Genomic DNA, 230,686 nt, shown 5'->3' with positions numbered 1-230,686 from the left:
GGAGGTCGCCGCCGGGTCCGCCTCCGGCGCGGCGGCCAGGCCACCGGTCACCGCGCCCTGGTCGACCCGCCGCAGCACGAAGTCGCTGATGGCGACGAGCTCCCGGCCGTCGGCGTCGCGCAGCGACAGGTCCGCGGCCACCACCTCGGCGGTGGCGCTGTCCCGGTGCCGCAGGTGGCTGTGGAACCGCGCCGGCAGCGACCCGCGCACCACGATCCGCCCGTACGACAGCGGCAGGTAGGTGCCGGAGCCCTGGCCGCGGCCGAACGCGGTCGCCACGTCCAGCAGCGCCGGGTGCAGGCCCCACGACGGCAGGTCCCCGACCGCCTCGGCGGGGGCCTCGATGCGGGCCAGTTCCTCGCCGTCGCCGAGGTGGTGCTCGCGCAGCGCGGCCCAGCGCGGCCCGAAGGTCAGCATGCTGGTGCGTCCACGGCCGAACGACGAGTCGTCGTCGACCCGGCGGCCCGTCACGGCCGGCTGCTCCGCCGGCGGAGCGGGCTCGACCGTCCAGCCCGCCGACCCGCGCACGTGCGTGCGGGACTGGCCGGCGGCGAGGCTGCACACGGCGAAGTCGACGCCGTCCTCGGCGGGGGTCAGCTCCACCCGGTACTGGGCGACGGTGCCGTCGGGCACCGAGAACGGCTCCAGGAACACCACGTCGCGCAGCTCCACGGCGGCGTCCCCGGCCGGGGCCGGCAGCGCGGCCGTCACCGCCGCGCGGACGGACTCCAGGTGGGCGGTGCCCGGCACCACGGGCACCCCGCCGATGCGGTGCTCGTCGAGGAGCCAGTGGCTGGTGGCGGAGACCAGGCCGTGCAGCACGGTGCCGTCGGGGCCGGTGACCTTCGTGGTGAGCACCGGGTGGTCCACCGGGGTGGCGACCGTGTCCCGCGCGGCGGCCCGGAAGCCGGCGGGGACGTCGGTCTCCACGGCCATGCCCACCTCGGCCCAGCCGCCCCAGTTCTGCGACACCACGGGCGCGGCGAAGCCGGCACCGGCCCGGGCGTACGCGTCGAGGAAGTTGTTCGCCGCGCAGTAGTCGACCTGACCGAAGCCGCCGATCACCGCGGTGACCGAGGAGCAGAGCACCACGAAGTCCAGCGGCAGGTCGCCGAAGACCCGCGCCAGGGCGAGGGTGCCGGCGAGCTTCGGGGCGAGCACCCGCTCCGCCTCGGCCCGCTCCTTGATCTCGGCCATGCCGCCGCCGGGCAGGCCGGCCGCGTGCACGATGCCGTCGATTCCCCCGTACGCGCGCTCGGCCTCGGCCCGCACGCGGGCCAGGTCGGCGGGGTCGGTGACGTCGGCGGCGAGCACCAGCACCTCGGCGCCGGCGGCCTCCATCCGGCGGATCGCGGCGATGGCCCGGCCGGCCCGGTCGCCGCCGTGCACGGCCAGGTGGTCGTCCCACTCCTCGCGGGCCGGCAGCCCGGAGCGGGCCAGCAGCACCAGTTTCGCCCGGGCCCGGGTGGCGAAGTCCTCGGCGAGGGTGATGCCGATACCGCCGAGCCCGCCGGTGATCACGTACCGGCCGCCCTCGCGCAGCGCCCCCGGCTCGCCCTCGGCGTCGACGGTGACCTGCTCGTAGCCGGTCACCCAGCGGCGTCCGCCGCGCAACGTCACCTCGGGCCGCTCCGGGTCGACCGGGCGGCGCAGCTCGGCCACGAGGGCCCGCTCCCCCGCGTCGGCCGGGCCGGCGTCGAGCAGCCGGACGGTCAGGCCGGGGACCTCGGCCGGGAGCACCCGGGCCAGGCCGGCCAGGGTGGCGTGCTCCGGCCGGGTCAGGTCGGCGCCGGTCACGTCGCCGATGCCGGCGGTGACGACGTCCAGGGTGAACGCGCCCTCCTCGGCGGTCAGGCCGGCGCCCGCCAGGGCCTGCACCAGGTGCAGCGCGCTGAAGAAGCCCCGGTCCTGGGCGGCCCAGGTGGCGGCGATGTCGGCGCCGGTCGGCTCGCCGTCGAGGGCGAACGCGTGCACCAGCCGGGCCGGCACGCCGTCCGCGGCGAGGGCGGCGACCAGCGCGTCGTAGTCGTCCCGCACGCCGGGGCGCAGCCGCCAGCCGTCGGCCTCGGCGGCGAAGCCGTCGCCGGGGCGTACCGTCAGCGGCTGCTCACCGGCGGCCCGCAGCGCCGCGACCAGCGCGTCGCCGCGCGGGCCGTCGGCGAGGACCAGGCAGCGGCCCAGCGGCGCGGTCCGCGGCTCGGGGGCCGCCTGCCGCCACACCGGCACCGCGAACCACTCGGGCAGCGGCCGGGGCCCGGTCTCGACCGGCGCGGCGGCGCCCGGCTGCACCGGGTCCGGGTCGACCCAGTAGCGGCGCCGCTCGAACGGGTACGTCGGCAGCGGCACCCGCCGCGCGTCCGGGTCGGAGCCCAGCCGCACCGGCGTGCCGGCGCACCAGAGCGCCGCCGCCGTGCCGAGCAGGGTGGCCAGGTCGCCGGTGGGCTCGCCCGGGCCGGGCAGGCTGCCCAGCGGGACGAGCTTGCGCTGCGCCTCGGACGCCTTGGCCACCTGCATCCGGGCCAGGTTCGCCAGCTGGCGGCCCGGGCCGCACTCCACCAGCGACCACGTGCCCTCGGCGAGCAGGGTGGCCACGCAGGCGCCGAAGCGCACCGGCTGGCGCAGGTGCGCCGCCCAGTACGCCGGGTCGGTGGCCTGCTGCTCGGTGATCCAGGTACCGGTCACGTTGGACAGGAACGGGACGGCCGGCGGCCGCAGCGTCACCGTCGCCATCAGGGCGGTGAACTCGGCGAGGATGGGGTCCATCATCGGCGAGTGGAAGGCGTGCGAGGTCCGCAGAGCCTTGGTCTTGGCGCCGACCGTGTCGGCGAAGGCGGCGACCGCGTCGCTCGGGCCCGCCACCACGCAGGTGCCCGGGCCGTTGACGGTGGCGATGGCCAGTCCCTCCGGCAGCCGTTCGGCGACCACCGACTCGTCGAGCGGCACGGCGAGCATCGACCCCGGCGCGACGGACTGCATCAGCCGGCCCCGGGCGGCGACCACCCGCAGCGCGTCGGGCAGGCTCAGCACCCCCGCCACCGTCGCGGCGACGTACTCGCCGATCGAGTGCCCGATCATCGCGGCCGGCCGCACGCCGGCGGACTGCCAGAGCACGGCCAGGGCGTACTCGACGACGAACAGGGCGGGCTGGGTGTAGCGGGTCTCGGTGAGCTTCTCCCCCGCCTCGGGGTCGCGGCCGAGGATCAGGTCGCGGATGTCCAGGCCCAGCTCCGGGCGGAGCAGCTCGGCGCACTCGTCCACGACGGCCGCGAAGCCCGGTTCCTCGGCGTAGAGCTGCGCGCCCATCCCGGCGTACTGGGAGCCCTGGCCGGAGAAGAGGAACGCCGTCCGGGGCGCCGGGCCCTCGGCCACGCCGGCCTGCCGGCGGCGCTTGGTGCGCAGCGCGGCGACCGCGTCGGCCAGGTCGGTGGCGACCACGGCGACGCGGTGCGGGTACTGCTGGCGGCCGACGCGCAGGGTGTGCGCGACGTCGGCGAGGTGCTCCGGCCCCCGGTCGGCGGCGGACTCCAGGTGCTCGGCGAGCCGCTGCACCGCCGTCTCCAGCGCGCCGGCGGTCTTCGCCGAGACGTGCAGCAGCTGCGCCGGGCGGACCCGCCGCTCCCGGTACGCCGCCGGCGCCTGCTCCAGCACCACGTGCGCGTTGGTGCCGCCGATGCCGAACGAGCTGACCCCGGCGCGGCGGGGCGTGCCGTCGGTGTCCCACTTGGTCAGCGTGTTCGCCACGTAGAACGGGGTGTCGGCGAACTCGATCGCCGGGTTCGGCGTCTCGTAGTTGATGGTCGGCGGGATCAGCCCGTGCTCCATGGCGAGCACCGTCTTGATCACGCTGACGATGCCGGAGGGCTGGCTGAGGTGGCCGATGTTGGACTTCACCGAGCCGATGCCGCACCAGCCCCGCTCGTCGGTGTCCTTGGTGTAGACGGCGGAGAGCGCGGCGATCTCGATCGGGTCGCCCATCGCGGTGCCGGTGCCGTGCGCCTCGACGTAGCTGATGGTGCGCGGGTCGACGTCGGCCATCGCGACGGCCTGGGCGATCGCCTCCATCTGCCCGTCGACGCTCGGGGCGGTGAAGCCGACCTTGCCGGCGCCGTCGTTGTTGATCGCGTTGCCGAGCACCACGGCGCGGATCGCGTCGCCGTCGGCGATCGCGTCGGAGAGCCGCTTGAGCAGGGTCACCCCCGCGCCGCTGCCCCAGACCGTGCCGTTGGCGTCCGCGTCGAACGGGCGGCACCGGCCGTCGGGCGAGGTGAAGCCGTCCATGCCCAGGTAGCCGACGTGCGGCAGCTCGATGTTGACGCCGCCCGCGAGGGCCATGTCGCACTCGCCGTTGCGCAGCGCCTCGCAGGCCAGGTGGAACGCGACCAGCGAGGTGGAGCAGGCGGTGTGCACGGTCAGGCTCGGGCCGCGCAGGTCCAGCCGGTACGACACGTTGGTGGCCACGTAGTTCGGGGAGTTGCCGGTGGCCAGCGAGACGGTGCCGTGGAGGTTGCCGCCGACCCGCTTGTTGCGCAGCACGAAGCGGTGCAGGTAGGTGTTGCCGCCCGTGCCGGCGTACACGCCGATCGAGCCGTCGTAGCGGGTCGGGTCGTAGCCGGCGTCCTGCAACGCGGTGTAGCAGGACTCCAGGAACAGCCGGTGCTGCGGGTCGGTGATCTCCGCCTCGCGGGCGGTCATGCCGAACAGCCCGGCGTCGAACTCGTCGTACCCGTCGACGAGCGGGGCGCGGTTGACCCAGCCCGGGTCGTCGACCTCGTCGGCGGTGGCGCCGCGGGCGAGCTGCTCCTCCCGGGTCAGCTCGGTGGCCGACTCGACCCCGTCGACCAGGTTGCGCCAGAACTCGTTCACGTCGGCCGCGCCGGGCAGGCGGGCGGCCAGCCCGACGATGGCGATCGGCTCGATGCCGTCGCCCTCGGGGAGGTCGGTTGCGGTCGGGTTGCTCATCAGGCTGTCCTTCGTCACGCGGTGCCGCCGGGGCGGCGGGGTGGGTTGCGGCGGGTACGACTGCGTCGGGCGGCGGCGCGCAGCGCGGCGCGGGCCAGCTCCGGCCGGTCGGCGGCGCCGTCGAGGCTGGCGGCGAGCGCCCGGATGGTGGGGTGGCGGAAGAGGTCGAGCATCTTGATCGAGCGGCCGGTGGCGGCGGTGAGCCGGGCGTGCACGGCGGCCAGCGCCAGCGAGTGCCCGCCGATGTCGAAGAAGTTGTCGGTGACCCCGACCTGGTCGCGTTCGAGGACCTCGCGCCAGATCCCGGCGATCAGCTCCTCGGTGTCGGTCAGCCCGTCCGGGCCGGCCGGCAGCACGCCGCGCGGTGCCTCGCCGGCGGCGACGGTCATCGCGCCGAGCTGGGGCGTGGCCACCGTCGGGCGGGGCAGCTCGGTGGCCACCCGGTCGGTCGGTGTGTCCGGCGCGGCGACCAGCGCGCCGACGAGTGCGGCGAGGTCCGCCAGCAGGTCGTCGATCCGGCCGGCGTCGAAGAGGTCGGGGTTGTAGACCACCTCGACGCCGCACCGGCCGGCCCGCTCCACCACGTAGACGGTGATGTCGAACGGCGAGCCGGGCTTGGGCACCGCGACCGGCTCGGTGTCCAGGCCGGTCAACGCCAGCCGGGGCGGGGCGAAGTTGAGCACGTTGAACAGCACCTGCACCAGCGGCGCGCGGGAGGTGTCCCGGCCCACGGCGAGCGCCTCGACGATCCGCTCCAGCGGGGCGCCGGGGTGGGCGGTCGCCTCGTGCAGCTCGCCGGCGCACCGGTCGACCAGCTCGGCGAAGCTGGCCGCGCCGCCGCGCACCCGCACGGGCACGGTGTCGATGAAGAAGCCCACCACGTCGTCGAACGCGGCCAGCCGGCGGTCGGCGACGATGGCGCCGACCACGTGGTCGTCGCGGCCGGTGAGCCGGCGCAGCAGCTCGCCGAAGCCGGCCAGCAGCACCGCCGCCACGGTGGTGCCGCGCCGCTCGGCCAGCTCCCGCACCCCGCGGTCACACGCCTCGGGCAGCCACACCGCCGCCTCGGCGCCGGTGTAGGTGGCCACCGCCGGCCGGGGCCGGTCGCGGGGCAGGTCCAGCACGGTGGGCACGTCGCGCAGGTGCGCCACCCACCAGTCCAGGTCGGCGGCGCCGCGACGCCGGTCCCGCTCCGCCCGCCACACGGCGTAGTCGGCGTACGTGGCGGGCAGCGCGGGCAGCGTCGGGCTGCCGCCCGCCAGCGCCCGGTCGTACGCCGCCGCGAGGTCGTCGTAGAGCGGCTTCTCCGACCAGCCGTCGAAGACCGCGTGGTGCAGGGTGATCGCCAGGACGTGCTCGTCCGGCCCGAGCCGGTAGACGGTCACCTGCCAGGGTGGCCCGGTGGCCAGGTCGAAGGAGTGCGCCGCCCCGGCGGCGAGCATCCCGGCCAGCTCCGCCTCGGCGTCGGCGCTGCCGGTCAGGTCGACCACCGGGACGGCCACGTCGGTCGGTTCCTCGCGGACCGCGTACGGCACGCCGGCAGTTTGCGGGATGCGCCAGCGCAGCACGTCGTGCCGTTCGGCGACCGCCCGCAGCGCCGACCCGAGGGCAGCGGTGTCCAGCGGGCCGCGCAGCCGGTGCGCCACCGCGATGTTGTAGGGAGCGCTGGAGGGAGCGATCTGGTCGACGAACCAGAGCCGGCGCTGCGGCGCCGAGAGGGTGGGCGGGTTGCCGGTGGTCAGCCCGTCGCCGTCGGCCGGGGCGGCGGCGGTGACCCGCTCCACCAGGCCGGCCAGGGTACGGCCGGTGAAGACGTCCCGGGTGTCGACGTGCCGGCCCAGCTCGGCCCTGAGCGCGGCGACCAGGCGCATCGCGGCGATGGAGTTGCCGCCGGCGGCGAGGAAGTCGGTCTCCGGGGTGGGCGTCCCGCCGAGCAGCCGGCCCCAGATCCGGGCCACGGCCGCCGCGAGCGGCTCGTCCGCGTCCACGGGGCCGGCGGGGACCGCGACGTCGGCGGCGGCGGCCAGCGCGCGCAGCGCCGGCCGGTCCAACTTGCCGGTGGTCGGGCTGACCGGCAGGGCGTCGCGGCGCAGCACCCGGGTCGGCAGCATCGCGGCGGTCAGCCGGGGCAGCGCGTACGCCCGGAGCCGCTCGTCGTCGGGGGCGTCGGCCGGGGTGAGGAAGGCGACCAGCTCGGTGCCGGCCGGGCCGGGGACGGCCTCCACGGCGACCTGCCGTACGCCGGGCAGGTCGGCCAGCACGGCCTCCACCTCGCCCAGCTCGATGCGCTGGCCCCGGATCTTGACCTGCCGGTCGATGCGGCCGAGGTAGACCAGCCGGCCGTCGGGCTCCTGCCGAGCCAGGTCGCCGGTGCGGTAGAGCCGCTGCCCCGGGTGCTCGCCGAACGGGTCGGGGACGAACCGCTCGGCGGTCAGGCCGGGCCGGCCGAGATAGCCGTCGGCCAGCCCGGGACCGCCGACCAGCAGCTCGCCGGCCTCCCCTGGCGGCACCGGGCGCAGCCCGGCGTCGACCACGTACACGCGGTGGTTGGGGACCGGGCGGCCGATCGGCACCGGGTCGGTCTCGGCACCGGTCAGCTCGCCGCTGACCGCCATCACCGTGGCCTCGGTCGGGCCGTACGCGTTGACGAAGAGCCGGCCGGGGGCCCAGCGGGCGGCCAGCTCGGCCGGCACCGCCTCGGCGCCGCAGAGCACCACCCGCCAGGCGGGCAGCTCCGCCGGGTCCAGCATGGACAGCACGGTCGGGGTGAGGAGCCCCCAGTTCACCTCGTGCGCGGCGATGAACCGGGCCAGCCGCACCGGGTCGGCCCGGTCGTCGGCGCCGACGAGCTGGACGGCGCCGCCGAGCAGCAGCGGTACGAAGAGGTCGATGATCGCCGCGTCGAAGCTGAGCGAGGCGTAGCCGAGGCTGCGGACACCCGCGTCGGCGCCGGTCACGGCGGCGCAGCCGGTGACGAACTCGACCACGCTCCGGTGGGTGACGACCACCCCCTTGGGCCGGCCGGTGGAGCCCGAGGTGAACAGCACGTACGCGGGGTCGCCGGGGCGGGCCGGGCAGGCGGCCAGCGGCGCCGGCCCGGGCAGCCCGAGCGCCTCGACGCCCGGCACGTCGCCGAACTCGGCCACGGCGGCGTCACCGACCACCACGGTCACCCCCGCGTCGGCGACGATCTCCCGCAGCCGCCGGCGGGGGCCGCCCGGCTCCAGCGGCACGTAGCAGCCGCCGGCGAACAGCACCCCGAGCACGGTGGCCACGAGGTCGGGGTTGCGGGCTCCGCAGACGCCGACCCGCGTCTGCGGGCCGACACCGCGCCCGCGCAGCGCGGCGGCCACCCCGGCCGCCCGGCCGACCAGCTCGGCGTAGGTGAGTCGGGTGTCCCACTGACGCACCGCGACCGCGTCCGGGGTCCGAGCGGCCTGGGCGGCGATCAGCTCGGCCAGCGTCGCGTCCGGCCACGGCAGGGTCTCCCCGTGGACGGCGCTGGTGGACAGGATGTCGGTCACCCGTTCTCTCCCCGGTAGCTCACTGGATCGGTGATCTGCAACCGCAGCTCGCTGACGTAGCCGCGTCCCCGCGCGTCGGTCACCCAGGCGTCCGCCGGGTCCGGCAGCAGCTCGCCGACCGTCACGGTGACGTCGGGGCCGCTCTTCGCGGCGGCGTCGACCATGGCGCAGAGGGACTGGGCGTGCAGCGGGGCGGTGAGGTCGACGTAGCAGGGCTTGATCTCGGTGCCCACCTTGACGAACACCCGCTCGGGCAGCCCCAGACCCGCCCTCCACCGGCGTACGGCGAGGAACCGCTCGGCCTCGCCGGTGACGCCGGCCAGGCCGGTCTCCGCCACCGTCGTCCGCCAGGTCCGCCGCGCCACGACCAGCCGGTCGATGGTGATCCGGGGCGTGTGCGGGGCCGGCGCGAGGAGCTTGAAGGTGTCCAGCAGCAACGCGCCGAGCAGGTTGGCGAAGATCTCCATCAGCGGCCAGCGGGTGCCGTCCGGCAGCACCGCGAGCCACTCGTCGCCGTCGTTCTCCACCCGTGCCTCGGTGGCGCGGACCAGCCGGTCGACGTCGGCGCCCCGGGCCGTGTCGATGCCGAACTGCCGGTCCCGGGGACCGTTGAGCGCGTACGTGATGCGGGTCGTCATCCGCGGGAAGCTCTCCGGGTAGAGCACCCGCGCCCGGGCCGGCCCGAGTTCGGCGTCCAACGCGGCCCGCAGCGACGGCTGGTCGGGGTGGAACGGGGTCAGCACCGCGCTGTCGAACGGGACGTAGGCCGGGTGCAGCTCGCCGAGGACGAGCAGGAAGTCGCCCTGGTTGAGGGCGTCCAGCCCGGCGGCGGCGATCTGCACGTCCGGACTGTGGATCCGGGCGGACGGCCAGCCGGGACGGTCGGCGGCGAACAGGGCACGGGCCCGCTCGGCCAGGTCGGCGCTGCGCAGCCGCAGCTCGGTCTGCCCAGGGGCCACCGTGTCCAGGCCGATGAGCTCCGCCCAGCGGGCGGTCAGCCCGGCGCCGGCCTGGGCGATCGGGCCGTCCGGGGCGAGCAGCAGCCCCTGGGCCAGGGCCCAGATGTCGGCCAGCCGCACCGGCCCGTCGCCGCGCAGCTCGGCGTGCAGCTCCGCGAAGAGCCGTTCGCAGGCGGCACCGACCTCGGCGGTCAGCCAGCGTGCGGCCGCCAGCACGATCGCCAGCGGCTCGGCCAGCGCGTCCAGCACCCGGGAGCCGACCGTGAAGTCCAGGTCGCGGGCGGTCTCCTCGTAGAGCACCGTGCGACCGGCGTACATCTGCCCGGCCTGGCGGGTGGCGGGCCGGCCGGTGACGGCGGTGAACTCGGCGTTCAGCGCGGCCAGCGCGGCGCCGAGCCGGTCCGGGTCCCCGGCCGCCGCGGCCACCGCGTCGCGCGCCCCGCGCAACCGGTCGAACGCGGCCGCCACCTCGGCGCGGACGGACGCGTCGCCGATGGCCTCGATCCGCTGTCCCAGCACGCGCTCGGCGTCCGGGCTGACCGGCAGGCCGGCGTCCCAGGTCAGCAGGCTCCGGTCGACCAGCCGGTCGAGCAGCAGGTAGCCGTCGTCGGCGCTGCGCAGCCCGGCCTCCCCGCCGGCGACAAGCCGCTCCACGAGGGTGACCGCCGGGGTGCGCCCGTCGCAGACGGCGAGCAGCCGGGCCTCCGTGCCGGTCAGCTCGGTCGGCGGGAGCAGCGGGCGGGTGACCTGCCGGTCGGAGAGGCTCAGGTGCGGCGGCAGCGTCGGCGCCCACCAGCGCCGCACGGCCAGGTCGTCGGCGAGCCGGTCGGCGTACGCGATCAGCGCCCACGCCTCGAAGTGGACCTCGCGCCGGGACACCAACGCGGGCCCGGGCCGCAGCCGGGTGGCCGGCTCGTCGGGATCGATCCGGCCCCAGCAGACCGGGCCGAAGAACCCGATCGTCTCGGCCTTGCCGCAGTAGCGCTGCCAGTAGCGCAGCAGGCTCAGCTCACGCTTGCGGCGGCGTACGTTGCGCACCGTCGGGTCGGTGCGCAGCAGGCCGTCCAGCGCGATGAGCATCTCCGGGTTCTGCCAGGTGACCGCCTCGCGCAGCAGCGGGTCGGCGGCGATCTGGTTGGCCACCTCGGAGCCGTCCGCCAGCGCCGTCGCGAACGCCTTCTCGAACGTGTCCGCCTCGCCCTCGCCGGAGAGCAGGGCGTCGGCGGCGGCCGCCGCCTCGGGCGCGGCGAAGGCGGCCAGCCCGGCCGCCGGGAAGCCGGCGGTACGCAGGACGACGTCGCGGAACACCGACCAGCCGGTGTCGCCGAGGGGGATCCGGTGGCTCATGACCGCACTCCGCTTCGCTCCGTGCCGCCATGAGGCACCAACGCGCTGCACCGATGATTCACTCGCTGACGCTCGCTCATCGGGCGTCCTCCCGCTCGTCGGCGTCCACGATGTGCAGCCGCAGCTCGCTGAAGTAGCGCCGGCCGGCCGCGTCGGGCACCCAGGCGTCCCCGACCGTGGGCAGCATCTCGCTGACCATCAGCGAGGCGTCGTCGCCGCCGTCGGTGCGGGCGGCCCGCACCATCGCGCAGAACATGGCGCTGAACGCCGGGCTGCTGAGGTCCACGAAGCAGGGCTTGGTCTCGGTGCCGAGCTTCACGTAGACCTGCTCCGGCAGCCCGAGGCGGCGGCGCCAGTCCCGGACCGCGAGGAACCGTTCCCGTTCGCCGGTGACGGCGGCGAGCCCGCTCGCGCCGACCGTGGTGCGCCAGGTCTGCCGCGCCACCACCAGCTCGCCGACCGTGATCCGGGGCGTGTACGGTGCCGGGCTGACCAGCTTGAACCCGTCGACGGCGTGCGCGCTGAGCAGCGGGGAGAAGATCTCGGGCAGCGTCCAGCGCTGCCCGTCCGGGGCGGTGGCGACCAGCCGGCCGCCCTCCTCCGCGACGGTCAGGTCGACCGTGGGCAGCACCCGGTCGGGGTCGGCGCCGGGCGCGGGCGCGAAGGCCAACTGCCGGTCGGTCGGCCCGGTGAGCGCCTCGGCGACCCGGCTGGTGCGCCGGGGCCAGTCGGTCGGGACGAGCAGCCGGATCCGCCGCTCGCCGAGGTCCTCGGTCAGCGCGTCGCGCAGCCGCTCCACGTCCGGGTGCGACGGCGTGAAGACCTGGCAGTCGAAGGACGCCCAGGCGGCGTGCAGCTCGCCGAGGACCACGGTGTAGTCGCCGCGTGCCAGCGCCTCCGCGTCGGCGGCGCAGATCTGCAGGTCGGGGCTGTGCAGCCGGGCGTTGGGCCAGGCCGGCCGCGCGGCGGGGAAGGCCTCGGCGACCCGGGTGGCCAGGTCGGCCACCGGCAGCCGGACCTCGGTCGTCCCGGGCGGCAGCGCGGCCAGGCCGAACAGTCCGGCCCAGCGGTCGGCGAACTCGGCGGCGACCGCGTCGACCGGCCGGGCGCCGTCGCCCCAGAACAGGCCCTGCGCCAGGAACCACAGGTCGGCCAGGGACACCGGGCCGTCGCCCGCCTCGGCGCGCAGCTCGTCGTACAGCTCGCGGAACGCCGCGTCGTACGCCCGCTCCAGCGCGTCGACCATCCAGCGGGCCGCCTGGAGCAGCACCGCGAGCGGGGCGGCGATCCGGTCGAGCAGCGGCTTGCCGAAGACCACGTCGAGGTCCCGGCTGGTGTCCTCGTAGCAGAGGGTGCGGCCGGCGTACATCTGGCCGGCGCGGCGGCGCGGGGGCTCCCCGGTCAGCTCGGTGAACGTCGCGTCGAGCGCGTCCAGGGCGGTACGCAGCCGCTCCGGGTCGCCGGCCGCGGCGGCCACCGCGTCCCGGGCGCCGCACAGCCGGTCGAAGCCGGCGCGGGCGCCCAGCCGGGCGGGCTCGTCGCCGATCTCCTCGATCCGCCGCCGCAGCACGTCCTCGGCGTCGGGGCTCACCGGCAGCGCCGCGTCCCAGGTGATCAGCTCGCGCTCGACGAGCCGGTCCAGCAGCGCGTAGCCGTCCTCCGGCCGGCGCAACCCGATCGCCGGGTCGGCGACCAGCTCGCGGGCCGGGCGCCGGCCGTCGGCGGCGGCCAGCAGCGCCGCCTCCACCGGTGTGAGCGCCACCGGCGGCCGGCCCGGCCGGCGGACCGTGCGGTCGGCGAGGCTGAGCTGCGGGCAGAGCATCGGCGCCCACCAGCTGCGCACCGCCACGTCCCGGCCGATCCGGTCGGCGTACGCGCTGAGCGCCCAGGACTCGAACCACACCCAGCGTCGCCGGGTCAGGCCCGGGCCGGGGCGCACGTCGGCGGTCTCCGGGCGCGCCGGGTCGAGAGTGACCCAGCAGCTCGGGCCGAAGAAGCCGACCGTCTCGTTCTTGCCGCAGTACCGCTGCCAGTACTTCAGCAGGGCGCGCTCCCGGTCCCGCCGCCGCACGTTGCGGGCCGGGTCGGGGCCGCCGCGCGCCAGGCCGTCCAGCGCGACCAGGGCACCCCGGTTCTGCCAGCCGACCGCCTCGCGCAGCAGCGGATCGGCGGCCAGCGCGGTGAGCCGGCGCCCGGTCGCCGCCACCGCCTCGGCGAACTCCTTGTCGAACCGCTCCGCGCCGTCGCCGGTGGCCAGCAGCTCGTCGGCGGCCGCCGCGGCCTGCGGAGCGGACAGCATGGTCAGGCCGTCGGCGGGGAAGCCGGTGGTACGCAGGATGGCGTCCCGCCACACCGACCACCCGGTGTCGCCGAGCGGCACCCGGTGCCCGCCCGCCCTGGCGGCCGGGGCCGCACCGGCGCCCCGAGCAGCACGATCGTCGACGGGGACCCGCTCCGTCGCCGCCGCCAGGACGCCGTCGAGGTCGGCGCGGATCGCGGCGAGCAGGTCGGGGAGCCGGTCGTTGAGGAAGAAGTGCCCACCCTCGATCTCGTACAGGGTGAAGCCGGCGGCGGTGTGCTCCCGCCACGCGTCGCTGTGCTCCCGGCGGACGGCGCGGTCGTCCCGGCCGCTGAACGCCACGATCGGCACCGGCAGCGGCTCGCCCGGGGTATAGCGGTAGCTGTCGACCCGGCCGAAGTCGGCGCGCAGCAGCGGCAGCAGCAACTCGACCAGCTCGGGGTGCGCCAGCAGCTCGGCCGGCAGGCCGCCGCCGGCGCCGAGGCGGCGCAGCAGCTCGTCGTCGTCCACGTCGGACAGCCCGTCGAAGAGACTGGCCGCGGTCACGTGCGGGGCGCGGGCACCGCCGACGTAGAGCCGCAGCGGCAGCGGACGACCGGCGCGGCGCAGCTCGCGGACCACCTCGAAGCCGACCCGGCCGCCCATGGAGTGGCCGTAGATCGCGTACGGGCCGCGGACCCGGTCGGCGATGGCGGACGCGACGTCGGCCACCCGGAACTCCGGGTCCTCGCTGATCCGGTTCTCCCGGCCCGGCAGCTGCACCGGCAGCACCTCGACGTCCGGGCCGAGCCCGTCCTGCCAGCGCCGGAAGACGCTCGCGCCGCCGCCGGCGTAGGGCAGGCAGAACAGTTGCACCGGTGCCGGGTCACGGCGGCCGGCGGAGACGAACCAGTTCACCGCGCACCTTTCTGAGGGGGGTCGATCCAGTACCGCTGGCGTTGGAACGGATAGGTCGGCAGCCCGGTCCGCCGGACCGAGCCCTCGGGGTGCAGCGCCGCCCAGTCCACGTCCCGCCCGGCGACCCAGGCCGCCGCCAGCTCGCGCAGCTCGCCGGGCTCGCCGGCCAGCCGGGCGTCGGTGGCGAGCAGCTCGTCCAGCGCGGCGACGGCGCCGGCGGGGTCGCCCGCCACCACGGCCGCCCGGCAGCCGAAGGCGCGCCGACCCAGGGCGAGGGTGGCGGCCACGTCGGCGAGCGCCGGGGCGGCCCCGGCGAGGTGCTGCCGCAGCCGGGTCAGCGCCGCCCGCAGCGCCGTCGGGGTCCGCGCCGACACCGGCAGCAGGTACGCGGGCGCGTCCGCGCCGTCGACCGGCTCGGCCGGGGGCGGCTGCTCGACCACCACGTGCGCGTTCGTGCCGCCCAGCCCGAACGAGCTGACCCCGGCGACGCGACGGGTCGCCTCGGGCCAGTCCCGCGCCTTGGTCGGCACGTAGAACGGACCGCCGGCCAGGTCGATCTCCGGGTGTGGACGGGTGAAGTGCAGGTTCGGCGGGATGACGCCGTGCTGCACGGCGAGCACGGCCTTGATCAGCCCGGCGATGCCGGCGCCCGCGTCGAGGTGGCCGATGTTGGTCTTCACCGAGCCGAGCGCACACGTCTCGGCGGGCCCGGCGCCGGCGTACACCTCGTGCAGCGCGGCGACCTCGATGGCGTCGCCGAGCGGCGTGCCGCTGCCGTGGGCCTCGACGAAGCGGACCTCACCGGGGGCGACCTCCGCCGCGGCGAGCGCGCCGGCGACGGCGGCGGCCTGCCCGGCGGGCCCGGGGACGGCGAACCCGGCGCGGTCGGCGCCGTCGTTGGTGACGGCCCAGCCGGGCAGGATCGCGTAGATCCGGTCGCCGTCGGCCTGGGCGTCGGCGAGCCGGCGCAGCGCGACCACACCGGCGCCGGAGCCGAAGCCGGCGCCGGCGGCGGCCTCGTCGAAGGCGCGGCAGCGGCCGTCCGGGGAGGCCAGACCGCCGGGGGTGTGCCGGTAGCGGGGCCAGGTGACGTTCACCCCGCCGGCCAGGGCGATGTCGCACTGGTAGTCGGCGAGGCTCTGCGCGGCGAGGCAGACCGCGACCAGCGAGCTGGAGCAGGCGCTCTGCACGGCGACCGCCGGCCCGGTCAGGCCCAGCCGGTAGGCCACCTGCCCGGGCAGGTGGTCGGTGAACTGCCGGCCGACGAGCCGGGCCTCCCAGTCGTCGGGGTCGACGTCGCCGATCACGGCCGGGTTGTCCATGAGGTGGAACAGGAAGTACCGGTTGGCGGAGGTGGCGGCGTAGACGCCGACCAGCCCGGGGAACCGGGCCGGGTCGTGCCCGGCGTCCTCCAGGGCCTCCCAGGCCGTCTCGAGGAAGAGCCGGTGCTGCGGGTCGGTGCGGGCCGCCTCGTCGGCGCCGAAGGAGAAGAACTCGGCGTCGAAGTCGGCCACCCCGTCCAGCCGGCCGGCCGCCTTGACGTGCCGGGGGTCGGCGCGCAGGCCGGGGCCGATGCCGAGGGCGGCCAGTTCCTCGTCGCTGTGGTCGTGGATGGAGTCCACGCCGGCGCAGAGGTTCCACCAGAAGGTGCCGACGTCGGGCGCGCCCGGGAACCGGCCGGCGAGGCCGACCACGGCGATCTCGTCGCCCGTGTACTCCCGGGCGGCGGTCGCCGGGGCGACCGGGGCGGGCACGGCCGGCGCGCGGACCGGCTCCGGCGGGGTGTCGACCAGCCGGGCCTGGGCGGCCACGGTCGGGTGCTCGAAGAGCCGCAGCATCGGCAGTCGCACCCCGAACCGCTCGGCGAGCCGCTGCTGCACCCGACCGAGCAGCAGCGACTGGCCGCCGACGTCGAAGAAGCTGTCGGAGCGGCCGACGGCCGGGCGACCGAGCACCTCGCACCAGATGTCGTGCACGATCCGCTCGGTGGGGGTGGCCGGCGCCTCCCCGGCGGGCACCTCCCGCGCCGGGTCGGGCAGCGCCCGCTCGTCGATCTTGCCGGTGACGGTGAGCGGGAACTCGTCGACCACCACCACCGCGCGCGGCAGCGCGTACTCCGGCAGCCGTCGGGCGAGGGCGTCGCGCAGGGCCACCGGGTCCAGCCCGGCACCGCCCGGCCGGGCGTACGCGAGCAGCTCGCCGTCGCGCGCGATGGCGCGGACCGCGGCGACGCCCGGCTGGTCGGCGAGCACGGCCTCGATCTCGGTCAGCTCGACGCGGAACCCGCGCACCTTCACCTGCCGGTCGAGCCGGCCGAGGCAGACGAGGTCGCCGCCGGACAGCCGCGCGCCGAGGTCCCCCGTCCGGTACGTCGGCACGCCGTCGGGGTCGACGGCGAACCGGTCGCTGTCCTGGCCGAGGTAGCCGGGGGCGAGGTGCCGGCTACGCACCACGATCTCGTCGCCCTCGCCGAGGCGCAGCTCGTACCCGGGCAGCGCCGTGCCGATCGGCAGCGGCCCGGTGGCGGCGGGGTCGGCGTCGGCGAGCGGCAGCGCGTACCGGGCGGCAAAGGTCATCTCCGTGGCGCCGTAGCCGTTGACCAGCACGCAGTCGGGGCCGAAGCGGTCCCGCCCGCGGGCCGCGTCGGCGTGGGTGGCCTGCTCGCCGCCGAGCAGCACGACCCGTACCCGGTCGAGGCGGGGGCCGGGGGTGTCGAGCAGGAAGCGGTAGACGGTAGGGGTGGAGTGGTAGACGGTGACTCCGTGCCGGGCAAGCTGCTCGACGGCGTGGGCGAGGCCGTGCCGGCGCAGCTCCACCGGGACGACGGCGGCCCCGGCGAGCAGCGCCGGGTAGAGGTCGGGGATCGCCGCGTCGAAGCTGAACGAGGCGAGCAGGCTGAGCCGGTCCTCCGGGCCGATGTGGAGGGCCGCGATCTGGTTGTCCACCACGTGCAGCAGGTTGCGGTGGGTCTGGCCGACCGCCTTCGGCACGCCGGTGGATCCGGAGGTGAACAGCACGTACGCCAGCACGTCCGGGTCGACGGGCACGGGCCGCAGCGGCGCGGCCGGGAGGTCGTCGACCGTCAGCACCCGGACGGCCGGCCGGTCGGCGGTGAGCCGGCGGGCCAGCCCGGCGTGCTCGACTCCACACAGGACGGTGCCGACCTCCGCGGCGGCGAGCATGTACCGCAGCCGCTGCTCCGGAAAGCCCGGATCCAGCGGCACGTACGCGCACCCGGCGGCGAGCGTGCCGAGGATGGCGGCGATGGTCGCGGGCCCGTGCCCGGTGAGCAGGGCCACCCGGTCGCCCGGTCGGCACCCGGCTCCGGCGAGGGCGGCGGCGTGCCCGCCGGCGGCGCCGGCGAGCGCGGCATAGCTGAGCGGGGCGGCCTCGCCGAGGACGGCCGGCTGATCGGGCTGGCGGGCGGCGACAGCACCGAAACGATTGACTACGGTCGGTTCTGCCATGTCAGCGCGCGGTGGCGGACCCGCTCATGGACAGCGCGCAGCGTTCGACAAACGCAACCATCGATCCCCCCCAGGACTTCACAATGGAAGCAGCATAAGGCTCGATGCATGGCGGGAAAGATCATCGTTTAGAGTCCATCCGAACAGTCGACGGACCCCTCACGCAACGGATGGGTAAAACCGTCCGATCATCCCTCTAGCGCATAGAGGAGCTTCCGTCTACTTGCGAGCCGGCCGACGATTCTCCGGCCAAACGGCTCGTGGACCTTCAGTCTTCCTGCGACCGGGGTCGATGTCCACAGACGACTTTGTGAACGACGGATGACCGGCTGGGTCGTCAGCTGTCATATGGCGGGCGGGGGATCGGCTGGCTCGTGCCGTCGAAGTCCCCGGGCAGCCGGGCGACCATGTCGCGGAACTCGTCGACGGTGACCGCCTCCCGCAGGGTGGCGAAGACGGCGCCGGTGCCGACGCGGGCGGTGGCCTCGTCCACTCCGGCCCGCTCCCCCACGCGGCGCAGGAACTCCGCCGGCCCGAGGGGGGCCGGCCGGCCGTCGGCGGGGTCGGGCCCGGTCAGGTAGCCGTCCAGCTCGTCGGGGAGGTGCCCGGCCAGGTCGCCCGACCGGTCGCCGGTCATCCGCTCCACCATCGTCTGCAGCACGGCGCGGGCGATCGTGGCAGACTGCGCGGTCGACAGCCCCGCCCGGCGGGACACCGCGTCGACGAATAGGGGAAACCGCACGGCGCCCTCCTGTCGTCACCGGCCCCGCGCATACCCGCGCCCGCCGCCGGCAAACGACGCAACCGGGCCGCGTACGCGCCCGGCGGCGACGAGCGGGACGAGTTCACCCCGACCAGGTCGAGCGGGTCATACTGGCGGGCGCCGAGCGGCAGGCTCAGCCGGTCCGGTCGTCGGCGAGGACGTCGAGCAGCAGCGCGGCGGTCCAGCCGAAGGCGGGTGAGCCGAGCCCGGCGCCGGTGTCCGGGTGGAAGTACTCGTGGCAGCCGGAGCGGGCCACCAGCTCGATCATCGAGTCGCGCAGGCCGGCCGCCAGGTCGGGGCGGCCGTGGGTGAGCAGCCCCCGGCGCACCAGCCAGTTGATGTTCATCCAGCTCGGCCCGCGCCAGTAGCGCAGCGGCTCGAAGTCCGGCGCCGTGCGGTCGTGGCTGGGCAGCGGCCGGTCCATCCGGGCGGCCAGCCCGAACCGCGGCGAGCACGCCTCGGCGACCAGCGCCGTGGCCTGCCGGGCGGGCAGGTCGGGCAGGATCAGCGGGACGAGGCCGAGCACCGTCCGGGCCGGCACGAGGCGGTCGGCGCGCAGGTCCCGGGGCTGGAAGGTGCCGGTCGTGGGGTCGTACAGCCGGCGCACCAGGGCCTCGGTGATCCGGGCGGCGCGCTCCCGGTGCGGGCCGGGGTCGGCCCCGACCACCGGCGCGATCCGGGCGAGCGCGTGCTCGGCGGCGCCCATCGCCGCGTTGAGCAGCGGACACTCCACGAGGAACGGATGGTGGGCGGCCAGTTCCGCGTCGCGGTAGCGGTGCTGCCGGTAGGACGCCACGATCGCGACGTAGCGGGCGTAGTCGAGGTCGGTGGGGCGGTGCGCGGCGTCGGCGTGCGTGGTGTCGTGCCGGCGGTACGCGCGCATGACGGCGGCGTCGGCGGGAACCGCCACCATCGGCGCGTCCCAGGCGGGGCTGTTGTCCAGCCCGGACTCCCACGGGTGGACGATGCAGGCCAGCCCGCCGCCGCCGACGTCCCGGTGGGTGGCCAGGTAGCGCTGCTGCGCCACCAGCCCGGGATAGAGCCGACGCAGCGCGGCCCGCCCCTCCGCCGAGGGGCACCGGCGGTACGCCAGCCACGCGGCGGGCGCGTGCACCGGCGGCTGGACCAGCCCGGACGTGGCGGCGGCCGGGGCGCCCTCGGCGAGGGTCGAGTCCCAGAACTCCGGCCCCGGGAAGTACGAGCCGACCCGCAGCGCCGGGTTGAACACGATGTGCGGCACCCGCCCGTCGGCCCACTGGGCCCGGAACAGGCTCGCCAGCTCCCGCCAGGCGCGGTCGGGGCGGACGTGGGCCCAGCCGAGCGCGATGAACGCCGAGTCCCAGCTCCACTGGTGCGGGTAGAGGGTGCGCGAGGGCACGGTGTGGTCGTGCTCCCAGTTGCCGTCGAGGGTGGCGACGGCGAGCTGGCGCAGCGCCGCGCCGTCCCGGGCGCCGCCGTTTCGGGCCTCGGCCTCCCGGGGGCCGGCGTCACGGGGGCCGGCGTCGGCGGCCGTCCCGGTGTCCGGGCCGCCGTCCGCGGTGTCTGTGCTCATGCCGCCGCCTGCCGGGGCTGCGCGTGTCGGAGCACGGCGGCGGCCTGGTGCAGGGCGCGGACCGGGTCGCCCCGCAGCCGGCACTCCAGCGCCAGCCAGCCCCGGTAGTCGATCTCCAGCAGGGTGCGCACCAGGGCCGGCCAGTCGAGGTGGCCGGCGCCCGGCTGGTAGCGGTTGGAGTCGCTGACCTGCACGTGCCCGAGATAGGGCGCGGCGGCGCGCAGCGCCCGGTGCACGTCGTCCTCCTCGATGTTCATGTGGAAGGTGTCCGCCGCCACCCGCACCGAGGGCAGCCCGACGGCCGCGCAGAGGGCCACCGCGTCGTCGAGCCGGTTGACCATGTGGTCCTCGTACCGGTTCAGCGGTTCCAGGAAGAGGGTGACCCCCTCGGCGCGGGCGTGCTCGCCCAGCTCGCCGAGGGCGTCGAGGAGCACCTGCCGGTCGCCGGCGGGCGAACGGGGCGGCTCGAACGGCGGCAGCCGCCGGGAGAACATCCCCCACGCCGCCGGGGTCATCGCGCCGACGCCGCCGAGCTCGGCGATCACCGAGAGCTGCGAGCGCAGGTTGCGCACCGCGTCGCGGGACCGCCCGGGGTCGAAGTCGCCGATGAAGTGGTCCATCTCGACACAGACGGTGGGCATGACCACCCCGGCCGCCCGGGCGCGGCGCAGCTCGGGCAGCCGGCGGGCGAGGCCGAGGTCGCCCCGGCCGCGCAGCTCGATCGCGTCGTAGCCGAGCGCGGTGGCGAGCGCGTACTTCTGGATCAGGTCGGTGCCCGGCAGGAGCTGCTCCTGACAGGCCAGGGGAATCGTCATCGGAACCTCAGCACCACTTGGAGGGTGTCACCGTCACCGCGGTCGAGCAGCGCCAGCGCGTCGGCCACCGCGCTGGCGTCCACGACGTGGCTCACCAGCGGCAGCGGGTCGACGCTGCCCTCGGCCACCAGGTCCATGAAGGTGTGTGCGACGCGGGCTCCGGTCCACCGGCCGGCCATGCCGGGAGCCGGGGTCGGCCCGGAGACCTGGGCCGCCACCAGCTGGATCCGGTTGTGGTGGAACTCCTCACCCAGGCCGAGCCCGTCGGCCTGCCCCTGGTAGAAGCCGGCGGCCACGACGCGGCCGGCGTGGGTGGTGGAGCGGATCGCCTCGTGCAGCGCCGGGTAGGCCCCGGACAGCTCCAGGCAGACGTCCGCACCCCGGCCGCCGGTGGCCCGGCGCAGCACGGCCGCGGCCGACTCGGCGCCCGCGTCGACCGCGATGCGCGCGCCGAGGCGGGTGGCGTGCGCCAGCCGGGCGGGCACCCGGTCGACGGCGACCACCCGGGCGCCGGAGAGGGCGGCGAGGCGAGTGGCGAGCAGCCCGATGACGCCCTGCCCGAAGATGCCGACCCAGTCACCGAGGTGCAGGTCGCCGGCGAGCACGGCGGTGAGGGCGATCGCCCCGGGGCGGGCGAAGACGGCCGCGAGCGGATCCAGCCCGGCGGGCAGCGGGTGCACCGCCTCGGCGGCCACGACCGCCTCGGCGCGATGCCCCCAGATGCCCCAGACCGCCTCGCCCGTCCGCCGGTCGGCCACGTCGGGCGCGACCTCGACGACCTCGCCGACCTCCTCGTAGCCGAAGCCCACCAGCGGGTACGGCACGGAGGTCTGCCGGGGCACGAACATCCGGCTGACGTCGTCCCAGTCCTTGCTCAGCCGGGGGTTGCTGCCCCGGTAGAGGGTGAGCTCGGTGCCGGCCGAGATGCCGGAGTAGCAGGTGCGGACGCGGACCTGACCGGGCCCGAGCGGATCCGGGGGGCAGGGCTCGAGGCTGATCCGTCGGGGCCCGGCCAGAGAGACAACCCAGTTGACCATGAGTCACATCCCGGTAGCACTGGGTTCCATCGTAGGCAGAAAATCGGTATATGTCTTGTAATTGATCAATCGAAGGCGTTGAATCCCTTGTATACCCTTCGAGAGGAGTGCCACCGATGTCAGCACCTCCGATGCGGATACTCGCCGCCACCCTGATCATGGCAGTCACCGGGGCCAGCCTGCTCGCCTGCGGCGACGAGGAAACCGACAGCGACAGCAAGAAGATCACCGTGTGGAGCCTGGAGGACGTGGCCGACCGGGTCACCGCCACCAAGGCGATCATCGCGGACTTCACCGCCCGGACCGGGATCACGGTCGACCTGGTCACCGTGAACGAGGACCAGTTCCCCTCGCTGATCGCCTCCAGCGCCGCCGCCGGCGAGTTGCCCGACGTGGTCGGCTCGGTGTCGCTGGCCGGGGTACGCACCCTCGCCGGCAACGAACTGCTGCACCCCTCGGCGAACGCGGAGGTCGTCGAGGCGCTCGGCCGGCAGACGTTCTCGCCGCGCGCGCTCGAGCTGACCGCCGACGACGGCAGACAGCTCTCCGTGCCCAGCGACGGCTGGGGGCAGCTGCTCGTCTACCGCAAGGACCTGTTCGACGCCGCCGGGCTGCCCGCCCCCGACACGTACGAGAAGATCGCCGCCGCCGCCACGAAGCTGAACACCGGCGGCGTCGCCGGCATCACCGCCGCCACCGCCCCCGGCGACGTGTTCACCCAGCAGACCTTCGAGCACCTGGCGCTGGCCAACAACTGCCAGCTCACCGACGACGCCGGGGCCGTGAAACTGGACTCCCCCGAGTGCGTCGAGGCGTTCCGGTTCTACGGCGACCTCATGCGCACCAGCTCCGTGAAGGGCGCGCAGGACGTGGACACCACGCGGGCCACCTACTTCGCCGGCAAGGCAGCCATGCTGATCTGGTCGCCGTTCATCCTCGACGAGCTGGCCGGGCTGCGCAACGACGCCAAGCCGACCTGCCCACAGTGCCAGGCCGACCCGGCGTACCTGGCGAAGAACAGCGGCTTCGTCACCGCGATCAAGGGCCCCAACGGCGCCGCTCCGGCCCAGTACGGCGAGATCAGCTCGTGGGCCGTGCTCGACGGCGCCGCCGCCGACTCGGCGAAGTCCTTCGTGGAGCACATGCTCGGCGACGCCTACCCGCGCTGGTTCGGCATGTCCCCCGAGGGACGCTTCCCCGTCCGCAAGGGCACCGCGGCCGAGCCGGAGAAGTTCCTCACCGCCTGGAACGCCAGCCAGGCCGGGGTGGACGCCAAGAAGCCGCTCGCCGACGTGTACGGCGAGGAGGTGCTCGCCGGCCTGCGGCGCAGCCCGGACACCTTCCAGCGCTGGGGCCTCACCCAGGGCCAGGGCAAGCTGGTCGGCGCGATCCTCGGCGAGCTGCCCGTTCCCAAGGCGCTGAACGACGTGGTCGCCGGCAAGACCGACGCCGCCGCAGCCGCCGGCCGGGCGAAGAAGGACGTGGAGGCGATCAAGGCGGGCATCAATTGACCACCGCCGCGCCGGGCACCGGCCGCTCCCCCACCCGGGAGCGGCCGGCCCCGGCCCCCCGCCGCCGGCCGCTGACCCTGCGCCGCCGCGAGGCCCGCGCCGGGCTCGCGCTGGTCGCCCCGACCCTGCTCGTCGTGGTCGCGGTCATCGGCATCCCCATCGTCTGGACCGTCGTGCTGGCCTTCCAGCGGGTACGCCTCGCCACGCTGCGCCGCACCGGGCTCTTCGGCGAGTTCACGATGGACAACGTCGAGCGGGTCCTGAACACCCCGGGCTTCGCCGACACCCTCTGGACCACGCTGGTCTACAGCGTGGCCAGCACCGCCGGCTCGGTCGTGCTCGGCCTGGTGGCGGCGCTCGTCGTACGCCGGCCGTTCCGGGGCCGTACCCTCGTGCGCGCGTCGATGCTGCTGCCGTACGTGGCGCCGGTGGTCGCGGTCACCTTCGTCTGGCAGGTGATGCTCGATCCCCAGCTCGGCGTCGTCAACGACTGGGGCCGACGGTTCCTCGGCTGGGACACCCCGGTGCCGTTCCTGTCCCAGGAGTCGACGGCCCTGGCCACGGTCATCGCGTTCGAGGCGTGGCGCTACTTCCCGTTCGCGTTCCTGTTCCTGCTCGCCCGGCTCCAGGCCGTGCCCGGCGAGCTGGAGGAGGCCGCCCGGGTGGACGGGGCCACCCCCACCCAGCGGTTCCGGCACATCCTGCTGCCGCAACTGCTGCCGGTGATCGGCCTGCTGGGCGTGCTGCGGTTCATCATGACGTTCAACAAGTTCGACGACGTCTACCTGCTCACCGGCGGGGCGGCCGGCACCGAGGTGGTCAGCGTCCGGGTCTACGAGTTCCTGACCGCGCGGACGGACATCGGCGCGGCGGCGGCGCAGGCGGTCGTGCTCGCGGTGGTGCTGATCGTGTTCGTGCTGGTGTACCTGCGCTTCTTCGGTGGACGGAGGGTCGACTGATGGACCGGGACCGGATCGAGACGGTGGGCCTGCGCTGGCTGCGCCGGCTGGTGATCGCCACGTTCCTGCTGGTCACCGTCTTCCCCTTCTACTACATGCTGGTGCTCTCGGTGCGCCCCATCGAGCGGCTGCTGCTCGACCCCGGCTCGCTGGTGGTGGGCCTCGGCGAGCTGACCTTCGACACGTACGCCGAGGTGGTCAGGGCGGCCGACGACGGCGGCCAGGGCTTCCTCACCTTCATGCGCAACAGCGGCCTGGTCGCCGTGGCGGCGACCCTGCTGACGCTGGCCGTGGCGATCCCCGGCGCGTACGCCGTCGCCCGGCTGCGGTTCTTCGGCCGGCGGCAGGTCGACTTCCTCTTCCTGGCGGTCTACCTCTTCCCGTCGATCGTCATCGCGATCCCGCTCTTCGTGGTCTTCACCCGGGCCGGGCTGCGCGGCTCGCTGCTGGGCCTGGTGCTGGTCTACATCTCGCAGACGCTGCCGGTCTCGGTCTACATGCTGCGCAACTACTTCGAGACCATCCCCGTCAGCCTGGAGGAGTCCGCGGCGATCGACGGCGCGGGGCGGCTCGGCATCATCCGTCGGGTCAGCCTCCCCCTGGCGGCGCCGTCCATCATGGCGGTCGCTCTGTACGACTTCATGATCGCCTGGAACGAGTTCCTCTTCGCCCTGCTCTTCCTGGTCGACAAGCCGAACCGGTGGACGGTGTCGCTGGGGCTGGCGCAGCTGGCGGATGGGGTCGAGGTGCCGAAGACGGTGCTGATGGCCGGTTCGGTGATCCTCACCCTGCCCATCGTGATCCTCTTCTTCGCCAGCGAGCGCCTGCTCACGGAGGGGCTCACCAGCGGCGCCGAGAAGGGCTGAGGCGGGGCGGGGTTGCCGCGCGGCGTCCGCCGGCCAAGGATGTCCCGGGTGGAAGTCTCCCCCGACACCGACACCGACACCGACGTCCCGCCCGCGGCGGCCCCGCCCGGCGCCGGCCTGACCGGCGCGGAGCCGCCCGCCGCGGAACCGGTCGACGCGACGCCGTTCGGCGTCGACCTGGTTGACCGGAGCCCCGGCCGCCGCGCGGCCCGGCTGGTCACGGAGGTCCTCGCGCCCAGCGTGCTGGTCACCGTCATGCCGCTGGTGGTGGCGGCCCGCGCCACCGGCAGCCTCGGCGGCGTGCTGCGCTGGGGCAGCGCCGCCCTGGTCTTCTGCGCGGTGATCCCGATCGGCGTGGTGCTGTACGGCGTACGCCGGGGCTGGCTGACCGACCGGCACATCGGCGACCACACGCAGCGGCTGCGCCCCCTGGCCCTCGGGCTGGCCTCCGTCGCGGTCGGCATCGCGCTGCTGGCCGCCCTCGACGCGCCCCGGCTGCTGGTCGCGCTGATGGTCGCCACCCTCGTCAACGGGGCGGTCGTCACGGCGGTCAACCACTGGTGGAAGCTCAGCGTGCACGCCGCCACCGCCGCCGGTTCGGTGGCCGTCCTCGTCCTGCTCCTCGGTCCCGCGCTGCACGCGCTCTGGTCGCTGGTCGTCGCGGTGGCCTGGTCACGGGTGCGCCTGCGCGACCACACGGTGGCCCAGGTGGTCGCCGGGGCGGTCGCCGGCGCCCCGCTCACCGCCGCGACGTTCCTCGCGCTGACCTGACCCGCGCCGACCGGTGCCACGGGCCGGGCGTGGCGGCGCGCCGTGGAGCGTCGCCCGGCCGTCCGCTCGGCGGGGTGCTGGACCCGCCGGCCCCGGACGCCCGCGCGGTGCACCCGCCGCGCGGTGGGCCCGCCCTTCGGCACCCGTGGGCGTGATCCCCGTCGGCGCAGGTGTGCCCGCCGCCGGAGGGCCGGCCGGATCCGGCTACCGTGGCGGCATGGGAAAGCCGACCCGTTGGGTGACCGAGACCGGTCCGGAGCACTCGCAGTGGTACATCGACCGGTTCCGCCGGCTGGCCGCCGAGGGGGCGGACCTGGCCGGCGAGGCCCGGCTGGTGGACGCCCTGGTCGCGCCGGGATCCCGGATCCTCGACGCCGGCTCCGGCACCGGCCGGGTGGGCGCGGCGCTGGCCGCCCGGGGGCACGCGGTCGTCGGCGTGGACGCCGACCCGGCGCTGGTGGAGGCCGCCAGCGCCGACCACCCGGGCCCGCGCTGGCTGGTGGCCGACCTGGCCGAGCTGGACCTGGCGGCGGCCGGGGAGCCGGAGCCGTTCGACGCGGTGGTCGTCGCCGGCAACGTGCTGGCCTTCGTGGCCCCCGGCACCGAGCGGGACGTGCTCCGCCGGATCGCCGCCCACCTGCGACCCGACGGCGTGGTGGCGGTGGGCTTCGGCACCGACCGGGGCTATCCGCTCACCGACTTCGACGCCGACGCCGTCGCCGCCGGGCTGCGGCTGGAGCACCGCTTCGCCACCTGGGACCTGCGCCCCTGGCGCGACGACGCCGACTTCGCCGTCACCGTGCTGCGTCGCCCCGCCGCCTGAGCCCGCCCCACCGCCTGGGCCGCGGCGTTGCATGAGCCGCGACGTCGCATGAGCCGGGGCTTCGCATGGGCCGGGGCTTCGCCGGCCGGGTCAGGCGGGGGTGGCGACGACCCGCGCGGCGGCGGGGTCGAGCGTGGCGCCGGCGGGCACCAGGCTGACCAGGCCCGCCGGCAGCCGCAGCGGCCGGACGTCGCGGTAGCCGAGCATCCCGCGCACCTCGCCGCCGGCGAGCACGTACCGCCGTCCCAGGTCGGTCACCACGGAGACCGCGCCGCCTGGCGCGCCCGGCGCCGCGACCGATTCGACCACCGCGCCCCGGCCCGGCTCCACCACGACGTGGTCCGCGTGCACCCCGCCGCCGGACGCCGGAGGCGGGGTGCGCGGCGCGGCGGCGAGGTCGGGCAGCCCCACGCCGAGCCTGACCTCGATCGCGCCCCCGTCGTCACCGACCCGGACGCAGAGCGCGGACCCGTCGGGCGCGGCCAGGCGGGGCGGCGCGGTCGGCGGGGCGGTCGGGCCGGTCGGCGCGAGGTCGGGCAGCTTCGGCAGCGCGGCGAAGCGCCCGAGGGTGATCGGCTCCGGTTCGCCCTGCCCGGTGCGGGCGAGCAGCAGGCCGGCCTGCAACTCGGTGATGCCCGCCAGGCCGTCCCGCAAGGCGACGGCGTACTGCCGGCCCCCACCGGAGTTGCGTACCAGGTAGACGTCGCCGATCCGCGCCCCGGACACCCGCGCCGAGCGTTCCCCCTCGGCGGGCAGGGCCAGCGGGGCCAGGTCGGCGCCCGCCGGCAGGCTGTTGAGCAGCGCCGGCGCCGCCGGGACCGCCCGGGCCCGGGTGGCCGCCAGGGCGGCCAACACCCGGTTGGGGTCGCGCAGCAGGTAGCGACGCTGGTGCCAGACCAGGTGCAGCGCGCCGTCGGGGTGGCGCAGCAGCAGCGCGTCCTCGCCGAGCGCCCGGCCGCCGTCGCCGGCCACGCCGATCAGCAGCGCCGACCGTGGCGTCGACCGGTTGTCCTCGGGGGCCGCCACGGAGCAGACCGTCCACGGCGCGGTCGACAATCGTCCGGGCGCGGGCAGCGAGTCGGGGGCGTCGGCGATACCCAGCGGCAACCCGCGCGGCACCCCGTCGATGGCGCGGCGGGAGACGAGCACGGTCTTCGGCCGGTCCGCGCCGATGATCAGCAGGGCCGACGCGTAGTTGAGCACCGGGTGCAGCTTCTGCTCCCGATAGACGAAGCGGGCCCCGGACTCCTTCTCGACGATCACGGCGCCCGGGTCGCGCCAGCTGCTGCCCCCGCCAGCGAAGAGGCCGTAGAGGGCGAAACCGCCCAGGCCGATGGCCGCGACCAGGACGCTGGCCAGGGCCGCGCCGGCCAGCCGCCGGAACGGCGACTGCGCCGGGTCGGTCTCCCGCATCACCAGGGCGGCGACCGCCCGCTGGACGGTGAACTGGTACGAGTGCAGCTGGTCCTGCCGCGACGGCATGGGATCCCTTCCGGTGGTGCGGTCGGGGCACAGGATAAGCGTTCCGTCGATGTCCCGAGGACCCTGCGTCGCGGCGGCACGGCCCCCGCCTTCGCCGGCGTCACCCCGGGGTAGGCGCTCGGGCTGATCAGGCCAGGCCAGGGAGCACCCCGGGGCCTGGCACCTGTCGTACCCCCCGGGGACAGCATGGTGTCGTCGGGTACCCCCGGGGGTATAGTGGGTGACGAGGAGGTGCGGGGTGAAGCTTCGACCCGAGATGACGAGCGACGCGCTGACGCGCCTGAAGCGGGCCCGGGGGCAGCTCAACGCGGTCATCGAGATGATGGAGAGCGGCCAGGACTGCCGCGACGTGCTGACCCAGCTCGCCGCGGTGTCGAAGGCGATCGACCGGGCCGGTTTCAAGATCATCGCGTCCGGCATGCGGCACTGCAACGCCGCCCGCGAGCGCGGCGAGGCGCCGGAGATGACCGAGGAGGAGCTGGAGAAGCTCTTCCTCTCGCTGGCCTGAGCACACCGGCACGGAGCACGGCCACCCACGTCGCGTGACAGCGACGTGGGTGGGTAAGCAGTGCGCACACGTCGACAACCGCGGACGTGTGCCCGTCGGATACCCCCCGGGGTATGGATCCCACAAGGAGCACGACAATGGCAGTTGAGGTGTCCGTCATCGCGACGTCCTCGCTCGGCGACCGCAGTTACCTGGCCTCCGACGGCGGGGTGGCGATCGTCGTCGATCCCCAGCGCGACATCGACCGGGTCATGTACCTCGCGGGCGCCAAGGGCGTGCGCATCACCCACGTGGTGGAGACCCACATCCACAACGACTACGTCTCCGGCGGCCTGGAACTGGCCCGGCTGACCGGCGCCGACTACCTGGTCGCCGCGGACGACGAGGTGGGGTTCGACCGGACCCCGGTCGCCGACGGCGACACCGTGCCCGTCTCCGGCGCGATGCGGCTCCGGGTGGTGGCCACGCCGGGGCACACCTTCCACCACCTGTCGTACGCGCTCGACGAGGCCGACGACGGCGACTGGCGGCCGGTCGGGGTGTTCACCGGCGGCTCGCTGCTCTTCGGCACCACCGGCCGCACCGACCTGCTCGGCGCGCAGCACGCCCACGAACTCGCCCACCACCAGCACGCGTCGGCGAAACGGCTGGCCGACCTGCTGCCCGACGGGGCCGAGGTGTGGCCGACCCACGGATTCGGCAGCTTCTGCTCGGCCAGCCAGGCCGACGCGCCGGAGTCGACCATCGGCCGGGAGAAGCGGGCCAACCCCGTGCTGCGGCTGGCCGCCGACGAGTTCGTCACCGAGACCCTGGCCGGGCTCGACGCCTACCCGGCGTACTACGCCCACATGGGCGTGGCGAACCTCGCCGGTCCGGCGCCCGTGGACCTCACCCCGGTCGCCCGGGCCGACGCCGCCGCGCTGCGCGAGCGGATCGCCGACGGCCAGTGGGTCGTCGACCTGCGGCACCGCAAGGCGTACGCCGCCTCACACCTGGCCGGCACCGTCAGCCTCGGGCTCGACGGCCCGATGTCGACCTGGCTCGGCTGGCTCGTCGACTGGGGCGCACCGATCACCCTGCTCGCGGAGACCGCGGCGCAGGTCGCCGACGCCCAGCGCGAACTGGTCCGCATCGGCATCGACCGGCCCGCCGCCCAGGCCACCGGGACGGCCGAGCAGTGGGCCGCCGACCCGGGGCAGCTGCGGAACCTGCGGACCGCCGACTTCCCCGCGCTGGCCGCCGCCCGCGCCGGCGACACCCCGGCGGGGCTGCCCGCCCCGGACGTCGTGCTCGACGTCCGGATGACCAACGAGTGGCGCGCCGGCCATGTCGAGGGCGCCGTGCACATCCCCCTGCCCGACCTGCGGACGCGGCTCGCCGAGGTGCCCCCGGGCGTGGTCTGGGTGCACTGCGGCTCCGGATACCGGGCCACCGCCGCCGCGTCGCTGCTGGCGAACGCGGGCCGCGAGGTCGTGGTGCTCGACGACGCGTTCGCCCGGGCCGAGGCCGCCGGCGTCGCCATGGTCGGCGGCGCCTGACCTGAACCTGGCCGCCGGCCGCCGCGACGGCGGCGGCCGGCCAGCCCCCTGCGCCGGTCGGCCCCCGCGAAGCGGCTTCGGCCGGCCACCCCCTGCCCGGGTCGGCCGCCGCGAAACCGCCGCGGCCGGCCGCTCCCTGCCCAGAATCCGCGCGACACACCCCGAATGAGGAAGAATGAGCACTTCGGAGAACGCCCGCCCCGCCGTCCTCGACGCCGCCGCCCTGCGCGAGCTGATCGACTCCGGCCGCGCGCCCCGCCTGCTGGACGTGCGCACCCCGGCGGAGTTCGAGACCGCGCACATCCCCGGTGCCTACAACGTCCCGCTCGACCTGCTCAAGGAGCACCGCGAGGAACTGCGCCGCCACCTCGACGAGGACGTGGTGCTGATCTGCCGCTCCGGCGCCCGCGCCACCCAGGCCGAGCAGGCCCTCTCCGGGGCCGGGCTGCCCCGCCTCAAGGTCCTGAACGGCGGCATGACGGCCTGGCAGGCCGCCCACGCGCCGATCAGCCAGGGCGCCCCGCGCTGGGACCTGGAGCGACAGGTGCGGCTCGTCGCCGGGTCGATCGTCCTCGTCAGCATCCTGGGCTCGGTGTTCGTGCCCGGCCTGAAGTGGGTAGCCGGCTTCATCGGCGCCGGGCTCACCGTCGCCGCCGTCACCAACACCTGCGCCATGGGCATGCTGCTCGGCAAGCTGCCCTACAACCGGGGCGCCAGCTGCGACCTCGACACCGTCGTCGGCCAACTGCGTGCGGGGTCGACAACCGGGCGGCGGTCGTGACCGGCGGCCTCGCGCTGACCGTCGGGCTGGCCGTCCTCATCGGGATCACCCTCGGCCTGCTCGGCGGGGGCGGCTCCATCCTCGCCGTACCGCTGCTGGTCTACGTCGCCGACCTGCCACCGAAGGAGGCGATCGCCACCTCGCTGCTGGTCGTCGGGGTGACCAGCGCCGTGGGCGTGCTGCCCCACGCCCGCGCGGGTCGCATCCGGTGGCGGACCGGCCTGGTCTTCGGTGCCGCGGGCATGGCCGGCGCGTACGCCGGCGGCCGCCTCGCCGCGTTCGTCCCGGCCGCGGTCCTGCTCGCCGGCTTCGCCCTGATGATGCTCGCCACCGCGACGGCCATGATCCGCGGCCGGCGCGACCGCGGCGGCGGCCGGCCCGTGCCGCACGAGCTGCCGGTGCTGCGGGTGGTGCTCGACGGCGCCGTGGTCGGCCTGGTCACCGGCCTGGTCGGCGCCGGCGGCGGCTTCCTGGTCGTCCCCGCCCTCGCCCTGCTCGGCGGCCTGCCGATGCCGGTCGCGGTCGGCACCTCGCTCGTGGTCATCGCGATGAAGTCCCTCGCCGGCCTGGCCGGCTACCTGTCCACCGTCGGCGTCGACTGGGGCCTGGCCGCCGCGGTCACCGCCGCCGCCGTGGCCGGCAGCCTCGCCGGCGGCCGGCTCGCCGGGCACGTCCCCGAGGACGTGCTGCGCAGGGCGTTCGGGTGGTTCGTGGCGGCGATGGGCGTCTTCGTCCTCGGCCAGCAGCTCCCCGGGCAGGTGCGGACCAGCCCGCTGCTCTGGATCGTGGCGGGAGCGGTGGCCGCCGCCGCGGTCGGCGCGCTGCTGCGCGACCGCCGGCACCGCGCCCGACCCGACCGGACGATGGGTGCCGGTGTGCCGCGCCGGCGCCGGCGACGCGACCGGCCCGACCGGCCCGACCGGCCCGACCGGCCCGACCGACCCGGCCGGCGCGGCCGGGCAGACCGACCCGGCCGGGCGGCGGTGCGGCCGTGACGCCAGCTCTACCGGCGGGCGGAGTCGCGGGCAACCCGGCGGGCCGGCGCCGCTCAGGGACGCAGGATCAGCCGGATGGGATTGCCCTCCTTGGTGTGCACCCGCCGCACCGCCTCCTCCGCCTCGGCCAGCGGCAGCACGTCACTGATCGACGCGCTCAGGTCGAGCCGCTTCTGCCGGGCCAGGGACACCAGTTGCTCGACGTGCTCGGACTCCGAGCCGTAGTGGCCGAGCAGCGCCTGCTGGAAGTAGTTGAACGGGCTGTCCGACGCGATCGTGACCGGCTTGTTGGCGATCCCGGCGAGCACCAGCCGGCCCCGGCGGGCGAGCACGGTCAGCGCCTGCTCCCGGACCGGAGTCACCCCGGCGAAGTCGAACGCGACGTCGAGCCCCCGCCCGCCGGTCAACTCGAGCACGGCGTCGCGGAACCCGGGGTCGGCCGGGTCGAGCGCCGCGTCGGCGCCCAGCACCATCGCCCGGTCCCGCGCCGCCGCCAGCGGCTCCACCGCGATCACCGGGGCCGCGCCCACCAGGCGCAGCAGTTGGACGGCGTGCGCGCCCAGGCCGCCCACGCCCCACACCGCGACCGCCTCCCCGGGCCGGGTACGCCCGGTGTCCGTCACCGCCGCCCAGGGGGTGGAGACCGCGTCCGGGATGATGCAGGCCTGCTCGAACGGCAGGTCGTCCGGGATCGGCACCACCGTGTCCTCGCGGGCCACGGCGTACTCGGCCCAGCCGCCGTCGTAGTCCACGCCCCGGGTGAACACCGTGCCGCGCCGGTCCCGCTCCCCCGCCTGGAGCAGCACCCGCTGGCCCGGCTCCCACCCCTCGACGTCGTCGCCGAACGCGTCGACCACCCCGGCTACCTCGTGGCCCAGCGTCACCACGTCGCCGGGCAGGTAGAGCGGCGTGAGGGTGCCGTCGATCAGGTGCACGTCCGACAGGCAGACACCCGCCGCCTCGACCCTGATCCGCACCTGCCCGCGCTCCGGCTCCGGCACCGGCACCGACTCCATCCGCAGCACCCGGTCCGCCACGTGCAGCCGTCCGGCCAGCATCTCCGCCACAGTGCGCGCTCCCTGTCCGGCCCCCGGTCGGCGGCCCTCGACGAGCGCGCATACCCGGCCGGACGGAAGGAATGCGCGCCGGTGGCCGGTCCTCGGGGCGCCGCCCGGTAGCATCCGGGCCCGTGGGCGTGCGATTCGAGGAACTGGCCTGGCGGGACACCCCGATCGGCCTCATCAGCCTGCGTCGGCGCCGCGACCCGTCGCTCGACGTCGAGGTGTACGAGGTCAAGCTCGACGACGAGTTCCTGATGTCCAGCCTCTTCCCCGTCGCGGAGATCGAGCTGGCCCGGCTGGGGCTGGCCCCGCTGGCCGGGCGCGACCTCGACGTGGTCGTCGGCGGCCTCGGCCTCGGCTACACCGCCCGCACGGCGCTCACCGACGAGCGGGTCGGCTCGCTGCTGGTGGTGGAGGCGATCGAGGACGTCATCGACTGGCACCGCCGCGAGTTGCTGCCGTTCGCCGCCGGGCTGGCCGCCGACCCGCGGACCCGTTTCGTGCGGGCCGACTTCTTCGCCGCCGTCGCCGACGGCACCGGTTTCGACCCGCAGGCGCCGGGACGACGGTTCCACGCCGTGCTCCTCGACGTCGACCACTCGCCGCGCAACGTGCTGCACCCCACCCACGCCGCCTTCTACACCCCGGACGGCCTGCGCCGGCTCGCCGCCCACCTGCACCCGGACGGGGTGTTCGCCCTCTGGTCGGACGACCCGCCCGACGCCGCGTTCGAGGAGGCACTCGCGGCGGTGTTCCGTACCGCGCGGGCCCACGTCGTCCCGTTCGCCAACCCGCTGACCGGCGGGGAGTCGACCAACACCGTGTACGTCGCCCAGCGCTGACAGGCCACCTGACCAGGCGTCTCGGCGGTCCGCGCCGCATGGTGCGGGCCGGACCGGGAAGGAGGGCGGGGGCCGCGCGACGCGGCCGGGGTCACGGGAGGTGGAGACATGCGGGCCATGCTCTGGGTCGTCGCCGTCATCGCCGGCGCGCTCGTCCTGCTCGGGCTGCTCCTCGAGGCGGTGCGCTGGCTGGTGGTCATCGGCGCGGTGGCGCTGCTCGCGGTCGTCGTGCTGGCGGCGGTCAAGGGGCGGCAGGCGATGCACCACTCCGCCGGGCGCCGGTGACGTCGAGCGCGGCGGCCAACTCCTCGTCGTAGGTCGCGATCGGTCGCCCGTCGGCGGCGTAGGCGACGAGCCGGCCGTGGGCCATGGTCGCCGACCGGAACGAGAACGTCCGGGGCCCCGGATGGGCCGCCAGCAGCGGGATGACCCGGGGCGCACCACCGGGGGCGGAGTGGTATTCCAGCCGGGCCACCACCGGCGACACCACCCCGTTGACCCGGACCTTGGTCTTTTCGCGCCGGGTGCCGAAGGTCACCGGGGCGTCGGTGCCGTACGCGGCGCACTGCACCGGGCCCCGGCAGACGAAGAAGTAGCGCGGATTGTCCACGTCGGACAGCGTGTAGGCCTTGAACGTCGGGTCGGCACCGGCCGGCAGCGGCTGCACGGCGAAGAACGCCACGGCCAGCGCGGCGGTGGTGCCCACCCGCAGCCAGCCGCGGGCCGCCCGGGGTCGCCGGCCCGCGCCCGCCACGGCCAGTGCCGCCCCGCCGAACCCGGCCAGGCAGAGCACCCCGACGCCGAGCGCCCGGGCGTTCTCGAAGAGGAACTGGATCCCGGGGGTCGTCGAGACCGGGGCCAGCACCACTCCCAGCGAGACCACCATCGCCACCAGCAGTGCGCCGCCGGCCACCCGCCGGGCGATCCCCTCGGCGCCGATCAGCAGCATCGCCGCCAGCACCGGCCAGATCTGGTGGTGGGTCCAGGACACCGGGGACGCGGCGACGGTGGCGCACCCGACGAGCACGGCGGCGTGCCCGGGCCGCCCGTGCGCGGCGAGGTGCCGCGCCCGCAGCAGGGCCACCCCGCAGAGAACGGCCACCAGGGCCGCCCAGAGCAGCGGCAGGGACGCCTCGTCGAGCCCGATCCGCAGCAGCATGCCGTGCACCGACTGGTTGCCGAGCGAGGCGAGGTTGCCGATCCGCGCCGTGTCGCGCATCGCCTCGGTCCAGTACGTCCAGCTCGCCGCCGGCAGGACCGCCGCCCCCAACGCTGCGCAGCCCAGGAAGGTGACCACGGCCCGCCCGGCGTCCCGGTAGCGTCCGGTGGCGAGGAAGTAGACGACGAACAGCAGCGGGGTCAGTTTGATCGCGGCGGCCACCCCGACGAGCACGCCCCGGAGTCGGGCCGGGACGACGCCCATGCCGTCCAGCAGCGCGAGCAGCACGATGAAGATGCTGACCTGGCCGAAGCGGAGGTTGCTCTGCACCGGCGCGGAGAGCATCAGGGCGCAGGCGACGGCCGGCACGACGAGGGCCCGCCGGGGCCCGGGGCGGGCGAGCAGGCGGCCCACCGGGATCGCGATGGCGACCACCGCGAGGCAGGTCAGCGCCAGCCAGATGCCCTGCGCGACCCCCTCGGGGACGGCGGCGACCGGCCAGAGCACCAGCGCCGCGAACGGCGGGTAGGTGAACGGCCCGCCGTTCTCGGCGACGAAGTCGTACAGCGGTCGGCCGGCGTGCAGGTGCAGCAGCGCGCCCCGGTAGATGTGCAGGTCGGAGAGGCGGTCCGGGCGGAGCGTCACGAGCGCGGACGACCCCGCGGCGACGATGACGAAAACCGACCAGAGCACCGCCACCCGCCGATCCCGCATCGTCGGAGTCTACGGCCGGCGCCCGTCCGGCGGGGACCCCGACCAATACCTACGTGACCGTAGGTTACCGTGAAGTAGGCCCGGCGGCGCGTGAGGTGCGGAGGAGAGACATGGAGCTGAGTGCGGAGCGGCCCTGGCTGCGCAGCTACGCCCCGGGCGTGCCGGCGACCATCCCGCCGTGCGACGAGTCGCTGGTCGACCTGCTCCGCGACGCCACCCACCGGTTCGGTCCCCGGGTCGCCCTCGACTTCTTCGGCGCCACCACCACGTACGCCGACCTGTTCGACCAGGTCGGCCGCGCGGCGGAGGCGCTGCGGCGGCTCGGCGTCGACCGGGGCGACCGGGTGGCGCTGGTGCTGCCGAACTGTCCGCAGCACGTGGTGGCCTTCTACGCCGTGCTGCGCCTCGGCGCGGTGGTGGTGGAGCACAACCCGCTCTACACCGAACAGGAGCTCACACACCAGCTCGCCGACCACGGCGCCCGCGTCGCGGTCGTCTGGGACAAGGTGGCGCCCCTCGTCCGCCGTACCGCCGGCGCCACGGCGGTCGAGACCGTGGTCGCGGTGGACCTGACCCGGGCGCTGCCCCGGCGCAAGCGCTGGGCACTGCGGCTCCCGCTGCCCCGGGCGCGCGCCGCCCGCGCGGCGATGACCGCGCCCGCGCCGGGGACGCTGCCCTGGGAGCGCCTGGTCGCCGCCGGCCCGCCGCTCGCCGCCGGGCACCCCGCCCCCGGCCCGGACGACACGGCGCTGCTGCAGTACACCGGCGGCACCACCGGCACGCCGAAGGGCGCCGTCCTGACCCACCGCAACCTGCGGGCCAACGCGGCGCAGGGCCGCGCCTGGGTGCCGGGCCTGCGCGACGGCGCGGAGACGGTCTACGCGGTACTGCCGCTGTTCCACGCGTACGGGCTGACGCTGTGCCTCACCTTCGCGGTGGGCATCGGCGCCACGCTGGTGCTGTTTCCCCGCTTCGACCTCGACCAGACCCTGGAGGCGGCACGCCGTCGCCCGCCGACGTTCCTGCCCGCCGTCCCGCCGATCTACGAGAAGCTCGCCACCGCGGCCCGGGAACGCGGCGTCGACCTCACCTCGGCCCGGTACGCCATCTCCGGCGCCATGGCACTGCCCCCGGCGACGGTCGAGGTGTGGGAGTCGGTCACCGGCGGGCTGCTCGTCGAGGGCTACGGCCTGACCGAGACCTCCCCCGTGGCGCTGGGCAACCCGGTCTCCCCCGCCCGGCGTCCCGGCACCGTCGGGGTGCCGTTCCCGTCCACCGAGATCCGCGTCGTGGACCCGGAGGACCCCGCGCACGACCGCGAGCCGGGCCAGGCGGGCGAGCTGCTGGTCCGGGGACCGCAGGTGTTCGCCGGCTACTGGCGCCGCCCGGAGGAGACGGCGGCGGTGCTGCTGCCCGGCGGCTGGCTGCGGACCGGGGACATCGTGGTGACGGACGCCGACGGCTTCGTCACGGTGGTCGACCGGATCAAGGAGCTGATCATCACCGGCGGGTTCAACGTCTACCCGTCCGAGGTGGAGGACGCGCTGCGCCGCGTCCCCGGCGTGCGCGACGCCGCGGCGGTCGGCCTGCCCGGCGCCCACGGCGGCGAGGAGGTGGTGGCGGCGGTCGTGCCGCACGAGGAGGCCGACCTGGACGAGGCCGCCGTCCGGGCCGCGTGCCGGCAGCACCTCACCGCGTACAAGGTGCCCCGCCGGGTCGTCATGGTCGAGGACCTGCCCCGCTCGCAGATCGGCAAGATCCTGCGCCGCGAGGTGCGCGACCGGCTGCTCGCCGACGGCTGAGGCGGCGGGGCCGGTCGGTCCGCCGACGGGCGGGCCGACCGGGCCCGCACCGTCACGCGCAGGCCGGTGCGGCGGCGGACGGTGGCGCGGGGCGGTCAGAACCAGTCGTCGCGCATCTCCAGCGTGGTCCGGTCGAGGCTCTCCAGCAGGTCGAACTGAGGCCCGGTGCGGGGCAGCTCGTAGCGGAAGAAGTACCGGGCGGCCTGCCGCTTACCGGCGTGCAGGTCGGCGTCCGGCCCGTCGCCCGGGCCGCCGGCCGCCTCGACGACGAGCAACTGCTCCAGCCACATCCAGGCGATCACCACGTGGCCGACCGCCTCCAGGTAGACGCTCGCGTTGGCCAGCGCCGCCGCCGGGTCGCCGGTGCTCCACAGCCGCCGGGTGACCAGGGTGATCCGGTCCAGGGCCGCGCCGAGCGGGCCGGCCAGCTCGGCGGCCTCGCCCTCGGCCTTCCACGCCCGGGTGACCGTGGCGCGGACCGTCTCGACCAGCAGTGCGAGCCCGTCCCCGCCGCGCATGGTCACCTTGCGGCCCAGCAGGTCCAGCGCCTGGATGCCGTGGGTGCCCTCGTGGATCGGGTTGAGCCGGTTGTCGCGCCAGTGCTGCTCGACGTCGTAGTCGCGGGTGTAGCCGTAGCCCCCGTGCACCTGGATGGCCAGGTCGTTGGCGGCCAGGCACCACTGCGACGGCCAGCTCTTCGCGATCGGGGTGAGCACGTCCAGCAGCAGGCGCGCGCGTTCCCGGTCCGCCGCCTCCGGCGCGGTCTTCTCCTCGTCGAGCAGCCGTCCGCAGTAGAGGACGAGCGCCAGCGCGCCCTCCACGTAGCTCTTCTGCGCCAGCAGCATCCGCCGCACGTCGGGGTGGGCGACGATCGGCACCTGCGGCGCGGTGGGGTCCTTGTCGGCGGCCGGGCGGCCCTGCGGCCGCTGGCGGGCGTACGTGAGCGACTTCAGGTAGCCGGTGTAGCCGAGGGCGGTGGCGCCCGCGCCCACCCCGATCCGGGCCTCGTTCATCAGGTGGAACATCTGCGGCAGGCCCTGGTGCGGCTCGCCGACCAGGTAGCCGACCGCGCCGGGGCGCCCGCCCGGCCGGTGCACGCCCCCGCCGAAGTTCAGCACCGTGTTGGTGGTGCCCCGGTAGCCCATCTTGTGGTTGAGGCCGACCAGCACCACGTCGTTGCGCGCGTCGGGGGCGCCGTCGGCGTCGAGCAGCACCTTCGGGACGATGAACAGCGAGATGCCCTTCACTCCGGGCGGGCCGCCGGGGATCCGGGCGAGCACCAGGTGGACGATGTTCTCCGACAGTTCGTGGTCGCCGCCGGAGATCCACATCTTGGTGCCGTGCAGCCGGTACGTCCCGTCGTCCTGCGGCTCCGCCCGGGTGGTGATGTCGGCCAGCGAGCTGCCGGCCTGCGGCTCGGACAGGCACATGGTGCCGAAGAAGCGGCCCTGCACCATCGGCCGGACCCAGGTGTCGATCTGCTCCGCGCTGCCGTGCGCCAGCAGCAGGTTGGCGTTGCCGAGGGTCAGGAACGGGTAGGCCGAGGTGCCGATGTTGGCGGCCTGGAACCAGGCGAAGCAGGCGGCCTGCACGACGTGCGGCAACTGCATCCCGCCGATCGAGGCGTCCATGCCGGCGGCCAGCAGGCCGGTCTCGGCGAAGACGTCGAGGGCCTGCTTGACCTGCGGGATGATGTGCACCCGCCGACCGTCGAAGGTGGGCTCGGTGAGGTCGGCGGCCCGGTTGTGCGGGGCGAACCGCTCGGTGGCCACCCGCTCGGCGAGGTCCAGCACGGCGTCGAAGGTCTCCCGGGAGTGCTCCGCGTAGCGGGGCCGCTCGGTCAGCCGGGTCACCTCCAGCCAGTCGTGCAGCAGGAACCGCAGGTCGCGACGGGAGAGCAGAGTGGACGACACAGGTCTCCTTCCGGCGGCGGTCGCGCCGCCGGCCGCGGCTCGGCCCGGCGGTGCCCTCGCCCAGGTCATCCTGACCGATCCGGCCGGCCGGCGCACCACCCGGCGCCGTGCGCGTCGTACCAGCCCGGCACCTCTCGCGGATCCGGGCGGGCGCCGCCAGATGAGGGCGGGCATTGAGTTGTGTTCATCCTGAACGTGCAGGTCACGGGGGTGGCGTGGACGGGTGACGTCGTGCTCGTGCTGGTCGTCGGGGTCTGTCTGGCGTGAAGATCGTCGGTCAGCGGGCGATCTCGTGCTGGGTGAGGATCATCAGCGCCCGCACCAGCCGGGTGGCCCACTTCACGTCGAGGCGGAGCTTGGTCAGCACCCGCCAGTTCTTCAGGTGCGCGAAGGCGTGCTCACACACCGCCCGTTCCGCCGCGATCAGCTGGTTGACCAGCTTTTTCGCGGACGGGCGCTTCTTGCCCTTCGGCTTCTTGTAGCCGGTGATGACCGCCGGGTCGCCCGCTTCGTCGTCCAGGCCGACGAAGCCGATGTCGGCGATCGCCGCGAGACCCGCCTCGCGCAGCCGGCCGACCAGGTCGTCGTGACGGCACGCGGTGATCTCCGAGCCGCGGGCGGGCCGGGCAGTGAGAGGTCCACAACAGCCGCCCCTTGACATCGGTCAGGGCGATGCAGGTAGAAGGCCCTGGCATGGCGCTCGCCCGGGATGCTCATGCCAGGGCCTTCTACCTGCGCAAAACGGCGGTTAAGGATCGTGAGGCCTCTCGGCGGCAGCAGCCACGGAGCGTCACGGAGTCCACGCAAGTTTCCGAAGCTCGAACACCGGTTACCGAAAAGTCATATTCGGCGCGGTACGGCTCCGTCCTGCCAGCGGTAGAGGTCGCGCAGCAGGGAAATCTCGGCGCCGTGATGGATCAGCTCCCTGTTGACGTGCAGGACGATGCCCTTCATGGGAAACCGCTCGGGACCCACCGTGGGCGGATTCTCCAGTTCAGCGTCCGAGAGTTCGCGGACCCCCGCGTTCCATCTCCCATACATCTCATCGAGCTGTTTTAGCGCCTCGTCAGCGGTCCCCGCGTAGGCGAATGTCTGGAAGTCGACGTCCTGGCCGCCGAAGTGCCATCCGACCCGATAGCCCAGGCACGAGACGATGACGTGTGCCAGCCGCCAGGCAATCGTGGTCACCGGCGCCGGCACCGGGTCAGGAGACGCGGAGTCCACCGTCCACTCCCCCGAACCTGCCGACATCGGTGCGGCCGACGTGCCACGTGGGCGGATGCTCCAGCAACCGCGCACCGGCTCCCAGAGGTACTCCTCATCGGTAAGACCGTCCAGCCGCGGCCGCAGGTTCTTGCGCCAGTGCCGGTCCAGCTGCTCCGCGAGCCGCTCGCTTCTTGCCATTTCCGCACACTACAGACAACGGAGACCTGGCTGCGACCCTCGCGGACGCCGTCGCCGGCCGTGGGCCGCGAGCGCGTACCGCACCGGGAGATGACGCTGGGGGCTGATGCGCCCTTCGGGCCGTGCCGCCGCGAGCGGCTGTTTGACATTAACAACCCGGCTGGCTGGGTTGGGTTCAATGACCCAAATGTAACAGCCGCGACCGATGACATGACGGATGATCAAGACCGCAGACTCCCGCCCGTGATCAGCGTGGGTATCCCGAGCGACCGCCACGCCAGAGCCTCCTGCCTGCATGTTCGAAGAGGCGAAGACTCATTGACGGCGGCACCGCGGCTGGACACTAGGGTGGGCGGATCAGACCGTGAGCCACCGGAGGACGCCTCGTTGCCCGACGCGCCAGACGCCGAGCCCTACCTCCCCAGCTATGACCCGAAGATCGTGCCCTGGCACCTGACCTGGGCGGAGGTGGCCCCGTCCCGGCAGCAGTTCGATCCGGTCTCCGCCCCCGCCGTCGTCCGGTCGCTGCCGCCGGCCGCCGCTGTCCCCACCCGGCCACCCGGCCGGTCGGGCCGACCCGAGGTGCACGAATGGGGGCAGCGGCAGGGCATGCGGTGGGCCGACGAGATGAGCTTCGCGATCGTCGGCCACTACGGGCACTGGGCGTCGGGCTGGCGGTGGGGTGTCGGCGAGGCGGACTTCGGCGGCGGCCCCGTCCACGCCTGGTGCTGCCCCGCCGACAGCATGGGTGACCCCGAGCAGACGCTCGGCGTGGTCACCGAGGCGCTGGTCGAGTGGCGGGGGTGGCTGGAGGAGCTGGCCGAGCGCTTCGACCGGTTCCTGCCGCTGATCGCCGCCGACCGCGCCGACCCGTCCGCCTGGGAACGGGCGGTGGCGCACCTGGTCACCGTCGTGGTCGACCGGACCTGTGCCGACGGCCCCTGGGAGTGGCACTGCCGGCAGGTGCTCGGCTGGTTCCTCGGCTTGGCGGGCGTACCGTCCGAGCGGCACAAGCCGCTGCTCGACCGGTCGATCGACGGTCGCTTCGACGACTTCCGCACCCCGTCGAACCTGCTGATCCAGGACGTCGCCGAACGATTCGGCCGCGCGGTGACCGGCCGGTGAGCGAGCCCACCGCCGCGCACCGTCATCTCCTCACCAGTCAGCGGGCGCCGGTCAGCTCGGCCAGCCGCCGGTCGGCGAGTTCCTGGATGCGGTCCTTGTCGCTGACGATCACCGTGCCCGGGTCGGCGTCCGGCAGTTCGTCCTCCAGCCGCCGGATCGGCCGGTACGCCCACCCGGCGGCGGCGAGCGCCAGGGTGCACAGCCCGGCGACGACGGCGGTGAGCGCGATCCCCCGGCCGGGTCCGTGCCCGATCACCGCGCCGAGCGACCGGGCGATGCCGTCGCCGGTAGCCATCAGCGGCTCGAAGACCCCCTCGGCGAGCGGGGCGGCGGTGAGGAACCCGGCGGGCACCATCAGCCAGGAGAGCATCAGCGTGGTGGCGAGCACCCGGCCCTGCAGCTCCAGCCCCACCTTGGCCTGCACGATGGCCAGCCAGTGCGTGTTGACCAGCGCCGAGGCGAGCCCCAGCCCGAACAGGCCCACCGCCGGGAAGACCGGGTCCGGACGCAGCCCGACCATCAGCATCGCGACACCGAGCAGCACCACGCCGGTCAGGATGCCGGTGGTCCGCCGCGCCGTGCCGCCCCACACGCCCATCAGGATGCTGCCCAGCAGCAGCCCGGCGCCGCTGGCGGCGAGCACCACGCCGAGCACGGAGGGGTCGCCGAAGGAGAGGGTCAGCGGGGTGGCCAGCACCTCGACGACGGCGAAGAAGTAGTTGAGCAGCGCGGTCAGCACGATCATCGCGAGCAGGCCGTGCCGGCGGGCGATGAACCGCCAGCCCCCGAGGACCTCCTGTCCGAACGACTCCTCACGCCGCTTGAACAGGGTGTCGGGGAAGCGTACGGCGAGGGTGATGCCGACCGCGACGGCGAAGCTGACCAGGTCGATCAGGACGATGCCGCGAAGGCCGATCGCGACCACGAGCGCGCCGCCGACCAGCGGGGCGAGCACGGTGCTGGTCGCGGTGCCCAGCGAGATGAGGCCGTTGGCCCGGCCGTAGTACCGCTTGGGCACGAGCTGGGTCACCGCCGCGAGGTACGCCGGTTGCTGGAACGCGGTGGCCAGCGCGCTGGCCGTGAGCACGGCGAAGACGTGCCAGAGCTGCGCCCGGCCGGTCCAGAGCAGCACCGCCAGGACCACCGTGCCGCAGGCGGCGAAGGAGTCGGCGCAGACCATGATCAGCCGGCGGTCCCAGCGGTCGGCCAGCGCGCCGGCGATCGGTGAGAGGACCACCGCCGGCAGCAGCGCCAGCACCGACGCCAGCGCGAACCAGGAGATCGAGCCGGTGCGCTGGTAGACCCACAGCGACAGGGCGAACCCGGTCAGCCCCGTGCCGACCAGCGACACGAGCTGCCCGAACGCGACCAGGAAGAACGTGGTCAGCCCGGAGCGGGCCGGCGGAACCGGCGCGGGGGCGCCCGTCCGGGGCACGCGCCGGCCGGGCGGCGCGGCGGACGACCCGGTCCCGGCCACCGGGCCAGCCGTTCGGGGCGGCGGCGCACCGCCCGTCGCCCGGGACGGCTCGGCCGGGGCCGCCACCTCGCCGGAGACCCCCTCCCCGACGGCCGGCCCGACAATGGCCGGCTCGGCGTCGGCCGGCTCGGCGACGACTGCCGCCTCCGCCGGGTCGGCCAGGATGATGTCGGCCAGCTCCGTGGCCTGGTGCTTCTGGAAGTAGTGGCCCGCGCCCTCGATGGTGCGCAGGCAGACCGAGTCGGAGAAGTACGCCCACTCCAGGTAGCGCTCCTCGTACAGCTCGGTGGCGCGGTCGCCGGTGCCCACCACGCAGACGATCGGGGCGGCCAGCCGCCGGGGCAGCCCCTGGGCGTAGACGTCGGTGTAGTAGTCCTCGCCGACCCGGGTGTCGGCCAGGAAGATCCCCATCAGGAAGTCCTTCTCCCGTTCGTCGAGCACGTCGGTGAAGAAGCCCATGGCCCGCAGGAAGTCCAGCGCGTGCCGCTTCGAGGTCCAGCGCTCCATCGGGAAGGCGCGGCGGAACCAGCGGGCGAACCGGCCCGGCAGCCGGGGTGCCGGGAAGTGCCCGCCGACGACCACCCGGCGCACGTCGACTCCGGCCGCCTCCAGCCGCCGGCCCAGCTCGACGGCGGTGGCGCCGCCCATGCAGTGGCCGTAGACCAGCACCGGCCCGGAGATGCCGGCGGTCACCTCGGCCACGCACCGCTCGACCAGCTCGGCCATGCCCAGGGCCGGCTCGTCGGGGCGGTTGAGGTCGTGCCCGGGGCGTTGCAGCGCGTAGAGCGCGACGTGCGCGGGCATCGCGGCGGCCAGGGACTGGTAGGTCACCGCGCCGGCCCCGGCGAACGGTACGCAGAGCACCGTCACCGCCGGCGCGGCCGTCCGGGGCGGGGTCAGCTCGTGCAGCAGCCGGCCGGGCTCGCCCGCCGCGGCATCGGCGTGCCCGGTCAGGCCGCGGATCGTCGGGTGGCGGAACAGGTCCAGCACGCTGATCGGCGGCTCGATGCCGCTGAGCGCCCGGATCGCCGTGAACGAGTCCCCGCCGAGGTCGAAGAAGTCGTCGTCGATGCCGACCCGGTCGTAGCCGAGCACCTGCGCCCAGCGCTCGGCGAGGGCGGCCTGCAGCGGGGTGGCCGGCGCCGCGCCGACGTCACCGCGCGGCCCGCCGCGCTCGGGCGCCGGCAGGGCCCGGCGGTCGACCTTGCCGTTGTCGGTCAGCGGCAGGGCGTCGAGCGGCACGTACGTCGTCGGGACCATGTAGTCGGGCAGCCAGTCGCGCAGGAACGCCCGCCACCGGCCGGCCCCCTCGTCCGGCGGCTCGGGGCGCGGCGCGAGGTACGCGACCAGGGCCGGCTCGCCGTCGATGTCACGCACCACGACGGCCGACTCCCGCACCGCCGGGTGCCGTTGCAGCGCCGCCTCGATCTCGCCCAGCTCGATGCGGTGGCCGCGCACCTTCACCTGGGAGTCGTTGCGGCCGAGGCACTCGATCGTGCCGTCGGGACGCCACCGGGCGAGGTCGCCGGTGCGGTAGAGCCGGGCGCCCGGCCGGTCGGCGTACGGGTCGGGGCGGAACCGGTCGGCGGTCAGGCCCGGCTGGTCGAGGTAGTCGCGGGCCACCCCGGCGCCGCCGAGCCAGAGCTCCCCGACCACCCCGACGGGCACCGGCCGCAGCGCCTCGTCGAGCACGTACGCCCGCAGGTTGGCGATCGGCCGGCCGATGGTGACCTCGGGCGCGTCCGGCGCGATCCGGGCCGTGGTAGCCCAGATGGTGGCCTCCGTCGGCCCGTACATGTTCCACAGCTCGCCGACCCGGGCGGCCAGGTCGCGGGCCAGCGGCGGGGGCAGCGCCTCGCCGCCGCAGAGCGCCCTCAGCCCCGGCATCCCGGTCCAGCCGGAGGCGATCAGCAGCCGCCAGGTGGCCGGGGTGGCCTGCACGACGGTGGCCCCCTCGGCGCGCAGCAGCGCGGCCAGCCCGGCGGCGTCGTAGCCGACGTCCCGGCCGGCGACCACCACCCGGGCGCCGACCACCAGCGGCAGGAACAGCTCCAGCACGGAGATGTCGAAGGCGAAGGTGGTCAGCGCGACCAGGGTGTCGTCGGCGGTCAGGCCCGGCGCGTGCCGCATCGCGGTGAGCAGGTTGACCACCGAGGCGTGGCTGACCCGCACGCCCTTGGGCCGGCCGGTGGAGCCGGAGGTGTAGAGCACGTACGCCAGGTGCGCGGGCGTGGTGACCGGAGCGGGGTCGGCGGCGCACTCGACGGCCAGGGACGGGTCGTCGACGCGCAGCACCGGGCCGGCGAAGTCCGCGAACCGGTCGGCCAGCCCCGGCTCGGTGACCAGCACCGCCGCGCGGCTGTGGTCCAGCACCCAGCGCTGCCGGTCCAGCGGGTACGACGGGTCCAGCGGGACGTACGCGCCACCGGACTTGAGCACGCCGAGCAGCGCCACCAGCAGGTCGGCGGAGCGTTCCATCGACACGGCGACCGTCACGTCCGGTCCGACGCCGACCCGGCGCAGCCGGCGGGCCAGCCGGTTGGCGCGCACGTTCAGCTCGGCGTAGCTGAGAGTGCGGCCCGCGAAGGTGACCGCGGGGCGGTCCGGGGTGCGGGCCACCTGCTCCTCGACCAGCCGGGCCAGCCCGACCGCCGGGACCGGCGCGGCCGTGGCGTTCCACTCGCTTAGTTGCCGGTGCCGCTCGGCGGGGGTCAGGATCTCCACGTCGGCGAGCCGGCCGTCCGGGTCCGCCACGAACGCGGTCAGCAGCGTCTCCAGGTGGGCCAGCATCCGCTCGGCGGTGCCCGGGTCGAACAGCGCGGTGTTGTACTCCAGGCAGCAGAGCAGCCCGTCCGGCCGGTCGTACGCGTACAGGGCGAGGTCGACCTGGGCGGTGCCGGGTTCGACGGTGAGCTGCTCCACCCGCAGGCCCGTCATCGCCAGGTCCTGCTCGGGCAGGTTGAGCAGGTTCACCATCACCTGGAACAGGGCGTTGCGGCTGAGGTCCCGGGGCACGTCGAGGGCGTTGACGACCCGCTCGAAGGGCGTCTCCTGGTGGTCGTACGCGGCCAGGGCGGTGCGGCGGGTCTCGTCGAGCAGCCGGGCGACGCTCCAGTCGCCGTCCAGGGTGGTGCGCAGCACGATGCTGTTGAGGAAGAAGCCGACCATCGGCTCCAGCTCGGCGCGGACCCGGCCGGCGACCGGGGAGCCGACGCAGATGTCGCGCTGCCCGGTGTAGCGGAACAGCAGCGCCTGCACGGCGGCGAGCACCGTCATGTAGAGGGTGGCGCCGTGCCGCTGGCCAAGGTCGCGTACCCGCTCGGTCAGCGCCGGCGGCAGGGTCAGCCGGGCCACCGCCCCGTCGAAGGTCTGCACCGGCGGCCGGGGCCGGTCGGTGGGCAGTTCCAGGGCGCCCGTCGCGCCGGCCAGCCGCTCGGTCCAGTACGCCAGGTCGGCGGAGTCCGCGGCGGCCCGGTCCCGCTGCCAGCGGGCGTAGTCGGCGTACTGGACCGGCAGGTCGGGCAGGGGTGAGGGCAGGTCGGCGGCGAGGGCGTCGTAGAGGGCGCCCAGGTCGGCCCGGATCACCCCGAGCGACCAGCCGTCGGAGACGATGTGGTGCATCGCGAGGCAGAGCACGTGCCGGCCCGGCCCGGAGCGGAACAGGACGGGCCGGAACAGCGGCCCCCGTTCCAGGTCGTACGGCCGGCGGGCCTCGGCGACCAGCGCCACGCGCTCCCGCTCGGCGAGGTCCGCGTCGTCGGCGCCCTCGGCGGCCAGGTCGACCACCGGCAGGTCGACCGGTGCGGCGGGCAGCACCACCTGCACCGGGTCCCCGCCGTCGGGGCCCGGCCGGACCACGGTGCGCAGCACCTCGTGCCGACGCACCACCTCGGTCAGCGCGGCGGCGAGCACGTCGACCCGCAGGTCGCCGTGCAGCCGCAGGGCGGTGAGCACCGCGTACGCGACCTGGTCGTGCACCTGCTCCAGGAACCACAGCCGGCGCTGCCCGGAGGAGACCGGGGCGGGCCCGGGGTCGATGGCGCGCGGGATCGGCGGCACCGCCGGCTCCGGCGCGGCCGGCAGGGCGGCGGCGACCCCGGCGACGGTGGGCCGGGCGAACACCGCCTCGATCGGCAGCGCCACCCCGAGCCGGGCGCGCACCCGGGCGACGACCTGGGTGGCGAGCAACGAGTGGCCGCCGAGGGCGAAGAAGTCGTCGTGCGCGCCGACCGGCGCGACGCCGAGCAGCTCGGACCAGATCTCCGCCACCGCCCGCTCCGCGGCGGTGCGGGGGGCGAGGTAGGCGGTGGTCAGTGCCGGCCGGTTGCCCCGCTCCGGCGAGTCCACGCCGGACGGGACGCCGCCGCCGTCCCCAGGGGACGCAGCCGCCGAGCCGGACGACGACGCGGGCTCCGCCCCGGGTCGCACGACGGGATCCGCCCCGGACGGCGGCACGGCGGGTTCCGCGCCGGGCGGCGGGGCAGGGCGCGGGGCGGGGACGCCGCGGTCGACCCAGTGCCGCTGCCGCTCGAACGGGTAGGTGGGCAGTTCCACCCGGCGGTGCGGCCCGGGGTGGAAGGCGGACCAGTCGACGCGTACGCCGGCGAGCCAGAGCCGGCCCACGGCGTCGAGCGCCACGCGGTGGTCGTCGGCGTCGGCGCGGACGTGGCGCATGACCTGCACCACGCGCTCGGGCCGCGCGCCGCCCTGGCGCAGCAGCCCGCCGAGGGTGTGCCCGGGGCCGACCTCGGCGACGACCAGGCCCCGCTCGGCCAGCAGCGCGGCGCAGTCGGCGAAGCGGACCGTGCCGCGCAGGTGCCGCACCCAGTACTCCGGGTCGGTGACCTCCCCGGGCCCCACGGCGGCGCCGGTGACGTTCGACAGGAACGTCGTCGTCGGCTCGGCATAACCGACCTGCCGCGCCTCGGTGCGGAAGTCGTCGAGCACCGGGTCGAGCAGCGCGGAGTGGAAGGCCCGGTCGGCGTGCAGCGGGCGGGTCTCGACCCCGTCGCGGTCGAGCCGCCGGCGCAGGGCGGCGACGGTGTCGGGCCGGCCGGACACCACGCACAGGCCGGGCGCGTTGACCGCGGCGAGCGCCAGGTCGTCGCCGAGCAGCGCGCCGACCTCGGACTCCGGCAGGGCGACGGCGAGCATCGCGCCCGGCTCGGTGCCCTGGGCGAGGCGGCTGCGGGCGCACACCAGCCGCAGCGCGTCCGCGAGGACGAACACGCCGGCCAGGCACGCGGCGACGTACTCGCCGAGGCTGTGCCCGGCCACCGCCTCGGGGCGCAGGCCCCGCTCGACCAGCAGCCGGGCCAGCGCGTACTCGGTGACGAAGAGCGCCGGCTGGTTGATCCGGGGCTCGGCGAGCAGGCGCTCCGCCTCGGCCCGGTCGGCGGGCGCGGGGTCGAGCACCGCCCGCAGGTCCACCCCGAGCGGCTCGCGCAGCAGTTCCGCGCAGTGGTCCACGACCGCCCGGTAGCCGGGCTCGGCCCGGTACAGGCCGGCGCCCATGCCGACGTGCTGCGCGCCGTGGCCCGGGAAGACGAAGGCCAGGCCGGCGTCGCCGTCGGTCGCGGCGGTGAGCAGCCGCGCCGGGTCGCCGAGCGCGTCGAGGGCGTCGGCCCGGTCGGCGCAGACGACGGCCCGCCGGTGCGCCATCTGCCGCCGCCGGCCCAGGCCCGCGGCCACGTCCGCCAGCGGCAGCGCGGGGTACGCGTCGAGGTGCGCGCGCAGCGCGTCGGTGGCCCGGTCCAGCGCGGCGGGCGTACGCGCGGAGAGCACCAGCAGGTGCGGACCGGCGGGCGGCGCGACGGCCGGCGGCGCGGCGGCGGCCGGCGGGGCTTCCTCCAGCACGACGTGGGCGTTCGTGCCGCCCATCCCGAAGGAACTCACCCCGGCCCGGCGCGGCCCGGAGTCGCCCGGCCACGGCCGGGCCCGGGTCGGCAGGTGGAACGGGCTGGCGGCGAAGTCGATGGCGGGGTTGGGCCGGCGCAGGTTGACCACCGGCGGCAGGGTGCGGTGCCGCAGCGCCAGCACGGTCTTGATCAGGCCGGCCACCCCGGCCGCGGCGTCGGTGTGCCCGATGGCGGCCTTGACCGAGCCGAGCGCGCAGAACCCGGTGTCGGCGGTGCCGCGGCGGAACGCCTCGGTGAGCGCGGCGACCTCGATCGGGTCGCCGAGGCTGGTGCCGGTGCCGTGCGCCTCGACGTAGCCGACCGTGCGGGGGTCCACCCCGGCCACGGTGAGGGCTCGGCTGACCACCTCGGCCTGGCCGGCGACGCCGGGGGCCGAGTAGCCGGCCCGGCGGGCGCCGTCGTTGTTCACCGCCGAGCCGCGGATCACCGCGTGCACCAGGTCGCCGTCGGCGAGGGCGTCGGCAAGCCGGCGCAGCACCACGATGCCGACCCCGCTGGAGGCGATGGTGCCGCGGGCGTCGGCGTCGAACGGGCGGCAGTGCCCGTCCGGGGAGAAGATCCCGCCGTCGTGATGCAGGTATCCCTGCCGCTGGGCGGGAAAGACGCTCACCCCGCCGGCCAGCGCCAGGTCGCACTCGCCGGCGAGCAGGCTCTGCCGGGCCAGGTGCACCGCGACCAGGGAGGTGGAGCAGGCGGTGCCGACGCTGACGCTCGGCCCGGTCAGGTTCAGCTTGTACGACGCCCGGGTCGCCAGGAAGTCCTTGTCGTTGCTCAGCGCGAGCTGGTACTCCCCGAGCGCCCGGATCTCCTCGGGCGCGTCGCGCAGGTGCTCCGACAGGTAGTCGGCCCGGCCGGAGCCGGCGAAGAGCCCGATCTGCCCCGCGTACGCCTCCGGGTCGTGGCCGGCGCGTTCGAGGGCCTCCCAGGCGCACTCCAGCAGCAGCCGGTGCTGCGGGTCGAGCACCTGTGCCTCGCGCGGCGTGAAGCCGAAGAACTCGGCGTCGAAGCGGTCCACGTCGGGCAGCTCGGTGCCCCGCCGCACGTACGCCGGGTCGCCGATCAGCGTCGGGTCGGCCCCGTCGGCGAGCAGTTCCTCGGTGCGGAACTCCCGGACGGCCTCCACGCCGTCGCGGACCAGCCGCCAGAACTCCTCGGGGGTGCGGGCGCCGGGGAACCGGAGAGCCATCCCGACCACCGCGATCGCGTCCCCGGGCACCCCCGTACGCGTGGCGGCCGGGGCCGCACGCGGCGCCGAAACAGCCGGCGGCGCGGCGACGCCGGCGAGGAACCCGGCCAGCGCGGCGACGGTGGTGTGGCGGAACAGGTCGGTCACGGTGAGCACCGGACCGAGCCGCTCGACCAGCAGCCGGTGCACGGCCAGCAGCCGCAGCGAGTGCCCGCCCAGGTCGAAGAAGTTGTCCCGGGTGCCGACCCGGTCGACGCCGAGCACCTCCCGCCACAGCTCGGCGACGAGCCGCTCGGCCGCGGCGACGTCGCCGACCGGCGGCGCCACCGGCGCGGCCCCCGGCCCGGCCGGCTCCGGCCTGCCGCCCGGGGGCGGCGGGAGGGCGGCCGGGTCGAGCTTGCCGTTGCCGGTCAGCGGCAGCGCGTCGACGCCGACGAACGCGGCCGGCACCAGGTGTCCGGGCAGCTCCGCCCGCAGCCCGGCGCGCAGCGCGGCCGGATCCGGGTCGCCGGTCAGGTAGGCGACCAGCCGCGGGTCGTCGGGGTCGTCGCGGCGCAGCACGACGGCGACGTCGCTGTCCGGCCGGAGCCGGCGCAGCGCCGCCTCCACCTCGCCGGGCTCGATGCGGTGGCCGCGCAGCTTGACCTGCCCGTCGGCGCGGCCCAGGAACTCCAGGACGCCGTCGGCGCGCCACCGGGCCAGGTCGCCGGTGCGGTAGAGCCGCCGCCCGCCCTCGGCGGCGAACGGGTCGGGCAGGAACCGGTCGGCGGTCAGCCCGGGCCGGTTCAGGTAGCCGCGGGCCACGCCAACGCCGCCGACGTACAACTCGCCGGTGACGCCGACGGGGACCGGGTCGAGCCGGTCGTCCAGCACGTACAGGGTGGTGTTGGCGATCGGCCGGCCGATCGGCACGGAGCCGGCCCGCGCGGTGTCGGGGCCGACCTCGTGCACCGCGCAGCCGACGACGGTCTCGGTCGGGCCGTACTCGTTGACGAGCCGGGTGCCGGCGGCGTGGTCCCGCCACAGCGCCACCTGGTCGGCGCGCAGGTTCTCCCCGCCGATGACGAACGCCCGGGTCCGGCCCGCCGCCCCGGTCGCCCCGACCTGCCGGTTGACGATCTCCAACTGGGCGGGGGTGATCTTGACCAGCCCGTACGGCGTGCGCCGTGCGCGCAGCGCCTCGCCGAGCCCCGCCGGCCCGAGGTCGTCGGGGAGCAGCCGGACGGTCGCGCCGGCGGCCAGCGGCACCAGCAGGCTGGTCACCGTCAGGTCGAAGCCGATCGAGGAGTGCACCGGCACCTCGTCGCCCGGGCCCAGCCGGTACGCGGCGCCCGCCCAGCGCAGGTAGTTCACCACGCCCCGATGGGTCACCATCACGCCCTTCGGGCGGCCCGTCGAGCCGGAGGTGTGCATGACGTAGGCGAGGTCGTCCGGGCCGGTCCGCGCGGACACCGGGGCCGTCCCGGTCGGCGGCGCCGCGTCGAGGCCGACCTCGACCGGCCGGGCCTCCCCCGCGGGGAGCCGGTGCCGCAGCGGCGCGGAGGTCAGCACCACCGGCGCGCCGGTGTCGGCCAGGAGGTGCCCGAGCCGGGCCGGCGGGTGGGTCGGGTCCAGCGGCACGTACGCGGCCCCGGCCTTGAGCGCCGCGAGGAGCGCCACCGGCAGCGCGGCGGACCGCTCCAGCAGGACGCCGACGAGGTCGCCCGCGCCGATCCCCTCGGCGCGCAGCGTCGCGGCCAGCGCGTCGGCGCGGGCGTCGAGTTCCCCGTAGCTCAGGGTGCGCGCGTCGTCGGCGACTGCCGGGGCGTCCGGCAGTTCCCGGGCCCACCGGCCGACCAGCGCGTGGACGCGGTCGTCCGGCGGCGCGGCGGTGGCGGTGTCGTTCCAGTCCACCAGCATCCGTCGGCGTTCCTCGGCGGCGAGCAGCCGGGCGTCGCGGATCCGGACGTCGGGGTCGGCGAGCAGGTCGGCCAGCAGGGTCCGGAAGTGTCCGGCGAGCCGCGCCACGGTCGCCGCGTCGAACAGGTCGGTGCGGTACTCGACCACGGCGTCGAGCCCGTCCGCGCCGGGGCGTACGGCCACGGTCAGGTCGAACTTCGCGGTGTGGGTCGGCACCTCGACGCAGGTCGCGTCGATCCCGGGCAGCCGCAGCGGCGCGGGCGCGTCGGCGTGCACGAACATCACCTGGAACAGCGGGCTGCGCCCGGCGTGCCGGGCCGGGCACACCGCCTCGACCACGCTTCCGAAGGGCAGCTCCTGCCGCTCCCGGGCGGCCAGCACCTCGGCCCGGACCCGGGCGACGCAGGTGGCGAAGGTCGGGTCGTCGGTCAGGTCGGTCCGGATCACCACGGTGTTGACGAACAGGCCGACCAGCGGCTCCGTCTCCGTGCGGCCGCGGTTGGCCACCGGGGTGCCGACAGGCACGTCGTACCGGCCGGTCCACCGGGCCAGCAGCACCTGGAACGCGGCGAGCAGCAGCAGGTACGGCGTGACGTTGAGCCGCAGGCACAGCGCCCGCAGCGCCTCGGGCGGGACGCCCAGCGGGAACGCGGCGGTGGCGCCGGCCTGCGACGGCGCGGCGGGCCGGGGGCCGGTGGTGGGCAGCTCCAGCACCGGCGGCGCGCCCGCGAGCCGCTCCCGCCACCAGCACCGCTGCGCCTCCGCCTCCGGCCCGGCCAGCCACCGCCGCTGCCACCGCGCGTAGTCGCCGTACGTGACGGGCAGCGCCGGCAGCTCGGCGGACCGGCCGGCGAGCCGGGCGGCGTACGCCTCGGAGAGTTCGTCGGCGACGATCCGCAGCGACCACTCGTCCACCGCCGCGTGGTGCGCGGTCAGCACCAGCACGTGGTCGGTGTCGGCGAGGCGCAGCAGGCGGGCCCGCAGCACCGGGCCGCCGCCCAGGTCGATCGGGGTGGCCGCCTCGGCGGCGAGGCGGGCGGCCAGCTCGTCCTCCCGCGCGGACGCGGCCAGCCCGGTCAGGTCCAGCACGGCCAGCAGTCCGGTCGGCGGCTCGGCGACCACCGGCACCACCTGGTCGCCCTCGGCGGTCAGCGTGGTGCGCAGCGGCTCGTGCCGGGCGACCACCGCGTCCAGCGCCGCGCTCAGGGCGGGCAGGTCCAGCGGGCCGCGCAGCCGCCACGCCACCGGCGCCAGGTACGCCGGGTCGCCCGGGTCGGCCTGCGCCAGGTACCACATCTGCCGCTGCCCGGCGGAGGCGACGCGGCCGGCGGCCCCCCCGCCGGGGATGATCGCGTCCGCGCCGGGGACGACCGCGTCCCCGTCGGCGGTAGCGGCGCGCCGGGCGCGCAGGGCGGCGAGCAGCGCGGCCTGGCGCGGCGAGAGCACATCAGTCATCGAGACGCCCGAGCATCGTCTCGGCCTCGGCGTCCGAGCAGGCCAGCACGCTGAGGTAGAGCGCGGCGGCCTCGTCCACGGCGGGACCGTGCTCGGCGCGCAGCGCGGCGGTGAACTCGCCCAGCGTGGGATGCTCGAAGACGGCGGCCAGCGGCACCCGCACGTCGAGGGCGGCGCGCAGCCGGGCTGCCATCCGGGCAGCCACCAGGGAGTCGCCACCGAGCACGAAGAAGTTGTCCTCCGCCGTCACGTGGTCGGCCCGCAGCGCCGCGCGCCAGGCGTCCGCCACGACCTCCGCGACCGGGCTGCCCCCGTCACGCGTCCCGTCCGTCGTCATCGCGTCCCCCGGTCACGTCGTCCGTCCGTCGTCATCGCGTCCCCCGTCGTTCCGTCATCGCGGCCCCCGTCGTCCCGTCATCGCGGCCCCCCGGTCGCGTGTTCCGTTCCCGTCAGCTCGTCCCCGGGTGTCTCCGCCGGTGCCGACGGTCTGCCCGTCAACGGCCCACACCCGCAGCAGGCCGAGCGCCTCCGCGTCGTCGCGCGCCTCGACCACCGGGCACGGCACCGGGGCCGGGCCGGTGCCGGCGGCATCCAGCAGGAACCAGAGCCAGGCGAGGTACCGGCCGGCGATCTCGTCGGCCGCGGTCTCCGCCTCGGCCGGGTCGAACCCGTTGGCGGTGGCGAAGGCGCTGGCGAGCCGGGTCAGCTCGTCGCGCAACCGGTCCACGGTGGTCACCGGGTCGGCGAGCAGCGGCGTCGGGTCGGCCGGCGCGGGATCGCCGGTGAGCTTGCGGTGCAGCACCGCGTACTCGTGGCGGACCGTCTCCTCGTCGGGCACCGTCGCCGCGACTAGGACCAGGTGGACCGGTGGTCCGCCGGCGTCGGCGAGGGCGCGGGCCAGGTGGTGGGCGAAGACCGCCGCGCTGCAGTAGCCGACGACCGTCACCGGGCCGGCGTCGGCGGGCCGCAGCCGGAGGAACTCCGCCGCGCAGGCGTCCGCCAGGTCGCGGTGGCCGGGCAGCCCCGGGTGCAGCTCCAGGCTGGTCACCGGGTCCAGCCGCCAGATCTCGTGCCGGCCGCCCCGCCCGGGCCCGCCCGGCCGGCACCCCGCCCCGGCTCCCGTCGCCCCGTCGACACCGGCCTCGGCCTCGACACCGGCCTCGACTCCGGCTCCGGCCTCGACTCCGGCTCCGGCCTCGACTCCGGCTCCGGCCTCGGCCTCGGCTCCGGCCTCGGCTTCGGCTTCGGCTTCGGCGAGGGTGGCGGCGAGGCCGGGGCCGGCGGAGTCGCCGGCGAACTCAACCGTCAGCAGGCACCCGGACCGTCCCTCGCTGACCTGGCGCAACGCGATCGTCCGTGCCATCGGGGTCTCCTTGTGCGTACGCGTCGAGCTGGTCGGTGACGGCGGCGGCGAGCGCCGCCGCGGCGTCCGGGGTGAGCGCCCGCCCGTCGGCCTCGACGAGGACGGACAACGCCCCACCCGGGTGCTGACGCAGGGTCAGGCAGACCGGGAAGCGGTTAGCGGAGCGGCGCAGCTCCCGCCGCCGCCAGGTGACCCGGCCGGTGACCAGCTCGGGCTCCTCCACCGAGTCGAGATAGCAGGTCGGGTAGGCGCCGGGCGGGGCGCCGGTGCCCCGCAGCACCTCGGCCGCCACCTCCCGGAACGGGGCCTGCTCGGCCACCGCCCGACGCAGCTCCGTCCGGACCCGGCCGAGGGTGTCGGGCCAGGGCTTCCGTAGGTCCGTGCAGGGCAGCAGCACGGTGTTGACCGCGTACCCGGCGACGTCGAACTCGTCGGCGGCCCGGCGGGTGGTGGTGGCGCAGCCGACGACCACCGCGTCCCGGTCGAGCAGCGCGCCGAGCGCCCGCGCGTACGCGGCGGCGGCCAGTTCGGTCGCGGTGCCGTCGCCCGCCCGGGTCAGCGCCCGGGCCGTGGCGCGCACCGGACGGGTCACCACGGTCCGGCCGGTGCCGCCGGGTACCGGGGCCGGCTCGGCGATCCCGCGCACCCGGGCGGCGGTGGCGCGGACGGCCTCCCGGGCGGCGGCGTCGGCGACCCGGGCCGACCGGCGCAGGTTCAGGTCGCACAGCGTGGTGGCGGGCGACGGGGGCGACCAGGCCGGGTCGTCGTGGCAGCGGGCCAGGTCGGCCAGGAACAGCCGCAGGGACCACGCGTCGACCGCCAGGTGGTGCCAGACCAGCAGCAGGTCGGTGCGGTCGCCGGAACCGAGCACGGCGCAGCGCAGCAGCGGCTCGGCCGTCGTGTCGAACGGGCGGCGGGCGCGGGCCCGCACGGCCGCGTCGAGGGTGGCGCCGTCGGCGAGGTCGACCGTCTCCACGGTCGGTGGGTGCCGGTCGAGCACCAGCTCGGGCAGGCCGTCGACGAGCCGCAGCCCGGCGCCGAACGCGGGGTGGGCGGCGACCGCCCGGCGCAGCGCGGCGGCCAGCCGGCTCCGGTCCACCGGGCTGGTCGTGCTGAACCAGACCGGCTCCACGTAGAGGTCGGTGCCCGGGTTCAGCTCGTCGTGCAGCCACAGCCCGAGCTGCTCGGGGGTCAGCGGCGCGCACCGCGCGCCCGCTGGCGTCGGGGGCGCGCCTGCGGTCGCCGTCGTCGAGGGCGCGCCCGCGAGCGCCGGACCGCCGGACGCGACCCGCCCGGCGGCGTCGCGCGACCGGCCGGTCGACGCCTCGCGCAGCCGGGCGGCGAGGGCCGCCGCGTCGGGGGCGCGCAGGACGTCGGCGGGGGTCACCGGCACGCCGGTGCGCTCGGTCAGCCGGGCGGCCACCCGGGCCGCGGCGAGCGAGGTGCCACCGAGCGGCAGGAAGGCGTCGCCGGGCCGGATCTCCCCGGCCGGCAACACCCGCCGCCAGGCGTCGAGCACCACGGCGGCCGGGTCGGGCACGTCGACCGGGTCAGGCACGTCGACCGGGCCGGGCACGTCGGCCAGGCCCCCGGGGCCGGTCGGGGAGCCGGCGGCGGGCAGGGGCAGCGCGGCGAGCCGGTCGTGGTCGTACTTGCCGTGCGGGGTCAGCGGCAGCCGGGGCAGCAGGGCCACCACCGCCGGCACGGCGTACCCGGGGAGCCGGTCGCGGGCGTGGTCCCGTACCGCCCGCTCGGTCAGCCCGGCCCCCGGCTCCGCCGCCACGTACGCCACCAGCACGTCCCCGAGCTCGTCCCAACGCCGGGCCGCCACCACCACGTCGCGGACGCCGGACAGCCGGCGCAGCACCGCCTCCACCTCGGCCGGCTCGATCCGGAAGCCGCGGAGCTTGACCTGCCGGTCGACGCGGCCGAGGAAGAGCAGGTTGCCGTCGGGCAGGGTGCGCGCCAGGTCGCCGGTCCGGTAGCTGCGCGTGCCGTCGGCCGCCGTGCCGAACGCCGGTTCCCCGCCCGGGTCCCGCAGGTAGCCGCGGGCCACCGCCGCGCCGGCGACGACCACCTCGCCGGTCCCCGTCGGGCGGCACGACCCGTCGGGTTGGCGCAGCAGCAGCCGGGTGCCCCGCACGGCGGTGCCGATCGGGGTCCGTTCGCCGGCCACCGCGCCGTCGCGGGGCACCACGTACAGGGCGCAGCAGACGGTCGCCTCGGCCGGGCCGTACCCGTTGACGACGGTCAGGGCCGGCCTGCTGCGGGCGATGTCCTGCAACAGCGGGCGCGGGATCGGCTCGACGCCGACCAGCAGCCGCCGCAGCCCGGTCAGCGCCCCCGGCTCGGCGCGCAGCAGCGCCCGCAGCTCGGGCAGGAACGCCGGCGGCACGTACGCGCTGCCCGCCCCCGCCGCGTCCAGGAACCCGGCGAGCGCGGCGCCGTCGTGCCGCGCCCCGTCCGGCACGACCCGCACCGTCCCGGCCCGCACCAGCGGGGCGAAGCACTCCCAGACCGCGACGTCGAAGGAGGGGCGGGTCCACCAGGTGCCGGTGTGCCCGTCCGGCGCCGGCGCGCGGTCGTCGAGGTCGGCGAGGAGGTTGACCAGGTTGCCGTGCTCCACCTGCACGGCCTTCGGCGCGCCCGTCGAGCCGGAGGTGTGCACCACGTACGCCACGTCGGACGGCTCGCCGGTGTCGGTGAGGGGCGTGGCCGGCCCGGCCCCGACGGCGGCCGGCGCGAGGACGGGCCGCCCGGGCGGGGCGGACCCGGCCACCACGAGCGCCGGTTCGGCGGCGTCGAGCAGCGCGGCGACGCGGGCCGGCGGCTGGCGCGGGTCCAGCGGCACGTACGCCGCCCGCACCGCGAACGCGCCGACGGCGGCGGCGACGGCATGCGCGCCGGGCTCCAGCAGCACCCCGACCCGGTCGCCGGGGCCGACACCGCGCGCGGCGTAGCCGGCGGCGTAGCGGCCGGCCAGGTCGCGCAGCCCGGCCCAGGTGACGACGGCGTCCTCGGCGTGCACGGCGACCGCGTCCGGCCGCCGGTCGGCGGCGGCGAGCAGGCGGCTGAGCAGGGTGCCGGTCACCGGGCCGCCCCGACCCCGTCCGCCGCGACCGGCCCGGCGGCGCGCAGCGCCTCGACGGCGGCGAGGTAGTCGGCGAAGCGCCGGTGCTCGTAGAGCAGCGTGGCGCGCACGTCGACCCGCAGGCCCTGCCGGACCAGGGCGCTCAGCCGCACCGCGAGCAGCGAGTCGCCGCCGACGGTGAAGAAGTCGTCGTCGGGACGGGGCGGGGCGCCCAGCACGGCCCGCCACGCCTCGGCGACCGCCGTCCCGGCCTCGGTCGGCCGGTCCCCCGGCGCGTCCCGGCCGTCCCCGCGCTCGCCGGCCAGCCGCCGGGCGGTGCCGGCGCGCAGCGCGGCCCGGTCGAGCTTGCCGTTGGTGGTCAGCGGCAGGGCGTCGCACCGCTCCACGAGGTGCGGCACCATCGCGGCGGGCAGCCGGGAACGCAGCCAGTCCCGCACGCCGTCGGCGTCGACCGCGCCGACCACCCAGGCCACCAGCAGCGTCTGCCCGTCCCGGTCGAGCGTGCCGGCTGCGGCCTGGCCGACGCCGGGCATCGCGAGCAGGGCGAACTCCACCTCCCGCAGCTCGATCCGGTGGCCGCGGACCTTGACCTGGCCGTCGCCGCGGCCGACGAAGTGCAGCTCGCCGTCGCGGTCGCGCCGGCAGACGTCCCCGGTGCGGTAGCGCCGCTCCCCGTCGGTGACGCCGAAGGCGGCGGCGGTCTCGGCGGGCGCGGACCGGTAGCCACGGGCCAGCACCGGCCCGGCGACGACCAGCTCACCCTGCTCGGCACCGTCCTCGGGGCCGGTCGGGGCCAGGGCCAGCCGGGCGCCGGCGACCGGCCGTCCGATCGGCGGCGGACCGGTCCGGTCGGTGTGCCGGCGCAGGTCCGACGTGGCGGTGACCAGGATGGTCGCCTCGGTGGGGCCGTAGAGGTTGTGCACGGCGGCGCCGAAGTCGGCCGGTGGCCAGGTGCGCAGCCGGTCGCCGCCCGTGGCCAGGCTGCGCAGCCGGCCGGTGTCGGCGCCGGCGCGCAGCAGGTGCTCGGCGAGCGGGGTGGTGAGGAAGCAGTGGTCGACCTCGCGCACCGTCGCCGCCACCCGCTCCGGGTCGCGGGCCACCGACTCGTCGGCGAGCAGCACCGTGGCGCCGCGCATCAGCGGCGCCCAGAGGTCGAGCAGGGCGGCGTCGAAGGCCAGCCCGGCGAAGGCGGCGGTCCGCACGCCGGGGCCGAGGCGGAAGGCGGTCGCGTACCAGTCGAGGACCGTCCACAGGCTGCGGTGGGCGACCTCGACCTGCTTGGGCCGGCCGGTGGAGCCGGAGGTGGAGATGAGGTACGCCAGGTCGTCGGCGTCGGGCAGCCGCAGGTGTTCCTCCCGGCCCGCGCGGACCGGGATGACCCCGGCGGGCAGCCGGTCGGCGTACTCCTCGGCGGTGACGGCGACGCGGCAGCCGGCGTCGGTGAGGATCCGGGCGACCCGGGCCACCGGCAGCGCCGGGTCCAGCGGGAGGAACGCGGCACCGCAGAACCAGGCGGCGAGCTGCCCGACGACGGCGTCGGCGGTACGCGGCCGCAGCACCGCGACGACCCGCCCGTCGGTGTCGCCCGCGGCCAGCGTCGGGGCCAGCGCCCCGGCCAGCTTCGTGGCGGCGGTGACGAGGTCGCGGTAGCGCAGCGTGCGGTGGCTGTCGACGACCGCCGGCCGGTCGGGATGTGTCCGGGCGGCGCGCAGCACCTGGGCGGGGACGGTGGTGGGGCGGTGCTGACCGGCACGTGCGGTGGCGGTCACGGCTCCCCGCAGGGTCGGGTCACGACAGCGCCTCCAGGTCGCGCGGCGGAAGGGGTGCGTAACAGCACGTCAACGCTTGTTACGCGAGTCATCCTGGCACCACGGCACGTGTCACGACCATCATCGACGGTGACGGGCCGAAACGGCGTTCGCCTCCATTTTCATGCACGTAGGTCTATTGACGCGCGGATGTCGACTTCGCTAAACGGAGCAGGCGGGAAACCCACGGTGACCCGGCGGCCGCACCCGACGCGGGACCGGGGCGGGCCGGCTCACCCCACCTCGCTCAGCAGCCCGTCGACGAGGTCGCGCGGCAGCCCGTGGGTGTCGTGCAGGTCGCGGTAGTCCTCGTCGGTCAGCGGCCCCCGGGACCGGCGGCGCCGGACCACCGGGCGCCCGCGCCGCAGCAGCTCCCGGAACCGCCGCTCCTCGCCGGAGAGCACCTCGCGCACCTCCTCGACGGTGACGCCCTGCCGGAACCCGTCGAGGGTGTGCCGCACCGGCCCGGTGGGCAGGTCGGACAGGCTGCGGGACGGCTCGTCGCGCCACAGGGTGGTGAGTACGCGGCGCAGCAGCCGGCGCAGCACGTAGCCGCGACCCGTGTTCGACGGCCGGACGCCGTCGCCGACCACCACCACGCTCGACCGCAGGTGGTCGCCGACCAGGCGCAGCGGCTCGTCCCGCAGGTCCCACACGTTGCGGACGCCGCGGACCCACGGCACGAGCCCCTCGGTCTCGAAGACGGAGCGGTGGCCCCGCAGCACCATCTCCAGCCGTTCGAGGCCCATCCCGGTGTCCACGTTGGGCTGCCGCAGCGGCGTCAGGCTCCCGTCCGGGTGCCGGCGGTAGCGCATCCGCACGTGGTTCCAGACCTCCATCCACCGGCCGTCGGTGCCGGGGGTGCCCCGGGGCGGCCCGTCCCCCGTCCAGACGAAGATCTCCGTGTCGGGTCCGCACGGCCCGGTGGGGCCGTTGGACCACCAGTTCTCCTGCCCGGTCAGCTCCACGGGCAGGCCCAGCTCACCCCAGGTGCGCAACGAGGACTCGTCCGGGCCGACCTGGTCGTCGCCGCCGAAGACCGTCACGTGCAGCCGGTCGTGGTCGACGCCGAAGCCGTCGCGCAGCAGCTCGTAGCCCCAGCGCAGGCTCTGCGGGAGGCCGTAGTCGCCGAGCGACCAGGAACCCAGCATCCGGAACACGGTCAGGTGGGTGGAGTCGCCGACCTCGTCCAGGTCGGTGGTGCGCAGGCAGCGCTGCACGCTCACCAGGCGCCGGCCCAGCGGGTGGGGTCGGCCCTCCAGGTAGGGGGTCAGGGGATGCATGCCGGAGGTGGTGAACAGCACTGGGTCGCCCGGCGGCGGGACGAGCGAGCCGTCGGGCACGAGTTCGTGGCCGCGCTCGCGGAAGAAGTCGACGAAGGTGCGGCTGATCGGGTCGTACGTCATGGCGGACGGCCTTCCGGGTGGGGCGGCCGGAAAGGGTCCACCGCCGGGGAACCGGCGGGCCGGGACGACGGAGAAGAACGCCGGCGGACCGTTTCCGGTCGCCGGCGGGAGGTGGTGAGGTCAGGCGGCGGCGACCGACGAGCGCGAAGCTCGCGCGGCCGCGGCGGCGAAGGAACACCTGATCTCCATGCCCCCGACTGTACGCGCACGCCGACGCCGCCGCCCAGCGCGTTTCGCGCGGGGGCGGCGGCGTCGGGGAGGGTCAGGAACCCACGGAGACGAGGGCCGGGGCGGGACGGTCGTCGACCGGGCGGGGCGTCTTCCGGTTGGGCAGGGACAGCCGGAAGACCTTCTTCCACGCGGAGAAGACCTGCCGGGGCAGCGAGCCGGTGGTGTACTTCAGCCCGTACCGGTCGAACAGGGCCCGCACCTCGGGGGCGATCTCCTGGTAGCGGTTGCTGGGCAGGTCGGGGAAGAGGTGGTGCTCGATCTGGTACGACAGATTGCCGGTCATGATGTGCAGCAGCCGGCTGCCGCTGATGTTGGCCGAGCCGAGCATCTGCCGCAGGTACCACTCGCCGCGCGTCTCGCCCTCGATCGAGCGCCGGGAGAAGGTCTCCACGCCCTCCGGGAAGTGCCCGCACATGATCACCGAGTGGCTCCACAGGTTGCGCAGGAGGTTGGCGGTGAACGTCGCGGCCAGCGTGTGCAGGAACGACGGCCCGGACAGCAGCGGGTGCAGGACGTAGTCCTTGAGCACCTGGCGGCGGATCTTCCGCCCCACCGCGCGGGCCCGGGCCCGGAACTCCGGCTTCTTGTGCCGGCCCTTGCGCAGGTTGCGCCCCAGCTCCAGGTCGTACGCGGCGATGCCGTACTCGAAGAAGCAGGCGTTGATGAAGTTCCACAGCGGCTGGCCCAGGTGGAACGGGTGCCACCGCTGGTCCTCGTCGACGCGCATGATGCCGTAGCCGAGGTCGTTGTCCTTGCCGATCACGTTCGTGTACCGGTGGTGCAGCTCGTTGTGCGAGTGCTTCCACTGGTCGGCCGGCGAGACGTGGTCCCACTCCCAGGTGGTGGAGTGGATCTTCGGGTCCCGCATCCAGTCCCACTGGCCGTGCAGGACGTTGTGGCCGATCTCCATGTTCTCCAGGATCTTGGCCACGGTCAGGCCGGCGGTGCCCACGATCCAGGCCGGCGGGAAGAGCGAGAACAGCAGCACCACCCGGCTGCCCAGCTCCAGCCTGCGCTGCGTCGAGATGACCCGGCGGATGTACGCGGCGTCCCGCTCGCCCCGGTCGGCGATCACCCGGTCGCGGATCGCGTCGAGTTCCTTGCCGATGGTCTCGATGTCCTCGGCGGTCAGGTGGGCGATCGGGTTGACGGGCTTGTTCTGGATCACGGTCACGTCGGGTACTCCGGTCAGTGGTCGATGTCGCAGGGGCCGGCCGCGGCCGACACGCAGGTCTGGATGAGGACGCCGTCGCCGGGCACCGCCGTGGTCAGGTCCCCGTTGCGCAGGTCGCGGACCGCGCCCTGGCGCAGCGGCAGGACGCAGCCGAAGCAGATGCCCATCCGGCAGCCCGACGGCATCAGCACCCCGGCGTTCTCACCGGCGTCGAGCAGCGGGGTGGCGCCGTCGGCCGCCACGGTCGCCCCCGAGCGGGTGAAGGTGACGGTGCCGCCCTCCCCGGGCGAGATGACGGTGGGCCGGAACCGCTCGGTGTGCAGCCGCTCGCCGCACCCCTGGGCCGTCCAGTGCTCCGCCAGCGCGTCGAGCAGGCCGACCGGGCCGCAGGCCCAGGTCTCCCGGTCGAGGTGGTCGGGCACGAGACCGGCGAGGTCGGCCACGGTGAGCAGCCCGTCGGCGTCGGTGTGCCGCTCCACCAGCCGGATCGCGCCCCGCGCGGCGAGGTCCCGCAGGTCGGCGCCGAAGATCGAGTCGGCGGGGGTCGGCGCGGAGTGCACGACGACGACGTCGGCACCGGCCAGCACGCCCGAGCGCAGCATCCCCATCACCGGGGTGACCCCGCTGCCGGCGGTCACGAAGAGCACCCGGGCGGGCGGCCGGCCCGGCAGCACGAAGTCGCCCTGGGCCTGGTCGAGCTGGACCAGCGTCCCGGGCTGCGCCCGGCGGACGAGGTGGTTGCTGACCACGCCGTCCGGGATCGCCTTGACGGTGATCGAGATGGGCCCGCGGGCGGTCGGGGCCGAGGTGACCGAGTACGCCCGCCACAGGCGCACGCCGTCGACGTCGACGCCGAGGCGGACGTACTGGCCGGGGGTGTGCCCCCGCCAGTCGCGGCCCGGCCGGATCACCAGTGTCGCCGCGTCGGCGGTCTCGGGGCGGACGGCGACGATCCGGCCGCGCAGGTCCGCCCCCGAGCGCAGCGGGGCCACCAGGTCGAGGTAGTCGTCGGGCAGCAGCGGGGTGGTGACCGACGCGGCCAGCCGCAGGATGCGGCCCCGCAGGGACGCCTTCGCGGGTGGGCGCGGGACGGTGGTCGTCATGATTCGATGGTCGCGGCGGCCTGGCATAAAATCTTGGCCTGCGAAGGTGAACCGATCGAGCCTTTTTGTGCGAAGGGAACAAACGTGTCGGAACGCTCCGAGGCCACCCGGCGCGCCGCCCGCCTCGAACTGGACGCGCGGGTCGCGGGCGCGCTGCGCGACCGGCTGCCGCTGCTCGCCGAGTGGACGATCACCGCGATCACCGCCGAGGTTCCGAGCTACTCCGGCACCCTCACCGGCCAGATGCGCGAGAAGATCGAGACCGCGGTGCAGCTCGCGCTCGGCACGTTCCTCCAGCTCATCGAGCGGTCCCAGGGCGCCGACCCGAGCACGCCCCTGGTCGGCGCCCTGGAGGCCGCGTACGCCCTCGGCAGCGGCGAGGCGCGCTCCGGCCGGAGCATGGACGCGCTGCTGGCCGCGTACCGGGTGGGCGCCCGCGTCTCGTGGCGGGAGATGTCGACCACCACGGTGCAGGGCGGGTCGTCCGCAGCCACCGTCGCCGAGTTCGCCGAGCTGATGTTCGCGTACATCGACGAGCTTTCCGCCGCCAGCGTGGCCGGGCACGCCGACGAGCTGGCCAGCGTGGGCCGGGCCCGGCGCCGCAACCTGGAACGGCTCACCCAGCGGCTGCTCGCCGGCGAGCCCGAGGAGGCGCTGCTGCGCAGCGCCGACCGGGCCGACTGGCCGCCGCCGCAGACCCTCACCGTCGTCCTGCTGCCGCGGGCCAACCTCCGGGCGGCGCTCGCGCTGCTGCCCTCGCACACCCTCGAGAGCGGCGACGACCTGCCGGCGGCCGGGGCGGGCGAGGACCTCGCGGTGCTGCTGGTGCCCGACACGCACGGCGACCGGCGGCGCCAGCTCGCCCGGGTGCTGCGCGGGCGGCGCGCGGTGCTGGGCCCCGCCCGCCCGTGGACCCGGGTCGCCGCCTCCTACCAGCGCGCGATCCGGGCCCTGTCGCTCGGCCTCCACCCGCCCCACGACGGTCCGGCGCTGGACACCGAGGAGCACCTCGCCGAGCTGGTGCTGAGCACCGACCCGGAGGGGATCGCCGACCTGCGCGCCCGGGTCCTGGCGCCGCTGGCGTCGCTGCCGTCCGCCACCGCCGACCGCCTCGTCGAGACGCTGCGCTCCTGGCTGCTGCACCACGGCCGGCGCGACGACGTCGCCGCCGACCTCTTCGTGCACCCGCAGACCGTGCGCTACCGGATGGGCAAGCTCCGCGAGCTGTACGGCGACCGGCTGACCGATCCGGGGACCGTCCTCGACCTCACCCTCGCCCTGGCCTTCCCACCCCGCGACGGGGCCGGCGACCCACCGTCCTGATCGGACCGTCGACCCTCGTGGACGCGATCCCGCCCCCGGTCCGTGATCGGCGACGGGACGCGCACCGAGCGCGGCACGCCGCGTGGGAACGATCAGGTCAGATACCGGACATACCCGTATCGCCGGCCGACTTCGTCTGGCACCCTGGTCCCTCCTCGCCCACGATCACCACGTCGGCCGCCGGCAAGGCCGGTGGTCGCCGCGCGGCGGGGCGGAACGGGGCTGCTTCCGACACCGCGCCACCCGCACCAGGAGGGCCGTCGGGCGGGGCCGGCGAGCGAGAGGACGTGCATGGCGCCGCACACGGGGGACGGACACGGGGCCGACCGGTCGGCCCCGGCCACCCGACGGAGACGTCGCGCGGGCCGGCTCCGCGACGCCCTGCGGACGACCCCGGCGCTGATCGTGGTCGGCGGCGCCGTGCTGGTCGCCGCGCTCGCCGCGACCGCCGCCGTCGCCGTGCAGTCCCGGGCGTCCGCCACCACGCTCGGCGAGCGGTCCGCCGAGACCGCCGTGCGCACCAGCACGACCGCCCGGGAGATCTACCAGGGCCTCGCCGACGCCGACGTCGCCGCCAGCGCCGTCTTCCTGCTCCCGCCCACCGAGGACCGGCGCGTCTCGCTCGTCGGCGCGTACGACGCGGCGGTGCACGAGGTGGAGCGCACGCTGACCGACTCGATGGGCAACGCCGTCGACGACCCCGACCGGCTGACCAGGCTGGCGACGATCGCCGCGCGGCTGAAGGTCTACCGGGACGTGGTGTGCGCCGCGCTGCGGGTGGCCGGCCCCCTCCCCACGCTTCCCGGCGCGGAGCAGCGCCGCCCCTGCACGCCGGCGGAGACGACGGCGGAGACCGGGGCGGAGGACGCGGCGGCCCGCGCCGTGCTCGCCTCGGCCTACGCCCGCGAGGCGTCGCACTACATGTCCACCGAGCTGCTCACCGCGGCGCAGGGCCTGTGGAACTACGACACCCGGCGGCTGCTCGAGGCCCGCGCCGACGCGCGGCCGTGGCTCGCCGCGTCCGTGCTGGTGCCGCTGGGCACCCTCGCCGCCCTGGTGGTGGTGCAGGTGTGGCTGCGCCGGCGGACCCGGCGCCGGCTGAACGCCGGCCTGCTGCTGGCCTCGCTGGGCACCGCGGCCGTGCTGGCCATGCTGGTCTCGTCGTGGTGGCACTGGCCGGACGCCGACCGGAGGTTCCCCGAGCTGGAACGGGCGATCGACGCGCAGAGCGCCACCCAGCAGCGACTCGGCACCCTGCTGGCCGGCCGCGCCGACGTCTACCTCGGGCTCGGGGCGAGCGTCGACCCGGCGGGGCACAAGGCCGACTTCGACCGGCGGGACCTCTGCGCCGATCCCGCCGGGCAGGAGCCCCCGAGGGACCGGATCGACTGCACCGCCCTGACGGAGGCGGTCTGGCCGGCCCGGCAGAGCCGGACGCCCAACGCGTTCCGCGACGCTGTCGACACCGTGCTCAGCGAGGGTTCGGCGGGCCGGGCGTTCGTCACCGCGGAGGGCCACCTCCTCGCCGACCTGACCGCCCGCAACGAGGAGGTCTCCCGGATGGTGGCCGACCTGCCCGAGGCGCCACGCCATCTCGGCGGCACGGCCGCCTGGGTCACGCTGCTCGCCGCCGCCGGGGTGGTCGCCGGGCTGCGCCAGCGCTACCTGGAGTACCAGTGAACGCGCCCCGGAGTGCGCCGACGACGCGACGCGGTGGCCGCGGGGCGATGCTCGCCGCGCTCCTGACCGCCCTGGCCGGGTGCACCGCGCCGACGGCGCCGCCCCCCGCGCCCCCGGCGCGGCCGCAGGGCGTGGCGACGGTCCCGACGACCGACGGGGCGGACGCGATCTGCCCGGTGCGCCGCAGCCTTCCCGCGAACCCGACCCCGCCGTCCCGGATCCTCGACCGGGGCGAGCTGGTGGTGGGCGTCGACCCGTCCGACGCCACGATGAGCCACTGGGACGCCCGCACCCAGCGGTTCGAGGGCTTCAACATCGAGCTGATGCTGGCGGTCGCCCGGGCCGTCTGGCCGACGGAGGACCCGCGCGAGCGGCTCACCTTCAAGGTGGTGCCGCCCGGCCAGGGGGCCTTCACCATGATCGAGAGCGGCGACATCGACGTCGTGGCCACCTCCCTGACGGCGACGTGCCAACGCGCCCGGCGGGTCGTCTTCTCCAACGACTACCTCGACTCCGGTCAGAGCGTGCTGGTCCGCGAACGCGCCGAGGGGGTGCCGGAGTACGCCGGCATGGAGCAGCTCGGGGGCAAGCGGGTCTGCGCCGGCGCGAACACGACCTCGCTCGCGATGATCTCCAGCTACCGCACCCTCGCGGGCGAGCGGCTCGTGCCGGTGCAGGCCGTCCACTCGGTCGACTGCCTCGTCATGCTGCGCCAGGGCCAGGTCGACGGCGTCAGCACCGACGAGAACATCCTGCTGGGCTTCGCCCAGATGGCCCCGGACACGATGCTGGTGACCGAGCCGCCGCGCCGCGACCGGCAGTTCTGCGCGTACCACCAGGACTCCGACTGCACCTGGTTCACCGACGAGCCGCACGCCTTCGCGTTCCACCTCGACCACGGCCGGGAGCTGGCCGCGTACGTGAACCACGTGCTGGCGTCGCCGCACACCGCGACGGTGTGGCGGCAGGCCCACGACCGGTGGATCCCCGGGCACCGGGACAGGGGCATGCCGTCGCCCGAGCCGCCGACCACGGTGTGGCCGCCCCCCGACCCGCCGCCGGTCACGCCGCGGCCGACCGACTGACGGGCGGCGCCTGATGTCCGACCGGGAACGCCTCGACGCCACCCTGGCGGCGCACGCCTGGGTGTGCGAGAGCCTGCTCGAGGTGCAGCAGCTCGTCACCGATGCCTTCCGGCAGCCGACCGGCCCCGCCGCGGCGTCCGCGCAGGAGGCCCGGGACCTGCTGCACCGGCTCGGCTGCCTGTCGCTGGCCCTGGACCGCCTGGTCGACGACCTCGACGGCGTCGACCGGTCCACGCCCGCCGGTGCGGACGCGCTGGCCCGGCTGCTGGCCGGCCCCTGCCGGGTCCGATTCACCGCGGCGACCGGCGAGCCGGTCCGCCTGGAGGAGATGACCGTCGAGCAGGTCGTGGTGGCGGCCCGCGAGCACGTGGCCCGGATCCGCCGGATCGTCGACGCGCACGGCCGCGACCGGCTGGTGGTCCGGGCGCAGCGGCTGCGCTCCTCCGTGGAGCGGCTCCGACGGCTCGCCGCGGACGTCGCCGCCGAGGGCCTGGGCGACGGGGCCGACCCCGTGGCCGGGCTCGCGGTCGACGGGCTGCTGGAGCAGGTCGCCGCCGCCGAGGCGGCGGGCCGGGGGCGGTGGCTGCGCGGCGACGCCGGGCCGGACGGGGACGACGGGACGCTGTCCGAAGCCGTCGACCGGGCGGTCGAGCTGACCGACGCCGCGCGGCGCCGGCTGCGCCGCCGGTGCCACCTGGAGCTCACGGGGCGGCTGGAGGCGTACCGGCAGAAGGCCGCCGACGTGGGCCGGGCCGAGCATCCAGACGTCGAGGAGAGCTACCGGGACGCCCGGGCCGCGCTGCGCCCCGACGTCTTCGACGTGACCGGCGCCAGCCGGGCAGTCCGGGCCTACCAGCAGGCCGTGAACGGGGGGACGCGATGACGGCGGTCAGCCGCGGCTGCGCGGAGCGCAACTGCCCCGGCAGGGTGGACTCCGACGGGTTCTGCCGGCTGTGGGGGCACGAGTGCGCCGGGTCCGGCGCCGCCACCGGCACGGGGCCGAGCCCCGGCCCCGACCTCGACCGGCGCCCGGCGCGGACGGCGTCCCGGCCGTGGGAGCAGCCGGCCGTGCTGCCCACCGCCCGGCCCCACGACCCGCTGTCGGCGCTGGTGTCGCAGCCGGTCGTCCCCGAGCACTCCCGCTACTGCGCGAAGACGACCTGCCGGCGCCGGCTGCCCCGGGTCGCCGGATACTGCCCGGACTGCGGCACCCGGTACTCCTTCACCCCGCCGCTGGCCAACGGCGACCTGCGGGCCAGGCGCTACCGGATCGAGGGCTGCCTGGGCAACGGCGGGGTCGGCTGGGTGTTCCTCGCCCGGGACGAGGACATGGACGGCGCGTGGCGGGTGCTGAAGGGGCAGCGCAACCCGGAGGACCGGGAGGCCGTCGCGGCGTTCGTCGCCGAACGGCAGGCGCTGATCGCGCTGAACCACCCGCACATCGTCACGATCACCCACGCGCTGCGGCCCGAGTCCGACCGGGACGCCGGCTACCTGGTGATGGAGTACGTCAACGGGGGCACCCTCGAGGAGGCGCGCAGCGCGGCCGGGCCGGGCGGCGGTTCCTGCGCCGTCGACGTGGCGCAGGCGCTCGGGTACGGCGTGCAGATCCTCGACGCCTTCGAGTACCTGCACGACCAGGGCTGGCTGTACTGCGACCTGAAGCCCGAGAACGTGATGCGGGTCGGCGGCCAGGGCGCCAACGACCCGATCAAGCTCGTCGACTTCGGTGCCGCCCGCCGGATCGACAACACGGTGAGCCCGGCCTGGGGCACCGCGGGCTTCACCGCCCCGGAGGTGGAACGCCTGGGGCCGGCCGGCCCGAGCGTACGGTCGGACCTCTACACCGTCGGCCGGACCCTCGCGGCGCTGACCCTGGTGCCCCGGTCCGTCGACGTGACCCGGATCCCGCCCGGACAGGACCTGCTGCGGTTGCCCGTGCCGGCGCGGCTCGACCCGTTCCTGCGGTTGCTGGCCCGCGCCACCGCCGCCGAGCCGGACGACCGGTTCGCCTCCGCCGCCGAGATGCGCGAGCAGGTCCGAGGGGTCCGGCGGCAGGTCGCCTCGGCGGGCGACGGCGTGCCGCGGCCGACCCGGTCCACCCTGTTCAGTCCCTCCGCGTGCGCGTTCGGCCTGCACACCGACGGGGACGCGCTCGACGTCGTGGAGATCACGCTCGGTCTGCCCGCGCCCCTGGTCGACGGCGCCGACCCGGCCGCCGGTTTCCTCGCCTCGCTCGGCCCGGCCGACCCGGCGGAGCTCATCGAGCTGCTGAGGACCGCCCCGGAGCGGACGGCGCAGGTCACCTACCGCGCCGTCCGGGCACACCTCGCCGCCGGCCGGGCGGACGAGGCGGGGCCGCTGCTCGCCGAGTTCCCCGAGGAGCTGCGGGACTGGTCGCTGTGGTGGCACCGCGGCCTGGTGGCCCTGGTGGGCCGGGACTTCGGCACCGCCCGCCGCCGGTTCGCGCAGGTCTACGGGTGGCTGCCGGGCGAGGTCTCCACCCGGCTCGCGTACGCGGTGGCCTGCGAGCTCGACGGCGACGCGCGCACGGCCGCCGACCACTACCGGGGGGTGTGGGACACCGACCCGGGCGTGGTGGGCGCGGCCTTCGGGCTGGCCCGCTGCCTGCTGGCGACAGCCGACGCGCGCAGCGCCGCCGACGCCCTGCTGAAGGTGCCGGAGTCGTCCCGGGCCTCGACGGTGGCGGTGACCTGCGCGGTGCGGATCCTGCTCGACGCGCCGGACGACGGGCACCGGCTCGACGCCGCGCTCGACGCCGCGGCAATGGTCGACAAGCTGCCCCCGTTCGACGAACGCGAGCAGGTCGAGGCGCACATCCTGCGGATCGCGCTGGACTGCGACCTGGCCGCCGGGCGCCACGCCGGGCGGCGACTGTTCGGCCACCCGCTGGAGGAGGACGCCCTGCGCGGCGCGTTCGAGCGCCGCTGCCGGTCCCGCGCCCGGCGCACCGCCGACCGGCGCGAGCGGATCGCGCTCGTCGACCTTGCCAACGCGTACCGGCCGGTGACGTGGTGGTGAGCCCGGCCGCCGGCCCCGACGGAAAGAGGTCACCCGTGCCCCCCGCCAACGGTCTGCCGCTGCGCCTGAGCGTGCACCACACCGAGTACGTGCCCGCCGACGGAGCGGTCGTCGACGTCGTCGCCACCGTGCAGGGCGTGGAGCCGGAGGAGGGGGAGGTCCGCCACGACGGCCTGGCCGAGGTGATCCTGCTCGACTCCTCGGGCTCGATGGGGGCGCCGCAGGCCAAGATGCGGGCCGCCCGGCAGGCGACCGCCGCCGCCATCGACGCCCTGCCGGACGGGGTCGCGTTCGCGGTGGTGGCCGGCACCGCCAACGCCACGATGGTCTACCCGCGCGACCGGCGGCTGGCGGTCGCCGACGAGAGCACCCGCGCCGCCGCCCGCGACGCGCTGCGGCGCGTGGCGCCGCACGGCGGCACCGCCATCGGCACGTGGCTGCTGCTGGCCCGCCGGCTGCTCGCCACGCGGCCCGACGCGATCGGGCACGTCATCCTGCTCACCGACGGCCGCAACGAGTCCCAGCGCCCGGCCGACCTGCGGGCGGCGGTGGACGACTGCGTGGGGCGCTTCACCGTCGACTGCCGCGCCATCGGCTCCGCCGACGGCGTGCACGACTGGGACGCGGCGGAGCTGCTGGGCATCGCGGAGGCGTTGGGAGCCAACCCCGTCGTGCCGGTGGAGGACCTCGCCGGGCTCGCCGACGAGTTCCGGGCGGTGCTGACGCGCGCGATGTCCCGCCGGGTCGCCGACGTGCGGCTCCGGGTGCGCACCACCGGGCTGACCCGGGTCCGCTTCGTCAAGCAGGTACACCCGGCGATCGCCGACCTCACGGGGCGCGGCGAGCCGGCCGGCGAGCTGACCACCGACTACCCGGTCGGCGCGTGGAGCCCGCACGACCAGCGGGACTACCACGTCGCCCTGGAGGTCGACGCGATGGCGCCGGGGGCGCGACGGCGGGTCGGCTGGGTGAGCGTCCACGCCGACGCGGACGGCGAGCCGGTCGAGGCGCCGATCACCGTGGAGTGGACCGAGGACGCCCTGCGGTACTCGGAGATCAACGAGAGCGTCGCCCACTACACCCGGCAGCAGGACTACGCGGCGGCGGTCCAGCGCGGGCTGACGGCCGCCCGGGCGGGCCGGACCACCGAGGCGGAGGAGCACCTGGGCCGCGCGGTGGCGCTCGCCCACGCCGCGGGCCGCGACGACGACGTGGTCCTGCTCGCCCGGGTGGTGGACGTCCTGGACGCCGCCGGCGGCCGGGTCCGCCTCAAGCCCGGCGTGGACGCCCGGCTGACCCAGTCCTCCCTGGTCGTGTCCCACCACACCTCCCGGTGGGGGCCGCAGGAGCCGCCGGCGCAGCGGTCCGCGCCGGCCGGCCCGCCCGCGCCGTGGCGGCACTGCGGCGAGGCGCAGACCGGCGCCTACTGCGAGGGATGCGGGGCCCACCACCTGGCGGCGGACCGGCCCGGCGCCGGCCGGCCCTGACGCCGATGGACCTGGAGATCCCCAACCAGGTCGCCGGCGTCGTCAGCGGCACGCTGGCGCTCGCCGGCGCGGTCCTCGCCGTCCGCCGGTACACCCGGGACCGGGACCGGCGCGGCTGGTGGTCCGCGCTGAGCCCGGTCTGGAAGCGGGAGGCGGACGCCGGCATCGTGCACCCGCACCGGTTCGGCGGGTACGTGAAGCCGCTGTCCGAGGTGTACGTGCCGCGCCGGGTGGTGCCCCGGCTCGCCCCGGCCGGCGACGGCGTCGACGTGGCGGACCTGCTCACCGGTGCCGGCAACGTGCTGCTGATCGGTGAGCCGGGCAGCGGCAAGACCGCGCTCGTCCGCTACGAGAGCGCCCGGTCGGCGCAGCGCTGGCTCGCCGGACGCGGCCGGCGGCGACGGTCCCCGCCCGGTCCGGTGCTGGTGAGCCTGCCGGCCACCGCCCTGGTGCACCAGCCGCTGCCCGCCGCGCTCGCCGAGGCGTACCCGCGGGAGGGCGCCCCGCTCGACGTGGAGCAGCCGCCCGCTCCCGGGCGGCGGTGGCTGGTCTGCGTCGACGGGGTCGACGCCGTCGCCGACCCGGACGAGCGGGCCGTCGTGCTCAACCGCCTCGCCACCCTGGCCCGCTCCCCCGGCCCGGCCGCGGCGCCGAAGCCGTGGCGCCTCCTGGTGACCACGCGGCACCTGGCCGAGGACGAGTTGGCCGTGCTGAGCGACGGCTACGCGGCGTACCACCTGGCGCACTTCACCGACGCCGACGTCGCGCTGCTGGCCGCCCGGTGGTTCCCGGACGACGCCACGGCGCGCGGGTTCCTGGACTGGGCCCACGCCCAGCGCATCACCGGCCCGGTGCACAACCCGCTGACCGCCACCATCGCCGTGCTGGTGTGGGAGGGCGGGCAGGCGGAAGCGGCCCCGCAGCCCGGCCCGGCGGCCCTGCTCGACGAGTTCGTCCGCGCCCTGCTGCGCGGCGGCCGGGACAGCCTGGACGCCGCCTGCGAGGCGCTGCTGCGCTGCCCGCCCGAGGGCGAGTCGATCGCCGCCTGGCTGGTGGCGCGGCACACCGAACTCGTCGAGGTGGCGGCGACCGCCGCGGTCACCGGGGGCGATCCGGTGGCGGCGGTCGTGGACTGGTCGGCGGCGCACGCGCCGACTCCCCCGGCGCGGGCACTGCCCGACTGGCCCACCCACGTACGGCAGATCCTGCTCGCCACGAACCTCTTCCGGGCCGACCGGCACACCCTGGCCTCGGTCTGGCCCAGCCTGGTGGAATACCTGGCGGCGGGGCCGCTGGCCCGGGACTGGCGGCCCGACGAGTGGGTGACGCTGATGAACACCCGTTCGACGCGGTTCGTCGCGTTGCAGGCGATCAGCCGGGCCGCCGTCGCGCCGGCCTTCCTGCGGGACCGCCTGGCGGAGCCGGACGGCGCGATCGCCGCCGGTCACCTGCTCGCCGGCCGCGCCGGGACGGGCGGGGCCGGCGCACTCCCGTTCCGGGCGGACGTGCTCGCGGCGCTGCTGACGCACTGGGCCGGCGGCGCGGACCGCCCCGCCGGCCGGGACGCCGCGCGGGAGTGCTTCTCGCTGCTCATGACGCTGGCCGCGGACCGGGCCGACCGGGACCTGCTGCACGACGTCGCCACGGATCCGCGCCGGCCGGGCGACGTCCGCCGGGCCGCGGCGCTCTTCTTCGCCGTACGCAAGCGCAACGCCCGCCCCCGATGAGCGCTGGCTCCCGACCCGGCTGGCCCGGACGCGCACGGCGACCTCCCGCGGCAGCCGTGCCACCGCAGAGGCCCACGCTCGGACGAGCGTGGGCCTCCTGTCACGTCGCCCGACGGGCGGCGGTGTTCGCCTACGCCGGCTGCGGCCCGACGACGGTCCAGCACAGGCCGGCGGGATCGCGCAGGGTCGGCTGCTGCGCCGGACCCGCCGGCGGTTCGACGCGGGCACCGGCGGCCAGCGCCCGCCGCAGCACCGCGTCGGGGTCGGTCCGCTCGATGGTCAGCACGTCGTCCCGGCCCTCGGCCGGCGACCCCGCCTCGGCCCACTCGCTGACGGTCAGCCGGTGCCCGTCGACGGCCAGTTCCGCCTGCAGGACGCGGCCGTCGAGCAGGCACTCCCGCTGGAGCTGGACGGCGTCGAGGACGTCCGTGTAGAAGGCGACGACCTCGGCCGTGTCGCTGACCGAGAGGTGGGGCCCCGGCCCGTCGTTCGCTGGCCTCATGCGACTCGTGCCCCCTTCCGCTACTCGGCGATCCGGGTCCGACCGGTCCAGCGGAACACCACGGGCACGTCGGCCGTCTCCGGGGCGCTGCCCCGCTCGAAGTGCTCGTACCCTCCATAGTGCCGGACCTTGATCTTCTCCGCCGCCCGCACCACCCGGTGACTGCGCAGGTCGGCCGGCAGATCGGCCGGGCCGCCCTCCAGGACGGCATCGATGACGCCGGCGACGTCCCGGGCGACCGGATCAGCTTGCGAAAAGTCCTTCATGGCACGACCTCCGTCGCATTCCGCACACCTCGGACGGGCCCGCCGCTGGCCGGCGGACGCGTCCACACAGGTCTGACGACACCCGTTGCCGGGGTGAACGGACGCTCCGGGTCGAACGTCGTTGTTCCGGTGGCCGGCCGCCCGTTCCGCAGCGAACGTAATCCAGGTCACATCCGCCCGAACACCCTTAGCGGACCCCTAGGACCCGCCCTGGGCAGCGACGATGCTTCCGCACGCCCGGGCGCCGGCCACCGGCCGGCTCACTCCCAGCGGAAGAAGCGGGTCGCCAACACGGAGCCGAGCACGGCCGTCACGGCCAGGGCGAGCAGCTGCCCCCACTGCGGGCTGGCACCCGCCCACGCCGCGCCGATGGTGTCCACCGTGGCGCCCAGCGGCGAGTAGTCGGCGATGAGGGCCAGGGCGGCCGGCATCCGGTCCCGGGGCAGCCAGGCGCCGGCGAGGAAGAGCAGCGGGAAGAACAGCGCAGGGCCGATCGACTGCGCCGCCCGGGCGGACGGCGCCAGCGCCGCGATCAGCAGCCCGACGGCGAAGAGGCAGGCCACCCCGAGCAGGAACGCCAGCACGAAACCGGGAAAGTTGGCCGGCGCCGGCTGGTCCAGCAGGAACCGTACGGCGATCGCGGTGACCACGGCGCCGAGGACACCCATCACGAGGTTGACCACGACCTGGGCCACCAGCAGGAGGGCGGGCTGCACCGGGGTGGTCGCCAGGCGGCGCAGGACCCGGCGTTCGCGGTAGATGCCGAGCGCCATCGGCAGGGTGAAGAGCGCGAGCATCCCGATCGTCAGGGCCAGGGCGAGGGACGGCAGGAAGGTCTGCTCGGCGTGCTGCCCGGTGTCGGCGGCCGTGCCGGCGCGCTGCGGCAACCCGAAGACGAGCATCAGCCCGATCGGCAGGGCGAAGACGAAGAACAGCGACACCGGCTCCCGCAGGAAGAGCTTCGTCTCGACGGCGATCAGCTTCGTCAGGGCGCTCACGATGACCTCTCGTCGGTCGGGGACTGCGTGGCGGTCCGGCCCCCACGGCCGGTGAGGGACACGAACGCGTCGTCGAGGCTGGGCTGCTCGACCCGGAGCCCGGTGTAGCGGATGCCGGCCTCGTTGAGCGCGGACAGGACCGACTGGAGCACGTCCTTCGTGCCGGTCACCATCACCTCCGCGCCGTAGTGGGACACCCCGGTCACGTCGGGCGACGCGAGCAGCAGCGCGTCCTCGACCGGCTCGTCGGGCCGGAAGTGCACCCGGTGGTCGGTACCGACCCGGTCGAGCAGGCCGGACGGGCTGTCGATCGCCACCACCCGCCCCTGGTCGATGATCGCCAGCCGGTCGCAGAGGCGTTCCGCCTCCTCCATGAAGTGGGTGACCAGCACGACGGTGACGCCCCGGTCGCGGATCCGCTCGACCAGGTCCCAGGTGTCCCGGCGGCCCTGCGGGTCGAGCCCCGTGGTCAGCTCGTCGAGGATGGCGACCTCGGGCCGCCCGACCAGGGCCAACGCCACCGACAACCGCTGCTTCTGCCCGCCGGAGAGCTTCTGGAAGTAGGTGTTGCGCTGCTCGGCCAGGCCGAGGTCGGTCAGCAGCTCGTCGATGTCGGCCCGGTTGCGGTAGAAGGACCGGTACAGGTCCAGCGCCTCCCACACCCGCACCTTGTCGGGCAGTTGGCTCTCCTGGAGCTGGGCGCCGACGCGCTGACGCACCTCGGTGCGGTCGCGGATCGGGTCGAGCCCCAGCACCCGGATCGTGCCGCCGTCGGGCCGACGCAGCCCCTGCACGCACTCGACCGTGGTGGTCTTGCCCGCCCCGTTGGGGCCCAGCACGCCGAAGATCTCGCCCTGTTCGACGGTGAAGGAGACGTCCGCGACGGCGACCTTCTCCCCGTACCGTTTCTGCAGATGATCGACTTCGATGACCGGCATGGGCGTGGTCCTCCTTCACGTGCGGGCGGCCGTCAGGGCGGGCGGGACCCCCGGCTGATCGCGGCGTCGGCTGCGGTGACGTGCCAGCGCCAGCCCGCCCGCGAGGCCGGCCGACGCCCGACATCATCCGTCCAACGGAGGTACGAATCAATCGATCAGTTGACGAATCGGGGGTTTCGAACGGGATACGACCCGGGGACAGGGGTCTCGGCGGGCAGCCGGGCGCGGCGACAGGGGTGTTGGCCGGTTACCGCGCGTGTCCGTCGACACGGTGGGGTGGGCCGGGCGCCGGGCAGAGGGGCAGCAGCTCGTCCAGCCGGGTCAGCACGACGTCGGGGCCGGCGGCGCGCAGGGCCTCCTCGTCGGACTCGCCCCACAGCGCGGCCACCGCGACCACCCCGGCCGCCCGCGCGCTGAGCAGGTCGCTCGGTGCGTCACCGACCATGAGCGCCTCCGCCGGCCGGGCCCCGAGCAGCCGCAGCGCCTGCCGCACGATGTCCGGTGCGGGCTTGGGCCGGGGCACCTCGTCCGAGCCCACCACGTGGTCGACGAGCGGCAACAGGTCGAGTCGGCCGAGCAGGTCCCGGGCCCGTACGCCGCTGCGGCCGGTCGCCACGGCCAGGCCGATCCCCCGCCGCCGCAGCGTGCCGAGCAGCTCCGGCACCCCGTCGACGGGGGTGACCCGGTGCGCGAGGCGGTTGCTCTCCCGGACGAACGGCTCGGCCAGCGCCGCCGGCAGGCCCATCAGCTCCAGCACCTCCGGCAGGTACCGGCCCGGATGGCGGCAGTACTCCTCGACCGGGGCGACGCCGTCGCCGACCACCTCCCCGTACGCGAGGGCGAACGCCTCCCTGGCCACGGCGAGGCTGTCGACCAGCACCCCGTCGAGGTCGAGCACCACGGCCCGGACGCTCGCGGGCACCGGCCCGCGTCCCGTCGTCTCCCCGGCCACCGAGGCCACCTCCCGCCCGTCCGCCCCGCGCCGGCCGGTAGGGGTGGCAGGCCGGGGGACGCCCCGACTACGGTCGGGATCGTCGTCCCGGGCCTGCCGGCCGGGCACACGCCCGCCCGGATCCACCGGCGCACCGCCGACCCTACCGGCGTCCCGTGCCCCCGGTTCCGGCGCCCGGTCACGCCCGGTCGCTCCGGCCCGGGTCACGGCCCGGCCGGCCCGACACCGGGTCACGGCCCGGCCGATCCGACGCCGGGCCCGAGCCGCTGGAGAAGGGGTCGCGCCATGCCACTGCTGAGCTGGCTCTCGGAAGGCACCGACGAGCGTCCGGACGCGGTCCGCGTCGACGACCGGGCGGTGTCCGGGGTGGAGCTGCGCCGGCTGGCCGCGGCGGTCGCGGACGAGCTGCGCGGCGTCGACCGGGTGGCGATCGAGGCGACCGCGACCCTGGAGACGGTGGTCGGGGTGGTCGGCGCGCTGACCGCCGGGGCGGCGGTCGTGCCGGTGCCGCCGGACGCCGGGCCGATGGAACGCGACCACATCCTGCGCGACTCGGGGTCGACGGCGCTGCTGGTCCCGGCCGGCGCGGAGCACCCGGCCGACAGCATGGGCCCAGCCGTCGTCCCGATCGACCTGGCCCGGCGCTCGGACACCACGCACCCCGAGCCGGACCCGGCCCGCACCGCGCTGATCCTCTACACCAGCGGCACCACCGGCGCGCCGAAGGGCGCGGTCATCTCCCGCCGCGCGGTCGCCGCGTGCCTGGACGGCCTGGCCGACGCCTGGGCCTGGACGCCAGACGACCTGCTGGTCCACGGCCTGCCGCTGTTCCACGTGCACGGGCTGGTGCTCGGTGTGCTCGGGCCGCTGCGGCTGGGCAGCCGGCTGCACCACGTCGGCCGGCCGCGTCCGGAGCGGTACGCGGCCGCCGAGGGCTCGATGTACTTCGGCGTACCCACGGTGTGGTCCCGGGTCGCCGCCGACCCCGACGCGGCGCGGGCCCTGCGCCCGGCGCGGCTGCTCGTCTCGGGCAGCGCGGCGCTGCCGGCGGCGGTCTTCGCGGACCTCGCCGCGCTCACCGGCCACCGGGTCGTCGAGCGGTACGGGATGACCGAGACCCTGATCACGGTGAGCGCCCGGGCGGACGGCCCACGCCGGCCGGGCACCGTCGGGCTGCCGCTGCCCGGAGTGCGGACGCGGCTGGTCGACGAGCAGGGCGCGACGCTGCCGGCCGACGGGGCGATGGGCGAGCTCCAGGTCAGCGGCCCCACCCTCTTCGACGGGTACCTCAACCGTCCGGACGCCGACGCGGCGAGCAGCACCCCGGACGGCTGGTTCCGCACGGGCGACGTCGCCACCGTCGACCCCGACGGCTGGCACCGGATCGTCGGGCGGGCGTCCACCGACCTGATCAAGAGCGGCGGCTACCGGATCGGCGCGGGCGAGGTGGAGGACGCCCTGCTCGCGCACCCGGGAGTCCGGGAGGCCGCCGTGGTGGGGATCCCGCACCCGGACCTCGGCCAGCAGGTCACCGCGTACGTGGTGGGCGACGGGGTGGACGGGCCGGAGCTGGTGGACTTCGTGGCCCGGCACCTGTCCGCGCACAAGCGGCCGCGCGAGGTGCGCCTGGTCGACGCGCTGCCCCGCAACGCCCTCGGGAAGGTGCAGAAGAACCGGCTGCTGGCGGACTGACCGGTCGGCCGCGGCGACCCCGGTGCGGGCGGGTCAGGCGACCGCCGGGATGCTGATCGCGGTGACCACCAGGCCCCGGCCGACCAGGAACCGGCCGGCGAAGGCGGTCACCGGCACCCCGCCGAGCACCGGGCCGGGCACCAGCAGGTGGGCGGTGAACGTCCCGGCCGGATCGAGCACGATGTCCGCCTCGGCGAAGTCCAGCCACCGGCCGGTGAGCGGAAACCACGCCTTGTAGACCGACTCCTTCGCGCTGAACAGCAGGCGGTCCCAGCAGACCGACGGGCTGGCGGCGCTGAGCGCCGCGGTGCGGGCCCGCTCGGCCGGCAGCGCGATCGCGTCGAGCACCCCGTCGGGCAGCCGCGCGTGGGGCTCGGCGTCCACCCCGAGGGTGGCGAACGCCGCCGTACGACCGAGGACGGCCGCCCGGTAGCCCTCGCAGTGCGTCATGCTGCCGACCACGCCGTCCGGCCAGACCGGGGCACCCCGGACACCGGACAGGATAGGCACCGGGGCGAAGCCCAGCTCGCCGAGCGCCCGGCGGGCACAGTGCCGTACGGTGGTGAACTCCCGACGGCGCTTCTCCACCGATGCGGCGACCAGCGCCTGCTCCTCGGGGAACAGGGTCAGGCCGGCGGGGTCGGTGAACGACTCGGCCACCGCCACGGTGGAGGGCAGGATCTGCTCGATCACCTCGCCGATGTTAGGTGCTGCGGCGACCCGCACCGCTCCGACGCCGGCCGGAGGGTGCACCATAGGGGTCGGGTACGGGTGCCGGGCCGCACGGGCGGCTGCCAGTCTGGGGGGGGTACCCCGCCCACGGGCGGGGCCGCGGATTGGTCGGATGGATGCGGGAAAGCGATGCTCACTGGCAAGGTGGTGCGGTTCGACGAGGTGCGGGGCTACGGGTTCATCGCCCCGGACGACGGCAGCGACGACGTGTTCGTGCACGCGAACATGCTGGACGGTGACAAGTGGGCGTTGACGCCCGGCGTCCCGGTGGAGTACGACGCGGTGGAGACCGACCGCGGCCCCAAGGCCGTGCTGGTGCGGGTGGTCGGCGCTCCCGCGGGAGTGGAGCGGAACGGGACGGCCCGGGCCGGTGTGGCGGTTGCCGGCGGGCGAAGCCGGGAGATCGGGCAGGTCGCGGGCGGCGCGGACGACGAGGAGGGCCTCTGCGACGTGCTCTCCGAGCGGGCGTTCTCCGCGGAGACCACCGAGGCGCTGGTGACCTCCGTGCCGGACCTGACCGGGGCGCAGATCGTTGCGGTACGCGCCCGGATGCTGGCCCTGGCCCGGCGGCACGGCTGGGTGGAGGGCTGACCGCCGCCCGCCTCGGGCCGGAGCGTCCGGCCACGGCGGGGACGGCCGGCGCACGCGGACCGGCCGCAGGGCACAGTAGGCCGCACGGTGCGAAGCGGCCGGGTCAGCCGGCGTCGACCAGCAGGGACTTCCTGATCCGGCCGAGCGCGGTGCGGGGCAGCTCGTCGACGAAGTGCACCCGCCGGGGGCGTTGGGCCGCCGAGAGGTGCCGCCCGACGTGGTCGATCAGCACCTGCGCGGTCAGGTTGTCGGCGACGACGTAGGCGGTGACCTGTTCGCCGAGCGTGTGGTGCGGCGTGCCGACGACGGCGGCGTCCCGGACGCCCGGGTGGCTCAGCAACGCCTCCTCGACCTGGCCGGCGTGCACCCGCCGGCCCCGGCTGTGCACCACGTCGAGCCCCCGCCGGCCGATGATCCGGTGTGACCCGTCGGCGGCCACGGTCGCCAGGTCACCGGTGGCGTGCCAGGGACCGGCCGCGCTCCGCCCGCCGCCGCCGACGTAGCCGCTGAACAGCGTCGGCCCGCAGACGCTCAGCTCGCCCACCGATTCGCCGTCGGCCGGCACGGGCCGGTCCTCGCGGTCCAGCACCCGGGTCTCCACGCCGGGCAGGGGGGTGCCGACGGCTCCGTCGACCGGCGGGTCGCCGGCCCTACCGGTCAGCGCGATGAGGGTCTCGGTCGTACCGTATGCCTGAACCGGTGCGTGCGAGGTGAGCAGCCGCAGCCGCTCGGCCACGGCGGCGGCCAACGGGGCGTCCGCGGAGATCAGGATCCGCGCCGCGGCCAGCGACCGGGCCAACGGGCCGTCCCGCGCGATTCTCCCCCACTGCGCGGGCAGCGCCAGGTACATGGTGCCGGCCGGCCCCGCGCAGGCGTTCCGGTCGAGGTGGACGAGGCGGCTGCCGACCCGCAGCGCGCCGAGCAGACCGACGACCAGGCCGTACGCCCGGAACAGCGGCGCGCCCTGGACCACGACGTCGTCCCCACTCCAGCACCAGGCGGCGGCCAGCAGGTCGAGGTCGGCGGCGATGGCGCGACGCGAGATGCGCACCCCGCGCGGCGGCCCAGCGGCTCCTCCGGTGTAGAGGATGACCGCGTCGGCGCCCGGCTCGGGCTCGGGATGGTGCGTCGAGGAACGCTGGCGCAGGTCGACGGGAACCGTGGGCAGCCGGTCGCCGCCGGGCGGGCGCGCTCCGAGGACAACCGTCGTCCCGGACTGCCGCAGGATGCGGTTCCGCTCGCACTGCCCGACGCCGGGCGGTAGTGGCACGAGCGGAACGCCCGCGTGGACGGCGCCGAGCATGCCCACGACCGTCTCCAGGGTCGGCGTGGCGTCGACCGCGACCACGCCCGCGCCCCTGATCCGGTCGGCGACCGCGGTGACGCAGCCGAGCAATGCCTCGCTGGAGAGCGTGCCGCCGGCCATCCTGACCGCATCGGCCCGGTCCGCGCCCGATCCCCGCAGCGCCGGCAGCAGTGTCATCCCCGTTATCCCCTGCCAGGGACGTGGGCGAGTCGCGGCAGCGACTGGGGCATCACGACGGCCACAGGACCCTTCACGTCATGGGGTTCGAGCAGCCCCATATCCGGCCATCCCGCCATCGACGCGGGGTGTCCCGAAATTAGGCTGCGCAATGGTCCGGCACAACCCCTAGCCACCCGGCCAGGTCCCCTGCCCGGGGACGGCGGGCCAGGTAGGACGCGAGGTGGCGTCGCCTTGGGCGACCGGCGGTCGGGGCGTTCTGGTTCCCGGGCGACACTGTGGAGAGAATTCCGTCCGGCAGGAGCGGTGAACAATGGAGCCGCATTGACGTCGGAATTGTCGGCCGGCCACCGGACGGAGCGACGGGAAATCAATTCCACGAGCCAAACTCTTTCAATTTTCAACAGGCCCGGCACGCACGGCGGCACCGGCTCCCGACGACCGCTGGGCGCATAATTCATTTTTAACAACATAATCGCTTAATGTTCCCAAAGGTCCGAATCGGGCATGCCTGGGACGATGCCGCGACGCAAGCCCCTTCCCGTCCGGCCGACGCGACCACCGGAGGGGTCACGCCAGCAGGCGGGGGACGCATTACCTCGCAGCAAACAGAGGAATTCTCACAGTTTCCCCCGGCCCACCAGGCATCCGGCACCTCGCGGAAAACCGGACCGGGACGAGCGGGCCGACCACCGACCGGCGACGCGACCAGCACCCTGAGCGCCGGGCGCCACGCGCCGCCGTGAGAACCGGCCGGGCGGGGCGGACGCTCGCCCCGCCCGGCCGTCATCACCAGGCTGAACTGCCCACACCGACCGGCGCCGGCTTCCGCCCGCCCCTCCGACGACCGACCGGACAGGTCCCGAGCGGCACGACGACACGGCCCGCCGGGCCGGGCGGGGACGAATGCTCGCTCGCGGCCCTGCGGGCGGCTCGCGCACACCTAGCACGGGGAGGCGCGACAACCAATGGCCGACATCGCCATGAAAAGCAACCTCGACGACCGGCGCAACACCTGGTCACGTTACGGGACCAGGTGGCGACTTTCCGTTGTGGACTGCGCACCCGACGCGTGATGACGGCGGCAGGGACACCCGAACCGATGTTTGCCTATCCTTTACAAACCTCGGCTTGCCGCCCAATTGCCGAACTGCCATACTCCCACCATCACGGCGGTCGATAGGGGGAGACCGGCCAAGAGGGGGCTGGGGAATTATCGCCGGCACTGGTGGGCTGCAAGTCGGAGCCGCCAGTCGGTCAAGTCGGTCGATGGTTGCCCGTCGCTCCTCGACGGCGATCTATATAACCAAAACTGGAATGGGTCGAGAATTGCCGGTCTCCGATTTCGTCGAGCTCCAGGGCCGCGCAGGGCAGGTGGCGTGCCCGGTGACCGCGGGCCGCCCGCTCCACCGGGGGCCGCGTCGATGGAACTGACCGAGCGGTCGTGCCAGCTCGACCTGCTGGAGCGCCGGCTCGCGGACCTGATCGCCACCGGCGGCGCCCCCACCGGCCGGACGGTGACCGTGCTCACCGGCCCGGTCGGCTCCGGCAAGACCGCGCTGTTGCAGACCTTCGCCCGGCGGGCCGGCGAGGCCGGGGCGGGCGTCCTCGGCGCGAGCGCGTCCCGCGCCGAACGCACCGTCCCGTTGGAGGTCGTCCGCCAACTCGTCCGGGCCGCGGCGTTGAGTCCGGACGACCGGGCCCGGGTCGGGCGGCTGCTGGACGCGGGCTCCCTCGCCTGGGCCGACGTCGACGGCGCCGACCACGAGGACACGGCCCGCAGCACCGCCGCGATCGGCGGGGCCCTGCTCGAGCTGACCACGCGCGGCCCGCTCGTCATCGCGGTCGACGACGTCCACCACGCCGACGTGGCGTCGCTGCGGTGCCTCGACTACATCGCCCGGCGGATCGCCGGCCTGCCCGTGCTGGTGCTGCTGACCGAGGCGCCGCGCACCAGGCCCTGGCGCCCCGAGGTCTACACCGAGCTGATGCAACCCGCGAGGCTGCACCGCATCCGGCTTCCGCTGCTCACCGTCGAGGGGACGTTCCAGGTGCTCGCCCACCGCCTCGGCGTCCCGGTCGCCCGGACCATCGCCGAGGAGAGCCACCGGATCAGCGGCGGCAGCCCGCTGCTGGTGCACGCGCTCGCCGACGACCGGGCCGCCGCGCCCCGGCCCGCGGACCACCCCGTCGCCGGCGAATCGTTCCGGGAAGCCGTGCTGAGCTGCCTGTACCGCTGCGACCACCCGGTGCTCGAGGCCGCCCGGGTGCTCGCCGTGACCGGCGAACCCCTGCACGGCAACCTGCTGTCCCAGCTCGTCGGCGCCCGGTCGCGGTCCGCGCTGGGCGCCGTCGACGGCTCGACCAGCGCCGGGCTGGTCACCGAGGCGGGGTTTCGGCATCCGGCGGTGGGCCAGGCGGTGCTCGACGGGATGACCGCCGAGGAACGCGTCCGGCTGCACCTGGAGGCGGCCTGCCTGCTGCACGACGAGGGCGCACCAGCGACACGGGTCGCGCCGCATCTGGTCAAGGTCGACGAGCTGACCGAGCCCTGGATGGCGCAGAGCCTGCTGGACGCCGGCGAGCAGGCCTTGGTCGACGGCAAGGTGGAGACCGCCCTGCGGTACCTGCGCCGGGCGAACCGGAGCGCCGTCGGCGACTGCCTGCGGGCGCGGATCCGCTCCGCGCTGGCCCGCGCCGAGTGGCAGCTCGACCCGCAGGCGGCGGTCCCCCACCTGACCGGCGTCGCCACCGCCGTCCGCGCCGGGCACCTGAGCAGCCAGCAGGCGGCGGGGCCGATCCTGTACCTGCTCTGGCACGGTGAGATCGACAAGGCCGTCGAGCTCGTCCAGCACCTGAGCGACCGGGCCGACAGCGCGGATCCGCGTTCCGCGGCCGAACTGCTCGTCACGACCGGCTGGATGTCCACCCTCTATCCAGGGGTGACGGTCGGCCGGCCCAAACCCACCGCCGCCGCGCGGGACCCGCTCACCCTGGCCGCGGTCAGGCGTGGGCTCGAGGGGTCCCTCCTGCTGTCCGCCGTGCTCGAACGCGGCGACGCCACGGTGGTCGAGCACGCCGAGCGGGCGCTGGCCACCGGCGGGCCGGACGACGAGCCGAGCATGTGGACCAGCGTCTGCGCCATCGTCGCCTTGATCTACGCAGACCGGCTGGACCTGGCCGGCGACTGGTGCGACCGGCTGGGCACCAGTCCGGCCGCCCGGCGCCATCCCTCGGCCTCGGCGACCCTCGCGGCCCTCCGGGCGTTGGTCAGCGGACGGCTCGGTGACCTGCCCCGCGCCGTGCAACTGGCCGACCAGGCGCTGGGCCAGCTCTCGCCGAAGGGCTGGGGGGTGGTGATCGGGATGCCGCTCGCCGTCCGCCTGCGGGCCCTCACCTTCATGGACGAGCTCGACGCCGCGGCCGCCTGCCTCCAGGTGCCGGTCCCGCCGGCGATGTTCAAGACCCCGTTCGGGCTGCACTACCTGCACGCCCGCGGGACGCACGCGCTCGCCGCGGGAAGCCCCGAGGGCGCGCTGGCCGACTTCCAGCTCTGTGGGCAGCTGATGACCTCGTGGCAACTGGACTTCTCGGGTCTCGTCCCGTGGCGGACGGAGTCGGCCCGGGCGCTGCTCCGGATGGGCCGCCGCCAACAGGCCAGGAAGTTGGTCCGGGAGGAGTTGGCCCGGCTGCGGCCCGTCCAGGTGCGCTACCGGGCCGCCGCCCTACGGGTGCTGGCCGCCACGGAGGACGGGCCGGACCGGATCAGCCACCTGCGCAGCGCCGTCCGGCTGCTGCGGCAGTGCGGCGACCGGGTGGAGCTGGCGCACAACCTGACCGACCTCGGCCACGCCTACCAGCAGGCCGGCGACCGGCGGGAGGCCCGCGTCGCGGCCCGGGCGGCCCGCGCCCTCGCCGAGGAGTGCGGCATCCCGCTGCTGCGCGCCAGCACGGCCACCACCGGCTCCGGTTCGGCCGAGGGCCCCGCCGGCACGGCGGTGGTGGTGGACGGGCTCAACGACGCGGAGTCCCAGGTGGCCACCCTGGCCGCCCAGGGCCACACCAACCGCGAGATCGCCGAGAAGCTCTTCCTGACGGTCAGCGCCATCGAACAGCGACTGACCCGGATCTACCGGAAGCTGCACGTCAACTCGCGCAACGAACTGGCCGCCCGGCTGCGGCTGAACCGGCCCGGCGCGACCCTGCTGCACCCGCCGTCGCCCGGGCAGGGCGAACCCGGGGGCCGTCCACGCGGACCACGGTTCCGCTGACCGTCATCCGCCGTCCACCGGCGCCGTCCGCGCTCGCCGTCCCGGCCTGACCGCCTCCCTGCGGCACGGGCGGCCGGCCGCCGCCCACCGACCACGGACGGCTGTTCATCGGGTCACACTCCGGCCGTCCGGCCTGCCCCAAAGAACCGCGGTGTGGCACCGTCGAGGCGTACCACCGAAACCCGCCGTTCACGGTGTGGTCATCTCCGGCCGTCCGGCCAATCCCGACACCCCTTGCGGCGCATTGCGCAACCCCTAATGACGGACAAGATCCGCAGGTTTGCGCGCGAAACGATGGGGTCTCGCGCCCGTTGTCGCACCACCCCCCCGGTGCCAGACTCGCCTGGTCGCACGGACCGTCCCCTGAACGGCGCGGTCCGGCGACACATTTCCAGGTCCATCCGGCACGGCGGCCCGGTGCGCTCCACCCCTACCCCCGGTAGGCGCGGTGGAGGGGCGGCCGTCCGGCAAGGGGGAGCGGTGTCGGGCAGCGCCGGGGTTCCGGTTCCGCACCGCGTACGAGAAGGGCTGACACGCTGGTGTTGGTGCAGCAGGAGGAGCAGACGACCCGTCTCCGGCGGGCGTTCCGCGCGTGTGAGGAGCAGCAGCGAGGACACGTCGCGCTGGTCACCGGCGCGGTGGGGAGCGGCAAGACCAGTCTGTTGGAGGCGTTCGGCGAGTGGGCGGCCGCCACCGGCGGACAGGTGATGAGCGCTGCGGGCTCGCGGGCGGAGCGCGGGCTCCACCTGGGAGTGATCGGGCAGCTGCTCCACAGTGCACGGCTGGCGCCCGACGCGGCTGCCCGGGTGGAGAAGCTGATGGGCGACGCCACCTTCGCCATGTCCCTGCCCGAGCCCGGCGGTGAGGCCGCCGAGGGCGACCGGGCCTGGGCTCCCCTGCTGCACGGCCTCTTCGCCACCCTGCTCGACCTGACCGGCACCGGGCCCCTGGTCCTCGTCGTCGACGACGTGCACCACGCGGACCCGGCCTCGTTGCACTGCCTTCTCTACGTGACCCGTCGGCTGCGCCACGCCCGGATCATGGTCGTGCTCGCCGAGGCGTCGACGCTGCGCCCGCCGCACCCGTTGTTCCGGGCCGAGTTGCTCAGCCAGCCGCACTTCGCCCGGATCACCCTGCCGCCGCTGACCGTGGACGCCATCGCCCGGCTCGTCGGCGGCGACACCGAGACCACCGAGGCCCGGGAGACGGCGGAACGCTGCGTGCACATGACCGGCGGCAACCCGCTGCTCACCCGGGCGCTGCTCGAGGAGCGGGCCGGCGGCGGGACGGGCGACGACGACTCCGGCGCGACCGTCGGCGACGCGTTCGACCAGGCCGTGCTCGGCTGCCTCTACCGGCACGAGCCCGGGGTGCGCCGGGTGGCGCAGGCGCTGGCGGTGCTCAACCGGCCCGCCCCGACCGAGCTGCTCGGTCACCTCCTCGACGTGGCGCCCGAGGCCACGGTCCCGGCGGTGCGGGTGCTGCGCACCTCCGGCCTGATGGAGGCCGACCAGCTGCGCCACCCGCGCATCCTGCACTCGATCCTCGGCGACATGTCACCCGACGAGCGGCGGGGCCTGCACCAGCGGGCCGCCGAGGTGCTGCACGACCACGGCGCCGAGCCGAGCGTGGTCGCCGAGCATCTGGTGGCCGCCGGCTGGGCGGACGCGCCGTGGGTGGTGCCGGTGCTCCAGGACGCCGCCGGACACGCCCTGGCCTCGGGCCGCCCCGACGTGGCCGCCGCCTGCCTGCGCCTCGTCTCCCGGGTGTGCGTGGACGAGCGGCAGCGGGCCGCCACCACCGAGATGCTGGTGAGCGCCCGCTGGCAGGTCAACCCGCTGGCCGTGAACGGGCACCTCAGCGAGCTGGTGGAGGCGGCGCGGGCCGCCGGGTGGTCTAGCGATGTCGGCCTGTCCGCCGTGCCCTACCTGCTCTGGCAGGGTCGGGTGGAAGAGGCCACCGAGGCCGTCAGCGGCTTCTCCACAGAGGACGAGCACGGCCCGGGCGGCGTGGCGACGCGGCTGCGGATGATGCAGTTGCTGGTCGCGCTCTCCCACCCGGACCACCTGGCCACGGTGCGGGAGACCCCGACGGCGTGGAGCCGGGCGGCGAGCGCGCCGGCCACGATCAGCCCGCTGCTGCAGGCGGTGACGGTGCTGCACACCGCGCTGACCCCGGCCGCGGAGAACGACACCGTGGCGACCGCCGAGCAGCTCCTCCAGCGTCACCACACCGACGACGGCTCGCTGGGCCTGCTGACCGCCCCCCTGCTGGCGCTGCTGTGGGCGGGCCGGTCCGACCGGGCCGCCGCCTGGGGTGACGTCCTGCTCGGTCGACCGGCCGCCCGGCACGCTCCGGTGTGGCGGGCCGTCATCCGGGCGGTCCGGGCCGAGGCGGCGCTGCGCGTCGGTGACCTGCCCGGCGCCGAGCACCACGCCCGCACGGCGCTGGAGGACATTCCCGCACCGGCATGGGGTGTGGCGGTCGCGGGCCCGCTGGCCACGCTCATCGCCTGCGCGACCGAGGCGGTGCGGCTGTCCGAGGCCGACCGGTGGCTCGCCCACCCGGTTCCGCCCGGCATGTTCCGCACCCCGCTGGGCCTGCACTACCTGGTCGCCCGCGCCCGGCACCACCTGGCCGTACGGCGGCCCCACGCCGCGATCACCGACCTGCGGCGGTGCGGCGAGCTGATGCGCACCTGGGGCATCGACGCCGCCGGGCTGGTGCCGTGGCGGCTGGAGCTGGCCCGGGTGCAACTCAGCGTCGGCAACAAGGCGCAGGCCACGCAGCTCCTCCAGGAACAGCTGCGGGTGCCGCACGGGGTCGACGACCGGACCCGGGGTCGGACGCTGCGGCTGCTCGCCACCACCGCGGCCCAGGACCACCGGCGCAAGCTGCTCTCCGAAGCGGTCAGCCTGCTCCAGTCCAGCGGCGACCGGCTGGAGCTCGTCCGGGCCCTCGGCGACACCGGCCAGACGCTGCAACGGGCCGGCGACTCCGCCCGCGCCCGGCTGCTCGTCCGCCGGGCCTACCAACTGGCCCAGGACTGCGGCGCGTCGGTGCTGGCCCAGCGCCTGATCCGGCGGGAGCCGGGCAGCGGGCTGCCGGCGTACCCGACGGCCGCCGAGATGCAGGAGCCGGACGACGGGCTGAGCGACGCCGAGCGTCGGGTGGCCGCGCTGGCTGCCCAGGGGCACACCAACCGGCAGATCTCCAGCAAACTGTTCATCACCGTGAGCACGGTCGAGCAGCACCTGACGCGGGTCTACCGCAAGCTGGACGTGAAGCGGCGCACCGACCTGCCGTCCCGGCTCGTCGCGTACGCGGAGGGGTTGGCCGAGGAGACGCAGGGCGCCGCCTCCTGACCCGCGCCGAGGGGCGCCGCGCGTGCGGCGCCCCTCGGCGCGTACGGCAGCCGCAGGCTCAGCCGACGGCGACCCCGGCGGATCGGCGGGCCGGGGCCTCGTCGCGGTGCCGCAGCACGAGGTCGGCGGCGGCGGCGACCCCGCCGGCCCGCCGCATCCGCCGGCTCCACAGCTCGGCCCGCTCCCGGAACGAGTCCTCGCGCAGCAGGCGCGTGAGCTTGGCGACGATGTCCTCGACGTCCAGGGCGTCGGTGTGCTCGACGGCCAGCGCGACGCCGCTGTCGACCGCACGCGCCGCGCCGTCGGGGCAGTCCAGCCAGAACGGCATCACCAACTGCGGGGTGGCGAAGTGGACGCCCTCGTGGACGGCGTTGGCGGCGCCGTGGTTGAAGAAGGCGCGCACGTGCGGGTGGGCCAGCACCCGCAGCTGCGAGGGCAGCCACGCCTCCACCCGCAGGTTGCCCGGCAGCCGCTCGGCGGGCGGGAGGAGCTGCTGCTGGCGCGCGGGCAGTTTCCACAACACGGCGTGCTCGGGCCCGACCCGGTCGGCGACCTCGACGATCGCCCTCACCTGCCCCGGGGACGGCCGCATGATCGTGCCGAACCCGACGTAGACCACCGAGGGGTGGCCGTCCAGCCACCGGGTCAGCTCGTCGTCCCCGTCGGCCGGCGGCACCTCGCGGGGCACGACCGGACCGAGCATCCGCAGTGTCGCCGGGGCGGTCGGGAACGGATACTCGAAGCCGAAGACCGTGTACGACATGAGCGCCGCGGCGGCCTCGGCGTAGAGCGTCGGCCGCATCTCCGGGTTGCGGAGGCCGGCGGCCCTGCGGGCGGCCACGGCGGCGAGGTTCCGCCCCAACCGGTCCGGCTGTGTCAGCGCCCGGACCAGCCGGTTGCGGAAGTGCGCGTTGGTCAGCCTGCTGCCGGGGCGTCATCCGCCGCGGCAGCCCCGAGAACGGGGTGGGATAGCGGGGCGGCAGCAGCTCCTGGAGGAAGTTGGACGGCGGCAGCGAGATGCTGACCACGAAGGGCACCTGTCGGATCTGCGCGGCGTCCATCGCGTAGGTGGCGAGGCTGTCCACCACGGCCACCGCCGGCCCGATCTCGTCGATCGTGTCGAGGCAGCGCTGGTAGAGCTGCTGGAGGTAGTCGTAGTCGGTGCAGAGGTCGATGTAGCGCGCGAAGGCGTCCACCCGGTCGCCGGTGGTCAGCGCCCGGTACGTCGCGTCGTCCCAGTCGTGCGGTGACGACTGCGGGCGGGCCGGCCCGAGCGAGACGAACGAGACCTCGCCCGGGCCGGGCAGCGCCTCGACATCCGCCCGGCGGTCCTCCGTGGACGCGAACCAGACGTCGCGGACGCCCCGGGCCTTCAGCTCGTTGACAATGCTGAGCAGCGGGTTGAACAGCCCGGCGCTGTTGTAGGCGACCACGAGCACGGCTCGGCCGCGGTCGTCTCCGGTCATGACCACCGTCACCATCACTCCTTCCCGCCACGCGGCGGCTCGCGCCGTTCCGTCACCTGGGCCGCCGTCCGGCGGTCTCCCGGCGGCACGTGGTGCGGTCGCGTGCGGTCGGGCACAGGCGGGCTGATGATGGAGCCGTTCAGCCGGGCGATCGGGGTCGGCTGTCAAGGCGTGTCGATGCGGCACAGGGGTCGGCGGAGCTTCGGTAGAAGGGGTGCCGATTCATGGCAGCCCAGGACCCTCTGCGACCGCTGTCTATATAGACAGTCATAACTTACCCGACGGCGGCGACATGGAGGACGGCTCACGCTGATTTGTCCGGGCGAATCGGCCCGGCGCCGTGAGCCGCGAGCCCACGAGCCGCGGACAGCCGGCAGCGGACACCCCCCCCTCACGACCCCGCGCCGACGACGCCCCCGGGTCACACCTCGAAACCGGACTTGCGGGTAACGCGTGACACGGCCCTGTCGAACTGCCCGCACAGATGGGGCACACCGTGCCGCCGCAGCCGCCGAAGGCGGGGCCGAGCCTGATGCGACGGGTGGTCCTACGGACGGGGCAGCTCGACAGCGTCCACGACACCCACCACCCCACTCGCCGAACCGGATCCACGGGGCCGACACCACCGACGGCGTCTGGCCCGCCGCCCCCGGCAGGTATGTATCGAGCCACGAAAAGACCTCCGGGCGGGGCCGGGCCTTCGACAGGCCCCGCCTCACCCGGAGGTCTCGAACAACCTCACGGTCCGCCGCCGGATCGCCGGCGGACAGGACGAACTAGTCCATGGAGCGCTTCATGAAGCCGCGCATGCCGATCGCGGAGAACACCACGAAGACGCCCGCGAGGACGGTCATGCAGAGCCAGAGCGGCACGGACTCGACCCCCGGCGGGGCGACCAGCGACCGGGTCGCCTCGCTGATGTAGGTCAGCGGGTTGAGCGAGCAGATCACCTGGTACCAGCGCAGCCCGTCCAGGCCGAGCAGCGGGAACTGCGTCGCGCCGGTGAACATCAGCGGGGTCATCACCACGGTGAACATGATCTGGATGTGCTGCGTCGGGACCAGGGTGCCGAAGGTCAGGCCCACCGCCGCGCCGACCAGCGCGCCGACCGCCAGCACCCCGATCACCTTGAGTACCACCGCCCAGGGCCAGGTGACGTCGAGCATGAGCATGCCGACCGGGATCAGCACCACGCCCGCGATCAGCCCGCGGATGCCGCCGAAGACGATCTTCTCCAGGGCCACCAGCGGGATCGCCATGGGCGACAGGAGGCGGTCCTCGATCTCGCGGGTGAAGGAGAAGTCCATCACCATCGGCAGCGCGGTGTTCTCCAGCCCGATCAGGAAGGCGTTCAGCGCGATGACACCGGGCAGCAGCACGTTGGTGAAGTCGTCGCTGGCGTACCCCAGGTCGCCGAGCACCTTGCCGAAGATCAGCAGCATGAACAGCGGCTGGATGAAGACCTGGAGCAGGAAGCCCACCAGTTCCCGGCCGGTGACGAACAGGTCCCGCGAGAGCACCGCGCGGAACGTGGCGAACTGGTCCATCGCGCGCACCGGCGGCGGCGCCGCCGCCGTCGACGGCGCGGACGGGGTGGCGGGGGCGGTGACGCTCACCGAAGTTCCCTTCCGGTCAGGTGGATGAAGACGTCTTCCAGGCTGGGCTGGCCGATGTTGAGGTCCCGGACCTCGCAACCCAGGTCGGCGAGGATCTTCATCGCCATCGGAATCGCGTTGGCCGGCTGGGTGCTGGTGTAGACCCGGAAGGAGAGCGGGGCATGCGGATCAGCGGGCGCCTCCGCCGCCGGCGCGGGCAACGGCATCGCCGGCATGCCGGGGAACGTCGGCGCCGCGGCGGGGGCGGGGTTCTTCACCTGGAAGTGTTCCACCTGCTCCACGTCCGGGATGGCACCCAGCGCGGACCGCACCTCCTCGGCGGGGGCACCGGGGGTCACCACGAGGGTCAGCGTGCTGCTGCCGGGCAGGGTACGGGTCAGCGCGGCGGGCGTGTCCAGCGTGAGCAGCTTGCCGTGGTCGATGATGCCGACCCGGTCGCAGAGCTTCTCCGCCTCGTCCATGTCGTGGGTGGTGACGACCACGGTCACCCCGGCCTGCTTCAACTCGGCGACCCGGTCGTGCACGAAGAGTCGGGACTGCGGGTCGAGGCCGCCGGACGGCTCGTCGAGGAAGAGCACCCGGGGCGAGTGCATCAGCGCGCGCGCGATCATGGTGCGCTGGGCGAGGCCGCCGGAGAGGAAGTCGGTGCGGGAGTTCGCGTACTCCTTGAGCCCCATCTGCTCCAGCAGTTCGTCGGCGCGGCGGATGCGCTCCGCCCGGGGCACCCGGTGGTACGCAGCGTGGAACAGCAGGTTCTGCCGGACGGTCAGCGCCCGGTCCAGGTTCACCCGCTGCGGCACGACCGCCAGCATCTGTCGGGCGACAGCCGGGGCGCCGATCACGTCCGCGCCGCACACGGTGGCCCGGCCGGAGGAGGCCCGCACCCGTGTGGTCAGCACCCCGATCGTTGTCGTCTTGCCCGCGCCGTTCGGCCCGAGCAGACCGAACACCTCACCCGCGGCGACGGAGAAGCTCAGTCCGTCCACCGCCGGCGGCATGTTGGGCTGGTACTGCTTGACCAGCTCCGTGACCACCACTGCCTCGTCCACGTCGTCATGCTCCCGTCCTGTTCGTGGATCCGATAGATGTACGTGCGCCGATAGGGGGCGCTAGGGGCACGCCAGGGGCGGAAACGTCAGAGGCGCTGCCCGGTCAACCACCGCTGCACCGTGCCGGCGAGCTCCGGCCCCCGGTCGGCGACCATGCTGAAGTGGTCACCGGCCGCGTCCACCGCCTCGTGCGGGTACGGCCAGCGGGACCGCCAGCCGTCCTCCTCGCCGTCCCACTCCCCCAGCGGCTCGCTGGCCCGGACCAGCAGGGTCGACGCCGCCATCGGGGCGGGCTGCCAGTCCAGGAACAGCGGCAGGTATCCGGCCCAGGCCGTCGTCCGCCAGTCGTCCATCGGCGTGTACGCGCTGTCCCGGTCGATCATCCCGTCGAGCAGCTGCGGCACCCACCCGCCGAGCACCTCGCTGTCGGCCGGGTAGGTGTCCATCAGCACGACCGCGGCCGGCGACCGGCCCTGGCGTTCCAGCTCTCCGGCGAGCAGGTTGGCCACCATCGCACCGCCGGAGTGGCCGGCGAGCACGAACGGGCCGGGGCCGACCGTGCGCAACACCGTGTCGGCGTGCACCCGCAGCAGGGCGTCGAGGTCGGCGGGCAGTTCCTCGCCCACCCCGAAGCCCGGGTTGGGCAGGGCCCAGACGTCCCGCACGCCGCGGAAACCGGAGGCGAGCCGGGCGTACTCGTGGGCCCCGGAGAGCAGGGACATGGTGCAGCAGCACACCAGCGGCGCCCCGGCGCCGCCCTCGGCGAGCCGGAGGATGCCGGCCGGGCGGGTGAGCTGCGCGGGCTCGCTGAAGCTGGGCCGGAACTGGGCGAGCTTGACCAGGAGTTCGGCGTACCCGGCGGGGTCCTCGCGCGCCTTGGGCTGGTTGAACAGCCCGCCGAGGAGTCCACCGCCGGCACCCCCCGGGGCGGGCTCCGCGGCGGCGTCCGGGGCGGCCCCGGCCTCGTCCGCGTCGACGAGCTGGCCGAGCAGGTGGCGGGCCAGCGCCGTCGGGGTGGGGTGGTCGAAGAGCAGGGTGGCGGAGAGCTCCGCCCCGGTCTCCTGACGCAGCGCGTCCCGCAGTTCCAGCGCGGTCAGCGAGTCGAAGCCGAGTTCCAGGAAGTCCCGGTCGGCCTCGACCGCCCCGGGCGAGGCGTGGCCGAGCACCGTGGCCACCCGTGCCCGGACCAGGTCCAGCAGGATGCGGTGCCGGTCGCCGGCCGAGGTGGCGGCCAACCGCTCGCGCAGCACCCGGGCCGGATCGCTCGCCTCGCCGCCCGGCCGGGCGTCCCGGTCCGCCTCGACCGCTTCGGGCACGCCGCGCAGCAGCGGACTGGGCCGTACGGCGGTAAAGGTCGGCCCGAACGTGGACCAGTCGAGGTCGGCGAGCGCGACCTGGTCGTCGCCCTGTTCCAGGGCCTGTTGCAGGGCGGACACGGCCACGTCGGTGGCGAGCGGGCGGACTCCGCGGCGGCGCAGCTGCCCCGGCTCGGCGACCTCGTCCGCCCAGGGGACCCAGGCGACGACGGTGGTCGGGCGGCCGGCGGCGCGGCGGCGCGCGGCCAGCGCCGCCAACCCCGCGCCGGCGGCGGCGGCGACCGCCGCGCCTCCGCCGCCCCAGACGGCGGCGGTGGAGGAAAAGACGACGAACTCGTCGATCGGCCGGTCACCGCACGCCCGGTCGAGCAGTTCCACGGCGGCGGTGCGGGCGGCCACGGAGTCGGCCAGGTCGGACGGTTCCAGCATCGAGACCGGGTCGCCGGCACCGTCGGAGTCGACGACGTGCAAAACGGTGCGGACGCCGGTGCCGTCGGCGGCCAGCCGGTCCAGCACCTCGGGCAGCCGGCCGAGGTCGTCGACGGCGGTGACGGCGACGTCCAGCCCGGTGGGCGCCGCGGGCCCGGCGAGGACGAGGTGGGTCGCACCACGGTCGACGAGCCAGCGCAGCAGGTGCGGGACGCGCACTGCCGCCGCGCCGTGCACGAGGACCGCGCCCCGGGGACGCCAGTCCTCGGCGGCGGGGCCGGCCGGGGCGCGGGACAGCCGCCGCGCGTACACCCCGCCGGGGCGTACCGCGAGCTGGTCCTCGTCGCCCTCGGCCGCGACGAGGCGGGCGAGCGTCGCGAGGGCGGCGTCGTCCGGCTCCGCCGGCAGGTCGACCAGGCCGCCCCACAGTCGCGGCTGTTCCAACGCCAGCACCCGGCCCAGACCCCAGAGGTACGCGCCGGCGACGCCGGGCGCGGGGTCGTCCGCGTCGACGGCGACGGCGCCCCGGGTCACGGTCCACACCGGCACGGTGCTCCCCGCGGCGCCCAGGGCCCGGACCAGCGCGGCGGTGCCGGCCAGCGGGCCCGTCCCGGTCGCCCCGGCCGGCTCCCCCGCCGCCAGCAGCGAGACCACGACCGACGGGGTGCCCCCGGTGGGCAGGGCCCGGGCGACCTCGTCCGGGTCGTCGCCCACGCTCACGAGCACCGGGTCCAGGCCCTCGGCCCGCAGTGCGGCCAGCACCGCCGCGGCGTCGGTACCGGGCCCGGCGACCACCAGGCAGGGGCCGGTCGGCGCGGCGCCGGCGGACGGCGGGTCGACCCGGACCCAGCCGGTGCGGTACCGCAGACCGTCCAGTTCGGAACGGAGTCGCCGATGACCCCGGTAGGCCGTGAGGGCGGGCAGCAGCGCCGTCAGCGCCTCCTGCCGGTCGGTGTCCAGGCCGAGCACGGCGGCCAGCGCGGCCGGCCGCTCGGCCTCCACCGCGGCCCAGAACTCGTCGTCCTCGCCCGCCGGGACCGGCTGGCCGAGGTCGACCACGGGCGGGTCCGGCCAGTACCGCTCGTGGTGGAAGGCGTAGGTGGGCAGCTCGATCCGGGCGGCGTCGGTGCCGGCGAACAGGGCCGGCCAGTCGACGCCGGCTCCCCGCAGGTCGACGGCGGCGATCGCCGCGAGCAGGCCGGCCGGCTCCGGCTGGTCCCGGCGGCCGACCGACGCGAAGGCCGCCGCTTCGGCGTCGGGCAGGCACTCCCGGGCCATCGCGGTCAGCGCCCCGTCAGGGCCGAGTTCCAGGAAGGTCGCCGCCCCGGCGGCGGCGAGGGTGACGACCGCGTCGTGGAAGCGGACGGTGTCCCGGACGTGCTCGACCCAGTAGCCCGGGTCGGTGGCCTCGGCGGCGGTCAGCAGGGCGCCGGTGCGGTCGGAGACGACCGGCAGGGTCGGCGGATGCCAGGTGACCTTCTCCGCGACGACGCGGAAGTCGGCCAGCATGGCGTCCATCCGGGCGGAGTGGAACGCGTGGCTGACGCGCAGCCGGCGGATCCGCCGGCCCTGGGCGGCCAGCCGCTCGCCGGCCGCGAGCACGGCGTCCTCGTCGCCGGAGAGCACCACCGACGCCGGGCCGTTCACGGCGGCCAGCGCCACCCGGTCACCGAGCAGCGGGGCCACCTCGGCCTCGGACGCCCGGACCGCCAGCATCGCCCCGCCGGCCGGCAGGGCCTGCATCAGCCGGCCGCGGGCGGCCACCAGGGCCGCCGCGTCGGCCAGCGACAGCACACCCGCGACGTACGCGGCGGCCAACCCGCCGACCGAGTGGCCGAGCAGGTGCTGCGGGCGCAGGCCCCACGCGGTGACCAGCCGGTAGGCGGCCACCTCGTACGCGAACAGCGCCGGCTGGGTGAACTCGGTGGCGTCCAGCAGCTCCGCCTCGGGCGAGCCGGGGCGGGCGAAGACCACCTCCCGCAGCGGGCGGCTCAGATGCTGGTCCAGCTCCCCGGCCACCTCGTCGAAGGCGGCCGCGAAGACCGGGAACCGGCGGTGCAGCTCGGCACCCATGCCGGGGCGCTGCGCGCCCTGACCGGTGAAGAGGAAGGCGACCTTGCCGGCCGGGCGGGCCACCCCGCGTACCACGCCGGGGGTGGGCCGGTCCTCGGCGACCGCGCGCAGGCCGGCCAGCAGGGCGTCCCGGTCGTCGCCGGTCACCGCGGCCCGGTGCGGCAACGTCGCCCGGGTGGTGACCAGCGAGTACGCCACGTCGGCCGGGGCCAGGTCGGGGTGGGCGGTCAGGTGGTCCAGCAACCGGCGGGCCTGCCCGGTCAGGGCCGGCGCGGAACGGGCGGAGACGATCCACGGTGCCGGCGGGGCGGGCGGGCCGGCGGGCCGGCCGGTGTCGGCGTCCACGTCGGCGGCCTGCTCGATGATGACGTGCGCGTTGGTGCCGCTGATGCCGAACGCGGACACCCCGGCCCGGCGCGGCTGCCCGGTGGCCGGCCAGGACTCCATCCCGGTCAGCAGGGACACGGCCCCGGCGGTCCAGTCGACGTGGGGGGTGGGCTCGTCGACGTGCAGGGTCGGCGGCAGCACCCCGTGCCGCATGGCGAGCACCATCTTCATCACGCCGGCGACACCGGCGGCGGCCTGGGTGTGGCCGATGTTCGACTTGATCGAGCCGAGCCACAGCGGCCGGTCCGCGGGGCGGTCCTGCCCGTACGTGGCCAGCAACGCCTGCGCCTCGATCGGGTCGCCGAGGGTGGTGCCGGTGCCGTGCGCCTCCACCACGTCCACCTGGTCGGCGGTCAGCCCGGCGTTGGCCAGCGCCTGCCGGATCACCCGCCGTTGCGAGGGGCCGTTCGGGGCGGTCAGCCCGCTGCTCGCGCCGTCCTGGTTGACCGCGCTGCCCCGCACCACGGCGAGGACCGGGTGGCCGTTGCGGCGGGCGTCGGAGAGCCGCTCGACGAGCAGCATGCCGACCCCCTCCGACCAGCCGGTGCCGTCGGCGGCGGCGGCGAACGACTTGCACCGGCCGTCGGTGGACAGGCCGCGCTGCCGGGAGAACTCAACGAAGACGGTCGGGGTGGCCATCACCGACACCCCGCCGGCCAACGCCAGGGTGCACTCCCCCAGCCGCAGCGCCTGGCAGGCGAGGTGCAGCGCGACCAGGGACGACGAGCAGGCGGTGTCCACGGTGACCGCCGGCCCCTCCAGCCCCAGGGCGTACGAGATCCGGCCGCTGGCCACGGCGGCGGCGCTGCCGGTGCCGAGGTAGCCCTCGACTCCGCCGCCGACCCCGGAGAGCAGCGCCGCGTAGTCGCCCTGGCTGGTCGCCGCGTACACGCCGGTGGGCGCGCCACGCAGCGTGGTCGGATCGATGCCGGCCCGTTCGAACGCCTCCCAGGCGGTCTCCAGCAGCAGCCGCTGCTGCGGGTCCATGGCCAGGGCCTCGCGGGGGCTGATGCCGAAGAACGCGGGGTCGAAGTCCCCGGCGGAGTAGAGGAAACCGCCCTCCCGCACGTACGACGTGCCCCGGCTGTCGGGGTCGGTGTCGTAGAGCGCGCCCAGGTTCCAGCCCCGGTCGTCGGGGAACGCCGACATCGCGTCGGCCCCCGCGGCGACGAGGTCCCACAGCTGTTCGGGCGAGGCGACCCCGCCGGGGAACCGGCAGCTCATCCCGATGATCGCCACCGGCTCGCTGAGCGCGGCGGTGAGCTGCTGGTTCTGCTGCTTGAGCTTCTGGTTGTCGAGCAGGGCCGCGCGCAGCGCGTTGACGACCTCGTCCAGTGACACACTCATCGAAGGCTCCTCAGGGCCGGCCGGGTCACGAGTCGGAGCCTTCCAGGGCCATCCTGACCAGGCCGGCGACGTCGAGTTCGCGGATCTGTGCCTCGGGCGCGGGCGGCGCGGCCGGGGCGGCGGGCGCGACGGCCACCGGGCCGGCGCTCGTGCGGGCCAGTTCGAGCAACTGGTCGAGCAGGCCCGCCTGCCGCAGCTGGTCCAGCGGGATCCCGGCGATGGCCCGACGGACCGACTCCTCGTCGCCCCCGCCACCGACGGTCCCGCCGTGGTCGGGGAAGAGTTCCTCGTGCAGGTGGTCGGCGAGACCCTCGGGGGTGGGGTAGTCGAACACGACCGTGGTGGGCAGGTCGTGCCCGGTGGCCGCGGAGAGCAGGTTGCGCAGCTCCACGGCGGTGAGCGAGTCGAAGCCGAGGTCCAGGAAGCCCCGGTCGGTGTCGATCACGTCGGCCGAGGAGTGGCCGAGCACCTTCGCCGCGTCGACCCGCACCATGTCCAGCAGCGCGGCCCGCCGCTCGTCGCCGGGCAGCGCCCGCAGACCGGCGAGCAGGTCCCGGGCGACGGGCGCGGGCACGTCCGGCCCGGCGGCGGGGGCGGCGGCGAGCGCGCGTACGGCCGGCAGGTCCGCCAGCAGCGGGCTGGGCCGCAGCGACGTGAACAGCGGCTGGAAGACGGCCCAGTCGATGTCCGCCACGGTGACGCAGGTGTCACCGGCCGCCAGGGCGTGCCGCAGCCCGGCCATCGCCACGCCGGGCGGCATCACCCGCAGGCCGCGGCGGCGCAACTGCTCCGCCGCGCCGTCGGTGTACATGCCCGACTCGGTCCACGGCCCCCAGGCGACGGAGGTGGCCGCCAGGCCCCGGCCGCGCCGCCGCTCGGCGAGCGCGTCGAGGTAGGCGTTGCCGGCCGCGTACGCGCCCTGCCCGCCACTGCCCCACACGGCGGAAATGGAGGAGAAGAGCACGAACGCGTCCAGCTCGACGCCGTCGAGCAGCTCGTCGAGGTGCTCGGCGCCGGACAGCTTCGGGGCGATGACGTACGCCAGGTCCTCCAGGGTGGTCTCGGCCAGCGGCACCACCTCGCTGACCCCGGCGGCGTGCACCACCGCGCGCAGCGGCGGCCCCTCCCGCCGCAGGTCGGCCAGGAGGTCGGCCATCGCGGTCCGGTCGGCGGCGTCGCACCGGGCGACCCGGCAGTCCACCCCGAGGCCGGTCAGCTCGGCGAGCAGGTCGGTCGCTCCCGGGGTGTCAGTGCCCCGTCGGCTGGTCAGCACCACCCGTTCCGCGCCGGCGCCGGCCACCCAGCGGGCCACGTGCCCACCGAGCGCACCGGTTCCGCCGGTGATCAGCACGGTCCCCCGGGGCTGCCACGGCTCGGGTTCCCCGGTGGTGACGGCGGGGACGAGCCGCCGGACCAGTACGCCGGAGTCGCGGACGGCCACCTGGTCCTCGACGCCACCGCCGGTGAGGATGCCGCCGAGCCGCATCGCCGTCCACGCCTCGATGGTGGTGGGCAGGTCCACCAGCCCGGCCCAGCGGGCGGGCTGCTCGAGCGCGGCCACCCGGCCCAGGCCCCACAGCATCGCCTGTCGGGGGTTGAGCGGGACGTCGTCGTCGCCGACGCCGACGGCGCCCTGCGTGACGCACCAGAGCCGGGCCGGAACGTCCAGGTCGGTCAGTTGCTGGAGCAGGTGCACGGTCGCGGCGAGGCCGCGCGGCAGCGCCGGGTGCTCGGCGTGCGGGGCGTCGTCGAGGCCGAGGAAGGACAGGATCGACAGCGGCTCGTCGGCCGCGCCGAGCGCCTCGGTGAGGACGGCCGCGAATCCCCCGGTCAGCTCGTCCGAATCGGCGGCGGTGTCGACGGGCACGGTGGTGACGTCCCCGCCGAGGGCCCAGGTGCAGGAGTTCAGGTCCGGGTCGTCCGCCCGGTCGGCGGGCAGCAGCACGAGCCAGCGGCCGGACTCCTCCGCCGCGGGCGGCTCGGCGAGCGGCTCCCAGACCGCCCGGTACCGGGTGCCGTCCACGAGGGAGCGTTCCCGCCCGCGCCGCCGCCACGCCGACAGGGCGGGCAGCACCGTCCCGAACGGCTGGTCGCGGTCCACCTCGAGATCGCGGACCAGCGAGTCGAAGTCCTCGGCGTCGACGGCCGCCCAGAAGCGGCGCTCGACCTCGGTGCCGTCGTCCTCGACCGCCAGCGCGGCCCAGGGCGGAGGCTCCGGCCAGTAGCGCTGCCGGTCGAAGACGTACGTGGGCAGTTCGACCCGCCGGGCGCCAGCGCCCTCGTACAGGGCCGACCAGTCCGGGGAGACGCCGTGGGCGTGCAGCGCGGCGACGGCCCGCAGCAGGGTGGCCGCCTCGGGACGCTCCCGGCGCAGCGCGGGCACGACCAGCGGCGCCCGGCCGCCGGCCGGGGCGCCCTCGGCGAGGACGGCCTGGGCGAGGGCGGTGAGCACCCCGTCCGGGCCGACCTCGACGTAGCCGGTGACGTTGCGGTCCCGCAGCGCCGCGACGGCGTCCGCGAAGCGCACCGCGTCGCGGGCGTGCCGCACCCAGTACTCCGGCGTACCGATCTCGGTCACGTCGACCGGCGCGCCGGTGACGGTGGAGACCATCGGGACGGTCGGGGCCTGGTACCGCAGGCGGCCGGCGACGGCGGCGAGGTCATCGAGCACCGGCTCCATCAGCGGACTGTGGAACGCGTGGCTGACCGTCAGGCGCCGGATCCGGACGCCCCGGGCGGTCCACTCGGCGGCCAGCTCCTCGACGGCGTCGCCGGCCCCGGAGACCACCACGGCGGTCGGGCCGTTGACGGCGGCGACGGAGACCCGGTCTACGCGGTCGCCGAGCGCGGCGGTCACCTCGGCCTCGCTGGCGGCGATGGCGAGCATCGCCCCGCCGGCCGGCAGTGCCTGCATCAGCCGGCCCCGGGCGGCGACCAGCTCGGCGGCGTCGGCCAGGGACAGCACCCCGGCGGCGTGGGCGGCGGCGAACTCGCCGATGGAGTGCCCGGCGACCGCGTCGGGGCGGACGCCCCACGCCTCCAGCAGCCGGAACAGCGCCACCTCGACGGCGAAGAGCGCCGGCTGGGTGAACTCGGTCCGGTCCAGCAGCTCCGCGTCGGGGGTGCCGGCCTCGGCGAGGAGCACCGGCTTCAGCGGGCGGGGCAGGTGCGGGTCGAGAGCGGCGCAGACCTCGTCGAGGGCGGCGGCGAAGACCGGGAACGCCTCGGCCAGCTCGCGGCCCATCCCGGCCCGCTGGGCCCCCTGCCCGGAGAACAGGTACGCCACCTTCGGCCGGGACGCGGCCGCGCCGGTGACCAGCAGCGGCGAGTCCTCGCCGGCGGCGAGGGCGCGCAGCCCGGCGTCCAGGGCGGTCCGGTCGGTGGCGAGGACGACGGCCCGGTGGTCCAGCGTGGCCCGGGAGGCCACCGACGACCAGCCGACGTCGACCAGCCGCGGGGCGGCCGGACCGGTGAGCTGGTCGGCCCAGCGGTCGGCCTGGGCGGCCAGCGCGGCTGCCGTACGCGCCGACAGCAGCACCGGTACCACCGGCAGCCGGGCCGGGTCCCCCGCGGGCTCGACCGGCGGGGACGGCTCGGCCGGCTCGGGCGCCTGCTCCAGGATGGTGTGCGCGTTGGTGCCGCTGATCCCGAACGAGGAGACGGCGGCCCGGCGCGGGTGGCCGGTGGCCGGCCACGGGCGGCCCTCGTCGAGCAGCTCGACCGCGCCGACGGTCCAGTCCACCTGGTCGGTCGGCTCGTCGACGTGCAGGGTCTGCGGCAGGTAGCCGTGCTGGAGTGCCAGCACCATCTTGATGATCCCGGCGACGCCGGCGGCGGCCTGGGTGTGGCCGATGTTGGACTTGATCGAGCCCAGCCAGAGGGGCTGGTCGTCGGGCCGTTCCCGGCCGTACGTGGCGAGCAGGGCCTGCGCCTCGATCGGGTCGCCGAGCCTGGTGCCGGTGCCGTGCGCCTCGACGGCGTCCACGTCCGCCGGGGCGAGGCCCGCGTTGGCGAGGGCCTGCCGGATCACCCGCTGCTGCGACGGCCCGTTGGGCGCGGTGAGGCCGTTGGACGCGCCGTCCTGGTTGACGGCGCTGCCCCGGATCACCGCGAGCACCGGGTGGCCGTTGCGGCGGGCGTCGGACAGCCGCTCGACCAGCAGCAGGCCGAGTCCCTCGCCCCAGCTCGTGCCGTCGGCGGCGGAGGCGAACGCCTTGACCCGGCTGTCCGGGGCCAGCCCCCGCTGCCGGCTGAAGCCGACGAACACGCCAGGGGTGGACATCACGGTGACGCCGCCGACGAGGGCGAGGGAGCACTCCGCCTGGCGCAGCGCCTGGCAGGCCCAGTGCAGCGCCACCAACGACGAGGAGCAGGCGGTGTCCACCGATACGGCGGGCCCCTCCAGCCCAAGCGTGTACGACACCCGGCCGGAGAGCACGCTGCCGGCGTTGCCGGTCATCAGGTGGCCCTCGGCGCCCTCGGCGCTGTACATCAGGTTCCGGTAGTCCTGGTAGTTGGTGCCGACGAAGACCCCGGTGGAGCTGCCGCGCAGCGCCTGGGGGTCGATCCCGGCCCGCTCGATCGCCTCCCAGGACGCCTCCAGCAGGAGCCGCTGCTGCGGGTCCATGGCCAGGGCCTCGCGGGGGCTGATGCCGAAGAAGCCGGCGTCGAAGTCGGCGACCCCGGCGACGAAGCCGCCCTCGCGGGCGTAGCTGGTGCCCTCGTTCTCGGGGTCGGAGTCGAAGAGCCGGTCGAGGTCCCAGCCCCGGTCGGTGGGGAACTCGCCGATCGCGTCGCCGCCGTCGGTGAGGAGCTGCCACAACTGCTCCGGGGTGTCCGCCCCGCCGGGGAGGCGGCAGCTCATCGCCACGATGGCGATCGGCTCGTCGTCCACGACCGTGGTGGCCGGGGCGGGGGTGGCGGCGTCCGGCGCGACGCCGGTGAGCAGTTCGTCGAGGTGCGCGGCGAGCACGGTCGGGTTGGGGTAGTCGAAGGCGAGCGTCGCGGGCAGCCGCAGGTCCGTGGCGGTGGCCAGGAAGTTGCGCATGTCCACCGCGGTCAGCGAGTCCAGGCCCAGGTCGCGGAAGGGGCGGGTGGCCGGGATGTCGTCGGCCGCGCCGTAGCCGAGCGCGGTCGCCGCGCACTGGCGGACCAGCTCCAGCAGCGCCGCGGCGCGCTCCGCCGGGGCGAGCCCGGCGAACCGCCGGGCCGCTGCCCCCGACGGCGCGTCCGGCTCCTCCTCGGTGGCCTCCTGCGCGACCTGCTGGGCCGCCTCCTGCACCTCGGCGAGGTCGCCGATGAGGGGGCTGGGCCGGACCAGGGTGAACGCGGGGGCGAACCGGGCCCAGTCGATGTCGGCGATGACGGTGGTCGCGTCGCCGCGCCGCAGCGCCCGCGCGAGGGCCTCGACGGCCAGGTCGGGGTCCATGCCGACCATGCCGCCCCGGCGCAGCCGCTGCTGGGCGCGCTCGTTGTCGGCGGGCAGGCCGGCCCCGCGCCACGCGCCCCAGGCCACGGAGAGGGCGGGGCGGCCCTCGGCCCGACGCCGCTCGGCGAGGGCGTCGAGGAAGGCGTTCGCCGCCCCGTATGCGCCCTGCCCGGCGTTGCCGGTGGTGCCGGCGACCGAGGAGAAGAGCACGAAGGCGTCCAGGTCCAGGTCGCGGGTCAGCTCGTCCAGGTGGACGGCGGCGGCGCACTTGGGCGCGGCGACGGTGTGCAGGCGCTGCGGGGTGGCGGTGTCCACGATGCCGTCGTCGAGGACGGCGGCGGTGTGCAGCACGGCGGTCACCGGAGCGTCGGCGGGCACGGTGTCCAGCAGGTCGGCCAGCTGCGCCCGGTCGGTGACGTCGCAGCGGGCCACGGTGACCCGTACGCCGAGGTCGGTCAGCTCCTCCTCCAGCTCGGCGGCGCCCGGGGCGTCCGGGCCGCGCCGGCTGGCCAGCAGGACGTGCGCGGCGCCGGAACGGGCGGCCCAGCGGGCCATGTGCCCGCCCAGCCCCCCGGTGCCGCCGGTGATCAGGACGGTGCCGCGCATCCGCCAGCCGTCGTCCGCCGTGTCGCCGGACGCGGTCGGCTCGGGCTCGGCGATCCGGGCGAGCCGGCGGACGAGGACCCCGGAGTCGCGGACGGCGAGCTGGTCCTCGCCGCCGTTGTCGCCGAGCGCCGCGCAGAGCAGCGCGCCGGTCTGCGCGTCGAGGGCCTCCGGCAGGTCGAGCAGGCCGCCCCAGCGGCCGGGGTGTTCGAGGGCGACGGCGCGGCCGAGCCCCCAGACGGAGGCGGCCACCGGGTGCGGTGGCAGGTCGTCGGCGGAGACCGCGACGGCCCCCCGGGTCGCGCACCACAGCGGCGCCTCGACGTCGAGCGTGCCGAGCGCCTGCACCAGCAGGGCGGTGCCCGAGGCGGCCAGCGAGGTCGCCGGGTGCTCCGGGTGCGCCCGCTCGTCCAGGCCGAGCAGCGAGAGCACGGCGGCGGGCTGGTCCGGGCCGGGGAGCGCGGCGCGCAGCCGGTCGACCAGGGCCGTCGGTTCGTCGGTGGCGTCCAGTTCCACGGGTACGACGTCCGCGCCGAAGTTGCCGAGCGCCGCCAGCACCCCGCTGACCAGGGGGTCGTCGCCCATCCCCGCGGGCAGCGGGACGAGCCAGGTGCCGGCGAGCCAGGTCAGCGGCAGGTCGGGCACGGCCTGCCAGGTGACTCGGTAGCGCCACCGGTCGATGTCCGGCGTGCCGTCGGCGGCGGCGAGGAAGACCGGCGGCGCCGGCCAGTACCGGTGGTGGTCGAAGGCGTAGGTGGGCAGCGCCACGACGTCGGTCCCGGCGAGGACGGCGGTCAGGTCGACGGGCAGGCCGATCGCGTGCGCGGTGGCGAGGTTGGTCAGCAGCCGCGTCGCGTCGTCGTCACCCCGCCGCAGGCTGCCCAGAATGTGACCGGTGACGCCCGCGTCGTCGAGGATCGCGGTGACCGGCATGGTCAGCACCGGATGCGGGGAAATCTCCACGAACGTCGTGTGACCCGCGGCGACCGCCACCCGCACGGCCGAATCGAACTGCACCGTCTGGCGCAGGTTGTCGTACCAGTAGTCCGCCGTCATCGACACCGGATCCACCCAGTCACCCGTCAACGTCGACACCAGACGGGTGTGGCCCTCCTGCGGGGCGATGTCAGCCAAGTCGGCGCGGAGTTGTTCCGCGACGTCCTGCACCGCGACCGAGTGGGAGGCGTAGTCGACGGGGATCAGCCGCGCCCGGACACCGTCGGCCTGACAGGCTTCGACGAGGTCCGCGACGGGCTGCGGCGGACCGGACACCACCACGGTGGAAGGGCCGTTGACGGCGGCCACCCCGACACCCGGGAACGCGGCCAGCCTCTCCGCCACCGCGTCGGCGGACAGGTCCACCGACGCCATCGTGCCCGTGCCCCGCAGCACCGTCAGCGCCCGCGACCGCAACGCCACCGCCTTCGCCGCATCCTCCAACGACAGAATCCCCGCCACACACGCGGCACCGATCTCGCCCTGCGAGTGACCGATCACCGCCCCCGGGCTCACCCCGACGTGCCGCCAGACAGCGGCCAGAGCGATGCCCACGGCCCACAGGACCGGCTGCACGACCTCCACCCGCTCCAACCACGACTCGTCATCGCCGGTCAACACCGACACGATGTCGACATCCAGGTACGAGGCGAGGGCCCGCTGACACTCCGCCAAGCGCGCGTCGAACACCGGCGTACGACCCACCAGACCAGCCGCCATCCGCGCCGACTGCGCACCCTGACCCGGGAACACGAACACCGCACCCGCGCCCGACGCCACGCCCGTGGTCACGTTCGCGGCCGGACGACCCGCCGCGACGGCGTCCAGCCCAGCCAGCAGCTCGTCGACGGTCGACCCGACGACGGCCGCCCGGTGGTCGAACGCCGACCGCGTGGCAGCCAGGGACCAGCCGACCGCCGCCGGGTCCAGGCCCTCCCGCTCCCGCACGTACGACGCCAGTCGGGCGGCCTGCCCGGCCAGGGCGGCCGTCGACCGGGCCGACACCGGCCAGAGGAACGCGTCGGCGGCGACCAGTCCGGGGATGGAGTCGGACGGGTGGCCCTCGGCCGGCTCGGCGGGCTGCTCGATGATCACGTGGGCGTTGGTGCCGGAGATGCCGAACGAGGAGACCGCCGCCCGGCGCACCCGGCCCGTCTCGGGCCACGGCCGCGCCTCGGTCGCCAGTTCGATGGCGCCGGCCGTCCAGTCGACGTGCGGGGACGGCTCGTCCACGTGCAGCGTCGCCGGCACGACCCCGTGCCGCATCGCCAGCACCATCTTGATCACACTGGCCACGCCCGCGGCGGCCTGCGCGTGCCCGATGTTGGACTTCAACGAGCCGAGGAGCAGCGGTTCGGCGCCCTCCCGGTCCTGCCCGTACGTGGCCAGCAGCGCCTGCGCCTCAATCGGGTCACCGAGCTTCGTGCCGGTGCCGTGCGCCTCCACCACGTCGATGTCGGCCGTGGACAGCCGGGCGCTCGTGAGGGCCTGGCTGATCACCCGCTGTTGGGCGGGGCCGTTCGGGGCGCTCAGGCCGTTGGAAGCGCCGTCCTGGTTGACGGCGGAGCCGCGTACGACCGCGAGGATCCGGTGGCCGTTGCGGCGGGCGTCGGACAGCCGCTCGACCAGCAGCCAGCCGACGCCCTCGGAGAACCCGGCGCCGTCGGCGGCGGCGGCGAAGGACTTGCACCGGCCGTCCGGGGAGAGGGCCCGCTGCCGGCTCGACCCGATGTACAGGCCCGGGGTGGCCATCACGGTCACGCCGCCGGCGAGGGCCAGGTCGCACTCCCCCGCCCGCAGCGCCTGCACGGCGAGGTGCAGCGCCACCAGGGACGACGAGCAGGCCGTGTCGATGGACACGGCGGGCCCCTCCAGCCCGAGGGTGTACGACACCCGGCCGGACGCGACGGCCGCCGCGCCACCGGTCATCGAGTGCCCCTCGTCGCCGTCCGGCGACATCATCAGCAGGGTGGCGTAGTCCTGCCCGTTGGTGCCGACGAACACCCCGGTCCGGCTGCCGCGCAGCGACGCCGGGTCGATGCCGGCGGCCTCGACCGCCTCCCAGGAGGTCTCCAGCAGCAGCCGCTGCTGCGGGTCCATGGCAAGCGCCTCACGCGGCGAGATGCCGAAGAAGGCGGAGTCGAAGTCGCCGGCGCCGTCGACGAACCCGCCCTCCCGGGCGTACGAGGTGCCCGGGTGGTCGGGGTCGGGGTGGTAGAGGCGCTCCAGGTTCCAGCCCCGGTCGTCGGGGAAGGGCGCCACGGCGTCCCGGCCGTCCCGCAGCAGCTCCCACAGGTCGTCGGGGTTGCGCACCCCGCCGGGCAGGCGGCAGCTCATCGCCACGATCGCCACCGGCTCCAGTTCCTGGGACTGTGCCTCACTGAGCCGGCGGCGGGTGTCGTGGAGATCAGCCATGACCCGCTTGAGGTAGTCGCGGAGCTTGTCTTCATTGGCCATCGGAGTGCCGCTTCCTGAGCAGGGACGAAGGGGAGCCGGAGCTGGGGTCAGGAGATGCCGAGGTCCTTGTCCACCATGGCGAACAGTTCGTCGTCGGTGGCGTCGTCGAGGTGCCGGCCGATGTCGCTGCCACCGCTGTCCTGGCCGAGCCGGGAGAGCATCGCCTGGAGGCGTACGGTGGCCCGCACCCGCGCCGCCTCGTCCCGTGCCACCACGTCGAGGCTGTCGGCGATCCGGTCGAGATCGTCGAGGAGCGCGGTCGGGGTGACCACGTCGTCGTGGGCGACCTCGGCGAAGAGGTACTCCGCCAGGGTCGTCGGGGTCGGGTAGTCGAAGACCAGCGTGACCGGCAGGGCCACGCCGGTGGCCGAGCCGAGCCGGTTGCGCAGCTCGACGGCGGTGACGGAGTCGAAGCCCAGCTCCCGGAACGCCCGGTGCTCGTCCACCGACTCGGCGGACGGGTAGTTGAGCACGGCGGCGACCTGGCTGCGGACCAGGCCGAGCAGGACGGCGAGCCGTTCGGCGGCGGGCAGCCCGGCGAACCGCTCCCGCAACGAGTCCGGGCCGTCGCCGGCCTCGACGCCGGCCACCTTCTCGGCCGCCTGGAGCCGGCGGACGTCCGGCAGGTCGCTGATCAGCGGGCCGGGCCGGGTGGCGGTGAAGGCGACAGCGAAGCGTTCCCAGGCCATGTCGGCGATGGTGAGGAACGCCTCGCCGTGGTCCACGGCCTGGTGCAGCGCGGCGATGGCCGCGTCAGGGCTCATCTCGGGTACGCCGTGCCGGTGCAGCAGCTCGCCGAGCGGCCCGTCCGCCATGCCGCCGCCGGCCCAGGCGCCCCAGGCGACGGAGGTGGCGGGCAGGCCGAGACCACGCCGGTGCTGGGCCAGCGCGTCGAGGAACGCGTTGCTCGGGGCGTAGTTGCCGACGCCGGAGCTGGCCACGCTGCCGGCGAACGACGAGAACATGACGAACGCGGACAGGTCCAGGTCGAGGGTCAGCTCGTGCAGGTTGTACGCGACGTCGACCTTGGCCTGGAGCACCCGCTCGATCTGCTCCAGCCGGATGTCGTTGATCATGGCGTCGTCCAGCACGGCGGTGGCGTGCACGACCGTGGTGAGCGGGTACTCGGCGGGGATCGCGCCGATCAGGTCGGCCAGCGCGTCCCGGTCGGAGGCGTCGCAGGCCACCACGGTGGCCTGGGCGCCCAGCGCGGTGAGCTCGTCGACGAGCTGCTGGGCGCCCGGCGCGGCCATGCCCCGCCGGCTGACCACGACGATGTTCTCCACCCCGCTGCGGGCCAGCCAGCGGGCGGCGTGCCCGCCGAGCGCGCCGGTGCCGCCGGTGACCAGCGCCGTACCGAACGGCTGCCAGGGGTTCGCGGGCTGGCTGTCGCCGAGCGGGACGCGGGTGAGCCGCCGGGCGAGCAGGCCGCCGGGGCGTACCGCGATCTGGTCCTCCTCCCCGGCGGCGGTGAGGGCCGCGACCAGCAGGGCGGCGCAGCGCTCCTCGACGGCCTCGGGCAGATCCACGAGGCCACCCCAGCGCTGCGGGTGCTCCAGCGCGGCGACCCGGCCGAAGCCCCACACCAGCGACTGCACCGGCGAGCGCAGCAGGTCGGTGCGGCCGACGGACACGGCGCCGGAGGTGACGCTCCACATGGGGGCGCGCAGGCCGATGTCGCCGAGGGCCTGGAAGAGCGCGACGGTGGCGGCGAAGCCGCCGGGCACGGACGGGTGCAGCGGGTGGGCGAGTTCGTCGAAGGCGAGCAGCGAGACGACGCCGGTCACCTCGGCGGCCCCCTGGTCCCCGCCCGGCGCCGCGGCGAGCGCCTCCTGCAGCAGCTTGCCGAGCAGGTCGCGGTCGACGTCGCTGGTGGAGACGGCCACCGGGACGAGGGTCGCGCCAGCCGTCGTGAATGCCTCGACGCAGGCGTCCTGCCAGGGCTCGACGATGTCGCCGGTCGGCATGACGACGACCCAGGTGCCGCTCATGCCCCGGTTGGTGACGCCGGTCAGGGGCTTCCAGGTGTCCTGGTAGCGCCAGCTGTCGATGTCGGACTGCCGGCGGCGCTGCCGGCGCCACGAGGTGAGCAGCGGCAGGGCCGGGAGCAGCGCGTCGAGGGCCTCGTGCGCGGGGGTGTCCTCGGTGGCGACGGTCTCGGCGAGGGCGGTGAGGTCGCCGCGTTCCACGGCGGCCCAGAAGCTCGCGTCGCTCGGGTCGGCCGCTCCCTGGAGCAGGCTTTCCAGGTCGACGCCGCCGCTGCCGTCCAGCCAGAACCGCTGGTGGTCGAAGGCGTAGGTGGGCAGATCGACAGCGTCGGTCTCGGCGAGGACGGTCGTGAGGTCGACGGGCAGGCCGATGGCGTGCGCCGTGGCCAGGTTGGTCAGCAGCCGCGTCGCGTCGTCGTCACCCCGCCGCAGGCTGCCCAGAATGTGACCGGTGACGCCCGCGTCGTCGAGGATCGCGGTGACCGGCATGGTCAGCACCGGATGCGGCGAGACCTCCACGAACGTCGTGTGACCCGCGGCGACCGCCACCCGCACAGCCGAATCGAACTGCACCGTCCGCCGCAGGTTGTCATACCAGTAGTCCGCCGTCATCGACACCGGATCCACCCAGTCACCCGTCAACGTCGACACCAGACGGGTGTGACCCTCCTGCGGGGCGATGTCAGCCAAGTCGGCGCGGAGTTGTTCCGCGACGTCCTGCACCGCGACCGAGTGGGAGGCGTAGTCCACCGGGATCAGCCGCGCCCGGACACCGTCGGCCTGGCACGCTTCGACGAGGTCCGCGACGGGCTGCGGCGGACCGGACACCACCACGGTGGAAGGGCCGTTGACGGCGGCCACCCCGACACCCGGGAACGCGGCCAGCCTCTCCGCCACCGCGTCGGCGGACAGGTCCACCGACGCCATCGTGCCGGTACCCCGCAGCACCATCAGCGCCCGCGACCGCAACGCCACCGCCTTCGCCGCATCCTCCAACGACAGAATCCCCGCCACACACGCGGCACCGATCTCACCCTGCGAGTGACCGATCACCGCCCCCGGGCTCACCCCCACGTGCTGCCACACCGCCGCCAGAGCGATACCCACGGCCCACAGGACCGGCTGCACCACCTCCACCCGCTCCAACCACGACTCGTCCTCGCCGGTCAACACCGACACCAGGTCCACGTCCAGATAAGGGGCGAGAGCTTGCTGGCACTCCGCCAACTTCGCGTCGAACACCGGGCTCCGGCCCACCAGACCGGCCGCCATCCGCGCCGACTGCGCACCCTGACCCGGGAACACGAACACCGCCCCCGCACCCGTCCCGGAAACGGTGCCCGTGACCAGGTTCCCGGACGGCGAACCGGCGGCCAGGGCGTCCAGCCCAGCCAGCAGTTCCTCGGCGCTCGCACCGACCACGGCGGCACGCTGGTCGAACAGCGACCGCGTCGTGGCCAGGGACCAGCCCACCGCCGCCACATCCACGTCGCCACGCTCGCGCACGTACTCCGCCAGCCGCGCCGCCTGACCCGCCAGAGCCCCCTTCGACCGCGCCGACACCGACCACACCAGGACGTCGGAGGCGACCAGGCCGGGTCGCCGGCTGGTCTCGACCGCCACCTCGACGGTCTCCTCACCGTCGGCGGCCTCCGGCGCGGCGGTACGCGGCCGGTACTCCTCCACGATGACGTGGGCGTTGGTGCCGCTGACGCCGAACGAGGAGACGCCGCCCCGGCGGGGACGACCCAGCTCCGGCCACGGCTTGGCCTCGGTGAGCAGCGACACCGCCCCGGCGGTCCAGTCGACGTGCGGGGACGGCTCGTCGACGTGCAGGGTCTCCGGCATGAGGCCGTTGCGCAGGGCCATCACCATCTTGACCATGCCGGCGACGCCGGCGGCGCTCTGGGTGTGGCCGATGTTCGACTTCACCGAGCCGAGCCAGAGCGGCCGGTCGGCGGGGCGGTCCTGCCCGTACGTGGCGATCAGGGCCTGCGCCTCGATCGGGTCGCCGAGCGTCGTGCCGGTGCCGTGCGCCTCCACCATGTCGACGTCGGCGGCACCGAGGCGGGCGTTGACCAGGGCCTGCCGGATGACCCGCTGCTGCGAGGGGCCGTTCGGGGCGGTGAGGCCGTTCGACGCGCCGTCCTGGTTGAGGGCGCTGCCGCGGATGACGGCGAGGATCGGGTGGCCGTTGCGCTCGGCGTCGGAAAGCCGTTCCACCACCAGCACGCCGCCGCCCTCGCCCCAGCCGGTGCCGTCCGCCCCGGCCGCGAACGCCTTGCACCGGCCGTCGACGGACATGCCGCGCTGCCGGGAGAAGACGACGAACACGCCGGGGGTGACCATCACGGTGACGCCACCGGCGATGGCCAGGTCGCACTCGCGGCGGCGCAGCGCGGTCGCCGCGAGGTGCAGGGCCACCAGCGACGACGAGCAGGCGGTGTCCACGGTGACGGCCGGGCCGTTGAGGCCGAGGGTGAACGAGATCCGGCCGGACGCCACACTGGTGGTGTTGCCGGTGCCGATGTACATGTCGACGCCCTCGGGCACGTTCGGCAGACCCATGCCGTAGTTGGAGGTGCTCAGCCCCACGAAGACGCCGGTCTGGCTGCCGCGCAGCGACAGCGGGTCGATGCCGGCCCGCTCGATGGCCTCCCAGGACGTCTCCAGCAGCAGCCGCTGCTGCGGGTCCATGGCGAGGGCCTCACGCGGGGAGATCCCGAACAGCGACGGGTCGAACGCGCCGGCCTGGTCGAGGAAGCCGCCGATCCGGGTGTAGCTCTTGCCCGGCTTGTTGGGGTCGGGGTCGTAGAGCGACGCCAGGTCCCAGCCCCGGTCGTCCGGAAACTCGGTGAGCGCGTCCCGGCCGTCGGCGACGAGTTCCCACAGGTCTTCCGGGGAGTGGACGCCACCCGGGAAGCGGCAGCTCATCGAGACGATGGCCAGCGGCTCCTGGTCGCGTGCCTCGACGGTCTGCAGCTTGCGCTTGGTCTCGTGCAGGTCGGCGGTCACCCGCTTGAGGAAGTACCGCAGCTTGTCGTCGCTCATCGGGTGGCGCCTTCCTCGATGAAGAATCCGGTCATCTCAGGAGATCCCAAACTCTTTGCTGATGAAGTCGAAGATCTCGTCGTCGCTGGCCGATTCGAGATCGGGCTTGTCCTGCTCGGTAGCCGGTCCGGCGCCCAGGTCGGACGCCTTGGCCAGCAGGTCCTGCATCCGGGCGGTGAACCGGGCCCGGGCCGTCGCGTCCAGTGGGATGGCCGTGAGCAGGCTCTCCACGGTGTCGATGCCCTGGAAGATGGGCTGCGTGGACGGCGCCGCGTCGGCGGCGATCTCGCTCGTCAGCCTCTCGGCGAGCGCGGCCGGCGTCGGGTAGTCGAACACCAGCGTCGCCGGCAGCCGCAGCCCGGACAGGCTGTTGAGCCGGTTGCGCAGGTCCACCGCGGTGAGCGAGTCGAAGCCGAGTTCGGTGAAGAGCCGGCCGGGGTCGACCGCGTCGGCGCTGGCGTGGCCGAGGACGGCGGCGATGTTCGCCCGGACCACGTCCAGCACGACCTTCAGCCGCTCCGGGCCGGCCAGCCCGGCCAGCCGCTGGCTCAGCTGCATCCCGCCGGCGCGGGCACCGGCGGCGTCGACCGATCGCCGCAGCGGCACCCGGACCAGGGCCCGGAGCATCGGCGCGAGCGTGCCGGCCTCCGCCTGCGTCCGCAGGGTCCCGACGTCCAGCCGCATCGGTACGACCGCCGCCGCGTCGAGCCGCCAGGCCGCGTCGAAGAGGTCCAGCGCCTGCTCGGTGGCGAGCCCCGCCGCGCCCTGCTCGGCCATCCGCCGCACGTCCGCGTCGTCGAGGTGGCCGGTCATGCCGCTGGCCTGCTCCCACAGGCCCCAGGCCAGGGAGATGCCGGCGAGTCCGCGGGCCCGCCGGTGCGCGGCGAGGGCGTCCAGGAAGGCGTTCGCCGCCGAGTAGTTGGACTGGCCGGCGCTGCCCAGGGTGGCCGCCGCCGAGGAGAAGAGCACGAAGGCCGCGAGGTCGAGGTCGGCGGTGAGGCGGTGCAGATGCCACGCCGCGTCGATCTTCGGCACGGCGACCGCGTCCACCCGCTCGGGGGTCATCGACTCCAGCACGCCGTCGTCGAGTACGCCGGCGGCGTGCACCACGGCGGTGAGCGGATGGTCGGCGGGCACCCCGGCCAGCAGCGCCGACAGGGCGTCCGGGTCGGCGACGTCGCAGGCCGCGACGGTGATCCGGGTGCCGGTGTCGGCGAGGTCGGCGAGGTCGGCGATGCCCTCGGCCGCCGCGCCGCGCCGCCCGGCCAGCAGCAGGTGCCGCACGCCGTGGGTGGTGGCGAGGTGGCGGGCCACGATACGGCCCAGCACGCCGGTCCCGCCGGTGATCAGCACGGTGCCGTCGGGGTCGATGCCGCCGGGCAGCAGCTCCACCCCGGCCGGAACCCGCCCGAGCCGTGGCGTACGGACCTGCCCGCCCCGCACGGCGAGCTGCGGCTCGCCGGAGGCGATGGCGGCGGCCAGCACGGTGCCGCTGCCAGGGGTGTCGTCGAGGTCGACCAGCTGGCACCGGCCCGGGTGCTCGAGCTGCGCGGTCCGCAGCAGGCCCCAGACCGGGGCCTGGCGCAGGTTGACGACCGGCTGCTCCCCCGCCGCGACCGCGTCGCGGGTGACCAACACCAGCCGGGAGTCGGCGAACCGGTCGTCGGCGAGCCAGGTCCGCACCGCGGCGAGGGTGCGGTGCGTCGTGGCCCGCGCCTGCGCGGCCAGCGCCGGGTCCGTCGGGTCCCCGACGCCGCCGACCGGGACGATCACCGCCTCGGGTGCCGGCTCGCCCCCGGCGAGCAGGTCGCCCAGCGAGTCGAGGTCCACGTCGGTACGCACCCTCGCGCCGGCCGCCTCGCAGGCGGCGCTGAGGGCGAGATCGTCGCCGCCGAGCACCACCCAGCGGATGGCCGCCGGCACCGGGCCGGTGGGCACCGGCAGCGCCGGCCAGTCCACCTGGAACAGGGACTCGTGCCGGCCGGAGCGGGCAGCGCCGAGCGAGTCGCCGGTGACCCGGCGCATGATCAGCGAGTCCACGTGCAGCACCGGGGCGCCGGTGGCGTCGGCCACCTGGAAGGAGACCCCGACCTCGCCGGCCGCCGCGACGCGCACGCGCAGGGCGGTGGCACCGGCGGCGAGCAGGGAGACGCCGGTCCAGGCGAACGGGAGCCGGGGCACCGTGGCGTCGGCCCCGTCACCCATCCGGCCGAGGAAGCCGCCGATCGACATGGCCTGCAACGCACCGTCCAGCAGCGCCGGGTGCACGCCGAACCGGCCGGCGTCAGCGTGGTGGTCGGCGGGCAGCTCGACCTCGGCGAAGACCTCGTCGTCGCGGGTCCACGCGGCGCGCAGGCCGCGGAACGCCGGGCCGTACCCGAAGACGGTCGCCTCGATGCCGGAGTAGAAGTCGTCGGCCTCGACGCGGGTCGCGCCGGGCGGCGGCCACACCCCGAGGTCGAAGGCGGGCGCGGTGCCCTCGGCCGGCTGCGGGGCGAGCAGGCCGGTGGCGTGGCAGGTCCAGGCCACGTCGGCCAGGATCTCGTCCGAGCCGTCCCGGTAGGGCCGGGAGTAGAGCTGGACGGTGCGGCGCCCGTCGTCGTCCCGGTCGCCGACCATCAGCTGCACCTGGAGCGCGCCGAGTTCGGGCAGGACGAGCGGGGCGAGCAGGGTCAGCTCCTCCACCGTCGGGCAACCCGCCTGCTCACCGGCGTACGTCGCCAGCTCCACGAAGGCGGTGCCGGGCAGCAGGATGTTGTCCATCACCCGGTGCTCGCCGAGCCACGGGTGGGTACGCACCGACAGCCGCCCGGTGAAGACCATCCGCTCGCTGTCCGGGAAGGTCAGCGTGGCGCTGAGCAGCGGGTGCCCGGCGTCCTGGAGGCCGGCGGAGCTGACGTCCTGCGCCCGGTGGACCGGGGGGTCGACCCAGTACCGCTGGTGGTCGAAGGCGTAGGTGGGCAGGGCGACGGTGTCGGTCTCGGCGAGGACCGCCGTGAGGTCCACGGGCAGGCCGATGGCATGCGCCGTGGCCAGATTGGTCAGCAACCGCGTCGGGTCGTCGTCGCCCCGCCGGAGGCTGCCCAGGGTGTGCCCGGTGACGCCCGTGTCGTCGAGGATCGCCGTGACCGGCATGGTCAGCACCGGATGCGGAGAGATCTCCACGAACGTCGTGTGACCCGCCTCGACCGCGACGCGGACGGCCGGGTCGAACCGCACCGTCTGCCGCAGGTTGTCATACCAGTAACCGGCATCCATCGACATCGGGTCCACCCAGTCCCCGGTCAGCGTCGACACCAGACGTGTGTGCCCCTGCTGCGGGACGATATCGGCCAGGTCGGCGCGCAACTGCTCCGCGACATCCTGCACCGCCGCCGAATGCGACGCGTAATCCACCGGAATCAACCGCGCCCGCACACCATCGGCCTGGCACGCCTCGACCAGATCGGCAACCGGCTGCGGCGGACCCGACACCACCACCGTGCCAGGACCATTCACAGCAGCCACACCCACACCCGGGAAACCCGCGAGACGCGCGGTGACCGCATCGGCGGACAGATCCACCGACGCCATCGTCCCCGTGCCCCGCAGCACCATCAGCGCCCGCGACCGCAACGCCACAGCCTTCGCCGCATCCTCAAGAGACAGGATCCCCGCGACGCAGGCGGCACCGATCTCACCCTGCGAATGACCGATCACCGCCGCCGGGGACACCCCCGCGCGCCGCCACACCGCCGCCAAGGCGACGCCCACGGCCCACAGAACCGGCTGCACCACCTCCACCCGCTCCAACCACGACTCATCCTCACCGGTCAACACCGACACCAGATCGACGTCCAGGTACGGGGCGAGGGCCCGCTGACACTCCGCCAACTTCTCGTCGAACACCGGCGTACGACCCACCAGACCGGCCGCCATCCGCGCCGACTGCGCACCCTGACCCGGGAACACGAACACCGCCCCCGCACCCGTCCCGGAAACGGTGCCCGTAACCAGGTTCCCGGACGGCGAACCGGCGGCCAGGGCGTCCAGCCCAGCCAGCAGTTCCTCGGCGCTCGCACCGACCACGGCGGCACGCTGGTCGAACAGCGACCGCGTCGTGGCCAGGGACCAGCCCACCGCCGCCGGATCCACGTCGCCACGCTCGCGCACGTACTCCGCCAGCCGCGCCGCCTGACCCGCCAGAGCCCCCTTCGACCGCGCCGACACCGACCACACGACGACATCGGAGTCCACCAGGCCCGGACGCGGGTCCACGGGCGCGGCTTCGACCGGCTCGTCGGCCTGCTCGATGATGACGTGGGCGTTGGTGCCGGAGATGCCGAACGACGACACCGCCGCGCGGCGGGGACGGTCCACCGCCGGCCACGGCCGGGACTCCGTCGCCAACTCCACCGAGCCGGACGTCCAGTCGATGTGCGGGGACGGCTCGTCCACGTGCAGCGTCGCCGGCACGACCCCGTGCCGCATGGCCTGCACCATCTTGATCACGCCGGCGACGCCCGCCGCCGCCTGCGCGTGCCCGATGTTCGACTTGATCGAGCCGAGCAGCAGCGGCCGGTCCGCCGGCCGGTCCCGCCCGTACGTGGCGAGCAGCGCCTGCGCCTCGATGGGGTCGCCGAGCGTGGTGCCCGTGCCGTGCGCCTCGACCACGTCGACGTCGGCCGTGGACAGCCGCGCCGACGCGAGGGCCTGCCGGATGACCCGCTGCTGGGAGGGGCCGTTCGGGGCGGTCAGCCCGTTCGACGCCCCGTCCTGGTTGATCGCGGAGCCGCGTACCACGGCGAGGACCTTGCGGCCCTGCCTGCGGGCGTCGCTCAGCCGCTGCACGAGCAGCATGCCGACGCCCTCGGACCAGCCGGTGCCGTCCGCCGAGGCGGCGAACGACTTGCACCGGCCGTCGGCGGCGAGACCGCGCTGGCGGGAGAACTCGACGAACGCGGTCGGGGTGGCCATCACCATCACACCGCCGGCGAGGGCCATGTCGCACTCGCCGCGCCGCAGCGCCTGGCCGGCCCAGTGCAGGGCCACCAGGGACGACGAGCAGGCGGTGTCCAACGAGACGGCCGGACCTTCGAGGCCGAACGTGTACGCCACCCGCCCGGAGATGACGCTGCTGGTCATCCCGGTCAGCATGTAGCCCTCGGCGGCCTCCGGCGAGTACGCGAGCAGCGAGCCGTAGTCCTGGCCGCTGGTCCCGACGAACACGCCGGTGCTGCTGCCCCGGACGGCGGCCGGGTCGATGCCGGCGGACTCGAAGGACTCCCAGGTGGTCTCCAGCAACAGCCGCTGCTGCGGGTCCATGGCCAGGGCCTCGCGGGGCGAGATGCCGAAGAACCCGGGGTCGAACCGGTCGACGCCGCTGAGGAAGCCGCCGCCGCGGGCGTAGAAGGTGCCGCTGGCGTCGGGGTCCGGGCTGTAGAGGGAGTCGAGGTCCCAGCCCCGGTCGGTGGGCAGGTCGGTGATCGCGTCGACGCCGTCGGCCACGAGCCGCCACAGGTCGTCCGGGGACCAGACCCCGCCGGGCAGCCGGCACGCCATGCCGATGATGGCGAGGGGCTCGTCGTCGTCGACCGACACGGTGGTGGTCGTGGGTCGCACGGGGACGGGGGTGCCGGCGATCTCCGTACCGAGGAAGGCGGCCAGGTCGTGTGGGGTCGGGTAGTCGAAGACGAGGGTGGCCGGCAGCCGCATCCCGAACGCGTTGTTGAGCCGGTTGCGCATCTCGACGGCGGTCAGCGAGTCGAAGCCGAACTCGCTGAACGCCTTGCGCGGCTCGATGGCCGTCGGGTCAGGGTAGCCGAGCACGGCGGCGGCCTGGCCGCGGACGATCTCGACCAGCGCGGCGGCCCGGTCGGTGTCGCCGAGCGCGGCGAGCTGCTGGACCAGGGACGCGCCGGTGGCGGCCGCGGCGGCGGTGCGGGCGGGCATGCGGATCAGCGCCCGGTACAGCGGCGGGATGCTGCCGCCGGCGAACTGCACCTTCATGGCGGCGAGGTCGAGCCGGGCCGGGACGAGCGCGGCGTCGGTGCTGCGGCAGGCCGCGTCGAAGAGGGCGAGCCCCTCCTCGGCCTCCATGGCGGCGACGCCGGAGCGGGAGATCCGGTTGAGGTGGACGTCGTCCAGCTCGGTGGTCATGCCGCTGCGGTCGGCCCAGAGGCCCCACGCGAGGGTGAGCGCGGCGAGCCCGCGCGCCTTGCGGTGCTGGGCCAGCCCGTCAAGGAACGCGTTGGCGGCGGCGTAGTTGCCCTGGCCGGGGCCGCCGGCGGTGGCGGCGAGCGAGGAGTACGAGACGAACGCCTTCAGGTCGAGGTCGGCGGTCAGCTCGTGCAGGTTCCAGGCGGCGTCGACCTTGGGCCGCAGCACGCCGTCCATCCGCTCGGGGGTGAGCGAGGAGATGACGCCGTCGTCGCGGACGCCGGCGGCGTGGATGACGGCGGTGAGCGGGTGCTCCGCCGGGATGGCGGCCAGCAGCTCCGCCACGGCGGCCCGGTCGGCGACGTCGCAGGCGGCGACGGTGACGGTCGCGCCGAGCGCCTCCAGGTCGGCGCAGAGTTCGGCGACACCTCCGGCCGCCCGGCCGCGCCGGCTGGTGAGGATGAGGTGCCGGACGCCGTACGTGGTCACCAGGTGCCGGCTCATGAGCTGGCCGAGGGTGCCGGTGGCGCCGGTGATCAGGACGCTCCCCTCCCCGTCGAACGGGGCGGCTGGCGGCTCGGCCACGGCGGGGACCCGGGTGAGCCGGGCCCCGGCGGCGACGCCCGCGCGGATCACCACCTGCGGCTCGTCGGTGGCGACGGCCGGGACGAGCGCGGCGGCGCAGCCGGCCACGTCGTCGACGTCGACCAGCACGAACCGGTCGGGGTTCTCCGACTGGGCGGAGCGGAGCAGGCCGATCACCGCGGCGCCGGCCAGGTCGGTCAGGTCGGCGTCCCGGTCGGTGGCGACCGCGCCCCGGGTCAGCACGACCAGCCGGGAGGCCGCGTACCGGTCGTCGGCGAGGAACTGCTGGAGCACGGCGAGCGCCCGGTGGGTCACCTCGGCGACGGCGCGCGGCACGTCCGCCGACGCGGGCGGGTCGAGGAAGGGCACCACCAGCACGCCGGGTGCGTCCGCCCCCTCGTCCATCGCGGTCGCCAGGGCGGTCAGGTCGGGGTACGCCGCCACAGCCGTCCCGGTTGCCGCTACCGCGTCGGTGAGGGCCGCGTCGTCGTCGACCACCACCCAGTCGACGGTCGACGGGCCGGCGGCCAGGGCGAGCGGGGCCCACTCGACCCGGAACAGCGACTCGGTCCCGCCGCCCCCGGCGGTGCGGAGCTGGTCGGCGGAGACCGGCCGCAGGACGAGGGAGCCGACGGAGATGATCGGCGCGCCGGTGACGTCGGCCAGCAGCAGCGAGATGCTGTCGGTGCCGGTGTGCGAGACCCGGACCCGGGCCGCCGCCGCGCCGGCGGCGTGCAGGGCGACGTCGTTCCACGAGAACGGCAGCCGGCCGTACCCCGGGGGCATGTCCGCCCCGGACGGCGCGCCGGTGGCGGTGGTCAGCCCGAGGGTGTGCAGCGCCGCGTCGAGCAGGGCCGGGTGCAGGCCGTACCCGTCGGCCTCGGCGGCGGAGGTCTCCGGCAGGGCCAGCTCGGCGAAGAGGTCCTCGCCGCGCCGCCAGGCGGAGCGCAGCGCGATGAAGGACGGGCCGTAGTCGTAGCCCTGGGCGGCGAGGTTCAGGTACAGGTCGTCGGTGGCGACCTCGGTCGCGCCCGGGGGCGGCCAGGCGGTCAGGTCGGACCAGCCGGAGGGCGCGCCCGGTCCGGCGGGGCCGCTGGCCAGCACGCCGCTGGCGTTGCGGGTCCAGGCCCGCTCCCCCGCGCCGTCGGCCGGGTCGCCGTCGACCGCGGAGTGCAGCGACACGGACCGGCAGCCGGTCTCGTCGGCCGGGCCGATCCAGAGCTGGATGTCCACGCCACCGGTCTCAGGCAGGATCAGCGGCGACTCCAGGGTGAGTTCGCGGACGTGGTCCGCGCCGACGTGCGCGCCGGCCTGGAGGGCGAGTTCCACGAAGCCCGTGCCGGGCAGCAGCACCGTGTCGAAGACGACGTGGTCGGAGATCCACGGGTGGGTGCGCCGGGCCAGTCGCCCGGTGAACAGGAAGCCCTCGGCGTGCGCGACGCCGACGGCGGCGCCGAGCAGGGGGTGCCGCGCGGGCCGCAGGCCGACGGCGGTGACGTCTCCGGTCCACCCGGCGCCCGCCTCCGGCCAGTAGCGCTGGTGCTGGAAGGCATACGTGGGCAGGTCGACCCGCCGTGCGCCGGTGTCGGTGAACCACTGCTGCCAGGTCACCGACACGCCGTGCACATGCAGGTCGGCCAGGGCGTGCAGCAGGGCGTGCGTCTCCGGCCGGTCCTTACGCTGCGCGGCGACGGCCAGCACGGCGTCATCCTCGGGCAGGATGTCCGCCGCCATCGCCGTCAGCACACTCTGCGGACCCACCTCCAGGAACGTGTCCACGCCCGCCTCGCGCAGCGCGGCGACCCCGTCGGCGTACCGCACCGCCTCACGGACATGCCGCACCCAGTAGTCGACCGTGCGAATCTCGTCGCCCTCGGCCAGGGCACCGGTCACGTTCGACACGACCGGCAGCAACGGGGCGGCAAAGGTCAACCCGTCCAGGAGCGTGCGGAACTCATCGAGGATCGGCTCCATCAGCGGACTGTGGAACGCGTGGCTGACGGCGAGGCGGCGGGTCCGGGCGCCTCGCTCCTTCCAGGTCCGCTCGATGCCGTCGAGGGCGTCGACCGCGCCGGACACCACGACCGATGTCGGCCCGTTGACCGCCGCGATCCCGACCCGATCCGTGAGGCCGGCGATCGACTCGCGTACCGCGGCCTCGTCCGCCGCCACTGCGAGCATCCCGCCTCCGGACGGCAGGGCCTGCATCAACCGACCCCGCGCCGCCACCAACGCGGCGGCGTCCGCCAGGGACAACACCCCGGCCACGTGCGCGGCCGAGATCTCACCGATCGAGTGACCGGCGAGCATGTCCGGCACCACACCGAACGACTCGATCAGCCGGAACAACGCCACCTCGACCGCGAACAGGCCCGCCTGGGTGAACACGGTCTGGTCCAGCAGCTCGGCCTCCGGGGTGCCCGCCTCGGCGAACAGCACCTCCCGCAACGGACGCGGCAACAGCGGATCGAGCTGCGCACACACCCCGCCCAACGCCGCCGCGAAGACCGGGAACGCCTCGGACAACTCCCGGCCCATACCCGCACGCTGCGCACCCTGACCCGAGAACAGCACCGCCAGCGTGCCCCGGCCGCCGGCCTGGCCCGCGACCACCGCGCCCGACGGCTCGCCGGACGCGAGCGCCCGGAGCCCGGCGAGCAGGTCGTCGCGGCCGGTGGCCGGCACCACGGCCCGGTGGTCCAGGGTGGACCGGGAGGTGACCGACGAGAAGGCGACGTCGAGGGGACGCAGGGTCTCGTCGGCAGCCAGCCGGGCGGCCCAGCGCTGCGCCTGTCCGGCTAGGCCGGCGGCGTCCCGGGCCGACACCAGCACGGGGACGACCGGCCGCTCGACGGCCGGTGCGGCGGCGGCCGGCGCGGGCTGCGGCACCGGGGCCTGCTCCAGGATGGTGTGCGCGTTGGTGCCGGACACCCCGAACGAGGACACGGCCGAGCGGCGCGGCCGGTCCGTCGCCGGCCACGGCGTCGCCTCGGTCACCAGCGAGACGGCACCGGCAGACCAGTCGACCTCGGGGGTCGGCTCGTCCACGTGCAGGGTCGGCGGCACGACGCCGTGCCGCATCGCCATGACCATCTTGATCACACCGGCGACGCCGGCGGCGGCCTGGGCGTGGCCGATGTTCGACTTCACGGACCCGAGCAGCAGCGGCGCCGCGTCGCCCCGGTCCTGCCCGTACGTGGCCAGCAGCGCCTGCGCCTCGATCGGGTCGCCGAGCCGGGTGCCGGTGCCGTGCGCCTCCACCACGTCCACGCCGCCCGCGGCGAGACCGGCGTTGGCCAGGGCCTGCTGGATGACCCGCTGCTGGGACGGCCCGTTCGGGGCGCTCAGGCCGTTGGAGGCGCCGTCCTGGTTGACGGCGCTGCCCCGCACCACGGCGAGGATCGGGTGGCCGTTGCGCTGCGCGTCCGACAGCCGCTCCAGCAGCAGGACGCCGACGCCCTCGGACCAACCGGTGCCGTCGGCGGCGGCGGCGAACGCCTTGCACCGGCCGTCGGCGGCGAGGCCGCGCTGCCGGGAGAACTCGACGAAGGCGGCCGGGGTGCACATGGCGGTGACCCCGGCGACGATGGCCAGGGTGCACTCCCGCTGCCGCAGCGCCTGCCCGGCGAGGTGCAGCGCGACCAGGGAGGACGAGCAGGCGGTGTCGATGGTGACCGCCGGCCCCTCCAGGCCGAAGGTGTAGGCGATCCGGCCGGAGACGACGCTGCCGGCGTTGCCGGTCATCAGGTGCCCTTCCAGGCCCTGCGCGGCACCCATCAGCACGGTGCCGTAGTCCTGCCCGGTGCTGCCGGCGAAGACGCCGGTACGGCTGCCGCGCAGCGAGTGCGGGTCGATGCCGGCCCGTTCGAGGACCTCCCACGAAGTCTCCAGCAGCCAGCGCTGCTGCGGGTCCATCGCCAGGGCCTCGCGCGGTGAGATCGCGAAGAAGCCCGGGTCGAAGTCGGGCATGTCGTGGACGAAGCCACCCTGGCGGGTGTACGACGTGCCGGGGCCGCCCTGCTCCTGGTCGGCGTCGTACAACGACCCGAGGTCCCAGCCCCGGTCCTCCGGGAAGTCGGTGACCGCGTCCCGGCCGGACGCGACCACCTCCCACAGGTCCTCCGGCGACCGCACGCCGCCGGGGAACCGGCAGCTCATGGAGACGATGGCGACCGGTTCCTGTTCGCCGGCCTCCACCTCGCGCAGGCGCTGCCGCACCTGATGCAGGTCAGCGGTGACCCGCTTGAGGTAGTCGAGAAGCTTCGCCTCGTCAGCCATGGACCGCGCACTCCTTGTGTTGACCCGTCGTCGCAGCAGCGATCACGTCAGGACATCCCCAGCTCGCGGTCGATGAAGTCGAAGACCTCATCCGGCGTCGCGTCCTGGAGCTTCTCGGCGACGGTGTCGCCGTCCGCCGGCGCGTCGGCCTCGTTGAGGGAGGCCAGCAGCGCCCGCAGCCGCTCGGTGATCCGAATCCGGGCGCTGCGGTCCGGCGCCGAGCCGGAGAGCGCCGCTTCCAACCTGTCCAGCTCGCCGAAGACCGGCGCGACACCGACCACCCCGCCGTCGACGATCGCGGCCCGCACGTAGTCGGCCAGCCCGGCGGCGGTCGGGTAGTCGAAGACCACCGTGGCGGGCAGCCGGACGCCGGTCGCCGCGGTGAGCCGGTTGCGCAGCTCCACGGCGGTCAGCGAGTCGAAGCCGAGTTCCCGGAACGCCCGGTCCGGCTCCACGGCGTCGATCGAGGCGTGCCCGAGCACCGCGGCGGCCTGGCCGCGCACCAGTTCGAGGAGGGTCTTGCGCCGCTCGGCGTCCGTCTGGCCGGCGAGCAGCGCGGCCAGCGACTCCGCGGACACGCCGCTGTCGTCGGCCCGCTCGGCGGCGGCCCGCCGCGCCTCGGCCACGCCCTCGATGAGCGCGCTGGGCCGGACGGCGACGAAGCCGGGCACGTACCGGACCCAGTCGATGGCGGCCACCAGCGTCGCCGGCTCGCCTCCCGCGACGCACCGCGCGAGCGCGGTGAGGGCGGGCTCGGTGTCGAGGCGGGCGACCCCGGTACGCCGCCGACGCTCCTCCACCGCCTGGTCGGTGGCGGCCATCCCGCCGGCCGCCCAGGGACCCCACGCGATCGAGGTGGCCGGCAGTCCCTGGCGGTGCCGCTGCTCGGCGAGGGCGTCGAGGTAGGCGTTGGCGGCGGCGTAGCTGCCCTGGCCGGCGGCGCCGAGCTGGCCGGCCATCGCGGAGAACAGCACGAACGCGCGCAGTTCCTGCCCGACGGTCAGCTCGTGCAGGTGCAGCGCGCCGAGCACCTTGGGCCGCAGGACGGTGGCGAGCCGGTCGGCGGTGAGGCCGTCGAGCACGCCGTCGTCGAGCACGCCGGCCGCGTGCACCACGCTCGTCAGCGGCGCCTCGGCGGGCACCTCGTCGAGCAGCTTGGCCAGCGCCGCCCGGTCGGCCACGTCGCAGGCCGCGACGGTCACCCGGCTGCCGGCCTCGGTCAGCTCCCGAACCAGCTCGGTGGCACCCGGGGCGTCCGCTCCCCGGCGGCTCACCAGCAGCAGGTGCTCGGCGCCGCGGGCGGCCAGCCAGCGGGCCACCTCCGCGCCGAGCGCGCCGGTGCCGCCGGTGACCAGCGTGGTGCCCGGGTAGCCGGCCTCGTCGGTGGCGGTGTCACCGCCGGGCGCCCGCACCAGCCGGCGTACCAGGATGGTGGCGCCGTCGACGGCGAGCTGGTCCTCGCCGTCGAGGCCGGCCAGCGCGGCGCAGAGCAGGTCCCAGCCGTGGTCGTCGAGGGTGGCCGGGACGTCGACCAGCCCGCCCCACCGCTGCGGGTGTTCCAGGGCCGCGACCCGGCCGAGGCCCCAGAGCAGCGACTGCTCCGGGCGGCCGGGGGTCCCGCCCCGGGTGGTGCCGGCGGCGCCCCGGGTGAGGCACCACAGCGGCGCGGCGACGTCGAGGTCGCCGAGGGCCTGGACCAGCGCCAGGGACCGGGCGAGGAACGGCGGCACCGGCTGGGTGTCGTCGACCGCGCCGTCGGCGAGGGCGAGCAGCGACAGCACGCCGTCCACCGGGGCGGGCCCGCCGTCGGCGGTGCGCGTCGCGGTGGTCAGGTGCGCGGCCAGGGCGGCCCGGTCGGTCAGGTCGTCCGGCAGCAGCATCAGCCGGACGTCGGCGCCTCGGCGGGCCAGTTCGACGACCGCGGCCTCGCCCTCCTCCGGGTGCCGCTCGTCCGCGACGACCCACCAGGCGCCGGGGAGGAAGCTGACCGGCGTCCCGGTGTACGGCTGCCAGACGCTGCGGTACCGCCAGTCGTCCAGGGTGGACCGTTCCCGCTGCTGCCGCCGCCAGGAGGCGAGCACCGGCAGGGCCGCGCCCAGCCGTTCCAGGGACTCCGTCGCGCTCTGTGCGGTGAGTTCCGCGAGCGCGGCCAGGTCCTCACTCTCGACGGCCGCCCAGAAGGCGGAGTCGACGCCGCTCGGGGTTTCGTCGGCGCCGCCCTGCGCGGTCGTCGCGGTCGGCCAGAACCGGTCCCGGTCGAAGGCGTACGTGGGCAGCGCCACGACGTCGGTCCCGGCGAGGACGGCGGTCAGGTCGACGGGCAGGCCGATCGCGTGCGCCGTGGCCAGGTTCGTCAGCAGCCGCGTCGGGTCGTCGTCCCCGCGCCGCAGGCTGCCCAGGATGTGACCGGTGACACCCGCGTCGTCCAGGATCGCCGTGACCGGCATGGTCAACACCGGATGCGGGGAAATCTCCACAAACGTCGTGTGACCCGCGGCGACCGCCACCCGCACAGCCGGGTCGAACTGCACCGTCCGCCGCAGGTTGTCATACCAGTAATCCGCCGTCATCGACGCCGGATCCACCCAATCCCCGGTCAACGTCGACACCAGGCGCGTGTGACCCTCCTGCGGAGCGATGTCGGCCAGGTCAGCACGCAACTGTTCCGCAACGTCCTGCACCGCCGCCGAGTGGGAGGCGTAATCCACGGGGATCAGCCGGGCCCGAACGCCGTCGGCCTGACACGCCTCGACCAGGTCGGCGACCGGCTGCGGCGGACCCGACACCACCACGGTCGAGGGGCCGTTCACGGCCGCCACCCCGACACCCGGGAACACGGCCAGACGCTCCGTCACCGCGTCCACGGACAGGTCCACCGACGCCATCGTGCCCGTGCCCCGCAGCACCGTCAGCGCCCGCGACCGCAACGCCACCGCCTTCGCCGCATCCTCCAACGACAGAATCCCCGCCACACACGCGGCACCGATCTCGCCCTGCGAGTGACCGATCACCGCCCCCGGGCTCACCCCGACGTGCCGCCAGACAGCGGCCAGAGCGATGCCCACGGCCCACAGGACCGGCTGCACGACCTCCACCCGCTCCAACCACGACTCGTCATCCCCGGTCAACACCGACACGATGTCGACATCCAGGTACGAGGCGAGGGCCCGCTGACACTCCGCCAACTTCGCGTCGAACACCGGCACACGACCCACCAGACCAGCCGCCATCCGCGCCGACTGCGCACCCTGACCCGGGAACACGAACACCGCACCCGCACCCGTGCCGGAGACGGTGCCCGTGACGAGGTTGCCCGTCGGCGCACCGGCCGCCAGCGCGTCCAGCCCGGCCAACAGCTCCGTCACGCCCGCACCCACCACCGCGGCCCGCTGGTCGAACGCCGAGCGCGTGGTGGCGAGAGACCAGGCCACGGCGGCCGGGTCCAGATCCTCGTGTTGGCGGACGTGGCGGGCCAGCCGGGCGGCCTGCCCGGCGAGGGCGGCCTTGGACCGCGCGGACATGGGCCAGACGACGGCGTCCGAGGCCACGAGCGCGGGACTCCGGTCCGCGCCGGCCTCGGGCACCGCGCTCTCGGCGGACAGTTCCTCGGCCAGCTCGATGATGACGTGCGCGTTGGTGCCGCTGATGCCGAACGACGACACCGCCGAGCGGCGGGGGCGGTCCACCGCCGGCCACGGCCGGGACTCCGTCGCCAACTCGACGGCGCCGGACGTCCAGTCGATGTGCGGGGACGGCTCGTCCACGTGCAACGTCGCCGGGACCACGCCCTCCCGCATCGCCAGCACCATCTTGATCACGCCGGCGACGCCGGCCGCGGCCTGGGTGTGCCCGATGTTCGACTTGACCGACCCGAGCAGCAGCGGCTCGTGCCCGTCCCGGCCCTGCCCGTACGTGGCCAGCAACGCCTGCGCCTCAATCGGATCACCGAGCGTCGTACCCGTGCCGTGTGCCTCCACCACGTCCACGTCGGCCGTGGTCAACCCCGCCGACGCCAGGGCCTGCCGGATCACCCGCTGTTGCGACGGACCGTTCGGCGCCGTCAACCCGTTCGACGCACCGTCCTGGTTGACCGCGCTTCCCCGCACCACCGCCAAGACCCGGTGACCGTTACGCCGCGCGTCGGACAGCCGCTCCACCAGCAGCACACCGACGCCCTCACCCCAACCCGTACCGTCCGCACCCCCAGCGAACGCCTTGCACCGGCCGTCCGCCGCCAACCCGCGCTGCCGCGAGAACTCCACGAACAGCCCCGGCGTCGCCATGACCGTCACGCCGCCCGCCAACGCCAGGTCGCACTCGCCCCGGCGCAGCGCCTGCACCGCCAGGTGCAACGCCACCAACGACGACGAACACGCCGTGTCCACCGACACCGCCGGCCCCTCCAACCCCAACGCGTACGCCACCCGACCCGACACCACACTCGCGGCGTTGCCCGTGCCCGCGAACCCCTCCACCTCGTCCGCACTGGCCACCATCAACAGGGCCCCATAGTCCTGACCATTCGTGCCCACGAACACCCCTGTTCGCGAACCCCGCAACACCCCCGGGTCAACCCCTGCCCGCTCCACCGCCTCCCACGACGCCTCCAGCAGCAACCGCTGCTGCGGATCCATCGCCAGCGCCTCACGCGGCGAGATCCCGAAGAAACCGGCATCAAACTCCGCCGCCTCGTAGAGGAAGGCGCCGCTGCGGACGTAGGAGGTGCCGGTGGAATAGGGGTCGGGGTCGTAGAGCCGGTCGATGTCCCAGCCCCGATCGCCGGGCAGGTCGGACACGGCGTCCCGGCCGGCGTGCAGCATCTCCCAGAACCGCTCGGGGTCGTTCGCGCCGCCGGGGAAGCGGCAGGACATCGCGACGATGGCCACCGGCTCGTCGTCGCCGAGCGCCAGGGGCGCGGTCTCCACCGTCGCGGCGGCCCCGCCGCCCAACTCCTCGTGCAGGTGCCGGGCGAGCGCGGTCGAGGACGGGTAGTCGAAGACCAGGGTCACCGGCAGCCGCAGCCCGGTCGCGGTGGCGAGCCGGTTGCGCAGCTCCACCGCGGTCACCGAGTCGAAGCCGAGGTCGCGGAACGCGTGGTGCGGGTCGACGGCCTCGCCGTCGGCGTACTTGAGGACCATGGCCGCCTGGTCGCGGACCAGGCCGAGCAGCGCCTGCTGGCGCTCGGCGGCGCTCATCCGGGTGAACGCGCCGGCCGGGCCGGCCTCGTCGGCCTGCTTCGCCTCGGTGAGGCCCTTGGTCTTCGCGAGCGCCTGCGCCTCGGGGATCTCGGCGATCAGCGGCCCGGGCCGGGTCGCGGTGAACGCGACGAAGAACCGGTCCCAGGCGATGTTCGAGATGGTCAGGAACGTCTCGTCGTGCTCGACGGCCTGGTGCAGGGCCGCGACGGCGAGCCGCGGGGGCATCTCGGGCGCGCCGTGGCGGTGCAGCATCCGGCCGAACTCGCCGTCGGCCATGCCGCCGCCGCCCCAGGCGCCCCAGGCGATGGAGGTGGCGGGCAGGCCGAGGCCGCGCCGGTGCTCGGCGAGGGCGTTGAGGAACGCGTTGCCGGGGGCGTAGTTGCCAACGCCGGAGCTGCCGACCGTGCCGGCCATCGAGGAGAACAGGATGAACGCGTCCAGGTCCCGGTCGCGGGTCAGCTCGTGCAGGTTCAGCGCCGCGGTGACCTTCGCGCTCAGCGCGTAGTCGACCTGGTCCAGGGTCAGCGAGTTGATCACCGAGTCGTCGAGCACGGCAGCGGTGTGCACGACCGTGGTCAGCGGGTGCTCGGGCGGCACGTCCGCGAGGACGGCGGCGAGCGCCGACCGGTCGGCGGCGTCGCAGGCGGCCACGGTGACCCGGGCGCCGAGGCCGACCAGTTCGGCCTCCAGCTCCGCGATGCCCTCGGCCTGCCGGCCACGCCGGCTGAGCAGCACCAGGTGTGCGGCGCCGTTGGCCGCGAGCCAACGGGCCATGTGCCCGCCGAGCGCGCCGGTGCCGCCGGTGACCAGGGCCGTGCCGGAGGGCCGCCACTCGCGGGTGGCGGGCGTGTCGCCGACCGGGGCGTGCAGGAGCCGCCGGCCGAACGCGCCGGCCCGCCGCAGCGCGACCTGGTCCTCCCCGTCGGTGCCGGTGACGACGCGGACCAGCCGGCGGCCGGCGGCGTCGTCCAGCTCGTCGGGGAGGTCGACCAGGCCGCCCCAGCGATCCGGGTGCTCCAGGGCGGCGACCCGGCCGAAGCCCCAGGCGAGCTGCTGGAGCGGGTGCGGCAGCGGGTCGCCGGGGTCGGTGGAGACGGCGCCCCGGGTGAGGCACCACAGCGGTGCGCGCAGGCCCGCGTCGCCGAGCGCCTGGGTCAGGGTGACGGTGCCGGCGAAGCCGACCGGCACCGAGGGGTGGGCTGGGGCCGGCGTCTCGTCGAGCGCCAGCAGCGACAGGATCCCGGCGACGGGCGCGCTGCCATCGGCGAGCTCGCGCAGTCGGGCGGTAAGGGCCGTACGGTCCGTGCGGTCGGCGTCCAGCACGAGCGGTACGACGGTGCCGCCGTGCCGTTCCAGCGCGTCCCGGCAGAACGCGGCCTGGGCCGCGCCGGTGTCGTCGGGTCCGGTGACCAGCCACCAGGTGCCGGTGGCGGCGGGCTCGACCGGGCCGTCGGCGACGACGGGCAGCCAGCTGTCCCGGTACCGCCAGGAATCCACGGTGGCCTGGTCGCGGTGCCGGCGGCGCCAGGCGGCGAGGACCGGCAGCACGTCGGCGAAGGCGGCGTCCGGCACGGTCTGCGCCTCGGTCGCGTCGGCGAGTTCGGCGGTGAGGGCGGCCAGGTCCTCCGCCTCGACGGCGGCCCAGAACCGGGCGTCGACCTCGTCGTCGGCCACCGGGCCGGCCGCGCCGGCGGTGGGGGCGGTGGCGGCCGACGGCTGCGGCCAGTAGAGCTGCCGCTGGAACGGGTACGTGGGCAGGTCCCGGCGGCGGCCGGCGAGGCCGGCGAACGCGGGCCGCCAGTCCACCGGCGCTCCCCCGGCGTACACCTCGGCCAGGGCGCGGAGGAAGCGACCGAGGCCGCCCTCGTTGCGGCGGAGGGTGCCGGTGACGGTGGCCGCGCCGGGGTCGGCGGCGGCCAGCTCGACGCTCTCCTGCACGGCCATGGTGAGCACCGGGTGGGCGCTGACCTCGACGAAGGTCTGGTAGCCGGCGGCGACGAGGCTGCGCACCGCCTCGTCGAAGCGGACGGTCTGGCGCAGGTTGCGGTACCAGTAGTCGGCGTCGAGGGCGGCGGTGTCGAGCCAGTCCCCGTCCACGGTGGACCAAAACCGGACGTCGCCGGTGCGGGGGCGCAGCCCGGCGAGCAGTTCCAGGAGCTGCTCGCGCAGCGGCTCGACGTGGACGGAGTGGGAGGCGTAGTCCACCGGGATGCGGCGCACCCGCACCTCGCGGGACTCGTAGTGGGCGACCAGCTCGTCCAGGGCCGCGCCATCGCCGGAGACCACGACCGAGGTGGGGCCGTTGACGGCGGCCAGGGCGACCCGGCCGGCCCAGCGGGTGATGGTCTCCGTGGCCTCGTCGGCGGTGGTGGCGACGGAGACCATGCCACCGTCCCCGGCGATGCCGGCGATGATCTGGCTGCGCAGGGCCACGACGGCCGCCGCGTCGTCCAGGGTGAGCGCCCCGGCGACGTGCGCGGCGGCGATCTCGCCCTGGGAGTGGCCCACGACGGCGGACGGGCGCACCCCGTACGACTCCCACAGGGCGGCGAGCGAGACGCTGACCGCGAACAGGGTGGGCTGGACGACGTCGACGCGCTCCAGGGAGGGGGCGTCCGGCGCGCCGCGCACCACGTCGGTCGGTGACCAGTCGACGTACGGGCGCAGCGCTTCGGCGCAGGCGGCGAACTTCTCGGCGAAGACGGGGGCGGTGTCGAGGAGTTCGGCGGCCATGCCGACCCACTGGGATCCCTGGCCGGGGAAGACGAACGCGACCTCGCCCGGGGTGCCGGGGACGCGGGTGACGGTCTGCGGGGTGGGCCGGCCGTCGGCGAGCGCGTCGAGGGCGGCGGTCAGCTCGTCGCGGGCGGCGGCGAAGACGACGGCCCGGTGGTCGTGGGACGCGCGGGTGGCGGCCAGCGACCAGCCGACGTCGGCGAGCGTGGCGTCGTCGACGGTGTCGAGGTGGGCGCTCAGGTCCCGGGCCCGGGCGGTGAGGGCGTCGGCGGTGCGCCCGGAGAGCACCCAGGGCAGTTCCCCGGCCGGCCCGGTGGCCGCCGGCTCGGGTCGGGGTTCGTCGGCGGGTGCCTGCTCGAGAATGGTGTGCACGTTGGTGCCGCTGATCCCGAACGAGGACACGGCGGCGCGGCGGACGCCGTCGGCCGGCTCCCAGGGGCGGGCGGAGGTGAGCAGTTCGACGCCGCCGGCCGACCAGTCGACGTGGGGGGTGGGCTCGTCGACGTGCAGGGTCGGCGGCAGCACCCCGTGCCGCATGGCGAGCACCATCTTCATCACGCCGGCGACACCGGCGGCGGCCTGGGTGTGGCCGATGTTCGACTTGATCGAGCCGAGCCACAGCGGCCGGTCCGCGGGGCGGTCCTGCCCGTACGTGGCCAGCAACGCCTGCGCCTCGATCGGGTCGCCGAGGGTGGTGCCGGTGCCGTGCGCCTCCACCACGTCCACCTGGTCGGCGGTCAGCCCGGCGTTGGCCAGCGCCTGCCGGATCACCCGCTGCTGGGCGGGGCCGTTGGGGGCGGTGAGTCCGTTGGAGGCGCCGTCCTGGTTGACGGCGCTGCCCCGCAGCACGGCGAGGATCGGGTTGCCGTCGCGCTGGGCGTCGGAGAGCCGCTGGAGCACCAGCAGGCCGACGCCCTCGCCCCAGCCGGTGCCGTCGGCGGCGCCGGCGAACGGCTTGCACCGGCCGTCGGCGGCGAGGCCGCGCTGCCGGGAGAAGCCGACGAAGATCCCGGGGGTGGCCATCACGGTGGCACCGCCGGCCAGGGCGAGGTCGCACTCCCCCGCCTGGAGTGCCTGCGCGGCCAGGTGCATCGCGACCAGCGACGACGAGCAGGCGGTGTCGACGGTGACCGCCGGGCCGTGCAGCCCGAAGGTGTACGCCAGCCGGCCGGAGATGACGCTGGCGGAGACGCCGGTGGCGAGGTAGTTCTCGTCGACGTCCCCGGCGGCCATCAGCAGCGAGCCGTAGTCCTGGCCGTTGGTGCCGACGTACACGCCGGTGCGACTGCCGCGCAGCGCGGTGGGGTCGATGCGGGCCCGCTCGAACGCCTCCCAGGTGCTCTCCAGCAGCAGCCGCTGCTGCGGGTCCATGGCGAGGGCCTCGCGGGGGCTGATGCCGAAGAAGGCGGGGTCGAACTCGCCGGCGCCGGCGACGAAGCCGCCCTCCCGCACGTAGCTGGTGCCCGGGTGCTCGGGGTCGGGGTGGTACAGCTCGGCGAGGTTCCAGCCGCGTTCGCCGGGCATCAGGCTCATCGCGTCGGTGCCGGTGGCGACGAGGTCCCACAGCTGCTCGGGCGAGGCGACCCCGCCGGGGAACCGGCAGCTCATCGCGACGATGGCGATCGGCTCGCGGTGCAGGTGCGTGCCGTCGGCGACCACCTCGCCGGTGGCCTGGCCGGCGGTGAGGCCGTGCAGGTGGGCGGCGAGTTCGGCGACCGTGGGGTGGTCGAAGACCAGCGTGGCGGGCAGGCTCATGCCGGTCTCGGCGGTCAGCCGGTTGCGCAGCTCGACGGCGGTCAGCGAGTCGAAGCCGAGGTCGCGGAAGGTGCGGTCGGGCAGCGGTTGACCGGCCGGGTAGCCGAGCACGACCGCGGCCTGGGTGCGGACGAGGTCGGTGAGCTGCGGCAGGGACCGGCCGACCACCACGGCGCGGACGGGCCCGGTGGGCACGGCGGGCACCCCGGGCAGGGCGGCGATCAGCGGGGTGGGCCGGCCCCAGGCGGCGGCGAGGCGTCCCCAGTCGACGTCGGCGACGGTGACCGCGGGCTCGGCGGTGTTGACCACCCGGCCAAGGGCGGTGACCGCCTCGGCGGCGGGGAGCGGGTTGATGCCGCCCCGGGTGAGCCGGGCGGTCAGCGCGGCGGTCGCGGCGGCCATGCCGTCCTCGGCCCACGCGCCCCAGGCGATGGCGGTGCCGGGCAGCCCCTGGCCGCGCCGCCAGGCCGCGAACGCGTCGAGGTACGCGTTGGCCGCCGCGTAGTTGCCCTGTCCGGCGCTGCCGACGACCCCGGCGAGGGAGGAGAAGAGCACGAACGCGTCGAGGTCGCGGCCGGCGGTCGCCTCGTGCAGCACCCGGGCGGCGCGGACCTTGCCGTCGAGGACGTTCTGCATGCGGGTCAGGTCGAGCCCGTCGAGGACGCCGTCGTCCACGACCCCGGCGGTGTGCACGACGGCGGTCAGCCCCGGCAGCCCGGCGACGAGGGCGTCGACCGCCTCCCGGTCGGTGACGTCGCAGGCCACCACCCGCACCGCCCCCAACTCGGCCACCAACTCCGCCGCACCCGGCGCGGCCGGACCACGCCGCGAAGCCAGCACCACCTCGCCGGCGCCGTTGGCCAGCAACCACCGGGCCACGTGCCGGCCCAGCGCACCCGTACCGCCGGTCACCAGCACCGTGCCGGCGGGCCGCCAGCCCGACCCGGCCGGCGGCGCGGCCGGCACCAGCCGCCGGCCGAAGGTCCCCTGCGGGCGGATCGCCACCTGGTCGTGGCCGGCGTCGGCGAGGACGGCGAGCAGCGCGTCCCCGGTGGCCCGGTCGACGCGGGCGGGCAGGTCGACCAGGCCGCCCCAGCGGTCCGGCTGTTCGAGGGCGACGACCCGGCCCAGTCCCCAGGCCAGCGCGGGCCACGGGTCGGCGACGGTCTCGCCGCCGACGGCGACGGCGCCCCTGGTGAGGCACCAGAGCCGGCCGGGCAGGGCGGCGTCGGCGAGCGCCTGGGTCAGGGTGAGCAGCAGCGCGGCGCCGACGGAGACGGCCGGGGCGTCCGGCAGCGCCCGGTCGCCGTCGGGCAGCACGCAGAGCACCCCCGTCCAGCCCCGCTCGCCGTGCCCGCGCAGCAGCTCGGCCAGCTCGGCGCGGCCGACGCCGGGGGCGACGGCAAGGGTGTCGACGTGCGCGCCCGCGCCGGCCAGCGTCCCGGCCGCACCGGCGTCGTCGGTGTCGGCGGTGACGACCAGCCAGCGGCCGGTCAGCGTCGCCGCCGCGGCGGGGCGGACGAGTTCCCAGTCGATCCGGTGCGACCAGCTGTCCACGACGGCGTCGCGGTGCCGGGCCCGCCGCCACGACGACAACACCGGCACGGCCGGGGCGAGCGCCTCGACCGCGGCGGGGTCGTCCTGCACGGCCAAGTGGGACGCCACCTCGGTCAGGTCGCCGCGTTCCACGGCCGCCCAGAAGTCGCCCTCGGCGGCGTCGGCCGGCGCGGCCTGCCCGGCGGCGCCGCCGATCTCCGGCCAGTAGCGCTGGTGCTGGAAGGCGTACGTGGGCAGGTCGACCCGCCGCGCCCCGGTGTCGGCGAACCACGGCTGCCAGGTCACCGGCACCCCGTGCACGTGCAGCTCGGCGAGCGCGGCCAGCAGCCCCTGCGGCTCGGGCCGGTCCTTGCGCTGCGCGGCGACGGCGAGCGCACCGTCCCCGTCGGGCAGGACGTCCCCGGTCATCGCGGTCAGCACGCTCTGCGGGCCGATCTCCAGGAAGGTGCCCACGCCCGCCTCGCGCAGCGCGGTGACCCCGTCGGCGTACCGGACGGCCTCGCGGACGTGCCGCACCCAGTAGTCGGCGGTGCGGATCTCGTCGGCGTCGGCGATCGCGCCGGTCACGTTCGACAGGACCGGCAGCACCGGCGCGGCGAACGTGAGCCGGTCGAGCACCGCGCGGAACCTGCCGAGCATGGGCTCCATGAGCGGGCTGTGGAACGCGTGGCTGACCGTGAGCCGGCGGGTCCGCGCGCCCCGGTCCCGCCAGCGCCGCTCCACCTCGTCGAGGGTTTCGGCGGCGCCGGAGACCACGACCGAGGTCGGGCCGTTCACCGCGGCGATCCCGACCCGGTCGGCGAGCCCGTCCAGCGTGGCCAGCACGTCCGCCTCGGGGGCGGCGACGGCCAGCATCCCGCCCCCGGCGGGCAGCGCCTGCATCAGGCGGCCCCGCGCCGCCACCAGCGCGCAGGCGTGTTCCAGGGACAGCACCCCGGCCACGTGCGCGGCCGTGACCTCGCCGATCGAGTGGCCGCCCACGACGTCCGGCGCCACGCCGAACGACTCGACGAGGCGGAACAGCGCCACCTCGACGGCGAACAGCCCGGCCTGCGTGAACACCGTCTGGTCCAGCAGCTCGGCCTCGGCCGTGCCCGGCGCGGCGAACAGCACCTCCCGCAGGGGGCGCGGCAGGGCGCGGTCCAGGTGCCCGCACGCCTCGTCGAGTGCGGCGGCGAAGACGGGGAACTCCGCGTACAGCTCCCGGCCCATGCCGGCGCGCTGCGCGCCCTGGCCGGAGAAGAGCACCGCGAGCTGGCCGCGCGGCGACCCGGCGCCGGTGACGACGGTGCCGGCCGGCTCCCCGGCGGCGACGGCGCGCAGCCCGGCGAGCAGGTCGTCGCGGCCGGTCGCCGACACGACGGCGCGGCGGTCCAGGGTGGACCGCGAGGTGACCGACGAGAAGGCCACATCGAGCGGGCGGAGGGTGTCGTCGGCGGCGAGCCAGGCGGCCCAGCGGCCGGCCTGCGCGGCGAGCGCGGCCTCGGACCGGGCGGAGAGCAGCACCGGGGAGGCCGGACGGTCGGCCACCACGGCCGGCTCGCCCTCGGCCTCGGCCGGTGCCGGGGCCGGTGCCGGGGCCTGCTCGATGATGGTGTGCGCGTTGGTGCCGGACACCCCGAACGACGACACGGCGGCCCGGCGCGGCCGGTCGGCCGTGGGCCACGCGGTGGGTGCGGTGGCGAGGGTGACGGACCCGGCGGTCCAGTCGATGTGCGGAGACGGCTCGTCGACGTGCAGGGTCGGCGGGACAACGCCGTGCCGGATCGCCATGACCATCTTGATCACGCCGGCGACGCCGGCGGCGGCCTGGGTGTGGCCGATGTTCGACTTGACCGAGCCGAGCAGCAGCGGCGCGGCGGCGCCCCGGTCCTGCCCGTACGTGGCCAGCAGCGCCTGCGCCTCGATGGGGTCGCCGAGCCGGGTGCCGGTGCCGTGCGCCTCCACCACGTCCACCTGCTCGGCGGTGAGCCGGGCGTTGGCCAGGGCCTGGCGGATGACGCGGACCTGGGACGGGCCGTGGGGGGCGCTCAGGCCGTTGGACGCGCCGTCCTGGTTGACGGCGCTGCCCCGCACGACGGCGAGCACGGGGTAGCCGTGCCGCTGGGCGTCGGAGAGGCGGGTGAGCAGCAGCATCCCGATCCCCTCCGACCAGGAGGTGCCGTCGGCGCCGGCGGCGAACGCCTTGCACCGGCCGTCGGCGGCGAGGCCGCGCTGCCGGCTGAAGCCGACGAAGACCGCCGGGGTGGGCATCACCGTCACGCCGCCGGCCAGCGCCAGCTCGCAGTCGCCGTTGCGCAGCGCCTGCGCGGCGAGGTGGATGGCGACCAGCGACGACGAGCAGGCGGTGTCGACGGTGACCGCCGGTCCCTCCAGCCCGAGCGTGTACGCGACGCGGCCGGAGATGACGCTGGTGGCGTTGCCGGTGAGCAGATGCCCCTCGCCGTTCTCGGCCTGCGCCATCATGCCGTCGTAGCCGTGCGACGCCGCGCCGACGAACACCCCGGTGCGGCTGCCCCGCACCGCCGGCAGCGGCAGCCCGGCCCGCTCGAACGCCTCCCAGGAGGTCTCCAGCAGCAGCCGCTGCTGCGGGTCCATGGCGACGGCCTCGCGGGGCGAGATGCCGAACAGGTCCGCGTCGAAGTCGGCGGCGGCGTAGACGAAGCCGCCCTCGGTGACGTAGCTGGTGCCCGGGTGGTCGGGGTCGGGGTGGAAGAGGCGGTCCAGGTCCCAGCCCCGGTCGGCGGGGAACGGCCCGATCCCGTCGCCGCCGTCGCGGACGAGCTGCCACAGCGCCTCGGGGCTGTCGACCCCGCCCGGGTAGCGGCAGCTCATCGCCACGATGGCGATGGGCTCGGAGTCGCGGGCCTCCAGCTCGCGCAGCCGCCGCCGGGTACGCCGCAGCTCCGAGGTCGTACGCTTCAGGTACTCGACGTACTTCTCGTCCTCGTTGCTCACCGTGGACCTACCTCACTCGGCATGCCGATGTCGTTGCGGCTGGGGGTCACGACGTCTCCAGCTCGCGGTCGATCAGGTCGAAGATGTTCTCGGCGGTGGCCGACTCCAGGTCGTCGTCGCCGTCCGCGTCCGCCTGCCGCTCGGTCAGCCGGTCCAGCAGACCGTGCAGCCGGTCGGTGATCCGGCGGAACTCGTCGTCGGCCGGGTCGAGCCCGACGAGCGCCGCCTCCAGCCGGTCCAGCTCCCGGCCCGCCACCGACCGGTCCCCCGCCGGGGCCACCGGGGCGAACTGCCCGGCCAGGTGGTCGGCGAGCGCGGTCGGCGTCGGGTTGTCGAAGACCAGCGTCGCCGGCAGCCGCAGCCCGGTCGCCGCGCCGAGCCGGTTGCGCAGCTCGACGGCGGTGAGCGAGTCGAAGCCGAGTTCCCGGAACGCGCGGGTCGGCTCGATGCCGGCCGGGTCGCCGTGCCCGAGGACGACCGCCACGTGCGACAGCACCAGCTCGCGCAGGGCGCGAGCCCTCTTGTCGTCGGGCAGCGCGCGCAGCGTCTCGGCGTACGCCTGCCCGTCGGTGGCCTCGCCGGCGGCGGCCCGGCGGCCCCCGGGGCGGACCAGGTTGGCCAGCAGCGGGTGGACCGGCGCCCCCGGCGCGGCCACCCCGGTGATGATCTTGGCGGGCATCAGCACCGCCCGTTCGGCGCGCCAGAGCGCGTCGAACAGGGCGAGGGCCTCGTCGTTGGCCAGGGCGGCCATGCCGCCCCGGTCGAGCCGGCGGATGTCGGCCGAGTCGAGGTGCCCGGTCATGCCGCTGGCCTGGGCCCAGCGCCCCCAGGCGAGGGCGACCGCCGGCAGGCCGAGGGCCCGCCGGTGCTCGGCGAGGGCGTCGAGGAACGCGTTGCCGGCGGCGTAGTTTCCCTGGCCCGGGCCGCCGAAGACGCCGGCGGCGGCGGAGAAGAGCACGAACGCGGTCAACTCGTGGCCGAGGGTGGCCTGGTGCAGGTTCCAGGCCGCGTCGACCTTGGGCCGCAGCACCGCGTCGAGCCGGTCCGGAGTGAGCGACTCGACGGTGCCGTCGTCGAGGACGCCGGCCGCGTGCACGACCGCCCGCAGCGGTTGCCGCGGATCCACCATGGACACCACGTCCGCGACGGCGTCCGGGTCGGCCAAGTCGGCGGCGACGATCGACACGTCCGCGCCGAGCGCCTTGAGGTCGGCGAGCAACTCGTCGGCGCCCTCGGCGTCCGGGCCGCGCCGGCTGACCAGGAGCAACTGCCGGGCGTCGTGCGCGGTGACCAGGTGCCGGCAGAGCAGCGCGCCGAGGGTGCCGGTCGCGCCGGAGACCAGGACCGTGCCGTCGAGCCGGGGCGTCTGCGGGATGCTCAGGGCGAGCTTGCCGACGTGCCGGGCCTGGCTGAGGAAGCGGAACGCCTCGGGGGCGCGCCGGACGTCCCAGGTGCGCCGGGGCAGCGGCCGCAGCGCGCCGGTGGCGAAGAGCGCCATCAGCTCGGCCAGCATCGCGCCGATCCGGTCCTCGCCGGCCTCGATGAGGTCGAAGACCTGGTAGCTCACGCCGGGGTGGTCGGCGGCGACCCGCTCCGGGTCCCGCTTGTCGGTCTTGCCCATCTCGACGAACCGGCCGTCCGGGGCGAGCAGCCCCAGCGACGCGTCGACGAACTCGCCGCTGAGCGCGTTGAGCACCACGTCGACGCCCCGCCCGTCTGTGCGGTCGCGGAACTCGTCGGCGAAGGCGAGGCTGCGGGAGGAGGCGAGGTGCGCGTCGTCGAAGCCGGTGGCGCGCAGCGCCGGCCACTTGCCGGGGCTGGCCGTGCCGTAAACCTCCGCGCCGAGGTGGCGGGCGATCTGCACGGCGGCCATGCCGACCCCGCCGGCCGCCGCGTGGACGAGCACGGACTCCCCGGCGCGCAGCCGGGCCAGCTCCACCAGGCCGTACCAGGCGGTCAGGAAGACCACCGGCACGGCGGCGGCGTCGGCGTACGACCAGCCGTCGGGGATGCGGGTGAGCAGCCGGCGGTCGGTGACCGCGACCGAGGAGAACGAGCCGGAGAAGATGCCCATCACCCGGTCGCCGGGCGCGAGGTCGGTGACCCCCGGCCCCACGCCGAGTACCACGCCGGCGCCCTCGTTGCCCAGCACCTGCTGGTCGGGGACCATGCCGAGGGCGAGCACCACGTCCCGGAAGTTCAGCCCGGAGGCGCGCATCCCGACCAGGACGTGCCCCGCCGGCAGGTCCCCGGTCACCTCGGGGACGGGCAGCAGGGCGAGGTTCTCCAGCGTCCCCTGCTCGGTGACGTCCAGCCGCCACGGCACCTCGTCGGCGGGCAGCGGCAACACCCCGACGTCGCGCGCCCGGGCCAGCCGGGGCACCAGCAGGGCGCCGTCGCGGACCGCGAGCTGCGGCTCGCCGGAGGCGACGGCCGCCGGGACCGCCGCGAGGGAGGCGGCGGAGTCGTCGGTGTCGACCAGCGTGAACCGGCCGGGGTGCTCGGACTGCGCGGAGCGGACGAGCCCCCACAGGCTCGCCCGGGCCAGATCGCGGGGGGCCTCGCCGGGGGCGGCGCCGACCGCGCACCGGGTGTGCAGGACCAGCCGGGCCCGCTCCAGCCGCGGCTCGCCGAGCCAACCCTGAACGAGCGCGAGCGCGTCCCGGGCCGCCTCGTGCGCGGCCGCACCGGCCCGGTCCGGGTCCGGGTCCGTGCCGGACCGCAGGTCCAGCACCACATCGGGTACGTCCCCGTACCGCTCGATCGCGGCGACCAGCGTCGCCAGGTCGGCGTGGCCGCGCACCGGGTGCCCGGCGGCGGCCAGCGCCTCGGCGAGGCCGAGGTCATCGTCGCCGAGCAGCGCCCAGCGGGTGTCTCCCGCCACCGCGTCGGGGGCCGGCAGGGGCATCCAGTCCAGGTGGAACACCGAGTTGCGGCGCAGCGCGGCGGCCTCGTCGGCCCGGCCCGCGGCGACCGGCCGGAAGGTCAGCGACTCGACGGTGGCGACCGGTTGGCCGGCGGTGTCGGCAAGGGCGACCGCGACCGTGTCCGCGCCGAGGGGCCGCAGCCGCACCCGCAGGCGGGTGGCGCCGTGGGCGTGCAGGGCGACCGAGCGGAACGCGAACGGCATCCAGCCCGCGCCGGAGGTGTCCGCCGCGTCGCCGAGCAGCGCGGTGACCCCGCTGGCCTGGAGGGCCGCGTCGAACAGGGCGGGGTGCAGCCCGAACCGGGACGCGTCGGCGGTCGCCTCGTCGGGGAGGGCCACCTCGGCGTAGACCTCGTCGTCGCCGCGCCACACGCGGCGCAGGCCCCGGAAGGCGGGGCCGTAGCCGAGGCCGCCGTCGGCCATCCGGGCGTACCAGGCGTCGAGGTCGGTGTCGACCTCGACGGCGTCGGCCGGCGGCCACTCCCCGGGCACGGCCGTCGGGGCGGGCAGGTGCGGCAACAGCAGGCCCTCGGCGTGCCGGGTCCACTCGGCGTCGCCGCCGTCCTCGGGGCGGGAGTGCACGGTCACGGCGCGCTCGCCGGTGTCGCTCGGCGGGCCCACCCGCACCTGCACCTGCACCGCGCCGCTCGCGGGGAGCACCATCGGGTTGATCAGCGTCAGGTCGGCCACCTGGCCGGCGTCGACCTCGTCGCCGGCCCGGACCACCATGTCGACGACGCCGGTGCCCGGGACGATCACCACCCCGCCGACGGCGTGGTCGGCGAGCCACGGGTGGGTACGCACCGACAGCCGCCCGGTCAGCACCACCGTCTGGTCGTCGGCCACCGGCACGGCCGCGCTGAGCAGCGGGTGCCCGGCGTCCTGGAGGCCGGCGGAGCCGACGTCCCGCACCCGGTGCGCGGGTGCCTCCAGCCAGTAGCGCCCCCGGTCGAAGGCGTACGTGGGCAGGTCGACGGCGTCGGTCTCAGCGAGGACGGTGGTCAGGTCGACGGGCAGGCCGATCGCGTACGCGGTGGCCAGGTTCGTCAGCAACCGCGTCGGGTCGTCGTCCCCGCGCCGCAGGCTGCCCAGGATGTGACCGGTGACGCCCGCGTCGTCCAGGATCGCCGTGACCGGCATGGTCAGCACCGGATGCGGCGAGACCTCCACAAACGTCGTGTGACCCGCCGCGACGGCGACCCGCACGGCCGCATCGAACTGCACCGTCTGCCGCAGGTTGTCATACCAGTAGTCCGCCGTCATCGACGCCGGATCCACCCAGTCACCCGTCAACGTCGACACCAGACGGGTGTGGCCCTCCTGCGGGGCGATGTCAGCCAAGTCGGCGCGGAGTTGTTCCGCGACGTCCTGCACCGCGACCGAGTGGGAGGCGTAGTCCACCGGGATCAGCCGCGCCCGAATGCCGTCGGCCTGGCACGCCTCGACAAGGTCCGCGACGGGCTGCGGCGGACCGGACACCACCACGGTGGAAGGGCCGTTGACGGCGGCCACCCCGACACCCGGGAAACCCGCGAGACGGGCGGTGATCGCCTCGGCGGACAGGTCCACCGACGCCATCGTGCCGGTACCCCGCAGCACCGTCAGCGCCCGCGACCGCAACGCCACCGCCTTCGCCGCATCCTCCAACGACAGAATCCCCGCCACACACGCGGCACCGATCTCACCCTGCGAGTGACCGATCACCGCAGCCGGAGAAACCCCAACGTGCTGCCACACCGCCGCCAGAGCGATGCCCACGGCCCACAGGACCGGCTGCACCACCTCCACCCGCTCCAACCACGACTCGTCCTCGCCCGTGAGCACCGACACCAGGTCCACGTCGAGGTACGGGGCGAGAGCTTGCTGGCACTCGGCCAACTTCGCGTCGAACACCGGGCTCCGGCCCACCAGACCGGCCGCCATCCGCGCCGACTGCGCACCCTGACCCGGGAACACGAACACCACCCCCGCACCCGTCCCGGAAACGGTGCCCGTGACCAGGTTCCCGGACGGCGAACCGGCGGCCAGGGCGTCCAGCCCAGCCAGCAGTTCCTCGGCGCTCGCACCGACCACGGCGGCACGCTGGTCGAACAGCGACCGCGTCGTGGCCAGGGACCAGCCCACCGCCGCCACATCCACGTCGCCACGCTCGCGCACGTACTCCGCCAGCCGCGCCGCCTGACCCGCCAGAGCCGCCCTCGACCGCGCCGACACCGGCCACACCAGGACGTCGGAGGCGACCAGCGCCGGGCCCCGGTCCGGACCGGCCTCGGGCTCCGCGCTCTTGACGGACAACCCCTCGGCCAGCTCGATGATCACATGCGCGTTCGTGCCGGACATGCCGAACGACGACACCGCCGCACGCCTCGGCCGGTCCACGGCGGGCCACGGCCGCGCCTCGGTCGCCAGCTCCACGGAGCCGGCGGTCCAGTCGATGTGCGGGGACGGCTCGTCCACGTGCAGCGTCGCCGGGACCACGCCCTCGCGCATCGCCAGCACCATCTTGATCACACCCGCCACACCTGAGGCGGCCTGCGTGTGCCCGATGTTCGACTTGACCGACCCGAGCAGCAGCGGCTCGTACCCTTCCCGGTCCTGCCCGTACGTGGCCAGCAACGCCTGCGCCTCGATCGGGTCACCGAGCGTCGTACCCGTGCCGTGTGCCTCCACCACGTCCACGTCGGCCGTGGTCAACCCCGCCGACGCCAGGGCCTGCCGGATCACCCGCTGTTGCGACGGACCGTTCGGCGCCGTCAACCCGTTCGACGCACCGTCCTGGTTGACCGCGCTTCCCCGCACCACCGCCAGGACCCGGTGACCGTTACGCCGCGCGTCGGACAGCCGCTCCACCAGCAGCACACCGACGCCCTCACCCCAACCCGTACCGTCCGCACCCCCAGCGAACGCCTTGCACCGGCCGTCGGGGGCCAGGCCCCGCTGCCGGGAGAACTCGAGGAAGGTGCCAGGGGTGGCCATGACCGTGACGCCGCCGGCGAGGGCAAGGTCGCACTCGCCACGCCGCAGCGCCTGCACCGCCAGGTGCAACGCCACCAACGACGACGAACACGCCGTGTCCACCGACACCGCCGGCCCCTCCAACCCCAACGCGTACGCCACCCGACCCGACACCACACTCGCGGCGTTCCCGGTCGCCGCGAACCCCTCCACCTCGTCCGCGGCCACCGCCAACAGGGCCCCATAGTCCTGACCATTCGTGCCCACGAACACCCCTGTTCGCGAACCCCGCAACACCCCCGGGTCAACCCCTGCCCGCTCCACCGCCTCCCACGACGCCTCCAGCAGCAACCGCTGCTGCGGATCCATCGCCAGGGCCTCACGCGGCGAGATCCCGAAGAACCCGGCGTCGAACTCCGCGGCCCCGGACAGGAATCCGCCCTTGTCGGTGTAGGAGGTGCCGGGGTTGGCCGGGTCAGGGTCGTAGAGCCGGTCGAGGTCCCAGCCCCGGTCGGTGGGGAAGTCGCCGATGGCGTCGACGCCGTCGGCGACGAGCCGCCACAGCTGCTCGGGGTCGTCGGCGCCGCCCGGGTAGCGGCAGGCCATGGCGACGATGGCCACCGGCTCGTCGTCGTCCACCGTGGTCGGCACGGCGACGGCGGTCGGGGCGGCGTCGGCGTCGAAGAGGCCGGCGAGCAGGAAGCGGGCCAGCACGACCGGGGTGGGGTGGTCGAAGACCAGGGTGGTGGGCAGCGCCTGCCCGGTGGCGGCGACGAGCCGGTTGCGCAGCTCCACCGCGGTCAGCGAGTCGAAGCCGAGGTCGCGGAACGCGGTGGTCGCCGGGACGGCGGCGGCCCCGCCGTCGTGGCCGAGCACGTCGGCGGCGAGGTCGCGCACCAGGTCGGCGACGGTCTCCTCCCGCCGGGCCGGGGTCAGCCCGACGAGCCGCCGGCGCAGGGTCGCCGCCGGGCCCTCGTCGCCGTCGTCGACCGGGGCGCCGCCGTCGAGGGCGGCCCGCGCCTCCGGTACGCCCTCCAGCAGCGGCCGGCGTCGGGCCGAGGCGTACGCCGGGGCGAACCGGGACCAGTCGACGTCGGCCACGGTCACGGTCACGTCGTCGTGGTCCAGGGCCTGCGGCAACGCGCCCATGGCCACGGTCGGGTCCATCGCGGGCAGGCCCCGGCGGCGCAGGTTCTGCTCCGCGTGGGCCGCGTGCATGCCGCCGTCCGACCACGGTCCCCAGGCGATGGCGGTTCCGGCCCGGCCGTCCGCCCGCCGCTGCTGCACGAGCGCGTCCAGGTACGCGTTGCCGGCCGCGTACCCGGCCTGACCGCCGCTGCCCCAGGTGGCGGCGATGGACGAGTAGACGACGAAGGCGTCCAGCTCCCGGTGGGCGAGGAGGTCGGCGAGGTGGGCGGCCCCGGCGGTCTTGCCGAGGGTCACCTCGGCCAGCTCGGCGGGGGTGACCTCGGCCAGCGGGGTGCTCTGCGCGAGGCCGGCGGTGTGCACGACGGTGCGCACGGGCGGGCCGTCGGCCTCGACCCGGTCGAGCAGGGCGGCGACGGCGGCCCGGTCGGCGATGTCGCACGCGGCGACGGTGACCCGGGCGCCGAGACCGGTCAGCTCGGCTTCCAGCTTGGCGGCGCCGGGGGCGTCCGGTCCGCGCCGGCTGACCAGCACGACGTGCTCGGCTCCGGCGCCGGCGAGCCAGCGGGCGGCGCGGGCGCCGAGCCCGCCGGTCCCGCCGGTGATCAGCGCCGTGCCGGTGGGCGTGAACCGGCGCGCCGGGGGGCGGTCACCGACGGCGGCGCGGACCAGGCGGCGGACGAAGACGCCGGGGCCGCGTACCGCGAGCTGGTCCTCGCCGGTCGATCCGGTGAGGATCGCGGAGAGCCGGCCGCCGGTGCGGTGGTCGGGGCGGGGCGGCAGGTCGACGAGGCCGCCCCAGCGGTGCGGGGCCTCGACGCCCACCACCCGGCCGAGGCCCCAGATCGCGGCCTGCGCGGGGTCGGTGACCCGGTCGTAGGAGGCGGCGGCGACGGCGCCCCGGGTGACCAGCCACAGGGGGGCGTCGACCCCGGCGTCGCCGAGCGCCTGCACGAGCGCGAGGGTGGCGGCCAGGCCGGGCAGGACCGCGTCGTCGGCGGCCGGCGGCTGCCCGGCGAGCAGGGAGACGACCCCGGCGAGGCCGGCGCCGGCGAGGGACGCGGCGAGGCCGGCCCGGTCGGCGCCCGCGTCGACCGCCAGCGGCAGCACGTCGGCGCCGGCGCCGGTCAGCGCGGCCCGGACGGTCTCGGCGGCGGTGTCGTCGGCACCGCCGCCGGGGAGCGCCAGCAGCCACGTGCCGGTCAGCCGGGCGGGGGCTGGCTCGGGGGTCACCTGCCAGTCGGCCCGGTAGCGCCAGCCGTCGAGCACGGAGTGTTCCTGCCGCTGCCGCCGCCAGTCGGCGAGGACGGGCAGCAGGGTGCGCAGCGACTCGGCGGCGACCTCGTCGGTGACGGCGAGGGTGTCCCGCAGCGCGTCGAGGTCGGCCCGTTCGACGGCCGCCCAGAACCGCTGGTCGAGCACGCCGGTCCCGGTGGCGGTGGCCGCGTCGGCGGGCGCCTCGGCCGGCACCCAGTAGTGCTGCCGCTCGAACGGGTAGGTGGGCAGGCCGACGAGCCGGCCGGGTCGGTCGGCGAAGAGGTCCGCCCAGCGCACCGGCGTGCCGGCGACGTGGAGCTGGGCGAGGGCGGCGAGCAGGGCGCGGCGGTCCGGGCGGTCCCGGCGCAGCACCGGCACGACCACGGCGGGGGCGGCGTCGTCGGCCGCGACCTCGGCGAGGGTCTCCTGGGTGGTGGCGGTGAGGGCGGCGTCGGGGCCGACCTCGACGAAGGTGCCGACGCCGTGGGCGCGCAGGGTGCGTACGCCGTCGGCGAAGCGGACCGCCTCCCGGACGTGCCGCACCCAGTAGCCGGGGTCGGTGAGCTGCGCCGGGTCGGCCAGCTGGCCGGTCAGGTTGGACACGACCGGCAGGGTGGGGGCGCGCAGGTCGAGGCCGGCGGCGACGGCGGCGAACTCGGCGAGCATCGGCTCCATCAGCGGGCTGTGGAAGGCGTGGCTGACCCGCAGCCGGCGCACCTTCACCCCCCGTCCGGTCCAGAGTGCGGCCAGCTCGTCGATGGTCGCGCCGTCGCCGGACAGGACGACGGCGGTGGGCCCGTTGACGGCGGCGACGGCGACCCGGTCGGTCAGCTCGGCGATCGACTCGGCGACCCGGGCCTCGTCGGCGGCGACGGCGAGCATCGCCCCGCCGGAGGGGAGGGCCTGCATGAGTCGGCCGCGGGCGGCGACGAGGGCGCAGGCGTCGTCGAGGGTGAGCACGCCGGCCACGTGGGCGGCGGTCAGCTCGCCCACGGAGTGCCCGGCGACCAGGTCGGGGGCCAGCCCCCAGGAGCCGAGCAGCCGGTGCAGCGCCACCTCGACGGCGAACAGCCCGGCCTGGGTGAAGACGGTCTGGTCGAGCAGCGCCGCCTCGTCGGTGCCGGGCTCGGCGAACAGCAGCGGCTTCAGCGGCCGGGGCAGCCGGTGGTCGAGGTGGGCGAAGACCTCGTCGAGCGCCGCCGCGAAGACCGGGTACGCCTCGTACAGCTCCCGGCCCGCGCCGGCGCGCTGGGCGCCCTGCCCGGAGAAGAGGAACGCGACCCCGCCGCGTTCGGCGGCGGCACCGGTGACCAGGCCGGGGGCGGGCCGGTCGTCGGCGAGGGCGTGCAGGGCGGTGAGCAGGCCGTCCCGGTCGTCGGCGAGGACGACCGCCCGGTGTTCCAGGGGCGAGCGGGACACGGCCGAGGTCCAGGCGACGTCCGCCGGTCGCAGCCCGGCGTCGTCGGCGACGTACCGGGACCAGCGCTCGGCCTGGGCGCGCAGCGCGGCGCGGGTGCGGCCGGTGAGCAGCACGGGTGCGGGCGCGGGGAGGTCCGGCCGGTCGGTCTCGGCGGCGGTGGGCTCGGGCTGTTCGAGGATGAGGTGGGTGTTGGTGCCGCTCATCCCGAACGAGGACACGGCGGCGCGGCGCGGCCGGTTCACGGCCGGCCACGGGGTGGCCTCGGTGACCAGGGTGACCGCGCCGGCGGCCCAGTCCACGTGCGGGGTGGGCTCGTCGACGTGCAGGGTGGCCGGCACGACGCCGTGCCGCATCGCCATGACCATCTTGATCACCCCGGCGATGCCGGCGGCGGCCTGGGTGTGGCCGATGTTCGACTTGATCGAGCCGAGCAGCAGCGGCGCGGCGTCGCCCCGCTCCTGGCCGTAGGTGGCGAGGAGCGCCTGGGCCTCGATCGGGTCGCCGAGGGTGGTGCCGGTGCCGTGCGCCTCCACCACGTCGACCAGGTCGGGGGTGAGCTTCGCGCCGGCCAGGGCCTGCCGGATCACCCGCTGCTGGGACGGGCCGTTGGGGGCGGTGAGGCCGTTCGACGCGCCGTCCTGGTTGACGGCGGAGCTGCGGATGATCCCGAGCACGGGGTGGCCGTTGCGGCGGGCGTCGCTGAGCCGTTCGAGCAGCAGCATGCCGACGCCCTCGGACCAGCCGGTGCCGTCGGCGGACGCGGCGAACGACTTGCACCGGCCGTCGGCGGCGAGGCCGCGCTGCCGGGAGAACTCCACGAACGGGCCGGGGGTGGCCAGCACGGTCGCGCCGCCGGCCAGGGCGAGGCCGCACTCCCGCTGGCGCAGCGCCTGGCAGGCGAGGTGGATGGCGACCGACGCCGACGAGCAGGCGGTGTCCACCGTGACCGTGGGGCCCTCCAGCCCGAACGTGTACGCCAGCCGGCCGGAGACGACGCTGGCCGCGGTGCCGGTCAGCACGTACCCCTCGACGCCGGGCGCCCGGTGCAGCACGGCGGCGTAGTCCTGGCCGGAGGTGCCGACGAAGACGCCGGAGCGGCTGCCGCGCAGCGACAGCGGGGCGATGCCGGCCCGCTCGAACAGCTCCCAGGTGACCTCCAGCAGCAGCCGCTGCTGCGGGTCCATGGCGACGGCCTCGCGCGGCGAGATGCCGAACAGCGCGGCGTCGAACTGCCCCGCGTCGGGCAGGAACCCGCCGGCGGTGGTGTACGAGGTGCCGGGGTTGTCGGGATCGGCGTGGTAGAGCCGCTCCAGGTCCCAGCCCCGGTCGGTGGGGAAGTCGCCGATGGCGTCCCCGCCGGACGAGACGAACTGCCAGAGGTCCTCGGGCGAGTTGATGCCGCCCGGGTAGCGGCAGCCCATCGCCACGATCGCCACCGGCTCGGACTCCTCGGCGGTGACCTCGCGGAGCCGTTGGCGGGTCTGGTGCAGCTCGGCGACGACCCGCGTCAGGTATTCGCGCAGCCGCTCTTCGTCCGCCATGACATCTCGCTTTCTCGTGACACCACAGGTCCTGCGGGCTCAGGAAAGCCCGAGGTCCTGGTCGATGAGGTCGAACAGCTCCTGGTTGCTGGCCACCCGCAGCCGGTCCGCCACCTCGGCGGTCTCCTCTCGGCGTTCCTCGGCGGCGCCGAGTCGTTCGAGCAGGCTGTGCAACCGCATCGTGATCCGCACCCGGCCGATGTCGTCCGGGTCGCGCAGCGCGAGGGCGCTCTCCAACTGGTCCAGCTCCGCCAGGGTCGGCAGCGCCTCCACCGACGCCTCGCTGAGCAGCTCGGCCCGGAGGTGCTCGGCGAGCGCCTGCGGGGTCGGGTAGTCGAAGACCACCGAGCTGGGCAGGCTCAGGCCGGTCGACCGGGCGAGCCGGCCGCGCAGCTCCACCGCGGTCAGCGAGTCGAACCCGAGGTCCCGGAAGGGCCGGCCGGCCTCCACGGCGTACGGGCTGTCGTGCCCGATGACCTCGCCGGCCGCGGTGCGGATCAGGTCCACCAGCACCCGGGCCTGTTCGGCCGGCGTCAGCTCGCCGAGCCGCTTGCGCAGGTCGGCGGCGACCAGGTCGCCGTCCTCGGCGTCCGCCCGCTCCGCGGCGGCCTGGGCGGCCACCTCGGCGATCTCGCTGATCAGCGGCCGGGGCCGGGCGGAGGCGAACACCGGGGCGAAGCGGTCCCAGTCGACGTCGGCGACGGTGAGGGCGGTGTCGTCGCCGGCGAGGCCGGCGCGCAGGGCGGCCATCGCGGGTTCCCGGTCGAGCAGGGACACCCCGCGCCGGCTCATCGCCGCCGCGTGCGCGTCGGTCACCATGCCGCCGCCGGCCCACGGTCCCCAGTTGACCGAGAGGACCCGGGTCCGACCCGCCGGCCGCGACTGCGCCCAGGCGTCCAGGAAGGCGTTGCCGGCGGCGTACGCCCCGTGGTCGCCGACGCCCCAGACGGCGGCGATGGAGGAGAAGTGGACGACCAGTTCGAGCGGCTCGGGGTCGAGGAACTCGGCCAGGTGCCGGGCGCCGGCGATCTTGCCGGACACCACGTCGGCGAGTTCCGCCTCGGTCACCGCGGCGACCGGGTTGAGCCGCCCCACGCCGGCGGCGTGCACCACGGCGTGCACGGTCTCGCCGTCGGCGCGCAGCCCTTCGACGAGGTCGGCGACCGCGTCCCGGTCGGCCAGGTCGCAGGCCAGCACCCGGGCCTGGGCGCCGAGGGCGGCCAGTTCCGCCACCGCCTCGTCGGCGCCGGGGGCCGCCGCGCCGCGCCGGCTGACCAGCAGCAGCCGCCGCGCGCCGTGCCGGGCGAACCAGGCGGCGGCGTACCGGCCGACGGCGCCGGTGCCGCCGGTGACCAGGACGGTGCCCGGCGGCTGCCAGTCGCCCGGGGCCTCGGCCCGGGGCGCGCGGGCCAGCCGCCGCAGGTACGTCCCGGAGTCCCGCACCGCGAGCTGGTCCTCGTGTCCGGCGGCGGTCAGCGCCGCCAGGACGCGCTCGGCGGCGGCGGTGTCCACGGTGGCGGGCAGGTCCAGCAGGCCGCCCCAGTGCCGGGGGTGCTCCAGCGCGGTCACCAGGCCGAGGCCCCACGTGGTGGCCTGCGCGGGGTGCACGACCGGGTCGTCGGCCGCGGTGCTGACGGCCTGCCGGGTGAGCAGCCACAGCGGCACCGGCGGCAGGGTGTCCGTGACCGCCTGCACCAGGGCCAGGTTCGCGGTCAGGCCCACGGGCACGGCGGGCCGGTCGGGGTGCGCCCGCTCGTCGAGCGCGAGCAGCGACACGATCCGGGTCGGCGGGACGCCGGCCAACTGCTCGGCGAGCGCCGCCCGGTCGGTGGTCGCCGGGTCGACGGTGAGCAGCCGCACGGTGCCGCCGCGCGCGGCGACCAGCTCGGCGAGCCGGTCGACGACCGGCTGGTCCGTCCCGGTGTGGACGACGGTCCACGCGCCGTCGGCGACGCCCGCCGCGAGGGCCTCGGGGCGCCAGGTGATCCGGTACCGCCAGCCGCCGGCGAGGGTGTCCTCCTGCTGCTGGCGTCGCCACTGCGCCAGCTCCGGCAGCAGGTCCCGCAGCGGCCGGTCGGGGTCGACGCCGAGCCGGCCGGCGAGCGCGTCGCCGTCGCCGGCCGTCACGGCCTGCCAGAACGCCGCGTCGACGTCGTCCTGCGGGGCGGCGGGGGTGTCGGCCGCCGCCGCGTCGAGGGTCGGCCAGAAGCGCTGGTGGGCGAACGCGTACGTGGGCAGGTCCACCGGGCCGGCGCCGGGCAGCAGCCGCGACCAGCGGACGGCCACGCCCTGGCAGTGCAGCCGGGCGACCGCGCCGAGCAGGGTGGCCACCTCGTCCTGGCCGGGCCGCTGCACGCCGGTCACGGTGACCGGGGCGTCGGCCGGCAGCGCGTCGGCGGTCAGGGCGGTCAGCACCGTGTCCGGCCCGATCTCCAGGAACCGGGTCACCCCGTTGGCGTGCAGGTGGGTGACGGTGTCGGCGAAGCGGACCGCCTCGCGGACGTGCCGGACCCAGTAGTCGGGGGTGCACAGCGTGTCGGCGTCGACGACCGTGCCGGTCAGGTTCGACACCAGCGGCACCGTCGGCGGGGCGTACGACAGGGTCGCCGCCACGGCGGCGAAGTCGGCGAGCATCGGCTCCATCAGCGGACTGTGGAAGGCGTGGCTGACCCGCAGCCGCTTGGTCCGCACGCCGAGGCCGGCGAAGTGGTCCGCCAGCCCGGTCAGCGCGTCCTCCGCCCCGGCGACGACGACGGCCGCCGGCCCGTTCACCGCGGCGACGTCGACCCGCCCCTCCGTGCCGGTCAGCGCCCGCCGCACGTCGACCTCGGGCGCGGCGACGGCGAGCATCCCGCCGCCGGCGGGCAGGGCCTGCATCAGCCGGCCCCGGTTGCCGACGAGCGTGCACGCGTCGGGCAGGGAGAGCACCCCGGCCACGTGGGCGGCGACGATCTCCCCCACCGAGTGGCCGGCCACGAGGTCGGGCCGGATCCCCCAGTCCGCGAGCAGCCGGAACAGCGCCACCTCGACCGCGAAGAGTCCCGCCTGGGTGAAGAGCGTCTGGTCGAGCAGGTCGGCCTCGGCAGAGCCGGGCTCGGCGAACAGCACCTCGCGCAGCGGTCGCGGCAGGTGCCCGTCGAGGTGCTGGCACGCCTCGTCGAGGGCCTCGGCGAAGACTCCGAACGCCTCGTACAGCTGGCGTCCCATCCCGGCGTGCTGGGCGCCCTGGCCGGAGAAGAGCACCGCCAGCGCGCCGCCGGGCTCGGCGACGCCCCGGGTGAGGCCCGGGTGGTCCTGCCCGGCGGCGAGGGCCCGCAGCCCGGCGAGGGCGGCGTCCGCGTCGGCGGCGAGCAGCACCGCGCGGTGCCGCAGCGGGGACCGACTGGTGGCCAGGCCCCGGGCGACGTCGGCGGCGGGGGTGGCGCTCCGCGGCAGCCAGTCGGCCAGCCGGGCCGCCTGGGCCGGCAGGCTGTCCGCGGCGTCGGCCGAGACGACCCAGGGCAGCACCGGCAGCCGGGCGGGTGACCCGTCGGCCGGGCGGGACGCCCCGGTGTCGGTCGGCGCCTGTTCGAGGATGACGTGCACGTTGGTGCCGCTGACCCCGAACGACGACACGCCGGCCCGGCGCGGCCGGTCCACCTGCGGCCAGGGCCGCGGGTCGGTCAGCAGCGCGACCGCGCCCGCCGACCAGTCGACGTGCGGCGACGGCTCGTCCACGTGCAGGGTGGGCGGCAGCAGGTCGTGCTGGAGCGCCATCACCATCTTGATCACGCCGGACACGCCCGCGGCGGCCTGGGTGTGGCCGATGTTCGACTTGACGGAGCCGAGCAGCAGCGGCCGGTCGGCGGGCCGGTCCTGCCCGTACGTGGCGAGCAGCGCCTGCGCCTCGATGGGGTCGCCGAGGCGGGTGCCGGTGCCGTGCCCGTCGACCGCGTCCACGTCGGCCGCGGACAGCCGCGCGTTGGCCAGCGCCTGGCGGATCACCCGTTCCTGGGCGGGCCCGTTGGGCGCGGTCAGTCCGTTGCTGGCGCCGTCCTGGTTCATCGCCGAGCCGCGCACGACGGCGAGGATCCGCCGGCCCTCGCGCTGGGCGTCGGAGAGCCGCTGCAACAGCACCAGGCCGACGCCCTCGCCCCAGCCGGTGCCGTCGGCGGCCCCGGCGAACGACTTGCACCGGCCGTCGAGGGCGAGCCCCCGCTGCCGGGCGAACTCCAGGAACGGCCCGGGGGTGGCCATCACCGTCACCCCGCCGGCGACCGCGAGGTCGCACTCGCCCTGCCGCAGCGACTGGCACGCCAGGTGCAGCGCCACCAGCGAGGACGAGCAGGCGGTGTCGACGCTGACGGCGGGGCCCTGCAACCCGAAGTGGTACGCCAGCCGCCCGCTGATGACGGCGGCGACGTTGCCGGTGGCCTGGAAGCCCTCGGTCTCGGCGCGCGCCGCCAGCAGCAGCGTCGCGTAGTCCTGGCCGTTGGTGCCGACGAACACCCCGGTGTTGGTCTCCCGCATGTCGGCGGGCGCGGTGCCGGTCCGCTCGAACAGCTCCCAGGCGCTCTCCAGCAGCAGCCGCTGCTGCGGGTCCATCACCAGCGCCTCGCGCGGGGAGATGCCGAACAGGGCGGCGTCGAAGCCGGCGGCGTCGGCGAGGAAGCCGCCCTCCCGGACGTACGAGGTGCCGGGCCGGTCGGGATCCGGGTGGTAGATGGCGTCCAGGTCCCAGCCCCGGTCGGCCGGAAACTCCGCGATCCCGTCGCGCCCCTCGCTGACGAGTCGCCACAGGTCCTCCGGGCCGGCGACGCCGCCCGGGTACCGGCAGCTCATCGAGACGACGGCGATCGGCTCGTCGAGCGCTGCGGCGGCCTGCACGGCCGGGGTCGCCGCGGCCTCGTCGCCGGTGATCCGGGTGACCAGGTGGTCGGCGAGGGCCGTGGGCGTCGGCCGGTCGAACACCAGCGTCGCGGGCAGGGTCAGGCCCACCGCCTCGGCGAGCCGGTTGCGCATCTCGACGGCGCTCAGCGAGTCGAAGCCGATCTCCCGGAACGACCGGTCCGCCGCCAGCGCCTGCGGCGAGGGCAGTCGCAGCACCGCCGCCGCGTGGACGCGCACCAGGTCCAGCAGGAGCCGGCGCCGCTCCGGGGCGGCGAGGCCGGCGAGCCGGCCGCGCAGCGGGGACGCCTCCCGCGTCTCGTCGTCGTCCCCGGAGCGGGCTGCGGCGAGGACGCGGGCCACCTCGGGGATGTCGCCGATCAGGGGCCGGGGCCGGGCCAGCGCGAAGGTCTGGAGGAACCGGTCCCAGGCGATGTCGGCGACGGTGAGGGCGGACTCGTCCCGTTCCAGCGCCCCGGCCAGCACCGAGACCGCCAGGTCCGGGTGCATCGGCCGGACGCCGGAGCGGAACATCTGGTCGGCGGCGCCCTCGGTCTCCACCATGCCGCCGCCGTCCCAGGCGCCCCACGCCAGTGCGGTGCCGGGCAACCCGCGCCGGCGCCGGTCCTCGGCGAGCGCGTCGAGGAAGGCGTTGCCGGCGGCGTACGCGCCCTGGTGGCCGCCGCCCCAGACGCCGGCGCCGGAGGAGAAGAGCACGAACGCGGTCAGGTCCGGGCCGAGGACCTCGTCGAGGTTGACCGCCCCGGCGACCTTGGCGGGCAGGGCGGCGGCCAGCTCGGCGAGGTCGGTGTCGGCCAGCGCGCCGGCGTGCGGCACACCCGCGGCGTGGAACACCGCGTCGATCCGGATGTCGCGCTCGGCCAGCCGGTCCACGAGGGCGCGCAGCGACTCCCGGTCCGCCACGTCGCAGGCCGCCACGGTGACCGTGGCGCCGTGGCCGGTCAGCTCGGCCTCCAGTTCGGCGGCGCCGGGCGCGGCGGGTCCCTGCCGGCTGGTCAGCACGAGGTGCGCGGCGCCCGCACGGGCCAGCCAGCGGGCCACGTGGGCGCCGAGCGAGCCCAGGCCGCCGGTCACCAGGACGGTGCCGGCGGGACGCCAGCCGTCGCCGGCCGGGCGGTCGGCGGCGGCGGCCCGGACCAGCCGCCGGGCGAACAGCCCGGAGGAGCGGACGGCGAGCTGGTCCTCGTGCCCGATGCCGGCGAGCGCGGCGGCCAGCCGGGCGCGGGCCCGCTGGTCCGGGTCGGCGGGCAGGTCGACCAGGCCGCCCCAGCGGTCCGAGTGTTCGAGGGCGGCGACCCGCCCGAGCCCCCAGACCAGGGCCTGGTCGGGCCGGTCCACGGGGTCGGCCCGGCCGGTGCTGACGGCGCCGCCGCTGACGCACCAGAGCGGGGCGGTCATCCCGGCGTCGCCGAGCGCCTGCACCAGGGCGAGCGTGCCGGCGAGCCCGGCCGGCACCACGGGGTGCGCCGGGTGCGGCGCGCCGTCGAGGGCGAGCAGCGAGCACACCCCGGCGACGGACTCCGGGGCGAAGGCGCGCAGCAGGTCGGCCAGCACGGCCCGGTCGGGGTCGGCGACGGTGAGCAGGGTGGGCTCCGCGCCCGCCTCGGCGAGCGCCCGGACGACCGCGCCGGTCAGCGGGCTGTCGGCGTACGCGGCGGGCACCGGCACCAGCCAGGTGCCGGTCAGCGCGGCGGTCGCCGGCGTGGTGACCGGCTTCCAGGCGACCCGGTAGCGCCAGGAGTCCACGGTGGACTCGTCGCGGCGACGCCGCCGCCAGGCGGCGAGCACCGGCAGCGCGTCGTCCAGGCGGCGGGCCTCGGTGTCGTCGAGCCGCATCGCCTCGGCGAGCGCCCCGGCGTCGGCCCGCTCGACGGCGTCCCAGAACCGCCGGTCGGCCGGCTCCTCGGTGCTCGCCGCGGCGCCGGGCAGCGCCGGTGCCTCCGGCCAGTACCGCTGACGGTGGAAGGCGTACGTGGGCAGCGGCACGGCCGGGCCGGTGCGCGGCCCGTGGACGGCGGTCCAGTCCACCTCGACGCCGTGGGCGTGCAGCGTGGCCAGGGCGGTGAGCACCCGCGGCCAGCCTCCGGCGTTGCGTCGCAGGGTGTTGACCACGACCGCCTCGTGTTCGGCGGCGTCGATGGTCTCCTGGATCCCGAAGCTGACCACCGGGTGCGGGCCGACCTCCAGGAAGACCTGGTGGCCCTCGTCGAGCAGGCCGCGCACGACGCGTTCCACGTCCACCGTCTCGCGCAGGTTGCGGTACCAGTAGCCGGCGTCGAGTTCGGTGGTGTCGAGGGGGCGGCCGGTCAGGGCGGACCAGAACGGCGTCTCGGCGGGGCGGCCGGAGATCCCGGCGAGGCTGTCGGTCAGCCGGGCGGCGACGGCCTCGACTTGCGGCGAGTGGGAGGCGTAGTCGACGTCGATGCGCTGGGCGCGCACGTCGTCGGCCTGGCAGGCGGCGAGCAGCTCGGCCAGGGCGTCCTGGTCACCGGCGACCACCACGGAGCCGGGACCGTTGACGACGGCGACCGACAGCCGGCCGGCCCACGGGGTGAGCAGGTCGCGGACCCGGTCGGCGGGCAGCGCGACGGAGGCCATCCCGCCCCGTCCGGCGATGTCGGCCAGCACCTGGCTGCGCAGTGCGACGACCTTCGCGCCGTCGGCCAGGGACAGCGCCCCGGCCACGCAGGCCGCCGCGATCTCGCCCTGGGAGTGGCCGACCACGCCCGCCGGCCGTACGCCGAGCGAGCCCCACAGCCGGGCGAGCGAGACCATGACCGCCCACAGCGCGGGCTGCACCACGCCCGAGGCGACCAGGGGCGGCGCGTCCGGGGCGGCGCGCAGCACGTCGGTGAGCGACCAGTCCACCCAGGGCGCGAGCGCCTCCTCGCACTCGGCGATGGCGGCGGCGAAGACCGGGGACGTGTCGAGCAGGTCGACGGCCATCCCGGGCCACTGCGAGCCGTGCCCGGAGAAGACGAAGATCGGGGCGGCGTTGCGCAGGGCGGCGCCGGTGACCACGTCGGCGGCGGTGTCGCCGGCGGCGAAGGCGTCGAGGCCCCGGGCGAGTTCGTCGCGGTTGCGGCCGAGGACCACCGCCCGGTACGGGAACGACACGCGGCTGGCGGTCAGCGCGTACGCCACGTCGGCCGGCTCCAGCTCGGGGTGCGCGGCCAGGTGGGACCGCAGCCGGCTCGCCTGGCCGCGCAGGGCGACGGGGTCCGCCGCGGAGAGCGCGAACGGCACGGCGACGGGTTCCGACCCGGGGAGCGCGAACGGCACGGCGACGGCGGTGCCGGGCGGGGTCGCGGCGGCGGGCTCCGGCGCGGCGGCCGGTTCGGGGGCCTGTTCGATGACGACGTGCGCGTTGGTGCCGGAGATGCCGAACGAGGAGACCGCCGCCCGGCGGGGGCGGTCCACGGCCGGCCACTGGGTGGGTTCGGTCGCGAGGGCCACCGCCCCGGCGGTCCAGTCGATGTGCGGGGACGGCTCGTCGACGTGCAGGGTCGCCGGCACGAGGCCGTGCCGCATCGCCAGGACCATCTTGATGATCCCGGCGACGCCGGCGGCGGCCTGGGTGTGGCCGAGGTTCGACTTGACGGAACCGAGCAGCAGCGGCCGGTCGGCGGGCCGGTCCTGCCCGTAGGTGGCCAGCAGGGCCTGCGCCTCGATCGGGTCACCGAGGGTGGTGCCCGTACCGTGCGCCTCGACGGCGTCCACGTCGGCCGGCGTCAGGCGGGCGCTGGCGAGGGCCTGCCGGATGACCCGCTGCTGGGACGGGCCGTTGGGCGCGGTGAGTCCGTTGGACGCGCCGTCGGAGTTGACGGCGCTGGCCCGGATGACGGCGAGGATGCGCCGGCCCTCGCGCCGGGCGTCGGAGAGCCGCTGCACGAGCAGCATGCCGACGCCCTCGCTCCAGCCGGTGCCGTCGGCGGCGGCGGCGAACGACTTGCACCGGCCGTCGGGAGACAGGCCGCGCTGCCGGGAGAACTCGATGAACGTGCCGGGGGTGGCCATCACGGTGACGCCGCCGGCCAGGGCGTACTCGCACTCCCCCGCCCGCAGCGCCTGCACCGCCAGGTGCAGCGCGACCAGCGAGGACGAGCAGGCCGTGTCGACGGTGACCGCCGGCCCTTCCAGGCCGAACGTGTACGCCACCCGCCCCGACAGGACGCTGCCGGAGGTGCCGGTGCCGATGTAGCCCTCCACCTCGCCCGGCTGGTCCATGAGCCGCGAGGCGTAGTCGTGGTACATGACCCCGGCGAACACGCCCGTCCGGCTGCCCCGCAGCCGCCGCGCGTCCAGGCCGGCGGACTCGAACGCCTCCCACGACGTCTCCAGCAGCAGCCGCTGCTGCGGGTCCATGGCCAGGGCCTCGCGCGGCGAGATGCCGAAGAACGCGGGGTCGAACTCGGCCGCGCCGTACAGGAAGCCGCCGTGCCGGGTGTACGAGGTGCCGCTGCGGTCCGGGTCCGGGTCGAACAGCGACTCCAGGTCCCAGCCACGGTCGGCGGGGAACTCCGAGATGCCGTCGCCACCGGTGGCCAGCAGCTCCCACAGCTGGTCCGGGTCGTCGACGCCGCCCGGGTAGCGGCAGGCCATGCCGACGATCGCGATCGGCTCGTCGGTGCCGGTGCCGGTGAGGGTGCCGCCGGTCGCGTCCCCGCCGGACCGGCGTACGCCCGCCAGCTCGGACCACACGTGGTCGGCGAGCACGGTCGGGGTCGGGTAGTCGAACACCAGCGTCGACGGCAGCCGCAGCCCGGTGGCCGCGTTCACCCGGTTGCGCAGGTCCACGGCTGTCAGGGAGTCGAAGCCCAGTTCCCGGAACGCCCGGTCCGCCGGCACCGCCTCCGCGCCACCGTGCCCGAGCACCTGCGCGACCAGGCCCCGGACCAGCACGCCGACCTGGGCGCGGGCTTCGTCGGGCGCCAGGCCGGTGATGCGGGTCGCCCAGGTGGCGCCCTGTCCCGCCTGGCGGCGAGTCGTGGTGGTGCCGAGCAGCGCCCGCAGCATCGGCGGCACCAGGCCGGCGCCGGCCGCGGCGCGGAGGGCGGCCAGGTCGATCACGGCCGGCACCAGGGCCGGCCGGTCGGCGCCCAGGGCGGCGTCGAGCAGGCGCAGCCCGGTTTCGGCGCTCATCGCGGTGACGCCGCCCCGGGTCGACCGTGCCCGGTCCGCCTCGTCGAGGGACGCGGCCATGCCGGCGGTGTCCCACATGCCCCACGCCAGGCTCACCGCCGGCAACCCGAGCTGCCGCCGCCACACCGCCAACCCGTCCAGGAACGCGTTACCCGCCGCATACGCCGACTGACCCGGCGAACCCAACACCCCCGCCACCGACGAGAACACCACGAACAGATCCAGACCCAGCGACGCGGTCGCCTCGTGCAGCCACCAACCCGCCGACACCTTCGGCGCCAACACCCCGGCCAGCCGCTCGACGGTCAACCCCTCGACCACACCGTCGTCCAACACACCCGCGGTGTGGACCACACCCGCCAACCGGCCCTCGGCAGTGACCTCACCGACAAGCCCGAACACCTGGTCCCGGTCCGTCACGTCACACGCCACCACCCGCACGGCAGCACCCAACGCGGTCAACCGCGCCGACAACTCCCCAGCGCCCGCAGCCTCCGGGCCCCGCCGCGACACCAGCACCAGCGACCGCACACCCCACGACGACACCAGATGCTCCGCCACCAACGCACCCAACGCACCGGTACCGCCCGTCACCAGCACCGCGCCGTCGCCGAGGTTCGGCGTCTCCGCCGCCGCGCCGACGCCCGCCCGCACCAGACGCGGCACGAACACCGCGTCGGAGCGCACGGCGACCTGGCCGCCCGTCGCCGCCGGGTCGTCCGCCACCCCGGCCAGGACGCCCAGCAGCCCGGCGTGCAGCTCGCCGTCCACGTCCGCGAGGACGATGCGGCCGGGATGTTCCGACTGCGCCGACCGCAGCAGACCCCACACCGCCGCACCCGCCAGGTCCGTGACCCGGTCCTCGGCACCGACCGAGACCGCACCCCGGGTCACCACCACCAGCCGCGAATCCGCCAACACGTCCGCCGCCAGCCACGACTGGACGGTCGCCAGCACGGCCGACGCCGCCGCGCGTACCGCGTCGGGACCGTTGTCGGCGTCCTCGGGGCGTGCCGCGTCCCCGTCCACTCCGCCGGCCGACCCGACCGGCAGCAGCAGGCGGGGCGGCACGCCCGACGGCTCGGCGACGGCCGCGGCCAGCGCCTCGACGTCCGGGAACGCCGGCAGGTCCACGGAGACCGGCGAGCCCACCAGCGCCCACCCGGAGACGTCCCCGGCGGCGGCGACCTCCTCGGCCTGCCACGCGACCTCGAACATCGAGCGGGCCGCCGAACCCGCCGACGACACCGCGGTCAGCTCCCGCAACGCCAGCGAGTCCACCGACACCACGGCGGCGCCCGACTCGTCAGACGCGACCAGTCGCACCGCCGCGCCCGCGCGCGTCAGGCGTACCCGCAGCACCCGCGCACCCGAGGCGTGCACCTGCACACCCTCGAACGCGAACGGCACCCGCGGCCCACCCGACTCCGCGCCCAGCAGCAGCCCGATCGGGTGCAGGGCGGCGTCCAGCAGCGCCGGGTGCACCCCGAAGCCCGCCGCTTCGCCGGCCACCTCGTCGGGCAACGCGACCTCGGCGAACACCTCACCACCGCTGGTCCAGGCCCGCCGCAGCCCCTGGAACACCGGCCCGTACGCCAGACCGTGTTCCGCCAGCGTCGGATACCAACCCGCCAGGTCCACCTCGACGCCGCCGACGGGGGGCCACTCCCCCACGCCCGGCTCGTCGACGGACGCCGGCTCCAGCACACCCTCCGCGTGCCGGACCCACTCCGGGTCGGCGGCCTCCTCCGGCTGGGAGTGCACGGTCACCGACCGGGTGCCCGTCTCGTCGGCCGCGCCGACGCGCACCTGCACCCGCACGCCGCCGGAATCGGGCAGCACCAGCGGCGCGGCGACGGTCAGCTCCCGCACCCGGGACGCGCCCACCTCGTCGCCGGCCCGCACCGCCAACTCCACCAGCGCCGCGCCCGGCACCACCACGACGCTGGAGACGGCGTGGTCGGCCAGCCAGCCGTGGGTCGCCGTGGACAGCCGGCCGGTCAGCACGACCATGTCCTCGCCGGCCACCGACACCGCCGCGCCGAGCAGCGGGTGCCCGGCCGCCCCGAGCCCGGCCCCGGACACGTCGGTCCACCGGCCCGCCGGCTCCAGCCAGAAACGCTGGTGCTGGAAGGCGTACGTCGGCAGGTCCACGTGCCGGCCGCCGCCGAGGTGGTCGGCCCAGCCGACGGTCAGGCCGTGCGCGTGCAGCCGGGCGAGGGCCTCGAGGAGAGCCTGCGGCTCGGGCCGGTCGTGGCGCGAGGCCGGGACCAGCAGGGGCGCGGGCCCGTCCTCCGCCCGCTCGGCGAGGCAGCCCTGCGCCATGGCGGTCAGCACGCCGTTCGGTCCCACCTCCAGGAAGGTGTCGACCTCCTCGGCGCGCAGGCAGTCGACGGCGTCGGCGAAGCGCACCGTGCCGCGGACGTGCCGCACCCAGTAGCCGGGGTCGCAGAGCTGCTCCGCGTCGGCGATCCGGCCGGTCAGGTTCGACACCACCGGGATCGCCGGCGGCCGGAAGGTCAGCCCGTCGGCGACCGCCGCGAACTCCGCGAGCATCGGGTCCATCCGGCCGCTGTGGAAGGCGTGGCTGACCCGCAGCCGGCGGGTCTGCACGCCCCGCTCGGACCACTCGCGCTGCACGTGGTCGAGCGCCTCGTCGTCGCCGGCGACCACGACGGCGGCGGGGCCGTTCACGGCGGCCACGTCCAGCCGGTCGGTCAGCCCGGCGAGGGACGCGGCCACCGCCGCCTCGTCCGCCGCCACGGCGAGCATTCCGCCGCCGGCGGGCAGGGCCTGCATGAGCCGGCCGCGCGCCGCGACCAGCGCGCACGCGTCCTCGACGGAGAGCACCCCGGCGACGTGCGCCGCCGCGATCTCGCCGATGGAGTGCCCGGCCACCAGGTCCGGCACCACCCCGAACGACTCGACCAACCGGAACAGCGCCACCTCGACCGCGAACAACCCGGCCTGCGTGAACACCGTCTGGTCCAGCAGTTCCGCCTCGGCCGTACCCGCCTCGGCGAACAACACCTCCCGCAACGGACGCGGCAGCAACGGATCAAGATGCCCACACACCTCGCCCAGCGCGGCGGCGAAGACCGGGAACGCGCCGGACAACTCACGACCCATCCCGGCACGCTGTGCGCCCTGACCGGAGAAGAGGAACGCCACCCGGCCGCGCGGGGCGGCCACCCCGGTGGTGACCGTGCCGTGCGGCTCGCCGTCGGCGAGGGCCCGCAGCCCGGCGAGCAGGTCGTCGGCGTCGCCGGCCAGCACCACCGCGCGGTGGTCGAGCCCGGCCCGGCTGACCGAGGAGGCCGCGACGTCCGCCGGCTGGAGGGAGTCGGCGCGGCCGAGGTGGGCGGCCCACCGCTCGGCCTGCCCGGCCAGTGCCTCCGGGGTGCGGGCGGAGAGGAACACCGGGGCGAGCGGCAGCGCCACGGACGGGTCGGCGTCGGGCGCGGCGTCGTCCGCGGGCGGGGCGTCCTCGGCCGGCGCTTCCTCAAGGATGACGTGGGCGTTCGTACCGCTGATGCCGAACGACGACACGGCGGCCCGGCGCGGCCGGTCGGCGGCCGGCCACGCCCGGGCCTCGGTCAGCAGCGACACCTGGCCGGCGGACCAGTCGATGTGCGGGGACGGCGCGTCGACGTGCAGGGTGGCGGGCATGGTGCGGTGCCGGATCGCCTCGATCATCTTGATCAGGCCGGCGGCGCCCGCGGCGGCCTGGGTGTGACCCAGGTTCGACTTGACCGAGCCCAGCCAGAGCGGCCCGCCATCGCCCCGGTCCTGGCCGTAGGTGGCCAGCAGCGCCTGCGCCTCGATGGGGTCGCCGAGGGTGGTGCCGGTGCCGTGCGCCTCGACCACGTCGACGTCGGCCGGGGAGAGCCGGGCGTTCGCGAGGGCCTGCCGGATCACCCGCTCCTGGGACGGGCCGTTGGGCGCGGTCAGCCCGCTGCTCGCGCCGTCCTGGTTGACGGCGCTGCCCCGGACGACGGCGAGGACCCGCCGGCCGTCCCGGCGGGCGTCCGACAGCCGCTGCAACAGCAGCACGCCGACGCCCTCCGACCAGCCGGTGCCGTCGGCGGCGGCGGCGAACGACTTGCAGCGGCCGTCCGAGGCCAGGCCCCGCTGGCGGGAGAAGTCGGCGAAGGTGCCCGGCGTGGACATCACCGTCACGCCGCCGGCGAGCGCGAAGTCGCAGTCCCGCTGGCGCAGCGCCTGCGTCGCGAGGTGCACGGCGACCAGCGACGACGAGCACGCGGTGTCCACCGTGACCGCCGGCCCCTCGAGCCCGAAGGTGTACGCCACCCGCCCGGACACGACGCTGCCGGAGTTGCCGGTGCCGATGTAGCCCTCCACGCCGTCGGGCAGGTCCAGCACCCGGGACGCGTAGTCGTGGTACATCACCCCGGCGAACACGCCGGTCCGGCTGCCACGCAGCCGCTGCGGGTCGAGGCCGGCGTGCTCGAACGCCTCCCACGAGGTCTCCAGGAGCAGCCGCTGGTGGGGGTCCATCGCCAGGGCCTCGCGGGGGCTGATGCCGAAGAAGCCCGGGTCGAACTGCGGCGCGTCGTAGAGGAAGCCGCCCTGGTTGCTGTACGACGTGCCCGGGTTGTCCGGGTCGGCGTGGAACAGCCGCTCCAGGTCCCAGCCCCGGTCGGTCGGGAAGTCGCCCACCCCGTCGCCGCCCCGGTCGACGAGGTCCCACAGCTCCGCCGGGCTGGACACGCCGCCCGGGAACCGGCACGCCATGCCGATGACGGCCATCGGCTCGCGGTCCTTGGCCTCCACCTCGCGCACCCGCCGGCGCGCGTCGCGCAGGTCGGCAGTCGCACGCCGGAGGTAGTCGAGGAACTCTGCCTCAGTGGGCATCGGGCCACTCCGTATCAGAAATCGAGGTGTGCGACATGCCGGATCAGGCCGAGCCGAGCTCTTCGTCCAGCAGGCTGAAGATCTCCTCGGCGGAGGCCGACTCGAGGCTGGCGCCGTCGGCGGCGGCGGAGTCCGCGTCGGACTCGGTGTAGGTCCACAGGGAGAGCAGTTCGCGCAGCCGGGCACCGACCGCGGACCGGTCGGTGTCGCCGGCGGCCACCGCGCGCATGGCGTGCTCCAGCTTGTTCAGCTCGCCGAGCACCGTCAGCGCGGACGTGCTCCGCTCCGCCAGCAGCGCGCCCCGCAGGTACTCGACCAGCGCGGCCGTGGTCGGCCGGTCGTAGATCAGCGTGGACGGCAGCCGCAGCCCGGTGGCCGCGTTGAGCCGGTTGCGGAACTCGACCGCGGTCAGCGAGTCGAAGCCCAGCTCGACGAAGCCGCGTTCGGCGTCGATCGACCGGATCGACGCGTAGCCGAGGACCGCGGCGGCGTGGGTGCGGACCAGGTCGGAGAGGACCTGGTCGCGGTCCGCCTCCGCGGTGGCGGCCAGGGTCTCCCGCAGCGCCTCCGCCGGGTCGCGCTCGGCGGCCCGGGCCGCGCCGGTCGACGCCGGCCGGACCAGCGACCGCAGCACCGGTGGCACCGCCGCCGGCCCGTGCCGGCCGATCAGCGCGAGGTCCAGGTTGACCGGTACGACCACCGGCTCGGCGAAGCGCAGCGCCTCGCTGAACAGGTCCATCCCCTCGTCGGCGCCGAGCGGGACGAAGCCGCCCCGGTTCATCCGGGCCTCGTCGACGTGCCCGGTCTGGCCGTCGCCGGTGTCGTTGACCCACGGCCCCCAGGCCAGGGAGAGCGCCGGGAGTCCCCGGTCCCGTCGGTGCTGGGCGAGGGCGTCGAGGAAGCAGTTCGCCGCCGCGTGGTTGGCCTGCCCGGGGCCGCCGAAGAGGCCGGCCGCCGAGGAGAAGAGCACGAACGCGGCCAGGTCGAGCTTCTCGGTCAGCTCGTGCAGGTGCCAGGCCGCGTCGACCTTGGGACGGAGCACGGTGTCGAAGCGGTCGGGGGTGAGCGCGGGCAGGACGCCGTCGTCGAGCACCCCGGCCGCGTGCACCACGCCGGTCAGCGGCCGGTCGGCGGGGATCTGGTCGACCAGCAGGGCCAGCGCGTCGCGGTCGGTGACGTCGCAGGCGACCACCCGGGCGGTGGCGCCCAGGCAGGCGAGCTCGTCGACCAGCCCGGCGACGCCCGGGGCGTCCGCCCCGCTGCGGCTGACCAGCAGCAGGTGGCGTACGTCGTGCCGGGTCACCAGCCGTCGTGCCACCAGTCGCCCGAGCAGGCCGGTCGCCCCGGTCACCAGGACGGTGCCGGCGGCCAGGTCGGGGCCGGGCCCCTCGGCCGGGGGCGGACCGAGCCGGGTCAGCCGGGGCGCCCGGAGCTGGCCGCCGCGTACGGCGAGCTGGGGTTCGCCCGTGGCCAGGGCGGCCGGCAGCAGGGCGGCGGCCGTCGCGTCGTCGTCGACGTCGAGGAGCACGATCCGGTCCGGGTTCTCCGACTGGGCGGAGCGCAGCAGGCCCCAGGCGGTGGCGGCCGGCACGTCGGCGATCCGCTCGTCCGGGTCGACCCGGACCGCGCCGCGGGTGACCACCACCAGCCGGGCGGCCGCGAGGGACTCCTCCGCCAGCCACTGCTGGGCCAGCGCGAGCGTGCGGTGGGCGACACGGTGCGCCTGGCGGGCCGGGTGCGGCTCGTCGGCGACCGGCCCGACGCAGGTCACCACCACCGCGTCGGGCCCGGGACCGCCCGCGCGCACCTCGGCGACCAGCGCGGACAGGTCCGGACGCCGGTCGGCGCCGGGCCAGTCGTCGCCGAGGACGACGAGCCGGGGCGTGCCGTCGGCGCGGCCGGTGGCGGGGGCGACCCAGTCGAGGCGGTGCAGGGACCGGCTGGCCGACCGGCGGGCGGCGCTGAGCTGCTCGCCGGAGATGGGCCGCAGCACCAGACCGTCGACGGAGGCGACCGGCGTCGCGCCGGTGTCGGTGACCGTCAACGACACGGACCCGGCGTCGGTGGCGCGCAGCCGGATCCGCAGCTCGCGGGCGCGGGTGGGCCGGATGGTCACGCCCGACCAGGTGAACGGCAGTCCCGGGCGGATGTCGGAGCCGCCGTCGGAGGCCGGTGCGCCGCCGGCGGCGGGGTCGCCGGCCGTGGCGCTGGCGCCGATGGCGTGCAGCGCCGCGTCCATCAGGGCCGGGTGCACCGAGAAGGCCGTGGTGTCGGTGGACGCGTCGGCGTCCAGGGCGACCTCGGCGAGGATGTCCGGGCCGGAGCGCCACGCGGCGCGCAGCGCGCGGAAGACCGGGCCGTAGTGGTAGCCCTGGGCGGCGAGCCGGGCGTAGAGCCCGTCGAGGGCGATCGGCTCTGCGTCGGCGGGCGGCCACACGGCTGCCGGCGCGGGGTCCGGGTCGGCGGTGCCGCTGAGCTGGCCCGAGGCGTGCCGCTGCCAGGCCCGGGAACCGTCGGGGTCGGTGTCGTCGTCCCGCCGGGTGTGGATGGCGACCGGACGGTGCCCGGTCTCGTCCGGCGCGCCGACGCGGACCCGCAGGTCGACTCCCCCCTCGGCGGGGATCGCCAGCGGCGCCTCCAGGTTCAGCTCGGCGACGGTCGCGGCGCCGGCATGCCGCCCGGTCCAGGACGCCAGCTCCACCAGCGCCGTCCCGGGCAGCAGCACCGTGCCCAGCACGGCGTGGTCGGCCAGCCAGGGGTGGGTGGCGAGGGTGATCCGGCCGGTGAACAGCAGGCCCTCGTCGCCGGGCAGGTCGGCCACCGCGCTGAGCAGCGGGTGGTCGACGACGTCGAGCCCCACGGCGGGCAGGACGGAGCGGTGGGCGCCGGTGCGCTCCAGCCAGTAGCGGTGCCGGTCGAAGGCGTACGTGGGCAGGTCGACCGGCTCGGCCTCGGGCAGCAGCCGGCGGTGGTCCACCGCCAGGCCGAGGGTGTGCGCGGTGGCGAGGCTGGTCAGCAGCCGGGTGGCGGCGTCGTCCGGCCCGCCGAGGGTGTCCAGGACGTGGCCGGCGACGCCGGTCCCGTCGAGGACGGCGGCGACCCGGGTGGTCAGCACCGGCTCCGGCGAGACCTCCACGAAGGTCACGTGTCCGGCCGCGACGGCGGCGCGGACGGCGGCGTCGAACTGCTCGGACCGTCCCGCCTCGCCGGCCCAGTGGTCGGCCCCGAGGCCGGCCGGGTCGGCCCAGTCCCCGGTGACGGTGGAGGCCAGCCGGGCGGTACCGGGCTGCGGGATGATCCCCGCCAACCCGGCGCGGACGCCGTCGGCGTCCAGCTCGCCGGCGGCGGCCCGGGCCCGCAGCGCCACCGTCCGGGCGGCGTCGGGCAGGGACAGCAGCCCCGCCACGCAGGCGGCCACGACCTCGCCGTCGCCGTCGCCGACGACCGCGGCCGGGATGACCCCGGCGTGCCGCCAGGCGGCGGCGAGCGCCACCCCGACGGCGAACAGGACGGGCCGGGCCAGCTCCGGCCGCTCGGCCCAGGAGGGGTCCGCGCCGGTCAGCAGGGCGGCCGGGTCGACGTCGAGCCAGGGCGCCAGGGCCTGCCGGCACTCGGCGAGCGTGTCGTCGAAGACCGGGCAGCGGCCCACCAGTCCGGCCGCCGCGCCCGCCGAGGCGGCCCCCGGGAAGACGAACACCGGGCCCGCGCCGTGGTTGGCGACGGCGCCGGTCACCACGTTGTCGCCCGGTGTGCCGGCGGCGAGCGCGTCCAGGCCGGCCAGCAGGTCGGCCGGGGTCGCGCCGACCACCGTGGCCCGCCGGTCGAACGCCGACCGGGTCGCGGCGAGGGACCAGCCGACCGCCGCCGGGGCGAGGCCGGGGTGTTCCCGTACGTGTCGGGCCAGCCGGGCCGCCTGCGCGGCCAGGGCGGCGGCGGAGCGGGCCGAGACCGGCCACACCACCACGTCGGCGGCGACCAGCCCGGGCGCCGGGGCGGCGGCCGGCTCGCCGTCGCCGGTCACGTCGGCGTCGGTGGGCTGCTCGACGACCACGTGGGCATTGGTGCCGGAGATGCCGAAGGAGGAGACCGCCGCCCGGCGGGGCCGGTCGACCGCCGGCCACGGCCGGGACCGGGTCACCAGCTCCACGTCGCCGGAGGACCAGTCGATGTGCGGCGACGGGTTGTCCGCGTGCAGCGAGGCCGGGACGGTGCCCTCCCGCATCGCCAGCACCATCTTGATCACACCGGCGACGCCGGCGGCTGCCTGGGCGTGGCCCATGTTCGACTTCACCGACCCGAGCAGCAGCGGGCCGGCGTCGCCCCGGTCCTGCCCGTACGTCGCCAGCAGGGCCTGCGCCTCGATCGGGTCGCCGAGGGTGGTGCCGGTGCCGTGGGCCTCGACGACGTCCACGTCGGTGACCGTCAGCCGGGCGCTGGCGAGCGCCTGGCGGATAACCCGCTGCTGGGACGGGCCGTTGGGGGCGGTCAGGCCGTTCGACGCGCCGTCGGAGTTCACCGCGGAGCCGCGCACCACGGCGAGGATGCGGCGGCCCTGCCGCCGGGCGTCCGAGAGCCGCTGCACGAGCAGCATGCCGACGCCCTCCGACCAGCCGGTGCCGTCCGCCGACGCGGCGAAGGACTTGCACCGCCCGTCGGAGGCGAGGCCGCCCTGGCGGGAGAACTCCTGGAACGCCGTCGGGGTGGCCATCACCGCCACGCCGCCGGCCAGCGCCAGGTCGCACTCGCCCCGCCGCAGCGCCGCCCCGGCGAGGTGCAGCGCCACCAGCGAGGAGGAGCAGGCGGTGTCGACCGTGACGGCCGGCCCCTCCAGCCCCAGCGTGTACGCCACCCGTCCGGAGATCACGCTGTGCGCGGCGCCGGTCATCAGGTAGCCCTCGACCCCCTCGGGGACCTCGGTCAGCCCGGTGCCGTAGCCGGAGCTGGAGGCGCCCACGAAGACGCCGGTACGGGTGCCGCGCAGCGACGCGGGGTCCACCCCGGCCCGTTCCAGCGCCTCCCACGACGCCTCGAGGGTGAGCCGCTGCTGCGGGTCCATCGCCACCGCCTCGCGGGGCGAGATCTCGAAGAAGGCGGGGTCGAAGTCCGCCACGTCGTAGAGGAAGCCGCCCGCCGGGGGGTGGGTCCCCTCCGCCGGTTCGGGGATCTCCCAGCCCCGGTCGGTGGGGAACGGTGAGATGGCGTCCACGCCGTCGGCGACCAGCCGCCAGAACGCCTCCGGCCCGTCGACGCCGCCCGGGTAGCGGCAGGCCATGCCGACGATCGCGACGGGCTCGTCGGCGTCCACGACGACGGTCTCGGGGGTATCGACCGGGTCGGCGCCGGACACCAGCTCGCGCAGGTGCGCGGCCAGCTCGGCGGGGGTGGGGTAGTCGAAGACCAGCGTGGTGGGCAGCCGTAGGCCGGTGGCCGCGTTCAGCCGCCCCCGGAAGTCCACGGCGGTCAGCGAGTCGAAGCCGAGGTCCTTGAACGGTCGTCCGCGCAGCTCGTCGGGGGTGGCGTGGCCGAGCACCGCCGCGGTCTGCTCGTTGACCAGCCGCAGCAGCTCCCGCTCCTGCTCCGCCGCCGGCAGCGCCGCGAGGTGGCGCAGCGGCGCGGCGGCCCCGCCCGCGGCCGGCGCGGCGGCCTCCTCCGCCGCGACGAGCGCCCGCACCTGCGGCAGGTCGCCGAGCAGCGGGCTGGGCCGGGCCACGGTGAACGCGGGGTGGAACCGGGTCCAGTCGACGTCGGCGACGGTCACGCAGGGCGTCGGGCGGCGCAGCGCCCGGTCCAGCGCGACGAGCGCCTTCTCCGGGTCGATGGGCGGCAGGCCCATCCGGTTGAGCTGCTCGGTGGCCACGTTCTCGGCGGCCATGCCGTGCGCGCCGCCCCAGGCGGTCCACGAGACGGCGGTGGCTGCCAGGCCCCGGTCGCGCCGGTTGACGGCCAGGGCGTCCAGCAGGGAGTTGCCGGCGCCGTAGGCGCACTGGCCGGCGCTGCCCCACACGCCCGAGATGGAGGAGAACATGACGAACGCGCCGAGCTCGCGGTCGGCGAGGCAGGCGTCGAGGTGCAGGGCGCCGAGCACCTTCCCCGCGACGACGTGGGAGAACTCGTCGAGGGTGGTGTCGGTCAGCGGGGTGAGCTGGTCGGTGCCGGCGGCGTGCACGACGGCGGTCAGGCCGGGCAGCGCGTCCACGAGGTCCGCCACGGAACGCCGGTCGGTGACGTCGCAGGTGGCGACGGTGACCCGCCCGTCGGCGCCGTACCGGTCGAGCAGGTCCGCCACGGCCGGGGCGGCAGTGCCCCGGCGGCTGGCCAGGACCACCTGCCCGACGCCGCGGTCGAGCAGCCAGCGGGTGACGTGGCCGCCGAGGGCGCCGGTGCCGCCGGTGACCAGAACGGTGCCGGACCACCAGTCGCCGGCGGGGGCCTCGTCCGTCGCCGGCGGGGCCGGGGTGAGCCGCCGGGCCCAGATCCCGCCGGGCCGGACGGCCACCTGGTCCTCGCCGCCCGCGCCGGCCAGCACGGCGGCGAGCCGCCGGGCGGTGGTGTCGTCGAGGGTGGCCGGCAGGTCGACCAGGCCGCCCCAGCGGTGCGGCTGCTCGACCGCCGCAGCCCGGCCCAGGCCCCAGACCTCGGTCTGTAGCGGGTGCGCGACCCGGTCGCCCGGGGCCGCCGCCATCGCGCCGCTGGTGGCGCACCACAGCGGGGCCACCAGGTCCAGGTCGGTCATCGCCTGGACCAGGGCGAGGGCGCCGGCCGCGGCGAGGGTCACGCCGGGGTGCTCGGGCAGCAGCCGGTCCTGCCCGGCGACCACGGCGAGCACGCCGTCGACCGGCCGACCGTCGATCACGTCCCGCAGCCGGGCGGCGAGCGCCGCGCGGTCGAGGTCCGCCGCGCCGACGCGCAGCACCAGCGGCTCGGCGTCGGGGAAGAGACCGGCCAGGCGGTCGGCCCACGCCGGGGCGTCGTCGGCCGGCAGCACCACCAGCCAGCGGCCCGCCGGGCCGTCCCGGTCCTCGACCGGAACCGGCTGCCAGGTCACCTGGTACGACCAGCCGTCCACCGTGGAGCGTTCCCGCCGGGACCGGCGCCAGGAGGTGAGCACCGGCAGGGCCGGCAGCAGCGCCCGCACCTGCTCGTCGTCGTCGCCCAGCTCGCTGCGGAGCGTGTCGACGTCCGCCTGCTCCAGGGCGGTCCAGAACTCGTCGTCGCCGCCGTCGGGCGCGGCGGCGTCGGGGGCGGCGGGCGGCGGCTCGGGCCAGAACCGCTGCCGGCGGAAGGCGTACCCGGGCAGCGGCACCCGCGCGGTGTCCGCGCCGGCGAACAGCTCCGCCCAGCCCACCCCGACCCCGCCGACGTGCAGCTCGGCGAGGGCGGTGAGCACGGACGCGGGCTCGGGGCGGTCCCGGCGCACCATCGCCACCGCGGCCGTGTCGTCGTCCGCGCCGGCCGCCGTGAGGATGTCGCGGGCCAGCGCGGTGAGCACCCCGCTGGGGCCGACCTCCAGGAAGGTACGCACGCCCAGGGCGCGCAGCTGGTCGACGCCGTCGGCGAACCGGACCGCCTCGCGTACGTGCCGGACCCAGTAGTCGGCGGTGCGGATCTCGTCGGGGTCGGCGACCTCGCCGGTCAGGTTCGACACGATCGGCAGCGCCGGCGGGTGCAGCTCCAGACCGCGCACCACGGCGGCGAACTCGGCGAGCATGGGTTCCATCAGCGGGCTGTGGAAGGCATGGCTCACGCGCAGCGGCCTGGTGCGTACGCCCTGGTCCGCCCAGCGGCGTTCGAGTTCCTCGACGGCGTCGGCCGCGCCGGAGACCACGACGGCGGTGGGCCCGTTGACAGCGGCCACGGCGACCCGGTCCTCGAGGCCGGCCAGGGCGGCGCGGACCGCGTCGGCGGGGAGCTGGACGGCGAGCATCGCGCCGCCGGCCGGCAGGGCCTGCATCAGCCGGCCCCGGGCCGCGACGAGCGTGGCGGCGTCGGGCAGCGACAGCACGCCGGCCGCGTGCGCGGCGGACAGCTCGCCGATCGAGTGGCCGAGCAGGACGTCCGGGACGACCCCCCAGCTCTGCAGGAGCCGGAACAGCGCGACTTCGACGGCGAACAGGCCGGCCTGGGTGTAGAGGGTCTGGTTGAGCAGCGCGGCGTCCTCGTGCCCCTCGGGCGCGAAGAGCACCGGGGCGAGCGGGCGGGGCAGGTGCCGGTCCAGCTCGGCGCAGACCTCTGCCAGCGCCTTGGCGAAGACGGGGAAGGCGGCGGCCAGGTCGCGGCCCATGCCGCTGCGCTGCGCGCCCTGCCCGGAGAAGAGGAACGCGAGCTTGCCGCCGCGCGGCCCGGCGCCGGTGACCAGGCCCGGGGCGTCGCCGCCGGCCGCGAGCGCGCGCAGGCCGTCGCGCAGGTCGGCGCGGTCGGAGGCGAGCAGCACGGCCCGGTGATCGAGGCTGGCCCGGGTGCGCACCGACGACCAGCCGACGTCCGTGAGCCGCAGCTCGGGGCGGCCGTCGAGCCAGTCGGCCCAGCGGGTCGCCTGGGCGGCCAGGGAGTCGGCGTCGCGGGCGGAGACCAGCACCGGCACGAGGCCGGCCCCGGTGACCGGGGCGGTGCCGGTGTCCGCGTCCGTCCCGGTGGCGGCGTCGGTCGCGGCGGGGCCGTCCGGGGCCTCCACCGGGGCCGGGTCGGCGGCGGGCGCCTCCTCGATGATCACGTGGGCGTTGGTGCCGCTCATGCCGAAGGAGGAGATGCCCGCCCGGCGGGGCTGCTCCCCGGCGGGCCACGGCTGCGGCTCGGTCACCAGCGACACCGCGCCGGCCGTCCAGTCCACGTTGGGGGTGGGCTCGTCGACGTGCAGCGTCGCCGGCACGGTTTCGTGCCGCAGCGCCATCACCATCTTGATCACCCCGGCCACGCCGGCGGCAGCCTGGGTGTGCCCGATGTTCGACTTGACCGAGCCGAGCCAGAGCGGCCGGTCGGCGGGCCGCCCCTGCCCGTACGTCGACAGCAGGGCGTGGGCCTCGATCGGGTCGCCGAGGGTGGTGCCGGTGCCGTGCGCCTCCACGACGTCGACCTGCTCGGGCGCGAGCCGGGCGCTGGCCAGCGCCTGGAGCACGACCCGCTGCTGGGACGGGCCGTTGGGGGCGGTCAGCCCGTTGCTCGCGCCGTCCTGGTTGACCGCGCTGCCACGTACCACGGCCAGGACGGGGTGGCCGTTGCGCCGCGCGTCGGAGAGCCGCTCGACGAGCAGCAGGCCGACGCCCTCGCCCCAGGCGGTGCCGTCGGCGGCGGCGGCGAACGACTTGACCCGGCCGTCCAGAGCCAGGCCGCGCTGGCGGCTGAAGCCGATGAAGGCGGACGGGGTGGACATGACGGTGGCGCCGCCGGCGAGCGCCAGGGTGCACTCCCCCTGCCGCAGCGCCTGGCAGGCCAGGTGCAGCGCGACCAGCGAGGACGAGCAGGCGGTGTCGACGGTGACGGCGGGGCCCTCGATGCCGAGCGCGTACGAGATCCGGCCGGACACGACGCTCGCCGCGGTGCCGGTGAGGATGTAGCCCTCGGTGCCGGGCGGCGGCTGCTGGAGCAGCCCCACGTAGTCCTGGCCGGTGGTGCTGGCGAACACGCCCACCTGGTGGCCGCGCAGCGCCGAGGGGTCGATCCCGGCGTGCTCGAACGCCTCCCAGGACGCCTCCAGCAGCAGCCGCTGCTGGGGGTCCATGGCGATCGCCTCGCGGGGCGAGATGCCGAAGAACGCGGCGTCGAAGTCGGTGGCGGAGTCGACGAAGCCGCCCTCGGCGACGTACGACGTGCCGGGGTGGTCGGGGTCCGGGTGGTACAGCCGCGCCAGGTCCCAGCCGCGGTCGGCGGGGAACGCGGAGACGGCGTCCCGTCCGGAGTCGACGAGCTCCCACAGCTCCTCGGGCGAGCCCACCCCGCCGGGGAACCGGCAGGCCATGCCGACGATGGCGATCGGCTCGCGGCTGGCCGCCTCAAGCTCGCCGAGCTTCCTCCTGGTCTGGTGAAGGTCCGCCGTCACCCATTTCAGGTACTCCCGGAGCGTATCTTCAGTCGCCATTAGCGCCACCTCTTCGGGCCGGAAAGAAACAGGCGACCCAATACCGTCCACAGACGCCACAAGCCGCGAAGATCTAAGCCCATTCAGCCGACCACGAATTGCCAGACAAAAAGCGTTTCAGCCCACACCAGGTCTTACTCGCCGGAGGAAAGGTAATTGTGGCCGGACGGCGGTCACAACCCCTAGCGTGCCCCTACGGGTGCCCCTAGGCGGCACGGGTGCAGGCTGGGCCGACCCGCCCTGCTGAGCGGCCCGGCGCACCGCCCTCGCGGGGTGCGGCCGGGCGGGTGCGGGACCCCGCCCGGCCGAGGGCGTCACGACCGCCGACAACGGTCGCGCGGCCCCATTTCTACAGGCCCGGCAAATTGCCGCCGGGCCCGCCCAGCTCGCGGTGGATGAAATCGAAGATCTCGGCGTCCGTCGCGTCGTCGAGGGCGTGGGCGACGGGTTTCTCCTCGACGGGACCGCGGTCGTCGCCCCACCGGGCGACGAACGCCTGCAACTGCACCAGCAGCTTCTGCCGGGTCAGCCGGTCCGGTGCGCCGGCCGCGAAGACGCCGTCGAGCCGTTCCAGCTCGGCGAGCAGCGGGGCGGCCGCGGCGGCCCCGTCCTCGACGAGTTGGTCGCGCAGGTGCCGGGCGAGCGCGGCCGGCGTGGGGTAGTCGAAGACCACGCTGGCTGGCAGTTGCACGCCGGTGGCGGCGCGGAGCCGGTTGCGCAGCTCCACGGCCGTCATCGAGTCGAAGCCGACCTCGCGGAACGCGCGGTCGGGCTCCAGTCCCCCGCCCCCGGTGTGGCCGAGCACGGTCGCCGCCAGGCCGCCCACGAGTTCGACGAGGACGCCCTCGCGTTCGCCGGGGTTCAGCGGGCGCAGCCGCTCCCGCAGCGCGGTCGCCGCCTCGTCGTCCGCCGGCTGGCGGTCGTCGTCGGCGGGCAGCGCCGCGCGGGCCTCCGGGATGCCGGTCAGCAGCGGGCACGGCCGCATCGACGCGAACGTCGGCACGAACCGGTCCCAGCTCACGTCGGCGACGACCAGCGCCGCCTCCTCGCGCAGCGCCTGCCCGAACGCCTCGACGGCCAGGTCCGGGGGCAGGCCCGGCAGGCCCCGCCGGCGCAGTTGCGCCAGCTCGGCCGACTCGGGGTCGTCGCGCCACGGCCCCCACGCCACGGCGGTGGCCACCAGGCCGCCGTGCCGCCGGTTCGCGGCGAGCGCGTGCAGCAGCGCGTCGCCGGCGGACTGGCCGGCCCGGCCGCCCGCACCCCACACCCCGGTGGTGGAGGTGCACAGCACGAACGCGTCGAGCGGCCGGTGGGTCAGTTCGTCCGCGTACCTCGGGACGTCGCCGACGGTGGCGGTCAGGTCGGCGGCCAGGCCGGCGAGGGTCAGCTCGGCCAACGGCGCCGAGCCGGTCTCCGCCGGGACGTGCACGAGCGCGGTCACCGGCCGGCTCTCGGCGGCGAGCTGCTCCATCAGGTCGCCGAGCTTGCCCGTCGCCGGTTCCGCCAGTGGGAGCACCTCCGCGCCGTGGCGGCCCAGCCAGTCCGTGGTGTGCCGGGCGAGGGCGCCGGTCCCGCCGGTGAGCAGGACGGTGCCGTGCGGGCGGTACCCGCCGCCCGCCGCCGGCCGTCCGGTGTCCCGGACCAGACGCCGGGCGTGCACGCCGGCTTCCCGGACGGCGAGCTGGTCCTCCCCGTCGCCATTGGTCAGGGCGCCGACCAGGGCCGCGTACGCCGCCTCGCCCGCGACCGCCGGCAGGTCGACGACGCCGCCCACGTGCCGGGGGTGCTCCAGCGCGGCGACGAGACCGAGACCCCACGTGGTGGCCTGCGTCGGGTGGACGACCGGTTCGTCGTCGACGGCGACGGCGCCGGTGGTGGCCAGCCACAGCGGCACGGCCGGGCCGGAGCGGCCGGTGTGCGCCTGCACGAGCAGCAGGTTCGCCGCCAGGCCGGTGGGCAGCGCGGTCTGCTCCGGGTGCGGCGCCTCGTCCAGCGCCAGCAGGGAGAGCAGCGCCGTCGGCTGGTGCGCGGCGGTGAGCCGGTCGAGGTCGGCGGCCAGGCCGTCCCGGGTGACCGTGGCCGGGTCGACGGTCAGCACGTGCGCCGTCGCGGCGCCGGCCGTGAGCGCGGCCAGCACCCGGTCGGTGACCTGGTGCGGCGGGGCCACCACCAGCCAGGTGCCCGGGTCGGCGCCGGTCAGCGCCCGGCGCTCCCAGGTGACCCGGTACCGCCAGCCGGCCAGGGTGCCGTCGAGGTGCTGGCGGCGCCGCCACGACTCCAGCTCCGGCAGCAGATCGCGCAGCGGTCGGTCCGGGTCGATGCCGAGCCGGTCCAGGTCGCCGTCGGTGACCGCCCGCCAGAACGCGTCGTCCACCGGGTCGGCGGCCGGAGTCGGGACCACGTCGAGCGTCGGCCAGTAGCGCTGCGACCGGAACGCGTACGTCGGCAGCTCCGGCAGCCGGCGGGGATCCGGGCGGGGGCCGGCCAGCACGCCGAGCACCGCCGCCCAGTCGACGTCCCGCCCGGTGCCGTGCAGGACGGCCAGCGCGGACAGCAGGGCGGCCGGCTCGTCGGCCCCGGCGCGCAGCGCCGCCACAGCCGTCCCGTCGTCCTCGGTGGGCAGCAGGCCGGCCGTCATCGCGGTCAGCACCGCCTGCGGGCCGAGCTCCAGGAACGTGTCCACCCCCGCGTCGCGCAGCGCGGCGATCCCGTCGGCGTACCGGACGGCCTCGCGGACGTGCCGCACCCAGTAGTCGGGCGTACGGATCTCGTCGGGGTCGGCGACCCTTCCGGTCAGGTTCGACACGATCGGCAGCAGCGGCGCGGCGAACGTCAGCCCGTCGAGTACGGCCCGGAACCCGGCCAGCATCGGTTCCATCAGCGGGCTGTGGAACGCGTGGCTGACCCGCAGCCGGCGGGTGCGCACCCCCCGCTCCCGCCAGACCCGCTCCAGCCCGTCGAGGGCGTCGACCGCCCCGGCGACCACCACGGAGGTGGGACCGTTGACGGCCGCGACGCCGGCCCGGTCGGTCAGCCCGGCCAGCGACTCGACCACCGCCGCCTCGTCGGCGGCGACGGCGAGCATCCCGCCCCCGGCCGGCAGGGCCTGCATCAGCCGGCCCCGGGCGGCCACCAGCGTGCCGGCGTCCGCGAGGGACAGCACCCCGGCGACGTGCGCGGCGGTGATCTCGCCGATCGAGTGCCCGGCGACGTGCCCGGGCACCACCCCGAACGACTCGACCAGCCGGAACAGGGCCACCTCCAGTGCGAACAGCCCGGCCTGGGTGAACACCGTCTCGTCGAGCAGGGCGGCCTCGGCGCTGCCGTCGGCCGCGAACAGCACCGGCTTCAGCGGCTGCGGCAGCTGGTGGTCCAGCACTCCGCAGACCTCGTCGAGGGCCGCCGCGAACACGGGGAACGTGTCGTACAGCTGCCGGCCGGCGCCGGGGCGCTGGGCGCCCTGGCCGGAGAAGAGGACGGCGAGGCCGCCCGAACGCCGCCGGGCGGTGACCAGCGCCGCGTGGTCCTCCCCGACGGCCAGCGCCCGCAGCGCGGCCAGCCGGGTCGCCCGGTCGGCGGCGACCACGGTCGCCCGGTGCCCCAGGTGGGCGCGGCCGTCGGCGAGCGCCCAGGCGACCAGGTCGGCCGGGTCGTCGCCCGTCGCGGCCCGGTCGGCCAGCCGGCCGGCCTGGTCGCGCAGCGCGGCGAGGTCGGCGGCGGAGACCGGCCACGGCAGGGTCGCCCTGGGCCGTTCCCCGACGGGGACGACCGGCTCCGGCCGTTCCGGGGCCTGTTCCAGGATCACGTGGGCGTTGGTGCCGCTGATCCCGAACGAGGAGACGCCGGCCCGGCGCGGCCGGCCCGCGGCGGTCCACGGCCGTGCCTCGGTGAGCAGCGCCAGCGCGCCGGACGTCCAGTCGACGTGCGGGGTCGGCGCGTCGACGTGCAGGGTCGCCGGCAGCACCTCGTGCTGCAGGGCCAGCACCATCTTCATCAGGCTGGCGGCGCCCGCCGCGGCCTGGGTGTGGCCGATGTTCGACTTCACCGACCCGAGCCACAGCGGCCGGTCGGCGGGTCGACCCCGCCCGTACGTCGCCAGCAGCGCCTGCGCCTCGATCGGGTCGCCGAGGGTGGTGCCGGTGCCGTGCGCCTCGACCGCGTCCACGTCGTCGGGGGTCAGGCCCGCGTTGTCCAGCGCCTGCCGGATCACCCGCTGCTGTGCCGGTCCGTTCGGTGCGGTGAGGCCGTTGCTCGCGCCGTCCTGGTTGACCGCGCTGCCCCGTACGACGGCGAGGATCCGGTTGCCGTCCCGCTGGGCGTCGGAGAGCCGCTGGAGCAGCAGGACGCCCACGCCCTCGCCCCAGCCGGTGCCGTCGGCGGCTTCGGCGAACGCCTTGACCCGCCCGTCGGCGGCGAGGCCACGCTGCCGGGAGAACTCCAGGAACGCGCCCGGGGTGGACATGACGGTCACGCCGCCGGCCAGGGCGAGGTCGCACTCGCCGCTGCGCAGCGCCTGGGCGGCCAGGTGCAGCGCCACCAGCGACGACGAGCAGGCCGTGTCGACGGTGACCGCCGGGCCGTGCAGCCCGAACGAGTACGCCAGGCGGCCCGAGACCACCGACGCCCCGTTGCCGGTGGCCTGGTAGCCCTCCACCTGGGAGCGGGCGCCCAGCAGCAGCGTGGCGTAGTCCTGCCCGTTGGTGCCCATGAAGACGCCGGTGGCGGAGCCGCGTACCCGCTGCGGGTCGATGCCGGCGCGTTCGAACACCTCCCAGGTGGTGTGCAGCAGCAGCCGCTGCTGTGGGTCCATCGCCAGGGCCTCGCGCGGGTTGATCCCGAAGAACGCGGCGTCGAAGCCGGCCACGTCGGGCAGGAACCCGCCGCTGCGGGTGTAACTGGTGCCGATCCGCTCCGGGTCGCTGTCGAACAGGGCGTCGAGGTCCCAGCCCCGGTCGGTGGGCATCGGCGTGACCGCGTCCACCCCGTCGGCCAGCAGCCGCCACAGCTCCTGCGGCGACGACACCCCGCCGGGGAACCGGCAGGCCATCGAGACGATCGCGATCGGCTCGTCCACCGGCGCCCGGACCACGGTCGCGCCGCCGGCGGCCGGGCCGCCGTCCGCGCCGACCACGATTTCGGTACGCAGGAAGCGAGCCAGTTCCGCCGCCGACGGGTGGTCGAAGACCACGGTCGACGGCAGGGTCAGGCCGGTGACCCGACCCAGCCGGTCCCGCAGCTGCACGGCGGCGAGGGAGTCGAAGCCCAGCTCGCGGAACGCCCGGCCGGCCGGCACCTGGTCGGTGGTGGCGTGACCGAGCACGGCCGCCGCCTCCGCGCGGACGAGGTCGACCAGCAGCGCCTCCTGTCCGGTCGCCGGCAGCGCCGCGAGCCGGGCCCGCAGCCCGTCGGTGGCGGCGGCGCTCTCCGGCCGCTCCGGCTCCTCGGCGACGGCCGGGGCGACCCGGTCGAAGAGGTGGCTCGGCCGCACCACGGTGAACGCCGTGACGAACCGGGACCAGTCGACGTCGACGATCACCGGCGCCGCCTCCGGCGCGTTCACCCAGCGGCCCAGCGCCGCGACGGCGGCGTCGGGCGCGAGCGGGCTGAACCCGCGGCGGCGTAGGCCGTCCGCGGTCTCCCCGGCGGCCATGCCGTCCTCCGCCCACGGCCCGTACGCCAGGGCGGTGGCGGGCAGGCCCGCCGCCCGGCGGGCGGCGACGAGGGCGTCGAGCAGGGCGTTGCCGGCCGCATAGCCGGCCTGGCCGCCGCCGCCCCAGACGCCGGCCACCGAGGAGAAGACCACGAACGCGTCGAGGTCCCGGTCCCGGCAGGCGGCGTCGAGGTGCACGGCGCCGAGCACCTTGCCGGCCAGGGTGCCCGACAGCTCGCCGTCGGTCACCTCGTACGCCGGCGCGGTGCCGCCGGACGCGCCGGCGGTGTGCACGACGGCGGTCAGCCCCGGCAGCCCGGCCACGAGGGCGTCGACCGCCTCCCGGTCGGTCACGTCACAGGCCACCACCCGCACCGCACCCAACTCGGCCACCAGCTCCACCGCGCCCGGCGCACCCGGGCCGCGCCGGGAGGCCAGCACCACCTCGCCGGCACCGTTGGCCAGCAACCACCGCGCCACGTGCCGGCCCAGCGCACCCGTACCACCGGTGACCAGCACCGTGCCGGCGGGCCGCCAACCCGAACCGGCGGGCGGCGCGGCCGGCACCAGCCGCCGGCCGAAGAGGCCGTTGCGGCGGACGGCCACCTGGTCCAGGGTGCCGTCGGCCAGGACCGCGACGAGCCCGGCGCGGGTGCTCCGGTCGGCGCGCTCGGGCAGGTCGACCAGGCCGCCCCAGCGGTCCGGCTGTTCGAGGGCGACGACTCGGCCGAGGCCCCAGGCCAGGGCGGCCCAGGGGTCGCCGGCCCGCTCGCGCGCCGTGACCGGCAGCGCGGTCCGGCTGAACGCCCACACCCGTCCCGGCAGGCCGGTGTCGGTGAGCGCCCGGGTGAGGGTGAGCAGCACCGCTGCGCCGGCGGGAACCGCCGGGGTGTGCGCCAGGGGCTGGTCCTGCCGGGGCAGGACGCAGAGCACCCCGGCCCAGCCGTCCGCGCTGATGCCGCGCAGCCGCTCGCCCAGGTCGGCCCGGGTGAGGGTGGGCGGCACGGTCAGCGTGTCGACCTGGGCGCCCGCCTCGGTGAGCGTCCGCGCGATGCCCGCGTCGGCGCCGCTGTCGACGGTGACGACCAGCCACCGCCCGGACAGCCCGGCCGCCGGGGCCGGCCGCACCGGCTCCCACGCGACCCGGTACGACCACCCGTCCAGCGTGGTGTCCCGGGACCGGGCCCGCCGCCAGCGCGAGAGGACCGGCAGGGCCGGGCTGAGGGCGCCCAGGGCCTCGGCGTCGTCGCCGATTTCGGCGGCGAGGGCGGCCAGGTCGCCACGCTCGACGGCGGCCCAGAAGTCGGCGTCGCCGCTGTCCGGGGCGGCCTGCTTCGCCGGCGTGCCCTCGGGCCAGTAGCGCTGGTGCTGGAAGGCGTACGTGGGCAGGTCCACGCGGCGTGCGCCGGTGTCGGTGAACCACTGCTGCCAGGTCACCGGCACGCCGTGCACATGCAGGTCGGCCAGGGCGTGCAGCAGGGCGTGCGTCTCCGGCCGGTCCTTACGCTGCGCGGCGACGGCCAGCACGGCATCGTCGTCGGGCAGGATGTCCGCCGCCATCGCCGTCAGCACACTCTGCGGACCCACCTCCAGGAACGTGTCCACGCCCGCCTCGCGCAGCGCGGCGACCCCGTCGGCGTACCGCACCGCCTCACGGACGTGCCGCACCCAGTACTCCGGGGTGCGAATCTCCTCGGCATCCGCGACCGCACCGGTCACGTTCGACACGACCGGCAGCAACGGCGCGGCAAAGGTCAACCCGTCCAGGACCGCGCGGAACTCATCGAGGATCGGCTCCATCAGCGGACTGTGGAACGCGTGGCTCACCGTCAACCGGCGAGTGCGAGCGCCCTGCTCCCGCCACGCCCGCTCGATGTCGTCGAGGGCCTCGACGGCCCCGGACACCACCACCGACGTCGGCCCGTTGACCGCCGCGATCCCGACCCGATCCGTGAGGCCGGCGATCGACTCGGCCACCGCGGCCTCGTCCGCCGCCACTGCGAGCATCCCGCCTCCGGACGGCAGGGCCTGCATCAACCGACCCCGCGCCGCCACCAACGCGGCGGCGTCCGCCAGGGACAACACCCCGGCCACGTGCGCGGCCGAGATCTCACCGATCGAGTGACCGCCCACGAAGTCCGGCACGACGCCGAACGACTCGATCAGCCGGAACAACGCCACCTCGACCGCGAACAGGCCCGCCTGGGTGAACACGGTCTGGTCCAGCAGCTCGGCCTCCGGGGTGCCCGCCTCGGCGAACAGCACCTCCCGCAACGGACGCGGCAACAGCGGATCGAGCTGCGCACACACCCCGCCCAACGCCGCCGCGAACACCGGGAATCCGGCCGACAACTCCCGGCCCATACCCGCACGCTGCGCACCCTGGCCGGAGAACAGCAGCGCGAGCTGACCGCATGCGGCGGCGGAGCCGGTGACGACAGCGCCGGAGGGCTCGCCCGCGTCGAGGGCCCGGAGCGCGGAGAGCAGGCCGTCCCGGTCGGCCACCACGGCGACGGCGCGCTGTTCCAGCGCCGGTCGAGTGGTGATCGAGGACCAGGCCACCTCCAGCGGACGCGGGGCCTCGTCGACGGTCAGCCAGCGCGCCCACCGGCCCGCCTGAGCGGCCAGGGCCGCGTCGGACCGGGCGGACAGCAGCACCGGCACCACCGGCGGCAGCTCCCGGGCGACGACCTCGCCCTCCACCACCTCGGCCGGCGGCTGCTCGATGATCACATGCGCGTTCGTACCGGAGATACCGAACGACGACACCGCCGCCCGACGCGGCCGATCCACGACCGGCCACGGCGTCGCCTCCGTCGCAAGAGCCACCGCACCCGACGTCCAGTCGATGTGCGGCGACGGCTCATCCACATGCAACGTCGGCGGCACCAGACCGTGCCGCATCGCCAGCACCATCTTGATCACACCGGCCACCCCGGCCGCCGCCTGCGTGTGCCCGATGTTCGACTTCACCGACCCCAACCACAACGGCCGATCCCGCGGCCGATCCTGCCCATACGTCGCCAGCAACGCCTGCGCCTCGATCGGATCACCCAGCGTCGTGCCCGTACCGTGCGCCTCCACCGCATCCACGTCGGCGGTCGTGAGTCGCGCGTTCGCGAGGGCCTGCCGGATCACCCGCTGCTGCGACGGACCGTTCGGCGCCGTCAAACCGTTCGACGCGCCGTCCTGGTTCACCGCCGTGCCCCGCACCACCGCCAGGATCCGCCGGCCCTCCCGCTGGGCGTCGGAAAGTCGCTGCACGAGCAGCACGCCGACGCCCTCGGACCAGCCGGTGCCGTCGGCGGAGGCGGCGAACGACTTGCACCGACCGTCCTGTGACAGGCCCCGCTGACGCGAGAACTCGATGAACGTCCCCGGCGTCGCCATCACCGTCACGCCACCGGCCAGCGCCAGGTCACACTCGCCGCTGCGCAACGCCTGCGCGGCCAGGTGCAGCGCGACGAGGCTGGAGGAACACGCCGTGTCGACGGTGACCGCCGGGCCTTCCAGCCCGAACGTGTACGCCACCCGCCCCGACAGCACGCTGCCCGAGGTGCCGGTGCCGACGTAGCCCTCCACCTCGCCCGGCTGGTCCATCAGGCGGGAGGCGTAGTCGTGGTACATCACCCCGGCGAACACGCCCGTACGGCTGCCCCGCAGCCGCTGTGGGTCGAGGCCGGCCGACTCGAACGTCTCCCACGACGCCTCCAGCAGCAGCCGCTGCTGCGGATCCATCGCCAGGGCCTCCCGCGGCGAGATCCCGAAGAACCCGGGATCGAACTCCGCCGCCCCGTACAGGAAACCACCGTGCCGCGTGTACGACGTACCACTGCGGTCCGGGTCCGGGTCGAACAACGACTCCAGATCCCAACCCCGATCCGCCGGAAACTCCGAAATCCCGTCACCACCGGCGGCCAGCAACTCCCACAACTGGTCGGGAGACTCCACCCCGCCCGGGTAGCGGCAGGCCATGCCCACGATCGCGATCGGCTCGTCGGTGCCAACGACCGTGCCAGCGACCAGGTCGGCGGTCGACTGACGGACCCCGGCCAACTCCGACCAGAGGTGGTCGGCGAGCACCGCCGGGGTCGGGTAGTCGAACACCAGCGTCGAGGCCAGCCGCAGCCCGGTGGCCGCGTTCAGCCGGTTACGCAACTCGACCGCGGTCAGCGAGTCGAAGCCCAGCTCCCGGAACGCCCGGTCCGCCGGCACCGCCTCCGCGCCGCCGTGCCCGAGCACCTGCGCGACCAGGCCCCGCACCAGCACGTCGACCTGGGCCCGGCCCTCGTCCTCGGTCAGCCCGGCGAGCCGGTCGGCCCACCCGCCACCGCCCTGCCCCGCCTGGCGGCGGGTGCTCGTCACGCCGACCAGGGTGCGCAGCACGGCCGGCACGGGGCGGCCGGCGGTCGCCGCCCGCAACGCGGGCACGTCGACCGCGGCCGGCACCAGGGCCGCCCGATCCGCCACCAGCGCGGCGTCGAACAGCTCCAACGCGACCTCGGCGCTCATCGGCGTCAGACCCGCCCGCGCCGACCGTGCCCGGTCCGCCTCGTCGATCGAGGCCGCCATGCCCGCCGTGTCCCACATGCCCCACGCCAGGCTCACCGCCGGCAACCCGAGCTGCCGCCGCCACACCGCCAACCCGTCCAGGAACGCGTTACCCGCCGCATACGCCGACTGACCCGGCGAACCCAACACCCCCGCCACCGACGAGAACACCACGAACAGATCCAGACCCAGACCCGCCGTCGCCTCATGCAGCCACCAACCCGCCGACACCTTCGGCGCCAACACGGCCCCGAGCCGCTCCGCGGTCAGCCCCTCGACGACCCCGTCGTCCAGCACACCAGCGGTGTGCACCACACCCGCCAACCGGCCCTCGGCAGTGATCTCGGCGACCAGCGCGTCGACCTGGTCCCGGTCCGTCACGTCACACGCCACCACCCGCACGGCAGCACCCAACGCGGTCAACCGCGCCGACAACTCGGCCGCGCCCGCGGCCTCCGGACCCCGCCGCGACACCAGCACCAGCGACCGCACACCCCACGACGACACCACGTGCTCCGCCACGAGCGCACCCAACGCACCCGTACCGCCGGTCACCAGTACCGCGCCGTCACCCAGGTTCGGCGTCTCCGCCGCCACCGTGAGGCCCGCCCGGACGAGGCGGGGCGAGTACACCGCGCCCCTGCGGACGGCCAACTGACCGCCGGTCGTGGCCGGCTCCCGCAGGACCCCGTCGAGCGTGGTCACCAGCGCGGCGTCCAGGTCACCGTCGACATCCGCGAGGACGATGCGCCCCGGGTGTTCCGACTGCGCCGACCGCAGCAGACCCCACACCGCCGCACCCGCCAGGTCCGTGACCCGATCCTCGGCACCGACCGAGACCGCGCCCCGGGTCACCACCACCAGCGTCGAGTCCACCAGCACGTCGGCCGCCAGCCAGGACTGCACCGTCGCCAGCACGTCCGAGGTCACCGCCCGAACCGACTCCAGCGTCTCCGCTGCCGACTCGGACGCGGGGAAGACCGGAAGCAGCAGCGCCCGAGGGACAGACTCCTCCCCCGCGACCGCCGCCACATCGGGGTACGCGACCAGCCCGACCCGTACCGCCAGCTCGGCCGGCATCTCCCGGCCGTCCGCCAGCAGCGCCCATCCGGACGCCTCCCCGCCGGGGGTGACCTCCACGGCCGGCCACCGCAGCTCGAACAGCGACCGCGATGCCGCGCCCGGCGCGGCCACCCCGGTCAGCTCCCGCAGAACGAGGGAGTCCACCGACACCACCGGCGCGCCCGCCTCGTCGTACGCCGCCAGCCGCACCCCGGAACCGTTGCGGGTCAGGCGCACCCGCAGCACCCCCGCGCCCGAGGCGTGCACCTGCACGCCCTCGAACGCGAACGGCACCCGCGGCCCACCCGACTCCGCGCCGAGCAGCAGCCCGATCGGGTGCAGGGCCGCGTCCAGCAGCGCCGGGTGCACGCCGAACCGCGCCGCCTCCGTCGCGGCGTCGTCCGGCAGGACCACCTCGGCGAACACCTCGCCGCCGCTGGTCCAGGCCCGCCGCAGCCCCTGGAACACCGGCCCGTACGCCAGGCCGTGCTCCGCCAGCGCCGGGTACCACTCCGCCAGGTCCACCTCGGACGCCCCCGCGGGGGGCCAGGTGACCGTGTCCGGCTCGTCGGCGGTGGACGACTCCAGTACACCCTCCGCGTGCCGGGTCCAGCCCGCCTCGGGGTCGTCGTCCGAACGGGAGTAGACGGCGACGGTGCGGTGCGTGGAGTCGACGGTCCCGTCCACCCGCACCTGGATCCGCACGCCCCCGCTGCCGGGGACGACCAGCGGGGCGGCCACGGTCAGCTCCCGCAGCCGGGAGAGGCCCACCTCGTCGCCGGCCCGCACGGCCAGCTCCACCAGGGCGGTGCCCGGGACCAGCGTCAGCCCGGAGACCGTGTGGTCGGCCAGCCACGGGTGCGTGGCCAGGGAGAGCCGGCCCGTCAGCACCATCTCGTCGTCGCCGGCCAGGTCCACCGTCGCGCCGAGCAGCGGGTGCTCGGCGCGGCCGAGTCCCGCTCCGGACACGTCGCCCGTACGCGCCCGGTTGGCGGCGGGCCAGTAGCGCTGGTGCTGGAAGGCGTACGTGGGCAGGTCGACGCGGTGTGCGCCAGTGTCGGCGAACCACGGCTGCCAGGTCACCGGCACCCCGTGCACGTGCAACTCGGCGAGGGCGTGCAGCAGGGCCTGCGTCTCCGGCCGGTCCTTGCGCTGGGCGGCGACGGCCAGCACGGCATCGTCGTCGGGCAGGATGTCCGCCGCCATCGCCGTCAGCACACTCTGCGGGCCGACCTCCAGGAACGTGTCCACACCAGCGTTCCGCAGTGCGGTGATCCCGTCGGCGTAGCGCACCGCCTCACGGACGTGCCGCACCCAGTACTCCGGCGTACGAATGTCGCCGGCGTCGGCGAGCGCCCCCGTCACGTTCGACACCACCGGCACCAGTGGCGCCGCGAACGTCAACCCGTCCAGGACCGCGCGGAACTCGTCGAGCATCGGCTCCATCAACGGGCTGTGGAACGCGTGACTGACCGTGAGCCGGCGGGTGCGCGCACCCCGGCCCTGCCAGAGCTGCTCCACCTCGTCCAGCGCCTCGACGGCGCCCGACACGACCACCGAGGTGGGCCCGTTGACGGCGGCGGTGCCGACGCGGTCGCCCAGCGCGGCGATCGACTCGATCACCGCGGCCTCGTCGGCGGCCACGGCCAACATGCCGCCACCGGCCGGCAGCGCCTGCATCAACCGGCCCCGCGCCGCCACCAACGCGCACGCGTCGGCCAGGGACAGCACCCCGGCCACGTACGCGGCGGTCACCTCACCGATCGAATGACCGCCCACGAAGTCCGGCACCACACCGAACGACTCCACCAGACGGAACAACGCCACCTCGACCGCGAACAACCCGGCCTGCGTGAACACCGTCTGATTCAGCAACCCGGCCTCGGCCGTACCCGCCTCGGCGAACAACACCTCCCGCAACGGACGCGGCAACAGCGGATCAAGCTGCGCACACACCTCGCCCAGCGCGGTCGCGAAGTCCGGGAACAGGGCGGACAACTCCCGGCCCATGCCGGCGCGCTGCGCACCCTGACCGGAGAAGAGCAGCGCGAGATGGCCCCGCTGCCCGGCAGCGCCGGAGACGACCGTACCGACGGGGTCGCCGTCGGCGAGGGCGGTCAACGCCGCGACCAGGTCGCCCCGGTCGGCGGCGGTCACGACCGCCCGGTGCTCCAGCGCGGGCCGGGTGGTGACGGAGGACCAGGCCACGTCCAGCGGACGCGAGGCCTCATCGGCGGCGAGCCAGCGCGCCCACCGGCCCGCCTGCGCCGACAGCGCGGCGGCGTCGCGACCGGACAGCAGCACCGGCACGACCGGCGGCACTTCGCGGCCGACGATCTCGCCCTCGATCACCTCGGCCGGCGGCTGTTCGATGATGACGTGGGCGTTGGTGCCGGAGATGCCGAACGACGACACCGCCGCCCGACGCGGCCGGTCCACCTGCGGCCACGGCGTCGCCTCGGTCGCCAGGGCCACCGCACCGGCCGTCCAGTCGACGTGCGGCGACGCCTCGTCCACGTGCAGGGTCGCCGGCACCATGCCGTGCCGCATCGCCATGACCATCTTGATCACACCCGCCACACCGGCGGCGGCCTGCGTGTGCCCGATGTTCGACTTCACCGACCCCAACCACAGCGGCCGATCCTGCGGACGCTCCTGCCCGTACGTGGCCAACAACGCCTGCGCCTCGATCGGATCACCCAACGTGGTGCCCGTGCCGTGCGCCTCGACAGCGTCCACGTCAGCCGGGGTGAGCCGCGCGTTCGCCAACGCCTGACGGATCACGCGCTGCTGCGAGGGACCGTTCGGGGCGGTCAGGCCGTTCGACGCGCCGTCCTGGTTGATGGCCGTGCCGCGCACCACCGCCAACACGCGGTGCCCGTTGCGCCGCGCGTCCGACAACCGCTCCACGAGCAGCACGCCGACGCCCTCGGACCAGCCGGTGCCGTCGGCGGAGGCGGCGAACGACTTGCACCGACCGTCCTGCGACAGGCCCCGCTGACGCGAGAACTCGATGAACGTCCCCGGCGTCGCCATCACCGTCACGCCACCGGCCAGCGCCAGGTCACACTCGCCGCTGCGCAACGCCTGCGCGGCCAGATGCAGCGCCACCAGCGACGACGAGCAGGCGGTGTCGACGGTGACCGCCGGCCCCTCCAGGCCGAACGTGTACGCCACCCGCCCCGACAGCACGCTGCCCGACGTGCCCGTGCCGACGAAGCCCTCGGCGTCCGGCGGCAGGTCCATCAGGCGGGAGGCGTAGTCGTGGTACATCACCCCGGCGAACACGCCCGTACGGCTGCCCCGCAGCCGCTGTGGGTCGAGGCCGGCCGACTCGAACGTCTCCCACGACGCCTCCAGCAGCAGCCGCTGCTGCGGATCCATCGCCAGGGCCTCCCGCGGCGAGATCCCGAAGAACCCGGGATCGAACTCCGCCGCCCCGTACAGGAAACCACCGTGCCGCGTGTACGACGTACCACTGCGGTCCGGGTCCGGGTCGAACAACGACTCCAGATCCCAACCCCGATCCGCCGGAAACTCCGAAATCCCGTCACCACCGGCGGCCAGCAACTCCCACAACTGGTCGGGAGACTCCACCCCACCCGGGTAGCGGCACGCCATGCCCACGATCGCGATCGGCTCGTCGGTGTTGGCGGTGAGCACCGCCGTCCGGCGGGCGGTGATCTGTCCGGAGACCTGCTCGTAGAGGTGGTCGACGAGCACGGTCGGGGTTGGGTAGTCGAACACCAGCGTCGAGGCCAGCCGCAGCCCGGTGGCCGCGTTCAGCCGGTTACGCAACTCGACCGCGGTCAGCGAGTCGAAGCCCAGCTCCCGGAACGCCCGGTCCGCCGGCACCGCCTCCGCGCCGCCGTGCCCGAGCACCTGCGCGACCAGGCCCCGCACCAACACGTCGACCTGGGCCCGCGCCTCGTCGGGCGCCAGGCCCGCCAGCTGGTTGGCCCAGTCGCCGCCCCGCGCGGCCCGTCGCCGGGACGCCGTCGACCCGATCAGGGTACGCAGCACGGCCGGCACCGGGCCGGCGGTGCCGAGGGCCGCCCGCATCGCCGGTACGTCGATCACGGCCGGCACCAGGGCCGCCCGATCCGCCACCAGCGCGGCGTCGAACAGCTCCAACCCGGTCTCGGCACTCATCGGCGTCAGACCCGCCCGCGCCGACCGTGCCCGGTCCGCCTCGTCGATCGAGGCCGCCATGCCCGCCGTGTCCCACATGCCCCACGCCAGGCTCACCGCCGGCAACCCGAGCTGCCGCCGCCACACCGCCAACCCGTCCAGGAACGCGTTACCCGCCGCATACGCCGACTGACCCGGCGAACCCAACACCCCCGCCACCGACGAGAACACCACGAACAGATCCAGACCCAGACCCGCCGTCGCCTCATGCAGGAACCAACCCGCCGACACCTTCGGCGCCAACACCCCAGCCAGCCGCTCGGCGGTCAACCCCTCGACCACACCGTCGTCCAGCACACCGGCGGTGTGCACCACACCCGCCAACCGGCCCTCGGCGGCGACCTCGGCGACCAGGCCGAACACCTGATCCCGGTCCGTCACGTCACAGGTCACCACCCGCACGGCAGCACCGAGCGCGGTCAACCGCTCCGACAACTCCCCAGCACCCGCAGCCTCCGGACCCCGCCGCGACACCAGCACCAGCGACCGCACACCCCACGAGGTGACCAGATGCTCAGCCACCAACGCGCCCAACGCACCCGTACCACCGGTCACCAGCACCGTGCCGTCGCCCACCACGTGGCCGTCGGCCGGCGCCGGGGTGACCGCACGCACCAGACGGGGCACGAACACCGCACCCGCCCGTGCCGCGACCTGACCGCCGTGCGCCACCGGCTCGTCGGCCACCGCAGCCATGACGGCCAGCGTCCCGGCGTCCAGGTCGCCGTCGACGTCCCCGAGGACGATGCGCCCCGGGTGCTCGGACTGCGCCGACCGCAGCAGCCCCCACACCGCCGCACCCGCCAGATCCGTGACCCGATCCTCGGCACCGACCGAAACCGCACCCCGGGTCACCACCACCAGCCGCGAATCCGCCAACACGTCCGCCGCCAGCCACGACCGCACGGCCGCCAGCACGGCCGACGCCGCCGCGCGTACCGCGTCCGGGACGGCGGCAGCCGGCGCGTCGACCGGCAGCACCAGCCCCGTCGGCGCGGCCACCTGACCGGCCTCGACCGCTGCGACGAGCGCCTCGACGTCCGGGAACGCCGGCAGGTCGGCGGGGGCCGGCGAGCCCACCAGCGCCCATCCAGAGACGTCCTCGGCGGCGGCGACCTCCTCGGCCTTCCAGGTGACCTCGAACATCGAGCGGGCCGCCGCGTTCGCCGCGGCCACGCCGGTCAGTTCGCGCAGCGCCAGCGAGTCGACCGACACCACGGCGGCGCCCGACTCATCACACGCGACCAGCCGCACCGTCGTACCCACACGCGTCAGGCGGACCCGCAGCACGCGCGCACCCGAGGCGTGCACCTGCACACCCTCGAACGCGAACGGCACCCGCGCCCCACCCGACTGCTCCGAACCGGGCAGCAGCCCGATCGGGTGCAGGGCGGCGTCCAGCAGCGCCGGGTGCACCCCGAACCGGGCGGCCTCCGTCGCCACCTCGTCCGGCAGGACCACCTCGGCGTACACGTCGTCCTCGGCGGTCCATACCCGGCGCAGCCCCTGGAACACCGGCCCGTACGCCAGACCGTGCTCCGCCAGCGTCGGGTACCAGCCCGCCAGGTCCACCTCGACGCCGCCGACGGGGGGCCACTCCCCCACGCCCGGCTCGTCGGCCGACGCGGGCTCCAGCACACCCTCCGCGTGCCGGACCCACTCGGCCTCGGGGTCGCCCTCGGCCTGGGAGTGCACCGCCACGACCCGGGTGCCCACCTCGTCGGCCGCGCCGACGCGCACCTGCACCCGCACGCCGCCGGAATCGGGCAGCACCAGCGGCGCGGCGATCGTCAGCTCCCGCACCCGCGACGCGCCCACCTCGTCGCCCGCCCGCACCGCCAACTCCACCAACGCCGCGCCCGGCACCACCACGACGCCGGAGACGGCGTGGTCGGCGAGCCAGGCGTGGGTGGCGAGCGACAGCCGGCCGGTCAGCACGGCCATGTCGGCGCCGGCGACGGTGACCGCCGCGCCGAGCAGCGGGTGCCCGGCCACGCCCAGGCCGGCGCCGGACACGTCGGCGGTACGCGCCTGACCCGCGCCGAGCCAGTACCGCTCGTGCTGGAAGGCGTACGTCGGCAGGTCGACGCGGGTGGCGCCGGAGTCGGTGAACCACTGCGGCCAGGTCACCGGCACGCCGTGGACGTGCAGCTCGGCCAGCGCGGCCAGCAGCGCCTGCGGGGCGTCACGGTCCCGGCGCTGGAGGGCCACCGCGAGCGCGTCGTCGGCGAGCAGGTCGGCGTTCATCGCGGTCAGGACGCTCTGCGGGCCGATCTCGAGGAAGGTGTCGACCCCGGCGGCGCGCAGGGCGGCGACGCCGTCGGCGTACCGGACGGCTTCCCGGACGTGGCGGACCCAGTATTCGGCGCGGGTGATCTCCTGCGGGTCGGTGAGCGCCCCGGTCAGGTTCGACACGACCGGCACCAGCGGTGCCCGGAACGCCAGCCCCGCCAGGACCGTGCGGAACTCGTCGAGCATCGGCTCCATCAGCGGGCTGTGGAACGCGTGGCTCACCGTGAGCCGGCGGGTCCGGACGCCCCGGCCCTGCCAGAACTGCTCCAGCTCGTCCAGTGCCTCGACGTCACCGGAGACCACCACGGCCGCCGGCCCGTTGACGGCCGCGATGCCCACCCGGTCGCCCAGCCCGGCGATCGACTCCGCCACGGCCGCCTCGGCAGCGGCCACGGCGAGCATCCCGCCGCCGGCCGGAAGCGCCTGCATCAACCGACCCCGCGCCGCCACCAACGCGCACGCGTCCGCCAGGGACAACACGCCGGCCACGTACGCCGCCACGATCTCACCGATCGAGTGGCCGCCCACGAAGTCCGGCACCACACCGAACGACTCGACCAAACGGAACAGCGCCACCTCGACCGCGAACAACCCGGCCTGCGTGAACACCGTCTGGTCCAGCAGGTCCGCCTCCGGGGTGCCCGCCTCGGCGAACAACACCTCCCGCAACGGACGCGGCAACAGCGGATCCAGCTGCGCACACACCTCGCCCAACGCCGCCGCGAACACCGGGAAGCGGGCCGCCAGTTCTCGGCCCATGCCGGCGCGCTGCGCGCCCTGGCCGGAGAAGAGCACGGCCAGTTGGGTACGCGCCGCGCCGGTGCCGGTGACCACCGCGCCGGACGACTCACCGGCGGCGAGGGCGCGCAGCCCGGCCAGCAGCTCGTCCCGGTGCGTCGCGGTGACCACCGCGCGGTGTTCCAGCATCGCCCGGCTGACCGCCGACGACCAGCCGACGTCGACGGGGCGCAGGTCCTCGTCGGCGGCGATCCAGCGGGCCCATCGGTCCGCCTGCGCCGCGACGGCGGCCTCGGACCGGGCCGACAGCAGCACCGGGGCCGGCACCGGCTCGGCGGCGGGTTCGGCGCCGCTGGCCGGCCCGCCGGCGGCCCGGGTGGGCTCCGCCTCGGCGGGCGGTTGCTCGATGATCACGTGCGCGTTGGTGCCGCTGACGCCGAACGACGAGATCGCCGCGCGCCGGGGCCGGTTCGCCGCCGGCCAGTCGCGCGCCTCGGTGAGCAGGGAGACGGCTCCGGCGCTCCAGTCGATGTGTGGGGACGGCTCGTCCACGTGCAACGTCGAGGGCAGCACGCCGTGCCGCATCGCCATGATCATCTTGATGATGCCGGCCGCCCCGGCCGCGGCCTGGGTGTGGCCGATGTTCGACTTGATGGAGCCGAGCCACAGCGGCTCCCGGCCCTGCCGGTCCTGCCCGTACGTGGCCAGCAGCGCCTGCGCCTCGATCGGGTCACCGAGGGTGGTGCCCGTACCGTGCGCCTCGACGGCGTCCACGTCGGCCGGCGTCAGGCGGGCGTTGGCGAGGGCCTGGCGGATAACCCGCTGCTGCGACGGGCCGTTCGGCGCCGTCAGCCCGTTCGACGCGCCGTCCTGGTTCACCGCGCTGCCGCGCACCACCGCCAGGATGCGCCGGCCCTCCCGCTGCGCGTCCGACAGGCGCTGCACCAGGAGCACGCCGACGCCCTCGCTCCAGCCCGTGCCGTCGGCGGCGGCGGCGAACGACTTGCACCGGCCGTCCTGCGACAGCCCGCGCTGGCGGGAGAACTCGATGAACGTGCCGGGGGTGGCCATGACGGTCACGCCGCCGGCCAGGGCCAGGTCACACTCGCCGCTGCGCAGCGCCTGCACCGCCAGGTGCAACGCCACCAGGCTGGACGAGCACGCGGTGTCCACGGTGACCGCAGGGCCTTCCAGGCCGAACGTGTACGCCACCCGACCCGACAGCACGCTGCCGGAGGTGCCGGTGCCGAGGTAGCCGCCCACGCCCTCGGGCAGGTCCTGCACGCCCGAGGCGTAGTCGTGGTACATCAGCCCGGCGAACACGCCGGTCCGGCTGCCGCGCAGCCGCTGCGGGTCCAGGCCCGCCGACTCGAACGTCTCCCACGAGGTCTCCAGCAGCAGCCGCTGCTGCGGATCCATGGCCAGGGCCTCGCGCGGCGAGATGCCGAAGAACCCGGGGTCGAACTCGGCCGCCCCGTACAGGAAGCCGCCGTGCCGCGTGTACGACGTCCCGGGGTTGTCCGGGTCGGGGTGGAAGAGCCGGTCGAGATCCCAGCCCCGGTCGGTCGGGAACTCGCCGATGCCGTCGGACCCGCCGGCGACCAGGTCCCACAGTTGCCGCGGGTTCGTCACGCCGCCCGGGTAGCGGCAGGCCATGCCCACGATGGCGATGGGCTCGTCGACGGTCGTCGCCCGCACGGCCTGCTGCTGGTCGGCGACCTGGCCGGACAGCTGCTCGTACAGGTGGTCGGAGAGAGCGCCGGGGGTCGGGTAGTCGAAGACGAGCGTCGAGGTGAGCCGCAGCCCGGTCGCGCTGTTGATGCGGTTGCGCAGCTCCACCGCGGTTAGCGAGTCGAAGCCCAGCTCCCGGAACGCCCGGTCCGCCGGCACCTGCTCGGCGCCGCTGTGGCCGAGGACCTGCGCGACCAGTCCGCGCACGAGCAGGTCGACCTGCGTCCGCGCCTCCTGCGGGTCGAGCCCGGCCAGCCGGTCGGCCCAGCCTCCGGTGCCGGAGCGGCGGCGCTTCGCGGCCGGTCCCACCAGGGCCCGCAGCATCGGGGGTACGCGGCCCGCGGCGGTCTGCGCCCGCATGGCGGGCAGGTCGACGACCGCCGGGACCAGCGCCGCCCCGCCGTGGGCCAGGGCGGCGTCCCACAGCCCGAGACCGACCTGGGCGGTCATCGGGACCAGGCCGGACCGGCTGACCCGGGCCCGGTCGGTGTCGTTGATCGACGCGGCCATCCCGTCGGTGTCCCACATGCCCCACGCGAGGCTGACCGCGGGCAGCCCGCGCTGCGCCCGCACCTGGGCGAGGGCGTCCAGGAAGGCGTTGCCGGCGGCGTACGCGGCCTGGCCGGGAGAGCCGAGCACCCCGGCGACGGAGGAGAACAGCGCGAACAGGTCGAGGTCGAGGTCGGCGGTCGCCTCGTGCAGCCACCAGCCCGCCGTGACCTTCGGCGCCAGCACGTCCGCCAGCCGGTCGGCGGTGATTCCGCTGACCACGCCGTCGTCCAGGACACCGGCGGTGTGGACGACACCGGCCAGCCGGTCCTCGGCGGTGACCGCCCGGACCAGCTCGCCGACCCGCGCACGGTCGGTGACGTCGGCCGCGACCACGCGGACGGCCGCGCCCAGCGCGGTCAGCCGCGCCACCAGTTCGTCGGCGCCGGCGGCCGCCGGGCCCTGCCGGGAGACCAGCACGAGCGAGCGCACGCCGTACGCGGTGACGAGGTGCTCGGACACCAGGGCGCCCAGCGATCCGGTGCCCCCGGTCACCAGGACGGTCCCCCGGTCGAGGGTCGCCGGGGCCGGTGCGCCGCCGGCGGCGCGGACGAGCCGGGGCAGGTACGGAATGCCGGCCCGCACCGCGAGTTGCCCGCCGACACCCGGGTCGTCGGCGGCGCCGGCGAGCAGGGTCAGCGCGTCGACGTCCAGGTCGGCGCCCGGCTCCAGGTCGGCCAGCACGATCCGGCCGGGGTGCTCCGACTGCGCCGAGCGCAGCAGGCCCCACACCGCCGCCCCGGCCACGTCGGTGACGCGGTCGTCGGGGCCGGTGGCCACCGCACCGCGGGTCGCCACGACCAGCCGCGAGTCTGCCAGGGCGTCGGCGGCCAGCCACGCCTGCACGGCGCCGAGGACGTCCGCCGTCACCGACCGCACCGCGTCGGGCACGTCCGTCTCGGGCCGCGTCGCGGGGACGGGCAGCAGCAGCGCCGCCGGGGTGGCGGCGGTCCCGTCCGTCATGGCCGTGGCCAGCGTCGCCACGTCGGCGTACGCGGGGAGCTGCGGCGCGCCGTCGACCGGGCGGTCGCCGAGGACGACCCAGCCGTACCCGCCGTCGGGCGCGGTGATCTGCTCGGGCTGCCAGGACACCTCGAACAGGGAGCGGTGGGCCTCGTTCGGAGCCGCCACCGACCCGGTCATCTCGCGCAGCGTCAGCGAGTCCACCGACACCACCGGCGCGCCCGTCTCGTCGACGGCGACCAGCCGCACGGAGTTGCCGGACCCGGTCAGGCGCACCCGCAGCGTCCGCGCCCCGACCGCGTGGACCTGCACGCCCTCGAACGCGAACGGCACCCGGGCCCCGCCGCCCGCCTCGTCGGCGGGCAGCAGCCCGACGGGGTGCAGGGCGGCGTCCAGCAACGCCGGGTGCACGCCGAACCCGGCCGGCTCCCCGGCCGCCTCGTCGGGGAGGGCGACCTCGGCGAACACCGTGTCCGCTGCGGTCCACGCCCGGCGCAGCCCCCGGAAGACGGGCCCGTAGGAGAGCCCGTGCTCGGCCACCGTCTCGTACCAACCGGTGACGTCCACCTCGGCCGCTCCTGGCGGCGGCCACGCGCCCACGGTGGGCTCGTCGCCCGTCGGGGCGCCGACGAGGCCGTCGGCGTGCCGGGTCCAGCCCGACTCCGGGTCGTCCTCGGGCTGCGAGTGCACGGTCACCGAGCGGCTGCCGGTCCCGTCGACGGGACCCACCCGGACCTGCACCCGCACTCCGCCGCCGGTGGCGGGCAGCACGAGCGGGGCGAGCACCGTCAGCTCACGGACGCGGGACGCGCCGACCTCGTCGCCCGCCCGGACGACGAGGTCCACCAGGGCGGTGCCGGGCACCACCACGGCACCGGACACGACGTGGTCGGCGAGCCACGGGTGGGTCGTCACCGACAGCCGGCCGGTCAGCACCACCATGTCCTCGCCGGCGACCGAGACGGTCGCGCCGAGCAGCGGGTGCCGCGCGACACCGAGGCCCGCCCCCGAGACGTCGGCCGACTGGCCGGCCGGCGGCAGCCAGTACCGCTCGCGGTGGAAGGCGTACGTGGGCAGGTCGACCCGCCGTGCGCCGGTGTCGGTGAACCACTGCTGCCAGGTCACCGGCACGCCGTGCACATGCAGGTCGGCCAGGGCGTGCAGCAGGGCGTGCGTCTCCGGCCGGTCCTTACGCTGGACGGCGACGGCCAGCACGGCGTCATCCTCGGGCAGGATGTCCGCCGCCATCGCCGTCAGCACACTCTGCGGACCCACCTCCAGGAACGTGTCCACGCCCGCCTCGCGCAGCGCGGCGACCCCGTCGGCGTACCGCACGGCCTCGCGGACGTGCCGCACCCAGTACTCCGGGGTGCGGATCTCCTCGGCATCCGCGACCGCACCGGTCACGTTCGACACGACCGGCAGCAACGGCGACGCGAACGTCAACCCGTCCAGGACCGCGCGGAACTCATCGAGGATCGGCTCCATCAACGGACTGTGGAACGCGTGACTGACGGTGAGCCGGCGAGTCCGGACACCCCGGCCCTGCCAGGTCCGCTCGATGCCGTCGAGGGCCTCGACGTCACCGGACACCACCACCGACGTCGGCCCGTTGACCGCCGCGATCCCGACCCGGTCGCCCAGACCCGCGATCGACTCGACCACCGCCTCCTCCGAAGCGGCGACCGCCAGCATCCCGCCACCGGACGGCAGCGCCTGCATCAACCGACCCCGAGCCGCCACCAACGCGGCGGCGTCCGACAGGGACAACACGCCGGCCACGTGCGCGGCCGTGATCTCACCGATCGAGTGACCGGCGAGCATGTCCGGCACCACACCGAACGACTCCACCAGCCGGAACAACGCCACCTCAACCGCGAACAACCCGGCCTGCGTGAACACCGTCTGATCCAGCAGGTCCGCCTCCGGGGTGCCCGCCTCGGCGAACAGCACCTCCCGCAACGGACGCGGCAACAGCGGATCGAGCTGCGCACACACCTCGCCCAACGCCGCCGCGAAGACCGGGAACGCCTCGGACAACTCCCGGCCCATACCCGCACGCTGCGCACCCTGACCCGAGAACAGCAGCGCGAGCTGGCCCCGCTGCCCGCCCGGGCCGAAGGCCACACCGGCCGAGGGCTCGCCCGCCGCCACGGCTTCGAGGCCCGCCAGCAGCTCGGCCCGGGTCGCACCGGACACGACCGCGCGGTGCTCCAACACCGACCGCGACGTCACCGACGACCACGCCACGTCCAGCGGGCGCAGGGTCGCGTCCCCGCTCAGCCACGCCGCCCAGCGGCCGGCCTGCGCCGACAGCCCGGCCGCGTCGCGGGCCGAGAGCAGCACCGGCGCCACCGCCGGCGTCCGGGGCGGTTCGCCGCCGGCGTCCGGCTCGTCCCCGGCAGGCGGGGCGGGCGGCTGTTCCAGGATGAGGTGGACATTCGTACCGCTGATGCCGAACGACGACACGGCGGCCCGGCGCGGCCGGTCCACGGCCGGCCAGGGACGGGCCTCGGTCAACAGGGACACCGCGCCGGCGGACCAGTCCACGTGGGGGGTCGGCTCGTCGAGGTGCAGGGTCGACGGGAGCAGGCCGTGCCGCATCGCCTGCACCATCTTGATCATGCCGGCGACGCCGGCGGCGGCCTGGCTGTGGCCGATGTTCGACTTGATCGAGCCGAGCAGCAGCGGCCGGTCGGCGGGACGGTCCTGCCCGTACGTGGCCAGCAGGGCCTGCGCCTCGATCGGGTCGCCGAGGACGGTGCCGGTGCCGTGCGCCTCGACGGCGTCCACGTCGGCGGTGCTCAGGCGGGCGTTGGCGAGGGCCTGCCGGATGACCCGCTGCTGGGCCGGCCCGTTCGGGGCGGTGAGGCCGTTGGACGCGCCGTCCTGGTTCACGGCGCTGCCGGCGATGACGGCGAGCACCTGACGGCCCTCGCGCCGGGCGTCGGAGAGCCGCTGGACCAGCAGCACGCCGACGCCCTCGGACCAGCCGGTGCCATCGGCGTCGGCGGCGAAGGACTTGCAGCGCCCGTCCGGGGCGAGGCCGCCCTGGCGGGAGAACTCGACGAACGCGCCCGGGGTCACCATGACGGTGACGCCGCCGGCCAGCGCCAGGTCGCACTCGCCGCCGCGCAGCGCCTGGGCGGCCAGGTGCACCGCCACAAGGGACGACGAGCAGGCGGTGTCGACCGTGACCGCCGGGCCTTCCAGGCCGAAGGTGTACGACACCCGGCCGGAGATGACGCTGTGCGCGCCGCCGGTGAGCTGGTATCCCGCCAGTTCGGCGGGCGTGTCGGTGGTGCCGTACCCCGACGGGGAGGCGCCGACGAAGACGCCGGTACGGCTGCCGCGCAGCTCGTCCGGGTCGATTCCGGCCTGCTCCATGGCCTCCCAGGACGCCTCCAGCAGCAGCCGCTGCTGCGGGTCCATGGCGACCGCCTCACGGGGCGAGATGCCGAAGAAGCCGGGGTCGAACGTGGTGGCGCCGTCGACGAAGCCGCCCTCGCGGGTGTGCGACACCGGTCGTCCGTCGGCGTCGACGGCCAGCAGCCGGCCCATGTCCCAGTTGCGGTCCTCGGGGAAGCCGCTGATCCCGTCGCGCCCGGTGGCGACGAGGTCCCAGAGGTCGTCCGGGCTGGCGACGCCACCCGGGTACCGGCAGCTCATGCCGACGATGACGATCGGGTCGTCGTCCACCGGCCCGGCGGGGCCCCAGGTGGCGACGGTGTCGACCTCGTGCAGGCGCAGCGTCGCCGACAGGTGGTCGGCGAGGGCGGCCGGGTTCGGGTAGTCGAAGACCAGCGTGGTGGGCAGGGTGAGCCCGGTGGCGGCGCCGAGCCGGTTGCGCAGCTCGACCGCGGTCAGCGAGTCGAAGCCCAGCTCCTTGAACGCCCGGTTCGCCTTGACCAGCTCGGTGCCGGAGTGGCCGAGCACGGCGGCGGTGTGCGTCCGCACGAGGTCGGTCAGGTACCGGTCCTGCTCGGCGCGGGGCAACGTCAGCAGGTGCTGCCGCAGCCCGCCGCCGGCGGCGTCCTCCGGCGCCCCGTCGACCACGCGCAGGGCGTCCCGAGCCTCGGCGATGTCGTCGAGCAGGGGGCGGGGGCGGGCGGCGGCGAACGCCGGGGTGAACAGGGACCAGTCGACGTCCGCCACGGTCACCGACGGCACGGACCGACCGACCGCGCTGCGCAGCGCGTACACGGCCTGGGCCGGGGACATCGGGCTGAGGCCGCGCCGGGCCAGCAGCTCCTGTCCCTCGCCGCTGGCCATCCCGCCCTCGGCCCAGGGTCCCCAGGCGACGGCGGTGGCGGCCAGTCCGCGGGCCCGGCGCCGCTCGGCGAGGGCGTCGAGGAAGGCGTTGCCGGCGGCGTACGCGGCCTGTCCGCCGCTGCCCCAGATGCCGGCGATGGAGGAGAACAGCACGAACGCGTCGAGCGGCCGGTCGCCCAGCAACTCGTCCAGGTGCACCGCGCCGGCGATCTTTCCGTCCAGCACCTCGGCCAGCCCGGCCAGGTCGGTGTCCGCCAGCATGGTCAGTTGGCCCACCCCGGCGGCGTGCACCACCGCCGTCAGCGGCGCCGGGTCCGCGTCGATGTCGCGCAGCAACGCCTCGACCCGGGCGCGGTCGGCCATGTCGGCGGCGACCAGGGTCACCCGGGCGCCCAGCCCGGTCAGCTCGTCGCGCAGCTCCGCCGCCCCCGGGGCGCGGTCGCCCCGGCGGCTGGTCAGCACGACGTGGTCCGCGCCGTTGGCCGCGACCCAGCGGGCCACGTGGGCGCCGAGCGCCCCGGTGCCACCGGTGATCAGCACCGTGCCCGACGGCTGCCAGCGCTCGACCGCGCCCACCGCCGCCGGCGTGGCCCGGACCAGTCGCCGCACGAACACACCGGAGGGTCGTACGGCGACCTGGTCCTCGTGGCCGCCGCCGGTCAGAACGCCCACCAGGTGGTCCCAGTCGGCCCGGTCGGGCCCGTCGGGCAGGTCGACCAGGCCGCCCCAGAGCTGCGGGTGTTCCAGCCCGGCGACCCGGGCCAGGCCCCACAGGCCACCCTGGGCGACGCTGCGGACCGGGTCCCCGTCGCCGGTGCTGACCGCGCCCCGGGTGACCGTCCACAGCGGCGCCGCGATGTCCGCGCCGTGCAGGGCCTGCACCAGCGCCATCGTGGCGGCCGTGCCGAGCGGCACCGCCGGCTGGCCGGGGTGCGGCGCGTCCAGCAGGCCCAGCAGGGACACGATGCCGGAGAACCGCCGGTCCCCGACAGCCTCGGCCACCCGCGACGTCACGTCGTCGCGCTCCGTGAGCGGGTCCACCGCCAGCCGGGACACCTCGCCGCCCGCGGCGGCCAGCGCGCCCGCGAGCGCCTCGGCCCATTCCGTCACCGGCGTCTCGCCGGCCGGCTCGACCAGCAGCCAGCCGCCCACCGGGGTGGCCGGGGTCGGGGCGGTGGTCCGCTTCCACACCACCCGGTACGACCAGCCGTCGACGACCGCGTCCCGCAGCCGCGCCTTGCGCCAGGACGACAGGACCGGCAGGGCCGGGGCCAGGACGTCCAGGGCGGCGGCGTCGAACTGCGCCGCCAGGGCGGCCACGTCGGACCGCTCCACCGCGGACCAGAACTCGACGTCGACCACGTCGGGGCTGACCGGGCCGGTGGCCGACACCGGCATCTGCTCGGGCCAGTAGCGCTGCCGCTGGAACGCGTACGTGGGCAGGGCGACGGGGCTCGCGTCGGCGTCGGCGTAGACGGCCGGCCAGTCGACGGACGCGCCGTTGACGTGCAGCTCGGCCAGGGCGGCGAGCAGGGCCTTCACCTCGGCACGGTCGGCGCGCAGGACGGGCACCGCGACCGGCGCGGCCTCCCCGTCGGCGTCCGCCGGGGCCTGCCGGCCCAGCACGTCGCGGGTCATCGCGGTCAGCACGCTCTGCGGGCCGACCTCCAGGAACGTGTCGACGCCGGCGGCCCGCAGGGCGGCGACCCCGTCGGCGAAGCGGACGGCCTCGCGGACGTGCCGCACCCAGTAGTCGACAGTGCGGATCTCGTCGGCGTCGGCGAGCGCGCCGGTCACGTTCGACACGATCGGCAGCGTCGGCACGGCGAAGGTGAGCCCGTCGAGGACGGCCCGGAACCCGGCCAGCATCGGCTCCATCAGCGGGCTGTGGAAGGCGTGGCTGACCCGCAACCGACGTGTCCGCGCGCCCCGCTCCCGCCAGAGCCGTTCCACCTCGTCGAGGGCCTCGACGGCGCCGGACACCACGACCGAGGTGGGGCCGTTCACCGCCGCGATCCCGACCCGGTCGGTCAGGCCGGCGATCGACTCGGCGACCGCGGCCTCGTCGGCCGCGACCGCGAGCATGCCGCCGCCCGCCGGCAGCGCCTGCATCAGCCGACCCCGCGCCGCGACCAGCGCGCACGCGTCGCCGAGGGACAGCACGCCGGCCACGTGCGCGGCGGCGATCTCACCGATCGAGTGGCCGCCCACGAAGTCCGGCACCACACCGTACGACTCGACGAGCCGGAACAGGGCCACCTCGACGGCGAACAGCCCGGCCTGGGTGAAGGCGGTCTGGTCCAGCAGCTCCGCCTCGGCGGAGCCCTCGGGGGCGAACAGCACCTCCCGCAGCGGGCGCGGCAGCAGCGGGTCGAGCTGGGCGCACACCTCGTCCAACGTGGCGGCGAACGCCGGGAACCCGTCGTACAGCTCCCTGCCCATGCCGGCGCGCTGCGCGCCCTGGCCGGAGAAGAGCACCGCGAGCGGGCCACGGTCGGCCGCCTGCCCGGCGACCACCGCGCCGGACGGCTGCCCGGCGGCGAGGGCGCGCAGCCCGGCCAGCAGGTCGTCGCGGTCGGCGGCGGTGAGCACCGCGCGGTGCTCCAGCGCGGACCGCGACACCACCGACGACCAGCCGACGTCGACCGGGCGGACGGCCTCGTCGGCGTCCAGCCACCGGGCCCAGCGTCCGGCCTGCGCGGCCAGCGCGGCCTCCGACCGGGCGGACAGCAGGACGGGCACCGCCGGCAGGGCGACGGCGGGCGCCGGGCCGGCGCCGGCGCGGGCCGCACCGTCGGCGTCGGGGGTGGGCGGCTCCTCCAGGATGGTGTGGGCGTTGGTGCCGGAGATGCCGAACGACGACACCGCCGCCCGCCGGGGACGGTCGGTCACCGGCCACGGCCGCGCCTCGGTCACCAGCGACACCTCGCCGGCCGACCAGTCCACCTTGGGCGTCGGCTCGTCCACGTGCAGGGTGGACGGGACAAGCCCGTGCCGCATCGCCATCACCATCTTGATCACGCCGGCCACGCCCGCAGCGGACTGACTGTGACCGATGTTCGACTTGATCGAGCCGAGCAGCAGCGGCCGATCGGCGGGACGATCCTGCCCGTACGTGGCCAGCAGGGCCTGCGCCTCGATCGGGTCGCCGAGGACGGTGCCGGTGCCGTGCGCCTCGACGGCGTCCACGTCGGCGGTGCTCAGGCGAGCGTTGGCGAGGGCCTGCCGGATGACCCGCTGCTGCGCCGGCCCGTTCGGGGCGGTGAGGCCGTTGGACGCGCCGTCCTGGTTGACCGCGGTGCCCCGGATCACGGCGAGGACGGGGTGTCCCTTGCGCTGCGCGTCCGACAACCGCTCCACCAGCAGGATGCCGACGCCTTCGGACCAGCCGGTGCCGTCGGCGGCGGCGGCGAACGACTTGCACCGACCGTCGGGGGCGAGCCCCCGCTGCCGGGAGAAGCCGACGAACGGGCTGGGGGTGGCCATGACGCACACGCCGCCGGCCAGGGCGAGGTCGAAGTCGCCCTGCCGCAGGGCCTGGCACGCCAGGTGCAGCGCGACCAGCGACGACGAGCAGGCGGTGTCGACCGTGACCGCCGGTCCCTCCAGGCCGAGGGCGTACGCGATCCGCCCCGAGACGACGCTGGTGGCGGTGCCCGTCAGCAGGTAGCCCTCGTCGGTGCCCTCGGCCTCGCTCTGCGGGCCCATCCCGTAGCCGTTGGCGGCGGTCCCGACAAAGACGCCGACCTTCTGTCCGCGCATGGACGCCGGCGCGATGCCGGCGTGCTCGAACGCCTCCCACGACGTCTCCAGCAGCAGCCGCTGCTGGGGGTCCATCGCCACGGCCTCCCGGGGCGAGATGCCGAAGAACTCGGCGTCGAAGTCGGCCGCGTCGTAGAGGAAGCCGCCCTCGCGGGTGGTGGACCGGCCGGCCCGGTCGGCGTCCGGGTCGTACAGGTTGTCCAGGTCCCAGCCCCGGTCCGTCGGGAAGCCGCCGATCGCGTCGCCGCCGGCGGCCACCAGGTCCCAGAGCTGCTCCGGGCTGGCGACGCCGCCCGGGTAGCGGCAGGACATCGCGACGATCGCGATCGGCTCCCGGGCGGCAGCGGTCAGCTGCTGGTTGAGCTGACGGAGGCGGCCCGTCTCCTTGAGCGACGCGCGAAGCGCCTCGACGACCTTGTCTGCGGACGTAGACATCATGAGCTCCGTACTGGGGACAACGGTCAGGAATCGGTTCCGTCAAGCGCCAGCCTGACGAGGGTGTCGGCGTCCATCTCGTCGAGGTCCAGGGCCCCGTCGGTGGTGGACTCGTCGCCGCCGCCGTCGGCGTCGGTGAGGTTTAGCAGCAGGTCCAGCAGCCCGGCCTCGCGGATGCGGGCCAGCGGGATGGTCGCCAGCGCCTGCCGCACGGCCGCCTCCGCCGGGTCGCCGTCGTCGGCCTGGCGTGCCTCGGGCACCAGCCCGTCGAGCAGGTGCTCGGCGAGGACGGCCGGGTTCGGGTAGTCGAAGACGAGGGTGGCGGGCAGCGACAGGCCGGTGGCCCCGGTCAGCCGGTTGCGCAGCTCGACCGCCGTCAGCGAGTCGAACCCCAGCTCCTTGAACGCGCGCTGCGGCTTGACCCGGTCCGTGCCCTGGTGGCCGAGCACGGCCGCGGCGTGGTTCCGCACCAGGTCGACCAGGTGCCGGCCCTGCTCGGCGCGGGGCAGGGTGAGCAGGTGCTCCCGCAGGCCGTCGGCGGCGCCGCCCGGCTGCTCGGCGCCGTGACCGTCGAGCGCCTCGCGGGCCTCGGCGATGTCGTCGAGCAGCGGTCGGGGGCGGGCCGAGGCGTACGCCGGGGCGAAGACCGCCCAGTCGACGTCCGCCACCGTCAGCGCCGCCCGGGTCTGGCCGACGGCGTGCCGCATGGCGTACACGGCCTCGGCCGGTGCCATCGCCGTCAGGCCGCGTCGGGCCAGCAGCTCCCGGGCCTCGCCGGTGGCCATGCCGCCGTCGGCCCACGGCCCCCAGGCCACGGAGGTCGCCGTCAGGCCCCGCCCGCGACGGTGCTCGGCGAGCGCGTCGAGGAAGGCGTTGCCCGCCGCGTACGCCGCCTGCCCGCCGCTGCCCCACACGCCGGCGATGGAGGAGAACAGCACGAACGCGCCCAGCGGCCGGTCGCCGAGCAGGGCGTCCAGGTGCCGCGCGCCGGCGACCTTGCCGTCGAGCACGGCGGCGAACGCGGCCAGGTCCGTCTCGGCGATCATGCCGACGTCGCCGGCGCCCGCCGCGTGCACCACGGCCGTCAGCGGCGCGTCGTCCTCGTCCAGGCTCGCCAGCAGGGCCGCCACCTGGTCGCGGTCGGCCACGTCGCAGGCGACGACCGACACCCGGACACCCTGCGCGGTCAGCTCGTCGCGCAGCTCCGCCGCGCCTGCGGCCCGCTCGCCACGGCGGCTGGTCAGGACCACGTGCGCGGCACCACCGGCGGCCACCCAGCGGGCCACGTGGGCGCCCAGCGCGCCGGTGCCCCCGGTGATCAGCACCGTGCCGGACGGCTGCCAGCGCTCCGCCGCGTCGGGGGCGGCGGGTGCCGACCGGACCAGACGCCGGACGAACACCCCGGAGGGCCGTACGGCCACCTGGTCCTCGTCGCCGGCGCCGGTCACCACCCGCGCCAGCCGGTCCCAGCCCGTCGCGTCGACCTGCTCGGGCAGGTCCACCAGGCCACCCCACAGCTGGGGGTGCTCCAGGCCCGCCACGCGGCCCAGCCCCCAGAGCGCGCTCTGGGCGGCGTCGCCAAGGATGTCGTCGTCCCCGGTGCTGACCGCGCCCTGGGTCAGGCACCACAGCCGGGTCGTCGCGCCGGTGTCGTGCAGGGCCTGGAGCAGCAGCAGCGTGGCGGCCGTCCCGACGGGCACGGCCGGGTGGGACGGGTGCGGCTGGTCACGGAGGCCGAGCAGGGAGAGCACGCCGGCGACCGGCCCGTCGGCCAGCGCGTCGGCCAGCCGCCGGGCGAGGTCCGCCCGGTCGGTGCCGACCGGGTCGACGGTCAGCCGGACCACGTCGGCGCCGACGGCGGCGAGGGCCTTGGTGACCGCTTCCGCCCGCGTGCCGTCCGTGAGGTCGTCCTCGGCCGTCACGAGCAGCCACGCGCCGGGCTTCCCGGCGGCGGCGGCGAGGTCGGTCCGCTTCCATCCGACGCGGTACGACCATCCGTCCACGACCGCGCGCCGCGTCCGGGCCCGGTGCCAGGTCGACAGGACCGGCAGGGCCGGGGTGAGGGCGTCCAGGGCCGCGCCGTCGTCGCCGAACTGGGCGGCGAGGGCGGTCAGGTCGGCCCGTTCCACCGCGTCCCAGAAGTCGGCGTCGCCGCCGTGGGTCGCCGCCGTCCGTGGCCGGGCCGCCGGCTCGGGCCAGTACCGCTCGCGGTGGAAGGCGTACGTGGGCAGGTCCACGCGGCGTGCGCCGGTGTCGGTGAACCACTGCCGCCAGGTCACCGGCACGCCGTGCACATGCAGGTCGGCCAGGGCGTGCAGCAGGGCGTGCGTCTCCGGCCGGTCCTTACGCTGGACGGCGACGGCCAGCACGGCATCGTCGTCGGGCAGGATGTCCGCCGCCATCGCCGTCAGCACACTCTGCGGACCCACCTCCAGGAACGTGTCCACGCCCGCCTCGCGCAGCGCGGCGACCCCGTCGGCGTACCGCACCGCCTCACGGACGTGCCGCACCCAGTACTCCGGGGTGCGGATCTCCTCGGCATCCGCGACCGCACCGGTCACGTTCGACACGACCGGCAGCAACGGCGCGGCAAAGGTCAACCCGTCCAGGACCGCGCGGAACTCATCGAGGATCGGCTCCATCAGCGGGCTGTGGAACGCGTGGCTCACCGTCAACCGGCGAGTGCGAGCGCCCTGCTCCCGCCACGCCCGCTCGATGTCGTCGAGGGCCTCGACGGCCCCGGACACCACCACCGACGTCGGCCCGTTGACCGCCGCGATCCCGACCCGATCCGTGAGGCCGGCGATCGACTCGGCCACCGCGGCCTCGTCCGCCGCCACTGCGAGCATCCCGCCTCCGGACGGCAGGGCCTGCATCAACCGACCCCGCGCCGCCACCAACGCGGCGGCGTCCGACAGGGACAACACCCCGGCCACGTGCGCGGCCGAGATCTCACCGATCGAGTGACCGGCGAGCATGTCCGGCACGACGCCGAACGACTCGATCAGCCGGAACAACGCCACCTCGACCGCGAACAGGCCCGCCTGGGTGAACACGGTCTGGTCCAGCAGCTCGGCCTCCGGGGTGCCCGCCTCGGCGAACAGCACCTCCCGCAACGGACGCGGCAACAGCGGATCGAGCTGCGCACACACCCCGCCCAACGCCGCCGCGAAGACCGGGAACGCCTCGGACAACTCCCGGCCCATACCCGCACGCTGCGCACCCTGACCCGAGAACAGCAGCGCGAGCTGACCGCGTACGGCGGCGGAACTGGCGACCACTCCGCCCGACGGCTCGCCCGACGCCAACGCGGCAAGGCCCGCGAGCACCTCGTCCCGGGTCGCACCGGACACGACGGCCCGGTGCTCCAGCACCGACCGCGACGTCACCGACGACCACGCGACATCCACGGGGCGCCGTTGTTCGTCCGCCGCCAGCCAGCTCGCCCACCGGCCGGCCTGCGCCGACAGTCCGGCCGCGTCGCGGGCGGACAGCAGCACCGGCACCACCGGCGGCAGCTCCCGGGCGACGACCCCGCCCTTCACCACCTCGGCCGGCGGCTGCTCGATGATCACATGCGCGTTCGTACCGGAGATACCAAACGACGACACCGCCGCCCGACGCGGCCGATCCACGACCGGCCACGGCGTCGCCTCCGTCGCAAGAGCCACCGCACCCGACGTCCAGTCGATGTGCGGCGACGGCTCATCCACATGCAACGTCGGCGGCACCAGACCGTGCCGCATCGCCAGCACCATCTTGATCACACCGGCCACCCCGGCCGCCGCCTGGGCGTGGCCGATGTTCGACTTGATCGACCCGAGCCACAGCGGCTCCCGGCCCTGCCGGTCCTGCCCGTACGTGGCCAGCACGGCCTGCGCCTCGATGGGGTCGCCCAGCGTCGTGCCCGTGCCGTGCGCCTCGACCACGTCGACGTCGGCCGTGGACAGCCGCGCCGACGCGAGGGCCTGGCGGATAACCCGCTGCTGCGACGGGCCGTTCGGCGCCGTCAAACCGTTCGACGCGCCGTCCTGGTTCACCGCGCTGCCGCGCACCACCGCCAGGATCCGCCGGCCCTCCCGCTGCGCGTCCGACAGGCGCTGCACCAGCAGCACGCCGACGCCCTCGGACCAGCCCGTGCCGTCGGCCGACGCCGCGAACGACCGGCACCGACCGTCGGGTGACAGACCCCGCTGGCGCGAGAACTCCACGAACGTGCCCGGCGTGGCCATCACTGTCACACCGCCGGCCAGGGCCAGGTCGCACTCGCCGCTGCGCAGCGCCTGCACCGCCAGGTGCAACGCCACCAGGCTGGACGAGCACGCGGTGTCCACGGTGACCGCAGGGCCTTCCAGGCCGAACGTGTACGCCACCCGACCCGACAGCACGCTGCCGGAGTTGCCGGTCCCCACGTAGCCCTCGACGTCGGGCATCTCCATCAGCCGCGTCGCGTAGTCGTGGTAGATCACGCCCGCGAACACGCCGGTCCGGCTGCCCCGCAGGCCCGCCGGGTCCAGGCCCGCCGACTCGAACGTCTCCCACGACGCCTCCAGCAGCAGCCGGTGCTGCGGATCCATCGCGAGGGCCTCGCGCGGCGAGATGCCGAAGAAGCCGGGGTCGAACTCGGCCGCCCCGTACAGGAAGCCACCGTGCCGGGTGTACGAGGTGCCGGCGTGGTCGGGGTCCGGGTCGTACAGCGACTCCAGGTCCCAACCCCGGTCGGCCGGGAACTCCCCGATCCCCTCCCCGCCGGTGCTGACCAGTTTCCACAGCTCGTCGGGGGATTCGACCCCGCCCGGGTAGCGGCAGGCCATGCCGACGATCGCGATCGGTTCGTCGGCGTCGCCGACCGTCGGCTCGTCGGAGGCGACGGCGCCGGGCCGGCCACCGACGAGTTCCGCGTACACGTGGGCCGCCAGTACCTGCGGGGACGGGTAGTCGAACACCAGGGTCGAGGTGAGCCGCAGGCCCGTCGCGCCGTTGACCCGGTTGCGCAGTTCGACGGCGGTCAGCGAGTCGAAGCCGAGGTCCCGGAACGCCCGGTCCGCCGGCACCGCCTCCGCGCCGCCGTGCCCGAGCACCTGGGCGACCAGGCCCCGCACCAGCTGGTCCACCTGCGCGAGGCCCTCCTCCGCGCTGAGGCCGGCGAGCCGGTCGGCCCAGCCGCCGGCGCCCTGCCCGGCCCGACGGCGGGTCGCCGCCACGTCGACCAGGCTGCGCAGCATCGGCGGTACGACCGCGCCGGAGGCCGCCGACCGCAGCGCGGGTACGTCGATCACCGCCGGCACCAGCACCGACCGCTCCGCCCCCACCGCGGTGTCGAACAGTTCCAGTCCGGTGTGGGCGTTCATCGGCCGGAGTCCAGCGCGCGCCGTGCGGGCCCGGTCGGTGCCGCCGATGGACGCGGCCATGCCGGCGGTGTCCCACATGCCCCACGCCAGGCTCACCGCCGGCAACCCGAGCTGCCGCCGCCACACCGCCAACCCGTCCAGGAACGCGTTACCCGCCGCATACGCCGACTGACCCGGCGAACCCAACACCCCCGCCACCGACGAGAACACCACGAACAGATCCAGACCCAGACCCGCCGTCGCCTCATGCAGCCACCAACCCGCCGACACCTTCGGCGCCAACACGGCCCCGAGCCGCTCCGCGGTCAGCCCCTCGACGACCCCATCGTCCAGCACACCGGCCGTGTGCACCACACCCGCCAACCGGCCCTCGGCAGTGATCTCGGCGACCAGCGCGTCGACCTGGCCCCGGTCCGTCACATCACACGCCACCACCCGCACAGCAGCACCCAACGCGGCCAACCGCGCCGACAACTCGGCCGCACCCGCAGCCTCCGAACCCCGCCGCGACACCAGCACCAGCGACCGCACACCCCACGACGACACCACGTGCTCCGCCACCAGCCCACCGAGGGCACCCGTGCCACCGGTCACCAGCACCGTGCCGTCGCCCACCACGGCACCGTCCGTCGGTGCCGGGGCGACCGCACGCACCAGACGAGGCACGAACACCGCGCCGGAGCGGACGACCAGCTGGCCGCCGGCCGGGTCGGCGGCGAACCGGGCCAGGATGCCCAGCACGCCCGGGTTGAGCGCGTCGTCGACGTCGGCCAGGACGATCCGGCCAGGGTGCTCCGACTGCGCCGACCGCAGCAGACCCCACACCGCCGCACCCGCCAGATCCGTGACCCGGTCCTCGGCACCGACCGAGACCGCGCCCCGGGTCACCACCACCAGCGTCGAGCCCGCCAGCACGTCGGCCGCCAGCCACGCCTGCACGAGGCCCAGCACGTCGGCGGTCACCGTGCGTACGGTCTCCGCCGGGTCGGCGTCGTCGGCGTTCGATCCGGACGGCGTGAACAGCAGCAGGCGCGGCGGCGTGATGCCGGCCTCGATGGCGGCCCGTAGCTGCCGGATAGTCTCGGCGGAGGGGCCGCCGGGGACACCCGGCAGGGCCGGCCCGCCCAGCACTGCCCAGCCCGACGCGTCGTCGACCGGTTCGGCCTCCTCGGCCTGCCAGACCACCTCGAACAGCGAGCGGGACGCCGCGCTGGCGGCGGCCACGCCGGTCAGCTCCCGCAGGACGAGCGAGTCGACCGACACCACCGGCGCGCCCGCCTCGTCGCAGGCGGTCAACCGGACCCCGGAGCCGTTGCGGCTCAACCGCACCCGCAGCGCCCCGGCACCCGAGGCGTGCACCTGCACGCCCTCGAACGCGAACGGCACGCGCGGCCCACCCGACTCCTCCGTGCCGGGCAGCAGCCCGATCGGGTGCAGGGCGGCGTCCAGCAGCGCCGGGTGCACCCCGAACCGGGCGGCCTCGGCCGTCGCGTCGTCCGGCAGGACCACCTCGGCGTACACGTCGTCACCACCGGTCCAGACGCGCCGGAGCCCCTGGAAGACCGGCCCGTACCGCAGGCCGTGCTCGACCAGCGCCGGGTACCAGCCCGCCAGGTCCACCTCGGCGGCGCCGGCCGGCGGCCAGGCGGCCAGCCGGGGCTCGTCCGCCGTCGCCGGCTCCAGCACGCCCTCCGCGTGCTGCGTCCAACCCGCCTCCGGGTCGTCGTCGGGACGCGAGTAGACGGCGACGGGACGCTGCGGCGTCTCCGACGCGGACACCCGCACCTGGATCCGTACGCCGCCGGACTCGGGGAGCACCAGCGGCACCAGGACCGTCAGGTCGCGCAGCCGGGGCAGGTCCACCTCGTCGCCGGCGCGTACGGCCAGCTCCACCAGCGCCGTGCCCGGGACCAGCGTCACGCCGGAGACGACGTGGTCGGCCAGCCAGGGGTGCGTGGCCAGGGAGATCCGGCCGGTCAGCACGACCTCGTCGTCGCCGGCCAGGTCCACGGCCGCGCCGAGCAGCCCGTGTCCGGCCACACCGAGGCCGGCGCCGGTGACGTCGCCGGCGCGCAGCCGACCCACGGCCGGCCAGAAGCGCTGCCGCTGGAACGGGTACGTCGGCAGGTCGACCGGGCGGGTCGCGGCCGGGAGGAGGGCGGTCCAGGTGACCGGCACTCCGTGCACGTGCAGCTCCGCCAGCGCGTTGACCAGCGACACCGGCTCGGACCGGCCGGGGCGGAGGGTCGCCACGACCGCCGCCGACGGCGTGGCCTCGTCGTCCGGCAGGCAGGCGCCCACCATGCCGCCGAGCACCGCGTCGGGGCCCAGTTCGAGGAACGTTCGCACGTTGCGCTCGCGGAGGGCCGCGACCCCGTCGGCGAACCGGACCGTCTCCCGGACGTGCCGGACCCAGTAGTCGGGGGTGCCGATCTCGTCGGGGTCCGCGACCTGCCCGGTCAGGTTCGACACGATCGGCAGGACGGGCCAGTGGAACGTCAGTGCGTCGAGCACCTGCCGGAACTCGCCCAGCATCGGCTCCATCAGCGGGCTGTGGAACGCGTGGCTGACGGTCAGCCGGCGGGTGCGGACGCCCCGCTCCCGCCAGGTCCGCTCCAGTCCGTCGAGCGCCTCGACGTCCCCGGAGACCACCACGGCGGTCGGGGCGTTCACCGCCGCGACGCCGACCCGGTCGGTGAGCGCGGCGATCGACTCGGCCACCGCGTCCTCGGGGGCGGCCACGGCCAGCATGCCGCCGCCGGCGGGCAGGGCCTGCATGAGCCGGCCGCGCGCCGCGACCAGCGCGCACGCGTCGGCCAGGCCGAACAGGCCGGCGACGTGCGCCGCCGCGATCTCGCCGATGGAGTGCCCGGCCACCAGGTCCGGCACCACCCCGAACGACTCGACCAACCGGAACAGCGCCACCTCGACCGCGAACAACCCGGCCTGCGTGAACACCGTCTGGTCCAACAACTCCGCCTCGGCCGTACCCGCCTCGGCGAACAACACCTCCCGCAACGGACGCGGCAGCAACGGATCAAGATGCCCACACACCTCGCCCAACGCGGCGGCGAAGACCGGGAACGCGCCGGACAACTCACGACCCATCCCGGCACGCTGCGCGCCCTGACCGGAGAAGAGGACGGCAATCCGCCCGCTCCGGGCGACTCCCCGTACGACGGTGGCCGCAGGTTCGTCGGCGGCCAGCGCGTCGAGGGCGGCGAGCAGGCCGTCGCGGTCGCGGGGCAGCAGCACCGCGCGGTGCTCGAAGGCGGTCCGGCCGGTGGCGAGGGCCCGGCCGATGTCGGCGACGGTGAGCTCCGGCTCGTCGTCGGCCAGGGTCCGCAGCCGGCGCGCCTGCTCGCGCAGGGCGGCGTCGTCGCGGGCGGAGAGGACGCAGGCGACGAGGTCGCCCGGCACCGTCGTGGCGGGCGGCGCGGCAGGCGCCGGGGCGGGTTCCGGCGCCTGCTCGATGATGGTGTGCGCGTTGGTGCCGCTGATGCCGAACGACGACACCGCCGCGCGGCGGGGCCGGTCGGCGGCCGGCCACGGCCGCGCCTCGGTGAGCAGGGCGACCGCCCCGGCGCTCCAGTCGATGTGCGGGGATGGCTTCTCGACGTGCAGGGTGGGCGGCAGCATGCCGTGCCGCATCGCCAGCACCATCTTGATCACGCCGGCGACGCCGGCCGCCGCCTGGGCGTGGCCGATGTTCGACTTGACCGACCCCAGCCACAGCGGCCGGTCCTGCGGCCGGCCCTGCCCGTACGTGGCCAGCAACGCCTGTGCCTCGATCGGGTCGCCGAGGGTGGTGCCGGTGCCGTGCGCCTCGACGGCGTCCACGTCGGTCGTGGCGAGCCGGGCGTTGGCGAGGGCCTGCCGGATCACCCGCTGCTGGGCGGGGCCGTTCGGCGCGGTCAGGCCGCTGCTGGCGCCGTCCTGGTTGACCGCGCTGCCGCGGACGACGGCGAGGACGCGGTGGCCGTTGCGCTGCGCGTCGGAGAGGCGCTCCAGCAGGAGCATGCCGACGCCCTCGGCGAAGCCGGTGCCGTCGGCGCCCGCGCCGAAGGCCTTGCACCGCCCGTCGGCGGACAGGCCGCGCTGCCGGGAGAACTCGGTGAGCATGCCGGGGGTGGACATGACGCTCACCCCGCCGGCGAGCGCGAGGCGGCACTCGTCCTGCCGCAGCGCCTGGGTCGCCAGGTGCAGCGCCACCAACGACGACGAGCAGGCGGTGTCGACGGTGACGGCCGGGCCCTCCAGGCCGAACAGGTACGAGATCCGGCCCGAGGCGACGCTGCCGGCGCTGCCGTTGCCGACGTGGCCGCCCAGTTCGTCGGTGGTGCCGGCGGCCTGGGATGCGTAGTCGTGGTAGATGAGCCCGACGTAGACGCCGGTGCTGCTGCCCCGCGCCGAGTGGGGGTCGATCCCGGCCCGTTCGAAGGCTTCCCAGGACGTCTCCAGCAGCAGCCGCTGCTGCGGGTCCATCGCGAGGGCCTCCCGGGGCGAGATCCCGAAGAAGGCGGCGTCGAACTGGGCGGCGTCGTGGAGGAAGCCGCCCTGGCGCGGTACGGAGGTGACGTCCTCGCCGTCGGCGCGCAGGTCGTCCAGGTTCCAGCCCCGGTCGGTGGGGAACGGCGAGATGACGTCGGCGCCGGCGGTGACCACGTCCCAGAGCTGCTCGGGGGTCTGCACGTCGCCGGGGAACCGGCAGGCCATGCCGATGATGGCGATCGGCTCGTCGAGGGCGGCGGTCGTGGCGACCGCGGCGGGCCGGGCCTCCGCCGCCGCGCCGCCGAGTTCCTGGTCGAGGAACTCGGCGAGCACCACCGGGGCGGGGTAGTCGAACGCCACGGTCGCGGGCAGCCGCAGCCCGGTCGCGGCGGACAGCCGGTTGCGCAGTTCCACCGAGGTGAGCGAGTCGAAGCCCAGTTCCTTGAAGGCGCGTTGGGTGTCGACGCTCTCCGCCGAGCGGTGCCCGAGCACGGCGGCCACGCTGGCGGCCACCAGGTCGATCAGGTGGCCGCGCCGCTCCGCGGGGCTGAGCATCGCCAGCCGGTCCCGCACGGACGCGGTGTCCGCCGGGCCCCGGCCCACCGCGCGCCGGGCCGGGGCGGTGGGTCGGATCAGGTCTCGCAGCAGGCTGGGCACGGCCCGGCCGGCCGGCCGCGACGCCGCCGGCGGCAGGTTCATGAGTACGAGGTGCGCGTCGCCGCGCCGGCGCGCCAGCTCGTAGAGCGCCACGCCCTGCTGGTCGGTCAGCGGGGCACTGGTGGCGCGAATGGCCTTGCGGTGGTCGGTGCCGCCCAGGTGGGCGGTCATGGCGCTGCTGGTGGCCCACAGTCCCCAGGCGAGGCTGCTGGCGGGCAGGCCCTGCTGGTGGCGGTGCCGGGCAAGGGCGTCGAGGAAGGCGTTGGCCGCCGCGTAGTTGCCCTGCCCGGGCGAGCCGAGGGTGGCCGCCACCGACGAGAACACCACGAACGCGGCCAGGTCCAGGTGCCGGGTCGCCTCGTGCAGCGCCCAGCCGGCGTCCACCTTCGGCGCCAGCACGGCGTGCAGGGCCCGCTCGTCGAGCGAGCCGATGGTCGCGTCGGCGATCACCCCGGCGGTGTGGACCACCGCGGTCAGCGGGTGCGCCGGCTCCACCAGCTCCAGCAGCCGGGTCACCTGCGCGGGGTCGGCCACGTCGGCGGTGCCGACGGTGACCCGGGCGCCCGCACGGGTCAGCTCCTCGACCAGGTCCCCGTACTGCTCCGGGCCGCGGCGGGAGGCCAGCAGCAGGTGGCGGGCCTGGCCGGTGGCGACGAGGTGCCGGGCGAACACGCCGGCGAGGGCACCGCCGGCGCCGGTGATCAGCACGGTGCCGTCCGGGTCGGCCGGCGCGGGCACCCGCAGGACGACCTTGCCGATGTGCCGGGCCTGGCTGATGTGCCGCAGGGCCTGCCGGGCCTGGCGTACGTCCCACGCCCGCACGGGAAGCGGCCGCAGCGCGCCCTGTTCGAAGAGGGCGAGGACCTCGGTGAGCATCTCGCCGATGCGCCGATGTCCGGCCTCGTTCAGGTCGAACGCGCGGTACGTCACGCCCGGGTGCTCGGCGGCGACCACGTCCGGGTCCCGCAGATCGGCCTTGCCCATCTCCACGAACCGACCACCACGCGGCAGCAACCGCAACGACGCGTCGACGAACTCCCCCGCCAGCGCGTCCAGCACCACGTCCACCCCGGCACCACCGGTAACCGACGTGAAGGACCGCTCGAACTCCGTCGTCCGCGACGACGCGATCCGCTCCTCGGCCACGCCCAACCCACGCAGCACACCCCACTTGCCGGGACTGGCGGTGGCGAACACCGTCGCGCCCCAGTGCCGAGCGAGCTGGATCGCGGCCATGCCGACCCCACCCGCGCCGTTGTGGATCAGCACCGACTCGCCGGCCCGCAGACCGGCCAGGTCACGCAGCGCGTAGTACGCCGTCAGGAAGACCACCGGCACGGACGCGGCCTGCGCGAAGGACCAGCCGGCGGGGATCTTCGCGACGAGGTCGCGGGCGGCGATCACCTCGGGGGCGAAGGCGGGCTCGAACATGCCGAGCACCCGGTCGCCGGGCACCAGGTCGGTCACACCGGGACCGACCTCGACCACCACGCCCGCACCCTCGCTGCCCATCACCGCAGCCGGATCCGGATACATCCCCAGACCGATCAGCACGTCCCGGAAGTTCACCCCCGCCGCGCGCACGGCGATGCGCACCTGCCCCGCGTCCAGCGCGACGGCAGTGGCGGGCACCATGCCGATCCCGTCCAGGGTGCCGGGGCTGACCGCACCGACCCGCCACAGTCCGGCCGGCGGGACGAGTTCGTCGGCGGCCGGGCCGGCGGGCCGGCCCAGGCGCGGGGTGCGCACGTCGTCGCCGCGTACGGCCACCTGGCCTCCGGTGGCCGACGGGTCCTCGGCCACGCCGGCCAGCACGGCGAGGGTGGCCGGGGTGAGTTCGCCGTCGACGTCGGCGAGGACGATCCGCCCCGAGTGCTCGGACTGCGCGGAGCGCAGCAGGCCCCAGACCGCCGCGCCGGCCAGGTCCCGCAGCGCGTCGGCCGGGGTGGCGACCACGGCGCCGCGGGTCAGCACCACCAGCGTCGTGTCCGCCAGGGCCGCGCTGTCCAACCAGGAGCGCACCGCGTCCAGCACCCCGGCGGTGACCGTACGAACGAGGTCGGGCAGGTCGCCGTCCGGCGTGCCGGCGTCGACCGGGAGGACCAGCGCGCGGGGCGCCTCGACCGACCCGGCCGAGACCGCCGCGGTCACGTCGTCGACGGTCGGGAACACCGGCGTGGCCAGGCCCGCCGGCGCCTCGCCGGCGCCGAGCAGCACCCAGCCGGAGACGTCCCGCGCCGGGGTGACCGCCTCGGGCTGCCACGTCACCTCGAACAGCGACCGCTCCGCGCTCTCCGCACCGGCGGCGTCGCTCATCTCGCGCAGCGCGAGCGACTCCACGGAGACCACCGGTGCGCCGGACTCGTCGCCGGCCACCAGCCGGACCCGGGAGCCGGCCCGGGTCAAGCGCACCCGCAGCGTCGTGGCGCCGGAGGCGTGCACCTGCACGCCCTCGAACGCGAACGGCACGCGCGGTCCGCCGGTCCGCTCGGTCAGCAGCAGCCCGACGGGGTGCAGCGCGGCGTCCAGCAGGGCCGGGTGCACGGCGAAGCCGGCGGCGTCGGTGGCCGCCTCGGCGGGCAGGGCCACCTCGGCGTACGCCTCGTCGCCGGCGGTCCACAGCCGGCGCAGGCCCCGGAACGCCGGCCCGTAGGCCAGGCCGCGCTCCGCCAGCGCCGGGTACCAGCCGGCGAGGTCCACCTCGGCTGCCCCGGTCGGCGGCCAGGGGCCAACGGCCGGCTCGTCGGCGGCCGACTCCAGCAGGCCGTCGGCGTGCCGCACCCAGGCGGCCTCCGGGTCGCCGTCGGGCTGCGAGTGCACCGCCACGGGCCGGGCGTCGGAGCCGTCGGCCGCGCCGACACGCACCTGCACGCGGGTCGCGCCGGTGTCCGGCAGCACCAGCGGCGCGGCGACGGTCAGCTCGCGCACCCGTGACGCGCCCACCTCGTCGCCGGCCCGCACCGCGAGTTCGACCAGGGCGGTGCCCGGCAGCACCACCGCGCCACCGACCACGTGGTCCGCCAGCCAGGGGTGCGTCGACACCGACAGCCGGCCGGTCAGCACGACCTCGTCGTCACCGGCGAGGCGCACCGCCGCGCCGAGCAGTCCGTGCCCCGCCGCGCCCAGGCCCGCGCCCGACACGTCACCGGCCGCCGACCGGTCGACCGCCGGCCAGAACCGGTCCCGCTGGAAGGCGTACGTGGGCAGGTCGACGGGGGTGGCGCCGCAGCCGGCGAACACCCTCGTCCAGTCCACGGGCACGCCGGCGACGTGCAGGTCGCCGAGGTTGGCCAGCAGTTGGCGCGGCCCGTTCTCGTCGCGGCGCAGCGAACCCGCCACCACGCCCGCGTCGCCGGCGCCGGTGGCCCGGTCGAGCGCGTCCTGGACGGCCACCTTGAGCACGGGGTGCGGGCTGACCTCGACGAAGACCCGGAAGCCCTCGTCGACCAGCCGGTCCACCACGGGCCCGAGCCGGACCGGTTCCCGCAGGTTGCGGTACCAGTACTCCGCGTCGAGCTCGGTGGTGTCGATCAGCTCCCCGGTGACGGTGGAGTGGAAGGCGACCGTGGTGGACCGGGGCTCGACCGTGCCGAGCCCGGCCATCACCTCGTCGCGGACCGCGTCGACGTGGCCGCAGTGCGACGCGTAGTCGACGGCGATCTGCCGGGCCCGGATGTCCCGCTCGGCGCAGTGCGCGAGCAGCGCGGTGACCGCCGCCGAGTCGCCGGAGACCACGGTCACGGCGGCGCCGTTGACGGCGGCGACGGAGAGGCTCCCCTGCCACGGCGCGATCAGCTGCTCGGTGTCGGCGGCCGGGAGCGGGACGGAGACCATGCCGCCCCGGCCCACGATCGCCAGCAGGCCGCGGCTGCGCGCCACGACGAGCCGCACCGCGTCGGCGAGGGTCAGCGCGCCGGCGACGCAGGCCGCGGCGATCTCGCCCTGCGAGTGCCCGACGACGGCGGCCGGCTCCACGCCGCACGAGCGCCAGAGCTGCGCGAGGGACACCATGACGGAGAAGAGCACGGGCTGGACGACGTCCACCCGGTCCAGCGGCGGCGCGCCGGGCGCCTCCCGGAGCACGTCCTCCAGGGACCAGTCCACGTGGCGGGACAACTCGTCCGCGCACTCCCGCATCCGCTGCCGGAAGACCGGGGAGGTGTCCAGCAGGTCCAGCGCCATGCCGGCCCACTGCGAGCCCTGGCCGGGGAAGACGAAGACGACCTTCGGCGTCGCGTCCGTGGCGGTCGGCGCGCCGTCGGCGGCGGCGAGCGCGGCCAGGCGGGCGACGGCGTCGTCCCGGTCGCCGGCCAGGGCGACCGCGCGGTACGGGTGGTGGGCCCGCCGGGTGGCCAGGGAGAACCCGAGGTCGCGCAGGTCCAGGTCGACGTCGGCGGCGAGGCGCTCGCCGAGGCGGGCGGCCTGCTCGCGCAGGGCGCGGGGGTTGCGGCCGGACACGAGCAGCGGCACGGCGGCGGGCCCGACCAGGCCGGGCAGGTCATCGGCCGGCGGGAGCGTCGCCGGGGCGGCCTCGGCCGGCGCCTGTTCGATGATGGTGTGCGCGTTGGTGCCGCTGATGCCGAACGACGACACCGCCGCGCGGCGGGGCCGGTCGGCGGCCGGCCACGGCCGCGCCTCGGTGAGCAGGGCGACCGCCCCGGCGCTCCAGTCGACGTGCGGCGAGGGCTCGTCCACGTGCAGGGTAGGCGGCAGCATGCCGTGCCGCATCGCCAGCACCATCTTGATCACGCCGGCGACGCCGGCCGCCGCCTGGGCGTGGCCGATGTTCGACTTGATCGACCCCAGCCAGAGCGGCTCCCCGCCGTTCCGGTCCTGCCCGTAGGTGGCCAGCAGGGCCTGGGCCTCGATCGGGTCGCCGAGGGTGGTGCCGGTGCCGTGCGCCTCGACGGCGTCCACGTCGGTCGTGGCGAGCCGGGCGTTGGCGAGGGCCTGCCGGATCACCCGCTGCTGGGAGGGGCCGTTCGGGGCGGTCAGCCCGTTGGACGCGCCGTCCTGGTTGATCGCGGAGCCACGCACGACGGCGAGGACGCGGTGCCCGTTGCGCCGGGCGTCGGAGAGCCGCTCCACCAGCAGCATGCCCACACCCTCGGACCAGCCGGTGCCGTCGGCGCCGGCGGCGAACGCCTTGCAGCGCCCGTCCGGGGCCAGCCCGCCCTGGCGGGAGAACTCGGAGAACATGCCGGGCTGCGCCATCAGCGCCACCCCGCCGGCCAGGGCGAGGTCGCACTCCCCGCCGCGCAGCGCCTGGGCGGCGAGGTGCAGCGCGACCAGGGACGAGGAGCAGGCGGTGTCGACGGTGACGGCCGGGCCTTCGAGGCCGAAGGTGTAGGCGACCCGCCCGGAGGCGACGCTGCCCGCCGTGCCGGTGAGCAGGTGCCCCTCGAGGCCGTCCAGGTCGTCGCGGCCGCTGCTGGCGTAGCCGGAGGAGGCGGCGCCGACGAAGACGCCGGTGGCGGTGCCGGTGACCCCGGTGGGGTCGATGCCGGCGTACTCGAAGCTCTCCCAGGCGGTCTCCAGCAGCAGCCGCTGCTGCGGGTCCATGGCGAGGGCCTCGCGGGGGCTGATGTTGAAGAAGCCGGCGTCGAAGTCGGCTGCGTCGTAGAGGAAGCCGCCCTGGTCGGTGACGGTGCCGCCGGCTTGGTCGCCGTCCGCGCCGTACAGCCGGTCGAGGTCCCAGCCGCGGTCGGTGGGGAATCCGCCGATCGCGTCGGACCCGGAGGTGACGAGCTGCCACAGCTGCTCGGGGGTGGCGACGCCGCCGGGGTAGCGGCAGGCCATGCCGATGATGGCGATCGGCTCGTCGGCGTCACCGGTGCCGACCGTACGCACCGTCGGGCCGGCGCCGGTGGCGTGGCCGAGCTGCTGGAACAGGTGGTCGGCCAGCCGGGCCGGGGTGGGGTGGTCGAAGGCCAGCGTGGCGGACAGCCGCAGCCCGGTCGCGGCGCCCAGGCGGTTGCGCAGCTCCACCGAGGTCAGCGAGTCGAAGCCCAGGTCCTTGAAGGCCCGGGCGGCGGAGACCGCCTGTGCCGAGGCGTGACCCAGCACGGTCGCGGCCTGCCCGCAGACCATGTCGACCAACGTCTGCCGGGCGTCCGCCTCGGGCAGGCCGGCCAGCCGGTCCCGCCAGAACGCCCCGGCGGTCGGTCGGTCGGTGGCCGTGCGCCGCCGACGGGCGGCGCGGACGAGCTGCCGCATCAGCGGCGGCACCTGGCTGGTCTCGCCGGTGACCTGGAGCCGGGCCGCGACGACGACCGGCGCGGCCGACGGCAGGGCCGCGTCGAGGAGTTCGGCGCCCTCGGCCGGGGAGAGGCCGCTCATGCCGACGCGCCGCAGCCGCTGCTGGTCGTCCCCGTCGAGGTGCGCGGTCATCGCGCTGGCGGTGGCCCACATGCCCCACGCGACGCTGGTGGCGGGCAGGCCCTGCTGGTGGCGGTGCCGGGCGAGGGCGTCGAGGAAGGCGTTGGCCGCCGCGTAGTTGCCCTGCCCGGGCGAGCCGAGGGTGGCCGCCACCGACGAGAACACCACGAACGCGGCCAGGTCCAGGTGCCGGGTCGCCTCGTGCAGCGCCCAGCCGGCGTCCACCTTCGGCGCCAGCACGGCGTGCAGGGCCCGCTCGTCGAGCGAGCCGATGGTCGCGTCGGCGAGGATTCCGGCGGTGTGGACCACCGCGGTCAGCGGGTGCGCCGGGTCGACCCCGGCGACCAGGCCGGTGACCTGCGCGGGGTCGCTGACGTCGACCGCCACGGCGGTGACCTCGGCTCCCGCGTCGGTCAGGTCCCGGACGAGGGTGGCGTAGTCGTCACCGCCGGCCTGGTCGGGGTGACGGCGGGAGGCCAGCAGCAGGTGACGGGCCTGGCCGGTGGCGACGAGGTGCCGGGCGACCACGCCGGCCAGCGTCCCGGCGGCGCCGGTGACCAGCACGGTGCCCTCGGGGTCCACCGGGGCGGGAATGCGGAGCACCACCTTGCCGACGTGCCGGGCCTGGCTGACGTACCGCAGCGCCTGCCGGGCCTGCCGCACGTCCCACGCCCGCACGGGCAGCGGCCGCAGCGCGCCCTGCTCGAACAGCGCCAGGAGTTCGGCCAGCATCTCGCCTATCCGGGTGCTGCCCGCCTCGTTCAGGTCGAACGCGCGGTACGTCACCCCCGGGTGCTCGGCGGCGACCACGTCCGGGTCCCGCAGATCGGCCTTGCCCATCTCCACGAACCGACCACCACGCGGCAGCAACCGCAACGACGCGTCGACGAACTCCCCCGCCAGCGCGTCCAGCACCACGTCCACCCCGGCACCACCGGTAACCGACGTGAAGGACGACTCGAACTCCGTCGTCCGCGACGACGCGATCCGATCCTCGGCCACGCCCAACCCACGCAGCACACCCCACTTGCCCGGGCTGGCGGTGGCGTGGACGGTGGCGCCGAGGTGGTGGGCGAGCTGGATGGCGGCCATACCGACGCCGCCCGCACCGTTGTGGATCAGCACCGACTCGCCGGCCCGCAGACCGGCCAGGTCACGCAGCGCGTAGTACGCCGTCAGGAAGACCAGGGGCATCGACGCCGCCTGGGTGAACGACCAGCCGGCGGGCATCTTCGCGATCCGCTCCCGCGCGGCGACCGCCTGCGGGCCGAACCCGAACTCGAACATGCCGAGCACCCGGTCGCCGGGCACCAGGTCGGTCACACCGGGACCGACCTCGACCACCACGCCCGCACCCTCGCTGCCCATCACCGCAGCCGGATCCGGATACATCCCCAGACCGATCAGCACGTCCCGGAAGTTCACCCCCGCCGCGCGCACGGCGATGCGCACCTGCCCCGCGTCCAGCGCGACGGCAGTGGCGGGCACCAGGTCCACCCCGTCCAGCGTGCCCGGGGCGACGGCGGCCAGGTGCCACGGCCCGGACGACGGGGGGGTCAGGTCGTCGCCCGCCGGCCGCACCAGCCTCGGCACGAGCGTCCGGTCGGCGCGCAGCGCGAGCTGGCCGCCGGAGACCGACGGGTCGACCGCCGCGCCGGCCAGCACGGCCAGGACGGTCCGGTCCAGCTCGCCGTCGACGTCGGCGAGGACGATCCGCCCCGGGTGCTCGGACTGCGCGGAGCGCAGCAGGCCCCAGACCGCCGCGCCGGCCAGGTCGGTGACCTGGTCGTCGTCCCCGGCGGCCACCGCGCCCCGGGTCACCACGACCAGCTTCGCGTCCGCCACCTCGTCGGCGGCGAGCCAGGAGCGCAGCACGCCCAGGACGCCGGTGGTGACCGCCCGCACGGCGTCCGGCACGGCGACGCCGGGGTCGCCGGCCGGCACCGCCAGCAGCACCTGCCGGGCCGGCTGCCCGCTCGCGGCCAGCGCGGCCACGTCGGCGTGGACCGGCAGCTCCGGCAGTGCGGCCGGCACCGACCGGCCCAGCACCGCCCACCCCACGACGTCGTCGACGGGGAGGACGCGCTCGGCCTGCCACGCCACGTCGAACAGCGACCGGGCGGCGGCGCCGTGGGGCGTCACCCCGGTCATCTCCCGGAGCACCAGGGAGTCCACCGACACCACCGGCGTGCCCGCCCCGTCGCAGGCGACCAGCCGCACCCCGGACCCGTCCCGGGTCAGCCGCACCCGCAGCGTCCGGGCGCCCGAGGCGTGCACCTGCACGCCCTCGAACGCGAACGGCACCCGCGGCCCGCTCGCCGACTCCCCGGCGAGCAGCAGCGCCACCGGGTGCAGCGCGGCGTCCAGCAGCGCCGGGTGCACCCCGAACGCGGTGGCCTCGCCGGCCGCCTCGTCAGGCAGCGCGACCTCGGCGTACACCTCGCCGTCGGTCGACCAGACCCGCCGCACGCCCCGGAACACGGGCCCGTACGACAGGCCGTGCTCGGCCAGCCTCGCGTACCACCCGGCGAGGTCCACCTCGGTCACGTCCGCCGGCGGCCACGCGCCGACGGTCGGCTCGTCGGCCGACGTCGGCTCCAGCACACCGTCGGCGTGCCGCACCCACTCGGTGTCGCCGTCCTCCTCGGGCTGGGAGTGGACGGCGACCGACCGGGTGCCGGAGTCGTCGGCCGCGCCGACGCGCACCTGCACGCGTACCGCGCCGGACGCCGGCAGCACCAGCGGCGCGGCGACGGTCAGCTCGCCCACCCGGGACGCGCCCACCTCGTCACCGGCGCGTACGGCCAGCTCCACCAGGGCAGTGCCCGGCACCACCACGGCGCCGGACACGACGTGGTCCGTCAGCCACGGGTGGGTCGACGCCGACAACCGGCCGGTCAGCACCACCTCGTCGTCACCGGCGAGCCGCACCGCCGCGCCGAGCAGCGGGTGCCCCGCCACGCCCAGGCCGGCGCCCGTCACGTCGCCGACGCGCCACGGCACCACCTCGGGCCAGAACCGCTCCCGCTGGAAGGCGTACGTGGGCAGGTCGACCCGGCGTGCGCCGGTGTCGGCGAACCACTCCTGCCAGGCCACCGGCACGCCGTGCACGTGCAGCTCGGCGAGCGCGGCCAGCAGCGCGTGCGCCTCCGGCCGGTCCCGGCGCTGGGCGGCGACGGCCAGCACGTCGTCGTCGGGCAGGATGTCGGCCGCCATCGCGGTCAGCACGCTCTGCGGGCCGATCTCCAGGAACGTGTCGGCGCCGGCGGCCCGCAGCGCGGTCAGCCCGTCGGCGTAGCGGACGGCCTCGCGGACGTGCCGCACCCAGTAGTCGACAGTGCGGATCTCGTCGGGGTCGGCGAGCGCCCCGGTCAGGTTCGACACCAGCGGCAGCGTGGGCGCGGCGAAGGTCAGCCGCGCGACGATGCCCCGGAACCGCTCCAGCACCGGCTCCATGAGCGGGCTGTGGAACGCGTGGCTCACCGTCAACCGGCGGACCCGCACGCCGCGGTCCCGCCAGGCGCGCTCCACCTCGTCGAGGGCCTCGACCGCGCCGGACACGACGACGGAGGTCGGCCCGTTCACGGCGGCGATCCCGACCCGGTCGGTCAGGGCGGCGATGGACTCCGCCACCGCCGCCTCGTCCGCCGCGACGGCCAGCATCCCGCCGCCGGCGGGCAGGGCCTGCATCAGCCGGCCCCGGGCGGCAACGAGCAGGCAGGCGTCCTCCAGGGACAGCACCCCGGCCACGTGCGCGGCGGCGATCTCACCGATCGAGTGGCCGCCCACGAAGTCCGGCACCACACCGAACGACTCGACGAGCCGGAACAGCGCCACCTCGACCGCGAACAGCCCGGCCTGGGTGAAGGCCGTCTGGTCCAGCAGCTCCGCCGCCGGGGTGCCCGGCTCGGCGAACAGCACCTCGCGCAGCGGCTGCGGCAGCACCCGGTCCAGGTGCCGGCACGCCTCGTCGAGCGCGGCGGTGAAGGCGGGGAACTCGACGTACAGCTCCCGGCCCATGCCGGCGCGCTGCGCGCCCTGACCGGAGAAGAGCACCGCCAGCGGACCCCGGTCCCCGGCCCGGCCCGCGACCACCGCGCCCGAGGGCTCTCCCACCGCCAGGGCGGCCAGGCCGCCGAGCAGGCCCGCACGGTCCTCGGCGAGCACCACGGCGCGCTGGTCGAGCGTCGACCGGGACACCACCGACGACCAGCCCACGTCGACCGGGCGCGGCTCGGCGTCGTCGCCCAGCCAGCGGGCCCACCGGTCCGCCTGCGCGGCCAACGCGGCCGGCTGCGCGGCCGACAGCAGCACCGGCGCGACGGCGGGCCGGCGGGGCGCGGCGGCCGGGTCGTCCACCGGTTCGGGGGTCGGGGCCTGCTCCAGGATCAGGTGGGCGTTCGTGCCGCTCATGCCGAAGGACGACACGGCGGCCCGCCGGACGTGGTCGTCGCCCGGCCACGGCCGCGCGCCGTCCAGCAGCGACACCGCCCCCGTCGACCAGTCGACGTGCGGGGACGGCTTCTCGATGTGCAGGGTCGGCGGCAGCACGCCGTGCCGCATCGCCATCACCATCTTGATGACGCCGCCGGCGCCGGCGGCGGCCTGCGGGTGGCCGATGTTCGACTTCAGCGACCCCAGCCACAGCGGCCGGTCGGCGGTCCGGCCCTGGCCGTACGTGGCCAGCAGCGCCTGTGCCTCGATCGGGTCGCCGAGGCGGGTGCCCGTGCCGTGCGCCTCGACGACGTCCACGTCGGACGGCGTGAGCCGGGCGTTCTCCAGCGCCTGCCGGATGACCCGCTGCTGAGAGGGGCCGTTGGGGGCGGTCAGGCCGCTGCTGGCGCCGTCCTGGTTCACGGCGCTGCCGCGGATCACCGCCAGGACGGGGTGCCCGTTGCGCCGGGCGTCGGAGAGCTTCTCGACCAGCAGCATGGCGACGCCCTCGGACCAGCCGGTGCCGTCGGCGTCGGCGGAGAACGCCTTGCACCGGCCGTCGGAGGCGAGCCCCCGCTGGCGGGAGAACTCGACGAAGGCGCCGGGCGTGGCCAGTACGGTGACGCCGCCGGCCACCGCGAGGGAGCACTCGCCGTCCCGCAGGGCCTGGCCGGCGAGGTGCAGCGCGACCAGCGAGGAGGAGCAGGCGGTGTCGATCGTGACGGCGGGCCCCTCCAGCCCGAAGGAGTACGCCAGCCGGCCGGACATGACGCTCGCCGCCGTGCCGGTGAGGACGTAGCCCTCGGCGCCCTCGGGCAGCTGCCGCAGCACCGACGTGTAGTCCTGCCCCGCCGTGCCGACGAACACCCCGGTACGGCTGCCCCGCACCGACGTGGCGTCGATGCCGGCCCGTTCGAAGACCTCCCAGGTCACCTCCAGCAGAAGCCGCTGCTGCGGGTCCATGGCCAGCGCCTCGCGCGGCGAGATCCCGAACAGGGTCGGGTCGAACAGGCCGGCGTCCCGCAGGAACCCGCCCCGGTTGCTGTAGGTGGTGCCGGGGTGGTCGGGGTCCGGGTCGTAGAGCCGCTCCAGGTCCCAGCCCCGGTCCTCGGGGAACGTGCCGGTGGCGTCGACGCCGCCCGCGACCAGGTCCCAGAGGTCCTCTGGCGAGGCGACCCCGCCGGGGAAACGGCAGGCCATGCCGACGATCGCGATCGGCTCCGCGTCCTCGTTCTCCAGCTCGCTCAGGCGCCGGCGCGCCAGGCGGAGCTCGGAGGTCACCCACTTGAGGTGTTCGAGGAGCTTGTCTTCGTCCGCCATGACCCACCCGCCCAGAGCTTGCTATCGATCGGAATCTGCCGATTCGCTGACCACACCACCGCCGGCGGCCCGGCTTCGTGCACAGGTGAGTGGGGGCGTGGCCGTCCGACCCATGCGCCCGATCCCTGTTTCCGAATCCGTTCCGTGCCTGCTCAGGCGTCCGTCGCGCCGGAGCCCCTCGCCGGCACATGCCCGCCACCGTGAGTGGACGGTACTGAGCGCCAATGGCGTCCCCAACCCCTAGAGAACCCCTCATCGGCAGGGCCGGAAGGGCCGCCGTGGCTCGCGGGAAAGAGACCGTCGATCCGCATCGTGCGGGCCGGTCAGGCGGGGTGGCCGGCGGCTGCCGGCAGGATGCGGCGCAGCCGCCCCGGGGGCGTGGAGCGGCGCCGCCACTCCCGCGGGTAGCCCACCGAGACCTCCTCGAACCGCACCCCGTCGTACCACGTGGTGCGCGGGATGTGCAGGTGGCCGTAGACGGCGACGCGGGCGTCGAAGCGGGTGTGCCAGTCCGCGGTGGCCTCGGTGCCGCACCACTGCGCGAACTCCGGGTACCGGAGGATCCGGGTGGGCTCGCGGACGAGCGGGAAGTGGTTGACCAGGACGGTGGGCAGGCCGCCGCGTTCCGCGGTGAGCCGGCGCTCGGTCAGGGCCAGCCGCGCCCGGCACCAGGCGTCCCTCGTCGGGTACGGGTCCGGGTGCAGCAGGATCTCGTCGGTGCAGACCACGCCGACCTCGTGGGCCCGCGCCAGGGCCTGCTCCTTGGTGTACGTCCCGGGGGGCCGGAAGCTGTAGTCGTAAAGCAGGAACAGCGGGGCGATCAGCACCGGGTCGTCGCCCTGCGGGTCCCAGACGGGGTACGGGTCTTCCGGGGTGACCACCCCGAGGCCTCGGCACAGCTCCACCAGGTGCCGGTAGCGCTCGTCCCCCCGCAACTGGACCGGGTCCTCCCGGGGAGTCCAGAGCTCGTGGTTGCCGGGGGCCCAGATCACCTTCGCGAAGCGCCGGCTGAGCAGCCCCAGCGCCCATTCGATGTCGCTGGCGAACTCCCCGACGTCGCCGGCGACGACGAGCCAGTCGCCGTCCCGCTCCGGCCGCAGCCGCTCGACGATGGCCTTGTTCTCGGCGTGCACGACGTGCAGGTCGCTGATGGCGAGCAACTGAGGCAGGCCGGATCCGGCCATGCGGACCTCCCGTCCATCCGGGGTACCGCACGCACCCTCATCCGTACCGTCCGACTGCCGGCGGGCAGCACGGGACGGCCTGAGGGTTCCGACCCTACGGAGCCGGACCCGCGCAGGCACACCCCTAGACAGCCGCCGCGCACCCCTAGGCGGCGGTGACCTGCCGATGTCGGCATCGGCAGGTCACGGGTCACGCCCGGCGTGCCGCCGCACCCGAGCCGTGCCCGTTGCGGCGCCGGCCGCGCTCCGCCCGCCTCGGGCGGGCCCGGTCAGGACTTGCCGAACTCCCGCTGGATGATGTCGAACAGCTCCTCCCGGCTCGCCGACTCCAACTCGTCGCCGGCGGCCGGCGTGGGGGTGGGGGTGGGACGCCCTCGCCACCGGGCCACCAGGTCCTCCAGCCGGCCGATGACCGCGTCGTCGAGGTGGCCGTCCGGCAGCCCGCCGAGGAGTTGGTCGAGGCGCTCGATCTCCGCCACGATCGGCAGCGCCGGCTGCCCGGGTGCCAGCTCGGCCCGCAGGTGACCGGCCAGCGCGTTCGGCGTGGGGTGGTCGAAGACGAGGGTGGCGGGCAGCCCGATCCCCGTCTCGGCGGTCAGCCGGTTGCGCAGCTCGACCGCGGTGAGGGAGTCGAAGCCCAGTTCGAGGAAGCCGCGGCCGGGTCGGATCCCGCTCGGCGTGGCGTGCCCCAGCACCGCCGCCGCGGTGCCGCGGACCAGGTCGAGCAGGATGCGGTCGCGCTCCGGCTCGGAGGCGGCGGCCAGCCGCTCCCGCAGCGCCGACGCCGCGCCCCCGTCATCGCCGTGCGGCCTCTCCTCGACCTGCGCGGGCTGTGCCTCGGGGATCTCGGTGAACAACCGGCTCGGCCGCAACGCCGTGAACGACGACACAAACCGATCCCACCGCACATCCGCCACCACCACCT

68 protein-coding genes and 1 pseudogene (1 of these 69 cut by a window edge) are annotated in these 230,686 nt (G+C 75.8%); 24 read left to right on the top strand and 45 right to left on the bottom strand.

Annotated elements, in window-relative coordinates:
- The 9 genes from ACZ6Q9_RS16815 to ACZ6Q9_RS16775 all read right to left on the bottom strand — a co-directional run.
- Window positions 1–4,959 carry the 5' portion of a type I polyketide synthase gene (locus ACZ6Q9_RS16815; protein WP_393267889.1) on the bottom strand. 504 nt of this gene lie to the left of the window's left edge, so the window shows 4,959 of its 5,463 coding nt (coding positions 1–4,959); its start codon is at window positions 4,957–4,959; the stop codon falls past the left edge of the window.
- Between the two features lie 14 nt (window positions 4,960–4,973).
- Entirely contained in the window at window positions 4,974–8,483 is a 3,510-nt protein-coding gene (locus ACZ6Q9_RS16810) for an amino acid adenylation domain-containing protein (protein ID WP_396829324.1), read from the bottom strand.
- Entirely contained in the window at window positions 8,480–10,789 is a 2,310-nt protein-coding gene (locus tag ACZ6Q9_RS16805) for a lantibiotic dehydratase (RefSeq protein WP_396829323.1), read from the bottom strand. Before ACZ6Q9_RS16805 ends, ACZ6Q9_RS16810 begins: the two co-directional genes overlap by 4 nt.
- Before the next feature lie 76 nt (window positions 10,790–10,865).
- Complete coding sequence (locus tag ACZ6Q9_RS16800; protein WP_396829322.1) at window positions 10,866–13,985, bottom strand: thioesterase domain-containing protein; 3,120 nt, start codon at window positions 13,983–13,985, stop codon at window positions 10,866–10,868.
- A complete protein-coding gene (locus tag ACZ6Q9_RS16795) occupies window positions 13,982–17,452 on the bottom strand; it encodes an AMP-binding protein (protein WP_396829321.1) in 3,471 nt (1,156 codons plus the stop codon). Before ACZ6Q9_RS16795 ends, ACZ6Q9_RS16800 begins: the two co-directional genes overlap by 4 nt.
- Before the next feature lie 337 nt (window positions 17,453–17,789).
- A complete protein-coding gene (locus ACZ6Q9_RS16790; protein WP_393458751.1) occupies window positions 17,790–18,194 on the bottom strand; it encodes a DUF2267 domain-containing protein in 405 nt (134 codons plus the stop codon).
- A gap of 154 nt (window positions 18,195–18,348) precedes the next feature.
- The gene (locus ACZ6Q9_RS16785; protein WP_396829320.1) at window positions 18,349–19,767 is read right to left on the bottom strand and encodes an MGH1-like glycoside hydrolase domain-containing protein; all 1,419 of its coding nucleotides are present in this window, start codon (window positions 19,765–19,767) and stop codon (window positions 18,349–18,351) included.
- Window positions 19,764–20,582 carry a sugar phosphate isomerase/epimerase family protein gene (locus ACZ6Q9_RS16780; RefSeq protein WP_393458757.1) on the bottom strand — a complete coding sequence of 273 codons (819 nt, stop codon included), beginning with the start codon at window positions 20,580–20,582 and terminating at the stop codon, window positions 19,764–19,766. Before ACZ6Q9_RS16780 ends, ACZ6Q9_RS16785 begins: the two co-directional genes overlap by 4 nt.
- Window positions 20,579–21,619 (bottom strand): zinc-dependent alcohol dehydrogenase, encoded by a 1,041-nt coding sequence (locus ACZ6Q9_RS16775; protein WP_393458760.1) that lies wholly within the window; start codon window positions 21,617–21,619, stop codon window positions 20,579–20,581. Before ACZ6Q9_RS16775 ends, ACZ6Q9_RS16780 begins: the two co-directional genes overlap by 4 nt.
- Before the next feature lie 116 nt (window positions 21,620–21,735).
- Between ACZ6Q9_RS16775 and ACZ6Q9_RS16770 the strand changes: the two genes are divergently transcribed.
- The 5 genes from ACZ6Q9_RS16770 to ACZ6Q9_RS16750 all read left to right on the top strand — a co-directional run bounded on the left by ACZ6Q9_RS16770 (window position 21,736) and on the right by ACZ6Q9_RS16750 (window position 26,549).
- Window positions 21,736–23,130, top strand: coding sequence for an ABC transporter substrate-binding protein (locus ACZ6Q9_RS16770; protein ID WP_396829319.1), 1,395 nt, complete (start codon window positions 21,736–21,738; stop codon window positions 23,128–23,130).
- The gene (locus tag ACZ6Q9_RS16765; RefSeq protein WP_396829318.1) at window positions 23,127–24,089 is read left to right on the top strand and encodes a carbohydrate ABC transporter permease; all 963 of its coding nucleotides are present in this window, start codon (window positions 23,127–23,129) and stop codon (window positions 24,087–24,089) included. Before ACZ6Q9_RS16770 ends, ACZ6Q9_RS16765 begins: the two co-directional genes overlap by 4 nt.
- On the top strand, window positions 24,089–24,955 hold the full coding sequence (locus ACZ6Q9_RS16760) for a carbohydrate ABC transporter permease (protein ID WP_357462124.1): 867 nt from the start codon (window positions 24,089–24,091) through the stop codon (window positions 24,953–24,955). Before ACZ6Q9_RS16765 ends, ACZ6Q9_RS16760 begins: the two co-directional genes overlap by 1 nt.
- 48 nt (window positions 24,956–25,003) lie before the next feature.
- Window positions 25,004–25,726 carry a phosphatase PAP2 family protein gene (locus ACZ6Q9_RS16755; protein ID WP_396829317.1) on the top strand — a complete coding sequence of 241 codons (723 nt, stop codon included), beginning with the start codon at window positions 25,004–25,006 and terminating at the stop codon, window positions 25,724–25,726.
- Between the two features lie 217 nt (window positions 25,727–25,943).
- A complete protein-coding gene (locus ACZ6Q9_RS16750; RefSeq protein ID WP_393304938.1) occupies window positions 25,944–26,549 on the top strand; it encodes a class I SAM-dependent methyltransferase in 606 nt (201 codons plus the stop codon).
- 90 nt (window positions 26,550–26,639) lie between these two features.
- Here the strand turns inward: ACZ6Q9_RS16750 and eccB are convergent, their stop codons facing one another.
- Window positions 26,640–28,031 (bottom strand): type VII secretion protein EccB, encoded by a 1,392-nt coding sequence (gene eccB / locus ACZ6Q9_RS16745; protein ID WP_396829316.1) that lies wholly within the window; start codon window positions 28,029–28,031, stop codon window positions 26,640–26,642.
- A gap of 238 nt (window positions 28,032–28,269) precedes the next feature.
- Between eccB and ACZ6Q9_RS16740 the strand changes: the two genes are divergently transcribed.
- The 4 genes and pseudogenes from ACZ6Q9_RS16740 to ACZ6Q9_RS16725 all read left to right on the top strand — a co-directional run.
- The gene (locus ACZ6Q9_RS16740; RefSeq protein ID WP_393267865.1) at window positions 28,270–28,539 is read left to right on the top strand and encodes a metal-sensitive transcriptional regulator; all 270 of its coding nucleotides are present in this window, start codon (window positions 28,270–28,272) and stop codon (window positions 28,537–28,539) included.
- A gap of 137 nt (window positions 28,540–28,676) precedes the next feature.
- Window positions 28,677–30,077 (top strand): rhodanese-like domain-containing protein, encoded by a 1,401-nt coding sequence (locus ACZ6Q9_RS16735; protein WP_466021411.1) that lies wholly within the window; start codon window positions 28,677–28,679, stop codon window positions 30,075–30,077.
- Between the two features lie 175 nt (window positions 30,078–30,252).
- Complete coding sequence (locus tag ACZ6Q9_RS16730) at window positions 30,253–30,858, top strand: rhodanese-like domain-containing protein (RefSeq protein WP_396829342.1); 606 nt, start codon at window positions 30,253–30,255, stop codon at window positions 30,856–30,858.
- A pseudogene (locus ACZ6Q9_RS16725) lies at window positions 30,855–31,778 on the top strand (sulfite exporter TauE/SafE family protein); the annotation flags it as partial. The gene ACZ6Q9_RS16730 and the pseudogene ACZ6Q9_RS16725, both read left to right, overlap by 4 nt.
- 128 nt (window positions 31,779–31,906) lie before the next feature.
- Here ACZ6Q9_RS16725 and ACZ6Q9_RS16720 read toward each other — a convergent pair.
- On the bottom strand, window positions 31,907–32,911 hold the full coding sequence (locus ACZ6Q9_RS16720; protein WP_396829341.1) for a zinc-binding dehydrogenase: 1,005 nt from the start codon (window positions 32,909–32,911) through the stop codon (window positions 31,907–31,909).
- Between the two features lie 131 nt (window positions 32,912–33,042).
- Between ACZ6Q9_RS16720 and ACZ6Q9_RS16715 the strand changes: the two genes are divergently transcribed.
- The gene (locus ACZ6Q9_RS16715) at window positions 33,043–33,756 is read left to right on the top strand and encodes a spermidine synthase (RefSeq protein ID WP_396829315.1); all 714 of its coding nucleotides are present in this window, start codon (window positions 33,043–33,045) and stop codon (window positions 33,754–33,756) included.
- 108 nt (window positions 33,757–33,864) lie between these two features.
- Entirely contained in the window at window positions 33,865–34,041 is a 177-nt protein-coding gene (locus ACZ6Q9_RS16710) for a hypothetical protein (protein WP_357463340.1), read from the top strand.
- Here the strand turns inward: ACZ6Q9_RS16710 and ACZ6Q9_RS16705 are convergent.
- On the bottom strand, window positions 33,998–35,629 hold the full coding sequence (locus ACZ6Q9_RS16705) for a glycosyltransferase 87 family protein (RefSeq protein ID WP_396829314.1): 1,632 nt from the start codon (window positions 35,627–35,629) through the stop codon (window positions 33,998–34,000). The genes ACZ6Q9_RS16710 and ACZ6Q9_RS16705 overlap by 44 nt on opposite strands.
- 110 nt (window positions 35,630–35,739) lie before the next feature.
- Here ACZ6Q9_RS16705 and ACZ6Q9_RS16700 point away from each other — a divergent pair, with 110 nt between their 5' ends.
- On the top strand, window positions 35,740–37,431 hold the full coding sequence (locus ACZ6Q9_RS16700; protein ID WP_393458786.1) for a long-chain-fatty-acid--CoA ligase: 1,692 nt from the start codon (window positions 35,740–35,742) through the stop codon (window positions 37,429–37,431).
- 95 nt (window positions 37,432–37,526) lie between these two features.
- On the opposite strand, the gene ACZ6Q9_RS16695 is transcribed toward ACZ6Q9_RS16700, so the two are convergent.
- The 3 genes from ACZ6Q9_RS16695 to ACZ6Q9_RS16685 form a co-directional block, all read right to left on the bottom strand.
- Window positions 37,527–39,344: an acyl-CoA dehydrogenase gene (locus ACZ6Q9_RS16695; RefSeq protein WP_396829313.1), complete on the bottom strand. Its 1,818-nt coding sequence runs from the start codon at window positions 39,342–39,344 to the stop codon at window positions 37,527–37,529.
- Between the two features lie 277 nt (window positions 39,345–39,621).
- On the bottom strand, window positions 39,622–40,005 hold the full coding sequence (locus ACZ6Q9_RS16690; RefSeq protein ID WP_393267849.1) for a transposase family protein: 384 nt from the start codon (window positions 40,003–40,005) through the stop codon (window positions 39,622–39,624).
- 179 nt (window positions 40,006–40,184) lie between these two features.
- On the bottom strand, window positions 40,185–40,748 hold the full coding sequence (locus ACZ6Q9_RS16685) for a DinB family protein (protein ID WP_396829312.1): 564 nt from the start codon (window positions 40,746–40,748) through the stop codon (window positions 40,185–40,187).
- Between the two features lie 387 nt (window positions 40,749–41,135).
- Here ACZ6Q9_RS16685 and ACZ6Q9_RS16680 point away from each other — a divergent pair, with 387 nt between their 5' ends.
- On the top strand, window positions 41,136–41,873 hold the full coding sequence (locus tag ACZ6Q9_RS16680) for a hypothetical protein (RefSeq protein WP_396829311.1): 738 nt from the start codon (window positions 41,136–41,138) through the stop codon (window positions 41,871–41,873).
- Window positions 41,874–41,910: 37 nt separating this feature from the next.
- Here the strand turns inward: ACZ6Q9_RS16680 and ACZ6Q9_RS16675 are convergent, their stop codons facing one another.
- From ACZ6Q9_RS16675 to ACZ6Q9_RS16640, 8 genes are all read right to left on the bottom strand, one after another.
- Window positions 41,911–53,808 carry an amino acid adenylation domain-containing protein gene (locus tag ACZ6Q9_RS16675; protein ID WP_396829310.1) on the bottom strand — a complete coding sequence of 3,966 codons (11,898 nt, stop codon included), beginning with the start codon at window positions 53,806–53,808 and terminating at the stop codon, window positions 41,911–41,913.
- Window positions 53,801–54,145, bottom strand: coding sequence for a phosphopantetheine-binding protein (locus ACZ6Q9_RS16670; RefSeq protein WP_393267839.1), 345 nt, complete (start codon window positions 54,143–54,145; stop codon window positions 53,801–53,803). Before ACZ6Q9_RS16670 ends, ACZ6Q9_RS16675 begins: the two co-directional genes overlap by 8 nt.
- A gap of 54 nt (window positions 54,146–54,199) precedes the next feature.
- Window positions 54,200–55,171: a thioesterase domain-containing protein gene (locus ACZ6Q9_RS16665; RefSeq protein WP_396829309.1), complete on the bottom strand. Its 972-nt coding sequence runs from the start codon at window positions 55,169–55,171 to the stop codon at window positions 54,200–54,202.
- On the bottom strand, window positions 55,107–58,262 hold the full coding sequence (locus tag ACZ6Q9_RS16660; protein WP_396829308.1) for an AMP-binding protein: 3,156 nt from the start codon (window positions 58,260–58,262) through the stop codon (window positions 55,107–55,109). The genes ACZ6Q9_RS16665 and ACZ6Q9_RS16660 overlap by 65 nt, the downstream gene beginning before the upstream one ends.
- The gene (locus ACZ6Q9_RS16655; RefSeq protein WP_393458808.1) at window positions 58,259–60,031 is read right to left on the bottom strand and encodes a non-ribosomal peptide synthetase; all 1,773 of its coding nucleotides are present in this window, start codon (window positions 60,029–60,031) and stop codon (window positions 58,259–58,261) included. The genes ACZ6Q9_RS16660 and ACZ6Q9_RS16655 overlap by 4 nt, the downstream gene beginning before the upstream one ends.
- Before the next feature lie 272 nt (window positions 60,032–60,303).
- Window positions 60,304–61,476 (bottom strand): alanine--tRNA ligase-related protein, encoded by a 1,173-nt coding sequence (locus tag ACZ6Q9_RS16650; protein WP_396829307.1) that lies wholly within the window; start codon window positions 61,474–61,476, stop codon window positions 60,304–60,306.
- Between the two features lie 262 nt (window positions 61,477–61,738).
- Window positions 61,739–62,881 carry a fatty acid desaturase family protein gene (locus ACZ6Q9_RS16645; protein ID WP_393458814.1) on the bottom strand — a complete coding sequence of 381 codons (1,143 nt, stop codon included), beginning with the start codon at window positions 62,879–62,881 and terminating at the stop codon, window positions 61,739–61,741.
- Between the two features lie 14 nt (window positions 62,882–62,895).
- The gene (locus ACZ6Q9_RS16640; RefSeq protein ID WP_393458817.1) at window positions 62,896–63,984 is read right to left on the bottom strand and encodes a ferredoxin reductase; all 1,089 of its coding nucleotides are present in this window, start codon (window positions 63,982–63,984) and stop codon (window positions 62,896–62,898) included.
- Window positions 63,985–64,068: 84 nt separating this feature from the next.
- Here ACZ6Q9_RS16640 and ACZ6Q9_RS16635 point away from each other — a divergent pair, with 84 nt between their 5' ends.
- The 7 genes from ACZ6Q9_RS16635 (at window position 64,069) to ACZ6Q9_RS16605 (ending at window position 74,328) form a co-directional block, all read left to right on the top strand.
- Window positions 64,069–65,307: a PucR family transcriptional regulator gene (locus ACZ6Q9_RS16635; protein ID WP_396829305.1), complete on the top strand. Its 1,239-nt coding sequence runs from the start codon at window positions 64,069–64,071 to the stop codon at window positions 65,305–65,307.
- Window positions 65,308–65,598: 291 nt separating this feature from the next.
- Window positions 65,599–66,987, top strand: a complete 1,389-nt coding sequence (locus tag ACZ6Q9_RS16630; RefSeq protein WP_396829303.1) for a hypothetical protein — start codon at window positions 65,599–65,601, stop codon at window positions 66,985–66,987.
- A 47-nt stretch (window positions 66,988–67,034) separates the two neighbouring features.
- Entirely contained in the window at window positions 67,035–68,072 is a 1,038-nt protein-coding gene (locus tag ACZ6Q9_RS16625; RefSeq protein WP_393458826.1) for a transporter substrate-binding domain-containing protein, read from the top strand.
- A gap of 13 nt (window positions 68,073–68,085) precedes the next feature.
- Window positions 68,086–68,955 carry a hypothetical protein gene (locus ACZ6Q9_RS16620; RefSeq protein WP_396829302.1) on the top strand — a complete coding sequence of 290 codons (870 nt, stop codon included), beginning with the start codon at window positions 68,086–68,088 and terminating at the stop codon, window positions 68,953–68,955.
- Window positions 68,952–71,114 (top strand): serine/threonine-protein kinase, encoded by a 2,163-nt coding sequence (locus ACZ6Q9_RS16615; protein ID WP_396829301.1) that lies wholly within the window; start codon window positions 68,952–68,954, stop codon window positions 71,112–71,114. Before ACZ6Q9_RS16620 ends, ACZ6Q9_RS16615 begins: the two co-directional genes overlap by 4 nt.
- A 35-nt stretch (window positions 71,115–71,149) precedes the next feature.
- On the top strand, window positions 71,150–72,601 hold the full coding sequence (locus ACZ6Q9_RS16610; RefSeq protein WP_396829300.1) for a VWA domain-containing protein: 1,452 nt from the start codon (window positions 71,150–71,152) through the stop codon (window positions 72,599–72,601).
- Between the two features lie 5 nt (window positions 72,602–72,606).
- On the top strand, window positions 72,607–74,328 hold the full coding sequence (locus tag ACZ6Q9_RS16605; protein ID WP_393458835.1) for an NACHT domain-containing protein: 1,722 nt from the start codon (window positions 72,607–72,609) through the stop codon (window positions 74,326–74,328).
- Between the two features lie 130 nt (window positions 74,329–74,458).
- Here ACZ6Q9_RS16605 and ACZ6Q9_RS16600 read toward each other — a convergent pair whose 3' ends face one another.
- From ACZ6Q9_RS16600 to ACZ6Q9_RS16580, 5 genes are all read right to left on the bottom strand, one after another.
- Window positions 74,459–74,830, bottom strand: coding sequence for a VOC family protein (locus tag ACZ6Q9_RS16600; protein ID WP_396829298.1), 372 nt, complete (start codon window positions 74,828–74,830; stop codon window positions 74,459–74,461).
- A 20-nt stretch (window positions 74,831–74,850) separates the two neighbouring features.
- The gene (locus tag ACZ6Q9_RS16595; protein WP_393458841.1) at window positions 74,851–75,096 is read right to left on the bottom strand and encodes a DUF5988 family protein; all 246 of its coding nucleotides are present in this window, start codon (window positions 75,094–75,096) and stop codon (window positions 74,851–74,853) included.
- A 260-nt stretch (window positions 75,097–75,356) separates the two neighbouring features.
- Complete coding sequence (locus ACZ6Q9_RS16590; RefSeq protein WP_393458844.1) at window positions 75,357–76,094, bottom strand: ABC transporter permease; 738 nt, start codon at window positions 76,092–76,094, stop codon at window positions 75,357–75,359.
- Entirely contained in the window at window positions 76,091–77,032 is a 942-nt protein-coding gene (locus ACZ6Q9_RS16585; RefSeq protein ID WP_393458847.1) for an ABC transporter ATP-binding protein, read from the bottom strand. Before ACZ6Q9_RS16585 ends, ACZ6Q9_RS16590 begins: the two co-directional genes overlap by 4 nt.
- A 247-nt stretch (window positions 77,033–77,279) precedes the next feature.
- Window positions 77,280–77,984: an HAD-IA family hydrolase gene (locus ACZ6Q9_RS16580; RefSeq protein ID WP_396829296.1), complete on the bottom strand. Its 705-nt coding sequence runs from the start codon at window positions 77,982–77,984 to the stop codon at window positions 77,280–77,282.
- 285 nt (window positions 77,985–78,269) lie between these two features.
- Between ACZ6Q9_RS16580 and ACZ6Q9_RS16575 the strand changes: the two genes are divergently transcribed.
- Window positions 78,270–79,676, top strand: coding sequence for an acyl-CoA synthetase (locus ACZ6Q9_RS16575; protein ID WP_393458853.1), 1,407 nt, complete (start codon window positions 78,270–78,272; stop codon window positions 79,674–79,676).
- Window positions 79,677–79,709: 33 nt separating this feature from the next.
- Here ACZ6Q9_RS16575 and ACZ6Q9_RS16570 read toward each other — a convergent pair whose 3' ends face one another.
- Window positions 79,710–80,369, bottom strand: coding sequence for a 4'-phosphopantetheinyl transferase family protein (locus tag ACZ6Q9_RS16570; protein ID WP_393458856.1), 660 nt, complete (start codon window positions 80,367–80,369; stop codon window positions 79,710–79,712).
- 168 nt (window positions 80,370–80,537) lie between these two features.
- On the opposite strand from ACZ6Q9_RS16570, the gene ACZ6Q9_RS16565 reads away from it, so the two are divergent.
- Complete coding sequence (locus tag ACZ6Q9_RS16565; RefSeq protein ID WP_393458859.1) at window positions 80,538–80,999, top strand: cold-shock protein; 462 nt, start codon at window positions 80,538–80,540, stop codon at window positions 80,997–80,999.
- Between the two features lie 103 nt (window positions 81,000–81,102).
- Here the strand turns inward: ACZ6Q9_RS16565 and ACZ6Q9_RS16560 are convergent, their stop codons facing one another.
- Window positions 81,103–82,482 (bottom strand): AMP-binding protein, encoded by a 1,380-nt coding sequence (locus ACZ6Q9_RS16560; protein ID WP_393458862.1) that lies wholly within the window; start codon window positions 82,480–82,482, stop codon window positions 81,103–81,105.
- A 1,424-nt stretch (window positions 82,483–83,906) separates the two neighbouring features.
- On the opposite strand from ACZ6Q9_RS16560, the gene ACZ6Q9_RS16555 reads away from it, so the two are divergent.
- Complete coding sequence (locus ACZ6Q9_RS16555) at window positions 83,907–86,753, top strand: helix-turn-helix transcriptional regulator (RefSeq protein WP_393458865.1); 2,847 nt, start codon at window positions 83,907–83,909, stop codon at window positions 86,751–86,753.
- A gap of 545 nt (window positions 86,754–87,298) precedes the next feature.
- Window positions 87,299–90,118 (top strand): helix-turn-helix transcriptional regulator, encoded by a 2,820-nt coding sequence (locus ACZ6Q9_RS16550; protein ID WP_396829295.1) that lies wholly within the window; start codon window positions 87,299–87,301, stop codon window positions 90,116–90,118.
- A 58-nt stretch (window positions 90,119–90,176) separates the two neighbouring features.
- Here the strand turns inward: ACZ6Q9_RS16550 and ACZ6Q9_RS16545 are convergent, their stop codons facing one another.
- The 15 genes from ACZ6Q9_RS16545 to ACZ6Q9_RS16475 all read right to left on the bottom strand — a co-directional run.
- On the bottom strand, window positions 90,177–90,959 hold the full coding sequence (locus ACZ6Q9_RS16545) for a glycosyltransferase (protein ID WP_396829294.1): 783 nt from the start codon (window positions 90,957–90,959) through the stop codon (window positions 90,177–90,179).
- Between the two features lie 1,401 nt (window positions 90,960–92,360).
- Window positions 92,361–93,200, bottom strand: coding sequence for an ABC transporter permease (locus tag ACZ6Q9_RS16540; protein ID WP_350711463.1), 840 nt, complete (start codon window positions 93,198–93,200; stop codon window positions 92,361–92,363).
- Window positions 93,197–94,249 (bottom strand): ABC transporter ATP-binding protein, encoded by a 1,053-nt coding sequence (locus ACZ6Q9_RS16535; RefSeq protein ID WP_393458643.1) that lies wholly within the window; start codon window positions 94,247–94,249, stop codon window positions 93,197–93,199. Before ACZ6Q9_RS16535 ends, ACZ6Q9_RS16540 begins: the two co-directional genes overlap by 4 nt.
- Before the next feature lie 86 nt (window positions 94,250–94,335).
- Window positions 94,336–99,801 (bottom strand): type I polyketide synthase, encoded by a 5,466-nt coding sequence (locus ACZ6Q9_RS16530; protein WP_466021410.1) that lies wholly within the window; start codon window positions 99,799–99,801, stop codon window positions 94,336–94,338.
- A 25-nt stretch (window positions 99,802–99,826) separates the two neighbouring features.
- Entirely contained in the window at window positions 99,827–109,336 is a 9,510-nt protein-coding gene (locus ACZ6Q9_RS16525) for a type I polyketide synthase (protein ID WP_396829339.1), read from the bottom strand.
- Window positions 109,333–114,288 carry a type I polyketide synthase gene (locus tag ACZ6Q9_RS16520; protein ID WP_466021412.1) on the bottom strand — a complete coding sequence of 1,652 codons (4,956 nt, stop codon included), beginning with the start codon at window positions 114,286–114,288 and terminating at the stop codon, window positions 109,333–109,335. The genes ACZ6Q9_RS16525 and ACZ6Q9_RS16520 overlap by 4 nt, the downstream gene beginning before the upstream one ends.
- 72 nt (window positions 114,289–114,360) lie before the next feature.
- Window positions 114,361–125,325: a type I polyketide synthase gene (locus ACZ6Q9_RS16515; RefSeq protein ID WP_396829292.1), complete on the bottom strand. Its 10,965-nt coding sequence runs from the start codon at window positions 125,323–125,325 to the stop codon at window positions 114,361–114,363.
- Window positions 125,326–125,372: 47 nt separating this feature from the next.
- A complete protein-coding gene (locus tag ACZ6Q9_RS16510) occupies window positions 125,373–139,529 on the bottom strand; it encodes a type I polyketide synthase (RefSeq protein WP_396829291.1) in 14,157 nt (4,718 codons plus the stop codon).
- Between the two features lie 46 nt (window positions 139,530–139,575).
- Complete coding sequence (locus ACZ6Q9_RS16505; protein WP_396829290.1) at window positions 139,576–150,774, bottom strand: type I polyketide synthase; 11,199 nt, start codon at window positions 150,772–150,774, stop codon at window positions 139,576–139,578.
- A gap of 39 nt (window positions 150,775–150,813) precedes the next feature.
- Window positions 150,814–165,678, bottom strand: coding sequence for a type I polyketide synthase (locus tag ACZ6Q9_RS16500; RefSeq protein ID WP_396829289.1), 14,865 nt, complete (start codon window positions 165,676–165,678; stop codon window positions 150,814–150,816).
- A 43-nt stretch (window positions 165,679–165,721) separates the two neighbouring features.
- Window positions 165,722–175,750 (bottom strand): type I polyketide synthase, encoded by a 10,029-nt coding sequence (locus ACZ6Q9_RS16495; protein WP_396829288.1) that lies wholly within the window; start codon window positions 175,748–175,750, stop codon window positions 165,722–165,724.
- Between the two features lie 349 nt (window positions 175,751–176,099).
- Window positions 176,100–205,946 (bottom strand): type I polyketide synthase, encoded by a 29,847-nt coding sequence (locus tag ACZ6Q9_RS16490; protein WP_466021409.1) that lies wholly within the window; start codon window positions 205,944–205,946, stop codon window positions 176,100–176,102.
- A 26-nt stretch (window positions 205,947–205,972) separates the two neighbouring features.
- Entirely contained in the window at window positions 205,973–228,577 is a 22,605-nt protein-coding gene (locus ACZ6Q9_RS16485) for a type I polyketide synthase (protein WP_396831132.1), read from the bottom strand.
- Between the two features lie 323 nt (window positions 228,578–228,900).
- Entirely contained in the window at window positions 228,901–229,761 is an 861-nt protein-coding gene (locus ACZ6Q9_RS16480) for a metallophosphoesterase family protein (RefSeq protein ID WP_393458670.1), read from the bottom strand.
- Between the two features lie 269 nt (window positions 229,762–230,030).
- Window positions 230,031–230,686, bottom strand: a 656-nt coding sequence (locus ACZ6Q9_RS16475; protein WP_396831129.1) for a phosphopantetheine-binding protein, incomplete at its 5' end; no start/stop codon positions are given.

The organism is Micromonospora sp. NPDC049139 (assembly GCF_055586845.1).
Note: the sequence above shows the minus strand (reverse complement) of the source record. Positions and strands in the feature narration are given on the sequence as shown.

Excerpts from the sequence above, each read along its gene's own strand:
- ACZ6Q9_RS16585 (WP_393458847.1), bottom strand. The coding sequence starts at position 77,032 with ATGCCGGTCATCGAAGTCGATCATCTGCAGAAACGGTACGGGGAGAAG.
- ACZ6Q9_RS16600 (WP_396829298.1), bottom strand. The coding sequence starts at position 74,830 with ATGAGGCCAGCGAACGACGGGCCGGGGCCCCACCTCTCGGTCAGCGAC.
- ACZ6Q9_RS16500 (WP_396829289.1), bottom strand. The coding sequence starts at position 165,678 with ATGCCCACTGAGGCAGAGTTCCTCGACTACCTCCGGCGTGCGACTGCC.
- ACZ6Q9_RS16780 (WP_393458757.1), bottom strand. The coding sequence starts at position 20,582 with ATGACGATTCCCCTGGCCTGTCAGGAGCAGCTCCTGCCGGGCACCGAC.
- ACZ6Q9_RS16620 (WP_396829302.1), top strand. The coding sequence starts at position 68,086 with ATGTCCGACCGGGAACGCCTCGACGCCACCCTGGCGGCGCACGCCTGG.
- ACZ6Q9_RS16685 (WP_396829312.1), bottom strand. The coding sequence starts at position 40,748 with ATGGCAAGAAGCGAGCGGCTCGCGGAGCAGCTGGACCGGCACTGGCGC.
- ACZ6Q9_RS16650 (WP_396829307.1), bottom strand. The coding sequence starts at position 61,476 with ATGACGTACGACCCGATCAGCCGCACCTTCGTCGACTTCTTCCGCGAG.
- ACZ6Q9_RS16625 (WP_393458826.1), top strand. The coding sequence starts at position 67,035 with ATGCTCGCCGCGCTCCTGACCGCCCTGGCCGGGTGCACCGCGCCGACG.
- ACZ6Q9_RS16670 (WP_393267839.1), bottom strand. The coding sequence starts at position 54,145 with ATGACGACGGACGGGACGCGTGACGGGGGCAGCCCGGTCGCGGAGGTC.
- ACZ6Q9_RS16495 (WP_396829288.1), bottom strand. The coding sequence starts at position 175,750 with ATGGCGACTGAAGATACGCTCCGGGAGTACCTGAAATGGGTGACGGCG.
- ACZ6Q9_RS16615 (WP_396829301.1), top strand. The coding sequence starts at position 68,952 with ATGACGGCGGTCAGCCGCGGCTGCGCGGAGCGCAACTGCCCCGGCAGG.
- ACZ6Q9_RS16565 (WP_393458859.1), top strand. The coding sequence starts at position 80,538 with ATGCTCACTGGCAAGGTGGTGCGGTTCGACGAGGTGCGGGGCTACGGG.
- ACZ6Q9_RS16640 (WP_393458817.1), bottom strand. The coding sequence starts at position 63,984 with ATGACGACCACCGTCCCGCGCCCACCCGCGAAGGCGTCCCTGCGGGGC.
- ACZ6Q9_RS16690 (WP_393267849.1), bottom strand. The coding sequence starts at position 40,005 with ATGTCAAGGGGCGGCTGTTGTGGACCTCTCACTGCCCGGCCCGCCCGC.
- ACZ6Q9_RS16730 (WP_396829342.1), top strand. The coding sequence starts at position 30,253 with ATGAGCACTTCGGAGAACGCCCGCCCCGCCGTCCTCGACGCCGCCGCC.
- ACZ6Q9_RS16675 (WP_396829310.1), bottom strand. The coding sequence starts at position 53,808 with ATGACTGATGTGCTCTCGCCGCGCCAGGCCGCGCTGCTCGCCGCCCTG.
- ACZ6Q9_RS16605 (WP_393458835.1), top strand. The coding sequence starts at position 72,607 with ATGGACCTGGAGATCCCCAACCAGGTCGCCGGCGTCGTCAGCGGCACG.
- ACZ6Q9_RS16705 (WP_396829314.1), bottom strand. The coding sequence starts at position 35,629 with ATGCGGGATCGGCGGGTGGCGGTGCTCTGGTCGGTTTTCGTCATCGTC.
- ACZ6Q9_RS16490 (WP_466021409.1), bottom strand. The coding sequence starts at position 205,946 with ATGTCTACGTCCGCAGACAAGGTCGTCGAGGCGCTTCGCGCGTCGCTC.
- ACZ6Q9_RS16760 (WP_357462124.1), top strand. The coding sequence starts at position 24,089 with ATGGACCGGGACCGGATCGAGACGGTGGGCCTGCGCTGGCTGCGCCGG.
- ACZ6Q9_RS16805 (WP_396829323.1), bottom strand. The coding sequence starts at position 10,789 with ATGAGCCACCGGATCCCCCTCGGCGACACCGGCTGGTCGGTGTTCCGC.
- ACZ6Q9_RS16775 (WP_393458760.1), bottom strand. The coding sequence starts at position 21,619 with ATGGTCAACTGGGTTGTCTCTCTGGCCGGGCCCCGACGGATCAGCCTC.
- ACZ6Q9_RS16485 (WP_396831132.1), bottom strand. The coding sequence starts at position 228,577 with ATGGCGGACGAAGACAAGCTCCTCGAACACCTCAAGTGGGTGACCTCC.
- ACZ6Q9_RS16560 (WP_393458862.1), bottom strand. The coding sequence starts at position 82,482 with ATGACACTGCTGCCGGCGCTGCGGGGATCGGGCGCGGACCGGGCCGAT.
- ACZ6Q9_RS16785 (WP_396829320.1), bottom strand. The coding sequence starts at position 19,767 with ATGAGCACAGACACCGCGGACGGCGGCCCGGACACCGGGACGGCCGCC.
- ACZ6Q9_RS16750 (WP_393304938.1), top strand. The coding sequence starts at position 25,944 with ATGGGAAAGCCGACCCGTTGGGTGACCGAGACCGGTCCGGAGCACTCG.
- ACZ6Q9_RS16770 (WP_396829319.1), top strand. The coding sequence starts at position 21,736 with ATGTCAGCACCTCCGATGCGGATACTCGCCGCCACCCTGATCATGGCA.
- ACZ6Q9_RS16555 (WP_393458865.1), top strand. The coding sequence starts at position 83,907 with ATGGAACTGACCGAGCGGTCGTGCCAGCTCGACCTGCTGGAGCGCCGG.
- ACZ6Q9_RS16665 (WP_396829309.1), bottom strand. The coding sequence starts at position 55,171 with ATGGCACGGACGATCGCGTTGCGCCAGGTCAGCGAGGGACGGTCCGGG.
- ACZ6Q9_RS16710 (WP_357463340.1), top strand. The coding sequence starts at position 33,865 with ATGCGGGCCATGCTCTGGGTCGTCGCCGTCATCGCCGGCGCGCTCGTC.
- ACZ6Q9_RS16595 (WP_393458841.1), bottom strand. The coding sequence starts at position 75,096 with ATGAAGGACTTTTCGCAAGCTGATCCGGTCGCCCGGGACGTCGCCGGC.
- ACZ6Q9_RS16575 (WP_393458853.1), top strand. The coding sequence starts at position 78,270 with ATGCCACTGCTGAGCTGGCTCTCGGAAGGCACCGACGAGCGTCCGGAC.
- ACZ6Q9_RS16530 (WP_466021410.1), bottom strand. The coding sequence starts at position 99,801 with ATGAGTGTGTCACTGGACGAGGTCGTCAACGCGCTGCGCGCGGCCCTG.
- ACZ6Q9_RS16480 (WP_393458670.1), bottom strand. The coding sequence starts at position 229,761 with ATGGCCGGATCCGGCCTGCCTCAGTTGCTCGCCATCAGCGACCTGCAC.
- ACZ6Q9_RS16505 (WP_396829290.1), bottom strand. The coding sequence starts at position 150,774 with ATGGCGGACGAAGAGCGGCTGCGCGAATACCTGACGCGGGTCGTCGCC.
- ACZ6Q9_RS16515 (WP_396829292.1), bottom strand. The coding sequence starts at position 125,325 with ATGGCTGACGAGGCGAAGCTTCTCGACTACCTCAAGCGGGTCACCGCT.
- ACZ6Q9_RS16630 (WP_396829303.1), top strand. The coding sequence starts at position 65,599 with ATGGCGCCGCACACGGGGGACGGACACGGGGCCGACCGGTCGGCCCCG.
- ACZ6Q9_RS16720 (WP_396829341.1), bottom strand. The coding sequence starts at position 32,911 with ATGCTGGCCGGACGGCTGCACGTGGCGGACCGGGTGCTGCGGATGGAG.
- ACZ6Q9_RS16700 (WP_393458786.1), top strand. The coding sequence starts at position 35,740 with ATGGAGCTGAGTGCGGAGCGGCCCTGGCTGCGCAGCTACGCCCCGGGC.
- eccB (WP_396829316.1), bottom strand. The coding sequence starts at position 28,031 with ATGCCGTCGCGGCAGGACCAGCTGCACTCGTACCAGTTCACCGTCCAG.
- ACZ6Q9_RS16795 (WP_396829321.1), bottom strand. The coding sequence starts at position 17,452 with ATGGCAGAACCGACCGTAGTCAATCGTTTCGGTGCTGTCGCCGCCCGC.
- ACZ6Q9_RS16735 (WP_466021411.1), top strand. The coding sequence starts at position 28,677 with ATGGCAGTTGAGGTGTCCGTCATCGCGACGTCCTCGCTCGGCGACCGC.